At 69.3% G+C, this 223,459-nt stretch carries 227 protein-coding genes, 6 tRNA genes, 1 other RNA gene and 4 pseudogenes (2 of these 238 running past the window's edge); 105 read left to right on the top strand and 133 right to left on the bottom strand.

From position 1 onward, the window contains the following. The 4 genes from uraD to H4Q84_RS15940 all read right to left on the bottom strand — a co-directional run. Positions 1-1,275: the 5' portion of a 2-oxo-4-hydroxy-4-carboxy-5-ureidoimidazoline decarboxylase gene (gene uraD, locus H4Q84_RS15955; RefSeq protein WP_248580067.1), read on the bottom strand. The gene continues 708 nt to the left of window position 1, outside the view; 1,275 of the gene's 1,983 nt are visible here — the first part of the coding sequence; the start codon lies at positions 1,273-1,275; its stop codon lies beyond the left edge, outside the window. Between the two features lie 31 nt (positions 1,276-1,306). After that, positions 1,307-2,233 (bottom strand): factor-independent urate hydroxylase, encoded by a 927-nt coding sequence (pucL, locus tag H4Q84_RS15950; RefSeq protein WP_248580066.1) that lies wholly within the window; start codon positions 2,231-2,233, stop codon positions 1,307-1,309. A gap of 132 nt (positions 2,234-2,365) precedes the next feature. Beyond that, a complete protein-coding gene (locus tag H4Q84_RS15945; protein ID WP_248580065.1) occupies positions 2,366-3,652 on the bottom strand; it encodes an aldolase in 1,287 nt (428 codons plus the stop codon). 56 nt (positions 3,653-3,708) lie between these two features. Next, positions 3,709-3,951, bottom strand: a complete 243-nt coding sequence (locus tag H4Q84_RS15940; protein ID WP_248580064.1) for a LacI family DNA-binding transcriptional regulator — start codon at positions 3,949-3,951, stop codon at positions 3,709-3,711. Between the two features lie 116 nt (positions 3,952-4,067). On the opposite strand from H4Q84_RS15940, the gene H4Q84_RS15935 reads away from it, so the two are divergent. From H4Q84_RS15935 to H4Q84_RS15920, 4 genes are read left to right on the top strand one after another with little or no spacing between them, the layout of a single operon-like run. After that, a complete protein-coding gene (locus H4Q84_RS15935) occupies positions 4,068-5,318 on the top strand; it encodes an acyl-CoA dehydrogenase family protein (RefSeq protein WP_248580063.1) in 1,251 nt (416 codons plus the stop codon). After that, positions 5,315-6,160, top strand: a complete 846-nt coding sequence (locus H4Q84_RS15930; RefSeq protein WP_248580062.1) for an NAD(P)-dependent oxidoreductase — start codon at positions 5,315-5,317, stop codon at positions 6,158-6,160. Before H4Q84_RS15935 ends, H4Q84_RS15930 begins: the two co-directional genes overlap by 4 nt. Before the next feature lie 48 nt (positions 6,161-6,208). Then, on the top strand, positions 6,209-7,093 hold the full coding sequence (locus tag H4Q84_RS15925; protein ID WP_248580061.1) for a TetR family transcriptional regulator: 885 nt from the start codon (positions 6,209-6,211) through the stop codon (positions 7,091-7,093). A 21-nt stretch (positions 7,094-7,114) separates the two neighbouring features. Next, positions 7,115-7,384 (top strand): hypothetical protein, encoded by a 270-nt coding sequence (locus H4Q84_RS15920; protein ID WP_248580060.1) that lies wholly within the window; start codon positions 7,115-7,117, stop codon positions 7,382-7,384. A 55-nt stretch (positions 7,385-7,439) separates the two neighbouring features. Here the strand turns inward: H4Q84_RS15920 and katG are convergent, their stop codons facing one another. Together katG and H4Q84_RS15910 are read right to left on the bottom strand one after the other, a co-directional pair. Continuing rightward, positions 7,440-9,674 carry a catalase/peroxidase HPI gene (gene katG, locus H4Q84_RS15915; protein ID WP_248580059.1) on the bottom strand — a complete coding sequence of 745 codons (2,235 nt, stop codon included), beginning with the start codon at positions 9,672-9,674 and terminating at the stop codon, positions 7,440-7,442. A 30-nt stretch (positions 9,675-9,704) separates the two neighbouring features. Then, on the bottom strand, positions 9,705-10,136 hold the full coding sequence (locus H4Q84_RS15910; RefSeq protein ID WP_248580058.1) for a Fur family transcriptional regulator: 432 nt from the start codon (positions 10,134-10,136) through the stop codon (positions 9,705-9,707). A 130-nt stretch (positions 10,137-10,266) separates the two neighbouring features. Here H4Q84_RS15910 and treS point away from each other — a divergent pair, with 130 nt between their 5' ends. After that, positions 10,267-12,513 (top strand): maltose alpha-D-glucosyltransferase, encoded by a 2,247-nt coding sequence (treS, locus tag H4Q84_RS15905; RefSeq protein WP_248580057.1) that lies wholly within the window; start codon positions 10,267-10,269, stop codon positions 12,511-12,513. Between the two features lie 237 nt (positions 12,514-12,750). Here the strand turns inward: treS and H4Q84_RS15900 are convergent, their stop codons facing one another. The 5 genes from H4Q84_RS15900 to H4Q84_RS15880 form a co-directional block, all read right to left on the bottom strand. Beyond that, the gene (locus H4Q84_RS15900; protein ID WP_248580056.1) at positions 12,751-14,382 is read right to left on the bottom strand and encodes a DUF262 domain-containing protein; all 1,632 of its coding nucleotides are present in this window, start codon (positions 14,380-14,382) and stop codon (positions 12,751-12,753) included. 406 nt (positions 14,383-14,788) lie between these two features. Next, positions 14,789-15,385 (bottom strand): hypothetical protein, encoded by a 597-nt coding sequence (locus H4Q84_RS15895; RefSeq protein ID WP_248580055.1) that lies wholly within the window; start codon positions 15,383-15,385, stop codon positions 14,789-14,791. A 224-nt stretch (positions 15,386-15,609) separates the two neighbouring features. Beyond that, a complete protein-coding gene (locus tag H4Q84_RS15890) occupies positions 15,610-16,494 on the bottom strand; it encodes a hypothetical protein (RefSeq protein ID WP_248580054.1) in 885 nt (294 codons plus the stop codon). A 924-nt stretch (positions 16,495-17,418) separates the two neighbouring features. After that, positions 17,419-17,802, bottom strand: coding sequence for a hypothetical protein (locus H4Q84_RS15885; RefSeq protein WP_248580053.1), 384 nt, complete (start codon positions 17,800-17,802; stop codon positions 17,419-17,421). Between the two features lie 230 nt (positions 17,803-18,032). Further along, a complete protein-coding gene (locus tag H4Q84_RS15880) occupies positions 18,033-18,623 on the bottom strand; it encodes a hypothetical protein (protein ID WP_248580052.1) in 591 nt (196 codons plus the stop codon). Positions 18,624-18,857: 234 nt separating this feature from the next. Between H4Q84_RS15880 and H4Q84_RS15875 the strand changes: the two genes are divergently transcribed. Together H4Q84_RS15875 and H4Q84_RS15870 are read left to right on the top strand one after the other, a co-directional pair. Beyond that, positions 18,858-19,190 carry a hypothetical protein gene (locus H4Q84_RS15875; protein WP_248580051.1) on the top strand — a complete coding sequence of 111 codons (333 nt, stop codon included), beginning with the start codon at positions 18,858-18,860 and terminating at the stop codon, positions 19,188-19,190. Further along, entirely contained in the window at positions 19,190-19,777 is a 588-nt protein-coding gene (locus H4Q84_RS15870) for an HD domain-containing protein (RefSeq protein ID WP_248580050.1), read from the top strand. The genes H4Q84_RS15875 and H4Q84_RS15870 overlap by 1 nt, the downstream gene beginning before the upstream one ends. Here H4Q84_RS15870 and H4Q84_RS15865 read toward each other — a convergent pair. The 3 genes from H4Q84_RS15865 to H4Q84_RS15855 all read right to left on the bottom strand — a co-directional run bounded on the left by H4Q84_RS15865 (position 19,733) and on the right by H4Q84_RS15855 (position 21,570). Next, positions 19,733-20,203 (bottom strand): NUDIX domain-containing protein, encoded by a 471-nt coding sequence (locus H4Q84_RS15865; RefSeq protein ID WP_248580049.1) that lies wholly within the window; start codon positions 20,201-20,203, stop codon positions 19,733-19,735. The two genes, H4Q84_RS15870 and H4Q84_RS15865, sit on opposite strands and share 45 nt — an antisense overlap. A 32-nt stretch (positions 20,204-20,235) precedes the next feature. Beyond that, the gene (locus H4Q84_RS15860; RefSeq protein WP_248580048.1) at positions 20,236-20,601 is read right to left on the bottom strand and encodes a hypothetical protein; all 366 of its coding nucleotides are present in this window, start codon (positions 20,599-20,601) and stop codon (positions 20,236-20,238) included. 87 nt (positions 20,602-20,688) lie between these two features. Beyond that, on the bottom strand, positions 20,689-21,570 hold the full coding sequence (locus tag H4Q84_RS15855) for an XRE family transcriptional regulator (RefSeq protein WP_248580047.1): 882 nt from the start codon (positions 21,568-21,570) through the stop codon (positions 20,689-20,691). Here H4Q84_RS15855 and H4Q84_RS15850 point away from each other — a divergent pair. From H4Q84_RS15850 to H4Q84_RS15810, 9 genes are all read left to right on the top strand, one after another. Next, positions 21,569-21,973, top strand: coding sequence for a plasmid replication, integration and excision activator (locus tag H4Q84_RS15850; RefSeq protein WP_248580046.1), 405 nt, complete (start codon positions 21,569-21,571; stop codon positions 21,971-21,973). The two genes, H4Q84_RS15855 and H4Q84_RS15850, sit on opposite strands and share 2 nt — an antisense overlap. Further along, complete coding sequence (locus H4Q84_RS15845; protein WP_248580045.1) at positions 21,973-23,457, top strand: FtsK/SpoIIIE domain-containing protein; 1,485 nt, start codon at positions 21,973-21,975, stop codon at positions 23,455-23,457. Before H4Q84_RS15850 ends, H4Q84_RS15845 begins: the two co-directional genes overlap by 1 nt. A 127-nt stretch (positions 23,458-23,584) precedes the next feature. After that, entirely contained in the window at positions 23,585-25,243 is a 1,659-nt protein-coding gene (locus H4Q84_RS15840) for a replication initiator (RefSeq protein WP_248580044.1), read from the top strand. Next, positions 25,237-25,644, top strand: coding sequence for a hypothetical protein (locus tag H4Q84_RS15835; RefSeq protein ID WP_248580043.1), 408 nt, complete (start codon positions 25,237-25,239; stop codon positions 25,642-25,644). Before H4Q84_RS15840 ends, H4Q84_RS15835 begins: the two co-directional genes overlap by 7 nt. Next, positions 25,631-25,831: a helix-turn-helix domain-containing protein gene (locus H4Q84_RS15830; RefSeq protein WP_248580042.1), complete on the top strand. Its 201-nt coding sequence runs from the start codon at positions 25,631-25,633 to the stop codon at positions 25,829-25,831. The genes H4Q84_RS15835 and H4Q84_RS15830 overlap by 14 nt, the downstream gene beginning before the upstream one ends. A 50-nt stretch (positions 25,832-25,881) precedes the next feature. Beyond that, positions 25,882-26,940, top strand: coding sequence for a tyrosine-type recombinase/integrase (locus tag H4Q84_RS15825; RefSeq protein WP_248580041.1), 1,059 nt, complete (start codon positions 25,882-25,884; stop codon positions 26,938-26,940). After that, positions 26,937-27,155 (top strand): hypothetical protein, encoded by a 219-nt coding sequence (locus H4Q84_RS15820; protein WP_248580040.1) that lies wholly within the window; start codon positions 26,937-26,939, stop codon positions 27,153-27,155. Before H4Q84_RS15825 ends, H4Q84_RS15820 begins: the two co-directional genes overlap by 4 nt. After that, positions 27,152-27,457, top strand: coding sequence for a hypothetical protein (locus H4Q84_RS15815; RefSeq protein ID WP_248580039.1), 306 nt, complete (start codon positions 27,152-27,154; stop codon positions 27,455-27,457). The genes H4Q84_RS15820 and H4Q84_RS15815 overlap by 4 nt, the downstream gene beginning before the upstream one ends. A 147-nt stretch (positions 27,458-27,604) precedes the next feature. Continuing rightward, positions 27,605-28,066 carry a hypothetical protein gene (locus H4Q84_RS15810; protein WP_248580038.1) on the top strand — a complete coding sequence of 154 codons (462 nt, stop codon included), beginning with the start codon at positions 27,605-27,607 and terminating at the stop codon, positions 28,064-28,066. A 17-nt stretch (positions 28,067-28,083) separates the two neighbouring features. Here the strand turns inward: H4Q84_RS15810 and H4Q84_RS15805 are convergent. From H4Q84_RS15805 to H4Q84_RS15770, 8 genes are all read right to left on the bottom strand, one after another. After that, a tRNA-Thr gene (locus H4Q84_RS15805) sits at positions 28,084-28,156 on the bottom strand. An 85-nt stretch (positions 28,157-28,241) separates the two neighbouring features. Then, positions 28,242-29,807, bottom strand: a complete 1,566-nt coding sequence (locus tag H4Q84_RS15800) for an alpha/beta hydrolase (protein WP_248580037.1) — start codon at positions 29,805-29,807, stop codon at positions 28,242-28,244. Then, on the bottom strand, positions 29,804-30,952 hold the full coding sequence (locus tag H4Q84_RS15795; protein WP_248580036.1) for a DNA polymerase III subunit delta': 1,149 nt from the start codon (positions 30,950-30,952) through the stop codon (positions 29,804-29,806). The genes H4Q84_RS15800 and H4Q84_RS15795 overlap by 4 nt, the downstream gene beginning before the upstream one ends. Next, positions 30,949-31,596: a dTMP kinase gene (gene tmk / locus H4Q84_RS15790; RefSeq protein WP_248580035.1), complete on the bottom strand. Its 648-nt coding sequence runs from the start codon at positions 31,594-31,596 to the stop codon at positions 30,949-30,951. Before tmk ends, H4Q84_RS15795 begins: the two co-directional genes overlap by 4 nt. Before the next feature lie 134 nt (positions 31,597-31,730). After that, positions 31,731-32,510, bottom strand: coding sequence for an inositol monophosphatase family protein (locus tag H4Q84_RS15785; RefSeq protein ID WP_248580034.1), 780 nt, complete (start codon positions 32,508-32,510; stop codon positions 31,731-31,733). A gap of 8 nt (positions 32,511-32,518) precedes the next feature. Further along, positions 32,519-35,236, bottom strand: a complete 2,718-nt coding sequence (gene topA / locus H4Q84_RS15780; protein ID WP_248580033.1) for a type I DNA topoisomerase — start codon at positions 35,234-35,236, stop codon at positions 32,519-32,521. A 144-nt stretch (positions 35,237-35,380) separates the two neighbouring features. After that, complete coding sequence (locus tag H4Q84_RS15775) at positions 35,381-36,436, bottom strand: S-adenosylmethionine:tRNA ribosyltransferase-isomerase (protein ID WP_248580032.1); 1,056 nt, start codon at positions 36,434-36,436, stop codon at positions 35,381-35,383. Position 36,437: 1 nt separating this feature from the next. After that, on the bottom strand, positions 36,438-37,142 hold the full coding sequence (locus tag H4Q84_RS15770) for an SDR family NAD(P)-dependent oxidoreductase (RefSeq protein ID WP_248580031.1): 705 nt from the start codon (positions 37,140-37,142) through the stop codon (positions 36,438-36,440). Positions 37,143-37,193: 51 nt separating this feature from the next. Between H4Q84_RS15770 and soxR the strand changes: the two genes are divergently transcribed. After that, a complete protein-coding gene (gene soxR / locus H4Q84_RS15765) occupies positions 37,194-37,667 on the top strand; it encodes a redox-sensitive transcriptional activator SoxR (RefSeq protein ID WP_248580030.1) in 474 nt (157 codons plus the stop codon). Positions 37,668-37,729: 62 nt separating this feature from the next. Here soxR and H4Q84_RS15760 read toward each other — a convergent pair whose 3' ends face one another. Then, the gene (locus tag H4Q84_RS15760; protein ID WP_248580029.1) at positions 37,730-38,491 is read right to left on the bottom strand and encodes a helix-turn-helix transcriptional regulator; all 762 of its coding nucleotides are present in this window, start codon (positions 38,489-38,491) and stop codon (positions 37,730-37,732) included. A 113-nt stretch (positions 38,492-38,604) separates the two neighbouring features. Between H4Q84_RS15760 and H4Q84_RS15755 the strand changes: the two genes are divergently transcribed. Next, a complete protein-coding gene (locus tag H4Q84_RS15755) occupies positions 38,605-38,958 on the top strand; it encodes a DUF1330 domain-containing protein (protein WP_248580028.1) in 354 nt (117 codons plus the stop codon). Between the two features lie 61 nt (positions 38,959-39,019). Here the strand turns inward: H4Q84_RS15755 and H4Q84_RS15750 are convergent, their stop codons facing one another. The 4 genes from H4Q84_RS15750 to H4Q84_RS15735 all read right to left on the bottom strand — a co-directional run bounded on the left by H4Q84_RS15750 (position 39,020) and on the right by H4Q84_RS15735 (position 43,498). Beyond that, positions 39,020-40,489, bottom strand: a complete 1,470-nt coding sequence (locus H4Q84_RS15750) for a methyltransferase (protein WP_248580027.1) — start codon at positions 40,487-40,489, stop codon at positions 39,020-39,022. Then, entirely contained in the window at positions 40,486-40,623 is a 138-nt protein-coding gene (locus H4Q84_RS15745; protein ID WP_248580026.1) for a hypothetical protein, read from the bottom strand. The genes H4Q84_RS15750 and H4Q84_RS15745 overlap by 4 nt, the downstream gene beginning before the upstream one ends. 67 nt (positions 40,624-40,690) lie before the next feature. Then, positions 40,691-42,994 carry a sodium-translocating pyrophosphatase gene (locus tag H4Q84_RS15740; protein ID WP_248580025.1) on the bottom strand — a complete coding sequence of 768 codons (2,304 nt, stop codon included), beginning with the start codon at positions 42,992-42,994 and terminating at the stop codon, positions 40,691-40,693. A 165-nt stretch (positions 42,995-43,159) separates the two neighbouring features. After that, positions 43,160-43,498: an STAS domain-containing protein gene (locus H4Q84_RS15735; RefSeq protein ID WP_248580024.1), complete on the bottom strand. Its 339-nt coding sequence runs from the start codon at positions 43,496-43,498 to the stop codon at positions 43,160-43,162. Between the two features lie 194 nt (positions 43,499-43,692). Between H4Q84_RS15735 and H4Q84_RS15730 the strand changes: the two genes are divergently transcribed. After that, the gene (locus tag H4Q84_RS15730) at positions 43,693-45,993 is read left to right on the top strand and encodes a DEAD/DEAH box helicase (RefSeq protein WP_248583665.1); all 2,301 of its coding nucleotides are present in this window, start codon (positions 43,693-43,695) and stop codon (positions 45,991-45,993) included. Positions 45,994-46,002: 9 nt separating this feature from the next. Continuing rightward, on the top strand, positions 46,003-46,302 hold the full coding sequence (locus tag H4Q84_RS15725) for a hypothetical protein (protein ID WP_248580023.1): 300 nt from the start codon (positions 46,003-46,005) through the stop codon (positions 46,300-46,302). A 15-nt stretch (positions 46,303-46,317) separates the two neighbouring features. Here the strand turns inward: H4Q84_RS15725 and H4Q84_RS15720 are convergent, their stop codons facing one another. From H4Q84_RS15720 to ssd, 7 genes are all read right to left on the bottom strand, one after another. Beyond that, positions 46,318-46,656: an Rv3654c family TadE-like protein gene (locus tag H4Q84_RS15720; protein WP_248580022.1), complete on the bottom strand. Its 339-nt coding sequence runs from the start codon at positions 46,654-46,656 to the stop codon at positions 46,318-46,320. Continuing rightward, positions 46,653-46,985, bottom strand: a complete 333-nt coding sequence (locus tag H4Q84_RS15715; RefSeq protein ID WP_248580021.1) for a TadE family type IV pilus minor pilin — start codon at positions 46,983-46,985, stop codon at positions 46,653-46,655. Before H4Q84_RS15715 ends, H4Q84_RS15720 begins: the two co-directional genes overlap by 4 nt. Before the next feature lie 32 nt (positions 46,986-47,017). After that, complete coding sequence (locus H4Q84_RS15710; protein WP_248580020.1) at positions 47,018-47,209, bottom strand: DUF4244 domain-containing protein; 192 nt, start codon at positions 47,207-47,209, stop codon at positions 47,018-47,020. A gap of 143 nt (positions 47,210-47,352) precedes the next feature. Continuing rightward, complete coding sequence (locus tag H4Q84_RS15705) at positions 47,353-48,072, bottom strand: type II secretion system F family protein (protein WP_248580019.1); 720 nt, start codon at positions 48,070-48,072, stop codon at positions 47,353-47,355. Continuing rightward, on the bottom strand, positions 48,066-48,845 hold the full coding sequence (locus H4Q84_RS15700) for a type II secretion system protein (RefSeq protein WP_248580018.1): 780 nt from the start codon (positions 48,843-48,845) through the stop codon (positions 48,066-48,068). The genes H4Q84_RS15705 and H4Q84_RS15700 overlap by 7 nt, the downstream gene beginning before the upstream one ends. Beyond that, positions 48,842-49,981 (bottom strand): TadA family conjugal transfer-associated ATPase, encoded by a 1,140-nt coding sequence (locus H4Q84_RS15695; RefSeq protein ID WP_248580017.1) that lies wholly within the window; start codon positions 49,979-49,981, stop codon positions 48,842-48,844. Before H4Q84_RS15695 ends, H4Q84_RS15700 begins: the two co-directional genes overlap by 4 nt. Further along, positions 49,978-51,051, bottom strand: a complete 1,074-nt coding sequence (gene ssd / locus H4Q84_RS15690; protein WP_248580016.1) for a septum site-determining protein Ssd — start codon at positions 51,049-51,051, stop codon at positions 49,978-49,980. Before ssd ends, H4Q84_RS15695 begins: the two co-directional genes overlap by 4 nt. A gap of 153 nt (positions 51,052-51,204) precedes the next feature. Between ssd and H4Q84_RS15685 the strand changes: the two genes are divergently transcribed. After that, positions 51,205-52,023, top strand: coding sequence for an HAD family hydrolase (locus tag H4Q84_RS15685; protein ID WP_248580015.1), 819 nt, complete (start codon positions 51,205-51,207; stop codon positions 52,021-52,023). A 255-nt stretch (positions 52,024-52,278) separates the two neighbouring features. On the opposite strand, the gene H4Q84_RS15680 is transcribed toward H4Q84_RS15685, so the two are convergent. Further along, a complete protein-coding gene (locus H4Q84_RS15680; RefSeq protein WP_248580014.1) occupies positions 52,279-53,190 on the bottom strand; it encodes a serine/threonine dehydratase in 912 nt (303 codons plus the stop codon). Further along, the gene (locus tag H4Q84_RS15675) at positions 53,187-53,954 is read right to left on the bottom strand and encodes a WHG domain-containing protein (protein ID WP_248580013.1); all 768 of its coding nucleotides are present in this window, start codon (positions 53,952-53,954) and stop codon (positions 53,187-53,189) included. Before H4Q84_RS15675 ends, H4Q84_RS15680 begins: the two co-directional genes overlap by 4 nt. Positions 53,955-54,054: 100 nt before the next feature. Between H4Q84_RS15675 and H4Q84_RS15670 the strand changes: the two genes are divergently transcribed. Continuing rightward, positions 54,055-56,229 carry an MMPL family transporter gene (locus tag H4Q84_RS15670; protein ID WP_248580012.1) on the top strand — a complete coding sequence of 725 codons (2,175 nt, stop codon included), beginning with the start codon at positions 54,055-54,057 and terminating at the stop codon, positions 56,227-56,229. Here the strand turns inward: H4Q84_RS15670 and H4Q84_RS15665 are convergent. Then, positions 56,219-57,568: a HAMP domain-containing sensor histidine kinase gene (locus tag H4Q84_RS15665; RefSeq protein ID WP_248580011.1), complete on the bottom strand. Its 1,350-nt coding sequence runs from the start codon at positions 57,566-57,568 to the stop codon at positions 56,219-56,221. The genes H4Q84_RS15670 and H4Q84_RS15665 overlap by 11 nt on opposite strands. A 1-nt stretch (position 57,569) precedes the next feature. Beyond that, positions 57,570-58,247 (bottom strand): response regulator transcription factor, encoded by a 678-nt coding sequence (locus H4Q84_RS15660; protein ID WP_248580010.1) that lies wholly within the window; start codon positions 58,245-58,247, stop codon positions 57,570-57,572. Between the two features lie 115 nt (positions 58,248-58,362). On the opposite strand from H4Q84_RS15660, the gene H4Q84_RS15655 reads away from it, so the two are divergent. Together H4Q84_RS15655 and H4Q84_RS15650 are read left to right on the top strand one after the other, a co-directional pair. Continuing rightward, on the top strand, positions 58,363-58,683 hold the full coding sequence (locus H4Q84_RS15655; RefSeq protein WP_248580009.1) for a PepSY domain-containing protein: 321 nt from the start codon (positions 58,363-58,365) through the stop codon (positions 58,681-58,683). 139 nt (positions 58,684-58,822) lie between these two features. Next, a complete protein-coding gene (locus H4Q84_RS15650) occupies positions 58,823-59,461 on the top strand; it encodes a hypothetical protein (protein ID WP_248580008.1) in 639 nt (212 codons plus the stop codon). Here H4Q84_RS15650 and H4Q84_RS15645 read toward each other — a convergent pair. From H4Q84_RS15645 to H4Q84_RS15635, 3 genes are read right to left on the bottom strand one after another with little or no spacing between them, the layout of a single operon-like run. Then, on the bottom strand, positions 59,448-59,978 hold the full coding sequence (locus H4Q84_RS15645; RefSeq protein WP_248580007.1) for a hypothetical protein: 531 nt from the start codon (positions 59,976-59,978) through the stop codon (positions 59,448-59,450). The genes H4Q84_RS15650 and H4Q84_RS15645 overlap by 14 nt on opposite strands. Beyond that, complete coding sequence (locus tag H4Q84_RS15640; protein WP_248580006.1) at positions 59,923-60,528, bottom strand: hypothetical protein; 606 nt, start codon at positions 60,526-60,528, stop codon at positions 59,923-59,925. Before H4Q84_RS15640 ends, H4Q84_RS15645 begins: the two co-directional genes overlap by 56 nt. A 39-nt stretch (positions 60,529-60,567) precedes the next feature. After that, positions 60,568-61,290 carry an oxidoreductase gene (locus tag H4Q84_RS15635; RefSeq protein WP_248580005.1) on the bottom strand — a complete coding sequence of 241 codons (723 nt, stop codon included), beginning with the start codon at positions 61,288-61,290 and terminating at the stop codon, positions 60,568-60,570. A 27-nt stretch (positions 61,291-61,317) separates the two neighbouring features. Between H4Q84_RS15635 and H4Q84_RS15630 the strand changes: the two genes are divergently transcribed. The 3 genes from H4Q84_RS15630 to H4Q84_RS15620 all read left to right on the top strand — a co-directional run bounded on the left by H4Q84_RS15630 (position 61,318) and on the right by H4Q84_RS15620 (position 65,046). Next, entirely contained in the window at positions 61,318-62,163 is an 846-nt protein-coding gene (locus tag H4Q84_RS15630; RefSeq protein ID WP_248580004.1) for a class I SAM-dependent methyltransferase, read from the top strand. A gap of 24 nt (positions 62,164-62,187) precedes the next feature. Beyond that, entirely contained in the window at positions 62,188-63,519 is a 1,332-nt protein-coding gene (locus tag H4Q84_RS15625; RefSeq protein WP_248580003.1) for a hypothetical protein, read from the top strand. A gap of 195 nt (positions 63,520-63,714) precedes the next feature. Next, entirely contained in the window at positions 63,715-65,046 is a 1,332-nt protein-coding gene (locus tag H4Q84_RS15620) for a hypothetical protein (protein ID WP_248580002.1), read from the top strand. On the opposite strand, the gene H4Q84_RS15615 is transcribed toward H4Q84_RS15620, so the two are convergent. After that, positions 65,043-65,681: a hypothetical protein gene (locus tag H4Q84_RS15615; protein WP_248580001.1), complete on the bottom strand. Its 639-nt coding sequence runs from the start codon at positions 65,679-65,681 to the stop codon at positions 65,043-65,045. The two genes, H4Q84_RS15620 and H4Q84_RS15615, sit on opposite strands and share 4 nt — an antisense overlap. 108 nt (positions 65,682-65,789) lie before the next feature. Between H4Q84_RS15615 and H4Q84_RS15610 the strand changes: the two genes are divergently transcribed. After that, positions 65,790-67,079: a hypothetical protein gene (locus H4Q84_RS15610; RefSeq protein ID WP_248580000.1), complete on the top strand. Its 1,290-nt coding sequence runs from the start codon at positions 65,790-65,792 to the stop codon at positions 67,077-67,079. A gap of 73 nt (positions 67,080-67,152) precedes the next feature. Continuing rightward, a complete protein-coding gene (locus H4Q84_RS15605; protein WP_248579999.1) occupies positions 67,153-68,262 on the top strand; it encodes a histidine kinase in 1,110 nt (369 codons plus the stop codon). 13 nt (positions 68,263-68,275) lie between these two features. Here H4Q84_RS15605 and H4Q84_RS15600 read toward each other — a convergent pair whose 3' ends face one another. Beyond that, positions 68,276-68,929, bottom strand: a complete 654-nt coding sequence (locus tag H4Q84_RS15600; RefSeq protein ID WP_248579998.1) for an MAE_28990/MAE_18760 family HEPN-like nuclease — start codon at positions 68,927-68,929, stop codon at positions 68,276-68,278. Between the two features lies 1 nt (position 68,930). Beyond that, positions 68,931-70,025 (bottom strand): DUF262 domain-containing protein, encoded by a 1,095-nt coding sequence (locus tag H4Q84_RS15595; RefSeq protein ID WP_248579997.1) that lies wholly within the window; start codon positions 70,023-70,025, stop codon positions 68,931-68,933. A 123-nt stretch (positions 70,026-70,148) separates the two neighbouring features. Between H4Q84_RS15595 and H4Q84_RS15590 the strand changes: the two genes are divergently transcribed. The 6 genes and pseudogenes from H4Q84_RS15590 to H4Q84_RS15565 all read left to right on the top strand — a co-directional run. Beyond that, complete coding sequence (locus H4Q84_RS15590) at positions 70,149-70,889, top strand: LytTR family DNA-binding domain-containing protein (RefSeq protein WP_248579996.1); 741 nt, start codon at positions 70,149-70,151, stop codon at positions 70,887-70,889. Next, positions 70,886-71,263, top strand: a complete 378-nt coding sequence (locus tag H4Q84_RS15585; protein ID WP_248579995.1) for a hypothetical protein — start codon at positions 70,886-70,888, stop codon at positions 71,261-71,263. Before H4Q84_RS15590 ends, H4Q84_RS15585 begins: the two co-directional genes overlap by 4 nt. A 52-nt stretch (positions 71,264-71,315) precedes the next feature. Then, positions 71,316-72,839: a cation acetate symporter gene (locus tag H4Q84_RS15580; RefSeq protein ID WP_248579994.1), complete on the top strand. Its 1,524-nt coding sequence runs from the start codon at positions 71,316-71,318 to the stop codon at positions 72,837-72,839. Between the two features lie 426 nt (positions 72,840-73,265). Continuing rightward, positions 73,266-73,985, top strand: a complete 720-nt coding sequence (locus H4Q84_RS15575; protein ID WP_248579993.1) for a DUF4386 domain-containing protein — start codon at positions 73,266-73,268, stop codon at positions 73,983-73,985. A 32-nt stretch (positions 73,986-74,017) separates the two neighbouring features. After that, positions 74,018-74,377 carry an SDR family NAD(P)-dependent oxidoreductase gene (locus H4Q84_RS15570; protein ID WP_282580252.1) on the top strand — a complete coding sequence of 120 codons (360 nt, stop codon included), beginning with the start codon at positions 74,018-74,020 and terminating at the stop codon, positions 74,375-74,377. A 35-nt stretch (positions 74,378-74,412) separates the two neighbouring features. Then, a pseudogene (locus H4Q84_RS15565) lies at positions 74,413-74,553 on the top strand (IS3 family transposase); the annotation flags it as partial. A 67-nt stretch (positions 74,554-74,620) separates the two neighbouring features. On the opposite strand, the gene H4Q84_RS15560 reads toward H4Q84_RS15565, so the two are convergent. Then, positions 74,621-75,073 carry an Lrp/AsnC family transcriptional regulator gene (locus H4Q84_RS15560; protein ID WP_248579992.1) on the bottom strand — a complete coding sequence of 151 codons (453 nt, stop codon included), beginning with the start codon at positions 75,071-75,073 and terminating at the stop codon, positions 74,621-74,623. A gap of 120 nt (positions 75,074-75,193) precedes the next feature. Here H4Q84_RS15560 and H4Q84_RS15555 point away from each other — a divergent pair, with 120 nt between their 5' ends. Beyond that, positions 75,194-75,814 carry a LysE family translocator gene (locus tag H4Q84_RS15555; protein ID WP_248579991.1) on the top strand — a complete coding sequence of 207 codons (621 nt, stop codon included), beginning with the start codon at positions 75,194-75,196 and terminating at the stop codon, positions 75,812-75,814. Between the two features lie 192 nt (positions 75,815-76,006). Here the strand turns inward: H4Q84_RS15555 and H4Q84_RS15550 are convergent. Further along, positions 76,007-77,401: pseudogene (locus H4Q84_RS15550) on the bottom strand (IS1380 family transposase); the annotation flags it as partial. Between the two features lie 132 nt (positions 77,402-77,533). Between H4Q84_RS15550 and H4Q84_RS15545 the strand changes: the two are divergent. Together H4Q84_RS15545 and H4Q84_RS15540 are read left to right on the top strand one after the other, a co-directional pair. Further along, complete coding sequence (locus tag H4Q84_RS15545) at positions 77,534-78,631, top strand: IS630 family transposase (RefSeq protein WP_248579990.1); 1,098 nt, start codon at positions 77,534-77,536, stop codon at positions 78,629-78,631. A 276-nt stretch (positions 78,632-78,907) separates the two neighbouring features. After that, on the top strand, positions 78,908-79,651 hold the full coding sequence (locus tag H4Q84_RS15540) for a hypothetical protein (protein ID WP_248579989.1): 744 nt from the start codon (positions 78,908-78,910) through the stop codon (positions 79,649-79,651). 1,043 nt (positions 79,652-80,694) lie between these two features. Here H4Q84_RS15540 and H4Q84_RS15535 read toward each other — a convergent pair. Beyond that, positions 80,695-82,104, bottom strand: a complete 1,410-nt coding sequence (locus H4Q84_RS15535; protein WP_248579608.1) for an IS1380 family transposase — start codon at positions 82,102-82,104, stop codon at positions 80,695-80,697. A 111-nt stretch (positions 82,105-82,215) separates the two neighbouring features. Here H4Q84_RS15535 and H4Q84_RS15530 point away from each other — a divergent pair, with 111 nt between their 5' ends. Then, complete coding sequence (locus H4Q84_RS15530) at positions 82,216-82,479, top strand: hypothetical protein (RefSeq protein ID WP_248579988.1); 264 nt, start codon at positions 82,216-82,218, stop codon at positions 82,477-82,479. 6 nt (positions 82,480-82,485) lie between these two features. Here H4Q84_RS15530 and H4Q84_RS15525 read toward each other — a convergent pair whose 3' ends face one another. From H4Q84_RS15525 to H4Q84_RS15495, 7 genes are all read right to left on the bottom strand, one after another. Further along, positions 82,486-82,758, bottom strand: a complete 273-nt coding sequence (locus tag H4Q84_RS15525) for a hypothetical protein (protein WP_248579987.1) — start codon at positions 82,756-82,758, stop codon at positions 82,486-82,488. Positions 82,759-83,028: 270 nt separating this feature from the next. Continuing rightward, entirely contained in the window at positions 83,029-84,144 is a 1,116-nt protein-coding gene (locus tag H4Q84_RS15520; protein WP_248579986.1) for a uroporphyrinogen-III synthase, read from the bottom strand. Positions 84,145-84,149: 5 nt separating this feature from the next. After that, positions 84,150-84,482 (bottom strand): nitrite reductase small subunit NirD, encoded by a 333-nt coding sequence (gene nirD, locus H4Q84_RS15515; protein WP_248579985.1) that lies wholly within the window; start codon positions 84,480-84,482, stop codon positions 84,150-84,152. Then, positions 84,479-87,013, bottom strand: coding sequence for a nitrite reductase large subunit NirB (gene nirB, locus H4Q84_RS15510; RefSeq protein WP_248579984.1), 2,535 nt, complete (start codon positions 87,011-87,013; stop codon positions 84,479-84,481). The genes nirD and nirB overlap by 4 nt, the downstream gene beginning before the upstream one ends. 10 nt (positions 87,014-87,023) lie before the next feature. Beyond that, a complete protein-coding gene (locus H4Q84_RS15505) occupies positions 87,024-88,436 on the bottom strand; it encodes an FAD-dependent oxidoreductase (protein ID WP_248579983.1) in 1,413 nt (470 codons plus the stop codon). Beyond that, positions 88,433-90,490, bottom strand: a complete 2,058-nt coding sequence (locus H4Q84_RS15500; RefSeq protein ID WP_248579982.1) for a molybdopterin oxidoreductase family protein — start codon at positions 90,488-90,490, stop codon at positions 88,433-88,435. The genes H4Q84_RS15505 and H4Q84_RS15500 overlap by 4 nt, the downstream gene beginning before the upstream one ends. Before the next feature lies 1 nt (position 90,491). After that, positions 90,492-91,997 (bottom strand): MFS transporter, encoded by a 1,506-nt coding sequence (locus tag H4Q84_RS15495; RefSeq protein ID WP_248579981.1) that lies wholly within the window; start codon positions 91,995-91,997, stop codon positions 90,492-90,494. 351 nt (positions 91,998-92,348) lie between these two features. Between H4Q84_RS15495 and H4Q84_RS15490 the strand changes: the two genes are divergently transcribed. The 3 genes from H4Q84_RS15490 to acs all read left to right on the top strand — a co-directional run bounded on the left by H4Q84_RS15490 (position 92,349) and on the right by acs (position 96,474). Beyond that, positions 92,349-92,732: a DUF485 domain-containing protein gene (locus H4Q84_RS15490; protein WP_248579980.1), complete on the top strand. Its 384-nt coding sequence runs from the start codon at positions 92,349-92,351 to the stop codon at positions 92,730-92,732. Beyond that, positions 92,729-94,384 (top strand): cation acetate symporter, encoded by a 1,656-nt coding sequence (locus tag H4Q84_RS15485; RefSeq protein WP_248579979.1) that lies wholly within the window; start codon positions 92,729-92,731, stop codon positions 94,382-94,384. Before H4Q84_RS15490 ends, H4Q84_RS15485 begins: the two co-directional genes overlap by 4 nt. Positions 94,385-94,503: 119 nt before the next feature. Then, on the top strand, positions 94,504-96,474 hold the full coding sequence (gene acs, locus H4Q84_RS15480; RefSeq protein WP_248579978.1) for an acetate--CoA ligase: 1,971 nt from the start codon (positions 94,504-94,506) through the stop codon (positions 96,472-96,474). Positions 96,475-96,574: 100 nt separating this feature from the next. Here the strand turns inward: acs and nhaA are convergent, their stop codons facing one another. After that, positions 96,575-97,795 (bottom strand): Na+/H+ antiporter NhaA, encoded by a 1,221-nt coding sequence (gene nhaA, locus H4Q84_RS15475; RefSeq protein ID WP_248579977.1) that lies wholly within the window; start codon positions 97,793-97,795, stop codon positions 96,575-96,577. Positions 97,796-97,987: 192 nt separating this feature from the next. On the opposite strand from nhaA, the gene H4Q84_RS15470 reads away from it, so the two are divergent. Further along, the gene (locus tag H4Q84_RS15470; RefSeq protein ID WP_248579976.1) at positions 97,988-98,383 is read left to right on the top strand and encodes a phage holin family protein; all 396 of its coding nucleotides are present in this window, start codon (positions 97,988-97,990) and stop codon (positions 98,381-98,383) included. 3 nt (positions 98,384-98,386) lie between these two features. Here the strand turns inward: H4Q84_RS15470 and H4Q84_RS15465 are convergent, their stop codons facing one another. The 4 genes from H4Q84_RS15465 to nth are packed head-to-tail and all read right to left on the bottom strand — an operon-like array spanning position 98,387 to position 101,452. Beyond that, complete coding sequence (locus H4Q84_RS15465; RefSeq protein WP_248579975.1) at positions 98,387-99,562, bottom strand: MarP family serine protease; 1,176 nt, start codon at positions 99,560-99,562, stop codon at positions 98,387-98,389. After that, complete coding sequence (locus tag H4Q84_RS15460) at positions 99,559-100,284, bottom strand: CoA pyrophosphatase (protein WP_248579974.1); 726 nt, start codon at positions 100,282-100,284, stop codon at positions 99,559-99,561. Before H4Q84_RS15460 ends, H4Q84_RS15465 begins: the two co-directional genes overlap by 4 nt. Continuing rightward, positions 100,281-100,808, bottom strand: coding sequence for a TlpA disulfide reductase family protein (locus tag H4Q84_RS15455; RefSeq protein ID WP_248579973.1), 528 nt, complete (start codon positions 100,806-100,808; stop codon positions 100,281-100,283). The genes H4Q84_RS15460 and H4Q84_RS15455 overlap by 4 nt, the downstream gene beginning before the upstream one ends. Beyond that, positions 100,805-101,452, bottom strand: a complete 648-nt coding sequence (gene nth / locus H4Q84_RS15450; RefSeq protein ID WP_248583663.1) for an endonuclease III — start codon at positions 101,450-101,452, stop codon at positions 100,805-100,807. Before nth ends, H4Q84_RS15455 begins: the two co-directional genes overlap by 4 nt. Positions 101,453-101,666: 214 nt before the next feature. Between nth and H4Q84_RS15445 the strand changes: the two genes are divergently transcribed. Continuing rightward, entirely contained in the window at positions 101,667-102,344 is a 678-nt protein-coding gene (locus tag H4Q84_RS15445) for a Crp/Fnr family transcriptional regulator (RefSeq protein ID WP_248579972.1), read from the top strand. 39 nt (positions 102,345-102,383) lie between these two features. Here H4Q84_RS15445 and H4Q84_RS15440 read toward each other — a convergent pair whose 3' ends face one another. The 6 genes from H4Q84_RS15440 to H4Q84_RS15415 all read right to left on the bottom strand — a co-directional run bounded on the left by H4Q84_RS15440 (position 102,384) and on the right by H4Q84_RS15415 (position 106,297). Next, positions 102,384-103,286 (bottom strand): DUF559 domain-containing protein, encoded by a 903-nt coding sequence (locus tag H4Q84_RS15440; protein ID WP_248579971.1) that lies wholly within the window; start codon positions 103,284-103,286, stop codon positions 102,384-102,386. Positions 103,287-103,441: 155 nt separating this feature from the next. Next, positions 103,442-104,227, bottom strand: a complete 786-nt coding sequence (locus tag H4Q84_RS15435) for an MBL fold metallo-hydrolase (RefSeq protein WP_248579970.1) — start codon at positions 104,225-104,227, stop codon at positions 103,442-103,444. Next, positions 104,224-105,072 carry an NUDIX hydrolase gene (locus H4Q84_RS15430; protein ID WP_248579969.1) on the bottom strand — a complete coding sequence of 283 codons (849 nt, stop codon included), beginning with the start codon at positions 105,070-105,072 and terminating at the stop codon, positions 104,224-104,226. The genes H4Q84_RS15435 and H4Q84_RS15430 overlap by 4 nt, the downstream gene beginning before the upstream one ends. A 4-nt stretch (positions 105,073-105,076) precedes the next feature. Further along, complete coding sequence (locus H4Q84_RS15425; RefSeq protein WP_248579968.1) at positions 105,077-105,535, bottom strand: RidA family protein; 459 nt, start codon at positions 105,533-105,535, stop codon at positions 105,077-105,079. After that, positions 105,535-105,693, bottom strand: coding sequence for a DUF4177 domain-containing protein (locus H4Q84_RS15420; RefSeq protein ID WP_248579967.1), 159 nt, complete (start codon positions 105,691-105,693; stop codon positions 105,535-105,537). Before H4Q84_RS15420 ends, H4Q84_RS15425 begins: the two co-directional genes overlap by 1 nt. 10 nt (positions 105,694-105,703) lie before the next feature. After that, positions 105,704-106,297, bottom strand: coding sequence for a YdeI/OmpD-associated family protein (locus H4Q84_RS15415; RefSeq protein WP_248579966.1), 594 nt, complete (start codon positions 106,295-106,297; stop codon positions 105,704-105,706). Positions 106,298-106,363: 66 nt separating this feature from the next. On the opposite strand from H4Q84_RS15415, the gene H4Q84_RS15410 reads away from it, so the two are divergent. The 6 genes from H4Q84_RS15410 to H4Q84_RS15385 all read left to right on the top strand — a co-directional run bounded on the left by H4Q84_RS15410 (position 106,364) and on the right by H4Q84_RS15385 (position 113,439). Continuing rightward, a complete protein-coding gene (locus H4Q84_RS15410) occupies positions 106,364-107,524 on the top strand; it encodes a sensor histidine kinase (protein ID WP_248579965.1) in 1,161 nt (386 codons plus the stop codon). Further along, complete coding sequence (locus H4Q84_RS15405; protein WP_282580251.1) at positions 107,521-108,198, top strand: response regulator transcription factor; 678 nt, start codon at positions 107,521-107,523, stop codon at positions 108,196-108,198. Before H4Q84_RS15410 ends, H4Q84_RS15405 begins: the two co-directional genes overlap by 4 nt. Positions 108,199-108,323: 125 nt before the next feature. After that, positions 108,324-109,082, top strand: a complete 759-nt coding sequence (locus H4Q84_RS15400) for an ABC transporter ATP-binding protein (protein WP_248579964.1) — start codon at positions 108,324-108,326, stop codon at positions 109,080-109,082. Continuing rightward, on the top strand, positions 109,079-111,511 hold the full coding sequence (locus tag H4Q84_RS15395; protein WP_248579963.1) for an ABC transporter permease: 2,433 nt from the start codon (positions 109,079-109,081) through the stop codon (positions 111,509-111,511). Before H4Q84_RS15400 ends, H4Q84_RS15395 begins: the two co-directional genes overlap by 4 nt. 113 nt (positions 111,512-111,624) lie before the next feature. Beyond that, entirely contained in the window at positions 111,625-112,023 is a 399-nt protein-coding gene (locus H4Q84_RS15390) for a low affinity iron permease family protein (RefSeq protein ID WP_248579962.1), read from the top strand. Positions 112,024-112,062: 39 nt separating this feature from the next. After that, positions 112,063-113,439 carry an MFS transporter gene (locus H4Q84_RS15385; protein WP_248579961.1) on the top strand — a complete coding sequence of 459 codons (1,377 nt, stop codon included), beginning with the start codon at positions 112,063-112,065 and terminating at the stop codon, positions 113,437-113,439. Here H4Q84_RS15385 and H4Q84_RS15380 read toward each other — a convergent pair. From H4Q84_RS15380 to H4Q84_RS15365, 4 genes are all read right to left on the bottom strand, one after another. Next, positions 113,432-114,139: an alpha/beta hydrolase gene (locus H4Q84_RS15380; protein WP_248579960.1), complete on the bottom strand. Its 708-nt coding sequence runs from the start codon at positions 114,137-114,139 to the stop codon at positions 113,432-113,434. The two genes, H4Q84_RS15385 and H4Q84_RS15380, sit on opposite strands and share 8 nt — an antisense overlap. Further along, a complete protein-coding gene (locus H4Q84_RS15375) occupies positions 114,136-114,609 on the bottom strand; it encodes an XdhC family protein (protein ID WP_248579959.1) in 474 nt (157 codons plus the stop codon). Before H4Q84_RS15375 ends, H4Q84_RS15380 begins: the two co-directional genes overlap by 4 nt. Positions 114,610-114,739: 130 nt before the next feature. Beyond that, complete coding sequence (locus H4Q84_RS15370; protein ID WP_248579958.1) at positions 114,740-115,411, bottom strand: 3-oxoacid CoA-transferase subunit B; 672 nt, start codon at positions 115,409-115,411, stop codon at positions 114,740-114,742. Between the two features lies 1 nt (position 115,412). Beyond that, the gene (locus H4Q84_RS15365; RefSeq protein WP_248579957.1) at positions 115,413-116,216 is read right to left on the bottom strand and encodes a CoA transferase subunit A; all 804 of its coding nucleotides are present in this window, start codon (positions 116,214-116,216) and stop codon (positions 115,413-115,415) included. A gap of 229 nt (positions 116,217-116,445) precedes the next feature. Between H4Q84_RS15365 and H4Q84_RS15360 the strand changes: the two genes are divergently transcribed. Then, on the top strand, positions 116,446-117,477 hold the full coding sequence (locus H4Q84_RS15360) for an ArsA-related P-loop ATPase (protein WP_248579956.1): 1,032 nt from the start codon (positions 116,446-116,448) through the stop codon (positions 117,475-117,477). Continuing rightward, positions 117,474-118,622 (top strand): ArsA family ATPase, encoded by a 1,149-nt coding sequence (locus H4Q84_RS15355; RefSeq protein ID WP_248579955.1) that lies wholly within the window; start codon positions 117,474-117,476, stop codon positions 118,620-118,622. The genes H4Q84_RS15360 and H4Q84_RS15355 overlap by 4 nt, the downstream gene beginning before the upstream one ends. A 15-nt stretch (positions 118,623-118,637) precedes the next feature. Here the strand turns inward: H4Q84_RS15355 and H4Q84_RS15350 are convergent, their stop codons facing one another. Further along, a complete protein-coding gene (locus tag H4Q84_RS15350; RefSeq protein ID WP_248579954.1) occupies positions 118,638-118,922 on the bottom strand; it encodes a WhiB family transcriptional regulator in 285 nt (94 codons plus the stop codon). A gap of 223 nt (positions 118,923-119,145) precedes the next feature. Between H4Q84_RS15350 and H4Q84_RS15345 the strand changes: the two genes are divergently transcribed. Further along, the gene (locus H4Q84_RS15345; RefSeq protein ID WP_248579953.1) at positions 119,146-121,476 is read left to right on the top strand and encodes a transglycosylase domain-containing protein; all 2,331 of its coding nucleotides are present in this window, start codon (positions 119,146-119,148) and stop codon (positions 121,474-121,476) included. Between the two features lie 13 nt (positions 121,477-121,489). On the opposite strand, the gene H4Q84_RS15340 is transcribed toward H4Q84_RS15345, so the two are convergent. After that, the gene (locus tag H4Q84_RS15340; RefSeq protein ID WP_248579952.1) at positions 121,490-121,948 is read right to left on the bottom strand and encodes a GatB/YqeY domain-containing protein; all 459 of its coding nucleotides are present in this window, start codon (positions 121,946-121,948) and stop codon (positions 121,490-121,492) included. Positions 121,949-121,973: 25 nt separating this feature from the next. On the opposite strand from H4Q84_RS15340, the gene H4Q84_RS15335 reads away from it, so the two are divergent. From H4Q84_RS15335 to H4Q84_RS15325, 3 genes are all read left to right on the top strand, one after another. After that, positions 121,974-122,894, top strand: a complete 921-nt coding sequence (locus H4Q84_RS15335) for a metallophosphoesterase (RefSeq protein WP_248579951.1) — start codon at positions 121,974-121,976, stop codon at positions 122,892-122,894. A gap of 101 nt (positions 122,895-122,995) precedes the next feature. Then, positions 122,996-123,069: transfer RNA gene (locus H4Q84_RS15330), tRNA-Pro, on the top strand. A gap of 200 nt (positions 123,070-123,269) precedes the next feature. Next, positions 123,270-124,004: a hypothetical protein gene (locus H4Q84_RS15325; protein WP_248579950.1), complete on the top strand. Its 735-nt coding sequence runs from the start codon at positions 123,270-123,272 to the stop codon at positions 124,002-124,004. On the opposite strand, the gene H4Q84_RS15320 is transcribed toward H4Q84_RS15325, so the two are convergent. The 7 genes from H4Q84_RS15320 to ffs all read right to left on the bottom strand — a co-directional run bounded on the left by H4Q84_RS15320 (position 124,001) and on the right by ffs (position 130,159). Then, positions 124,001-125,041, bottom strand: coding sequence for an aspartate-semialdehyde dehydrogenase (locus tag H4Q84_RS15320; protein WP_248579949.1), 1,041 nt, complete (start codon positions 125,039-125,041; stop codon positions 124,001-124,003). The two genes, H4Q84_RS15325 and H4Q84_RS15320, sit on opposite strands and share 4 nt — an antisense overlap. Positions 125,042-125,043: 2 nt before the next feature. Beyond that, positions 125,044-126,327: an aspartate kinase gene (locus H4Q84_RS15315; protein WP_248583661.1), complete on the bottom strand. Its 1,284-nt coding sequence runs from the start codon at positions 126,325-126,327 to the stop codon at positions 125,044-125,046. Positions 126,328-126,391: 64 nt separating this feature from the next. After that, positions 126,392-127,000, bottom strand: coding sequence for a DUF5063 domain-containing protein (locus tag H4Q84_RS15310; RefSeq protein ID WP_248579948.1), 609 nt, complete (start codon positions 126,998-127,000; stop codon positions 126,392-126,394). After that, positions 126,993-127,592 carry a recombination mediator RecR gene (gene recR, locus H4Q84_RS15305; RefSeq protein ID WP_248579947.1) on the bottom strand — a complete coding sequence of 200 codons (600 nt, stop codon included), beginning with the start codon at positions 127,590-127,592 and terminating at the stop codon, positions 126,993-126,995. The genes H4Q84_RS15310 and recR overlap by 8 nt, the downstream gene beginning before the upstream one ends. Before the next feature lie 4 nt (positions 127,593-127,596). Continuing rightward, positions 127,597-127,950: a YbaB/EbfC family nucleoid-associated protein gene (locus tag H4Q84_RS15300; RefSeq protein ID WP_248579946.1), complete on the bottom strand. Its 354-nt coding sequence runs from the start codon at positions 127,948-127,950 to the stop codon at positions 127,597-127,599. Positions 127,951-127,989: 39 nt separating this feature from the next. Next, positions 127,990-130,023: a DNA polymerase III subunit gamma and tau gene (locus tag H4Q84_RS15295; protein ID WP_248579945.1), complete on the bottom strand. Its 2,034-nt coding sequence runs from the start codon at positions 130,021-130,023 to the stop codon at positions 127,990-127,992. A gap of 45 nt (positions 130,024-130,068) precedes the next feature. Continuing rightward, positions 130,069-130,159, bottom strand: an RNA gene (ffs, locus tag H4Q84_RS15290) — signal recognition particle sRNA small type. Between the two features lie 93 nt (positions 130,160-130,252). Here ffs and H4Q84_RS15285 point away from each other — a divergent pair. Beyond that, positions 130,253-130,340: transfer RNA gene (locus tag H4Q84_RS15285), tRNA-Ser, on the top strand. 146 nt (positions 130,341-130,486) lie between these two features. On the opposite strand, the gene H4Q84_RS15280 is transcribed toward H4Q84_RS15285, so the two are convergent. Beyond that, on the bottom strand, positions 130,487-131,620 hold the full coding sequence (locus H4Q84_RS15280; RefSeq protein WP_282580352.1) for an MFS transporter: 1,134 nt from the start codon (positions 131,618-131,620) through the stop codon (positions 130,487-130,489). An 18-nt stretch (positions 131,621-131,638) separates the two neighbouring features. Here H4Q84_RS15280 and H4Q84_RS15275 point away from each other — a divergent pair, with 18 nt between their 5' ends. Continuing rightward, a complete protein-coding gene (locus H4Q84_RS15275) occupies positions 131,639-132,316 on the top strand; it encodes a zinc-binding dehydrogenase (protein ID WP_248579943.1) in 678 nt (225 codons plus the stop codon). 353 nt (positions 132,317-132,669) lie between these two features. Here the strand turns inward: H4Q84_RS15275 and H4Q84_RS15270 are convergent, their stop codons facing one another. The 8 genes from H4Q84_RS15270 to H4Q84_RS15235 form a co-directional block, all read right to left on the bottom strand. After that, positions 132,670-133,095 (bottom strand): MerR family transcriptional regulator, encoded by a 426-nt coding sequence (locus H4Q84_RS15270; RefSeq protein ID WP_248579942.1) that lies wholly within the window; start codon positions 133,093-133,095, stop codon positions 132,670-132,672. Then, positions 133,092-133,415 (bottom strand): hypothetical protein, encoded by a 324-nt coding sequence (locus H4Q84_RS15265; protein ID WP_248579941.1) that lies wholly within the window; start codon positions 133,413-133,415, stop codon positions 133,092-133,094. Before H4Q84_RS15265 ends, H4Q84_RS15270 begins: the two co-directional genes overlap by 4 nt. A 46-nt stretch (positions 133,416-133,461) precedes the next feature. Beyond that, positions 133,462-134,310: a nitrilase-related carbon-nitrogen hydrolase gene (locus H4Q84_RS15260; protein WP_248579940.1), complete on the bottom strand. Its 849-nt coding sequence runs from the start codon at positions 134,308-134,310 to the stop codon at positions 133,462-133,464. 14 nt (positions 134,311-134,324) lie between these two features. After that, complete coding sequence (locus H4Q84_RS15255; protein ID WP_248579939.1) at positions 134,325-135,302, bottom strand: glycine betaine ABC transporter substrate-binding protein; 978 nt, start codon at positions 135,300-135,302, stop codon at positions 134,325-134,327. A 39-nt stretch (positions 135,303-135,341) separates the two neighbouring features. Next, positions 135,342-136,136: an ABC transporter permease gene (locus H4Q84_RS15250; RefSeq protein ID WP_248579938.1), complete on the bottom strand. Its 795-nt coding sequence runs from the start codon at positions 136,134-136,136 to the stop codon at positions 135,342-135,344. A gap of 2 nt (positions 136,137-136,138) precedes the next feature. Beyond that, positions 136,139-137,362, bottom strand: coding sequence for an ABC transporter ATP-binding protein (locus H4Q84_RS15245; protein ID WP_282580250.1), 1,224 nt, complete (start codon positions 137,360-137,362; stop codon positions 136,139-136,141). After that, on the bottom strand, positions 137,359-138,033 hold the full coding sequence (locus H4Q84_RS15240; RefSeq protein WP_248579937.1) for an ABC transporter permease: 675 nt from the start codon (positions 138,031-138,033) through the stop codon (positions 137,359-137,361). The genes H4Q84_RS15245 and H4Q84_RS15240 overlap by 4 nt, the downstream gene beginning before the upstream one ends. A gap of 131 nt (positions 138,034-138,164) precedes the next feature. Next, positions 138,165-138,887 (bottom strand): IclR family transcriptional regulator, encoded by a 723-nt coding sequence (locus H4Q84_RS15235; RefSeq protein WP_248579936.1) that lies wholly within the window; start codon positions 138,885-138,887, stop codon positions 138,165-138,167. Positions 138,888-139,008: 121 nt separating this feature from the next. Between H4Q84_RS15235 and H4Q84_RS15230 the strand changes: the two genes are divergently transcribed. From H4Q84_RS15230 to H4Q84_RS15185, 10 genes are all read left to right on the top strand, one after another. Next, a complete protein-coding gene (locus tag H4Q84_RS15230; RefSeq protein ID WP_248579935.1) occupies positions 139,009-140,364 on the top strand; it encodes an FAD-binding oxidoreductase in 1,356 nt (451 codons plus the stop codon). Between the two features lie 46 nt (positions 140,365-140,410). Further along, entirely contained in the window at positions 140,411-141,613 is a 1,203-nt protein-coding gene (locus tag H4Q84_RS15225) for a glycine cleavage T C-terminal barrel domain-containing protein (RefSeq protein WP_248579934.1), read from the top strand. Further along, the gene (locus H4Q84_RS15220) at positions 141,613-142,671 is read left to right on the top strand and encodes a homocysteine S-methyltransferase family protein (protein WP_248579933.1); all 1,059 of its coding nucleotides are present in this window, start codon (positions 141,613-141,615) and stop codon (positions 142,669-142,671) included. The genes H4Q84_RS15225 and H4Q84_RS15220 overlap by 1 nt, the downstream gene beginning before the upstream one ends. After that, complete coding sequence (locus tag H4Q84_RS15215) at positions 142,658-143,500, top strand: methylenetetrahydrofolate reductase (RefSeq protein WP_248579932.1); 843 nt, start codon at positions 142,658-142,660, stop codon at positions 143,498-143,500. The genes H4Q84_RS15220 and H4Q84_RS15215 overlap by 14 nt, the downstream gene beginning before the upstream one ends. Next, complete coding sequence (locus H4Q84_RS15210; protein ID WP_248579931.1) at positions 143,493-144,752, top strand: FAD-dependent oxidoreductase; 1,260 nt, start codon at positions 143,493-143,495, stop codon at positions 144,750-144,752. Before H4Q84_RS15215 ends, H4Q84_RS15210 begins: the two co-directional genes overlap by 8 nt. Beyond that, complete coding sequence (locus H4Q84_RS15205) at positions 144,752-144,994, top strand: sarcosine oxidase subunit delta (RefSeq protein WP_248579930.1); 243 nt, start codon at positions 144,752-144,754, stop codon at positions 144,992-144,994. Before H4Q84_RS15210 ends, H4Q84_RS15205 begins: the two co-directional genes overlap by 1 nt. A 17-nt stretch (positions 144,995-145,011) precedes the next feature. Then, a complete protein-coding gene (locus tag H4Q84_RS15200; RefSeq protein WP_248579929.1) occupies positions 145,012-147,801 on the top strand; it encodes a 2Fe-2S iron-sulfur cluster-binding protein in 2,790 nt (929 codons plus the stop codon). Further along, positions 147,794-148,426 carry a sarcosine oxidase subunit gamma family protein gene (locus H4Q84_RS15195; RefSeq protein ID WP_248579928.1) on the top strand — a complete coding sequence of 211 codons (633 nt, stop codon included), beginning with the start codon at positions 147,794-147,796 and terminating at the stop codon, positions 148,424-148,426. Before H4Q84_RS15200 ends, H4Q84_RS15195 begins: the two co-directional genes overlap by 8 nt. Positions 148,427-148,517: 91 nt before the next feature. Further along, positions 148,518-149,060 carry a cyclodeaminase/cyclohydrolase family protein gene (locus H4Q84_RS15190; RefSeq protein ID WP_248579927.1) on the top strand — a complete coding sequence of 181 codons (543 nt, stop codon included), beginning with the start codon at positions 148,518-148,520 and terminating at the stop codon, positions 149,058-149,060. A 69-nt stretch (positions 149,061-149,129) separates the two neighbouring features. Next, positions 149,130-150,107 carry a cation diffusion facilitator family transporter gene (locus tag H4Q84_RS15185; RefSeq protein WP_248579926.1) on the top strand — a complete coding sequence of 326 codons (978 nt, stop codon included), beginning with the start codon at positions 149,130-149,132 and terminating at the stop codon, positions 150,105-150,107. Between the two features lie 3 nt (positions 150,108-150,110). On the opposite strand, the gene H4Q84_RS15180 is transcribed toward H4Q84_RS15185, so the two are convergent. From H4Q84_RS15180 to H4Q84_RS15155, 6 genes are all read right to left on the bottom strand, one after another. Further along, the gene (locus tag H4Q84_RS15180) at positions 150,111-151,331 is read right to left on the bottom strand and encodes a S8 family serine peptidase (protein WP_248579925.1); all 1,221 of its coding nucleotides are present in this window, start codon (positions 151,329-151,331) and stop codon (positions 150,111-150,113) included. Further along, positions 151,328-152,734 (bottom strand): type VII secretion protein EccB, encoded by a 1,407-nt coding sequence (locus H4Q84_RS15175; RefSeq protein ID WP_248579924.1) that lies wholly within the window; start codon positions 152,732-152,734, stop codon positions 151,328-151,330. Before H4Q84_RS15175 ends, H4Q84_RS15180 begins: the two co-directional genes overlap by 4 nt. A gap of 7 nt (positions 152,735-152,741) precedes the next feature. Beyond that, entirely contained in the window at positions 152,742-154,124 is a 1,383-nt protein-coding gene (eccD, locus tag H4Q84_RS15170; protein WP_248579923.1) for a type VII secretion integral membrane protein EccD, read from the bottom strand. Positions 154,125-154,307: 183 nt separating this feature from the next. Beyond that, entirely contained in the window at positions 154,308-154,601 is a 294-nt protein-coding gene (locus H4Q84_RS15165) for a WXG100 family type VII secretion target (protein WP_248579922.1), read from the bottom strand. 26 nt (positions 154,602-154,627) lie between these two features. Further along, entirely contained in the window at positions 154,628-154,951 is a 324-nt protein-coding gene (locus H4Q84_RS15160) for a WXG100 family type VII secretion target (RefSeq protein WP_248579921.1), read from the bottom strand. Positions 154,952-155,099: 148 nt separating this feature from the next. Further along, positions 155,100-156,461 (bottom strand): hypothetical protein, encoded by a 1,362-nt coding sequence (locus tag H4Q84_RS15155; RefSeq protein ID WP_248579920.1) that lies wholly within the window; start codon positions 156,459-156,461, stop codon positions 155,100-155,102. A gap of 166 nt (positions 156,462-156,627) precedes the next feature. Between H4Q84_RS15155 and eccCa the strand changes: the two genes are divergently transcribed. After that, entirely contained in the window at positions 156,628-160,584 is a 3,957-nt protein-coding gene (gene eccCa / locus H4Q84_RS15150; RefSeq protein WP_248579919.1) for a type VII secretion protein EccCa, read from the top strand. A gap of 78 nt (positions 160,585-160,662) precedes the next feature. Here eccCa and H4Q84_RS15145 read toward each other — a convergent pair whose 3' ends face one another. Beyond that, positions 160,663-162,339, bottom strand: a complete 1,677-nt coding sequence (locus H4Q84_RS15145) for a helicase HerA-like domain-containing protein (RefSeq protein WP_248579918.1) — start codon at positions 162,337-162,339, stop codon at positions 160,663-160,665. A gap of 72 nt (positions 162,340-162,411) precedes the next feature. Between H4Q84_RS15145 and H4Q84_RS15140 the strand changes: the two genes are divergently transcribed. Together H4Q84_RS15140 and H4Q84_RS15135 are read left to right on the top strand one after the other, a co-directional pair. Beyond that, the gene (locus tag H4Q84_RS15140; protein ID WP_248579917.1) at positions 162,412-162,708 is read left to right on the top strand and encodes a type II toxin-antitoxin system VapB family antitoxin; all 297 of its coding nucleotides are present in this window, start codon (positions 162,412-162,414) and stop codon (positions 162,706-162,708) included. Further along, on the top strand, positions 162,708-163,211 hold the full coding sequence (locus H4Q84_RS15135) for a LytR C-terminal domain-containing protein (RefSeq protein WP_248579916.1): 504 nt from the start codon (positions 162,708-162,710) through the stop codon (positions 163,209-163,211). Before H4Q84_RS15140 ends, H4Q84_RS15135 begins: the two co-directional genes overlap by 1 nt. On the opposite strand, the gene H4Q84_RS15130 is transcribed toward H4Q84_RS15135, so the two are convergent. After that, positions 163,208-164,707 (bottom strand): potassium/proton antiporter, encoded by a 1,500-nt coding sequence (locus tag H4Q84_RS15130; RefSeq protein WP_248579915.1) that lies wholly within the window; start codon positions 164,705-164,707, stop codon positions 163,208-163,210. The genes H4Q84_RS15135 and H4Q84_RS15130 overlap by 4 nt on opposite strands. A 231-nt stretch (positions 164,708-164,938) precedes the next feature. Between H4Q84_RS15130 and H4Q84_RS15125 the strand changes: the two genes are divergently transcribed. The 3 genes from H4Q84_RS15125 to H4Q84_RS15115 are packed head-to-tail and all read left to right on the top strand — an operon-like array spanning position 164,939 to position 167,671. Next, a complete protein-coding gene (locus H4Q84_RS15125; protein ID WP_248579914.1) occupies positions 164,939-165,364 on the top strand; it encodes a hypothetical protein in 426 nt (141 codons plus the stop codon). 25 nt (positions 165,365-165,389) lie between these two features. After that, positions 165,390-166,316: a hypothetical protein gene (locus H4Q84_RS15120; RefSeq protein ID WP_248579913.1), complete on the top strand. Its 927-nt coding sequence runs from the start codon at positions 165,390-165,392 to the stop codon at positions 166,314-166,316. After that, on the top strand, positions 166,313-167,671 hold the full coding sequence (locus tag H4Q84_RS15115; protein WP_248579912.1) for a hypothetical protein: 1,359 nt from the start codon (positions 166,313-166,315) through the stop codon (positions 167,669-167,671). Before H4Q84_RS15120 ends, H4Q84_RS15115 begins: the two co-directional genes overlap by 4 nt. Positions 167,672-167,677: 6 nt before the next feature. Here H4Q84_RS15115 and H4Q84_RS15110 read toward each other — a convergent pair whose 3' ends face one another. From H4Q84_RS15110 to H4Q84_RS15095, 4 genes are all read right to left on the bottom strand, one after another. Further along, positions 167,678-169,048, bottom strand: coding sequence for a VWA domain-containing protein (locus H4Q84_RS15110; RefSeq protein WP_248579911.1), 1,371 nt, complete (start codon positions 169,046-169,048; stop codon positions 167,678-167,680). Next, a complete protein-coding gene (locus tag H4Q84_RS15105) occupies positions 169,045-169,914 on the bottom strand; it encodes a MoxR family ATPase (protein WP_248579910.1) in 870 nt (289 codons plus the stop codon). The genes H4Q84_RS15110 and H4Q84_RS15105 overlap by 4 nt, the downstream gene beginning before the upstream one ends. 69 nt (positions 169,915-169,983) lie before the next feature. Beyond that, positions 169,984-170,074, bottom strand: a tRNA-Ser gene (locus tag H4Q84_RS15100). A 53-nt stretch (positions 170,075-170,127) separates the two neighbouring features. Then, positions 170,128-170,574, bottom strand: a complete 447-nt coding sequence (locus tag H4Q84_RS15095; protein ID WP_248579909.1) for a hypothetical protein — start codon at positions 170,572-170,574, stop codon at positions 170,128-170,130. A 111-nt stretch (positions 170,575-170,685) separates the two neighbouring features. On the opposite strand from H4Q84_RS15095, the gene H4Q84_RS15090 reads away from it, so the two are divergent. From H4Q84_RS15090 to H4Q84_RS15080, 3 genes are all read left to right on the top strand, one after another. Beyond that, complete coding sequence (locus tag H4Q84_RS15090) at positions 170,686-171,078, top strand: hypothetical protein (RefSeq protein WP_248579908.1); 393 nt, start codon at positions 170,686-170,688, stop codon at positions 171,076-171,078. 66 nt (positions 171,079-171,144) lie between these two features. Next, a tRNA-Ser gene (locus H4Q84_RS15085) sits at positions 171,145-171,233 on the top strand. Positions 171,234-171,426: 193 nt separating this feature from the next. Further along, positions 171,427-171,567, top strand: a complete 141-nt coding sequence (locus H4Q84_RS15080; protein ID WP_248579907.1) for a hypothetical protein — start codon at positions 171,427-171,429, stop codon at positions 171,565-171,567. 145 nt (positions 171,568-171,712) lie between these two features. On the opposite strand, the gene H4Q84_RS15075 is transcribed toward H4Q84_RS15080, so the two are convergent. Next, positions 171,713-172,720: a LuxR family transcriptional regulator gene (locus H4Q84_RS15075; RefSeq protein WP_248579906.1), complete on the bottom strand. Its 1,008-nt coding sequence runs from the start codon at positions 172,718-172,720 to the stop codon at positions 171,713-171,715. Between the two features lie 199 nt (positions 172,721-172,919). Continuing rightward, the gene (locus H4Q84_RS15070) at positions 172,920-174,740 is read right to left on the bottom strand and encodes a phosphoenolpyruvate carboxykinase (GTP) (RefSeq protein WP_248579905.1); all 1,821 of its coding nucleotides are present in this window, start codon (positions 174,738-174,740) and stop codon (positions 172,920-172,922) included. 369 nt (positions 174,741-175,109) lie between these two features. Here H4Q84_RS15070 and H4Q84_RS15065 point away from each other — a divergent pair. From H4Q84_RS15065 to H4Q84_RS14995, 15 genes are all read left to right on the top strand, one after another. Next, positions 175,110-175,185: transfer RNA gene (locus H4Q84_RS15065), tRNA-Arg, on the top strand. Positions 175,186-175,816: 631 nt separating this feature from the next. Continuing rightward, a complete protein-coding gene (locus H4Q84_RS15060; protein ID WP_248579904.1) occupies positions 175,817-176,002 on the top strand; it encodes a hypothetical protein in 186 nt (61 codons plus the stop codon). Then, positions 175,999-176,148: a hypothetical protein gene (locus tag H4Q84_RS15055; protein WP_248579903.1), complete on the top strand. Its 150-nt coding sequence runs from the start codon at positions 175,999-176,001 to the stop codon at positions 176,146-176,148. Before H4Q84_RS15060 ends, H4Q84_RS15055 begins: the two co-directional genes overlap by 4 nt. After that, positions 176,145-176,840, top strand: coding sequence for an endonuclease/exonuclease/phosphatase family protein (locus tag H4Q84_RS15050; RefSeq protein ID WP_248579902.1), 696 nt, complete (start codon positions 176,145-176,147; stop codon positions 176,838-176,840). Before H4Q84_RS15055 ends, H4Q84_RS15050 begins: the two co-directional genes overlap by 4 nt. A 47-nt stretch (positions 176,841-176,887) precedes the next feature. After that, positions 176,888-177,058 (top strand): hypothetical protein, encoded by a 171-nt coding sequence (locus H4Q84_RS15045; RefSeq protein ID WP_248579901.1) that lies wholly within the window; start codon positions 176,888-176,890, stop codon positions 177,056-177,058. A gap of 13 nt (positions 177,059-177,071) precedes the next feature. Continuing rightward, on the top strand, positions 177,072-177,239 hold the full coding sequence (locus H4Q84_RS15040; protein WP_248579900.1) for a hypothetical protein: 168 nt from the start codon (positions 177,072-177,074) through the stop codon (positions 177,237-177,239). Next, on the top strand, positions 177,236-177,376 hold the full coding sequence (locus tag H4Q84_RS15035; protein ID WP_248579899.1) for a hypothetical protein: 141 nt from the start codon (positions 177,236-177,238) through the stop codon (positions 177,374-177,376). The genes H4Q84_RS15040 and H4Q84_RS15035 overlap by 4 nt, the downstream gene beginning before the upstream one ends. After that, positions 177,373-178,029, top strand: a complete 657-nt coding sequence (locus tag H4Q84_RS15030) for a helix-turn-helix domain-containing protein (RefSeq protein WP_248579898.1) — start codon at positions 177,373-177,375, stop codon at positions 178,027-178,029. The genes H4Q84_RS15035 and H4Q84_RS15030 overlap by 4 nt, the downstream gene beginning before the upstream one ends. Beyond that, positions 178,026-178,175, top strand: coding sequence for a helix-turn-helix domain-containing protein (locus H4Q84_RS15025; protein ID WP_248579897.1), 150 nt, complete (start codon positions 178,026-178,028; stop codon positions 178,173-178,175). Before H4Q84_RS15030 ends, H4Q84_RS15025 begins: the two co-directional genes overlap by 4 nt. After that, positions 178,172-178,333, top strand: a complete 162-nt coding sequence (locus H4Q84_RS15020; RefSeq protein ID WP_248579896.1) for a hypothetical protein — start codon at positions 178,172-178,174, stop codon at positions 178,331-178,333. The genes H4Q84_RS15025 and H4Q84_RS15020 overlap by 4 nt, the downstream gene beginning before the upstream one ends. Next, a complete protein-coding gene (locus H4Q84_RS15015; protein ID WP_248579895.1) occupies positions 178,330-178,596 on the top strand; it encodes an HNH endonuclease signature motif containing protein in 267 nt (88 codons plus the stop codon). The genes H4Q84_RS15020 and H4Q84_RS15015 overlap by 4 nt, the downstream gene beginning before the upstream one ends. Positions 178,597-178,673: 77 nt before the next feature. Then, complete coding sequence (locus H4Q84_RS15010) at positions 178,674-179,003, top strand: hypothetical protein (RefSeq protein ID WP_248579894.1); 330 nt, start codon at positions 178,674-178,676, stop codon at positions 179,001-179,003. Continuing rightward, complete coding sequence (locus tag H4Q84_RS15005) at positions 179,000-180,586, top strand: terminase large subunit (protein WP_248579893.1); 1,587 nt, start codon at positions 179,000-179,002, stop codon at positions 180,584-180,586. Before H4Q84_RS15010 ends, H4Q84_RS15005 begins: the two co-directional genes overlap by 4 nt. A gap of 98 nt (positions 180,587-180,684) precedes the next feature. Continuing rightward, complete coding sequence (locus H4Q84_RS15000) at positions 180,685-181,905, top strand: phage portal protein (protein WP_248579892.1); 1,221 nt, start codon at positions 180,685-180,687, stop codon at positions 181,903-181,905. Beyond that, positions 181,902-182,354, top strand: a complete 453-nt coding sequence (locus H4Q84_RS14995) for a hypothetical protein (RefSeq protein ID WP_248579891.1) — start codon at positions 181,902-181,904, stop codon at positions 182,352-182,354. Before H4Q84_RS15000 ends, H4Q84_RS14995 begins: the two co-directional genes overlap by 4 nt. A gap of 6 nt (positions 182,355-182,360) precedes the next feature. Here the strand turns inward: H4Q84_RS14995 and H4Q84_RS14990 are convergent. From H4Q84_RS14990 to H4Q84_RS14980, 3 genes and pseudogenes are all read right to left on the bottom strand, one after another. Continuing rightward, positions 182,361-182,828, bottom strand: a pseudogene (locus tag H4Q84_RS14990) (IS3 family transposase); the annotation flags it as partial. A 107-nt stretch (positions 182,829-182,935) separates the two neighbouring features. Then, positions 182,936-184,399 carry a group II intron reverse transcriptase/maturase gene (gene ltrA, locus H4Q84_RS14985; RefSeq protein WP_248579451.1) on the bottom strand — a complete coding sequence of 488 codons (1,464 nt, stop codon included), beginning with the start codon at positions 184,397-184,399 and terminating at the stop codon, positions 182,936-182,938. Positions 184,400-185,027: 628 nt separating this feature from the next. After that, positions 185,028-185,746, bottom strand: a pseudogene (locus tag H4Q84_RS14980) (IS3 family transposase); the annotation flags it as partial. 191 nt (positions 185,747-185,937) lie between these two features. On the opposite strand from H4Q84_RS14980, the gene H4Q84_RS14975 reads away from it, so the two are divergent. The 3 genes from H4Q84_RS14975 to H4Q84_RS14965 are packed head-to-tail and all read left to right on the top strand — an operon-like array spanning position 185,938 to position 187,036. Continuing rightward, complete coding sequence (locus H4Q84_RS14975; protein ID WP_248579890.1) at positions 185,938-186,273, top strand: hypothetical protein; 336 nt, start codon at positions 185,938-185,940, stop codon at positions 186,271-186,273. Continuing rightward, positions 186,270-186,833 (top strand): hypothetical protein, encoded by a 564-nt coding sequence (locus tag H4Q84_RS14970; protein WP_248579889.1) that lies wholly within the window; start codon positions 186,270-186,272, stop codon positions 186,831-186,833. Before H4Q84_RS14975 ends, H4Q84_RS14970 begins: the two co-directional genes overlap by 4 nt. After that, complete coding sequence (locus tag H4Q84_RS14965; protein WP_248579888.1) at positions 186,830-187,036, top strand: hypothetical protein; 207 nt, start codon at positions 186,830-186,832, stop codon at positions 187,034-187,036. The genes H4Q84_RS14970 and H4Q84_RS14965 overlap by 4 nt, the downstream gene beginning before the upstream one ends. A 57-nt stretch (positions 187,037-187,093) precedes the next feature. Here the strand turns inward: H4Q84_RS14965 and H4Q84_RS14960 are convergent, their stop codons facing one another. The 5 genes from H4Q84_RS14960 to H4Q84_RS14940 all read right to left on the bottom strand — a co-directional run bounded on the left by H4Q84_RS14960 (position 187,094) and on the right by H4Q84_RS14940 (position 189,211). After that, entirely contained in the window at positions 187,094-187,321 is a 228-nt protein-coding gene (locus H4Q84_RS14960; RefSeq protein ID WP_248579887.1) for a hypothetical protein, read from the bottom strand. Positions 187,322-187,762: 441 nt separating this feature from the next. Beyond that, positions 187,763-188,587 (bottom strand): tyrosine-type recombinase/integrase, encoded by an 825-nt coding sequence (locus H4Q84_RS14955; RefSeq protein ID WP_248579886.1) that lies wholly within the window; start codon positions 188,585-188,587, stop codon positions 187,763-187,765. Positions 188,588-188,601: 14 nt separating this feature from the next. After that, entirely contained in the window at positions 188,602-188,895 is a 294-nt protein-coding gene (locus H4Q84_RS14950) for a hypothetical protein (protein WP_248579885.1), read from the bottom strand. After that, positions 188,892-189,044 (bottom strand): hypothetical protein, encoded by a 153-nt coding sequence (locus H4Q84_RS14945; protein ID WP_248579884.1) that lies wholly within the window; start codon positions 189,042-189,044, stop codon positions 188,892-188,894. The genes H4Q84_RS14950 and H4Q84_RS14945 overlap by 4 nt, the downstream gene beginning before the upstream one ends. Beyond that, positions 189,041-189,211 carry a hypothetical protein gene (locus H4Q84_RS14940; RefSeq protein ID WP_248579883.1) on the bottom strand — a complete coding sequence of 57 codons (171 nt, stop codon included), beginning with the start codon at positions 189,209-189,211 and terminating at the stop codon, positions 189,041-189,043. The genes H4Q84_RS14945 and H4Q84_RS14940 overlap by 4 nt, the downstream gene beginning before the upstream one ends. Before the next feature lie 486 nt (positions 189,212-189,697). Between H4Q84_RS14940 and H4Q84_RS14935 the strand changes: the two genes are divergently transcribed. From H4Q84_RS14935 to H4Q84_RS14925, 3 genes are all read left to right on the top strand, one after another. Further along, complete coding sequence (locus H4Q84_RS14935) at positions 189,698-190,432, top strand: class I SAM-dependent methyltransferase (protein ID WP_248579882.1); 735 nt, start codon at positions 189,698-189,700, stop codon at positions 190,430-190,432. Continuing rightward, positions 190,395-191,492 carry an IS630 family transposase gene (locus H4Q84_RS14930; protein ID WP_248579881.1) on the top strand — a complete coding sequence of 366 codons (1,098 nt, stop codon included), beginning with the start codon at positions 190,395-190,397 and terminating at the stop codon, positions 191,490-191,492. Before H4Q84_RS14935 ends, H4Q84_RS14930 begins: the two co-directional genes overlap by 38 nt. Before the next feature lie 339 nt (positions 191,493-191,831). Then, on the top strand, positions 191,832-192,251 hold the full coding sequence (locus tag H4Q84_RS14925; protein WP_248579880.1) for a hypothetical protein: 420 nt from the start codon (positions 191,832-191,834) through the stop codon (positions 192,249-192,251). Between the two features lie 428 nt (positions 192,252-192,679). On the opposite strand, the gene istB is transcribed toward H4Q84_RS14925, so the two are convergent. The 8 genes from istB to H4Q84_RS14885 form a co-directional block, all read right to left on the bottom strand. Further along, positions 192,680-193,459 carry an IS21-like element helper ATPase IstB gene (gene istB, locus H4Q84_RS14920; protein ID WP_248579444.1) on the bottom strand — a complete coding sequence of 260 codons (780 nt, stop codon included), beginning with the start codon at positions 193,457-193,459 and terminating at the stop codon, positions 192,680-192,682. Beyond that, positions 193,456-195,000 carry an IS21 family transposase gene (istA, locus tag H4Q84_RS14915; RefSeq protein ID WP_248579443.1) on the bottom strand — a complete coding sequence of 515 codons (1,545 nt, stop codon included), beginning with the start codon at positions 194,998-195,000 and terminating at the stop codon, positions 193,456-193,458. The genes istB and istA overlap by 4 nt, the downstream gene beginning before the upstream one ends. 395 nt (positions 195,001-195,395) lie before the next feature. Beyond that, positions 195,396-195,977, bottom strand: coding sequence for a Clp protease N-terminal domain-containing protein (locus tag H4Q84_RS14910; RefSeq protein WP_248579879.1), 582 nt, complete (start codon positions 195,975-195,977; stop codon positions 195,396-195,398). Positions 195,978-195,982: 5 nt separating this feature from the next. Then, positions 195,983-196,213, bottom strand: coding sequence for a hypothetical protein (locus H4Q84_RS14905; protein ID WP_248579878.1), 231 nt, complete (start codon positions 196,211-196,213; stop codon positions 195,983-195,985). Between the two features lie 1,122 nt (positions 196,214-197,335). After that, positions 197,336-198,202: a transporter substrate-binding domain-containing protein gene (locus H4Q84_RS14900; protein ID WP_248579877.1), complete on the bottom strand. Its 867-nt coding sequence runs from the start codon at positions 198,200-198,202 to the stop codon at positions 197,336-197,338. A 78-nt stretch (positions 198,203-198,280) separates the two neighbouring features. Further along, positions 198,281-198,937: an amino acid ABC transporter permease gene (locus tag H4Q84_RS14895; protein WP_248579876.1), complete on the bottom strand. Its 657-nt coding sequence runs from the start codon at positions 198,935-198,937 to the stop codon at positions 198,281-198,283. Continuing rightward, entirely contained in the window at positions 198,937-199,575 is a 639-nt protein-coding gene (locus H4Q84_RS14890; RefSeq protein ID WP_248579875.1) for an amino acid ABC transporter permease, read from the bottom strand. The genes H4Q84_RS14895 and H4Q84_RS14890 overlap by 1 nt, the downstream gene beginning before the upstream one ends. 1 nt (position 199,576) lies before the next feature. After that, a complete protein-coding gene (locus H4Q84_RS14885; protein ID WP_248579874.1) occupies positions 199,577-200,356 on the bottom strand; it encodes an amino acid ABC transporter ATP-binding protein in 780 nt (259 codons plus the stop codon). Between the two features lie 79 nt (positions 200,357-200,435). Here H4Q84_RS14885 and H4Q84_RS14880 point away from each other — a divergent pair, with 79 nt between their 5' ends. Continuing rightward, entirely contained in the window at positions 200,436-201,152 is a 717-nt protein-coding gene (locus H4Q84_RS14880; protein ID WP_248579873.1) for a GntR family transcriptional regulator, read from the top strand. Positions 201,153-201,173: 21 nt separating this feature from the next. On the opposite strand, the gene H4Q84_RS14875 is transcribed toward H4Q84_RS14880, so the two are convergent. Genes H4Q84_RS14875 through H4Q84_RS14845 form a run of 7 tightly spaced genes read right to left on the bottom strand, consistent with a single transcriptional unit; the run spans position 201,174 to position 208,580 of the window. Next, a complete protein-coding gene (locus tag H4Q84_RS14875) occupies positions 201,174-202,121 on the bottom strand; it encodes an ornithine cyclodeaminase family protein (RefSeq protein ID WP_248579872.1) in 948 nt (315 codons plus the stop codon). Positions 202,122-202,135: 14 nt separating this feature from the next. Then, on the bottom strand, positions 202,136-203,650 hold the full coding sequence (locus tag H4Q84_RS14870; RefSeq protein ID WP_248579871.1) for an aldehyde dehydrogenase (NADP(+)): 1,515 nt from the start codon (positions 203,648-203,650) through the stop codon (positions 202,136-202,138). 7 nt (positions 203,651-203,657) lie between these two features. Beyond that, positions 203,658-204,659, bottom strand: a complete 1,002-nt coding sequence (locus H4Q84_RS14865; protein ID WP_248579870.1) for a proline racemase family protein — start codon at positions 204,657-204,659, stop codon at positions 203,658-203,660. A gap of 55 nt (positions 204,660-204,714) precedes the next feature. After that, a complete protein-coding gene (locus tag H4Q84_RS14860; RefSeq protein ID WP_248579869.1) occupies positions 204,715-205,626 on the bottom strand; it encodes a dihydrodipicolinate synthase family protein in 912 nt (303 codons plus the stop codon). Beyond that, positions 205,626-207,086, bottom strand: a complete 1,461-nt coding sequence (locus H4Q84_RS14855; protein WP_248579868.1) for an NAD(P)/FAD-dependent oxidoreductase — start codon at positions 207,084-207,086, stop codon at positions 205,626-205,628. The genes H4Q84_RS14860 and H4Q84_RS14855 overlap by 1 nt, the downstream gene beginning before the upstream one ends. Then, positions 207,076-207,405, bottom strand: coding sequence for a (2Fe-2S)-binding protein (locus tag H4Q84_RS14850; RefSeq protein ID WP_248579867.1), 330 nt, complete (start codon positions 207,403-207,405; stop codon positions 207,076-207,078). Before H4Q84_RS14850 ends, H4Q84_RS14855 begins: the two co-directional genes overlap by 11 nt. After that, on the bottom strand, positions 207,402-208,580 hold the full coding sequence (locus H4Q84_RS14845) for an FAD-dependent oxidoreductase (protein ID WP_248579866.1): 1,179 nt from the start codon (positions 208,578-208,580) through the stop codon (positions 207,402-207,404). Before H4Q84_RS14845 ends, H4Q84_RS14850 begins: the two co-directional genes overlap by 4 nt. Before the next feature lie 394 nt (positions 208,581-208,974). On the opposite strand from H4Q84_RS14845, the gene H4Q84_RS23215 reads away from it, so the two are divergent. Further along, positions 208,975-209,097 (top strand): hypothetical protein, encoded by a 123-nt coding sequence (locus tag H4Q84_RS23215; protein ID WP_282580249.1) that lies wholly within the window; start codon positions 208,975-208,977, stop codon positions 209,095-209,097. Between the two features lie 398 nt (positions 209,098-209,495). Here H4Q84_RS23215 and H4Q84_RS14840 read toward each other — a convergent pair whose 3' ends face one another. From H4Q84_RS14840 to H4Q84_RS14810, 7 genes are read right to left on the bottom strand one after another with little or no spacing between them, the layout of a single operon-like run. Next, positions 209,496-210,428, bottom strand: coding sequence for an ROK family protein (locus H4Q84_RS14840; RefSeq protein ID WP_248579865.1), 933 nt, complete (start codon positions 210,426-210,428; stop codon positions 209,496-209,498). Beyond that, positions 210,425-211,183 carry a copper homeostasis protein CutC gene (locus tag H4Q84_RS14835; RefSeq protein ID WP_248579864.1) on the bottom strand — a complete coding sequence of 253 codons (759 nt, stop codon included), beginning with the start codon at positions 211,181-211,183 and terminating at the stop codon, positions 210,425-210,427. The genes H4Q84_RS14840 and H4Q84_RS14835 overlap by 4 nt, the downstream gene beginning before the upstream one ends. Continuing rightward, a complete protein-coding gene (locus H4Q84_RS14830; RefSeq protein ID WP_248579863.1) occupies positions 211,180-212,145 on the bottom strand; it encodes an asparaginase in 966 nt (321 codons plus the stop codon). The genes H4Q84_RS14835 and H4Q84_RS14830 overlap by 4 nt, the downstream gene beginning before the upstream one ends. Next, the gene (locus H4Q84_RS14825; RefSeq protein WP_248579862.1) at positions 212,138-213,031 is read right to left on the bottom strand and encodes an amino acid ABC transporter permease; all 894 of its coding nucleotides are present in this window, start codon (positions 213,029-213,031) and stop codon (positions 212,138-212,140) included. Before H4Q84_RS14825 ends, H4Q84_RS14830 begins: the two co-directional genes overlap by 8 nt. Next, positions 213,028-213,672: an amino acid ABC transporter permease gene (locus tag H4Q84_RS14820; RefSeq protein WP_248579861.1), complete on the bottom strand. Its 645-nt coding sequence runs from the start codon at positions 213,670-213,672 to the stop codon at positions 213,028-213,030. The genes H4Q84_RS14825 and H4Q84_RS14820 overlap by 4 nt, the downstream gene beginning before the upstream one ends. Before the next feature lie 39 nt (positions 213,673-213,711). Next, positions 213,712-214,647, bottom strand: coding sequence for a glutamate ABC transporter substrate-binding protein (locus H4Q84_RS14815; protein ID WP_248579860.1), 936 nt, complete (start codon positions 214,645-214,647; stop codon positions 213,712-213,714). 27 nt (positions 214,648-214,674) lie between these two features. After that, positions 214,675-215,421 (bottom strand): amino acid ABC transporter ATP-binding protein, encoded by a 747-nt coding sequence (locus H4Q84_RS14810; RefSeq protein ID WP_282580248.1) that lies wholly within the window; start codon positions 215,419-215,421, stop codon positions 214,675-214,677. A gap of 326 nt (positions 215,422-215,747) precedes the next feature. On the opposite strand from H4Q84_RS14810, the gene H4Q84_RS14805 reads away from it, so the two are divergent. The 3 genes from H4Q84_RS14805 to H4Q84_RS14795 all read left to right on the top strand — a co-directional run bounded on the left by H4Q84_RS14805 (position 215,748) and on the right by H4Q84_RS14795 (position 220,176). Continuing rightward, positions 215,748-216,695, top strand: coding sequence for an ROK family protein (locus tag H4Q84_RS14805; protein ID WP_248579859.1), 948 nt, complete (start codon positions 215,748-215,750; stop codon positions 216,693-216,695). 1,042 nt (positions 216,696-217,737) lie between these two features. Then, a complete protein-coding gene (locus H4Q84_RS14800; RefSeq protein ID WP_248579858.1) occupies positions 217,738-218,448 on the top strand; it encodes a sulfite exporter TauE/SafE family protein in 711 nt (236 codons plus the stop codon). A gap of 84 nt (positions 218,449-218,532) precedes the next feature. Beyond that, on the top strand, positions 218,533-220,176 hold the full coding sequence (locus tag H4Q84_RS14795) for a heme peroxidase family protein (protein ID WP_248579857.1): 1,644 nt from the start codon (positions 218,533-218,535) through the stop codon (positions 220,174-220,176). A gap of 6 nt (positions 220,177-220,182) precedes the next feature. On the opposite strand, the gene H4Q84_RS14790 is transcribed toward H4Q84_RS14795, so the two are convergent. Together H4Q84_RS14790 and H4Q84_RS14785 are read right to left on the bottom strand one after the other, a co-directional pair. Continuing rightward, complete coding sequence (locus H4Q84_RS14790; protein ID WP_248579856.1) at positions 220,183-220,797, bottom strand: class F sortase; 615 nt, start codon at positions 220,795-220,797, stop codon at positions 220,183-220,185. After that, positions 220,790-222,037, bottom strand: a complete 1,248-nt coding sequence (locus H4Q84_RS14785) for a hypothetical protein (protein WP_248579855.1) — start codon at positions 222,035-222,037, stop codon at positions 220,790-220,792. The genes H4Q84_RS14790 and H4Q84_RS14785 overlap by 8 nt, the downstream gene beginning before the upstream one ends. A gap of 219 nt (positions 222,038-222,256) precedes the next feature. On the opposite strand from H4Q84_RS14785, the gene H4Q84_RS14780 reads away from it, so the two are divergent. Both H4Q84_RS14780 and recC read left to right on the top strand, forming a co-directional pair. Next, on the top strand, positions 222,257-222,403 hold the full coding sequence (locus tag H4Q84_RS14780; RefSeq protein WP_248579854.1) for a GPGG-motif small membrane protein: 147 nt from the start codon (positions 222,257-222,259) through the stop codon (positions 222,401-222,403). Between the two features lie 87 nt (positions 222,404-222,490). Then, positions 222,491-223,459 carry the 5' portion of an exodeoxyribonuclease V subunit gamma gene (gene recC / locus H4Q84_RS14775; protein ID WP_248579853.1) on the top strand. 2,391 nt of this gene lie beyond the right edge of the window, so the window shows 969 of its 3,360 coding nt (coding positions 1-969); its start codon is at positions 222,491-222,493; its stop codon lies beyond the right edge, outside the window.

Raw genomic sequence — 223,459 nt, 5'->3', positions numbered from 1 at the left:
GTCGACCTGCGGAAGACCGACGGGGATCATCGCGATCCCGATGCTGACGGCCACCACGATGACGTTGCGGTGGCTGTTGAAGTCGACCCTGCCCAGGGTCTGGATGCCGACCGCGGCGACGGTGCCGAACATGACCAACGCCGCACCACCGAGAACCGAGGACGGAATGCTGGCCACGATCGCGCCTGCCTTGGGCAGCAGCCCGAGCAGGATCATGATGGCGCCCGCGGTGGCCACCACCCATCTGCTCTTGACCCGGGTCAGCCGCACCAGACCCACGTTCTCCGCGAAGCAGGTGTATGGAAAGGAGTTCATCACCCCGCCGAGGAAGGTAGCCAGGCCATCAGCTCGCAGCGCCGCCGCGATGTCACGCTTGGCGATGGGCTTCTCCACGATCTGGCCGGTGGCGTAGACGTCCCCGGTGGTCTCGACCGCCGTGATCAGCATGACGACGATCATCAGCAGGATGGGCACGACGGCGAACTTCGGGGCACCGAAGTGGAAGGGACCGGTGAAGCCGATCCAGTCCGCGCCCCCGACAGCGCCGAACTGCGCGACCCTGCCGCCCGAGCCGTCGCTGACCAGCGCGGCCACGGCCGTGCCGATGACCAGGCCCGCCAGGACCGCGACGGTCTGGAGGAAGCCGCGGGCGAACCGGGTAAGCGCGAGGATCACCAGGATCGTGAAGGTGGCCAGGGCCAGGTTGGTGTAGCTGCCGAACTTCAGGTTCGCGGGCACCAGGTCGGGGTTGAAGAAGGCGAACTGTCCGCCACCGGCGTCGAAGGCTGCCACCGGGATCAGGGTGATTCCGATGATGGTGATGACGGTGCCGGTGACCACCGGCGGGAAGAACCGCACCAGCTGGGAGAAGAACGGCGCGATCAGCAGGGTGAACAGCCCGGCGACGATAACCGCGCCGTAGATGTAGACGAGGCTCTCCACGCCGCCGCCGTTGTCGAGGCCGATGATGATCATCGGCGTGACCGCGGTGAACGTGACGCCCTGGAGAAGGGGCAGTCGGACGCCGATCTTCCAGACGCCGACGGACTGCAGGATCGAAGCGATGCCGCAGGTGAACAGGTCAGCGTTGATCAGGTGAATCAGCTGTTCCTCATTCAGGCCGATCGCTCCGGCCAGCAGGATCGGGACGATCACGGCGCCGGCGTAGAAGGCCATCACGTGCTGGAGACCGTAGACCGCAAGCTGCTGCACAGGCAGCACCTCGTCGACGGGGTGGACGGCGCGCTTCGTCGCCGGGGTTGTAACTCTGCTCATCTCACACCTTCACTTGAGTCGGATCGGCTGCTCAGACAAAGCCCGGGACGCTCAGCCAGGCCAGGCCGGGCTCCGAGGCGTCGTCGCGGGTCAGGGCTGCCTCGATGAGGCCGTAGGGGCGGTCTGCGGCAATGAAGACTTCGCCGTTGTTTTCCAGGTCGAAGGGCGAAAGATCTACCAGGAAGTGGTGCTTGTTGGGGGCGGAGAACTTCACCTCGGCCACCTCGGGGTGGGCCTGGAGGACGTCCCTGCCCATTACGTAGAGCGTCTCTTGCAACGCTCGGCTGTAGGTGGTGGCGAACGCGGCCATCATGATCTTCTTGATGTCCTCGTACGTCGCGTCCCAGTCGGCGTCTCGGCTGGCCGAAGTGCCCTCGTAGCGCCAGCGGGCTGACAGCGAGGTGGCCATGATGCGGTCGTCGGTCTCCTGCAAGGTCGTGTACTTGTCCTTGAGGAAGCCCTTGAACTCCGAGCCGGTGGACTTCAGCACCACTAGGTCGCTGAAGCCGGAGACAACCCAGACCTGCTGGCCCTCGCCACGGCCCTCCACGGTGACCACACAGGTGCGGGTCTCCGTGCCGCGGCGCACGAACGCGTGGTCGTGTCCGGCGCCGTCGACAGCGATCCGGTCCCAGGCGTACTCCTCGACCCCGATCCGCGCACCAGACGCCGGCGGCGCCGCTTCGAGGAAGTGGGTGCCGAGAGCGATCGCGTAGTCCTCGGGCGAGGTGACGCCGTGCTCCTTGGCGTAGGCGAAACTGGTGTTCTTCTGGGTGTCGGTCGGCAGCACCTTGATCTGGTCGCCGGTGATGTGGGCGTCCTCGAAGTCGCCGCGCAGCGAAGTCGAGACGTTGAGGTCCCGGATCTCGTGGCGGCCCCCACCACCGGGGTCGCGGTAGATGCGGACGACGCGATTCTCGGCTTTCCCGTACTGGTTTGCTCCGAGGACGATGCTCATTTCAGGCTCATCTCAGCGTTTGCTCCCGGGTTGCAGTCCCGGAAGACTTTTCCGCTTTGCGGAAATCAATTACCGTTCTCCGGAATAGTAGAACTCCTCATCGCCGTCGTCAACGGTATGAGGTGAATTGGCTCACATCCGCCGCGGCCGGGCCAGCCCGGTCAGGGTGACTGCATCGACGCCGGCGGCGGCCTCGACCTCGGCGGGCGACACCGCCCCACAGTCCATCGCGCGCACCACGAAGTCGGCGAGTGCCCGGGCGGTTGCCGGCTCGTCCAACACGCTGGACCCGGTCTGCTGCAGGTAGTTGCGCAGCCGAAGCGCGGCCGCGTCGAAGCCCTCGCGGTAGAACGCGTAGGTCGCTGCGAACCGAGTCGGCAACTGGGCCGGGTGCAGATCCCAGCCCTGGTAGTAGCCCCGCTCGAGCGAGCGCCGGACCAGCCGCGCGTGCAGCTCCCAGCCACGGCGTACGGCGGCCTCGTCCCCTACGGGCAAGATGTTCGTGGACCCGTCGGAGAGCCGGACTCCGGTGCCGGCGGCGGCGGCCTGCATGACCAGCTTGGCGTGGTCGGCGACCGGGTGCTCCATGGACTGGTGGGCCGCCGGGATGCCACAGAAGGCCGAGTAGTCATAGGTGCCGTAGTGCAGCGCCGTCACCCGACCCGCCCCGGCGTGGATCATCGGCGCGACCAGCGCGCTGCCGTCCGGGCCGATGATCGACTGCGGGGTCTCGATCTGCAGCTCGAAGCGCAGAGCGTGCGCGTCCAGGCCCAGGGAGTCCTCCAACCGCTCGGTCAGCTCGACCATCGCCTCGACCTGGGCGAGGCTGGTGATCTTGGGCAGCGTCACCACGAAGTCCGTCAGCGGTGCGCCCTCGTCGAGCAGCCGAGAGACGAACAACGTCAGCGTCCGCACCCCGCGGCGCCGGGTCGGCGCCTCCAGGCTCTTGAACCGGATCCCGCGGTACGGCGCTACCGTGCCCGCCTCGATTGCCGCGGCGAGCGCCGTCGCGGCGGCGGCGGCGTCGGCGTCCTCGACCTCGTCACCCCGGTCGCCGTAGCCGTCCTCGAAGTCAAGGCGCAGGTCCTCGATCGGCTCGGCCTCGAGCTTGGCCCGTACCAGGGAGACCAGCTCGTCGCTCCCCACGATCTCGGCGAAGAGGGCCGGGTGCTCGTCGATGGCCGCGAGGGCCGCCTGACCCCAGGCCGGCACCAAGTCGGGGTGGTAGCGGTCGGCGGCGACGTAGACGGTGTGCACCGGCTGCCGGTCCGGGGTGTCCCCTGGGTAGCCATCGGCCAGCGCTTCGTCGGCGGTGGTCAGCAGTGTGTCGACGCGCTCGACCAGGCTCTCGGCCAGCTCGGCGGCCCGCTCCGAGCCGCGGGAGGGGCCGGAGTTCGCGAGGGTGGTGTCGTCCGTCATGGCGTGCCCTTCGTAGGTTATTCGCATCACGGATATTATCTTCCGCATGACGGAAGTCAACCCTCGTAGCGTGTCGGCGCTGGCCACATCGCCGCCGGCAGAGCGGTGCTGAGGTTGCCCGGACCTTGAGTGAACGGGCCATCGCGTTGGACCGACAGCCCCAGGGCGGTGGTCGCCTCCGTGACGCGATGCCGGACCTCGTCACTGGCTGCGAGCCCGTTGAGCGCCCGCAACACCGACGCGACCGTGACACCAGCGCGCTCGGCGACGCCGCTGACGGTCGGTCGGTGCGCGTTCACAGAGCCTCGCTGTGATCGATGACGCAACGTCGGCGGTCACGGATTGCGCTCGCCCTGATATGCCGACATATTGAACTACACCCGAGCGACCACTCGGCCCGAGTTTCAGGAGTGCCGTGACCGACCCCTTGCCCGACCATTCACTGCCCACACCCTCCGCGCGCGCAGTCGAGCTGCACGAGCGCATGGTGCGTTTCATGACCGAGCACGTGCTGCCGGCCGAGGAGTCGTACGCCGCGCACCGGCGGGCCGCAGGGCCTGACGGGCACGACGTACCCCCTGTCCTGGAGGAGCTCAAGGTCGCCGCGCGCGAGCAGGAGCTGTGGAACCTGTTCCTGCCCTCGGAGTCCGGGCTGACGCAGCTGGAGTACGCGCCCATCGCGGAGCTGTCGGGGTGGAGCCTCGAGCTCGCCCCCGAGGCGTTGAACTGCGCGGCCCCCGACACCGGCAACATGGAGCTGCTGCACCTGCTCGGCGCCGAGCAGCAGCAGAAGACCTGGCTGGAGCCGCTGCTGAACGGCGAGATCCGGTCGGCGTTCGCGATGACCGAGCCCGAGGTCGCGAGCAGCGACGCCACCAACATCGCGACGCGGATCGAGCGCGACGGCGACGAGTACGTCATCAACGGTCGCAAGTGGTGGACCAGCGGCGCGATGGACCCGCGCTGCGCCGTACTCATCGTGATGGGCCAGACCGATCCCGAGGCCGCCTCCCACCGGCAGCAGTCGATGGTGATCGTGCCGCGCGACACCGCGGGCGTGACCGTCGTACGCGACCTGCCGGTCTTCGGGCACCACGACCAGCACGGTCACGCCGAGGTGCGCTTCGACGACGTGCGGGTGCCGATCAGCAACGTGATCGGCGAGGAGGGTGGCGGCTTCGCGGCGGCCCAGGCCCGCCTCGGACCGGGCCGCATCCACCACTGCCTGCGCGCCCTCGGCGCGGCCGAGCGCGCGCTGGCCCTCATGGTGGCGCGCGCCCGGGACCGGGTCGCGTTCGGCGCTCCTCTCTCCGACCAGGGAGTGGTGCGACAGCAGATCGCAGAGTCGCGGCTCGAGATCGAGCAGGCCCGGCTGCTGTGCCACCGCGCCTGCCACGTCATCGACACCGCCGGCAACAAGGCCGCCAAAGACCTCGTCGCCATGGCCAAGGTGGCTGCGCCGCGGGCTGCGACAGCCGTCATCGACCGGGCCATCCAGGTGCACGGCGGGGCCGGCGTCACCGACGTCACCCCACTGGCCGCGATGTATGCCTGGCACCGCGCGATGCGGCTCTTCGACGGACCCGACGAGGTACACATCCGATCCATCGCCAAGTCCGAGCTGGGTCGCACCCCGGCGCTGCCCGTGGCGGCGGTGCGGGTATGACGACCTTGGCGGGCCGCACGATCCTGATGTCCGGCGGAAGTCGCGGCATCGGGCTGGCGATCGCGCTCCGGGCCGCGGCCGACGGAGCCAACGTCGTACTGCTGGCCAAGACCGCGGAGCCGCACCCCAAGCTCGAAGGCACCGTGCACACAGCGGTCCGCGAGATCGAGGCAGCGGGCGGACAGGCGCTGGCCGTGGTCGGCGACGTACGCAGGGACGAGGACGTCGAGCGAGCCGTGGCTTGTGCCGTGGAGCAGTTCGGTGGGATCGACATCGTGCTCAACAACGCGAGCGCGCTCGACATCAGCTCGACGCGGGACATCGCGATGAAGAAGTACGACCTGATGCAGGCCATCAACGCGCGCGGCACGTTCCTGCTGTCGAAGACCGCGATCCCGCACCTCGAGCGCAGCGACCACGCGCACATCCTCACCTTGTCGCCGCCGCTCGACCTGCACCCGAAGTGGGCCGGCGGCTACCTCGCCTACACAATGGCGAAGTACGGCATGAGCCTCGTGACGCTCGGTCTCGCGGAGGAGCTGCGCGAAGCAGGCATCGCTGCCAACTCCCTGTGGCCACGCACCACCATCGCGACCGCTGCCATCGCCAACCTGATGGGCGGCGAGGAAGCGGTGGCGAACTCGCGCACCCCGGCGATCATGGCCGACGCCGCGCACGCCGTGCTCGTGCGCGACCCACGTGTGTGCAGCGGCAACTTCTTCATCGACGACGAGGTGCTGGCGCAGGAGGGAGTCACCGACTTGGAGCAGTACCGCGTCGCGCCCGGCAGCGGGCCGCTTCAGGACGATCTGTTCCTGGACTCCTCCGAAGCAGACGCGTGAGCGGCAATGGCCTCCACGCGTGACCGGGAGACGACGCAACGACCAGACGTGGGTCAGGCCGTCAGGCGGCTCCGGCGCGGGCGCGGCCTGACCCTGCGCGACCTCGCCGGCCGGCTCGGCGTCAGCGCCGCCACGATGAGCGGCATCGAGAACGGCAAGACCGGTCTCTCCAGCGAGCGTGTCTCCCACATCGCCGCCGCGCTCGACGTCTCGGTCGAGCGGTTGTTCGAGACGTCGTACGACGACCCGGGCGACCGGGCGGAGACCTCACCATCGGCGCCGGTCGTCGGCGAGCAGGTGCTCCCCGACGGGCACTGGCGCGACTTCCCGCCCCTCGAGCTGAACGCCGCACTCACCGGCGCGCTGTCCTCGTTCCTGGAGTTCGGCTACCACGGCGCCAACATGCGCACCATCGCCGAGCGGGCCGGACTCTCGGTGCCGGGGCTCTACCACCACTACGCCAGCAAGCAGGAGATGCTCGTCGCGCTGCTCGACATCGCGATGACCGACCTGCGGACGCACACCGAGGCTGCGCGCGGCGAGGGCTCGGACGCCGTCGAGCGGTTCAGCAACATCGTCGAGTGCTTGGCCCTCTTCCACACGCACCGACGCGAGCTGGCGTTCGTAGGCGCCTCCGAGATGCGCAGCCTGGTGCCCGAGGAACGCAAGCGCGTGGCCGCCCTGCGCATGGAGGAGCAGCGCATCGTCGACGTCGAGGTCGAGGACGGCGCGCGGTCGGGAGCGTTCCGCACCACCCGCCCCCACGAGGCGGCCAGGGCCGTCGTCACCATGTGCACCGCGCTCGCCCAGTGGTTCCGCCACGAGGGCACGGCGTCCGCCGAGCGGGTGGCGGAGCAGTACGTCGGCTTCGCGCTGGACCTGGTGAAGTGCGAGGTGCGAGGCGTCCCGCCGACTGTCGGTGACGGCGCCTAGGGTCGGTCAGGTGATGCGACGATGAGCAAGATGGATGCGCTGCGGGCAATGCGCGAGGCCCGTCACGCCGAGACGATCAAGCGAGCCACCAGGGCAAAGCCGACACTGCGGCTGGTCAGCCCGTCGGCAACCCCGAAGGACGCGTCGGCCGACGCGGGACCCGCCGGCAGCCCCGCTGTCGAACCCGTCCCGGAGCTGCCTGCCCCGGCGCTGTGCGGCCACCGCGCCATCAGCGGCAAGACCTGCACCCGCGAGCTCGGCCACACGGCCAAGAGCCACCGCTACTCCTGAGACAGAGGGCCCGCTCGCATCAGCGCGAGCGGGCCCTCTGTCCAGGATCCAGCGATCAGGCGACGTCGTACCTGTCGAGGTTCATGACCTTGACCCACGCGTCCACGAAGTGGCCCACGAACTTCTCGGCAGCGTCGTCGCTCGCGTAGGCCTCCGCGAGGGCGCGCAGCTCGGAGTTCGAGCCGAAGACGAGGTCGGCGCGGCTGCCGCTCCACGTCACCTCACCCGCGGCGTTGCGCGCCTCGAACGTCTCCTGAGAGTCGTCGGTGGCCTGCCACGTCGTGTCCAGGTCGAGCAGGTTCACGAAGAAGTCGTTCGTGAGCGACCCGACGTTGTGGGTGAGGACGCCCAGTGAGGACTGGCCGGCGTTCGCGCCCAGGACCCGGAGACCACCCACGAGCACGGTCATCTCGGGAGCGCTCAGGGTGAGCAGGTTGGCCCGGTCGAGCAGGAGGTACTCCGCGGGTAGGCGCTGGCCCTTGCCGAGGTAGTTGCGGAACCCGTCGACGGTCGGCTCGAGCGCGGCGAAGGCCTCGACATCGGTCTGCTCCTGCGACGCGTCCGCGCGGCCCGGGGTGAACGGGACGGTGATCTCGTGCCCGGCGTTGCGAGCGGCCTGCTCGACTCCGGCACAGCCGGCCAGCACGATCAGGTCGGCGAGAGAGATCTGCGTGCCGCCGGCGGTGAACGACGCCTGCACGCCCTGGAGGGTGCGCAGCACCGTCGCGAGCTCGTCGGGGTCGTTGACCTGCCAGCCGCTCTGCGGCTCGAGGCGGATGCGGGCTCCGTTGGCGCCGCCGCGCTTGTCACTGCCGCGGAACGTCGATGCCGACGCCCAGGCGACCGAGACCAGCTGCGAGACCGTCAACCCGGTGTCGAGCACCTGCCGCTTGAGGGTGGCGACGTCGCCGGCCGAGACCAGCTCGTGCGTGACCTCGGGGATCGGGTCCTGCCACAGCAGGGTCTCCTGCGGGACCTCGGGGCCGAGGTAGCGCACGATCGGGCCCATGTCGCGGTGCGTCAGCTTGAACCAGGCGCGCGCGAAGGCATCGGCGAACTGGTCAGGGTTCTCGTGGAAGCGCCGCGAGATCGGCTCGTAGATCGGGTCGAACCGCAGCGACAGGTCGGTGGTCAGCATCGTCGGAGGGCGGTTGGCCGAGCCCGCGTCGGGGCCGGGCACTGTGCCGGTACCGGCGCCGTCCTTCGGCTGCCACTGGCTGGCGCCGGCCGGGCTCTTGGTGAGCTCCCACTCGAAGCCGAACAGGTGGTCGAAGAAGTCGTTGCTCCACCGAGTCGGAGTGGTGGTCCAGGTGACCTCGAGGCCACTGGTGATCGCGTCGGCACCCTTGCCCGTGCCAAAGGAGTTCTTCCAGCCCAGGCCCATCTCCGCAAGTCCGGCGCCTTCGGGCTCGGCGTCGACGTACTCGTCGGGATCGGCCGCGCCGTGGGTCTTGCCGAACGTGTGGCCGCCGGCGATCAGGGCCACGGTCTCCTCGTCGTTCATCGCCATCCGCTGGAACGTCTCGCGGATGTCGCGGGCCGCCGCGATCGGGTCCGGGTTGCCGTTGGGGCCCTCGGGGTTGACGTAGATCAGGCCCATCTGGACCGCGGCGAGCGGGTTCTCGAGCTCACGGTCGCCGGTGTAGCGCTCGTCGCCGAGCCACTCGGTCTCGGGACCCCAGTAGACGTCGTCGTCGGGCTCCCAGACGTCCGGGCGTCCGCCGGCGAAGCCGAAGGTCTGGAAGCCCATGTCCTCCAATGCGACGTTGCCGGTGAGGACGATCAGGTCGGCCCAGGACAGGCTCTGGCCGTACTTCTTCTTGACCGGCCACAGCAGGCGACGGGCCTTGTCCAGGTTGCCGTTGTCGGGCCAGCTGTTGAGCGGGGCGAAGCGCTGCTGACCGGCGCCGGCGCCGCCTCGGCCGTCGCTGATCCGGTAGGTGCCCGCGCTGTGCCAGGCCATCCGGATCATGAACGGGCCGTAGTGGCCGAAGTCGGCCGGCCACCAGTCCTGCGAGGTGGTCAGCACCTCCGAGATGTCCTGCTTCACGGCGGCGAGGTCGAGGGACTCGAACGCCGCGGCGTAGTCGAACTCGTCGCCGAGGGGATTCGCCACGGCGGGGTTCTTGGCGAGGATCTTGAGGTTGAGCCGGTCGGGCCACCAGCCCCGGCTGCCGCCACCCTGCGTCGGGTGCGGTGCGCGGCCGTGGATCACCGGGCACTGGCTGGCGCTGGGCTCGCCGGCCTCCTCGTTCATCTCGCCGACTACGGCATCGTGGTGCTCAGGCATGGCTTTCCTCCGGGTGCTGGGACGTGCAAGTCAGGAACTCTGGTTGGTGGAGCAGTCGGGGCACAGGCCCCAGAACGTCACTTCGGCCTCGTCGATGGTGAAGCCGTGGTCGTCGGACGCGTTCAGGCAGGGCGCGTGCCCCACGGCGCAGTCGACGTCGCGGATGATCCCGCACGAGCGGCACACGACGTGGTGATGGTTGTCGTCGAGCCGCGACTCGTAGCGAGCCACGGACCCCGACGGCTGGATGCGCCGGACCAGACCGGCGGTCGTCAGCGCGCGCAGGACGTCGTACACGGCCTGGTGGGAGACCTCGCCGACATCCGCGCGTACGGCGCCGATGATGGTGTCGGTGTCCGCGTGCGGAAGATCGCGCAGCGCGGCCAGCACCGCCAGACGCGGACGCGTCACCCGCAGGCCGGCGCCGCGAAGCGAGAGCTGGAAGTCTGACGTCGTCCGCACGGTCGAAGTCTCGTGCACTTTCTGTAATCAGTCAAGATTGCGGAGCCGGCGGGGTCCCAGCCATCCGCCCGGCAGCGCGCCCTCGCCGCGTTCGTGCAACTGTTTCCCCTCACCGATGATCGAGGAGAACATGACCGAGGAATCTCAGCCGGCAGAGCACGAGGCAAGCGAGATCACCTACTCCGAGCAGTTCTATCCCGCCCGGCCACGAGCGCTCCGGCCGCGCGCGCGACTGCGGCCACAGGGCAGTCCGACCAAGGGCGAGGACCGCACCGGAGAGGCGTCAGGTACCAACCCGTTCTACGTCGCCTGGCTGCAGCGCTCCTCCATGCTGCACGACGCCAACCAGATCGCGAACCAGTTCTCGGGCCGCGGCAGCATGTGGCAGAACCCCTTCGCCAACCCCGATCCCGAGTCTGCCGTCAACACCGCCGGCGTGTGGTTCACGGCGTACCCGCTCTCCCTGATGACCAAGCCCGGGCACTCGTTCCTGGGCACACTCGGGGACCCCGACCTCTGGCAGAGCTTCGAGACGATCGGCATCCAGGCGCTGCACACCGGTCCGGTGAAGCGCGCCGGAGGGCTGAACGGCTGGCAGCCCACGCCCAGCGTGGACGGGCACTTCGACCGCATCAGCACCGAGATCGACAGCGCCTTCGGCACCGAGGACGAGTTCCGGGCCATGTGCGAGATCGCCACGGAGCACGGCGGCACGATCCTCGACGACATCGTGCCGGGACACACGGGCAAGGGCGCCGACTTCCGGCTCGCCGAGATGAACGTCGGCGACTACCCCGGGATCTACCACATGGTGGAGATCGAGCCCGACGACTGGGGTGGCCTGCCCGACGTGCCGCCGGGTCGCGACTCGGTCAATCTCGACGTCGTCACCGAGAAGCGGCTGGCCGACGCCGGCTACATCATCGGCGAGCTGCAGCGGGTGATCTTCCACGACCCCGGCGTGAAGGACACCAACTGGAGCATCACGGCGCCGGTGCTCGGCCCCGACGGCGTCACCCGCCGGTGGGTGTACCTGCACTACTTCAAGGAGGGGCAGCCGTCGATCAACTGGCTGGACCCGTCCTTCGCCGGCATGCGCATGGTGATCGGTGACGCGCTGCACTCCCTGGGCGACCTCGGCACCGGGGCGCTGCGCCTGGACGCCAACGGCTTCCTGGGCGTTGAGAAGAGTGCGGACGGGCTCCCGGCGTGGTCGGAGGGACACCCGCTGTCCGAGGCGGCCAACCACCTGATCGCCAGCATGGTGCGCAAGGTGGGCGGGTTCACGTTCCAAGAGCTCAACCTCACCATCGACGACATCCGGGAGACATCGCAGACGGGGGCCGATCTCAGCTACGACTTCATCAACCGGCCGGCGTACCAGCATGCGCTCGCGGTGCAGGACTCCGAGTTCCTTCGGCTCACGCTCAACGCCTCGATGGACTTCGGGGTGGCGCCGCTCAGCCTCGTGCATGCGCTCCAGAACCACGACGAGCTGACCTACGAGCTGGTGCACTTCGCCACCCGCCACAAGGACGACGAGTACACCTATCGCGGCGAGTCGCTGCCCGGCAGTGAGCTGGCGGTCACGATCCGCTCGGAGATGATCGACTCCCTGACCGGCCCGGCAGCGCCGTACAACGCGATCTTCACGACCAACGGCATCGCCTCGACCACGGCGAGCATCATCGCGGCATCGCTCGGCATCTCCGACCTGGAGGAGATCCGCGGTCCGGTCGTCGAGCAGGTCAAGCACGCGCACCTGCTGCTGGCCAAGTTCAACGCGTGGCAGCCGGGCGTCTTCGCGCTCTCGGGCTGGGACCTGTGCGGCATGCTGCCCCTCCCCCGCGAAGGCATCGAGCACCTGCTGGCGGGCGGCGACACCCGCTGGATCCATCGGGCGTCGTACGACCTGATGGGGTACGACGAGAACCCGGCGTTCACCGGGATGCCGACCGGGCGGAGCCTCTACGGCAACCTGCCCGAACAACTGGCCGACCCGGACTCCTTCGTCTCCGGGCTGCGTGCGGTGCTCGAGATCCGCGATCGTGCCGGAGTGGCGACGGCGAGACAGGTCGACGTACCTCCCGTCTCGCACAGGGGAATGCTGGTCATGGTGCACGCGCTGGGAGATGCCGGCGAGCACCAGGTCACCGTGCTGAACTTCACGCAGGAGGAGATCACCGGCACCGTGCGCTCGGAGCACCTCGTGCCCGGGTCGACGGTGCACGACATGGTCACCGACTCCGAGCTCGGCGAGGTCGACGAGCTGACCAGCTTCACCGTGACCCTCGGTCCGCACGACGGGCTCTCGCTGCTGGTGTCGCCCCCTACGCCTGAGCCCATCGAGGACGACGACGACCTGGACGACGAGTAGCCCCGCAGGCAAAGGGCCCCTGATCTGCGTGGCAGGTCAGGGGCCGATTTGCTGGTGGAGCCGCCTGTCAGAATCGAACTGACGACCTAGTCATTACGAGTCAGCGTGATTGGGGGCCATGAACGGCGCCGCCTCGAGCCTGAGTCTTGCCCGGAGTGGTCAGGCACTGGTTGGTGAGGGCGGATCGTGGGTCCTCGGGGGCACCATGGGGGCACGTCACATCCCCGGGCGGGTACGTTAGTGCGCAGGCCAGGCGGCACACGCAATCGCGCCCAACGCCTCCGTCCGGTCATTGATCTCTTGGGCCCCCCAGGACTCGCGAGTCGCGAGTTCCTGAGTCAAGACAAACTCTGAGGCCGCGTACGCGTCACGCTTCTCCTCGAACGGCTTCGCATCGAGTTCGCGGTTGCCTTTGCGCTGGAGTAGCGCCAGGTTGCCTACGTTGTTGATGGCCAACGCCGTGTCGTCATCCTTGTTAGCCTTCGCGAGCACGTGCTCGATGGTGACGGCTGGACTGCTCCAATTATGTGAGATAGGCGAGGTGCCGTCTGCCGTCTGCTTTGCCCGTTCCAGCATTGCCAGGACGTACTTCGCCCTGGCATTTGAGACGGTTCCGTACTCAGTGAACGCCTTGCGGAACTCCGCGTCTGTGGGTATCAGGTCGGCGAGGGCGGTGCGCAGCTGAGGTTGCGTGGAGATCTCGCCGGCGCTCAACTTCTGAGCTGCCTCTCCAAATGTCGTCTCTGCGAGCTGCGCACCCAAGCGCCCGGCGTACTGGGCTCGCACAGACCAGTTGATTACCTTCACGAGCATCTTCGCTGCGTTCGTCTTCGCGAGGGAATTGAAGGCGGCGAGGAGGACCGGCATGCTGCTCTCAAACCCGAGGCGGCGGTATGCGAGAAGCGCATCTGCCACCGGCACATTCACGTCATTCCAAAACGGATTCTCGGGATCTCGAATAGCTAAGAAAACCTTGTGGGCGTCTCTCAGACCGCGAGCATAGGCCTTGGCGGAGTTGGAGCTGCCCCCAATATCGCTCTGTATTGCCCGATACAGATTTCGCGTCAGCGTCGGCCCGTTCCTTGATATGAACTCGTAACGCAGGAACTTGACCAAATCATCTGGCTTCTCGAATGCATGCTCGAGTTCGACCCACACAGTGCGAACGTAGCTGATGTGCGTCTTGCTGGAACTAAAGAGGAAGTTCTTCAGAAGATCCGCCGTTGTGAGGTCTGCGCCTCGATCATTCAGGGTCTCGAAGATTACATAGGCCTCGCTGAGGCTGGACGCGACGGCCGTCAGCACCTGCACCTTGTGCTCAAGCTGGGTGGAGATTTCCACCAGACTCTTGAACTTCGCCTCGCTTGGAGCAACCCCTTCCAGGTGGTGGAGGCAGGTCTCATATGCGACCCGAATGGGATGGTCAGCCTCGATGTCGGACACACGTGCCTCGATGAGGGCGTCGTATGCATCCTGGTCCTTGGGGCTCAACTTCAACCGCTCAACTTCTTCGTCTGCGGTAATCACGTAGCCGAACAGGAAGCGCTTATGAATATTCTCCGCTTGGCGATCCTTGCCGTAGCCACGGAGTAGGTCTCGAATGGCGATCAGCAGAATTGCGGTTGTCGCCAGGCGCTGCTGTCCATCCACGATCAGTCCGCGCCCGTCCCCCTCTGGGGCGGCAACGAAAACAACAGTGCCGATGAAATACGACCCGTCACCTTGGCGGGCCTTCGCAAGGTCAGCTAAATATTCGTTCACATTGCGCCGATCCCACGAGTACTTGCGCTGGAACTCGGGGACTTCCAGAAGATGATCGATCAGGATGTGCCCGATCTGATCGTGGTTGAATTTCGTTGCGTCAGCCATCGAGCCGAACTCCCGTCATCGTCGTGCGGACAGCATCGTGTCATGGGCCTTGGCTCATGAAGCGGCGACAGACCGAAACGTTGATGACGTGCCGCTGGACGCCGAGGTGCGCGTAGGGATCGGCCGCCAGTCTGCATTCCCAGGGCCGCGCACCTCCCGCGGTCTGACCACCCGGACGGCTGCTTAGTCTTCTCATAGTAAGTAGTGTCACGACCGCCTTCTCGGTCCGCGTGACGGGCGGGGTGCGTGGAGTGAGCGAAGCGAATGGAGCGCGGGGCCCCCGAACTTCACGCGGTGCCGGATGCGCGGCGGAGCCGCGCCTTGACTTCTAAGAGCCAAATTCGGCAACGACTGGCTGACCGTCCATCGGTAGCATCACAGGCGTAACACGTGGCCCACCGTCTGCTCAGGGGCGATCGCCGAGCGTATCCGTGACTCGGGAGACAGATTCAATGTGCTGCCGCAGCGGGGCTGCGACCCGAGATGCGGTGTCTAGGAGCAGCTGGTGATCGCCGTGCAAGTTGCGAGCGTGGAGAGGTTCGTGATGGGCGATCCGGTTGCGCAGCCGCCGCAGCTCGTCGAGTGACTCATGGAGCTTCTGGCGGCGCACGGGGCCATCGAACGCGTTCTTGAGGCAGGGCGCCCATAAGGTGCGGTTGTAGCGGTCGGCCAGAAGTGACCACCAGAAGCCGAAGCTCAGCTCAGCGATGACCTTGCCGTGAACCTCACGCACCTGGCCGTCGTCGGTCGCCCGTTGCTGGGCATCCCTCGCTGCCCGTCGACTCCGAGGATTCAACGGGATCTGTCGCGACGAGTACCAAGGATCGGAGCAGCCGAGCTGACTCGCCCACGCTTCGAGCTCAAGGTCCATGGCGTTGCGGAGACCGACTTCGAGATAGTGCAGGTCCTCGAAGAAGGCCGCGCCAACGTGGACGTTCCAGTCGTACAGGTGCAGGGCGTCTTCCCACGAACCGCTCGGCACGGCGGACAGGTACGGACTCATGCGAGACGGCGATAGAAGCTCGTGGAGCTGCCACGTGACGCCTGACCGACCGCCGCTCATCCCTCAACCTTCCGCCGGAGTGAGGGCTCACGGTTGTCCGTCACGCCTCTCGCCGTGTACCGTAGTAGACATCAGAGAGCCCCGAGATTAATGGTGTACCGGCTTTGGCCAGGGAAACCCCTCGGGGCCTTGATCATTTCGGCCGGAAACGCTCGCCAGCACGGCTACAACGTAGCCATCGCCCCTCGGTGAGCGCCGAGCCACAGGGTCACGTAGTGAGGACCACCTGAAGGCGGCGTCCACGGGATCCACATGCCATATCCCACCACGGTCTCATCGACCGCGACTCCAAGTGCAGATCCGGAGCTTGGGCGCAGCACTGGCTTGATTGGGACACCTTCGCCTGACCTCACCGGACCCCGAGTTGCTGGGTCGGACTCCCTGACGGCCAGATAGAGCGAGCCGTCACGTTGGCGCACGTGTTCCACGCGACCTACGACTGCTCGCGGATGGTCGACCTCCACCCGCGTCGTTGAGAGCATGCGGTGGAGCCGTTTGAGGTCGTGCGCCGCGTCGAAGCAGAAGTTCTCCCACGCGATCACTCGACGGCCGTACCTCGCTCGGAATCGTGCTTTGGCCGCGGGATCGTGCTCGAATTTCCTGAGCAGCTTCGCAATCTCAGATGCTGCGCGAAGTGTCGGGTGCAGCGGTGGGATACCCACGCGGCTGAATGCCAACCGGTTTCGGGGCCCGCTCTTGGCATCCTTCGATGCTGCCTGTTCACCTTCCAGCTCCATGTTCAGGACAAGAACGTAGAGATCACCGTCCTTTTCCACCACACCGACGTTCCGCTGATGCAACTGCCCGACCTGTGCGTCGAAGTCGTACACGCACCCGTTCTCGTGGCTCACGCCCCTGCCCAGCCTGTAAAGCGGGTCGACAGTCGTGCCCTTGCGAGTCATGTAGCCCGTCACCGGCTCGACACGGGCGTGACAACCGCCGCACGAAAGTGGTCGGGCGAATGGTTGCGGCTCCAGCTCGATGACCCAGCGATCGAACGATCGCTTCTCGACGTCGACTGCGCGTGGTATCCCGATGGACATGATCACCTCCCGAGTCGAACTCTTGCCCGCAGTTTCTACCGCATCGCATTGGCGTGCGCGGCGGGAGGGGGCCCAGTCAAAGCCGGGGCGCGTCCACCTTGCGAGGCCCGCGCTTCTTGCAAGATCAGTGGGTTTAGGTCGGGGTCAAGCTCTGCTTGCCGGGGCTCGTGAAAAGGGGGGTCTTCGACCGCCACCGAGCCCCCAGCCACGCGGTCCTCCTGGACGCGGCTCACGGGGCGGCGGTTCCCGCAAGGTCGGCTACGACGACCTCAAGACCGCCCTCGCGGTCCTCCTGGGTGAGAGCGACTAACTCCACGAGCTGAACCATGCCCCCCTGCAGGGAGGCGTCCTGGGATACGACGCTCGACCACCCGCAGGGTGCCAGCTGTAATCGCGTAGCCAATGGCAGCACCTGCGACTGCAAGTATCACATCGTCGATCGACGTTACTCGGCCTACCCCGAAAAGCCATTGGCACGACTCGACGGCGACACTTAAACCAAGCCCGCTCCAGATCGATATCGTCAGGCCCGTCCACCGCCGCGAGTGGGTCGTTGATAGCAAGAGTGCAATCCCGGTTCCAAGGGGGGCAAACAAAATCAAGTTTCCAAGCACCTGCTCGATACCGACGTGCCAAGATACTGAATTCGTTAGAGCTTCGCGAATCTCCACCAAAGGTGTCAGGGACAGCGAACGGGTCCGCAGAATGTTATTCTCGTCCAGATATCCGGGCTGGGGGCGGAGGGTGACTAACAGCAAACCCAGCGCCCATACCGAAAGAAAGGCTAGGGCAGCGTGGCGGCGCCTTGTTGTGCTCAAGCGCCGCCACGCCAGAATAATGGCGCATACTATGGCAAAGCCAACGGCTGCTAGCGGAAGAAGCTGTTGGAATGAGCGCCAAAATCCGAACATGATCATAGCGTAGCCCAGGCTAGTTCGAGGGATAGACGACGGTCCCCGAGCCAGAGACCTGGATTCCGTCGGTCGCCTTCGAAATCGTGAAGTGGTAATTGCCGCTTGTGAGGTTCGTCCAAGTGTACTGCTGGGTCGTAGACCCACACTTGAAGTTCACGGCGCCCTTGCTGTCGTCGCCAAACGTGCGGTTCTTGAAAAGTTCGATACGGTACGTTGAAATTGAGGGATTCCAGCAGGCGAGCTTGGAGTTGATGACGGTACTTCCGGAGGTTTGGGTCCAGTTTCGCGAGTCGACCTGGTGCGTCATTGTCACGTTCCAGGGGAAGGACCCGGTGGCGGCAAAAGCCGGCACAGCCAAGGCCGGGATGGCTACTGCGGCCAGAACGGAAGCAGCAGTCATTCGCTTAATCATAAAGTTATTCTCCATATGTGCGTCGGTGTGCATGTCACGCCGAAGTTAATCGGACTTTTTGTGGAAGCGCATCAGTCCAGCTCGAATTACACTGGTGTAATTCTCAAGGGCGTACTAGCGCTGATCGTTCGTTAAAGGCAATATTAGCGAGAATAATTGATCACAACGGACTATGGAGCCCCACCCATGTGGACTAGGGAGCGCGCCTTGGGGCGTTCTTAGATCCCGCGATAGCTCGCCTGATCGGTGACGGCCTTGGTGAGGTCTCCGCGTTCCAGGTCGACACGGTGGATCAGCTCCGCCAGGTCTGCGAGTTCTCGGGCGCGCGACCTGCCGCCGACTTTGATCGCTGCGATGGTGTTGGTCTCGGCCACCAGACGACGCAGCGGTGCTCGGATGGCCTTGGCTGCCCCGGCGTCGATGACGACCAGAGGTGCCTTGAAACCTCCCAGTTCGGCGACGCCCTCCTCAAGCTCACTGAGGGACATACCGGCGTCCCGAGGTCCGCGGCCGCCGGCGTACCAGCGCCCGCCAGGCCAGGGCCTCTTCGCGGTCCAGGTCTGGCGGGTGTAGCCGGCTACAGCGAGGATCGCGACGTCGACAGCGCCGATCCGCCGTTGGCGGGAGCGTCGCCCCGCTCCCCGAACGTGGACGTATCCCTTCCGTTGACGGATACTATTTGCATGGATGTGACGGTGTCTGAAGCCGCAGAGGAACTCGGCGTTGACGAACGAACCGTCCGCGCTCACGTCCTGTCGGGACGGCTTCAGGTAACGCGCGTAGTCGGTCGGACTCAGTTGCTTGAGCATGCTGGCGTCAAAGCACTCAAGCGGGGCTCTGGTCGCGGTCGTCACTGGAGTGCTCGTACGGCGTGGGCATCTCTAGAGCTGCTTGACACTGACGCGACGTCACGGCTGGCCGGCAGCGAGAGAACCCGACTCCGGGCACGGCTCCGTGATGTAGACGTCAACCAGCTTGCGCACTTGACCTCTGCTCGTGGCCGACTCAGACGGTTTGCCCACATCCGGGGTGAGGCCGGGCAGTTGCGTGAACGTCTGCACCTTTCCGGGATGACAGCCTTGGAAGATGACGACACGGCTGCTGTCTTCAATCTTGTCGCTTCGCCGTCGCGCGTAACCGTGGGTTATGTAGTCGACATGGACCGGTTCGCCGTACGCAATGGCTTGGTTGAAAGCGCCGAAGGCGATGTCTTTCTGCGAGGCATGGGCACCGACGATGATCTTTACCTCGGTTTGGCTACGTACGCACTTGACCTGTTCGAGTTGGGTAATGCCCGGGAGTCAACTGCAGGTGCGCGCTACTTGGAAGGGCGGGTCCGAGCACAGTCACCCCTGGATCCACGAGGAGACCGCTGATGCCACAGGACATGGAATGGGGTCTGCTCTTTGGACGCGATCTCGCCGAGTCCCTGGTCGGCGGGCTGGGCAGGCGCTGGGACCATGTGCAGGCGGTAGGCCAGGCAGCGGAGTCCCTCGTGGTCATGGAACTTGCCCACGAGGTCGTGGCGGTAGCCGCATGGCTACATGACATCGGGTACGCGGCAAGGCTGCATCAAACTGGCATGCATGCCCTCGATGGCGCGCGGCACCTCAAGGAGTGCGGAGCACCACGAGAACTGGTCGCCCTCGTAGGGCACCACACCGGCGCCAGTTTTGAAGCGAAACAACTGGGGCTTCTCGACGCCTGGCAGGAGTTGCCGCGACCCGACCCCCACAACCTGGACGTGCTGACATTGTGCGACATGGTCGTGGGTTCGGACGGCAGTCACGTCGACCCCGGTGAGCGAATTCAGGAGATTCTGTCGCGGTATCCGAGGGACCACCCGGTTCACCAGGCCGTTTCAACCTCAGGGCATGACCTGCTCGCGACTGCAAAGCGAGCCCGCCGGAGGCTCGGACTAGCCGATACTTGGCCGGCCTCGGTTGCTCAAGGCGTGCTCTAGGCGCGCGCGCATCGATGGATGGAGGTCCAGTTCGTCGATCTCATTGCGGTTCAGCCAACGGACCTCGCGAGTCTCTGAGCTGGTTCGTGCCGAACCTCCGATCAACCGGGCTCGGAAGGCCAGTGAGAACTGCTGACGAACCTCACCGTCGTCGTACTTCATCCGATGGTTCGGATTGGTGTACGTACCAGTGAGCGTCTCGACCTCGACGTCGTAGCCCGTCTCCTCCTTGACCTCCCGAACAACGGTGTCCGCGATGAACTCCCCAGGTTCGTGACCACCACCGGGGAGAGCCCAAAGGTTGTTGTCCGTCTTGTGGATCATGAGAACGCGGCCCTCGCGATCAGTAACCACCGCCACCACAGAGGGAACCACGCTGTTGATGGCGGGCGCGTTGGGATCATCGATGTAGTCGACTCTGCTCACAACAAGAGCCTAATGGCGTCGGTGGCGACTTCTCATGGCTGGATCCAATGAGAGCTGGCGGGAGACACCCCGTCCACGAACGCCTGCATGACCTCCTGCTCACGGGAGTGGTCCCGGTAGGACGTGCTCGGGTCGACGTACAGCGTGCTCACGTCGCGGTCTAGGTCGTTGTCCCAGTCCATGACGTGTACGGCCTTGCGCACGTCCCATCCGCCCACCCAGTGGCCCATTCGCCCTGCCCTGCCGAAGATGAACGCCGGTTCGAGAGCCGGGAAGAACATCCATCGTGAAGGCGCATCGCCCATCAGCTGGACAGCGAACCCTTCGACCGCCCGCCCGTTCTCGGAGGGCTTGGGCGGAGTGTTCGTGGTCTCAATCAGTCGCTCGACGCCGTTCAAGGGGTCAGGTCGATGAAACGGAGACTCGCCAGGGCGTCGCATATGACTCAGGGTGGCACATGCCGGCACAGCTTCGCTCTCTACGCATTACTGAACCGTCACGCCTGAATTCCAGACGGCATCGAAGGACGTCAGGTAGTGGTCGACAACGCGCCCGCCGGGGATGCGGTTGAGGTGCAGGACGGGTGATTGTCCAGCTGGGGCCGCGTAGGCATGCGGGTTGACCAACAACGCATCATCGAACCGGAAGAGCGAGGCGTACAACGTGCATCCGTGCTGCCGCGCCTGAACTCCTGGCGACGTCAACGCGCCGGCGAAGTACCGCCACGTGATCCCGCATCGCGCTGCGAGTAGCTCACCGATGCCCTCTTCGTCCCCACGTCGCTGGACTGCGTCCGCCTGAGGATCACCGAACAACAGTCTTACTCGGACGCCTGCCCGGGCCTTGGTGACCAGCTCATCGGCGAAACCGGGTACGGCGTCGTGGAGAAACGTCGCGGCATATGCGAGGAGGTCGACGCTCTCCGTGGCCGAGGACAGCAGGGCAAGCCAAGTGTCCACTGGGACGCTTCCGCGGTTGGGGTACATATGGATCAGCTCGGCCTCGCTCGCCGACTTGGCCCGAGGGTCGCTGGACGTCCCCTCCCACAAGTAGTGATCCGGCTTTCCGAGGAGCGCACCCGCGTTCAGACGGTGGCGACGATGCGGCAGCCGGCCCTGTGTAATCCACCGCTCGACGGTCTTGGGATCCACCTCCAACTGCTCGCTGAAGCTTTGGACCGTGAGTCCAGCGCTGGCCAGCGCTCCTCGTAGGCGTTCGTTCGACGACATTGCATCTCCTGACGTTAGGGACGTTTCTATCATGTCAGGACGTCCCTCAACGTCCCCGAGTGCGGTGTGTTCGTCCCCGCCCGTCGCGGTCTTCTGAGTCGTGGGCAGAGCGCCCGCCGCAACCAGAGGAGTCGTCATGGCAATGCCACGCAAGATCAAGGTCGAGTTCGGCGAGGTTTTCCCGTTCGGCGTCTACGCCGTCTCGGAAGTCGCCCCGGTCCGGGACTTCGACAGGTCGACCAAAGACAAGCCCGTGCATGCGGTCGACGAAGAGACCGGCCTCTTGGTCTGGGCCGTCGACGTGATGGACGCCGACCCCGAGACCCGCAAGACGCAGCGCCAGGTCACGGTCAAGCTGCTCGCCAAGGTGCAGCCCGTGCTGCCGGACAACAAGACCGGGCTGCCCTTCACGCCGGTCGAGTTCGAAGGGCTGACAGCAACGCCCTACATCGCGGAGAACGGCAACCGGAGCAACCTGGCATGGTCGTTCCGCGCTTCTGGTGTCCACGCGCCCAAGGGCCGCGCTGAGCGGGCTGCCTGATGAGTCGGCTCGTCCCACTTCTGCGCGGCATCGGGTTCGCATTCGGGTGGCTCGGTCGACACCGTCGCTATTGCTGGGTGTGGATGGGGTCCTCCCTCGTTGCCCTCGTGCTCGGGCGCGGCCAGTGGCCCATCGTCATGCTCGGCGCGATCCTGCCCACCATCGCCGCTACTTGGGCGACGTACTCCCCCACGTCCTACGAGAAGTGGGTTGCTGCACCGGGACGGCGCCGGGCTTGGCGACGATGGATCACCCGGAACTGGGACCAGCTCGCGCGGCAATGCGGGCTGTCCCGGCAGGTGCCCGTGATTGCGAAGATCCGCGGGCCGCGTGGCTGGGAACGGGTTGAGCGGATGGTCTGGCAGGCGCCCGAGCTCGTGTCGGCTGAGGCGAGCGAGAACACGCTCACCGTCCGCATCGCGGCCGCTCCAGGCCAGATGCTCTCCGAATTGGAGGCTGGGTCCGAAAGGTTGGCGACCACGGCCGGCGCTCAGACCTTCCACACGCGCGGGGTTGGACCCCGCGAGGTCGAACTCTCGCTCACGATGCTCGACCAGCTCGTCTGGCCTGTTGAGGCGGTCGCCCCGGTACGTCTCGCGGATCCCGCCCGCGTGGCACTGGGCCGCACCTCGACTGGCGCCGAGTGGCGGCTTCAGCTAGCAGGACGACACACACTCGTGGTCGGGTGCTCCGGCTCCGGCAAGGGATCGGCCCTGTGGGGTGTGTGCGGCGGACTCGCCCCGGCCGTGGCGGACGATCTCGTGCGGCTGTGGGGCGTCGACCTCAAGCGAGGCATCGAGCTGGGGATGGGTCAGGACCTGTTCTCGGCTGTCGCCTTCACACCGGACGACGGACTCAAGGTGCTCCGCGCACTCCTGGCAGTGATCGACGTCCGCGGGGCTGCGATGGTCGGCAAGTCCCGTCTTCACGCCCCTTCGCCCGGTGATCCGACTCACGTCCTGGTCATCGATGAGCTGGCGGCACTGACCGCGTACGGCGATGCTGCCGCGACTCGTGAGGCCAACCGACTGCTCGGCGAGATCCTCACGCAAGGTCGCGCCCTAGGAGTGGTCGTGCTCGCGTGTGTCCAGGACCCGCGCAAGGAGGTCGTCGGGCTCCGTGGACTCTTCACGCAGACGGTTGCGATGCGGCTCCGGTCTGCCATCGAGGTATCCATGGTGCTCGGCGACGGAATGTCCGACCTGGCTCCGGCGCATCGGATCAGCCCTTCCCACCCGGGCACGGCATGGGTGGTCGAAGAAGACGGGACGTGCACCAAGGTCCGCGCCGACTACTGGCCGGACGGTCTTGTGCAGCGAGTCGCGAGCAACTTCCCCTCGCCGGTGAAGATCGCCGTCGCGACACGGGAAACGAACGAGGAGAGCGGGCAGCAGAGCCACGAGGAGACTCGCCAGCGCACTCCACGCAAGCCTCGCACCCGGCGGCCGCGCAGCACTAAAACGGAGCCGGGTGAAGCGGCATGACCTGGATGCATCGCGCGGCTTGCGCCGATCGTCCGTCACTGGCGTGGCTGGACGACTCGACGCAAGTCCCCGCCGTCGTCGTCGATGAGATGCGGCTCGTTTGCGCCTCCTGCCCAGTGCATGTCCAGTGCTCACGGTTCGTCGACGAGCAAGACATCACCGGCGGCTTCTGGGCTGGGCTGGATCGGTCCAAGGACAGCGCAATCGAGCTAGGAGGCGCGGCATGAACCTCGGCATGCGAGCAGATCTCACGCCCGAGATGCTGCACGAGCTCGCCGTCGAGGCGGGGGCATGTGTCCGTCCCCTGCTCACTCGTGTCACCGACACTGAGACCGGCAAGCAAGCACAGGTTGCCCTGCCGTGCGGCTCAACTCGCGAGAGCAAGTGCCCCTCGTGCGCCACCAAGGCGCGCAAGCTCCGGATGCAGCAGTGTCGGGAAGGTTGGCACCTGGACGAGGAACCTGACTCGGCTGCCGATCCCGACGACAAGATTGAGGACAACGCCACCGACGAAGGGACCGACTCGGACACCCGCCGGGTGCGCTCCACCCGTCGTCGCCAGGACTCGCCGAACCTGCCGCGTGTCCCCATGGAAGCCAGCACCGTAGGCCGCACGTTCACCACACCGGCGGGCAAGACCTATCGGCCGTCGTTGTTTGTCACGGTCACCCTGCCGTCGTACGGCCCTGTGACCGCCGAGGGTGTGCCCCGGAGCCCGAAGACGTACGACTACCGGCGGGCAGCGCTGGACGCGATCCACTTCCCCAAGGTGGTCGACCGCTGGTGGCAGAACCTTCGTCGGTGCGCGGGCTACCGGGTGCAGTACTTCGCGACGGTCGAAGCGCAGAAGCGCCTCGCGCCTCACCTCCACGCGGGCATTCGCGGCGCCATCCCTCGGGAGTTGCTGCGCCAGGTCACCGCGGCGACGTACCACCAGGTCTGGTGGCCGGAACATGACGAGATCGTCTACGACAGTCAGCACCTGCCCTTCTGGGACGAGGTCGCAGAGTCGTACGTCGACCTAGCCGGGATGGTCCTGCCGACCTGGGAGGAAGCGCTTGACGAACTCGACGCCGACCCGGAGGCTCGGCCGGCTCACGTCGTACGGCTCGGCAAGCAGCTCGACATCCAGGGCATCATCGCCGAATCCGGCGACGCCGATCGAACTGTTGCCTACCTCTGCAAGTACCTGACGAAGTCGGTCGCAGAGACGTACGGCGACCAAGAGACGCGCGCCCAACGGCGCCACCTGGAGCGGCTGCACGAGGAAGTGCGGTGGCTCCCCTGCTCGCCCGATTGCACCAACTGGCTGCGCTACGGCGTGCAGCCCCGCAACGCCCATGCCGGGATGACTCCCGGCGGGTGCCCAAAGAAGGGACACGCCCGCGAGAACCTCGGCCTCGGCGGCCGACGGGTGCTCGTCTCCCGGAACTGGACCGGCAAGACGCTGGCTCACCATCGGGCCGACCGCACCGCCGTCGTTCGTGAGGTGCTCACCGCAGCCGGTGTGGAAGTTCCTGAGGTCGAACGTTGCTCGGCAAGGGCGACCCGAGCGGATGGCTTACCTCGGTTCCAGTGGGAACGCATCGACGCGAGCTCCCAGGACTTCGTGACCCGCCGACAAGCCCTTCTGGCCTCCATCGAGGAACGGCTTCGGTGGCGTGGCCAATACGAGCGCGCCAAACAAATCCGAGAACCCGTGTCACAAATCGGGTTCTCTCCGCACCTTCCACCAGTAGAGGGCAGAAGCCCAGATCCGACAACGGAAAGAGAACAACCATGTTGAAGAAGGCAATCACATACGCCAGTGGCCACCCCGTGAAGGCGCTCGCCACAACGGTCTCGGTCGGCGGGGTCCTGCTCATGCTGCTCGTGAGCACGATCGCGCTCTGGAGCACCTACACCACCCACCAAGCCATCTGGGCTGAGGACACCGTCCAGCACATCGCAGCAGACGTGTCTCAAAGCACCAAGGTGGCTGACCTCTCGCACGGGCAGCTCAGGAGCTGCGGCGGGCGCAAGGCATTGGCACCCCTGGGGACGGGCACGTACATCTGCGTTCCCGTCCGCGATGCGATCCGCATGCAGGGATTCAGGCGAGGGTTCCGCGTTGCGTTCAAGGGCCTCGAAAACGGGGAGCTGATTCTTCCTCCGGGAGCGAAGGGCTGTAGCGATGATGGCAACTGAATCGCGATCCGATGCGCTGATGACAATTGACGAAGTGGCTGACTACCTCCGGGTGCCGGTTCTGACGCTGCGCTGGCTGCGCCAAGAGGGCAGGTTCTGTCCAGCGATCAAGGTAGGCCGGCGCCTCGTCTGGCAGCGTTCGGCAATTGTCGAGTGGGCGCTGTCACAGCGAGAGATCGCATCGTGAGTGTGCAGCGATACACGACAGGTCCAGGGATCGTTCGATATCGGGCTCGGGTGAAGCACCACGGCCGTGAGGTCGCGACACGGGTCTTCGACCGCAAACGCGACGCCGAGAGTTGGGAGGAGGATCAGAAGCGCAAGCTCCGGCTTGGCGAGTGGTTCGACCCCAGACGCGGCCGCGTGGCCCTCTGGGTTGTTGCAGAGGAGTGGTTCGCGTCCCGGGCGTCGATGAAGCGCAATACCCGCATCGCTGACCGGGTCGCGTGGAAGCAGCACATCGAGCCGAAGTTCGGGAAGCTGCCCGTCGCCTCGATCACGACGGCTGATGTTTCGAGCTGGGTCGGTCGCCTGATCACCAATGGCTGTAGCCCGTCGACGGCCAGTCGCTATCTCGCTGCCTTCCGGAGCCTGCTCGCCTTCGCCGTCCAGGACGGCCGAGTGACGGTCAACACAGCGGCGACAGTGAAGGCTCCAACGGCAGGTCGAGTACGACGCGAAGGAGAATTCCTGACCGTCGATCAGATCGAGAAGTTGGTGAATGCTTGCCTAGGCACCTACGCCCCGCTCGTCCGGGTACTCGCGCTCGGCGGGCTGCGCTGGAGCGAACTGGCAGGACTACAGGTCGGCGATCGAGTCCACGTCCCGGGTCCGGGCTTGCGGCTTCAACGCGCTGTGATGGCGAGCAGCAACAAGGGCGACCTGTTCATCGACACCTTGAAGAGCAAGCGAAGTCGGACTGTGCCGCTCGTCGACGTGCTGGTTCCGATGGTGGACGAGTGGTCGATGGGCAAGGAGCCGTCTGCCTGGCTCTTCCAAGCGCCTCGTGGAGGGCCGCTCAGCGAGTCGAACTGGAAGCGGTCTGTGGGCTGGGCCGACGCGATCAAGGCGATCGGGAAGCCTCGCCTGCGCGTCCACGACCTACGGCACACGTGCGCGTCTGTGTGGCTCGGCGCTGGGGCTGATCCCAAGGTGGTGCAGCGCATCCTCGGTCACGCCTCGGCCGCGATGACGATGGATCTTTACGGCCATCTCATCGATCAGAACCTGTGGGACGCCGCGAAACGCGTGAACCGGCTGGCCATCGCAAGCGACTCCGAGGAGGAAGCTCGATGAACACGCCGACCAGATCCGAGATGCATGCAGCTCTTGCAGCACATTCGGCCGCTGAGCAAGCTTGGCGCGAGTTCATCCAGTCGATGCGCGACGGAGATACGTTCGAGCCCGGCGCCAGCGTCATCCTCGACACGGACTGTCGCGCGGCGTGGCAGGAACTCACGGAGATCGCTGACCGGCTCCCCGACGACAGAGAGCGGGAGCAGCCACGATGATCGCTGTGCAGTTGTACGAGGCCCCGGAAGGACGCGGCGACTACTACCCCGTCGCATCCCTGATCGTCCTCAATGACGGGACGTATCGAGTGGACGATCCCGAGGGCAAGCTCCTGACAGAGCTGCACGTCCTGATCCCCCTGGGCGGCGGTCAGTCGGGATTCCGAAGGGTGTCCCTGGCCGAGGACCCGGCGACGTGGGCTCGCCATCTCGGCTCGATCTATCGCACGGGCTACTGGGTTCCCGTGACGATCCGCGATGACGGCGGTATAGCACCAGAGAGCCGGTATAGCACCGTATAGCAACGGAGTTGAATGCCCGGTTGCCGATGACGAAGGAGAACGACACCATGAAGCCACGCGGCTCCATCGAGGTGGGGTTGGAAGTGAGCCCGAGGAGATCCCGCCGGACGACGGGGCCTCGGGCTCGCGTGTGAGGGAGGTCGGGCCATGAAGGTGACTGCTTACGTCACCCAAACCGATGGATGGTGGGCCATCGAGGTCCCCGCGGTCGGCGTCTTCACCCAGGCAAAAGCACTGGACCAAGTCCCCGGCATGGTGGCGGACGCCATACACATCATGTTGGAAGAGGTGGCGGCGTCCGATGTCGAGGTCGCAGTCGTTCAGGTGCCTCCGGAAAGAACCACCGTGCGATACACGGCGACCGCCATCCGTTGGCAAGAGGGCTGGGAGGTGCACGTCGACGGCATCGGCGTGACTCAAGTAGCCACGCTGGACGCCGCTGCCCAGCAGGCCGCCAACCTGGTCAGCACCTATGTCGATGCGCACGTGACGGCCGACGCAATCGAGCTAATCGAAGAGCGACACGACATCGTCGGGGGCACCTCGGGGGCACCGGACACCCAGACCCCGAAAATACAAGGACCGCAGGCCGGGGAATCAAGCCCCTGACCTGCGGTTCCTTGTCGAGCCGCCTGTCAGAATCGAACTGACGACCTAGTCATTACGAGTGACTCGCTCTACCGACTGAGCTAAGGCGGCGGGTTGCCCGGACGTCGGCGAGGAAGTCCGGGCAACGCGGAGGAGTATACGGACCTTCGGGGCGCGCAGTGAAACCGGCGAGCGGTCAGCAGGACAGTCCGGCCCCGGGGACCACGTCGTCGACCAGATAGCCCTCGACCGCGTCGTCCACGCAGGTGTTGCCGACGTTGTAGCCGGTGTGGCCGTCGCCGTCGCGGCTGACCAGGATGCCGGACTCGAGCTGGGCGGCGAGCGCCTCGGCCCACTTGTACGGCGTGGCGGGGTCGCGGGTGGTGCCGACCACGACGATCGGCGCGGCACCGGCGGCGCGGATGTCGCGCGTCGGCTCGGTGCTGGTGACCTCGATGTCGGCACAGGTGACGAGGCCCCAGGCGAAGACCCGTCCGAACGTCGGGGAGGCGGCCTCGAACGCGGCGTACTGCCCGGGCACCTCGGAGGCGGGGATGGCGTAGGGGTCGTCGAGGCAGTTGATGGCGTAGATCGCCTCGGAGCTGTTGTCGGCGTAGTCGTCGGAGCCGCGTGAGGAGTAGAGGTCTGCGAGCTCCATCAGCGCGGCTCCGTCGCCGCCCTGGGCGGCCCGGAGCGCGGCCGACAGGAGGAACCAGTAGTCGCGGTTGTAGAGCGGCGCGACGATGCCGTAGAACGCGTTGCCCACCGTGAGCTCGCGGTCGCCGGCGGGCAGCGGCTCGGCGTCGATCTGGGCGACCAGGTCGCTGATCGCGGTCACTCCCTCGTCGACGGTGTCGCCGAGGAAGCAGGAGTCGGTCGAGTCGATGCAGTTCTGCACGTAGGAGCGCAGGGCCTGCTCGAACCCGGCCGCCTGGTCGAGGCTGAGCTGCCGGCTGTCGATCGACAGGTCGACCGCGCCGTCGAGGACGAAGTGGCCGACGCGATCGGGGAAGAGATCGGCGTACGTCGCGCCCAGCTTGGTGCCGTAGGACGCCCCGAGGTAGTCGACCTGCCCGTCACCGAGGACGGCGCGCAACACGTCCATGTCGCGGGCGGCCTCGATCGTGGTGACGTGGCCGACCACACTGCCGGAGCGTTCCACGCACCCGGCGAAGAACCGGTCGAGCCAGCTCAGCAGCGCGGTCTTCTCGGTCGGGTTGTCGGGGTCGGGGTCGGCGGCCAGGAGGCCGTCGAGGTCGCCGTCGCTGAGGCAGTCGACCGGGTTGCTCTGGCCGGTGCCGCGAGGGTCGAACCCGACAATGTCGAAGTTGTCGGTGAGCCGCTGCCCGAAGACGCGGTCGGCTGCGGCGGCGTACGACGTGCCGGGGGCGCCCGGGCCGCCCGGGTTGACCACCAGCGACCCCACGCGCTGCTCGGGCTTCTCGGCCGGCACCTTCAGCACGGAGATGTCGACGCTGTCGCCGGCCGGGTCGGAGTAGTCGAGCGGCACGCGCAGGTCGGCGCACTCGAAGTCGTCCTGGCACGACGACCACACCAGCTCCTGGCCATAGAAGGGAGCAAGCGCCTCGTCGGGCGGGGTCTTCGCGTCGGCGGCCGGCTCGGCCCTGGCGGGCCGCGCTGAACGCTTCGGCGGCTCGGGCGCCGCATCGCCGTCGTCGCTGCCGGCGAAGATCACCAGGCTGGCAACCACCGCACCGAGCACGAGGGCAAGCACGAGCAGTAGCGCGACGAGACGCTTCATCGGGACGGGCCTCCAGCCAGTCTCAGGGCCACCATCATCGACTCCAGGGCGATGGCCGGGGGCACGTTGAACTCCAGCATCTGCTCGCGTGCGGTGAAGATCGCCTCGATGCGCACCAGGTGCTGCTCGGCCGACGAACGCCGGACCAGCTGCGTGATGTCGCCGCGGATCTCCTCGTTGATGAGGTCCCCCCGCGCGCCCGCGGAGAGGGCGATCGCGTCGCGGTAGACCGACGCGAGGTCCATCAGGCTGCGGTCGACGACGTCGAGCACCCGCCGCTTGGCCCGGGTCTTCTGGTCCTTCTCCATGGCCGCCAGCGCCGGGGCGTACTCGCGCGGGCGACGGCCACGCTCGGCGACGCCGTACGCCGTGTTGAGGTCCTGCTTCTCTCGGGCGTCGAGGTCGGACGTGATCGACCCGGCCTCCTGCTTGGTCACCTCGACCAGGTTGGACGCGGCGGTCATGCAGGCACCCAGCGTGGTGAGCCCGGCCGGGATGCGCACGACCTCGGCGCGGCGGTTGCGGGTGTCCTCGTCGCGGGCCAGCGCCTTCGCCCGGCCGATGTGCCCCTGGCTGGCGCGCGCGGCGTGGGCGGCGAGAGCGGGCGGCACGCCGGCCGTGCGTTCGAGGAACGCCGCCACGTCGGCGGCGACCGGAGTGCTGAGCGTGACGAGCCGGCACCGCGAGCGGATGGTGGGCAGGACATCCTCGACGGTCGGCGCGCACAGCAGCCAGACCGTGCGCTGGTTGGGCTCCTCGATCGCCTTGAGCAACGCGTTGGCGGCGTGGTCGGTGAGCCGGTCGGAGTCCTCGACGACGATCACCTGCCAGCGCCGGCCGTTGGGCGACAGGGCCGAGCGCTTGACGATAGCGCGCACTTCCTTGACGCCGATCGAGAGCTGCTCGGTGCGGACGATGGTGATGTCGGCGTGCGACCCCGTCATCGCGGTGTGGCACGAGTGGCACTCGCCGCACCCGGCGCGCTCGCACTGCAGGGCGGCCGCGAACGCCACCGCGGCGTTGGAGCGGCCAGACCCGGGAGGCCCGGTGAACAGCCAGGCGTGGGTCATGCCGTCGCCGCCGGCGGCCCGCGACAGGACGTCGATCACCGCCCGCTGACCGACCAGGTCGTCCCACACTGTCATCGGGTCGCCCCCGTCATCAATGCGAACCTGTCCCGGATCACGTCCGCGAGGACAACCTCTGGATAGCTGGCGTCGAGCACCAGGTAGTGGTCGGGATCGGCGCCCGCGAGGTCGAGGAAGCCCTGCCGCGCCCGCTGGTGGAACTCCAGCGACTCACCCTCGATGCGGTCGCGTTCCTCGAACCGGCCGAGCCCGAGCTCCGGCTCCAGATCGAGTACGACGGTCAGGTCGGGCCGCAGGTCGCCGGTCGCCCAGCGCAGCACGTGCTCGAGCTCGGCGGCGTCGATGCCGCGCCCGGTGCCCTGGTAGGCCAGCGACGTGTCGACGTAGCGGTCGGTGATCACGACGACGCCCGTCGCCAGCGCGGGCCGCACCACCTTCTCGACGTGCTCGGCCTTGTCGGCGGCGTACAAGAGAGCCTCGGTGCGGTCGGCGAGGTGACCGGTGGCGGGGTCGAGGACGATCCGGCGGATGTCCTTGCCGACCGGGGTGTCGCCCGGCTCGAAGGTGAGCAGTACGTCGTGGCCCTGCTCGCGCAGCCACTCGGCGAGCAGCCGGGCCTGGGTGGACTTGCCCGCGCCCTCGCCTCCCTCGAAGCAGACGAACGCCCCGGAATCGGTGTGCAGGCCGGGGTAACTGGTCACGCGCACACCCTACGGTCGGGTGCCGACGGTCTCGAGGCGTGGCACCCGCGAGAGTGTCACGCGGAACAGGCACGGATGCCGGTTCGGCCCGATTTCGGCGCTGAAACGCCATCCGTGCCTGTTCTCGTGAACGTTCAGACGGCCAGGGCACGCACGATCGCCAGCAGCCTCGCGTGCGAGTCGGGGTCGGCAGCCGCGATCAGGCCACCCGCCCCGGTGTGCAGCGGCTGGCCCTCGATGCCGGTGACGACGCACCCCGCCGCCTCGCACAGCGCGATCCCTGCCGCGAAGTGGACGGAGTCGCGCAGGTCGCCCTCGGTGACGTAGCCCGTACGCCGCCCGGCAGCGACCCAGGCGACGGCCAGCGTCGTGGACAGGACCCGCGGGCCGAAGTGCGTCCGGAAGTCCGGGTCGCCCAGCAGCGCGACCATTGCGGAGCTGGCGCCGTCGAGGTTGACGTCCACAAGACGGGTCACGCCGGAGGGCAGGAGAGGCTCGTCGGCCCCGTCGCGGCGCACCCAGGCGCCGCGTCCGTCGGTCCAGAAGACCTCGCCCGCGAACGGATCGGCCGATGCAGCGACCGGGGTGTCGGGGCCTTCACGAAGAGCGACGTTGACCGCGACCAGCGGTGTGCGGGCGGCGTAGTTGAGGGTGCCGCAGAGCGGGTCGACCAGCCAGGTCCGGTCGGACGAGGGTCCGCTGGTGCCGGACTCCTCACCGACGAACCCGTCGTCGGGTCGGGCGTCGCGCAGCAGCTCGCGGATCGCCTGCTCCGCCTCGAGGTCGGCGTCGGTGGCAAAGTCGGACGCCGACTTCTCCAGGCGGGTGTGCGCCTCGCCGTACTTCCGTCGTACGACGGCAGCACCCGCCTCGGCCGCAGCAACGGCGACCTCGGGATCGCCGAGAGATGTCACGGGAGCGGTCAACCCTTCTTGGCGGCAGCCTTCTTCGTCGTCTTCGCAGCCGTCGTCTTCGCAGCCGTCTTCTTCACGGTGGACTTCTTGGCCGCCTTCTTGGCCGTCGTCTTCTTGGCGCCGCGCTTGGCGGTCTTCTTGGCCGGGCCCTTCTCACGACGCTCTGCCAGCAGCTCGGCGGCCCGCTCGATGGTGATCGACTCGACCGTGTCCTCCTTGCGGAGGGTGGCGTTGTACTCGCCGTCGGTGACGTACTCGCCGAAGCGGCCGGCCTTCACGACCACGGGCTGGCCGGAGACCGGGTCGTTACCGAGCTCCTTGAGCGGCGGGACGGCGGCACCGCGGCCACGCGCCTTGGGCTGGGCATAGATCTCCAACGCCTCCTCGAGGGTGATGGAGAACAGCTGCTCCTCCGACCCGATGGTGCGGGAGTCGGTGCCCTTCTTGAGGTACGGCCCGTAGCGACCGTTCTGGGCGGTGATCTCCTCGCCACCGGGGTCGACGCCGACCACACGCGGCAACGACAGCAGCTTGATGGCCTCGTCGAGCGTGACCGTGTCGAGGGTCATCGACTTGAACAGCGAGCCGGTGCGGGGCCTGGCCGACTTGGGTGCGTCCTCGGGCAGGAGCTCGGTGACGTAGGGACCGAAGCGGCCGTTCTTGGCGACGACCTGGAGCCCGGTCTCGGGGTGCTCCCCGAGCGGTGTCTCCTCGCCGGCGGGGTTCTCCAGCAGCTCGCGCGCCTTGGTGATCGTCAGCTCGTCGGGCGGCAGGTCGTCGGGCACGTTGGCCCGCTTGCCGGCGGGCGCACCGTCGTCGTCGGGGCCTTCGAGGTACGGCCCGTAGCGACCCACGCGCAGCGAGATGCCGTCGTCCGGCTCACCGATCGGGAACGTCGCGAGCTCGCGGGCGTCGATGTCGCCGAGGCCGGTGACCAGCGGGTGCAGGCCCGTCACGGTGTCGGAGCCGTAGTAGAACTCCCCGAGCTCGGTCGCCCGGTCGCGACGACCCTGGGCGATGTCGTCGAGGACGTCTTCCATGTCGGCGGTGAACTCGTAGGAGATGTGCCGCGGGAAGTGCTCCTCGAGCAACCGGATCACCGAGAACGCGATCCAGGCCGGCACCAGGGCGGTGCCCTTCTTGTAGACGTAGCCGCGGTCGATGATCGTCTTGATGATCGAGGCGTACGTCGAGGGCCGGCCGATCTCGCGGTCCTCGAGCTCCTTGATCAGCGTGGCCTCGGTGTATCTCGCCTGCGGCTTGGTCTCGTGGCCGCTGGCGGAGACGGAGGCCGCAGACACGGCAGCACCCTCGACCAGGTTGGGCAGCCGGGTCTCGGTGTCGTCGCTCTCCTTCGCGTCGTCGCGGCCCTCGACGTACGCCTTGAGGAAGCCGTGGAAGGTGATGACGCGGCCGCTCGCGGAGAACACCACGTCCTCGCCGGTCGAGGCGGTGCCGCCGATGCGCACGGACACGCTCTGGCCGACGGCGTCCTTCATCTGCGAGGCGACGGTGCGCATCCAGATCAGCTCGTAGAGACGGAACTGCTCACCCGTCAGCCCGGTCTGGGCGGGCGTGCGGAACGTGTCACCGGCAGGCCGGATCGCCTCGTGGGCCTCCTGCGCGTTCTTGACCTTGGAGGTGTGCACGCGGGGGCTGTCGGGCACGTACTCCGCGCCGTACAACTCTCGCACCTGGTCACGCGCCGCACCGATCGCCGCCGAGGAGAGCGTCGTGGAGTCGGTACGCATGTAGGTGATGAAGCCGTTCTCGTACAGGCGCTGCGCGACCGACATCGCCACCGACGCGGTCATGCCGAGCTTGCGGCCGGCCTCCTGCTGGAGGGTGGTGGTGCGAAACGGTGCGTACGGCGAGCGTTTGTAGGGCTTCGACTCGACCGAGCGCACGTCGTACGACGTGTCGGTGAGCGCCGCGACCAGGGCCTCGGCCCGTGGGCGGTCGAGGTGCACGACCTCCTTCTTCGTCGAGAGCGTGCCGTCCTGGGCGAAGTCGGCGCCGCGGGCGACCCGGAGGCCCTCGATCGAGTGCAGCTTGGCCGGGAACATCCGCTGGTCGTGGCCGGAGCCGGCGTCGAACGTGCCGTCGAGGTCCCAGTAGGAGGCGAGCTTGAACTTCATCCGGACCCGCTCGCGGTCGACCACGAGCCGGGTGGCCACCGACTGCACGCGGCCCGCGGAGAGGCCGGACATGACCTTCTTCCACAGCACCGGCGAGACCTCGTAGCCGTAGAGGCGGTCGAGGATGCGGCGCGCCTCCTGCGCCTCGACGAGGTCGTCGTTGATCTGGCGCGGGTTGGCGACCGCGGCGAGGATCGCGGGCTTGGTGATCTCGTGGAAGACCATCCGGTGCACGGGGATGTTCTTCGGCTTCAGCTCGTCGAGGAGGTGCCAGGCGATCGCCTCGCCCTCCCGGTCCTCATCGGTGGCGAGGTAGAGCTCGTCGGCGTCCTTGAGGAGCGACTTCAGCTTGGAGATGTGCGCCTTCTTGTCGCGCGGCACGACGTAGTAGGGCTCGAAGCCGTTCTCGACGTCGACGGCCAGCCGACCCCAGGGCTTGTCCTTGATGGACGCCGGGGTGTCGGCTGCGCTCTGCGGGAGGTCACGTATGTGACCGATCGACGACTCGACGACGTAGTCGGGGCCGAGGTAGCCGCCGATGGTCCTGGCCTTCGCCGGGGACTCGACGATCACCAACTTGTGTGCCACGTGTGTTCCTTGCTGCTCGCGTTCTTGCCCGGCGGTGGGGGATGTTGCACCGCCTCGGCCGAACACGGTAGCGCCTTCCTCCATTCCGCCACCGGGACGGGCTGCTGTCGGCCGCCACGAGCGCCGGGAACCCCTTCCGCGGCATCAGGGCAGCAGCAGGGCGGAGTCGCCGAACTCGTGCCACCTGTAGTGGCCGGCAACCGCGGCGTCGTACGCCGTCTGGGTGAGTGATGGCCCGGCGATCGACTCCACGAGCAGCAGGTGGGACGCCTGCGGGTCGTGCCAGCCGGTGACGAGCCCGTCGACGACGCGGGGCGGGTCGGCGGGGGTGACGACACGCTCGGTCCAGCCGCGCGCCGGACCGACCCGGTCGTGCGCGTCGACCGCTGACTCGAGCGCGCGGGTGACGGTCGTGCCGATCGCGACCACGCGGCCCCCGGACGCGCGGGTGGACTCGACGAGCCGCGCGGTGGCGCCGGGTACGTCGAACCACTCGGGCTGCGGGCCCTCGCCGGCCTCCTGCGACGAGACGCCCGTGTGCAGGGTGATCGGCGCGACGCCGATGCCGCGAGCGATCAGCCGGGTGAGCAGGGCGTGCGTGAACGGCCGACCTGCCGACGCCATCTCCGCGCTGCCCGGCACGGACGCGAACACCGACTGGTAGGCCGAGAGCGGGTAGCGGCGGTCGAGGTAGCCGTAGGCGATCGGCCGGCCGGCGCGGTCGAGGTGCCTCCTGAGGTCGCCGTGGGCGAACGCCCGCCACAGCCGGCTGCCGGTGCCGGTGGGTGACGAGCCCTCGTGCGGGTACGCCGCGAGCAGCTCCACCTTCACCGGTCCCACGGCGACCCGGTCACCGGGCCGGGCATCGAGGATCGCGCGGTCCGCGTCGGGCGCCGTACGCAGCTCGACGACCCAGGTGCCGTCGTCGAGCCGGGATGCGGCGTGGAGCACGACCGCGCGGCCGTCCAGCGAGGCGTCGACCTCGGCGGCGACGGTGGCAGAGTTGTTGACGACGACCAGGTCGCCGGGCTCGAGGTAGCGCGGCAGGTCACGGAAGCGGGCGTGTACGACGCCGTACGGGCGGGCGACGAGCAGCCGCACCTCGTCGCGGGCCAGCCCGCGCGCCTCGGGCGGCGCCGGTGCGGTGGCCCCGTCTGGCGCGGGGAACCGCGTCACCGGTTGTTCGGTGAGGACGGTCATCTCAGCCCACCTCCGCCGGCACGGCCACGTCGGCAGCGCGGTAGCGGCCGGACCCGGGTCGGGAGTCGACGAGGGCCAGCAGGTGGGGCACGACGGTCTCGGGCCACGGCCGGTCGGAGATGTCCTCGCCCGGGAACGCGTCCTGGTGCATCGGCGTACGCATGTCGCCGGGGTCGAGGGCGTACGTCGCCACGCCGGTCTCGGCTCCGAGAGTGAGCACCAGGTGGTCGAGCGCGGCCTTCGAGGCGCCGTACCCACCCCACGTCGGGTAGTGCTCGACCGCGGCGTCGGAGGAGAGCGTCACCACCGTGCCGCCGCGGGCCTCTAAAGCCGGCAGCAGCGAGATCGCAAGCTCCAGAGGGGCGAGGGCGTTGGTCTCGAAGACTGCCGCGAGCGAGGGCGGCGAGAGGTCGGTGAGCGCGTGCATCGGCAGTGGGCCGAGCGTGCTGGCGTTGAGCACCAGCAGGTCGAGGCCTCCCTGGCCGTCGACCCAGGCGGCCAGGTCGGCGCGGTGCGCGGGATCGACGATGTCGCCGGGCAGCGTGTGCGCGCCCGTCTCGGCGACGGCATCGACGAGCGTGCTGGCGTGACGGGCATCGGTGAGGACGGTCCAGCCGCGGTCGGTCAGCGCGTGCACGAGAGCGCGGCCAAGACCAGACGATCCACCCGTGACGAGTGCGGTCCTGGATTCATTGGTTGTGGTCATGCTCTTCATTGTTATAGTTCAAGTGAACTTGAGTTCAAGGGAAGGATCGAAATGGATTCTCACGACCTGATGTCGATGGGCGACGTGGCCAGACGAAGTGGCTTCGCGGCGTCGGCGCTGCGCTACTACGAGGCCGAGGGACTCATCCCTGCCACGCGTACGCCGGGCGGCCGCCGTCAGTTCGAACGCAGCGTGCTGCGGCGGCTGGCGTTCATCCGCGCCGCCGCCAATGTCGGGCTCACGCTCGACGAGATCCGTACCGAGCTCGACCAGCTGCCCGGGGGCCGGGTGCCGACGAAGGCCGACTGGCAACGGATCTCGCGGCACTGGCGCGCCCGGCTCGACGACCAGATCGGCGCCCTCGAACGGCTGCGCGACGGCCTGGACTCCTGCATCGGCTGCGGCTGCTTCTCCCTCCAGCGCTGCCGCATCTCCAATCCCGGCGACTACCTCGCCGCGACCGACGAGGCACCCGGCGCCGCCCTGCTGCCCGCCCAGTTGCGCCGCCCGCACCCCACCGCCTGACCCGGGGTAGTCCGGGGCAAAATGCACCTCCAGTCGACCAAGAGGGTACGAATTGCCCCGGACTACCCCGCCGATAGGGCGGCCCGAGTAGCGGCATCGGCGGGCAGGAACGTCTCGATCGCCAGCTCCGAGACCGTGACCTCGCGGGGTGTGCCGAACACCGTGGTCGTCGAGATCAGCGACAGCTCGCCGTCGCTCGTGCGCAGCCGTAGGGGTACGACGAGTCCCGGCGCAGACTCCGACTGCTCCGCTCGCAGCGGCCCGTACTCGTCGAGCAGTGTCCGCAGCCGCGCGTCGGCGCTGACGGCGTACTCACGGGCGAGTCGCTCGACGAGGTGGTCACGCCACTGCTCCAGGTTGGCGATGCGGGGCGCCAGCCCGGCCGGGTCCAGGGCGAGCCGGATGACGTTCACCGGCGGCTCGAGCAGCTCGGCCCCGACCCCGTCGAGCAACGCGTAGACCGCATCGTTGGCCGAGACCAGGTCCCAGCCCCGATCGACGACGAGGGCCGGGTAGGGCAGGTGCGCGGCCAGGATCAGCTCGATCGCGTGGGAGATCGTTGCCATCGGCGGGGCGCTCAGATCGTGCTCGGGATGGGCCGGCGCGAAGCCGGCAGCTAGGAGCAACCGGTTCTGCTCGCGCAACGGCACCTCGAGGTGGCGGCACAGCCGGAGGATCATCTGGCTCGTCGGGCGCGAACGGCCGGTCTCGATGAAGCTCAGGTGGCGCGGCGAGACCCCGGCACCGTGGGCGAGGGCGAGCTGGGAGACCCGCCGGTTCTCGCGCCAGGTGCGCAGCAGGTGCCCGGCTGTCGGCGTACTCATGGATGGACGGTAGCGACGACGAGGTACGGCCGGCGATGACCTCGGAGGTAATCGACCTCGGCGGCCGGCGGGCCGAGGCTGGTCACCTCAGCCATCCACGGAGAGGAACCGTCATGACCACCACCACCAAGGCCTACGCCGTCGCCTACCTGCGCGAGGTCGACTTCGGCGAGGCGATCATCGAGTACCTGCGCAGGATCGACCTCACCCTCGCGCCGTACGGCGGGCGGTTCCTGGTCCACGGCGGCGACATCGACGCCGTCGAGGGAGAGTGGGACGGCGACGTCGTCGTGCTCGAGTTCCCCGACCGCATCTCAGCGCGCGAGTGGTACGACTCCCCCGGGTACCAGGAGATCCTGCCTCTGCGGACCGAACACTCGCAGTCGATCGTGGCGATCGTCGATGGCGTGGAGCCCGGTCACAGCGCGGTCGGGAAGCTCTCGTCGCTGCTCGCCGCCGAGTCCTGACCGGGGTAGTCCGGGGCAAAATGCACCTCCGGCCGACCGAGAGGGTACGAATTGCCCCGGACTACCCCGCCGTCAGGAAGCCTTCACGCACGAGTTCGGCAACCACCGGGAGGTACGTCGCCCGCAGCTCGGCCTCGTCGCGCTCGAGGATCTGCGCCACGGCCGCCAGGATCTGGCCGATCGTCAGGTCGCCATCGCATGCGCCCAGCAACGCTGCCTCGACCGTGTCGACCTGGCGGGCGCGGCGCAGTCCGCGCTGCTGTCTCACGACGATCGTCTCCGGGTCGTCGCCGCCGGGCGCTCCGGCTGACTCCTGGCGCACGTCGGACCGGGTCAGGAGCCGGGCTGCCGAGATGTCCGGCGCGGCCGCCAGCAGGTCTCGCGCCGTCGCCCACTCGCCGATCGCGGGGGCGATGGGCTGCTCCACGTCGTAGGGCCACTCGAGGAAGTCACTCGGCCCGGTGGCCGACTTGCGCAGGTTGATCCACCCGAAGCCGACGCCCTCGATGCCCTGCTCGTCGAACCAGCTCAGCCAGGTGTCGTAGCGCTCGCCGTAGCCGGCCGCCCCGTGCAGCCCGGCGTCCTTGAGCCACAGCTCGACGTACGCCGCGGGGTCGAGCACCTCACGTTGCACGACGAACGCCTCGCACGACTCGTCGACCCACGCGCCGAGCCTCTCCTCCCACGGCAGGTCACGGGCAATCACCCAATTGGCGAGCACCTGGCACCATCCGCCGGGCGCGAGCAGGTCGGGCGACGCGCGCACGATGTGCTCGACGACGCGGTCGCCGGGCATCCCGCTGTCGCGGTAGACCAGCCGCTCCCCGGTGGCCGGCGAGATGACGAACGGCGGGTTGGTCGCGATCAGGTCGAACGTCTCCCCCGCGACCGGCTCGAAGAACGACCCCTCGCGCACGTCGACGTTGTCGATCTCGTTGAGCGCGACGTTGAAGCGTGTCATCCAGAGCGCCCGCTTGTTGACGTCGGTCGCCACGACCGACCCGCTGTGCCTGGCCAGGTGCAGCGCCTGCACGCCGCAGCCGGTGCCGAGGTCGAGCGACCGACCCACCGGCGCAGGCAGGGTCTGCTGGGCCAGGCTGGTCGAGGCCGGACTGATGCCGAGCACGTGGTCGGTGCCCACGCGATTGGCCGAGCCGTCGAGGCCCGGAGTCAGGTCGCTGACGATCCACAGGTCGCCCGGGTCGTCGTCGTGCGGCGCGGCATAGGGGCGTACGTCGAGGCGCGCGCCCACCTCCCCCACCGTCTGCTCGACGATGCCCTGGGCCGAGAGCTCGTCGAGAAGGCCTGGCAGCGCCCGCTCGGCCTCGGCGCGGGACACCGGCGCCTGCAGCAGGAACAGCCGGGTCAGCGTCTCGACCGGCGAACCGCCGGTGGCCGCGCGCAGTCCTGGCGTCGTCTCGTTGCGGCTCAGCGCGGAGTGCGCGAGCGGTCCGAGCAGGTCGGCCACCGCGTCGTAGGTGAAGTCGGCCGCGACCAGGGCTGCGCGCAGTCGCGCAGGCAGGGCGTTCACGACGTGCGCTCGTGGTAGCCGGTCTCGCGATCGCCGGCCCGCCACTGCTCGAGGTTGGCCCGGTAGAGGCCGTGGCGCACCTCGAGGGCGGTGAGATTGCCGTGCACGTCCGAGATCAGTGCCATCCGCTCCATGTCGGCATCCTGCCAAATGCGCGAACGGCGCCCGGGGTTGCCCCGGACGCCGTTCGACTGCGGTGGATCAGGCTGCGGACGAGTCCACAGGCTGGTCGTCACTGATCGTGACGGTGCGCTGCTTGGAGATGTAGACCGCGACCGCGATGATCGCGACGGCCACCAGCGCGATGATGATGCGCAGTGCGTCGTTCTGGTCGTCACCGACGCTCATCGAGACGATGGCACTCGCGATGAGCAGCGAGACCAGGTTCATCACCTTGATTAGCGGGTTGATGGACGGGCCGGCGGTGTCCTTGAACGGGTCGCCGACGGTGTCACCGATGATGGTGGCCTCGTGCGCGGACGAGCCCTTGCCACCGTGGTTGCCGTCCTCGACGAGCTTCTTGGCGTTGTCCCAGGCACCACCCGCGTTGGCCAGGAACACGGCCATCAGGGTGCCGGTGCCGATCGCGCCCGCGAGGAAGCCGGCGAGGGCCGTGACGCCGAGACCGAAGCCGACCGCGATCGGAGCGAGTACGGCGAGGATGCCGGGCGTGATCAGCTCGCGCAGGGAGTCCTTGGTGACGATGTCGACGACCTTGCCGTACTCGGGACGGCCGGTGCCCTCCATGATCCCGGGGATCTCGCGGAACTGGCGACGCACCTCGTAGACCACGGCGCCTGCTGCCCGGGCGACTGCGTTGATCGCGAGACCCGAGAACAGGAACACCACGGCCGCACCGAGTAGCACGCCGACGATGACGGCGGGGTTGAACACGCTGAAGTCGAGCAGGTAGTCCTCGTCGATGCCCACGTTGGCGTCTGCGAGCGACTCGAAGACCGTGGTCGCGTAGGAGCCGAACAACGCCGTGGCGGCCAGCACGGCAGTCGCGATCGCGATGCCCTTGGTGATCGCCTTCGTGGTGTTGCCGACGGCGTCGAGCTCGGTGAGGATCTGCGCGCCCTCGGGGCTGACGTCGCCAGACATCTCCGCGATGCCCTGCGCGTTGTCGGAGACCGGACCGAACGTGTCCATGGCGACGATGACGCCGACCGTAGTCAGCAGACCACAGCCCGCGAGGGCGACCGCGAACAGCGAGACCGTGAGCGCCGCTCCACCGAGGAGGTAGGCGCCGAAGACGGCCGCACCGATGACCAGGGTCGTGTAGACGGCCGACTCGAAGCCGACCGCGAGGCCGGCGAGGATCACGGTCGCCGCACCTGTGAGCGAGGTCTTGCCGACGTCCTTGACGGGGCGGTACTCGGTGCCGGTGTAGTAGCCGGTGAGGGACAAGATGCCGGCCGACATCACGATGCCGATGACGACAGCCGACGACGCGATGAACCGCGGGTCACCGTCGGCGCCGGCCAGGTCGGCGGCGATGTTGGTGAAGTCGGAGAAGCTGCTCGGCAGGTAGACGTAGGCCAGGACCACGCTGGCCACGGCGGCGATGCCCGAGGACAGGTAGAACGACCGGTTGATGGTCTTCAGGCCGTTCTCGCCGGCCTTGGGCTTGGTCAGGTAGACACCGGCCACCGCGGTGAGCGCGCCGATCGCGGGGATCAGCAGCGGGAAGACGAGGCCCTTGTCGCCGAACGCCTGCGAGCCGAGGATCAGCGCGGCGACCAGCGTGACGGCGTACGACTCGAAGAGGTCGGCAGCCATTCCGGCGCAGTCACCGACGTTGTCACCCACGTTGTCGGCGATGGTGGCCGCGTTACGCGGGTCGTCCTCGGGGATGCCCTGCTCGACCTTGCCGACCAGGTCGGCCCCCACGTCGGCAGCCTTGGTGAAGATGCCGCCGCCGACTCGCATGAACATCGCGAGAAGCGCAGCACCGAAGCCGAAGCCCTCGAGTACGTCGGGGGCCTTGTCCTGGAAGAGCAGCACGACGAGGCTGGCCCCCAGCAGGCCCAGACCCACGGTCAGCATGCCGACCATGGCGCCGGTGCGGAGACCGATCGTCATGGCGGGCTCACGCCCGGTGGTCTCGGCGGCGGCGGCGACGCGGAGGTTGGCGCGCACCGCGAGGTTCATGCCGAGATAGCCGACGGCGGACGAGAATCCGGCACCGACGACGAAGAAGACCGAGCGGAAGATCCGCACGGTCATGTCGTCGGCCGGCAGTGCAAGCAGCGCGAGGAAGGCGATGACCGCGAAGATGCCGAGAGTGCGGAACTGCCGGGTCAGGTAGGCGTTGGCGCCCTCCTGGACGGCTTGGGCGATGTTCTTCATGTTGTCGGTGCCTTCACCGGCAGCAAGCACCTGGTTTCGGAACATCATTGCCATGCCGAGCGCGCCGAGCGCGATCAGGGCAACGATGACGACCAGGGTGAGATTGCCTCCGGTGAGGTCCGGCTCCACGACGGCGGGAAGGATCCCGGTCATGTGCGTCCTCCATGGGGTGAGTCAGGGTGAGCGAATCGAGCCGGAGTCTACGCAGGGGTGACCTGGATCACGTACATGGGTGTGACCGGTCCCACACGCTCATTTGGCTGGTGAGCGGTGGTTCGTGCGGCTCGGCCAAGCGGCGAGGAGGCCGTGGCGGACGGCTCAGGCGCTGGCGAGGGCGCTGGCGGCGTCGTCGTGGATGACGAAGACCTTGGCCAGGCCGGTGATCCGGAAGATCTTGAGGAGCCGGTCCTGGTTGCAGACCAGCGTCAGGGTGCCGTCATGGGCGCGGACCTTCTTCAGGCCGCCCACCAGGACACCGAGGCCGGTGGAGTCGAGGAACTCGACGGCCGACAGGTCGATGACGAGTTCGTAGAGGCCTTCGCCGACGAGCTCGGTGATCTTGTCGCGCAATTTGGGCGCGGTATAGACGTCGATCTCGCCCCCGACGGCGACGACGGTCTTACCGTCGGCCTCGCGCGTCTCAAGAGTCAGGTCCACGTCGTGCTCCTCAGGCGGTGTTGCCAGGCCATTCATAGCTCGGGGGCCCCGTCTCCCCCGAGTGCATGCGGAAAATATCAAACCACGAGCGGGTGGCTGGTGCAGGCGTACCACCGATACGGGTCGATGAAACGTCCGCGGCATTTGCCACACTGCCATACGTGCTGAGCCCGGATCCACGACCGCCCCGCGCCTTGCGCGACGTCGTACGTCGTCTGAGCGAGGTTCCGGGGCGCGAGGAGAGACTTACCCACCTCGAAATACTCCCCCCGCGCGTGTCGTCGAGCGCTGAGTGGCCCGAATGGACCCATCCGGTCGTCCGGGCGGCCCTCGAGGCCCGCGGGATCGCGGGCCCGTGGCTGCACCAGGCGGCGGCTGCGGACGCGGCGCACGACGGCCAGCACGTGGTGCTGGCCACCGGCACGGCGTCGGGCAAGTCGCTCGCCTACCAGCTGCCCGCCCTCTCGACGCTGCTCGACCGGCGTGGAGCGCGCGACGAGCGTGGCGCGACGGTGCTGTACCTGTCGCCGACCAAGGCACTGGCCCAGGACCAGCTCGCCGGGCTGCTCGACCTGCGCACCGGAGCGCGGGTCACCACCCACGACGGCGACAGCACCCGCGAGCAGCGTGAGTGGGCCCGCGACCACGGGGAGTACATCCTCACGAACCCCGACATGCTGCACCGCTCGCTGCTGCCGGGGCACGCCCGCTGGTCGCGCTTCTTCGCGAAGCTGGAGTACGTCGTCGTCGACGAGTGCCACCGCTACCGCGGGGTCTTCGGGGCGCACGTCTCGCACGTGCTGCGCCGGCTGCGGCGGATCTGCGCGATGTACGGCGCGTCCCCGACGTTCGTGCTGCTCTCGGCCACGGTCGCGGAGCCCGAGGTGTTCGCGAGCCGGCTGACCGGGCTCGAGGTGCTGGCGCTGACCGCCGACCACTCCCCTCGTGGGCAGGTGGCGGTCGGGCTGTGGGAGCCGCCGTTCATCTCGCACGCCGGTGAGAACGGTGCGCCCGTACGACGGGCCGCTTCGTCGGAGACTGCCGACCTGCTGGCTGACCTGGTGGCGGAAGACATCCGCACGCTCGCGTTCGTCAGGTCGCGCCGCGGTGCGGAGCAGGTGGCGCTGAGCGCCGCCGAGTTGCTGGCCGACGTCGACCCGTCGCTGCCCGGCAAGGTCGCGGCGTACCGCGGTGGCTATCTGCCCGAGGAACGGCGCGCGATCGAGGCTGCCCTGCGGCGCGGCGACCTCACCGGTCTTGCCGCGACCAACGCCCTCGAGCTGGGCATCGACATCAGCGGGCTCGACGCCGTGCTGCTGGCCGGCTTCCCCGGGACTCGCGCGGCGATGTGGCAGCAGATCGGCCGGGCCGGGCGCGGCGCCCAGGACGCGCTGGCCATCATGGTCGCCCGCGACGACCCGCTGGACACGTACCTGGTCACCCACCCCGAGGCGCTGTTCGGGGCGCCCGTCGAGGCGTCGGTCTTCGACCCGGACAACCCTTACGTGCTCGCTCCGCACCTCTGCGCCGCCGCGGCCGAGGAGCCGCTGACCGAGGTTGACCTGCCGCTGTTTGGACCGAAGGCGCGCGAGACCCTCGACGCCGTCACCGAGGCGGGACTGCTGCGGAAGCGTCATCAGGGGTGGTACTGGACCGACCGGCGCCGCGCCAGCGACCTCACCGACATCCGGTCGGCGGGTGGCTCACCGGTGCAGCTGGTGGAGCGCGAGACCGGCCGCGTCGTGGGCACCGTCGACGCCGGGAGCGCCCACGGCACCGCTCACCCCGGCGCGGTCTACGTGCACCGGGGCGAGACGTACGTCGTCGAGGGGCTCGACCTCGACGAGCACGTGGCCACCATCGCGCGGGCGGAGCCGTCGTACTCCACGTCGGCGCGTGAGGTCACCGAGATCTCCATCGCAGGGACCCGCGAGCACCGCGCATGGGGCGAGTGCCGGCTCAGCCTCGGCGACGTCGACGTGACCCACCAGGTGGTGTCGTTCCTGAAGAGACGACAGCCCGGTGGCGAGGTGATGGGCGAGGAGCTGCTCGACCTGCCTGCCCGGACCCTGCGTACGACGGCCGTCTGGTGGACCGTGCCCGACCGGGCGCTCGAGGACTCGGGGCTCGCCACTGCCGACCTGCCCGGATCGGCGCACGCTGCCGAGCACTGCAGCATCGGACTGCTCCCGCTCTTCGCGACGTGCGACCGCTGGGACATCGGCGGTGTATCCACTGCCCGGCACCCCGACACGGGCGAGCTGACGGTGTTCGTGCACGACGGCCACCCGGGTGGAGCGGGCTTCGCCGAACGTGGCTTCCACGCCGCGTCGGCCTGGCTGCGGGCGACCCGCGAGGCCATCGCGTCGTGCACCTGCGAGACCGGCTGTCCGTCGTGCGTGCAGTCACCGAAGTGCGGCAACCAGAACAACCCTCTCGACAAGCCCGGCGCGGTCGCCCTGCTGGATGTGCTCCTGACCGGTGCGCCGCAGTAAACTGCGCACATGGTCATCCTCGGTCTGCTCCTCATCATTCTTGGCGCGGTCGCCATCCTTTCGGCGGTCTTCGTCAGCGAAGGCACCGCGGAACTCCTGGGCATCGACATGAGCTCACTGTCGATCTTCCTGGTCGGCGTCGCGGCCGGAGCCGCGATCCTGTGGGGCTACTCGATCCTCAAGTGGGGCACCAGGCGCGGCCTCGAGCACCGCCGCGAGCGCAAGAAGCTCAACGAGCTCTCCACCAAGCTCGACAAGGTGGAGGCAGAGCGCAAGGCCGACAACGACTCCGACGGCCGCACGGTCTGAGCCACCCGGCTCGGCTCACGGGCCGGCCCTGGCCGCGGCGGTGAAGTCGCGGCCCGATCCGCGCCAGTCGGGACCGCGGACCCGCACCTCCACCCAGACGTCGTCTCCCTCGACCCGGCACGAGGTGAGCGTGGCGCCGTTGGCACTGGCCAGCGCACCCGCCTGCGTGCAGCCGTCGTCGCCGCGAGCCACGGCTCCCGCCCCGGCCAGGGCGGCCAGGTCGGCCGCCGACTGGGCCACCCGATGCGCGCCGACCATGCCGGCCACCGCAGTCAGGGCCAGCGCCACCAGGACCAGGACGCCGGAGAACGTCACCACGAGCAAGCTGGCCGCGCCCCGCTCGTCGCGCCTCACGAATCCTCCTCGACCAGGGCGACGGCTTCGGCGCTGACCTCGGCGTCGGGGAAGGCATCGAACAGCCCACCCGGACCCGACACCGTTGCTCGCACCCGGACGACGACCCGACCGGCTTCGCGGGCGACCGAGATCCGCGCGCTGGCCGGCGCGACGGCACGACCGACGGCGACCGCATCGGCCTCGGTGTCGCCTCGGGCGATGGCCCGGGCGGACTCGCGCGCGGCGTCGACCGCCCTGACCTGGGCGGTGCCGACGCCCAGCAGCCAGGCGAGCCCGACCGTGATAGCGAGAAGGAGCGGCAGCCCCATGGCCAGCTCGGCGGTCACCGCACCCCGCTCGCCCCGCGCACGAGCCTTCGTCACCCCAAGCCCAGCAGGTGGAAGACGTGGTCGAACAGGGAGCGGAGCATCTGGTCGCCGAAGCCGCCGGTGACCAGCTTGTAGAGCACCCCGGCCAATCCGGCTCCGGCGGCCGTGCCGACGGCGTACTCCGCTGTGGTGATGCCCCGCTCGTCGCTGGTGCGGGTGCTCGTCTGTCGCGTCAACTGCATCGGTGACTCCTCTCGCGCGGCCGCCCGGTGCGGCCGTCGCAATGACCCTTCCTCGGTGAACCGACACGCGTCGGGCCTCGAGGCGCCGCGTGTGGAAACACCCGGATTCGGCCCACCTGTGGACGTCGAGCGGCCGGTCCGGGTCACCCACCGGGTGCCCCGATGGATGCCAGCAGCCCGGCCACGAGCGGCACGATGCCTAGCAGCAGGAAGGCCGGGAGCAGGCACAGGCCGAGCGGCACAGCGGCTCTCACGCCCACCTGCCGGGCGCGGTCCTCGGCGTCGGCACGGCCGGACCGGGCCAGCTCGTCGGCCAGCGACTCGATGGCCTCGCTGACAGACGCCCCGGACCCGTGGGCTCTCGCCAGGGTGCGCCCCAGGAGGCCGAGCTCGGGATCTGTGGCCAGCTCGTCCCACACGGCGACGGGGTCGGTGCCCCAGCGGAGACGACGGCGTACGTCGTCGAACCGGTCGGCCGCCGGCCCGGGCATCGCGGCGCAGACGATCGCGATGGCATCTTCGGTGGCGGCACCTGCACGCAGCGGCCCGACGAGCAGGCCGACGAGGTGGGGCAGCTGACGCTGGGCAAGCTCTCGCCGACGGCGTACGACGGCCGGCTCGGCGCGAGAGAGCACGACCCATGCGGCGACCGCACACCCGACACCACCCACGATCCCGGCCGGTCCGCCGAGGAACGTCCAGGCCCCCAGACCGGCGCACGCCGACCAGAGAGACCGCAGACCGAGGCCCCGCGACGCGGACGCGGCCAAGGGTGTGGCCACCGCCTCCGGGAAGGCTCTGGCCGGTCTCGGCCACAGCGCACAAGCGCCGCCGGCCAGCAGGGCCACGAGCACGGTCAGCATCGACGCTCCACGTCGTCGGCGATGGACTCGATCCACCAGAGCCCGGCGAAGCCCAGCCCCAGGCCGACGCCGAGGCAGGCGAGGCCGATCGGGGTGCCGAGCAGGAAGCCCCAAGGCGATGAACCGGGCACCGCGCCTCCACCTACGAGCAGCGCGAGCACCGGCAGGGCAGCCAACAGCCGGGCCGTGGCCCGCGCGGAGGCGAGCTCGGACTCGACGACCCGGCGGGTCGCCCCGCTGGCCCGTAGCCCGGCCGCCACCCGGCCCAGTGCGTCGCCCAGCCCCACGCCGGAGCGGTGCGACACCTGCCAGGCGGCGGCCACGAGGAGTGCGTCGTGGGCGCCAGCCTTTCGGGACACGAACCGCCACGCGTCGGGCACGTCGGCACCCAGGTCATGGCTGCGGAGCACGGGCGCGAGCCCGGGCCAGACGCGCTGGGCGCGGTGGAGCGCGGCGCCGGGTGGCTGACCGGCGGTCAGCTCGGACGCCAGCACGCCACAGGCTTCGAGCAGCTGGCCAGCGCGTCGTCGTGCCGCGAGCCGTTGGCGGCGGCGGCGGACGAGAAGGACCCCGCCACTCAGAGCAGCCGACGTCACGACCAGCACCAGCAGGTGCCGCGGGTCGGGACTGAGCGAGCCGACCGCCCACACCAACATCACCAGAGCCACCGCGACCGCCGGGCGTCGGCTCGTCGAGGAGGCCGGACGCAGGCATAGCGCGGCAGCCAGACCGGCCAGCACCGCCGCCGGCAGCACGCCTGCCCAGCCGGTCATGCGGCCAGCCGGTCGGCGAGCAGGTCGGCCCCGGCGCCCCAGCGCGGGCCTCCGGTCGCCGGGAAGTCGGCCACCGGGACCATCGTCACGAAGCCGTCGTCACGCACCCGCGGCATCGCCAGCTGGGCGAGCCGACGCCGGCCGTCCGGCCCGCGGGCCACGTGCAGCACGATGTCGACGGCCGAGGCGAACTGGCTGTGCGCAGCCGCCCGGCCGAGACCCGCAGCGAGCGCCAGGGCCTCGACCCGGGCGGGCACCAGCGTCGCGGCATTGGCGTGAAGGGTGCCGCAACCGCCTTCGTGGCCGGTGTTGAGGGCGGCCAAGAGCTCCACGACCTCACCACCGCGCACCTCACCCACCACCAGCCGGTCGGGCCGCATCCGCAGGGCCTGACGCACGAGCAACCGCAGGTCGATGCCACCGGCGCCCTCGACGTTGGGCGGCCGGGACTCGAGGGCCACGACGTGCGGATGGTCGGGTCGCAGCTCGCTGGCGTCCTCGACGAGGACCAGCCGCTCGGCCGCGGGCACCAACGCGAGCAGCGTGGCCAGCATCGTGGTCTTGCCCGAGCCCGTCCCGCCGCTGACCAGGAACGCAAGTCGCCTTGCGATGACGTCGCGCAGCAGGCGGGCCCCGATGTCGGTGACCGACCCGGAGGCGACCAGCTCGTCGAGCGTGAACGGCCGCACCCGCGGCACCCGTAGGGAGATCAGGGTGCCCGGTCGGGCCAGCGGAGAGAGCACGGCGTGGAACCGCGTGCCGTCGGCCAGCCGCACGTCGCAGCACGGACTCGCGTCGTCGAGGCGACGACCACCCGAGGCCGCGAGCCGTTGGGCCAGGCGTCGTACGTCGGACTCTGCCGGAAAGCGCACGGTGGAGAGCTCGAGGCCCTCGCCACGGTCGACGTAGACCGCATCAGCTCCGTTGACGAGTACGTCGGTGACGTCGTCGTCGCGGAGCAACGGCTCGAGTGGCCCGGCACCGAGCAGCTCGCGCCGCAGCGTCTCGTGCACGGACCGCACGGTGATGTCGCCCACCGGCCGCCCGGCCGCACGCAGGGCCGCGGCGACGCGGTGGGGTGTCAGCTCGCCGGGCTCCCGGGCCAGGTGGTCGCGCACCAGCTCGACGTCGTTCATGCCGCCAGCCCCGGATCGAGTGCCTCGGCCAGCAGCTCGGCCGCGGCGCGGAACAACGGCCCGCGCGACGACCGCAGCGGGCCGAGGCCGAGCTCGACCGACTCGTCGACACCACGCTGGTCGGCCATCTCGGCCAGCACCGGCAGCCCCATCGCGGCACTCACTTCGGTCGCCGGGATGGCACGAGCCACCCGGCGCAGCACCAGGCCGGCGCGCACCCCGCCCGGCTGTGCGGAGACCAGCCGGGCGGCGCTGGCCACCCCGGCCAGGGACGGCCGGACCACCACCAGCACCAGGTCGCACCGGCTGACCACCTCGTCGGTCCAGGCCGTGGGCAGACGCGGCAGGTCCACCACGACGACCCGATGGCCGCGCTGGCCGGCGGCGATGGCCTCCCGCACGGCCGGCGCCTGCAACGAACCCGCGTCCCCGGCCGACCAGGTCAGCGCGCCCACACCACCCCTTCGTGGGACCGCGTCACGCAACGAGGAAGAGCTCAGCCGCCCGGCGCTCGCCTGTAGATCGCTCCACCGGATGCCTTCGAGGTCGTCGAGGCCCAGCACCCGGTCGACACCAGGGCCACACGCGTCGGCGTCGACGACGAGCGCCGGCCCGGCACGCCCGGCCGCCTGCCCCAGCGCGCACGCCAGCGTGGTCGCGCCAGCACCTCCGGAGCCGCCGAAAACCCCGATCACCACGCCACGGCCGGCGAGTGGGTCGGACACGTCGGCCAGCTCGTCGGCCAGCCACCCTGCCGCGAGCGGCAGCTCGACCACGCTGGTCGCGCCGACCGTCACCGCGTCCCTGAACAGCCCGTCCGACGCCCAGGCGTCACCGAGAGTCACCACGTGCACCCCGTCTCGACGCGCGGGCCCGACTGCAGCCAGCTCGCCCAGCAGGTCGGGGCCGACCAGCACGAGCGCGGCCGCCGACCAACCGTGCAACGCGCTCGCGACGTCGCGTGCCACCCCGGCGGCGACCCCGGCCCCCGCGGCCAGCGGTTGCAGGCCGTCGAGCAGTGCGGGATCGGCGGTGACGAACAGCGGCGAGACGGTGCGCGGAAGGTCCATGCCGACACCCTGCCCAGCCCCACCGACGCGAAGAGGGCGACAGCAGGAGGCCTGTGCATAACGCCTGAAACGCCCCTCCTGTGGACGGTTTGCGGCTCGCGCGGTCCTCCGAAACCCCGCAAACGAGCGCCCTCGGCAACCTACGATGAGGGCATGCCGGGCCTACCCCTTGTGACCACACACAGGGAAGCTGCGTTCTTCGACCTCGACAAGACGATCATCGCGAAGTCGAGCACCCTCGCATTCAGCAAGCCCTTCCAGGCCGGCGGCCTGATCTCCCGACGCGCGGTCCTTCGTTCGGCGTACGCGCAGTTCGTCTATCTCGTGGGCGGCGCCGACCACGAGCAGATGGAGAAGATGCGGCAGTTCATGTCGCAGCTCTGCGCCGGCTGGGACGTCGCCACCGTGCGCGAGATCGTCGCCGACACCCTGCACAACATCGTCGACCCGCTGGTGTACGACGAGGCAGTCAGCCTGATCGAGGAGCACCACCTGGCCGGCCGCGACGTCGTCATCGTCTCCACCAGCGGCGCGGAGGTCGTCGGCCCGATCGGCGAGATGCTCGGCGCCGACCACGTCGTCGCGACCCGGATGGAGATCGAGGACGGCAAGTACACCGGCGGCATCGCCTACTACGCGTACGCCGAGGAGAAGGCCCGCGCGATCACCGAGCTCGCCGGCATGCGTGGCTACGACCTGAGCCGCTGCTACGGCTACAGCGACTCGGTCACCGACGTGCACATGCTCGAGGCCGTCGGCCATCCGCACGCCGTCAACCCCGACAAGGAGCTGCGCAGGATCGCCGGCTCGAAGGGCTGGCCGGTGCTCGTGTTCACCAAGCCGGTGGCGCTGCGGTCCCGGGTGCCCCTGCCGCCCGCCAAGCCCGCACTGGCCGCGCTCGCCGTGGGCGGAGCGGTGGCGATGGGCGGCTACCTCTGGGCCTCGGCGCGTCGCCGCAAGGACTCCGCGTAACTCCGCACCGGGCCCGAATGTCAACCCTTGTTCGGGCTACCGAAGCGGCGTACAACTGAGGCAGAACTAAAGAAACACCCGCACGTGAGTCGGGTACCCACGCGGCGATCTACCCTTCCTACAGGGCGCGTGTCACCGGGACATCCCCGGGACAGCAGTTAGTCGTTGCACGCTTGGTAGCCATCGATTCACGTGCAGCGGCGGCACCCGGACCCCCCGTGGACCGGGTGCCGTTCGCATGTCGAGACGGCATGCTCACAGGTCGGCCGGCGACGCGTTCCCGCCGCACACCACGACACCCACGCGCCGCCGGCTCACGTCGATCGCACCCGACCTGACTGCTGCGTACGCCGCGGCGCCGGCGGGCTCCGTCGCGAGCCGCACCGACGCCCAGAGCTCGTGCCGGGCGGCCACGATCGCCTCGTCGGGCACCAGCACCGAGGTCACCCCGGCGGCCACCGCGGTCGCGAAGCCCCACTCCCCCACCTGCGACGCGCCCAGCGAGTCGGCAGCGACCCCGCCGACCGCTGCCGGCACCGGTTGGCCCGCGGCGAGGGCGTCGTGGAACGCCGGGCAGGCGGACGGTTCGACGGCCACCACCGGCACCCGGGCGGCGTACCACCCGGCGATGCCGCCCAGCAGCCCACCGCCTCCGACAGCGACGACGACCAGGTCGAGGTCGGGCTCCTGATCCTCGAGCTCCCACGCGAGGGTGCCCTGTCCGGCGACGGTCGGGTGGCCGTCGTACGCATGGATCGCGAGCACGCCCGGCGCCGCGGCCAGCTCGGCCGATGCCTCGAACGCCGCCGCGAAGTTCGCGCCGCCCTGGTGCACGGTGGCACCCCGCCCCCGGATCGCCGCCACCTTCACGGGCGAGGCGATGTCGGGCACGAAGATGTCGGTCGGGATGCCCAGCGCGTGGCCGACGTGCGCCACCGCGAGGCCGTGGTTGCCGCCCGACGCCGCCACCAGCCGCTCCGGTCGAGAGGGTTGTGAGAGCACGGTGTTGAACGCCCCGCGCGGCTTGAACGAGCCGGCGTGCTGCAACAGCTCCAGCTTGAGTACGACGCCCGCAGACGCCTCGATCACCGGAGTGCGGCGGACGTGCCCAGCGATGCGGGCCGCCGCTGCCTCGATGTCGGCTGGCCCGATGGTGGATGCGCTCACGCACTCATCCGCTCCGCGATGAGGTCACGCAGCCGCGGCAGGTCGTCGCCGAGCCCCAGCAGCGCCGCCTGGTCCTCGAACATCTGCCGGAAAAGCACCCCGGACTCGATGATCCTGGGGTCGAGGTGGCCGAAGACCTCGAGCGTGACCGTGCCGTAGAGCGCCGCCCACGAGCGCGTGAACACCCAGACCAGGCCGCGCAGCTCGTCGGGGATGTCGTCGATCTTGGCCGGCATCGCCGGGTTGCGCAGCACCTCGACCAGCGCGGGCTCGAGGGAGTCCAGGTCGGGCAGCGGGAACTGGTACTTCTCCCAGATGCGGCCGAGCAGCTCGGTGAACAGGATGCCGGACGGGGCCGCGGTCTGCAGGGTCGAGTTGAGGGCGGGGTCCGAGCAGATGGAGACCACGTCGAGGTTGGCGAAGACGAGACCGAACTCCTGTTTGCGGCTCAGCGCCCACTCACGGAACGCGATCGTGGCGCAGGTGATCTGCGCGGCCGGGTCGTCGTCGGGCTGGCTGTCGCGCGCCGGCACCAGCACCTCCTCGGTCATCAGCGTGTCGAGCCCGATCGCCACCAGCCGCAACAGCTCGTCGTACGACGAGACGTAGCGGTACAGCGCCGGCGCGGTGAGTCCCATCCGCTGCGCGACCGACCGGAGGGAGACGTCCTGCGACTCGGCCAGCAGGTCGCGGGCCACGAGCACGATCTCGTCGAGGGTCGCCTGGCGCTGGCGGTCGCGTCGGGTGCTGGGTGCGGCAGTCACAGGAGTCCTTCGCTTTCGGGGTTGACGACAGGCTACTTTACAGCGTTTACTCTAAACACTGTTAACAATCGTGAAACCCAATCACTTCCTAGGAGCTCCGATGCTGCACCGCTGGGCCGCCTTCGTCGCCGAACGCGCCGTACTCGTCCTGCTTGCCGGCGTCGCCGTCGTCCTCGCCGCGGGTGCGTTCGGCGCCGGCGTCTTCGACTCGCTGTCCGACGGCGGCTTCGACGACCCCGGCAGCGAAGCCGCTCGGGAGCTGGCGCTGGAGCGTGAGACGTTCGGCAACCGCACCGTCGACGTCGTCGCCATCTACTCCAGCGACGACCTCACCGCGGACGACCCGGCCTTCCGTGGGGAGGTGGAGAGCGTGCTGGCCGGCCTGCCGGCCGACCTGACCGTCTCGGTGACGGACTACTGGACCGCCGGCGACCCGTCGATGCTCAGTCGCGACGGGCACGCCGTACAGGTCCTGATCTCGATGGCGGGCGACAACCAGGACGAGATGTCCGACAACTACGCCGAGCTGCGCCCCGACCTCATCGCCGGCGGCGGCGTGGAGACCGACATCACCGGCTCGTGGGCGGTGTTCGGAGACGTCAACACGATCGTCTCCGAAGACCTGGCCCGGGCCGAGACGCTGTCGCTGCCCATCGTGCTGATCTTGTCCCTCCTGATCTTCGGCAGTGTCGTCGCTGCCCTGATGCCGGTCCTGGTCGGTGCCATCGCCGTGGTCGGAGCGCTCGCTGTGGTGCGGGTGATCACTGGCGCCACCGAGGTCTCGGTCTTCTCGATCAACGTGATCACCCTGCTCGGGATGGGTCTGGCGATCGACTACGCACTGTTCGTGATCAGCCGCTTCCGCGAGGAGCTGGCCAAGCTCCCCCTCGACGACCCGCTCGCGTCGAGCAAGGCCATCAGGACGACCATGCAGACTGCCGGTCGCACCGTGCTGTTCTCCGGGCTGACCGTCGCTGCCGCCATGTCCAGCCTGCTGGTCTTCCCCCAGAACTTCCTGCGCTCCCTCGGGTACGGCGGCATCGCCGCCGTCGTGGTCGCGATGCTGGCAGCGCTGACGGTGCTGCCCGCCGTACTGCGCCTGCTCGGCCGCCGCATCGACGCCGGCCGGCTGCCATGGCGTCGGCATCGTGCCGTCGTGGTCGAGAGTGATCACGGCGCCTGGGCGGCCCTGGCGCACAGCGTGATGCGTCACCCGGTGGTCTACCTCTCGGTGATCGTGATCGCGCTCCTCGCCATCGCCTCGCCGTTCCTGGGCGTGAAGTGGGGCAGCGTCGACTACCGCGTCCTGCCCGACGACGCTCCCGCGCATGTGGCAGCACAGAAGCTGAACGACGACTTCGGTGCCGAGCGATCGAGCGCGAACCTGCTCCTCACCGGCGCCGACGACGCCGCTGTCGCGGACGTGGTGGCCGCCGCGGAGGCGGTGCCCGGCGTGGTCGACGTACGCCCTGTCGAGAGCGCCGGCGACACCACCCTGCTGCGAGCCACGTGGGAGGGCAACAGCCAGACGGAGGCGTCGCAGCAGATCGTGAAGGAGCTGCGCGCGATCGACGCGGAAGGTACGTCGATGCTCGTCGGCGGTCTCACCGCCGACACGGTGGACCTGCTCGACTCGGTCGGCAGCCACCTGCCCTGGATGGGGCTGATCGTGGTCGGCGTGATGCTGGTGCTGCTGTTCCTGGCGTTCGGTTCGGTGGTGCTGCCCTTCAAGGCCGTCTTGATGAACGGCCTCTCGATCACGGCGTCGTTCGGCATCGTCACCTGGATCTTCGCCGACGGTCACCTCGAGAACCTCCTCGGCTTCACCTCCAGCGGCTACCTCGACGCGACCCAGCCGATCCTGATGCTGGCCATCCTCTTCGGGCTCTCCATGGACTACGAGGTGTTCCTGCTGTCCCGCGTGCGCGAGCAGTGGGACCGGACCCACGACAACACCCTGTCCGTGGCCATCGGCGTACAGAAGACCGGCCGGATCATCACCAGCGCGGCGGTCCTGCTGGCGGTCGTCATCGGTGCGTTCGGGACCTCCGGCATCGTCTTCATGAAGATGATCGGCGTCGGCATGCTGGTGGCCCTGCTCCTCGACGCCACCGTGGTCCGCGCCCTGCTGGTGCCGGCCACCATGAAGCTGCTCGGCGACTGGAACTGGTGGGCACCCGGGCCGATGCGTCGCTGGTGGGACCGGCACGGCTTCCGGGAGGAGGAGGCAGCCGCGGTCGAGGTGGTCCGTCAGCAGCACGACGTCATGTCGTGACGGGGCCCGGCAGCGTCAATCGGAGGTGCGCGCCGGGCGCGTCGTCCTCCAGCGTGAGCCGGCCGCCGTGGCGCTGCGCGATCTCGGCGGCGATGGCCAGGCCAAGGCCGCTGCCGGCGTGTCCCGCCCTCGCCGGGTCCGCGCGGTAGAACCTGTCGAAGACCCGGTCACGGTCGACCGTGGCTACCCCTGGCCCGTCGTCGACCACGTCGAGCACCACTTCGTCGACACCACCGGCCAAGGTGAGCGTCACGCGGGCGACGGCATGTCGAACGGCGTTGTCGAGCAGGTTGCGCACCAGGCGCCGCAGAGCCGCCGGATCTCCACGAACGGGTGCGGCGGAGACACCCCCGGTGTCGATGTGGACCGGGCTGCCCGGACGCACCCGCACGGCCTCCTCCAGCACCACGTCATCGAGGTCGAGGAGGACGACGGCCGGGCGACGTACTCCGTCCTCGACTGCCAGGTAGAGCAGGTCACCCACCAGCTGCTCCATCTCGGACGTGCTGACCAGGAGATCGGCCGCGAAGCCCGCCATCTCCGGCCGCTCGGGGTGGGCCCGGGCGATCTCCAGCTGGGCCCGCAGGGCAGCCAGCGGACTCTGGAGGTCGTGCGAGGCGTCGGCCACGAAGTCGCGCTGCCGCGCGCTGGCGGCCTCGAGCCGGGCGAGCATCGTGTTCATGGTCTCGGCCAGCCGGCGGACCTCGTCGTCGGCGGCTGGCACCGGCACCCGGCGGCCCAGCTCGGACTCACCTATTCCGGCGACCGCGGTCGTGATCTTGTCGATCCGCCCCAGCGCCCGGCCGACGAAGGCCCAGATCGCGGCGGCCAGCAGCAGGACCAGGATCGGTACGCCGACCAGCAGGGCGCCGCGCAGAGTGCGCGTCGTCTCGGCCACCGACTCGGCACTGGTGCCGACGACCACAGTCACCGCGCCGTCGGGCGAGGGTCCGGCACCGACCCAGACCCGGTAGTGCTCGATCTCGTCATCGTCTGGTCCATCGATCGAGCGCACCTTCAGCGACCCCCCGGTCGCGACAGGCACGAGGGGCGGCCGGCCTTCGACATTCGGCGAAGCCGTCAGCACGGTGCCGTCCGCGGCAATGACCTGGCCCACGCCTTCGCCGCCGAGGGCGTCCAGCGACGTGGGCAGGTCGCCCGCGCGTGCGGCCGTCATCAGGTCACGTACCCGGCTCTGGGCGAGCGTGTCGTCGCGACCGGTCAGCTGCGACTGGAGGGTGAGCACGAGAGCTACCGACCCGGCGACGAGCGCCAGCGCCGTCGCAGCGGTGGCGAGCAGCGTCGTACGCGCCCGGACCGTGCCCCAACGGCTGCGCATCTCAGCCACCGTCGGGGTCCAGCCGGTAGCCGACGAGCCGGACCGTCTGCAGGCTGTGGCGGTCGAACGGGTCGTCGAGCCGCTGTCGCAGCTGGCGGACATAGACCTCGACGATGTTGGGGTCGCCTTCGTAGGCGAAGTCCCACACGTGCTCGAGGATCGTCGCCTTCGACACGACCTCGCCGGCGCGCCGCAGCAGGAACTCCAGCAGCGAGAACTGCCGAGGGGTCAGCGCCACCTCGGTCTCGCCGCGCCACACCTGGTGCCCGGCCGGATCGAGCCGGAGGTCGCCGGCCACGAGGACGGTCGGCCGGTCGACGACCCCGCGTCGTACGAGCGCGCGGAGCCGGGCGACCAGGACGAGGTAGGAGAAGGGCTTGGCCAGGAAGTCGTCGGCGCCGGCGTCGAGAGCGCTCGCCTCCTCGGCCGCCCCCGACCGCGCGGTGAGCATCAGGATCGGCACCCAGTTTCCGGCCTTGCGGAGCCGCGCGCAGAGCTCGTCGCCCGCCAGCCGCGGCAGCATCACGTCGAGGACCAGCGCGTCGTACGCGTTCTCCTGGGCCAGCCACTCACCCTCGATCCCGTCGGCTGCGACGTCGACCGCGTAGCCCTCCGCCTCCAGCCCGCGCCGGACGGCAGCGGCCATTGCCGCGTCGTCCTCCACGACCAGGATGCGCATGCGCCACGGTCCCACGGGAAGTCTGAACGCGCGCTGAACCCGCCTCGTTCAGCGGGGATTCAGCGTCGTCGTCGCACGCTGGGGTGGTCCACCCGGTCCATCTGAAGGAGTCGTCATGAAGAAGAGCATCGCCATCGCCACCGGAATCGTGCTGGCCGCCAGCGTCACCGGCGGGGTGGCCATGGCCAGCAGCGGGGGCGAGGACCCCGAGCCCGGCTCGCAGGACTTCTCGTCACAGCAGGCCGAGGACGCCACCGCGGCAGCACTCGACGCCACCGGCGGTGGCAAGGCCAACAGCGTCGAGCGCGACTCCGAGAACGGCGCCACCTGGGAGGTCGAGGTCACCCGCACCGACGGCAGCACCGTCGATGTACGTCTCGACGCGGCGTACGACGTCGTCGTCATCGAGGGCGACAGCGAAGACCAGGGCGAGTGAGATGAGCCGTGCCGGTCTTTGGTCGGCTCTGGCCGCGATCACAGTGGCGGCGGCGGTCGCCACGTCCGCAGGCCCCGGAAGCGATGCTCTCGAGGGCACCTCTGATCGATGCGGTCAGCTTCCCCGGGGAGGCGAGCCGGTGCGGCTGGACCCGGCCGACTTCACGACCCGGATCGACCATCCCTACTGGCCGATGCGGCCGGGCACGGTATGGCACTTCGTCGAGCACGGCGACGGCGAGACCCAGCGCGTCACCGTCACGGTGACCCGTCGCACGACGCTGATCGAAGGCGTCGAGGCGCGCGTCGTACACGACGTCGTCCGCTCCAGCGGCCGCATCATCGAGGACACCCTCGACTGGTACGCCCAGGACTCCGGCGGCTCGCTGTGGTACCTCGGCGAGCACACCCACGCCTACGACGAGGACGGCACCGTCTCGACCGAGGGATCGTGGCGGCACGGTGTCGACGGCGCGTACGCCGGGGTGCTTCTGCCCGGGCGGCCGCGGCCGGGCTGCGCGTATCGGGAGGAGTTCCGCGCGGGTGTGGCCGAGGACCGGGCCGTGATCCTCGCCCGCAGCGAAGCCGTCAAGGTGCCGGCCGGCTTCTTCCGCCACCTCCTGCACACCGCCAACACGACGCCGCTCGAGCCCACGGTCCTCGAGAACAAGTTCTACGCCCGTGGCGTGGGTCCCGTGCTCGAAGGTCGACCTCTCCCCGTCGTTCTCCCGCGCGGTCCTGGTGCGGGTCGGGCGCCGACGCTAGTCAGCGCGTCCTGACCTTCAGCCGCCCCACCGCACCGTCTGCGCCCGACGCCCAGCACGACGCAGCGCCCTCGGCGTTCTCCGCGCACTGGACGGAGTCGAAGTCGGCCCTGGAGAACTTCTTCCACGTCCGGCCACCGTTGACGGTCAGGTCACTGCCCGACGGACCAACGGCCACGGCGACCGCCGCGGTGCCCGGCAGCCAGGCGACGCCGGAGCGGTAGCCGCTCAGGTCGCCACCGTTCTTCCACTTCCCCTTGCCGGAGAGGTACGCCGACCGGTCGGTGCCCTCGGTCTCCTGCTCGAAGTCGCCGCCGACCAGCACGCCCTGCGCCTCGTCGCGCACCGCGATCGAGAACGCGCCGGCGGCATCGCCCGGAGCGAGCGTGGAGTCGGCGACCTTCCAGCTGCGGCCCTTGTCGGTGGAGTGGAGGACGCGAGCCGCGGCACCGCCGCTGACGACGTACGCGTCGCGGTCACCCGAGGTGACCAGGCAGGTGCCGCTCGCGGCGAAGTAGAACTCGTCGGCCACCGGCGCGGGCAGCCCGGCCGCGTCGACGCGGGTCCACGACTTGCCGCCGTCCCTGGTGCGGATCAGCCGCATCTCGCCTTCGACCGGGTCGCTGAGGGCGAGACCGTCCTTGCCGTTGGGGCGGCATACCCATGCAGTCGTAGAACGCGGTCGGCTCGTCGTTGACGAACGCCGTCGCCCAGGACTCGCCACCGTCGTCGGTGCGCAGGATCTGCGACTCCTCGCCGGGACCGATCGCCAGGACCAGCGCGGTCTTCTTGGACGTGGCCTCGACGTCGCGGAACGCCAGGATCTGGGCGGCGGGCGTGACGTCCTTCCAGGTCTTGCCGGCGTCGACGGTGCGCCAGACGCCGCCGTCGCTGCCGGCGACCCAGGCGACCTTGGCGGAGACGGCGTCGAGGCCGCGGAGGCCCTGGTCGGTGTCGATGTCGACGCGCTTCCAGGACACGTCGTCCTTCGACGGCCCGGTCGGCGTGGGTCCGGAAGCGGAGGCGGCGAGGGGCACCATGGTCAGCATGAGGGCGGTGAGGGCCCCGAGAAGTCTGCGCATCCGCTCACCCAACCGTGGTGCGAGCCGGTGGCGCAAGGGTCAATCGGTGCGCAGCGGGCTCGCGTCGGCCCCGGCGGCATAGGCCTCCGCTGCGTACATCACCCACGCGTGCACGCCGCGCTGCCCGCCGTCGCGGTAGCCGACCAGGTTCGACTCGTACTCCGCCCGCAACGCCAGGTGCCCCGCCTCGGGCACGATCAGCGACTTCTCGTCGACCCCGCGGGAGACGAGCACCAGCCGTTCGGCGGCCCGCGCCACCAGGCCGTTGTGCGACGCGAACGGCGCCGCCGAGGCGATGTCGGCGTGCACGACCGCGGCCACCAGCAGCGCCGGCGCCTCGGTCGGCGTCAGCAAGAGGTCAGACAGGGCACGCAGCCGGTCGGCCGACGCGGCGTCGCGCGGGCGCCCGAGTACGTCGTCGGCCACGGATCCTTGGGCCGCCAGCGCGTGGATCCGCGCCAGCGCCTGCAACGGCGAACGGGACAGTGACGGCGCCAGGCCGAGCAGCTCCGACGACAGCCGCACCGCGTCGGTCGCGATCGCGTCGCCGGCCCCGGCGCGGACGTCCTCGAGCGACGACGCCGACCCTTCCAGCACGGCCGACGCGTGCGCGCCGCGCAGCAACGACTCGGCGGTCATCTCCGGCGGCGTACGACGGAGACCGCGGTCGCGGAGCAGGGCATCGATGCCGTCGCGCACCGCGGCGTACGACGAGGGCACGCCTTCGAGTGAGGTCAGCCAGGCCAGTGGGTCGGTGGTCACGCGGGGAACGCTAGTAGCCTGCAGGAGATGACCGACCGACAGCCTGCACTCTCCTTCGGTTCCGATGCGCGCGCCTACGACCGCGGCCGGCCGGGCTACCCGGCAGAGGCCGGTCAGTGGCTCACCGGCGGGCCGGGCCGCTCGGTGCTCGAGGTGGGCGCCGGCACGGGCAAGCTCACCGCGCTACTGGCCGGGCAGGGGCACGACGTGCACGCGACCGACCCCGACGAGGCGATGCTGGCGGTGCTGGCCGAGCGGCTGCCCGACGTACGCACCTCCGTCGCCGGCGCCGAGGACCTGCCCGTGCCCGACCGGTCGGTCGACGTGGTCGTGTGCGCGCAGTCGTTCCACTGGTTCGACCACGAGAGGGCGTTGCCGGAGATCGCGCGGGTGCTCAAGTCCGGCGGCCATCTCGCGCTGGTCTGGAACTACCGCGACGAGCGCATCCCGTGGGTGCGCCGCCTCGGCGCCCTCCTGGGCGGCACGGACTCCGGCGACGACCCGGCCGGCGCCCTGAAGTGCTCCGACCTGTTCGGCTTCGTCGACGGGGCCGAGTTCCGGCACTGGCAGGACATCAACCGCGAGTCGATCGTCGACCTCGCCGCCTCCCGGCCCAGCATCTCCACCCTCGACGACGACGCGCGCGCGGCGAAGTTCGCCGAGATCCTGGCGTTCTACGAGGACTTCGGCCGCGGCATGGACGGCATGCAGCTCCCGTACGTCGCCCGGTGCTTCCGCGCCCAGGTGATCGACCGCGGCATCCCTGGCGATGAGCCTTCGGAGACAACTTCTGCCGACGACGACGCGTCCCACTTCGGACCGTTCACCTCGGACGGCACCGACACAGACATGCTGCTCATCGACTTCCGGTAGACGGACCGACACTCTGGGGGACCCATGGCACTAGTACGCCGCCTGCTCAGCTTCACTCTCGCACTCGGCGCCACCCTGGCCGTCGTACCCGCGACTCCAGCGTCCGCTGCCGAGACCTGCCGGGGTGAGGCCGCCACGATCGTGGGCACCGAGGAGGCCTCGCTCACCGGCACCCAGGGCCGCGACGTCGTCGTCACCGACAACGCGACGGCCGTGGACACCCTGGGCGGCGACGACCTGGTCTGCGTCACGGGGCGCACGTTCTCCGGCGGCAACTTCGACGTGGTGGAGATCGCCACCGGTCCCGGTGCGGACGTGGTCGACGGCACGGGGGCCAGCGGCTGGTCCGCGCAGGCGGTGCTGGGCGAGGGTTCCGACCAGTTCTACGGCGGGCCGAAGAGCGACCACGTCTCCGCAGGCGCCGTCAGCGCCGACTACAACAAGACCGTCGACACCGAGCCCGACACGGTCGTCACGGGCGCCGGTCCCGACTCGGTGGCCAGCGGCGGCGACGCGCTGGCCAACCTCGACTCGATCGACCTCGGCGCGGACGACGACTACCTCAGCTGGAGTGGGGCCGGTGCCGCCTCCGTCGGGTCCATCGTCGCCGGCGAGGGACGCGACACGCTCAGCGTCACCGTGGGCACCGATGCGGTCCGGATCGACAACGCCGCGGGTCGATCCACCCGCGACGGCCAGCCGTTCGCCGGGTGGTCGGGCCTGGAGGTCTTCCACCTCCTGTCGATCGTCTCGACCCCGACCGCGGTGGACGTCGTCGGCGGCGGAGCGGACGAAGAGGTGACCTTCTTGGCAGCGCGTGGCATGAGGTCGGCCGGGCGCGTCGGCGTCGACCTCGGCGCGGGCGACGACACCTTCCGCTCAGAGGTGCCCGGCGCCCCCGGCAGCGCGTACGACGGCGGCACCGGGCGCGACCTTCTGGTGATCGGGTCCGCCGCATCCCCGCTCGCCCTGGACCTCAGGAGCGGCGGCCTCGACGTGGGAGGTCAGGCCCGGGGCCGCGTCAGCGGCGTCGAGGACGCACACCTCCTCGCGCGCACCGTGTCCATCCGCGGCACCGACGGGGCCAACTCGCTCACCACCACCGGCTGCCGGCAGGTCATCGTGGGCGGGGGCGGGAAGGACCTGCTGCGGTCGGCGTACGACGGCATCTTCGAGCGGTTCTTCTTCAAGTGCACCCAACACGCGCGCTTCTCCGGTGGCCGCGGGCCCGACACCCTGCGCGGCAGCCGCGGCCCCGACCGGCTGATCGGCAACACGGGACGAGACGCAGCCGAGGGCCGGGGCAGCAACGACATGTGCCGGACGGAGAAGAGGACGAAGTGCGAGCGTCGGTGACGGCGTCGTACGTCCGTACGTCGCGAAGTGCTGCCGCGCACCGTTGATCGACCACGGCATCATCGGCGATGAGTCGTCGGAGACAACTTCTTCCGGAGACGACGCATCACACTTCGGACCGTTCACCTCGGACGGCACCGACGAACATGCTGCTCATCGACTTCCGATGAGCGGCCCGACTCTCAGGGGGTCCTCATGGCGTCAGTACGTCGCCTGCTCACGTTCACCATCGCCGTCGGCGCCACACTGACCGCCGTACCCGCGACTCCGGCGTCCGCGGCCGAGACCTGCCGGGGCGAGGCCGCCACGATCGTGGGCTCCGAGGAGGCCTCGCTCACCGGCACCCAGGGCCGCGACGTCGTCGTCACCAACAACGCGCGGCTCGTCAACACCCTGGGCGGCGACGACCTGGTCTGCGTCACAGGGCGCACGTTCTCCGGCGGCAACTTCCAGTCGGTGCAGATCGCCACCGGCCCGGGCGCCGACGTGGTCGACGGCACGGGGGCCGGCGGGTGGGCCGCCCAGGCGGTGCTCGGCGAGGGTTCGGACCAGTTCTACGGCGGCCCGAAGAGCGACAGCGTCGTTGCCGGGACCATCAGCGCCGACTTCATCACCGCCACCGACTCGGAGCCCGACACCATCACCACGGGCCCGGGCAGCGACGGCGTGAACAGCGGTGACGACACGGCCCACAACCTCGACGTCATCGACCTCGGCGCGGGCGACGACGGCATCACCTGGCGTGGCGCCGGGGGCACCGCCGTGGGCCGCATCGACGCCGGAGTCGGGGAAGACAACCTCGGCACCGCAGTCGGCGGCGGGAGTCTCAAGCTCGACAACGCCACCGGTCGGGGCACGCGCAACGGACTGCCCCAGGTGGAGTGGTCGGGCCTCGAGGACTTCTACGTCAACCGCGTGGGGCCGGAGGCCTCCTACGTGGAGGTCATCGGTGGCGACCTGGACGAGAACGTGACCCTTCTTAGGGCGGGGAAGAACGTGCCTGCCGGCGTCAACTCCGTGCGTCTCGGTGGCGGTGACGACGATCTCCGGACCGACAGTCCCGGCGCCGCCCGGAGCGGCTACGACGGAGGCAGCGGTCGCGACTTCCTGGCCGTGGCCACCGACCGGAGCTCCCTGGACCTCGATCTGGCGATGGGTCGCCTCCAGATGGACGGCGTGTGGCACGCCACGGCCACCGGTTTCGAGAACGCCCATGCGATCGCCCGCGTCGTCTCGCTCCGCGGCACGTCCGGCCGCAACTCCCTGTCCACGACGGGCTGCCGCATGCGGATCACGGGACGGGCCGGGCCCGACTCGGTGGGGTCCCTGTTCGACGGGGTCTTCGAGACGTTCAAGTTCGACTGCACCCAGCGCGCACGCCTCTCGGGAGGCAAGGGCCACGACCAGCTGCGCGGATCCCTCGGGCCTGACCGGCTGAACGGCAACGCCGGGCGCGACAAGGCCGACGGTCGGGGCCGCACCGACGTGTGCCGGGCCGAGAAGAGGACCCGGTGCGAGCGTCGCTAGCGGCGCCGTACGCCGGCCAGCACGGCCGTGTCGACGCCGGGCCAGTGCGCCACCAACGTCTCGTCCCCGGCGATGTCGGTGCCGACGACGCGCACGACGACCAGCTCGAACGGGCCGGCCTCGATCACGGTGGTCGAGCCAACGTCACGTACGACGACCTCGGCGAGGTCGGCGATCTCGGCACCGGCACCGGTGCCGGTGCCGGTGCCGCGGACGGTCACGGTGGGCTTGCGCTGCTGCATCTCGCCATCGACCTCGATGAACAGGTCGGCCTCGTGGTCACCGTTCAGCACGGTGGCCGCGAGCGCCCTGGCGAAGACGGGGTCACCGCACGCGTCGTACACCCAGCGCTTCCCGAGCACCGAGTGCTCCATCGTGCCGACGAGGAACGCCTCGGCACCAGCGAGCGGCGCGTCGCGGTAGGTCAGCGGCAGGTGCAACGCTGGGCGCTCAGGGCTGTCGGGGCTGCCGAGCAGGAAGCCCTCGATGCCCACCTCGCCGGCCGGGTCGTCGATTCGGTAGGCCCCGATGGGCTCGAGGTCTGCGGTGCCGGGGAACCACGAGCGGCTCGGCAGCCAGCCGTCCATCAGCTCGCGCTTGGAGGGAGTCAGGGTCGCCTGGTGGAGGAGTGCCATGGGGCTGACTCTAGGAGAACCCACGGCGCCAGGGTCGCCCAGAAGCCTCGTTACGTGGCAAGGTGATGAAGTTGCACCACGACACGTCCGCTCGGGCAGGGGGAACCCATGAAGAACTCGACCATCAGCCGGCTCGCCACAGGATGCGGCGCCGGAGCGCTCCTGGTCGCCGGTCTCAGCGTGGCCACCGTCGCCGAGGCGAAGGTCGAGACGTGCCGGGGCATCAACGCCACGCTGGTCGGCACACCCGGCCTGCCGCTCGCCGGCACCGCCGACCGCGACGTCATGGTGACCAACGGCGCGAGCGTCGTGAGTGCGCTGGCGGGCGATGACCTGATCTGCGTCACCGGCGGGACGCCGTACGTCGACGCGGCAGCCGGTGGCGACACCGTCGACGCCGTCGGGTCGGGCGGGGCCGCTGTGACGGCGTACCTCGGCCAGGGCGAGGACCGCTTCTTCGGAGGACCCGGTGCCGACACGGTCACCACCTTCGGGGTGGCGGCGACCAACGACGACGACCCCGACACGGTGCTCACCTACGGCGGCAACGACGTGGTCGTGAGCGGCGCCCCCAGCCAGCCCAACGGCGACACCATCGACCTGGGCGACGGCGACGACGCAGTCGACTTCAAGGGCAGCGAGGCGCTCCGGGCGGGCGCGGTGGCCGGCGGTCTCGGCTACGACCTCGTCTACTTCGACCTGTCCGGCAAGGGCGACTGGATCCTCAACAACACCAACGGCGTCGGTCGCCGCGGCGACCGCAACATCCTGAACTGGACGTCGATGGAGAAGTTCGACCTGATCCCCACCGAGGGCACCTTCCAGTTCCTCGGCAGCGATGCCGCCGAGACGCTCGACATCTCCGACCCGGCGACGCTCACCCCGCACGGCCGGGCCTCGGTCTCGATGGGCGCCGGCAACGACTTCGTGACGATCGACCCCGAGACCGCCATCGGCAGTGTGTACGACGGCGGGCTGGGCACCAACACGTTCGTGGCGACGTCGCCGGCGAGCACCCTCTCGGTGGACCTGACGGCGGGCCGCTTCGACGTCGGCGACCCGAGCACGTTCGGTGAGGCGGCGGTCGTGAACTTCAAGAACGCCACGCTCACCGCCACCAGTGCCACCGCGAAGGGCAGCAGCGACGCCAATCGCCTGCTGCTGCGCGGCTGCAACCTGGTCGGGAAGGGCCTCAAGGGCAAGGACTACATCGAGGGCTCGTCGGGTGCGCTGGCCTGCAAGCCGAAGGCCCGCTTCGTCGGGGGCAAGGGTCACGACAAGGTGATCGGCACCAGCGGCAAGGACGTGCTGATCGGCGGCAAGGGCACCGACAAGGCCGACGGTCGCAAGAACAAGGACAAGTGCCGCGCGGAGAAGCGCAAGAGCTGCGAGTCCTGAGGCACCCGACCGCGGGGTTTCGAGACGGGACTTCGCCCGTCCTCAACCAGCACGACATGGGTACCTTGCTCCCATGAGCCCCCGCAGCTGGCGTCGCACCCATCTGGGCACCGACGCCGACCGGGCGACGTTCCGCACGCTCCACACCGCCGGGCTGGCCGCGCCCGCGCTCCGTGAAGGCCTGACGACGGCCAGCGCGGAGCGCGCCGTGCCGCACCTGCGCGCCCTGCTCGACACCCCGGCGCTCGCCCTCACGGACACCGCCGGGCTGCTCGCCTGGGACGGCGTCGGCAGCCACCACGAGGTGCAGGTCCCCGATCTCGTGGCCTCGGCGCTCGACCAGGACACCGCCCGGGTCGCCGACCTCGGTTGCGACCTGCCGGGCTGCCGCGTACGACACGCAGTGGCGACCCAGCTCACCGTCGAGGACCGGGTGGTAGGCACCCTCATCGCGCTGGCGCCGTACCCCACGGGCAGCTTGGTGCGCGCCACCCACGAGGTCGCCGTCTGGGTCTCCGGCCAGCTCGAGCTCGCCGAGCTCGACGCGTCGCGCACCCGGCTGATGGAGGCCGAGGTGCGCGCGTTGCGGGCCCAGATCAGCCCGCACTTCATCTACAACTCGCTCGGCGCGATCGCGAGCTTCGTGCGCACCGACCCGGACCGGGCGCGCGAGCTGCTGCTGGAGTTCGCCGACTTCACCCGCTACTCCTTCCGCTCGCACGGCGAGTTCACGACCCTGGCCGAGGAACTGCGGTCCGTCGAGCGCTACCTGATGCTCGAGCAGGCGCGCTTCGGTGACCGGCTCGAGGTGACGCTGCGCATCGCGCCGGAGGTGCTGCCGGTGGCGGTGCCGTTCCTGTGCATCCAGCCACTCGTCGAGAACGCCGTACGACACGGGCTCGAGGGCTCCGACGGTGTCGGCCGGCTGCAGATCGTGGCCCGCGACATCGGGCAGGAGTGTGTCATCGAGGTCGAGGACAACGGCGTCGGCGAGGACCCCGACAAGGTACGGCGCGCGCTCGCCGGCGACTCCGAGCTCGATTCCGTCGGCCTCGGCAATGTCGACGGGCGGCTGCGCAACGCGTTCGGCGACGACTACGGTCTAGTGGTCGAGACCGCGCCCGGCGCCGGCACCAAGGTGATCGTGCGAGTGCCGAAGTTCGCCCCGGGAGTCCACACGTGACGGGTGGCCCGGCTCAGGACGCCAAGTAGCTCTTAGTCGTCACCTGGGAGATCGCCAAGTCACGGATCTCCTCCATCATGCCCAAGACTTGCGATACCAGCTCTAGAACTTCGACTGGCGGCGGGAAGTTCGCGCGACCGTGTGCAATCTCGTTGCGCCGGTCGCAGAGGACCACGTCTATGAGGCGTTGTTTGGTCTCGAAACTTTCGTTGGAGACCCCAAGACTCTGCAAGATCTCTTTCAGAACTTGACTACGCAAATTCGACTTTGTATCGACAAGCTTCGCACGCCCAAGGTTCAAGCGCGGCTGGCCCGTTTGTCTCACAATTTCGGAAATCTCCGCACGAGCCTTCTGATCACCCGAATCGAGGCGCCTCATCAGCTGAATCATGTGGGACTCCAAGAGAGTATCTGCTAGTTCTACAACCTTCGGTTTGCGTTGGTGAAGGAGTTTGCTATACGCATCGAAAGCGTTCTTAACATACCCCTCCCAATGGGCGTAGAGCATGGCGCTGAGCGCCCTGGATAAGGCCCGCGTCGCTGGCGAAACTGTCCCTGCCTTGCGGGCCGAATCTAATTGCGATGCAAGCGAAGCCAACTCGATTCGTCGCCAAGCAATATCATCATCTAGTCGTTGTTGGAAGTCTTGGTCTGTATGTGGAGACATTCTAGACACCAAAGAACGTGCGGCTTTCGTTGATTAGTTTCGGAACCCGCCTCCTAGGACTAATCCCCGTCCCGGAGTTAGTGCGAAACGCTGGCTCGTCCCACATCTCGTTGATCCGTCCCTCCAAGTCTTCGGACGAACGGCCCTCCCAAGTGTCTACGTTGGCCGCGACGCCCGTGGTGACGAACTCGAAACTTGAGATCGAGAATGGTCCAAGATGCCTGTTCCCATCCCAACGACGAAAGCTATCTTCGCTTAGCGATTCCGCCAACAGTTTGAAAGTCCGGTCGAACAGTTCAACATCCATTCCCCAACCAGGAACATCAGCGGCCTTGCGCATCCAATCGGTCAGGAACTCGCCATACTCTTTAGGCAGTTCTGTACTAGTTCCGTGAAAATCCTCCTGACAGAAAAATCTGAGTACGAGCTCTTGTCGATATGCCTGCTCTTCTTGGCGCTCTGAGAGAGGCACGCACGCTCTAAAGTCTTCTCTATCGGCCAAGCTGACCACTGTTTGATACATCTTCCGGTCAATCATGACCATGAGGCAATTGCGTGCCTCCTGCGGAGAGAGTACCGATCCGGAATTTAGTCGTTGAAACAAGTCGTATTTGGCACTGTCGTCCGACTCCTTGGTGATGATTCTAAAGTCGAGTTTGGCTCGCTTAAAGTCGCGTCGCAACGAATCGTCGAATACCGAGTCCGCCGCAGAACCGGCTTGGTCGTACCGGTAGCCCTCGAGCTCCGTGAGGTACTCGCCAGCATTTAGTCGAAGAGGAGGCTGCTTGTTCCCATCCTCGTCCATGTACTCACCCACAAATTCGAGGATGGTAGATAGGCGCTGGACGCCATCGATGACATCCCAAACTCCGTCTGACCGCTGGGAAACGAAAATGGGAGGAATCGGGATGCCAAGGAGGATCGACTCGATCAGCTTGGACTTTTGCGCGTCCTTCCAGCGGAAAATTCTCTGGAACTCCGGATGAATGTCGATGTCTTGGTCGCGATAGAGGCTAAGCACTTCGCCGATAGACATCCCGTAACCATCGGTGCGAATTTCGCGCGCCCGAGCTGTGATCTGTTCCTGCAGAGACATCTGAATCGTCCTCCGAGCCGTGGACGAGTCTCGATCCGAACCCGTCAGCCGCCTCGCGGCGACACCTGATGAATTGCCACAGGCTACCTGCTAGCACCGACTTCCCCATGCGAGAGTGGCGGGATGAGGAACGAGCCGACTCAGCTCAACGTGCTGGTCATCGACGACGAGCGCCCGGCCCTCGACGAGCTCTCGTTCCTGCTCCACCGCGACGCCCGCATCGGCGGAGTGCTCACCTGCGACTCCGCCACCGAGGCGTTGCGCGTGCTGCGCGAGACCGCGGTCGACGCGGTCTTCCTCGACATCTCGATGCCCGGTCTCTCGGGTCTCGACCTGGCGCAGGTGCTGTCACGCTTCAAGGAGCCGCCTCCGATCGTCTTCGTCACGGCCCACGACGGGCACGCGGTCGACGCGTTCGAGCTCGACGCCGTCGACTACGTGCTCAAGCCGGTGCGCGAGGATCGTCTCGCCGAAGCAGTACGACGCGTGGTCGAGGGCGGCCGCCACCCGCAGCCCTCCGACGACACCTCCATCGCCGTCGAACGTGGCGGCGTCACCCGCTTCATCGACCGGGCCGACATCACCTACGTGGAGGCGCAGGGCGACTACGCCCGGCTGCACACCGCCAGCGGTTCCCACCTCCTGCGCACCCCCATGACGACACTCGAGCGGGAGTGGGGGCCGGCCGGATTCGTGCGGATCCACCGCTCGCTGCTGGTCGCGCTGGCGCACGTGCGCGAGCTCCGGATGGAGCAGGGCCGGGCCAGCGTCGTGGTCGGCGACGCGGATTCGCCGCAGGAGCTCGCCGTCAGCCGCCGCCACACCCGCGAGCTGCGCGAGCTGCTGACCCGGCGTACGCCGTGAGCGAGCAGCCGCCGGAGCGGGTCCGGGTCACCGGGCCGACGCGGCGGCGTACTCCCCCACGGCGGGCGGGCACCGGCGAGATCGATGCTGGCACCCGGGTCGGCGCGATCTACATGGGCTCGCTGCTGCGTGAGCAAGGCGTGCTGGCGCTGCGGATCCTGGCGCTGCTCGCCGTCACGGTCGGCAGCCTGCCGCTGGTCTTCCACCTCCTTCCCGGGCTCGCGGCCGTGCGGCTGTGGGGGATCCCGCTGTCCTGGCTGCTGATCGGGTTCCTCGTCTATCCGTGGCTGCTGTTCCTGGGCTGGCGCTACGTGCGCGCGGCGGAAGCCAACGAGCGTGACTTCGCCGCGTTGGTCGAGGAGGTCGAGAGATGAAGACCACCCCATTCGAATGCTCCCTTCGTTCCGCTTCGAACAGGGACCCCGGATGAACGCCCTGCCCGGCATCGTCGCGGTCACCCTCGTCACGATCGCGACGCTGGCCATCGGCACGTGGGGGCTGCGCTTCTCCCGCACCACGAGCGACTTCCTGGTCGCCTCGCGGACGGTGCGACCGAGGCTCAACGCGTCGGCAATCGGCGGTGAGTACCTCTCGGCCGCGTCCTTCCTCGGGGTCGCCGGGCTCGTGCTCGTCTTCGGCGCCGACATGCTCTGGTATCCCGTCGGCTGGACCGCCGGCTACCTCGTCCTGCTCGTCCTGGTGGCCGCCCCGCTGCGGCGGTCGGGTGCCTACACACTGCCCGACTTCGCCGAGGCACGGCTGGGCTCTCGGGCCGTGCGTACCGCCTGCTCGGTGCTTGTGGTGGCCATCGGCTGGCTGTACCTGATGCCGCAGTTCCAGGGCGCCGGGCTGACGCTGAGTGCGGCAACGGGAGCGCCGACCTGGCTCGGGCCCGTCATCGTCGGGCTCGTCGTGGTCGTCAACGTGACGTCGGGCGGCATGCGAAGCATCACGTTCGTGCAGGCCTTCCAGTACTGGCTCAAGCTGACCGCGCTGCTCATCCCGGCGTTCGTGCTGCTGTCGATCTGGCTCGGCGACGGAGCCCCACGGCCCAGTGGCGACGGCGCGCCCGGAGGCACGGACGTCTGGTCGCTGCCGCTCGGCAACGGCGGCTCTGAGGGCCTCTACGTCACCTACTCGCTGATCCTCGCGACGTTCTTCGGGACGATGGGACTGCCCCACGTGGTCGTGCGGTTCTACACGAACCCCGACGGCCGCGCCGCGCGCCGTACGACCCTGGCGGTGCTCGCCCTGCTCGGCGTCTTCTACCTGCTGCCACCCGTGTACGGCGCCCTCGGGCGCATCTACGCGCCCGAGATCGCGGCGTCGGGCCGGTCGGACGCGTTGGTGCTCGAGCTGCCGCGACTGATGGTGCCGGGGATCGGCGGCGAACTGCTGACCGGACTCGTCACCGCCGGCGCGTTCGCCGCGTTCCTCTCCACGTCGTCCGGCCTGGCCATCGCCGTCGCCGGGGTGCTGGGACAGGACGTCACGGGCCGGCGGTTCGGTGAGCGCCGGCTGAGCGGGGTGACCGCCTTCCGGGTCGGCGCGGTGATCGCCGTGACGGTGCCGTGCGTGCTCGCGCTGGTCGCGCCCGGAGTCGGTGTGGCCCGCGCCGTCGGCCTGGCCTTCGCCGTCTCCGCCTCGACGTTCTGCCCGCTGCTCGTGCTCGGGATCTGGTGGCGCGGCCTCACCGCGCGGGGCGCCCTCGCCGGTCTCGCGGTCGGTGGCCTGGGGTCCGGCCTCGGGGTCGCCTGGACCCTCGGCACCAGCGAGACCACCGGCTGGACCGCCGTACTCCTCGGCCAGCCGGCGGCCTGGAGCGTCCCCGCCGCCGTCGCCACGATGGTGGTCGTCAGTCTGGCCACCCGGGACTCCGCGCCCGCCCATGCCGGGAGGTTCATGGTGCGCCTGCACACGCCGGAGGCCGTGTCGCTGGATCGGGGGTGAGGTGGTCGTCGCGGACTCGCGTGCCAACCTCGGCGTCAGCTGGCGTCGACCCGGTTTGGTCAGGGCATACAGGCGGATCGCTGGTGTTCCTGCGGCGCTCGATGAGCCCACGCTCCCCCAGCTCGTCGGCGAACGGAACGAAGCGACTGGTCGGCATCCCGAGGTCGTCCGCGAGTTCACGCTGACTCGGCCGGGAGTGCGGACCAACTGGCGCACAGCCATGCGCGGGCGTCAGATCGAGTTCGGCGATCCGCTGTGCGAAGAGCTGGGCCCCGTGCACCCAGCCGGGCCAGCAGGAAGGCGGCGCCCGACACGGGGCGCAGGCGTCCCGTTCGCACGGCTCAGGTGATGCCGCTATGGTAGCGTCTAAGAATCGTTCCAATATGGAATCATTGTCTCGTGTGCATGAATTACCCAGGAGGAACCATGACCGTCGCCCCGGCCCCCCAGCCTTCGAAGGCTCGCCCCCGCCGCCCGCAGTCCGGGCCGCCGCTACTTGCCCCCGTCCTTGCCTTCGCCGTGCTGACCGTGGCCTACGTCATCGTGAACAGTTCCACCCCGCACCCTGACGCGTCAGGCGCCGTGGTCCTGCACTACGCCCAGGCCCACGGCACCGCGATCAAGGTCGGCGCCCTGCTGCTGTTCAGCTCCGCCTTGCCGCTGGCACTGTCCGCCGCGGTGCTCTACCGGCGACTGCGCGCGCTCGGCATCACCGCGCCCGGGTCGGCGATCACCCTCGTCGGAGGTGTACTGGCAGCCAGTGCCTTGACCCTCTCCGCGATGTTCGCTTGGACCGGCGGCCGCCTGCCGGCGGACGCCTCACCGGCCCTCGCCCGCGCGCTCGCGGACCTGTCGTTCCTGTCGGGCGGCCCCGGCCACGTGGTCATGTACGCCCTGTTCATCGCCGGAATCTCCGTCACGGGTCTGATGGCCGGACTGCTGCCGCGTGCCATCACCGTGACGGGACTGATCCTGGCCGCCGTCGGGTTGGTCGCCATCCTGACCCTTCTGGCCCCCGGCTTCGCCTACCTGCTGCCGCTCGTCCGCTTCGGCGGCACCCTGTGGCTGATCTTCGTTGCCGCCCTGATGCCCCGCGCCCGTCCCCGGACCACCTCCAAGGACCAGACCCAGCCCGCCGCCTCCTGACGGCACCACGCCACGCAAGGAGTAGCTCTCAGGTGCCTGGCCTGTACACCGACCTCAACGGCAAGGTCGTCTTCATCACCGGCGGATCTCGCGGCATCGGCGCACAGACCGCCCGAGCCTTCGCTGCCCAAGGAGCCAAGGTCTGCGTGGTCGGCCGCGACAAGGACACCCTGGACCTGGTCGTCACCGAGATCACCACCGCCGGCGGTTCCTGCATCGGCGCCGTCGCAGACGCACCGATGCCGCGGCACTCGACGACGCGCGCCAGCACACCGAATCCCAGCTCGGCCCCGTCGACGTCCTGGTCGCCTTCGCCGGAGGACAGGGCTACCCCGTCCGTCCGTGGACCTGACCGAAGAGCGCCGGCGTCAGCTCATCGACTGCGACCTTGATGCCGCTCCTGTTTGAGTCCGGGAGGATGAGCACCATGCCGAAGCAGATCGATCCGGCACTGAAGGCCAGAGCGGTTCGTCTGGTGAACGACCATCGTGATGAGTACCCGACGTTGGCGGCCGCCTCACAGGCCGGGGCCAAGCAACTCCGTGTCGGCAAGGAGTCGGAGCGCCGGACGACCGCACCAGGCTCTCGGAGTCGGGATCCTCGCCGTCACGTCTGTCCTGAGAGCGCTCGTCGCATCACAGCGGCAGCGGCCGGTTGGCCACCAAACTCTTCATCACGAGCGTCGAGCTGAGGCGGCCGACACCGGGCAGGGTGGTGAGTCGGTCGTCGTAGAGCCCCTGGAACGCCGCCAGGTCGGCGGCGACGACCCGCAGGAGGTAGTCGGGGTCACCGAAGAGGCGCTGCGCCTGCACGACCTGCGGCACGGCGACGACGGCCTGCTCGAAGGCATCGACCGTCTCCCGGTCGGCCCCGCGCATGGTCACGAACACGAGCGCCTCGAACTGCAGGCCCAAGGCCTCGGCGTCGAGGTGGGCGCGGTAGCCGCTGATCGCGCCGGACTTCTCGAGCGCACGCAGACGCCGGTGGCAGGGCGAGACGCTGAGACCGACGCGTTCGGCAAGCTCGGTGATGGTGAGCCGGCCGTCCAGCTGGACCTCGGCAAGAATCTGACGGTCAAGTGCGTCCATGGTCAACATTCTTGCTCATCCGACCGCCCCGACAACAAAGTTTGGCAGCACATTCTGGCGAGTCACCTCTAATCTCCCTCCCGAGGCATCAAGAAGTTTGATCACCCAGGAGGAGACGCCATGGCGATGGGCACGATTGCGGCGTTCTGGGCGGTCTCGCTGCTGCTCGTCATCACCCCGGGGGCCGACTGGGCGTACGCGATCTCCGCCGGGCTGCGGCACCGCACCGTGCTGCCCGCAGTGGGCGGGCTCCTGGCCGGTCACGTCGCCGCCACCCTCGCGGTCGCCGCCGGGGTGGCCGGCCTCCTGACCCGCTCACCCGCACTGATGGCCGCCCTGACCGCCGCCGGGGCGACGTACCTCGTCTGGCTGGGGATCGCTACCGTCCGGAACCCGGCGAGCCCCAGCGCCGATGCCGCGCCGACGCCGGGCTCCTGGGCGCGCCAGGCAGCGAAGGGGTTCGGCATCAGCGGGCTCAACCCCAAGGTGTTCCTGCTCTTCTTGGCGCTGCTGCCGCAGTTCACCGACGCGGACGCCGGCTGGCCGCTGACGGCGCAGATCCTGGTGCTCGGGCTGGTCCACGTGGCCGGGTGCGCCGTCGTCTATACCGGCGTCGGCGCCTCCGCGCGAGTCGTGCTCGGCGCCAGGCCATCCGCCGCCCGAGCGGTGTCGCGCTTCTCCGGCGCGGCGATGATCGTCATCGGCCTCGCCCTGCTGGCAGAGGCCGTGCTCGCCTACTAGCCCCGGTCTTTCATGAAGCCGGTACGGCGAGGCCGTCGGTGGCGTGATCGTCCTGGTGGCCCTGGGTGGTGATGAGGGGTAGGGCGCAGCGCCGGCTGGCGCTGCCGGGCTGCGGTTCTCCCGGGGGTGATGTCGTGGGCGGGCGGGGCTGGTCAGGCTGGTTGTGGGATCGCGGCGATGCTCGCCCTGACCGGCGACGATCGCGGCCACCCAGGGCCAGGACTCAGGGATCTTCAGGTGTCGGCGGCGGGCACTGTGGGTCAGGCGGGCAGGAACGTGGAGGAACCGGTAGCGCAGCGCTTTCGGTTCGAAGTGGCGAGCACAGCTGCGTCGCCGGTCAGGGCGAGCAGCCGGGTCCAGGCGATGAGGTCGGCGGCGATCGTGACCGCGGTCAGCCAGGCCTGGTTGATCATGAACTCCCGCGATGGGAACCGGCCCAGGCCCGAATCTTTGGCGTGGCGGATGCGGTCCTCGACCCGCGCGTGGGCACGATGACGGGCCTCAAGGAATGCGAGCTGGCCAACCTTGGTGTTGGTGGCGATCGCTTGGTAGCGCCACCCGTCGCGCTCTTCGAACAGAGATAGTTGGGCGCCGGGGTGCGGCCGTTCCCTGCGGACGATGATCCGCATCTCCTCGGGCCACGAGGAGAGGTCGAGCAGGCCGGTCAGTTCGGCGACATCGCCGCCGGCGCGGACACCGCCGTCAGCATCAGTGGCCGGGGCCCAGACCTTCTTCGGGACGAACTTTGATGGCCTCGCGGATCTTCTCGGTGATCGCGAACCCCACGCTGTACTCCAGCCTGCGGCCACGGACCTTGCCCTGGTCGGTGAGCCAGTCCAATAGAGCGTGGGAAGACCCAGCGCCATCGGCGCGGATCAGCAGGTCCTTGCGGTGCGCGGCCGGGACCTGCGCGATCGCCTCAGTCAGGACAGTGATGTGGTCGGCGGCGGTGTTCGACCCGGCCTTCCCGGTCCGCAACTGCGCGGCCAGGAACTCACCGCTGTTGTCGCACCACACCCCGAGCGGATGGAATCCGAACGTCTTCTTGAAGGTCGGCGAAGCGTTCTCCTTCTCGCTGTGCGCGACCACGATCGTGGCATCGACATCCAGCACGACAGTGGCGCCCGAGGTCGGTGCCGGCGACCTTGCTGGCCGGCAACCGTCCGGGAACTGGGACCAGACGTGGCGGCGGACCCGGGCACGCGCAGTCGCGATCTTCCGCGACCGGCCCGGGGTGATCTCGGCCAGCGTCCGCCACACAGTCGGCGGCGACGCGACAGTGCCGAGAACCCCGCCCTGATGACGCAGCACGTCGATGTCGGCGATCGCTTCACCGCCATCGGCGATCACTACCGCGACATCGACCAGGACCCGGCCGCGGTCATGGACCGGCACGAACGAGCGCCGGGCGAGGGCCTTCGAGAGCTGGTCAGTCAGCCCCGTCCGGTCGCCGACCAGACGGAGCCCGACACTCCCGGCGTGGGCCACCACGCCGGTCCCGCCACCAGTTACTGACAACCCACTCGACCACGAACTACCCTTCACCTGCGGAGTGCCTTCCGGTTGGAGATCTTGAGACGTCGCAATCCCAAGCTTCCCCTGCTGGGCAGGCACTTCCGTGCTTTTACACGCCGATCAGGCCACCGACCCGTGAATGATCCGGGCTAGTGGTGCGCGTCGTTAATTGCTAGATGGTTTGGGATCTGAAATCATCTGGGTGTGGCGAATCGACCTGCACCGGCGTTGACCCTTCGTGCTGGTGACCGTGACGAACTTGAGCGATGGACGCGATCCGACAGGTTCGGTGCCTCGGCGGCGAAGCGAGCACGGATCGTGTTGCTGGCCGCGGACGGTGTGGCGAACACGCGGATCGCTGAGCTGACTGACGCGACGGTGACGACGGTGCTGAACTGGCGTGGCCGGTATCAGGACCGCGGCATCGCGGGACTGCGTGATGCTCCTCGTCCGGGTCGTCCGCGGTCGTTGGATCACCGCCAGATCGTGGCCGAGACGTTGAAGTCGCCGCCGAAGAAGTTGGGGGTGACACACTGGTCGTCTCGGCTGTTGGCGGCCCGACTCAGGGTGAGCCCATCGGCGATCCAGCGGGCTTGGCGGGCCTACGGGATCAAGCCCTGGAAGGCCGAGTCGTTCCGGTTCTCCACCGACCCCGAGCTGGTCGGCAAGGTCACCGACATCTGCGGCCTGTATCTCGCGCCGCCGGAGAACGCGATCGTGCTGTGTGTGGATGAGAAGTCCCAGATCCAGGCGCTGGACCGGACGGTGCCGATCTTGCCGATGCAGGAAGGAAGGATCGAACGCCGCTCGCACGACTACTACCGACACGGCACCACGACCCTGTTCGCTGCTCTCGATATCGCGACCGGGCAGGTCACCGCGGCACTCAAGCCGCGGCACCGACACCAAGAGTTCTTGGCATTCCTCAAGCAGATCGAACGGGCCTACCGCGAAGTCGTCGACGAGGCCGGCGACCTGGTCGAGCTGCACCTGGTGATGGACAACTACGCCGCCCACAAGCACAAGAACGTCCGCGAGTGGCTGGCAGCCAACCCGAGGTTCGTCGTGCACTTCACCCCGACCCACGCCTCCTGGATGAACCTCGTGGAGGTCTGGTTCGGCATCGTCGAGCGCCAGGCCATCCGCCGAGGCGTGTTCAAGTCCGTCAAGGACCTCAACACCAAGATCCGCACCTTCATCGATGGCTGGAACGAACGCTCCCACCCCTTCGTCTGGACCAAGACCGCCGAGGAGATCCTCAAGAAGGCCAACCGTCCAACAACTTCAAATCCGCGCCACTAGACAACTTCCGTGATCCGATTGACTGGCAGTGCGGTTTACCTAATAATCCGAACACTCGCGCCATTCCCGGGGGGCGGTGGGGATCCTTTTGTGTCTCGGGACTTCTCTCGAAGGATCTCCATGACTTTGCATCGACGACTCTCCTTGGCGGCTCTAGTTCTGCCATGCGTGCTTGCCTTTGCGCCTACCTCGCCGGCGCACGCTCAGGCCCAGATCGCAGCCGGTCAAGACTGCCCCGACGAAGCTCGCACGGAGACTGGGGTTTGCGTCCCCTCTGTGGGTGCTCCTCCACTTACGGGCTTCCAAATCGCGCAAGCCGCGTCAAAGGCCAAGGACCGGCTGGACGGTGAGATGGCGCTGAGCCACGGCAAGGCGCCGGTGAACGAGAGTCACACGCCCTTCGCGAGGCGGCGGGGTCCCATCGACGATGGTGTCTACGTCTACCGACTGCCGGAGGTCACCAACATGACCATCTGGAAGGAGGGCCAAGGCAACGGGAAGAAGTCCTATACCTGTGGGCCCGCAGCTACTCGGAACATGGTCAATGCGATGAACATACGGGCCACCGGCTCGTACCAAGATCTGGGTGAAAACCAGTGGGCGATCTGGGAGGGGACCACAACGGCCGGCACCTCACGGGCGAACGTCGCTAACGCGCTGAACGGGCACGCCTCACAATACGGCTCCTGGACGACTTACCGACCTGCGACGAAGGACTCTTTGTACTCGACGATCGCCACTGACACTTACTACTACAAGCAGTCGATAATCCTCAACGTCGACACCGAGTTCTTCACGTTCTGGAACTCAAAGGCGCTGGACCACTTCAACTTCGCCTATGGGTACGACAGCCAGAGCAATCCCAACGCCAAGTTGGTCGCGGTCGGCGAAGAGTGGGACCCGATCTTCATCTATGGCTCCTCAAGCTATGGCAACCCGTACGGCCAGCACGCCAACGTACCCTTGGGCAACGTGTATGACGCCGTGATTCACACCAGCATCCACGGGATCGTCGCGTGAGGAAGTGGGCGCCCGTGCTCGGGACCGTCGTCCTCCTCGCGGCGGCGGGCTGTTCCACGGAGCCGGGCGCCCACGACACTCCCACCAAGAGTGCACTGCAGAGCCCGAACGGCTCGCCGTCCAGGGAAGAATCGGCCACCCCAAGCGTGGGTGAGAGCGCCGACGGAAGCCCGGAGCTCGCCGTGGGTAGGGTGATTGCCAGCATCCAAGCGGCATCGATCGGTCCCATCGCACTGTCGGGCAACACCTTGGCATATCCGTTCGCGGACGGGTCCGAGAACTGGAACACCGTCCGGGTCAGTGACGACGGTCCGCCCCGGACTGCGGCTCGTAGCGAGTGGAGCGACGGGTTTATCAACTGGGCGGCCGTGACGGGTCACTGGCTGGCCTATGTCGACCAGTCCCGGCAGCAGGGAGACGGGGCCATGGACGTCTTGTGGCGGGTATGGGCGGTCGACTTGGAGGACGAGTCCCGGCTGCTGCTCGCGTCCAACGGGGAGACCCCCGACCCCTACGTGCCTGTGGTGCAGGCCGGTGGCGGCGTCGTCTTCTGGTCGCAGGCCGAGAAGGACAGGTCCGCGCGCGAGCTCGCGTGGAAGCCGGGGTGGCAGGAGCCCCGATCACTTCTCCGGCACGCCGAGCTCACGCCCAACAGCGAGACGTACAGCCGCGACGGCGTCACCTACCTCGGCCCCAACGCCCAGGGACTCAAGGGCCACACCGTCGGCGGTGACTGCTGGCACGTCGGCCTGGCCGGCGGGCCGCCGACCGCCCTGACCCACACCGCGCTCGCCATGGGGTGTGCGGCCTCCGACGACACCCTGATCTGGACCCAGCACCTGCCAGCCGACGACCCCCGCAACGCCGAAGTCACCGAGCAGCCCTTCACCACGTGGACCTTAGCCTCGATCCACCGATGGGCAGGGGCTGAGCGTCCGCGGTCGCTGAGGCGGGGTCTTCGAGTGTGTGGGCGTGGCCGACCGTCTGGCCTCGCTGCCAGGTTGTTCCGGGTTGGTCGTTGTGCCGGTGTCGGCTGGGGGTGGTCAGGTCGTCGGTGCCGGTGGTGGTCCGCAGGCCCGGGTGAACAGGTCGCTCCAGGCGGTCTCCCAGGGCCATCCGGTCGGGAGGTGCAGAGTCACTCTTCGTGCCGAGGAGGCGACCCGGGCGGGCACGGCGATCAGCTTGCGGCGGATGGTCGCGGTGGTGGCTTTGGCGAGTCCCGGGCCGGTGATGGTCGCGGCTGCTCTGGTCAGGTTGAACGCTATGACGGCCAGCACGAGCCAGGCGGCGTTCGCTGCGAACTTTCCCGATGGCAGATGCGCGAGGGCGGAGCCCTTGAGGTCGGAGTGGACCTGTTCGATGATCGCGTGGCCGCGGTGGGTCTTGTCCGCGGCCACCGTGCCGGCCACGGCCGGGTCTGTGGTGGTGAAGAAGGCGTGGAAGCGCCAGGTGTCGAACAACGTCTCCTGACCATTCTTGGCGGACGTGTTGAGGTCGGGGATCCGGCGGACCACGAGCCGTCCGGTGACTTGGTCGGCTTTCTTCTTGGAAGTGAACGCGGTGAACGGAATCTCGGCGACCTCGGCGCGGGAGACCCACGTGTTGGTGGGTTCATCGAAGACGGCGTCGGTGTACTCGATGGTGGTCCAGGCATCGTCACCGATGGTGGCGATCGCCGCCTTGACCTTGGGATCCATTCGCACGGTGACCGAGATGTCGGCGCCACCGCGCAACGCCGCGTTGACCACCTCGGCGCCGTAGAACGCGGAGTCGGCTCGCAGCATCGGGCGCAGATCGGACTTGGCGGGCAGTTTGCTGGTGGTCTTCAACGCGTCGGCGACCAGGCGTTTCGCGCCCCGCGGTGAACCACATGATCCCTTCCGGAGCCGGTGGGCCACGATCACCGGCGCGGACTGGCTCGTGGACACGACAGCGAGCAGCGCGTTGAGCCCACGCACGCCGGAGTAGCCGTAGCCAGAGCCCTGCTTGGCGTGCCCGTGGACCTCGACGATGGTGTCGTCGATGTCGATCATCACCCGCTCGCTGGTGTCAGGTGAGGTCACGATCAGCGGTGCCTGCTCGGCCAGCCCGGCCAAGAACCTCGAGGCGACAGCGTCGAGCTGGCGGACGTGGCCGAAGCTGAACGTGCGCAGGAACGAACCCAGCGTCGAGGGCGCGTAGGCGTTCGTGAACACCCGGCCCATCCCGCCGTGACGGAGCAGCGCCATGTCATCGATGCTGTCCGCGCCGGCGACCATCCCGGCGACCAGCGAGGACACCTTCAACCCCGCGTTCGCGCCCTTGTCGGTCGGCACAGTGAGGTGGGCTTGGGCCAGTTCCTGGAGTCCCGCGGATCGGGCCAGCGCGAGGACCGGGACCAGCCCGGCCGACGACACGAGATTGGGATCATCGAACACTGCCGACGTGGCACGGGGCGTGTGGCAAAGTTGCATCTACGAGATGCCCTTCGTCTTGGTGAGAATTGGGACCCTGAAGAAGTCCGATTTTCCCAGCACGTAAGGGCATTCTCACTTCACGACGCGCTCACAACCTCAAGCTCATCGGTGGATCGAGGCTTAGACCTGGACGACCAGGCTGCTGTCCCGACCCAGGTCTACGAAGGCATCCAGAGCGGGCTGTTCCCGGTCGCAGGTGACGGGTTCGCGGCCTGGGCCAACATCGGTAGAGCGTTCATCATGCGATCGTCGAGCTCCGGCGAGACGACCCGCGTACGCGGCGGGATGAGCATCGCGGCGTCCGGCTCCCACCTCGCTGTCGCCCAGCCCGCCGGCCCCAAGTGGAAGGTCATGCTGTACGACGCCCCCTAGCCTCGGTCATTCACGGAGTAGTCGAGGACGGGAACCCGACTCGCTGTCAGCCAGCAGCGCCCAGACGTGGCGGCGGGTCCTCGCCCGGGCAACAGCGATCTTCTTGACCTGCCCGGCGGTGATCTCGTCCAAGGCCCGCCAGACCGTGGCTTGGGACGCGACCGACCCGAGCACGGGTTCTTGATGGCGCAGGACCTCGATGTCGGCGATCGCCTCACCGCCGTCAGCGATCATCACCGCGATATCGACCAGGACCCGGCCACGGTCATGGACCGGCACGAACGACCGCCAGGCCAGCGCCCCTCGAGAGCTGGCCGGTCAGGCCGGTCCGGTCGCCGACCAGACGGAGCCCGACGCTGCCGGCGTGGGCCACCACGCCGGTCCCACCACCAGCTACTGACTACCCACTCGACCACGAACTACGCTTCACTTGCGGAGTGCCTTCCTGTTGGAGAAATTGAACTGTCGCAAGTCCAAGTTTCCCCTGCTCAGAGGGCACTTCCGTGCTCTTACACGCCGATCACGCCGCCGACCCGTGAATGATCCGGGCTAGACCCCCACGGCCAGCCGGTACCCCCGCTTCACCACCGTCTGCACCGCCCGCGTCCCCAGCCCGGCCCGCAGCCGCGCCACCGCCATCTCGACGGCGTGTTCCGATCCCGCCGTCCCCGACGGCAACGCCGCCAGCAGCTCACGACGGGACACGACGTGGCCGGGGTTGACCAGCAACGCCTGCAACACGGCGTACGGCGCGGGCGAGAGCCGCACCACCACCCCGTCGAGCCGCACCTGGTCGCCGTGCAGCAGCAGCGCGTGGCCGGCGACGTCGAGGGTGAGCCCGGCTGCCCGCGACGGCAGCTCGCACTCCAGCTGCTTGACCATGGCCGCCAGCCTCGACCGCTCCGGGAAGATCGTCGGCACGCCCCACATCTCGAACGCCGCCGCCGTCACCGGTCCCACGCACGAGGCCACCACGTCGGCCTGGAACGCGCCGAGCACCTCGTCGCGGCGGCCGGTCGAGCCTGCTGCTTCCATCAGTGCGGCGACGGCGGGTGCGGACGTGAACGTGACTGCGTGCACCTCGCGGTCGGCGATCTGGTCGATCAGCGCGAACATCGGGCCCGGGTCGTCGGCGCTGGCCACCCGGTAGACCGCCACCGTGGTCACATCAGCACCCTGTCGCCGCAGCGCGTGCGCCACCATCGACAGCGACTGTCCGTGCTCCTGTACGACGATCCGCTGACCGGTCAGGTCGCGACCGCGCAGGTGGTCGAGCACGTCGTCGAACTCTTCCGACTCCGGCGCCCACAGCTCGCGAAGCCCGCGCCGACGCAGCGCGCCGACGCTCTTCGGACCGCGCGCCAAGATCTCCGCACCTCGCAAGGCGTCCAGCAGCTTGTCGACCAGATCCCACGACTCCGCCGCCGCGAACCACGCCTTCATCCCCACCCCCGTGGTGGCCAAGAAGATGTCGACGGGTCGCGCGAGGACCTCCTCCGTCGCCGCCCGCAGCGAGGCGTCGTCCACGTGGTTGGGCTCCAGCGAGAGCGCTGGACCCCACGAGACCCTTGCACCCCGGCGCTCCAGCAGCTGCCGCTGCTCGTCGATCTTGCGGGCGGCCGTCACCCCTATCCGGTAGCCGGCGAGCGGTCCCTCAGGCGTCATGTTCCTCAACCAGCGGCTAGTGGACCGACGAGGACGGATCCGTCGTCGACCCGGACGTCGTACGTCGGGACCCGGACCGCCGCATCGTCGAGGCACTGCCCGGTGCGCAGGTCGAAGGCCTGCTTGTGCAGGGGCGACGCGACGAACGGGATCTCACCACGCGTCCCCACGATGCCCCGCGAGAGCACCGAGGCACGTCCACAAGGGTCGTAGTTGGAGATTGCGTACACGTTTCCCGCGTGGGTCCGGATGATTGCGATTGCCTCGCCCTGCACGAGCGCCACGACCCCACCTTCACGCGGTACGTCGTCGAGGTGGCACACGCGCTCCCAGCTCACCGCGCGCCCACCGGGATGGTCAGGCCGAGCGACACCGGCCCGGCGACGTCGTCCGGCGCGATCTGGCCCCGCTCGTCGCTGAACGAGATGTGCGGGTCGGGAGTGTCCGGCGCATTCACGAACGACACGAACCGGGCCAGCTTCTCCGGGTCTTCCAGTGTCGCCTTCCACTCGTCGAAGTAGCCGTCCACGTGCCGCGCCATCGCGGCCTCCAGCTCACTGCCCAGGCCGAGTACGTCGTCCACGACGACCTCGCGCAGCCGCTCAAGCCCGCCGTCCAGCGACGCCACCCACGGGGCGGTGCGCTGGAGCCGGTCAGCGGTGCGCACGTAGTACATGAGGAAACGGTCCAGGTAGCGGACCAGGTCGTCGGTGGACAGGTCGCCGGCCAGCAGCTGCGCGTGCGCCGGGGTGGCACCACCGTTGCCCGCGACGTACAGGTTCCAGCCCTTCTCGGTCGCGATCACGCCGAAGTCCTTCGATCGCGCCTCCGCACACTCGCGGGCGCAGCCGCTCACGCCGCCCTTCAGCTTGTGCGGTGAGCGCAGTCCGCGGTAGCGCAGCTCGAGGGCGATCGCCAGGCTGGTCGAGTCCTGCACGCCGTAGCGGCACCACGTCGAGCCGACGCACGACTTCACCGTGCGCAGCGACTTGCCGTACGCATGTCCGGACTCGAAGCCGGCGTCGACGAGCCGGGTCCAGATCGCCGGCAGCTCCTCCATCCGGGCGCCGAAGAGATCGATCCGCTGGCCGCCGGTGATCTTCGTGTAGAGCCCGAAGTCGCGGGCCACCTCGCCGATCACGATCAGCTTCTCGGGTGTGATCTCGCCGCCGGGGATGCGCGGTACGACGGAGTAGCTGCCGTTGCGCTGGATGTTGGCGAGGTAGGCGTCGTTGGTGTCCTGCAGCGCACGGTTGGACTCGTCGAGCACATGGCCGCCGAGTTGGCTGGCCAGGATCGACGCGATCGCCGGCTTGCAGATGTCGCACCCGCGGCCGCTGCCGTGGGCCTCGACGATCTGGTCGAAGCGGGTGTAGCCATGCACGAGCACGACGTCGAACAGCTCGGCCCGCGTGAGCGGGAAGTGCTCGCAGATGCTCCTGTCGACGACCTTGCCCTGGGCTGCGAAGTGGTCCTCGACGATCTTCTTCACCGTCGGCTTGCACGATCCGCAGACCCCGCCGGCTCCGGTGCACTTCGTGACGCAGGCGGCGTCGGTGCAGGCGTCGTCGACCGCGCCGACGATCTCGGCCTTGGTGACGGTGTTGCACGAGCAGACGACCGCCTCGTCGGGCAGCCCGATCTCGACCGCGCCTCGCAACGCCGGGAGGATCAGCTCCTCCGGGTTGGCCGGCAGCGCGATCCCGGAGGACACCATCGGTCGCAGCACGCCGTACGCCGACGCGTCGCCGACCAGGATGCCGCCGAGCAGCCGCGTGCCGTCGTCGCTGACCACCAGCTTCTTGTAGTGGCCGGCCACCGCGTCGGCGAACACCAGCTCCAGCGCGCCTTCGGTCGTGGCGTGGGCATCGCCGAACGACGCGACGTCGACGCCGAGCAGCTTGAGCTTGGTGGACATGTCGGCGCCGATGAAGGCGCCCGGGCCGCCGAGCATCGCGTCGACCACGACCTCCGCCATCGTGTAGCCGGGCGCGACCAGTCCGTACATCCGCCCACCCGGAGCCGCGCACTCGCCGATCGCCCACACGTGCGGGTCGGAGGTGCGGCACTGCTCGTCGACGAGCACTCCGCCGCGCTCGGCCAGGTCGAGGCAGGCCTCGCGGGCCAGCGCGTCACGCGGCCGGATGCCGGCGGAGAAGACAACGATCTCGGCGGCAATCGGGTCGGCGTCCCGCAGCGCCAGCCCGGTTACCCGCTCCTCGCCGAGCACCGACTCGGTGGCCACGCCTGCGTGCACCGTGAGGCCGAGCCTGGTCACGTGCCGGGCCAGGGTCGCGCCACCGGCGTCGTCGACCTGCACCGGCATCAGCCGCGGCGCCATCTCGACGACGTGGGTGTCGAGCCCCAGCTGCATCAGGGCATTCGCCGCCTCCAGCCCGAGGAGGCCGCCGCCGATGACGGCGCCCGTGGTCGCGGTGGCCGCTGCCTCGCGGATAGCCTCGAGGTCCTCGATGGTGCGGTAGACGAAGCAGCCGGGCAGGTCGCGGCCGGGCACCGGGGGCACGAACGGCGCGGCACCCGTCGCAAGCACCAGCTCGTCATACCCCAGCACCCCGCCGTCGGCCAGAGCCACCGTCCGCGATTCGGCGTCGATGCCCAGCACCTCGGAGCCGAGCACCAGCCGCACCCGCGGGTCGTCGTACACGCCGTCGGGAAGGAGCGAGAGGGCCTCGGCGCCGACTTCGAAGTACGACGTGAGCGCGACGCGGTCGTACGCCGGCCGTGGCTCCTCGCCGATGACCGTCACGTCGTAGGTCTCGGTCAGGCCCCGCTCGACGGCGGCCTGCACGAACCGGTGACCGACCATGCCGTGGCCGACCACGACGAGCTGCTTGCGGATGTGGGTCATGTGGATCTCCTCAGGGTGTGCCGGTGCGGGCGGGACGGGCGGCCAGCAGCTCGCGGACCGAAGCGGCGCAGCCGCCGCAGCCGGTCGTGGCCCGGGTGGTGTCGCGCACCTGGTCGAGCGAGTCGCAGGCGCGAATGGCGCCGGCGCTGACGCCGGCGCACGCGCAGATCTCCGCGTGGTCGGGCAGTCGCGTGGGCGGCGCCTGCTTCTCGCCGATGAGCAGCGCGCCGGGCTCGTGGGCGGCCAATGGGGTGCCGCGGTCGTAGTACTGGGTGATGAGACCGATCCGGCTCAGGTCGCCGACCAGCGTGCCCGCGACGATCCGGGAGTCGCGCACGACCAGTTTGCGATGCGTGCCGAGCACCGGGTTGGTGACCTCGACGACCTCGCCGTCGGTGCGCTCGGGGTCGCCGAGCACGGCCACGTCGAGCCCGGTGGCCCGCAGCCGGGCGACGCTGCGGCTGCCGCGGTAGGTGACGTCGCCGCCGGAGAGGTGCGCGGCGAGTACGCCGGCCTGCTCCCACGCCGGTGGCACGAACCCGGTGGTGCGACCGTCGTGCTCGGCACAGTCGCCGATCGCGTGCACGCGCTGGTCGTCGACGCTCTCGAGCCGGCCGCCGATGACGACGCCGCGACGCACAGGGAGTCCGGCAGCCCGGGCGAGCGCCGTACTCGGGCGGCCGCCGGCGGTGAGGACGACCAGGTCGGCGTCGAGCGTGTAGCCGTTGTCGAGGCGGAGCGCGGGCTGCTCGTCGCCTTCGAGGCGTACGGCGCGCGCGCCGGTGTAGACGGTTGTCCCGAGCCGGGCCAGCGCCCGTTGCAGCACACGTCCGGCCGGAGCCCCGAGCTGGCTGCGCAGCACGTGCTCGCCACCCTCGACGATCTCCGTGCCGAGTCCTCGCACCGCCAGAGCCCGGGCCACCTGGAGGCCCAGCAGGCCGCCTCCGACGATCACCGCGCGCTGCGGCGCCGGGTCTGCGGTGAGGGCGGCCAACAGGCGGCGGCAGTCGTCCAGGCTGCGGAAGGCGTGCACCGCCTCGTGCAGCCGCCCGTCACGACGCACCAGCCCGCGGATCGGCGGCAGCGTCGGGACCGAGCCGGTCGCCAGCACCAGCCGGTCGTAGGCCAGGCAGCTGCCGTCGACCAGCGTCACCTCGCGCCGCTCGCGGTCGATGCCGAGCACCCGGGTGCCGAGCCGCAGGTCGATGCCGTTGTCGGCGTGCCAACCGGGCTCCCGCAACGTCAGCGCGTCCGCGCGGTGGGTGCCCTCGAGCACGGCCGACAGCAGGATCCGGTTGTACGGCGCGTGGTCCTCGTCGCCGAGCACGGTGATGTGGTGGCCGGCACCGCGCGCGACCAGCTCCTCGACGAGCCGGGTGGCGGCCATGCCATTGCCGACGACGACGATCCGTTCGGCGATCACGTCCGCACCACCGCGGCGCAGACCTTGAACTCCGGCATCCGGCTCGACGGGTCGAGCGCGTCGTTGGTGAGCCGGTTGACGCCGACCCAGTGCAACGGCACGAAGACCGTGTCCGGCCGGATCGTGTCAACCACGCGGGCCGCGGCCTTCATCTCGCCCCGCCGGGTGGCGACGACGACCGGCTCGCCGTCGTACGCGCCGATGCGGTCGGCCAGCGACGGGTGCATCTCGACGAACGGGCCGTCGTCGGCGAGGGCGGCGATCCGCCGGGTCTGCGCGCCGGACTGGTACTGCGCGAGCACCCGCCCGGTCGTCAGGTGCACCGGGTAGTCAGCGCACGGCACCTCCGCGGCACCCACGTGGTCGACCGAGACGAAGCGGGCCAGTCCGTCGGCGTGCGCGAAGGTCTCGGCGAACAGCCGCGGCGTACCCGGGTGGTCGCTGGTCGGGCACGGCCAGAAGACCCCGTGCTCGGCCCGGATCCGTGCGTAGTCGATGCCCGCGTAGTCGGCGCGGCCACCGGCAGAGGCCCGACCGAGCTCGGCGAACACGGCCTCCGGATCTGTCGAGAAGGCCACCGGCGAACAGAGCCGCGACGCCAGCCCGGCCATCACGTCGAGGTCGGAGCGCACACCGTCGGGCGGCGGCACCGCCTGCTCGCGCAGGATGACGCGGCCCTCGAGGTTGGTCATGGTGCCGGTCTCCTCGGCCCACTGCGTCACCGGGAACACGACGTCGGCCATCGCCGCGGTCTCCGACATGACCAGGTCGCAGACCACGAGCAGGTCGAGCGCGGCGAGGCGTTCGGTGACGTGAGTGGCGCGCGGCGCGGAGACCACGATGTTGGAGCCGAAGACCAGCAGCGCCTTCGCGCCGTCGTCGGTGCCGAGTGCCGCCAGCATCTCGTACGCCGACCGGCCGGGGCCCGGCAGCGCGTCGGCGGCGACTCCCCAGACCCGGGCCACGTGGGCGCGCGCCGCGGGGTCGTCGATCATCCGGTAGCCCGGCAGCTGGTCGGACTTCTGCCCGTGCTCGCGTCCGCCCTGGCCGTTGCCCTGTCCGGTGAGGCAGCCGTAGCCGGAGGCGTCCTGGCCCGGCATCCCCAGCGCCAGGGCGACGTTGACCCACGCGAGCACGGTGGCGGTGCCCTGGCTGTGCTGTTCGGCACCACGGGCGGTGAGCACCATGACGCGCCCGGCTGTTGCGAGCCGGTCGGCGAGGGCGCGCAGCTCCGCGACCGGTACGCCGCTGACCCGCTCCACCCGCTCGGGCCACCACGCGGCCACGTCACGGCGTACGTCGTCGAAGCCGGTCGTGCGGCCCACGACGTACTCCTCGTCGACGGCTCCCGACGCCACCAGCAGGTGGAGCAGGCCGAGGGCCACAGCGAGGTCGGTGCCCGGGACGGGCTGGAGGAATGTGTCAGCCCGGTCGGCAGTCGGCGTACGACGCGGGTCGATGACGACGACGTGTCCACCGCGCTCGCGCAGCCGGTCGAGGTGGCGCGCGGCAGGCGGCATGGTCTCGGCCAGGTTGGAGCCGACCAGCACCAGGGCGTCGGTGCGCTCGATGTCGGCGAGCGGGAAGGGCAGGCCGCGGTCGATGCCGAACGCCTGGTTGGCGGCCGAGGCAGCCGACGACATGCACCAGCGGCCGTTGTAGTCGATCTGCGAGGTGCCGAGCGCGACCCGGGCGAACTTGCCGAGCTGGTAGGCCTTCTCGTTGGTCAGCCCGCCGCCACCGAAGACCGCTACCGCGTCCCGGCCGTGCGTCGCCTGCAGGGTCGCGATGCGCGAGGCCACGAGGTCGAGCGCCTCGTCCCACCCGGCGGCACGCAGCTGACCCGTGCCGCGGTCCCTCACCATCGGAGTGGTCAGTCGCTCGCGGCTGCCGCGCAGCGCTCCGGCGTTCCAGCCCTTGCGGCACAGCGCTCCTTCGGTGACCGGGAACTCAGGCCACGGCTCCACCTTCAGCGGCCGCGGCCCGCGCCCACCCGTCAGGGTCATCCCGCACTGCAAGGAGCAGTAGGGACAGTGGGTGCGAGTGCCGGCCATGTCAGATCCCGGCGCCGGCCAGCGAGGAGACCCGCTCGCGGAGGAAGGACCGGCGCAGGTAGACGAACCAGGTGACCGCGGCGCACACGACGTAGAAGCAGGTGAACGCCGCGAACGCGCCCTGTACCGCGTCGACCGGTCGGTCGACCCAGGGCGCCCCGAACGTCATCGGGATGAGGAAGCCGCCGATCGCGCCGACCGCACCGATGACACCGATCGCCGCGGACGCCTGCTTCGTGGAGTGGGCCAGCGCGACCTCCCGCTCGGGGGTGCCGGGCGTCGTGGCCCGCTCCGCCTCGGTGCGCCAGATCGCCGGGATCATCTTGTACGTCGAGCCGTTGCCGATGCCGGTCGCAGCGAAGACGAAGAGGAAGAAGCCGAGGAACCAGGGGAACCACGAGGTGTTGTCGAGCGCGATCGCCGGGTCGGCGTTGGGGTTGGGCGTCAGCTGCCTGAGCGTCCAGAGCACCGCGAGAGTGCCGGCGACCATGGCACCGAAAGTCACCAGCGTGACCCGCGCCCCGCCGTACTTGTCGGCCAGCCAGCCACCGAACGGGCGAGTCATCGAGCCGACGAGGGCACCGAGGAAGGCGTAGAACGCGAAGTTGATGCCGGTGCCGCCGGGCAGCGGGGCGGGCACGAAGAAGTTGAGCTTGATGAGCAGCGGCAGCGCGGCGGAGTACCCGATGAACGAGCCGAACGTGCCGATGTACAGCAACGCCATCACCCACGTCTGCGACTTCCGCACTACTGCGAACTGCTCGCGCGGCTTCGAGATCGCCGTACCCAGGTTGTCCATGAAGAGGAACGCCGCACCCGCGGCAACCAGCGCCAGCACGATGTAGACGTACGCCGCCCGCTCCAGGTGGATGCCCTCGCCGGCCTGCACCAGGCCGAAGATCCCGACACCGCCCACGATCACCGGCAGGAAGAGCTGGATCAGCGCGACACCGAGGTTGCCTCCCGCGGCGTTCAGGCCGAGCGCGGCACCCTTCTTCGAGGCCGGGTAGAAGAAGTTGATGTTCGCCATCGACGACGCGAAGTTGCCACCACCCAGGCCGGCCGTCGCCGCGATCAGGCAGAACACCCAGTACGGCGTCGCCGGGTTCTGCACCACGACCGCGAACCCGATCGTCGGCACCAGCAGCAGCAGCGCGCTGACGACCGTCCAGTTGCGGCCGCCGAACGCAGGCACCGCCAGCGTGTACGGCACCCGCAGCACCGCCCCGACGAGGTTGGGCAGCGCCACCAGCAAGAACAGCTGCGACGGTGTGAAGTCGAAGCCCATCGCCACCAGGAAGACCGAGCTCACGCTCCAGATCAGCCAGACCGAGAAGCCCAGGTGCTCGGCGAACACCGACCAGCCCAGGTTGCGCCGGGCGATCCTGCGGCCCGTCTCGTCCCAGAACGCCTCGTCCTCGGGTCGCCAGTCGTCGATCCATCTCCCCGTACGGCGCGCGGCCGGGGCCGCGGCTGTCGGAAGGTCGGTGTGGGTGGTCGTCGTCATGTGGAGCATGCAACGCGTTCGACGTAACGCCCGCCGCCGTCCTCCGCGACCGCAACGTCAACTTGTCCTCACGACCTCACGGCCCCTCGCTGGTCGGCGGCCCTGCAGTGATACCCGGCTGACCGGGTATCCCGTCGCCTTGGCGTCGTTGCAACGACGCCAAGGCGTCAGGAAACCCCACGAAGCTCCCGTGTACGACGACCACTCGTCGCGCCACACCGACCGCTGGTCGACACCTGCCACCCGCTGGACGAGCGGTCCGGCCGCGCCACTGCCACTCGTACCCCCGACTGCGCGACAGTGATGGGGGTCACACCCGTGACCACCCCTGCGCACGGAAGGGACACCCCGGTGACATCAGACACTCACGGCTCGCCCAGCGACGCGCCCAAGGGCGAGGCGCACGACCAGGCCTCCCGCCACGACCCGGTCTACGACCGGCTCCACGAGACCGCCGAGTTCACCGAGCTGCGGCGCCGCTACCGGGGGTTCGTCATTCCGGCGACCGTCGCGTTCCTGGTGTGGTACCTGCTGTTCGTCGTCATGTCGAACTGGGCGACCGAGTTCATGAGCACCAAGGTCATCGGCAACATCAATGTCGCTCTCGTCTTCGGTCTGCTCCAGTTCCTGACGACGTTCATCCTCGCTTGGCTCTACAGCAGGTTCTCCAACGCCAAGCTCGACCCGCTCGCGCGGGACCTCAATGACGACTACGAGAAGGGACGCCGCGCATGAGCACGCAGATCGTCGTCATGGCGGCGAGCCACCAGGCCCTCACCACGGTCCTCTTCCTCGCCGTCGTCGCGCTGACCATCGGCATCACGTTCTGGGCGAGCCGGCAGACCAGCGGCGTGGCCGACTACTACGCCGGAGGCCGCAACTTCTCGCCGGTGCAGAACGGCCTGGCCATCGGCGGCGACTACATGTCCGCCGCGTCCTTCCTCGGCATCTCGGGTGCCATCGCGTTGTCCGGGTACGACGGCTTCCTCTACTCCATCGGCTTCCTCGTGGCCTGGCTGGTCGCGCTGCTCCTCGTCGCCGAGATGCTGCGCAACTCCGGCCGCTACACGATGGCCGACCAGCTCGCCTACCGGATGAAGCAGCGCCCGGTGCGCCAGGCAGCCGCGATGTCCACCGTCGTCGTGTCGATCTTCTACCTGCTCGCCCAGATGGTCGGCGCCGGCACGCTCGTCTCGCTGTTGCTCGGCATCGACAGCCAGTTCATGATCAACCTGACCATCTTCGCGGTCGGCGTCCTGATGGTCTTCTACGTCACCGTCGGCGGCATGAAGGGCACCACCTGGGTCCAGATCGTCAAGGCGGTCCTGCTGATGGCCGGCTCGGCGCTGATCGTCGTACTCGTGCTCGCGAAGTTCGACTTCAACCTCTCCGACCTGCTCGGCGCTGCCGCGAGCAACAGCGGCAAGGGCCAGGCGTTCCTCGAGCCCGGACTGAAGTACGGCGCGACGTTCACCAGCAAGCTCGACTTCCTCAGCCTCGGCATCGCCCTGGTGCTGGGTACGGCGGGCCTGCCGCACATCCTGATCCGGTTCTACACGGTGCCCACGTCACGTGACGCGCGGAAGTCGGTGCTCTGGGCGATCGGCCTGATCGGCGTCTTCTACCTGTTCACGCTGGTCCTCGGCTTCGGTGCCGCCGCCCTGCTGAACGGTGGCAACATGGAGCAGGTCACCGCCTCGGGCGGCAACCTCGCCTCGCCGCTGCTCGCCGAGACCGTCGGAGGTGGAGCCGGCTCGACTGGCGGCGCCATCCTGCTCGCGGTCATCGCAGCGGTCGCCTTTGCGACGATCCTCGCCGTGGTCGCCGGCCTCACGCTCACCTCCAGCGCCAGCGTGGCGCACGACCTCTACAACAGCGTGTGGCGCAAGGGGAAGGCCACCGAGCATGAGGAGCTCAAGGTTGCCCGCATCGCTGCGGGTGTCATCGGCCTGATCGCCATCTTGCTGGCCATCCCGGCGCAGAAGCTCAACATCGCCTTCCTGGTGGCGCTGGCGTTCGCGATCGCGGCGTCGGCCAACCTGCCCGCGATCGTCTACAACATGTTCTGGAAGGGGTTCAACACGCGCGGTGCCGTCTGGAGCATCTACGGCGGTCTGATCTCCTCGGTCGGACTGGTCATCTTCAGCCCGATCATGTCCGGCAAGGGTCTCGACCCGACCGGCAAGAACCTGTCGCTTCTGCCGACCAGCATCGACATCTCGTGGTTCCCGCTGGAGAACCCCGGCATCGTGTCGATCCCGATCGGCTTCCTGCTCGGCTACCTCGGTTCCAAGCTCTCGAATGAGCCGGACGCCGAGGAGCGCTACACCGAGCTCGAGGTCCGCGCCCTGACCGGCGCCGGCTCCGAGGCAGCGGTCATCCACTGACGGAGGGACGTGGCCTTCCCGCCGGCGTCGCAGGACGCCGACGGGGAGGTCCGCTCCGTCCGCTCCACGCCAACCCAGAGGCAACCCAGAGGCAACCCACCAGGAGTAAGTTCACCGCCATGGCTGACGAGACGCTCTCAAACCTGCTCAAGGAAGACCGCACGTTTCCGCCGCCCGAGGCCTTGGCCGCCGACGCGAACGTGAAGGAAGAGGCCTACGCCCGGGCCGCCGAGGACCGCGAGGCGTTCTGGGCCGAGGCCGCGGAGCGGCTCGACTGGGGCCAGAAGTGGGACCGCGTCCTCGACTGGGACAACCCGCCGTTCGCGAAGTGGTTCGTCGGCGGCACCATCAACGCGGCGTACAACTGCGTCGACCGGCACGTCGAGGCCGGCAACGGCGACAAGGTCGCGATCCACTGGGTGGGTGAGCCCGCCGACGACAGCCGCGACCTGACCTACGCGGACCTCAAGGACGAGGTCAGCAAGGCCGCCAACGCGCTCACGGACCTCGGTGTCGCGAAGGGCGACCGGGTCGCGATCTACATGCCGATGCTGCCCGAGACCGTCATCGCGATGCTGGCCTGCGCCCGCCTCGGCGCTCCGCACACCGTGGTGTTCGGCGGCTTCTCGGCCGACGCACTCGCCTCGCGCGTCGATGACTGCGGAGCCAAGGTCGTCATCACGTCCGACGGCGGCTACCGCCGAGGCTCTCCCTCGGCGCTCAAGCCGGCGGTCGACGAGGCCTGCACCAAGACCGACAAGATCGAGAAGGTCCTCGTCGTACGCCGCACGGGCCAGGACGTCGAGTGGAACGACGACAGGGATGTCTGGTGGCACGACGTCGTCGACTCCGCCTCACCCGAGCACGAGCCCGAGATGCACGACTCCGAGCACCCGCTCTACGTCATGTACACCTCCGGCACGACCGGCAAGCCGAAGGGCATCCTGCACACGACCGGCGGCTACCTCACCGGGACGTCATACACGCACTGGGCGGCCTTCGACCTCAAGCCCGAGACCGACGTCTTCTGGTGCACCGCCGACGTCGGCTGGGTGACCGGCCACTCCTACATGGTCTACGGACCGCTCGCCAACGGTGCGACGCAGGTGATGTACGAAGGCACCCCCGATTCCCCGCACAAGGGCCGCTGGTGGGAGATCATCCAGCAGTACGGCGTGACGATCTTCTACACGGCGCCGACCGCGATCCGGACCTTCATGAAGCTGGGCCGCGAGATCCCCGACGAGTTCGACCTGTCGTCGGTGCGGCTGCTCGGCTCGGTCGGTGAGTCCATCAACCCCGAGGCCTACATGTGGTACCGCGAGGTCATCGGTGGCGACCGCTGCCCGATCGTCGACACCTGGTGGCAGACCGAGACCGGTCAGCTGATGATCTCGCCCCTGCCCGGCGTCACCGCCGGCAAGCCGGGCTCCGCGATGACCGCGATGCCCGGGATCGAGGCCGACGTCGTCGACGACGACGGCAACTCCGTGCCCAACGGCTCCGGTGGCTACCTCGTCATCAAGCAACCGTGGCCGGCGATGCTGCGCACCCTGTGGGGCGACGACGACCGCTTCGAGGAGACCTACTGGTCGCGCTTCCGCAAGCAGGGCTTCTACTTCGCCGGCGACGGAGCCAAGAAGGACGACGACGGCGACATCTGGCTGCTCGGCCGCGTCGACGACGTCATGAACGTCTCCGGGCACCGGCTCTCCACGACCGAGATCGAGTCGGCGCTGGTGTCGCACCCCAAGGTCGCCGAGGCGGCCGTGGTCGGTGCGGCCGACGAGACGACCGGCCAGGCAGTGTGCGCCTTCGTGATCCTGCGCGACTCCGCCGGTGACGGCGGCGCCGACATCGTCGAGGAGCTTCGCAAGCACGTGCAGAAGGAGATCGGCGCTATCGCCAAGCCCCGCCAGATCATGGTCGTGCCCGAGCTGCCCAAGACCCGTTCCGGCAAGATCATGCGCCGGCTGCTCAAGGACGTCGCCGAGCACCGCGAGGTCGGCGACGTCACAACCCTCGCCGACTCCACCGTGATGGACCTGATCAAGAAGAAGGAAGGGTCCGGGGCGGGCGACGAGGGCTGAGGCCGGCCGCTGGTCGGGATACCCGGTCAGCCGGGTGTCACGTCGGCTTGAGTGCGTTGCAACGACGCCACACCGCCAGCAACGACGCCGAAGCTCGCTTCTACGGCGTGAAGTGGAACCGGTCCCGATGCCCGAGCAGCAGCGCCCCGGCCACAGCGGCGATGAACGATCCGGCGAGTACGGCGGTCTTCGCCTGCTCGCGCACCTCACCGGCAAACGACAGGTCGGCCACCAGTAACGAGACGGTGAACCCCACGCCGGCCAGCACAGCCACCCCGACGAGGTCGCGCCAGGCCAGGTCGTCGTTGAGCTCGGCCCGCGTGAAGCGAGTCAGCAGCCAGGCCCCGCCGAACACCCCGATCGGCTTGCCCACCACGAGTCCCAGGACCACGCCGACCACGACAGGTGACGAGGCCAGCTCGCCGAGCGAGCCGGAGACCACCACGCCCGCCGACATGAACGCGAAGAACGGCACAGCGACCGCTGCGGAGACCGGCGAGAGCAGGTGCTCCAGCCGCTCGGCGGGGCTGCGCTGCTCGTGCTTGTCGGGACGCACCCGCGTCAGCAACCCGAGTACGACGCCGGCGATCGTCGCGTGGATCCCGCTCTCGTGGGTGAACCACCACGCAATCCCCGCCAGCGGCAGGTAGACCAACGGCGTACTCACCCGGAAGTGCTGGGCCAGCGCCCACACCACGAATGCGAGGCCGGCCAGGCCGAGCGCACCGAGGTGCAGCGTCGAGGTGTAGAAGACCGCGATGATCACGATGACGATCAGGTCGTCGACGACCGCGAGGGTCAGCAGGAACGCGCGCAGCGACGTCGGCAGGTTGGAGCCCACGACGGCCAGCACGGCCAGCGCGAAGGCGATGTCGGTCGCCGCCGGGATCGCCCAACCGCGCGTCGCCCCGTCGCCCTGCGACATGTTGGCAACGACGAAGATCAGCGCCGGTACGGCGACCCCGCAGGCCGCGGCCACGACCGGCACTGCAGCGTCGGCGGGCCGCCTGAGCGAGCCGACCACGAACTCGCGCTTGAGCTCGAGCCCGGCCACGAAGAAGAACATCGTCAACGCACCGTCGGCCGCCCAGTGCTCGAGGTCAAGCGGACCGATCGTCAGCGAGCGCAGGTCGAGGTAGGCCGAGCTCCATGACGAGTTTGCCCAGATGATCGCCAGCGCCGCGGCGACCAGTGCCACCGCACCTCCGACAGTCTCGCGCCGGAAGATGTCGCCGAGGAAGGTGTCCTCTTCCGCGTCCCTGCTCGGCAGGAAGAACCGTTGCCGGGGTCCGCGGTCGTGCGGGAACGTGTCGGGGCTCATGAGGACTCTCAGGGGTCGGTGACGTTGTTGCCGACCAGACTTCCCGGCGCACCTGGCGGCCAGACTACCCAACGCCGCGTCGTACACCTGGGACGCTCCCGCAGAGCGCTCGTATAGGGTCAGAACCCTGCGACAACGCCTGTCACACGCCTGCGACATGAGCGCGAACTTACGAACATGACGAGGGGTCCCATGGAACCGGTCAAGGACACCGATCCGACCATCGGCCGACTGGTCCACGACGCGAGCCGCGACATCTCGACGCTGATCTCGAAGGAGATCCAGCTGGCGAAGTCCGAGCTCAAGATCAGCATCAAGGCCGGGGGCACGGGCATCGGGCTGTTCGCCGGTGCCGCTTTCCTCGGGTTGCTGGCCATCATCATGTTCTCGGTGGCGCTGGCCTACCTCATCCACTGGAACGGCTCGGGCCTGGACCTCCACTGGGCGTTCCTGATCGTCACCGCGTTCTACCTGCTGGTGGCCGGCCTGCTGGGATACGTCGGCCTGCGCAAGGTCAAGCAGGTCAAGGCTCCCGAGAAGGCGATCCACCAGGCACAGGAGACGAAGAACGCCCTCACCCACAAGTGAGGCTCAGCCCGCACAGCCGCCCGTGTCGACGGCGCCGCTGGCGGTCAGGCCTAGGGCCGCGCTCTCGGCAACCGCGTCGCTGGTGAGGGCATAGCCGGTCTGCATGTCGGTGACCGACGCCGCGAACACGACGCCCGCCACCCGGCCCTCCGACGTGATGATCGGTCCGCCGGAGTTGCCCGGCCGCACCAACCCGCGCAGCGAGAACACCTCACGCAGCACGGTGCCCTGGCCGTAGATGTCGGGTGAGCGGAGCCGCTGCTCCGATCGCACGCGCGCGACCTGCACGTCGTACGGACCGTCCTGCGGATAGCCCAGTATCGCCACTCCGTCGCCGGCCTTCGCCTCCCGGTCGAACACCAGGGACGGCAGGCCGCTCGAGTCGAACTCGAGCACGGCCACGTCGAGGTCCTCGTTGTAGTAGACGACCTCGGCGGGCAGCGGTCCGGCATCGAGCAGCACCTCCACCCCGTCGACCCCGGCGACGACGTGGGCGTTGGTCATCAGCCGGCCGGGCGCGTAGACGAAGCCACTGCCCTCGATGCCGTTGCCGCACGAGTTGGTGCCGTGCACCTTGAGCACGCTGGCCTGCGCCGCGTCGACGTCGGGATCGGTGAGCAACCGCTTGGGCCCGGGACCGACGTTGACGATGCGCTCGCTCGCGAACGGCTCGAGGTAGCGCGGGAAGAACGACGTGCCCACCACGTTGTTGAACGCCCGAAGCACCCCGTCGGCGCTGGTCGGCAGGGTCTCGTCGACCTGCGCGAGCACGGCCGAGTTGCGCACGAGCGCGGTCACCCCGTCGATGCGCGACCCCGAGATGGCCACTCCGAGGGCCCACGCGACGAGGAGTACGGCGAACGCGCTGAGCGCCGCACCCCCGATCGCGTCGAGCGCCCGCACGGGTTGCCACTTGATGGCATCACGGATCCGGGCGCCGGCGTACTGCAGGACCGCCTGACCCAACGACGCCGAGACGATGACGATGAACAGCGCGCCCAGCGAGACCCACATCGACGGCTCGGCGTCGCCGAGGGCGACCGGCGCCAGCCAGATGCCGAACAGGCCGCCGAGCAGCAGCCCCGCCGTCGCGAATGCTCCGGTGACGAACCCCTGCCAGTAGCCCGAGAGTGCATAGATGCCTGCGAGCGCCACGAGGAGCCAGTCGAGGAGGTTCACTCGCGCTCCCGGAAGTCGGTGTTCTGTGCGAACCGTCGGGGGTCGGCACTGGTGGGATCACTGTGGTGCATGTAGTCGGGAAGGTCACGCATCCGGGAGCCATCCCAGTCGGCACTCCAGCCGAGGTGGTCGAACAGCCGGGAGATGATGCCGGCAGTGAAGCCCCAGAGGATGACCTCGCGGTCGGGGCCGATGAGGAACCCCGGGCCGACCCAGCCGCTCGGGTGCCGCACGGAGATGCGGTGCGTGGGGTCGAGCAGCTCGGCGATGGAGACGTGGTGGATGGCGTGCACCTCGTCCGGGCTGGCGATGCCGACGGGGCCGCGCCTGCGCCAGTAGCCGAGCACCGGCGTGACCGCGAAGTTGCTCGGCGGCAGCCACAGCTCGGGCAGCTCGGCGAAGACCTCGACGCCGGAGGGATCGAGGCCGATCTCCTCGTCGGCCTCGCGCAGCGCCGCCTCGATCGGCGTCTCCCCTGGGTCGATCATCCCGCCGGGGAACGACACCTGGCCGGGGTGCGAGCGCATGTGGTGGGCGCGCTCGGTCAGGAGCAGCTCGCCATCGCCGTCACCGTCGGTGTCGGCAAACAGCATGAGTACGGCGCTGCGCCGGGCGTCGCTGTCGTCGGGCGGCTTGAAGCGGGTCAGGTCGTCCACCGTGATGCTGGCGGCGCCGGCGACGATGGGTTGCAGCCAGGCCGGCAGCCCGGACACCGCTGTCACCCGCCGACCCCGAGGTGCTTCTGCACCAGAGCCTCGAGCTGGGCCACGGTCTTGATCTCCACGAACTCCTGGTGCACGATCTCGCCCTTCGCGTTGACGAGCGCCGTGAAGGGAAGCCCGCGAATGGCGGGCAACGGACCCAACCCGTTGAGATCGCCGTCGAAGTCCTCGTAGAGCGGGTAGGTGACGCCGCTCTGCTCGATCAGCTGGGCGGCCTTGTCGGTGCGCGAGTCCTGGAAGTCGATCCCGATCAGGTCGACCTGGCCGGCGTACTGCTGATGGAACTGCTCCAGCACCGGCAGCTCGGCGCGGCACGGCCCACACCACGAGGCCCAGAAGTTGATGACGGCGGGCCCCCGCACGTCGGCGAGCTGGAGCGGCTCGCTGTCTGCCTCGAACGCATCGAGGCTCTGCTCGGGAAGCGGCTGCGGGAGGGCCTTCGGCTCAACCTTGTCGTCGCGCAATGCCAAGAAGACCACCACCGCCGCGAGCACGAGCACCATCGCGACAAGGACCCGCTTCACGCCGGCCCCTGGGTCTTGATCAGCGCGGCCGCGGCGACCGGGTCGGTCGGCCCCTCGCCGTACGACGGGCAGAGCCGGGCCACGGGGCAGGCACCGCACGCCGGCTTCTTGGCGTGGCAACGACGGCGGCCGTGCCAGATGAGGTGGTGGGACAGCATCGTCCAGTCGCGCTTGGGGAAGAGGTCGGCGATCGCGAACTCGACCTTCACCGGGTCGGTCTCGTCGGTCCAGCCGAGGCGGCGTACGAGGCGGCCGAAGTGGGTGTCGACGGTCAGGCCGGGCACGTCGAAGGCGTTGCCGAGCACGACGTTGGCGGTCTTGCGGCCGACGCCGGGCAGCTTCACGAGCTCGTCGAGGGTGGCCGGCACCTGGCCGTCGTGGTCGGCGACCAGCGCAGCGCTCAGCTTGAGAAGCGACTCGGTCTTGGCCCGGAAGAAGCCGAGCGGGCCGACGAGCTGCTCGAGGTGCTCGCGGGAGGCGGCCGCCATCGCGCGGGCGTCGGGGTACGCGGCGAAGATCGCCGGCCGCGCGGTGTTGACACGCCGGTCGGTGGTCTGCGCCGAGAGCACGGTGACGACCAGCAGCTCGAACGGGTTGTCGAAGTCGAGCTCGCAGCCGGCGTCGGGGTAGGTCTCGGCCAGCATCCGGTCGACCTTGCGGGCGCGGCGTACAACGGTCGTCTCGGGACGCGTGGTCGGGGTGGCGGCAGGCACCCGCCCAGCGTACGGCGCGGCGCCGACACCCTCGTGCGCAGGCAAGTGGCACGCCCCGAGGGCGCAGGTGGCACTGTGACCCAGCCCACTGGATAGGATGCGATCGGACGCCCGGGCCTCGGGCGCGTCAACTACTGGAGGATTCGTGGACAACGACGTACTGCGTCAGGCGCCGCTGTTCAGTGCGCTCGACGACGAGGCGGCCAACGCGCTGCGCAGCTCGATGGTCGAGACGTCGCTGCGCCGTGGCGAGGTGCTGTTCCACGAGGGCGACTCCGGCGACAAGCTCTACATCGTCACCGACGGCAAGGTGAAGCTCGGCCGCTCCTCCTCCGACGGTCGGGAGAACCTGCTGGCGATCATGGGCCCCGGCCAGATGTTCGGCGAGCTCTCCCTCTTCGACCCCGGCCCGCGCTCGGCCACCGTCACCGCGGTCACCGACACGACGTTCGTCTCGCTGTCCCACGCCGACCTGCTGCGCTGGCTCGACGGCCGCCCGATGGTCGCCCGTGGGCTGCTCGCCCAGCTCGCCGGCCGGCTGCGCAAGTCGAACGACGTCGTCGCCGACCTGGTCTTCTCCGACGTCCCCGGACGCGTCGCCAAGCAGCTCCTCGACCTCGCCGACCGCTTCGGCCGCACCGCAGACGACGGTGTGCACGTGCACCACGACCTCACCCAGGAGGAGCTCGCCCAGCTGGTCGGCGCCTCCCGCGAGACGGTCAACAAGGCGCTCGCCGACTTCGCCTCCCGTGGCTGGCTGCGCCTGGAGCCCCGCTCGGTCGTGATCATGGACGTCGAGCGCCTGGGTCGCCGCGCCCGCTGACCTCGTTGAGTCGCGCCTGCGTGTCCGTTCAGTTGCGCCTCAGGCGATCTTGCGCTGCCGCAGAAGCGTCGCAAGGTCCCTGAGCCACGGGTCCGCATCGTCGGAGAACGACCGTTTCGTGAGTACGACGACCGTCCAGCCGCGCTCCTCGAGCCACGCCCGTCGGCGCAGGTCGCGGTCGCGGTCTCGATCGCTCGAGTGCCACGCCTCGCCGTCGTACTCGATGGCGACTCTGGCACGCGGGTAGGCGAGGTCGAGTCTGAAGACCGGGCAGCCGTTCTCGGTGACCCAGTGCTGAGCGACCGGTTGAGGTAGCCCGTGGTCAATGATCGCCAGCCGCATCCAGGACTCCCTCTGCGACTCCGCGACGCCGGTGACCAGTGGGACCAGCTGCCGCAGCTGGACCACGCCACGCCGGCGGAAGTACCGCGGGAGGACCTGACGCATGCCGACAGGGGTGAACCCGTGACCCCTCATCAGCGCCTCCATCGCTGCGAAGGCCTCTGGGCGTCTCAGCGCGCAGCCAAGGTCCATCGCCGTTCGCAGCGGTGTGGTCACTCGCACTCCGTCCACGAGCACCCAGTCGTCGCCGCGCAGGTCACGCGTTCCCCCGCGAACTTGCGGCCGCTCGGTCGCGCGATGCCCCCGCAGGACGTAGGTCTCCAGTGGCGGCGTGCCCTCCAGCTCGGCGTACGCCAGGCAGTCGACACCCCAGATCCATGCGGCGGTGCGGTCACACACGACCGCGTGCCCGCTGATGACCAACCCGGCGGCCCGCGCCCGGAGCAACGGGGTGAGAGGCGCGTCGGCCCTGACGTAGAGCCCGGACATGATCCGGACCAGGCGACGCTCGTCGACGGCAACGCCGAGCGACTTCCGGGAGATGCCCCAGGAGGCCGCCATCGAGGTCGTGAACGGTCCAGTGGGAAGCCGAGGCGTCATGCGGGGGATCCTGCGGCGATTGAAGCTCCGCGCGCTCCGAGAACCCTGCGCCCTGTGGAGAGGCACGCCAGGGCTCGGGCTGTGGACGACTTGCGGCTCGTTCAGCGCATCTCAACGAGCACAGAGCCGCAACTCAACAGGTACGGCGGCGCAACTCAACGGGCGGAGAGATAAGCCAGCTGCGCGCGCACCGAGAGCTCGGCGGCTCCCCAGAGCACCTCGTCGACGTCGGCGTACACGATCTCCACGATCTGCCGGGCGGGATCAGCCTCGGAAGGCGAGAGGGAGGCCAGCGCCGACTCCACCTGCGCCAGCCGGTCGCGCCGGTGGGCGATGTAGAAGTCGAGCGCGCCCAGGGCGTCGTCGATCACCGGGCCGTGGCCGGGCCAGATGGTGCCGACGTCGTGCGCCGCGGCCAGCGCGTGCAACCGGTCGAGGGAGTCGAGGTAGGCGCCGAGCTGCCCGTCGGGGTGCGCGACCACGGTGGTGCCGCGGCCGAGCACCGTGTCGCCGGTGAGTACGGCGCCCTCGGCAGGCAGCAGGAACGACAACGAGTCGGCGGTGTGCCCGGGAGTGGCCACCACATGCACCTCGAGGCCGTCGACGGACACCACATCACCGTCGAAGAGCCCCTCGGAGCCCAGTCGTTGAGCGGGATCGAGCGCCCGCACGCCACAGCCGACCCGCTCGGCGAACGAGCGGGCGGCCTCGGAGTGGTCAAGGTGGTGATGGGTCAGCAGCACGACCGCCACCTCGCCGGCGACGGACGCGACCGAGTCGAGATGGGACAGGATCGACGGCCCGGGGTCGACCACGATCGAGCGGCGCGCGTCTGGCTCGCGCAGCACCCAGGTGTTGGTGCCGTCGAGGGTCATCATGTTGGCGTTGGGAGCCAGCACGCACTCAGCGCGCTCCCCGAAGGAGCCGCCAGACCAGCTCATCGGTCGGCGATCAGCGCCGTGTAGCGCTCGGGGGTCGAGAGGATGTGCCCTTCTCCGTCGCTGATGACCTCCGGCATGAAGATCTCGACCTCGCGTCCCTCGGACGCCGCGAGCACGGCGTCGGGCGAGTCGTACCCACCGATCTCCAGGCAGGTCAGCCACGTCGGCGGCATCATGAAGATCTCGCCGTCGTCGACCGCCGCGACCGCCGAACGGGCCGGCATCCACGCCACGGCCGACGACTCCGTCGACACGTCGCGGGTGCGCTGGCCCTCGGGCAGCACGGCCACGAAGAACCAGGTGCGGTAGCGGCGCGGCTCGAACACCGGCGTCAGCCAGCCCGACCACGCGCCCAGCAGGTCGGTGCGCAGCACCAGCCTGCGGCGTACGAGGAAGTCGGCGAAGGCCAGCTCGCGCGACTCGAGCGCCGCGCGGTCAGCCTCCCAGTCCTCGGTGGTCGTGTCGGAGACCACCGAGGTGGCATCGGGTCCGGCGAGCAGCACGCCGGACTCCTCGAACGTCTCGCGCACCGCCGCACACACCAGCGCCCGGGCGAGGTCCCCGTCGACCCCGAGCCGGGACGCCCATTCGTCAGGCGAGGGACCGGCCCACGCCACCGCCGGGTCGTCGTCGCGCTCGTCGACGCCACCCCCAGGGAAGACGCACATGCCGCCGGCGAACGCCATCGTCGTCTGCCGGCGCAACAGGTAGACGTTCGGCCCGTCAGAGGAAGGACCGAGGAGTACGACGGTCGCGGCGTTGCGCGGCTCTGCCGGCTCCGACGACCCGTCGGCGTACGCCTGCGCCTGCTCGACGAGGTGGGCCGGCAGCGGGAGTCGCTTCACCGGCTCAGACCTCGACGAGGATCTCGACCTCGACCGGCGCGTCCAGGGGCAGCACCGAGACGCCGACGGCGGAGCGGGCGTGGATCCCGGCGTCGCCGAAGACCTTGCCGAGCAGCTCGGAGACGCCGTTGGCGACGCCCGGCTGGCCGGTGAAGTCGGGGGTCGAGGCGACGAAGCAGACGACCTTGACCACTCGCTTGACCTGCGCCAGGTCACCGATCACGGCCTTGACCGCGGCGATCGCGTTGAGGGCGCACTGCTGCGCACACTCGACGGCCTCCTCCGGCGAGACCTCGCCACCGACCTTGCCGGTGTACATCAGCTCGCCCGACCGCATCGGCAGCTGGCCGGAGGTGAAGACGTGGTTGCCCGACTGCACGGCCGGCACGTAGACCGCGACCGGCCTGGCGACCTCGGGCACGGACAGGCCGAGCTCGGCCAGGTTCTCCTCGGGGTGCGACATCAGCCCTCCACCGGTCGCTTGAAGTAACCCACGTTGTTCTCGGGGTTCATGCCCGGCGCGATCTGCACGAGCTCCCACCCCTCGGACCCGAAGTTGTCCAGGATCTGCTTCGCGGCGTGCGTGAGGATCGGCGCCGTCAGGTACTCCCACTTGGTCATGCGACCGACCCTAGTCGGGCTTCGCCTTCTGCGGGTAGACGGTCTCCTGCCGCGCCAGCATGGCCACGAACTCGCGGATCTTCCGCTCGCGCGTCTCGGCCTTCTTCACCTGTACGAGCCGGTGGATGAGCGCGTAGCGGTTGGTCTTCGTGAGCACCTCGAACATCGCCTGCGCAGCAGGATCAGCCGCGATCGCAGCAGCTAGGTCATCTGGTACGACGGCCTCCGAGGGCGGCGCGTAGGCCCGGTCCCAGCGCCCGTCGGCCTTGGCTGCGTCGACCGCTGCGCGCCCCGCGGGCGTCATCCTGCCCTCGCCCTCGAGCCGTTCGATGTGCCCCACGTTGCGTGCCGACCACGTGCTGCGTGGGCCGCGCGGCGTCATCCGCTGGTACGACGTCTCGTCGTCGCGCCGCCGGGCCTGCCCGTCGATCCACCCGAAGCACAACGCCTCGTCGAGCGCGCTCTGCCACGTCATCGTGGTCTTCGTGCCGCCCTTCTTGGTCAGGATCAGCCAGACCCCGGGCGAGTTCGCGTGGTGCTCCTCGAGCCAGGCCCGCCATTGCGCAGGGTCGGCGACGAGCAGTTCCTCGAGTTCGGCAGCCATGGCCAGACCCTAGGGTCATCCCGTGGACTGACGCACCCGCCTTCTCGTCCGTCTACGGTGGCCACCGTGGACGAGACAGGGGTGGGGCGCCGCCCGTGGCAGCTGGAAGCGGCTGGCCGCCAGTGGTTCGACCGCGTCCTGGCCACCGTGCTGCTCCTGCCTTCCCTGGCCATGCCCGTCGCCGGCGTCGACCCGCGGTGGATCGTGCTGTCGGTCGTCCAGGTCCTCCCGCTCTACTGGCGCCGCACCCACCCGGTCGCGGTATTCGTGGCCGTCGCCGTGGCGCACGCAGTGCAGGTGCCGCTGCTGGGCACGCCGATCTGGGGCCAGGTCGCCTTCCCGGTCGCGGTCTACTCCGTCGCCCGGTTCTCGACGGCCGGCCCGGCGCTGGCGGCGATGGCGACCGGCGTCGTGGCCGGCGCCGTGGCCTCCGTCGACTGGCTTGTGGGCTTCTTCGCGCCCGAGGTCACCGTCCAGCGGCTCCTTCCCTACTTCCTCACCTGCTCGGCGTTCGTCGTGACGGCATGGGCGCTCGGCACCCTCGGCCGCACCCGCGCGGCGTACGTCGACACCCTCGTCGAGCGTGCCGAACGCATCCGCTTCGAGGCCGAGCAGCAGGTCGCCCTGGCCGCCTCCGACGAACGCGCCCGCATCGCCCGCGAGATGCACGACGTCGTCGCGCACGGACTGTCCGTGATCGTGGTGCAGGCCGACGGCGCGAGGTACGCCGCGGCTCAGGACCCCTCGCTTGCCACGGAGGTTCTCGGCACCATCGCGAGCATCGGCCGCGAGTCGCTCACCGAGATGCGCCGGATGCTCGGCCTGCTGCGCGCCGACGACACCGGCACAGCGCCGGCACCGAGGCTGACCGACCTCCCGATCCTCATCGAGCAGGCAGGTGAGTGCGTCCGGGCCGAGCTGCACGGGCTCGAGACCGAGGTGCCGGTCGGCGTCGCGCTGACGACGTACCGCGTCGTGCAGGAGGCGCTGAGCAACGTGCGCAAGCACGCGGGGCCCGACGTGCAGGCGCTGGTCCGCGTGCAGGTCACCGACACGGAAGTGAGCGTGCAGGTGGACGACGACGGTCGTGGAGCAGCGGCGGACAACGACGGCTCCGGGCTCGGCCTGCTCGGCATGCGCGAGCGGGTGGCGGTGCACGGCGGCACGATCACGACAGGGCCCCGACCCGGAGGCGGCTTCCGGGTGGACGCGAGGATTCCACTGTGAGCGGAGCGAACGATCCAGCACCAGTGATTCGCGTCTTCCTCGTCGACGACCAGCAGATGGTGCGCGCGGGCTTCCACATGCTCATCGAGTCGCAGGCCGACCTGACGGTGGTGGGCCAGGCCGGCGATGGCCAGGAGGCGGTCGACCTGCTCGCGACCACGCCGGCCGACGTCGTACTCATGGATGTCCGGATGCCCCGCCTCGACGGCGTCGAGGCCACGCGGCTGGTCGCAGCGCGGCCGCAGGGGCCGCGGGTGATCGTGCTGACGACGTTCGACCTCGACGAGTACGCCTTCGCCGCGATCCGCGCCGGCGCCGCGGCGTTCCTGCTCAAGGACGCGGCTCCCGAAGACCTGCTCGGCGCGATCCGCACGGTCCACGCAGGCGACTCCGTGGTCGCGCCAAGCACCACCCGACGGCTGCTCGAACACTTCTCGGCGATGCCCGATGCGCGTACGACGCGGCCCGACGACGCTCGCCTCGACCGCCTCACCGACCGGGAGCGCGAGGTGCTCGTGCTCGTCGGTCGTGGCCTCTCCAACGGCGAGATCGTCGCCAGCCTGGTGGTCGCCGAGGCGACGGTGAAGACGCACGTCAGCCGGCTGCTGGCCAAGACCGGTTGTCGCGACCGCGTGCAGCTCGTCGTGCTCGCGCACGAGGCCGGCCTGGTTTGACCGGGTCGTCCGCCTGAGACCGGGTCCTGGCCCGGTGTGGGGCGGACGACTCATCCCGTGGGTGGACGCCGAGATCCACCCGCGGCCTGACGACCGGGGACGCGCCGGGAAATAGCGTCGTCGGCATGACCCAGACGACTCTCGCGACCACCACCAAGACCGCCGCCAGCGCCCGCGCCCTGAGCCGCACCTACGGCCGCGGCGACGCGACCGTGCACGCCCTCCGCGGCGTCGATCTCGACCTGCCCAGCGGCCGTTTCACCGCCATCATGGGCGCCTCCGGCTCCGGCAAGTCGACCCTGATGCACTGCCTGGCCGGCCTCGACACCCCCACCGAGGGGCAGGTCTCGGTCGGCGGCGTCGAGCTCCAGACGCTCGACGACACCGCACTCACGATCTTCCGTCGCGACCACATCGGGTTCGTGTTCCAGTCGTTCAACCTGCTGCCGATGCTCGACGCGCGCCAGAACATCGTGCTCCCGCTCGACCTCGCCGGCCGTCCCGTCGACACCGCCCGCTTCGACCTCGTCGTCGACACCATGGGCATCCGGGACCGGCTCGGCCACCGCCCGCACGAGCTCTCCGGGGGCCAGCAGCAGAGGGTCGCGATGGCCCGCGCGGTCGTCTCCCAGCCGGACATCGTCTTCGCCGACGAACCGACCGGCAACCTCGACAGCGAGTCGTCGGGCGAGGTGCTCGGCTTCCTGCGGCGCTCGGTGCGCGAGCTCGGTCAGACCGTCGTCATGGTGACCCACGAGCTCGACGCCGCGGCGTACGCCGATGACGTAGTCGTGCTCGCCGACGGCGTCGTGCGCGCCCACCTCATCGAGCCCGGCACCGACCGGCTCGTCGCGGCCCTCCGTGGCGAAGGCGCGGCCCGATGAAGGTCGTGCTGCTCGCCTCTCTGCGCACCCACACCCGCAGGTACGTCGCCGCCGCTCTCGCCGTGGCCATCGGCGTCGCCTTCATCATCACCACTGCCGCGCTGACCTCGTCGGCGCGCTCGGGCATGCTCGCCGGCATCAAGGCGCCGTACGCCGGCGCCGATGTCGTCGTCACCAATCTCTCCTCCGAAGCGGCCGTCGAGATCCGCGACGGTGCTGCCGACACGGGTGCCGACGCGGCCGTCATCGGCTGGACCCGTCAGTCCGTCGCGCGCGACGGCGTACGCATCGTCGACGAGACCGACGTCGGCGAGCTGAGTACGACGCCCGCCCTGCGCTGGCAGGAACTCGACTCCGGTCGCTTCGCCACCGGGCCGGGCGAGGCCGTCGTCGACGTGAACGACGCCAAGAAGGGCGACGTGAAGGTCGGCGACCGGCTGACCATCGGCAGTGACAACGACAAGATCGAGGTCGACGTCGTCGGCCTGGTCGACTCCCCGTCGATCACCAGCGCCGCGTCGATCTATCTCACCTGGACCGACCTCCAGCCGTGGGCCGAGACGATCTACGTCGACAGCATCGCGTGGGCGTCGTCCGGCTCCGTCGCCGAACAGACCCGCCAGATCGAGGGCATCACCAGGGACGTGTCGGTGCTGTCGGTCGACGACTTCGTCGAGGAACGCCAGATCGAGGCCAACCAGGGCGTCAACGTGCTGGCCACCCTGCTGCTGCTCTTCGCCGCGATCGCGCTGTTCGTCTCGGTGCTGGTCATCGCCAACACCTTCTCCATCCTCTTCGCCCAGCGGCAGCGGGACTTCGCCCTCCTCCGCTGCGTCGGCGCCACCCGCCGCCAGGTGCTCCGCTCGATCCGCGCCGAGGCGCTGGTGCTCGGCGTCGTCTCCTCCGCGGTCGGCATCGCCGCAGGCGCCGGCCTGGGCTACGGCCTCGTCGCCGTCGCGCGCAGCAAGTTCTCCTCCGCCGCGATGGGCAGCGTCGACATCGGCCTGCACTGGTACGTCGGCGCCGCCGCCGTCGGCCTGCTCGTGACCACGGTCGCGGCCTGGCTGCCCACGCGTCGCGCCGTACGCGTCGATCCGCTCGTCGCGCTGCGGCCCGACTCCGGCATCGACGTACGCACGAACGCCGGCAGGTGGCGGATCGCCGCCGGGGTGCTGGTCGGCGCCGTCGGTGTGGCACTCCTGGCGATGGCGGTGGCGATGCAGTCACCGGTGGTCATGGTCGCCGGTGGCTCGGCGACGTTCGTCGGGCTGCTGATGCTCGGACCGGTCATCGTGCCCGGGCTGATCCGCGCGGTCGGCCCGCTCACCGGCCGGGTTGCCGGCATGCCCGGCCGGTTGGCCACCAGCAACGCGGTGCGCAACCCGCGGCGTACGGCGGCCACCACCGCGTCGCTGCTGATCGGCGTCACCCTGACGACCGCCGTACTCATCGGCATGGCCAGCTCGCGCAGCGCGCTCGGCGCGGAGATGGACACCCAGCACCCTCTCGACGCAGCCCTGACCTCGACCGGCAAGGCCATCCCCGGGTCGGTGCTCACCCAGGTCGAAGGTCTGGAGTCGGTGAAGACGGCGATCCCGGTGCAGGGCACGGCGGCTCGTGTCGTCGGCGCCGGTGCCGTGGCCCTGCTGGGAGCGCCCGACAGCAACGCGGTGACGCGCGGCGATGCGCCGCTCGCGCCGGCGGGACCCGGCGAGATCTACCTGCCGTGGGACGTGCGCGGGCCGGAGCAGTACGAAGGCGACACCGTGACCGTGCGGGTCGGCGAGCAGACCGCCGAGCTGACCATCGTCGGCGGAGAGGGCTGGGGCCAGGCGGCGATCGTGGCTCCGGACACCCTGGCCCGGCTGGCTCCGGACGCAGCGCTCACCGCGATCTGGGTCCGTGCGACCGACGGGGCGGACGCCGACGACTTCGGCGGCGATCTCGACGCACTCGGTGCCCCGGTGGGTGCCGAGCTCGTCAACGGGCTGGCCGACCGCAGCTGGGTCGACCTCCAGCTCGACGTGCTGACCGGCACGGTCGTCGGGCTCCTCGCCGTCGCCGTGGTGATCGCGCTGATCGGCATCGCCAACACTCTCGGCCTGTCGGTGATCGAACGTGGCCGCGAGAACTCCCTGCTGTGCGCCCTCGGCCTCACCCGGCGCCAGCTGCGCGCCACCCTGGCCGTCGAGTCGGTGCTCCTCTCGGTGGTGGCGACGGTGCTGGGCGGGGTCATCGGTACGGTGTTCGCCTGGGTCGCCGTACGCGCGATGGTGGAGCCGGTGATCGCCGACGCCCCGTTCGTGCTGCCCTGGCTGCAGCTGGCGGTGGTGGTCCTGGTCGCGGGGGCGGCGGGCCTGCTGGCCGGCGTACTCCCGGCTCGGCGGGCGGCGCGCACCGCTCCCGCGGCCGGCCTCGCCACCGACTGAGCTGCGCGGCCCCATGTAGCGCGCCGTTACTCACACTGATGGGCCCACCGATGGGCGCGGAAGTGTGAGTAACGGCGCGTTACATGGCCCGAGTGGCGCCGTACCCTGCGCTCATGGACGGACGAAGCAACGCCGCGGATGACCGCGGGCAAGAAACCGGGCGCAACCCCTTCGAGAAGTTCGTGGAGGCGGTCAACCAGCGGGTGAGCCGGGCGCCGTTCTTCGGCATCATCGTGCTCGCCATCGTGCTGTGGGCGGTGAGCTACCCGCTTTGGACGACCATCACCAAGTGGGAGCTGGCGCTGCACACCGGGTCGGCGATCCTGTCGCTGCTGTTGCTGGTGCTCCTCGAGAACGCCGCTCGCCGCAGCGAGGAGACAGCGCAGGAGAAGCTCAACGTGCTGGCCGAGGCGCTCTCCGACCTGATGGAGCACCACGCCGACGGCTCCCCCGAGCTGCAGGCGTCGGTGCGCAGGCTGCGAGACGCCGTCGGGCTCGAGGAACGGCACTGAGTTGCCCTCGAGCCCACTTGAGGTCCTAGGGTCCGGACGGTGACCTTGGCTGCACCGACCACCGATCCCGATGACACCGTCATCAGCCGCAGCTACGCCCTGACCACGGTCGGCATGGTCGCGCTCGTCTTCTTCGCGGCCTTCGAGGCACTCGCCGTCACCACGGTGATGCCGCAGGTGGCGCGCGAGCTCGACGGCGTACACCTCTACGCGATCAGCTTCGCTGCGCCGCTCGCCACCGGCATCGTCGGCATGGTCGTGTGCGGCATCTGGAGCGACCGCCGCGGGCCGGTGCCGCCGCTCTATGCCTCGGTCGTGCTCTTCGCGTTCGGACTGCTGGTCTGCGGGCTCGCGCCCACGATGGAGATCCTGGTCGTCGGTCGCCTCGTCCAGGGGCTCGGCGCAGGCGCCCTTACCGTCGGCCTGTACGTCGTCGTCGGACAGGTCTACCCGGCCCGGCTGCAGCCCTCGATCTTCGCCGGCTTCGCCGCCGCCTGGGTGCTGCCGTCGCTCTTCGGGCCCTCGATCGCCGCGTTCATCGCCGCTCAGTGGGGCTGGGAGTGGGTGTTCCTCAGCGTCGTCGGGCTGGTCGCCGTCGCCACCACCTTCGTCGTTCCGTCGTTGCTCGGCCTGCGCGGCCGTCCCGAGCCCACCGGCGCACGGGTGCCCGTCGGCCAGCTCGGGTGGGCGGCGGTCGCGGCGGTCGCCGTACTCTCCCTCGACCTGCTCGGCTCCCGCCCCGGGCTCGGCCTGCTCTTCGCGGCCGCCGCCGGCGCAGTCGTGCTCGTGTCCGTACGACACCTCGTGCCGCCGCGCACCCTGAGTGCGGCGCGTGGCCTGCCGAGCGTGGTGCTGACCCGCGGCGCGCTGGGTGCGTCGTTCTTCTGCGCCGAGGCTTACCTGCCGTTCGTGCTGCAGGACCACTGGGGCCTCTCGACCGGCCGCGCCGGCCTCGCGCTCGCGGCAGCCGGCATCTGCTGGGCGAGCGCCAGCCAGGTGCAGGCGCGGCTGGGCGCCCGACTCACCGACGAGCGCGCGATGCTCGTCGGCACCGCCCTGCTCATGGCTGGCGCGGCGCTCTCACTGCTCGCCACCGGCGCCCTCCTTCACCCGGTCGTGCTGATGCTCGGCTACGCCCTCGCGGCCGTCGGCATGGGTACGGCGTTCCCGCGAACGAGCGTCGCGATGCTGCGCCACTCCACCGAACGCGACCGCGGCTTCAACAGCTCCGCGCTCTCGATCGCCGACTCGCTGGGCGCCGCACTGGCCCTGGCGCTGTGTGGCGTGACGTACGCCGCGGTGAGCCGCACCGACCTGTCCGGAGTGCTCGGCGACCCGTTCGCCGCGGTGTTCACCATCTCGGTTGCCTGGGCCCTCGTGGCGCACCTGGCGTCGCGTCGTACTCCGGTCAGCTGACCTGCGACCGGGCGATCCCGGAGAGGACGGCAGCGAGGTCGTCGGGGCGGGACCACATTGGCCAGTGGCTCGTCGGCAGGTCCACGCAGGTGACGTCGCGGATCTCCGCCAGCCCGCCCACCCAGAGCTCGCGGTTGGCGATGCCCTCCTGGAGGTGATCCGCCGGGATGGTCGTACAGATGACGGTGGTGGGCACGTCGAGCCGCCGGTCGTCGACCAGCTCTGCGCTCCCCCGCACCACTCCGCCCGGCTCCGGCACGGCTCGCTCGACGAACGTCGCCAGCTGCTCGTCGGTGAGGCCCGCGAGGCTCTCGTCTGGGCCGAGCACCTCCAGCGGCGGCATGAGCAGCTCGTCGACGGTCAAGCGGACGTCGAGGGGATCTGTCGCAGGTCCGGTGTCGACGTAGACCATTGCGGCTATCTGCTCGGGCCCGCGGTCGGTGGCGGCGTAGCCCACGGCCCCTGCCCCGCTGTGGACGGCGAGTACGACGGGAGTCCCGGCTGCTTCCACGACAGCGCAGATGGCATCGACATGGTCGGCGAACGTGATCGCGGAACGGTCTGTGTCCACCGCGTCGAGCCCGGGCAGCGTGAGCGCCGTGACGTCGTGGCCGTCGGCACGAAGCGTCGCCACGACGTCGTCCCATGCCCAGGCGCCGAGCCAGTAGCCGGGCACCAGGACGATCGGCGAGGCGGTCATCGACGCATCGACCCGCCGTCGCGGCCGTTCGACTCGGCGACGATCTCGGCCACCACCGACAGGGCGATCTCGCCGGGTGACTTGCCTCCGGTGTTGAGGCCGGCCGGCACGTGCAACTTGTCGAGACCGGCCACGCCTTCGTCCGTGAGCTGCTGCATGAGCCCCTCGGACCGCCGTCGGCTGGCCAACATCGCGACGTACGACGCGGGCGAGGTCAGCGCGTCGCGCATCGCCTGGGGCGCGTCGGGCGCGTCGTGGTCGCAGAGCACCACCGCGTCGCCTTCGCGCAGACTCAGCTGGGTGAGCTGCCCGACACCGCGTCCCTCGTCGTCCTCGGCCACCACGACGACCTCGCGGCCCACCGCCGCGGCGATGACCTCGATCGCGTCGGCGATCGGGTTGCGGCTGAGCACCACGACCCGTCCGGGCTCTGCACCTTCGTCGGACCAGGGCTGCTCGCGAGTAGTCACGCGCTCAGCCTGCCAGTCCGCGTCCCGCTTGTAACGCGGTGTTCTGGTCGCCGCGTGCGCCGTACGCGCCAGCTTCAGCATCCATAACGACGCTTGGGGTCGGAGCCGACGATCGACCCGTCACGCAGCTTCACGAGATCAGCTCGGGCTGGGTCTTCTCCCTCACTTCGTCCTCGGTGACGCCGGGTGCGAGCTCGACGAGCTTGAGGACCCGGTCGCCGTGCGTGCCGGAGACCGCGACCTCGCCGGTGGCCGGGTCGACGACGTCGATGACGCAGAGGTCGGTGATGATCCGCTGCACCACGCGCTTGCCGGTGTAGGGCAGGTCGCACTCGTCGAGGATCTTCAGCGAGCCGTCCTTGGCGGTGTGCTCCATCAGCACGATGACGCGCTTGGCACCGTGCACGAGGTCCATCGCGCCGCCCATGCCCTTGACCATCTTGCCGGGGATCATCCAGTTGGCGATGTCGCCGTTGCGGGAGACCTGCATCGCACCGAGGATCGCGGCGTCGATCTTGCCGCCGCGGATCATCCCGAACGACGTGGCGGAGTCGAAGAACGACGCACCCTTGCGCACCGTCACGGTCTCCTTGCCGGCGTTGATGAGGTCGGGGTCCTCCTCGCCGGCCACCGGGTAGGCGCCGACACCGAGGATGCCGTTCTCCGACTGGAGCACCAGCTCGACGTCGTCGGCGACGTAGTTGGGCACCATCGTCGGCAGCCCGATGCCGAGGTTGACGTAGGAGCCGTCCTTCAGCTCCGACGCTGCCCGTGCGGCCATCTCTTCACGTGTCCAACCCATGTCAGCCTCCCGGGTTCTGTTCCTGCACGGCCTCGGCGGCCGGCTGGACGGTGCGCTTCTCGATCTGCTTGGCGGCCACCTGCTCGGGGGTCAGCGCGACCACCCGCTGCACGAAGACACCGGGGGTGTGCACATCGTTCGGGTTGAGCTCACCGGGCTCGACGAGGTGCTCGACCTCGGCGATCGTCACCCGCCCGCACATCGCGGCCAGCGGGTTGAAGTTGCGGGCGGAGTCGCGGTAGACCAAGTTGCCGTGCCGGTCGCCCTTCCAGGCGCGCACCAGCCCGTAGTCGGCCACGATCGCCTCCTCCAGTACGAACTCCTTCTCCCCCTCCGGGGTCGTGAAGGTGCGCACCTCCTTGGGCGGCGAGGCGACGGTGACATTGCCGGAGTCGTCGTACCTCCAGGGCAGGCCGCCCTCGGCGACCTGGGTGCCGACACCGGTGGCGGTGAAGAACGCCGGGATGCCGGAGCCACCCGCGCGCATCCGCTCGGCCAGCGTGCCCTGCGGGGTGAGCTCGACCTCGAGCTCGCCGGAGAGGTACTGGCGCGCGAACTCCTTGTTCTCACCGACGTACGACGAGATCATCCGCCGCAGTCGCTTCTGGAACAGCAGCCGGCCGAGCCCCCACTCGTCGACGCCACAGTTGTTGGAGACGGCCTGGAGGTCGGTGGTGCCGGCCTCGAGGACCGCATCGATCAACACGGTCGGAATGCCACAGAGTCCGAACCCGCCGACGGAGATGGTGGCCCCGTCGGGAATGTCAGCCACTGCCTCCGCCGCGCTCGCGACGACCTTGTCCATCGTCTGCTCCCTACCTTCTGCCTCGATGCCGGGGACGCCAGCGATCCTAGCCAGCACGATGTGGCGCTCGTCATGGCCGGTCGCGCCACATCTCGATGGTGGAAGTGGCGCGAAACCACAACCGGGCGAGCTGTGGCGTCGTTTCCCTTGCAGTGAGTGCGTTGCAACGACACCAAGGCGACGTGATACCCGGCCAGCCGGGTATCAATACACCACCTAGGCTCCCCCCATGCCCCCCGCGACCGGCCCAGCCGTGGTGTCAGCCGACTGGTCCCGCGTCCGGCTGCACATCGTCACCGGCAAGGGCGGCACTGGGAAGTCCACGGTGGCGGCCGCGCTCGCGCTGGCTCTCGCCGGGGCCGGAAAGAACGTGCTGCTCTGCGAGGTCGAGGGTCGCCAGGGCATCGCCAGGATGTTCGACGTCGACCCGCTGCCCTACGAGGAGCGCCGCATCGCGCGCGGGCTCGCCGACGACGACGGGTCGGCGGGCGCCGTACACGCTCTGCACATCGACCCGGAGTCGGCGCTGCTGGAGTACCTCTCGATGTACTACAAGCTCGGCCGCGCCGGGAAGGCGCTCGACCGGTTCGGCGTCGTCGAGTTCGCCACCACCATCGCGCCGGGCGTCCGCGACGTGCTGCTCACCGGCAAGGTCTACGAGGCCGCCCAGCGCAACGCCCGCAACAAGGCGGCCATCACGTACGACGCCGTCGTGCTCGACGCCCCGCCGACCGGCCGGATCACCCAGTTCCTCGGCGTCAACGCCGAGCTCGCGGGCCTGGCCAAGATGGGGCCGATCAAGTCGCAGGCTGACAACGTCATGACCCTCTTCCGCTCACCGCGCACTGCTGTCCACGTGGTCACCGTGCTCGAGGAGATGCCCGTGCAGGAGACCGCCGACGCCATCACCGAGCTGCACGGGGCCGGACTGCCCGTCGGCGCGATCGTGATCAACCAGGTCCGGCCCCGCGACCTGGCGCCCGAGCAGCTTGCCTCGGCCCGTGCCGGCGACTTCGACCCCGTGGCCATCACGGCCGACCTCCAGCGCGCCAAGGTCGACGTCACCCACGAGCTGGTCGAGACGCTCATCGGCGAGGGCCGCGACCACGCCGAGCGCCGTACCCTCGAGGACGAGCAGCGCATCGTGGTCGACGGGCTCGGCCTACCGACCTACGAGCTGCCGCGCCTCTCCGGAGGCGTCGACCCCGGCGGCCTCCACGAGCTCGCCGCCGCGCTGTGCGAGCAGGGCATGGCCCGATGAGCGCCCGGCTCCAGCTCGACGTCGACGCCCACATCGACGACCCCCGCACCGGGATCATCGTCTGCTGCGGCTCCGGCGGGGTCGGCAAGACCACCACGTCTGCCGCCCTGGCCGTGCGGGCCGCGATGCGCGGCCGCAAGGTCGTCGTACTCACCATCGACCCGGCCCGCCGCCTCGCCCAGTCGATGGGCATCGAGCAGCTCGACAACACCCCTCGGCCGGTGCCGCTGAAGAAGGCCAAGGGCTCGCTCGACGCCATGATGCTCGACATGAAGCGCACCTTCGACGACGTGGTGACGACCCAGGCCAGTCCGGAGAAGGCGAAGCAGATCCTCGAGAACCCGTTCTACATCGCCCTGTCGAGCTCGTTCGCGGGCACGCAGGAGTACATGGCGATGGAGAAGCTCGGCCAGATCCACCGGCAGGCACAGAAGCGGGCCGGCAAGCCCGACGGCTACGACCTGATCGTCGTCGACACCCCGCCGTCGCGGTCGGCGCTCGACTTCCTCGACGCGCCAGAGCGGTTGTCCAGCTTCCTCGACGGCCGGTTCATCCGGCTGATGCTGGCACCGGCACGCGGCCCGGCCCGGCTGATGACGGCCGGCCTGGGGATCGTCACAGGCACGCTCACCAAGGTGCTCGGCGCGCAGGTGCTCAAGGACATGCAGACGTTCGTGGCGGCGTTCGACACGCTCTTCGGCGGCTTCCGCCAGCGCGCCCAGAAGACGTTCGAGCTGCTGCAGGCCGACGGTACGGCGTTCCTGGTGGTTGCCTCACCGGAGCCCGACGCGCTGCGCGAGGCGGCGTACTTCGTCGAACGGCTCCGCGACGACGACATGCCGCTCGCCGGGCTCGTCGTCAACCGAGCGAGTACGACGTCCGGTGCCGACCTGTCCGCCGAGGAGGCGACCGCAGCGGCCGACCGGCTGATGCGCAGCGACCCGGCCTCGGTGACGGGCGGGCTGCTGCGCGTACACGCCGACCGGGCCACGATGGTGGGCAGGGAGAGGTTGCTGCGCGACCGGTTTGCCTCGGCGCACCCGAGGGTGCCGACCGTGGTGGTCCCGGCACTGGCCGGCGACGTACACGATCTCGACGGCCTGCGCGAGGTGGGCCGGCTGCTCGCCTGCCACCCCGAGGACTGACCCGGGGACGATCTGTCAGACGGTGACGATGACCGTCTGCTGCTCGCGGGCGGCTTCGAGTACGGCACGCCACGAGGCGGCCGGGCGACGACGCAGGAGGGCCCGGCGCTCACGCTCGGTCATGCCACCCCACACGCCCCATTCGATCTGGTTGTCGAGGGCCTCCGCCAGGCACTCGGTGCGGACCGGGCAACCGGCGCACAGCTGCTTGGCCTTGTTCTGCTCGGCGCCCCGCACGAAGAGCTCGTCCGGTGCCGCTTCCCTACACGCTGCCTTTGACGTCCAGTCCTCAACCCACATGTGAGAAACCCGCTTCTTCCGACCGGCCGGGCATCCCCATGATGTCCACCTCGGTGCTACGAGGTAAAAGGTATGGACCACAGCCCCCCCGCGAACAGCCACCGTTGGCCCAATTCGCATAGTCCATCTGGACTACTCCGGCGTGGTCCTGCCGCGGGTGCGAGGGATGACCTGATAGTGCCGGAAACGGGTCTGGCCGCCCCCCTCCCGTACTCTGGGGACCATGTCTGATCGATCCTCGCAGCGGCCGCACGGCCCCACCGCGCTCGCTCACCTGGGTGTCATGGCGGCTGTCGCTGCGGTGATGGGTGTGCTGGTCGCCGGTCTGGTCATCCCGTTCGCCGGGGTCGTGGGCGTCGCGTCCAGGGACGTCGCCAAGAGCATGGACAACCTGCCCGCGGAGCTCGAGGCCACCCCGCTGGCCCAGAAGACGAGCATCCTCGACTCCAGCGGCAACCTCATCGCCTCGCTGTACGACGAGAACCGTGTCAACGTCAGCCTCGACCAGGTCTCCCGCAAGATGGTCCAGTCGATCGTCTCCATCGAGGACTATCGCTTCTACAGCCACGGCGCCCTCGACATCCGCGGCACCATCCGCGCCCTGGTGACCAACCAGGCGTCCGACGGCGTGGTCCAGGGTGGCTCGTCGATCACCCAGCAGATGGTCAAGATGACCCTGATCGACCAGGCTGGCCGCAACAAGGAAGCCGCCGCGGCCGCGCAGGAGGACACCTACGCCCGCAAGGTCCGCGAGCTGCGCTACGCCATCGCGTTCGAGAAGAACTACTCCAAGGACTGGATCCTCGAGCGCTACCTCAACATCGCCTACTTCGGTGACGGCGCCTACGGCATCCAGGCGGCCGCCCGTCACTACTTCGGCAAGAACGCCAAGAACCTCAAGCTCGACGAGTCCGCTCTGCTGGCCGGCGTCGTGAAGAACCCGACGCTCTACGACCCCACGAACTACCCCGAGAAGGCGATCACGCGCCGCAACGTCGTACTCGACCGGATGGCACAGCTCAACGTCATCACCGCCGACAAGGCGGAGAAGACGAAGGCGAAGGGCCCGGGCCTCGACATCACCCGCTCACCCAACGGCTGCGTGCAGTCGCAGGCGCCGTTCTTCTGTGACTACGTCGTCAACTACCTGGAGCAGGACGAGTCGCTTGGGAAGACCGTGGCGGCCCGCATGCGGCTGCTCAAGTCGGGCGGCCTCACCATCCGCACGACCATCGACCTGAACTACCAGAAGGCCGCTGACGACGCCGTCCGGGAGCACGTCTACCAGACCGACCAGGCCATTGGCGGCCTCGCGATGGTCGAGCCCCGCACCGGCAACGTCAAGGCGCTGGCCCAGTCGAGGCCGATGGGCGGCAACAAGGAGGCGGGCGAGACCTACCTCAACTACGTCGTCCCCCAGGAGTACGGCGACGCCAACGGCTTCCAGGCCGGGTCGACGTTCAAGGTCTTCGTGCTGGCCTCGGCCATCAACCAGGGGATCCCGATGAGCACGTCCATTCCCTCGCCCGACTCCCTCGAGATCCCGGACTCCAACTTCGAGACCTGTGACGGCCCGTACGCCGGCAGCGGCTCGTGGTCGGTCTCGAACTCCACGGGCTTCGGCACCTACGACCTCTACTCCGGCACCCAGCACTCCGTGAACACCTTCTACGCCCAGCTTGAGCAGCGCACCGGCATGTGCGAGCCGCTCCAGCTGGCCGATGACCTCGGCGTGGACGTGCCCAAGAGCCAGAAGGTCCCGTCCTGGATCCTCGGGGTCTCCGACTCCAACCCACTCACGATGGCCGAGGTCTACGCCACCTTCGCCGGTCGTGGTCTGCACTGCTCGTCGCGGCCGGTCACCGCCATCGAGGACGCAAACGGTGCCCTGCTCAAGGCCTACCCCGAAGCATGCAAGCAGGTGCTGCCCGGGGCGACGGCTGACGCGGTCAACGACGTACTCCGGGGCGTCATGGAGCCGGGTGGCTTCGGCCAGAACATCGCGATCGACAAGCCCTCGGCCGGCAAGACGGGCACCAACAACGGCAACAACTCCGTGTGGTTCATCGGCTACACGCCGCAGATCGCCGCGGCCGCCATGGTCGCGGGCGCCAACGCGTCCGGCCAGTGGATCAGCCTCAACGGCCAGTCGGTCGGCGGTTCCTACATCAGCAGCGCCTTCGGCTCGACCGTCGCCGGCCCCATCTGGGGCGACGCGATGGACGCCGTGTCACCGACGTTGACCTACGCGGACTTCACCGCCCCCGCGGGCGACGAGATCGCCGGGGTCCTCACCTCGGTGCCCGAGGTAGGTGGGATGAGCGTCGATGAGGCCACCGCTGCCATCGAGGCGGCCGGCTTCGTCGCTGAGAGCGGCGGCTACGTCAGCTCCGAGGTCGCGAAGGACAACGTCGCCTACAGCTCGCCGGGCGTCGGCACCGAGCTCAGCAGTGGCGACACCGTCGTGATCTACCAGTCGACGGGCTTCGTACCGCCCCCTGCCAAGGACCCGAAGAAGAAGGGCAACAAGGGCAGGGGCCGCGGACGCGGCTGACGCCGGTTCACGCTCAGCCGAGCTGGCGACGTACCTCCGCGGCGACGGCGCCACCGTCGGCGCGACCCTTGACCTGCGGGGTCACGATGCCCATGACCTTGCCCATCGCCTTCATGCCTTCACCGGCGGCGCCGGTCTTTTCGACGGCGGCCGTCACGAGCGCGCTGATCTCGGCCTCGTTGAGCTGCTCGGGCAGGTAGTCTGCGATCACGACGCCCTCGGCCTGCTCCTTGGCGGCCATCTCCACGCGACCGCCCTCCTCGAACGCCACAGCCGCCTCGCGACGCTTCTTGGCCTCGGTCGAGAGCACGCCGATGATGTCGTCGTCGCTGAGCTCGCGGTGCTCCTTGCCGGCGACCTCGGCGTTGGTGATCGCGGTGAGAACCATCCGCAGGGTCGAGGATCGGACCTCGTCGCGAGACTTGATCGCCGTGGTCAGGTCGGCGCGGAGGCGGTCCTTGAGAATGCTCATGCATCCAGTGTGGCAGCCTTGGCGAGTGAGTCTCTCCCGGATTGCCGCGCGCACGCTCGGGCTCGGCGTCGCATCCGGGGCCGCGTTGGCGGCGTACGCCGCGTGCGAGGCGCGCGCCTACACCCTGCGCGAGGTGAGCGTGCCGATCCTGCCACGCGGGCACCACCCGCTGCGGGTGCTGCACCTGAGCGACATCCACATGACGCCCGGCCAGACCGCCAAACAGGCCTGGCTGCGTGACCTCGCCGACCTCAACCCCGATCTGGTCATCAACACCGGCGACAACCTGTCGCACCAGCGCTCGGTCATCCCCGTCGTCGACGCCCTGTCAGGGTTGCTGGAGGTGCCGGGCGTGTTCGTCTTCGGCTCCAACGACTACTTCGCGCCGAGCCTGCGCAACCCGCTGCTCTACCTGCTCCCCGACGACGGGACCCGCAACACCATCGCCCCGCCACTGCCGTGGCGCGACCTGCGCCGCGACTTCGCCGACGCCGGCTGGGTCGACCTGACCAACGGGTACGGCGCCCTCGAGGTCGGCGGCACCCGCATCTCGTTCGCCGGGGTCGATGACCCGCACCTGGAGTACGACGACCTGGGGTCGGTGGCCGGTCCCGCCGAGGCGTCGGCCGACGTACGACTTGCGGTGGTCCACGCGCCGTACCTGCGAGTGCTCGACCAGTTCGCCTCCGACGGGTACGACGCGATCATCGCCGGCCACACGCACGGCGGTCAGGTGTGCCTGCCGTGGGTCGGCGCGCTGACCACGAACTGCGACATCGAACCCGCTCGTGCCAAGGGCCTGCACCGTCACCCCGCCGACTCGTCCCCGGATGACGACGGGTCCTCGTGGCTGCACGTCTCGGCCGGGCTCGGCACCAACCCGTACGTGCGTTTCCGGGTCGCGTGCCGTCCCGAGGCCACCATGATCACCCTCACCCCGCGCTGACCGCGCGACCCCGTCTCGCGGGTCCGGGTCGATTTCGAGAGCCCGAGACTGACCGGGTATGCTCGCCGTGCTCGTGGGCCGGTCGGCCCTGACGAGCAAATCGGGCTGTGGCGCAGCTTGGTAGCGCGCCTCGTTCGGGACGAGGAGGCCGCAGGTTCAAATCCTGTCAGCCCGACAGTGTGATCTCGCAAGAGATCGGAAAGATCCGGACCTGCAACTAGGTCCGGATCTTTCGTCATTTGAGGGCTGGTGTCGTTCGCAATCCCCGGTCGACCGGGGAAATCTGAACTTGTCGGGCCGTGCAAACCCCGTCAAGTTCAGTGATCCCCGGTCGACCGGGGATTCCTCGGCACCCTTCGTGGCACACTCGGCCGCATGCCTGACAAGGATCCGGACGGCCCTTCGCTGGAGCTGCCGTCGTTCGGCTTCGGCCGCAAGGGCAAGAAGAAGGACACCGAGCCCGAGGCAGTCCGGCCCGAGGTCACCGCAGACCCCGAGCCGGCGGTCGAGACCGCGGCCGAGCCTGAGCCTGAGGCCGCCACGATCCCGGTCCCCGCGCTCGGCCAGCCGGCGCCGCCGGCTGCCCCGGAGCGCGTCACGCAGGCCCTCGACCCGATCGCTACCCCACCCGCTGCAAGCACCCCCGCGCCGCCACCCCGGGCACCCCGGGCACCCCGGGCACCCGATGCAGCAGAGAGCACGCCTCCCGAGCCCGAGCGCACCACGCCCCTGCTCGGCCTGGGCGCGCTCCCCGCCTCCCTGCTCACCGGCGTCGTCGTCGGGCTGCTCACGGCGCTGCTGGCCTACGCGTCGCAGCGCCTGTGCGAGGTCGTCCGGAGTACGTCGTCGTGCGGCGGCGCCGGAGTCCTGCTCCTGCTCGCCATCCTGGTCGGCATGACGCTGCTCGGCGCCGCACTGCTGCGGGCGTTCGTGGTGCCGGAGGCCGGCAGCACCAGCGTGCTCGCCATGGGCCTGCTCGCCGTACTCGTGCTGCTGTTCCTGATCGATGCAGCGTTCTCACCAGCCATGTTCGTGGTGATCCCCGTGCTCGCGGCGGGTTGCTACGCCGCGGCCCACCTGGTCACCATGGCGAGCACCTCGAGCGACTAGCGCGAGCCGAGACGAGCGACGAGCTCGGCCAGCTGAACGGTGTTGAGGGCGGCACCCTTGCGCAGGTTGTCGTTGCTGATGAACAGCGCCAGCCCGCGGTTGCCGTCGACGCCCTCGTCCTGACGCAGGCGCCCGACGTACGACGGGTCCTTGCCGGCCGCGTGCAGCGGAGTCGGCACCTCGCGCAGCTCGACGCCGGGCGCACCTGCGAGCAGATCGGCGGCCCGCGCCGGCGTCATCGCCTCCGCGAACTCCGCGTTGATCGCCAGCGAGTGCCCGGTGAAGACCGGCACCCGTACGCAGATGCCGGACACCCGGAGGTCGGGCAGCCCGAGGATCTTACGCGACTCGTTGCGCAGCTTCTGCTCCTCGTCGGTCTCGTTCAGCCCGTCGTCGACGATCGAGCCGGCCAGCGGGAGCACGTTGTAGGCGATCGTGTCGGAGTACTTGTCCGGCTCCGGGAACGCCACCGCCTCGCCGTCGTACGCCAGCTCGCGGGCCTTGTCACCAGCCGCGCTCACGCCGTTGGCCAGCTCCTCGACGCCGGCGACACCCGAGCCCGAGACCGCCTGGTACGACGAGACGATGAGCCGCTGGAGCCCGGCTGCATCGTGCAGCGGCTTGAGCACCGGCATCGCCGCCATCGTCGTGCAGTTGGGGTTGGCGATGATGCCCTTGCGAGCGTCCAGGATCGCGCCGGGGTTGACCTCGGAGACGACCAGCGGCACGTCGGGGTCCATCCGGAACGCCGAGGAGTTGTCGATCACGACGACTCCGGCGGCAGCGAAGACCGGGGCCAGCGCGCGCGACGTGGTCGCGCCCGCAGAGAAGATCGCGATGTCGAGACCCGAGGGGTCAGCGGTCGAGGCGTCCTCGACGACGACCTCGCGGTCGCCGAACGGCAGCACCGTCCCGGCCGACCGGGCCGAGGCGAAGAAGCGGATCTCGTCGACGGGGAACTCCCGCTCCAGCAGGATCTGGCGTACGGCGACGCCGACCTGTCCGGTGGCGCCGACAATGCCGATACGGGAACCCATGACTACCGCCCGCTCCCGCCGTAGACGACTGCCTCGACCTCGGTCGCGTCGAGGTCGAAGGCGGTGTGCACCGACAGGACCGCGGCGTCGACGTCGGCCTCGGAGACGACCACCGAGATCCGGATCTCGGAGGTGGAGATCATGTCGATGTTGACGCCCGCAGCAGCGATCGCGGAGAAGAACTTCGCGCTCACGCCCGGGTGCGACCGCATACCGGCCCCCACCAGGGAGATCTTGCCGACCTTGTCGTCGAAAACGAGCGACTCGAAGCCGATCTCGGCCTTCAGCGCCTCCAGCGCCAGCACGGCGGTCTGGGCGTCGGCGCCGGGCAGCGTGAACGAGATGTCGGTGAGGTTCGTGGCGGCGGCCGAGACGTTCTGCACGATCATGTCGAGATTGATCTGCGCGGCGGCGAGCGCCTCGAAGATGCGCGCGGCCTCGCCGACCTTGTCGGGCACACCCACGACGGTAATCTTGGACTCGCTCCGGTCGTGGGCGACGCCCGCGATGATTGCCTGTTCCATGGCTTCTCCTTGGGCATCGACCATCGCGCTCGCCGGCAGCACCCAGGTGCCCTCGAGCTGGCTGAACGACGAGCGGACGTGGATCGGGATGTCGTAGCGGCGGGCGTACTCGACGCACCGCACGTGCAGGATCTTGGCGCCACAGGCGGCCAGCTCCAGCATCTCCTCCGACGAGACCCGGTCGAGCTTGCGCGCCGTCGGCACGATGCGGGGATCGGCGGTGAATACCCCGTCGACGTCGGTGTAGATCTCGCAGTACTCAGCGCCCAGCGCGGCCGCCAGCGCGACGGCGGTGGTGTCGGTGCCACCACGACCCAGGGTGGTGATCTCCTTGGTGTCCTGGCTGACGCCCTGGAACCCGGCCACGATGACGATGTGTCCGTCGTCGAGAGCCGAGGAGATCCGGCCGGGCGTGACATCGATGATCTTGGCCTTGCCGTGCACCGAGTCGGTGATGACGCCGGCCTGCGAACCGGTGAAGCTGCGGGCGGTGAACCCGAGGTCGGAGATCGCCATCGCGACCAGCGCCATCGAGATCCGCTCGCCCGCGGTGAGCAGCATGTCGAGCTCGCGGGCCGGCGGCTTCGGGCTCACGCCCTCGGCGAGGACCAGCAGGTCGTCCGTGCTGTCGCCCATCGCCGAGACGGCCACGACCACGTCATGACCGGCCTTCTTGTTCTCCACGATGCGCGCGGCCACCCGCTTGATGGCAGCCGCATCAGCGAGAGACGACCCGCCGTACTTCTGCACGACAATGCCCACGGACATTCACCCTCGAGGCTCGATTGAAAGGAACCCCGCCGCTCCTGCTGGCGAGAGCTGGAGTCTACCGAGGAGCGGGCTCCGCCCTCAGAGACATCTCATCCGCGAGCATCTCGTTGGCCACAGCGACGTCCTCGTCCTCACCGGTGAACTCGGCGTCGAGGCGGTCGTGCGACACCACCGACCACAGTGCGTTGAGCGCGGCGCCGGCCAGGTTGCCCCACGACGAGACGTAGGAGAACTGCCACCACCACAGCGCCTCGGCGATGTTGCCGCCGTTGTAGTGGCGCATGCCGTTCTCGAGGTCGGTCGAGATGCTGACGATGTCGTCGGAGAGCTGGCTCTCGACGACCTCGGGGACATAGGGGTCGAAGACGAAGCTGTAGGTGTCGACCTCACCGAGGACCTCGGCCAGCCGCAACCGCAGGCCGTCCAGGTCGGGCTCGGGCCCCACATCGGGCTGGTACTCGCCCTCCGGGTTGAAGTCCACCTGCGCGCCCAGGCGCGCACCGGCGAGCGAGATCTGGCTCATCTCGAGCAGCAGCAGCGAGATCGCGCGACCACCGTCGGCCTCCCGGGCAATCGCCTGTACGGCGACCAGGAAGGACTGCATCTGGTCCTTGATCTGCCCCGCGAACTCCTCGAGAGCGGGGTCGAGCTTGTGGTCAGTCATCTGCGGATCGCCTCCCAGCGAAAGCTCGGCCGAGGGTGACCTCGTCTGCATACTCCAGGTCACCGCCTACAGGTAGTCCACTCGCCAACCGGGTCACGCGCAACCCCAGCGGCTTCAGCATGCGGGTGAGATAGGTCGCGGTCGCCTCGCCCTCGAGGTTTGGGTCGGTGGCCAAGATGACCTCGGTGACGACGGTGTCGGACAGTCGCATCATCAGCTCGCGGATGCGCAGCTGGTCGGGGCCGATGCCGTCGATGGGCGAGATGGCACCGCCCAGCACGTGGTAGCGACCCCGGAACTCACGTGTGCGCTCGATCGCCACGACGTCCTTGTACTCCTCGACCACGCACAGCACCCCCGGCTCGCGCCGCGGGTCCGAGCAGATCCGGCACTGGTCGGCTTGCGAGACGTTGAAGCAGATCGAGCAGAACTTCACCTTCGCCTTGACCTCGATGAGTACGTCGGCCAGGCGGCGAACGTCGGTCGCCTCGGCCTGCAACAGGTGGAACGCGATGCGCTGGGCGCTCTTCGGCCCGACGCCCGGCAGTCTGCCGAGCTCGTCGATCAGGTCCTGGACAATGCCTTCGTACAACGCCTCAGGCCTGTCCGGGGAGGCCGCCGGCGAGCGGCCCCAGGGTCTCGGAGGCGAGCGCGTCGGCCTTGGCCTTGGCGTCGCGGTAGGCGGCCACGATCATGTCGCCGAGGTCGGCGAGGTCGTCGTCGGACGTGCCGTCGAACTGACCGTTCTTGATGTCGACCGAGACCAGCTCGCCCACGCCGTTGGTTGTCACGGTCACCGCGCCACCGGCGACGGTGCCCTCGACGTTCATGACGTGCAGCTGCTCCTGGGCCTGGCTCAGCTGCTCCTGCATCTGCTGGGCCTGGGCCAGCAGCGCGTTCATGTCGAAGCCGCCTTCGCCGCCGAGGCTCTCGAACGGGTTCTGGGTCATCTCGTGTCCTTGGTCGTGCGTAGAAGGGCGTTCAGGGTCTCAGGTGTGCGGGATCTCTTCGATGACCTGCGCGCCGAGCGTGCGCTGGAGCAGCTCGGCCCCGGCCAGCCCGTCGGTGTCGGCGGCTGGGTCGTCGGGGTGCGCAGCAGCGTCGGCCAGCAAGCGCTGGTCGTCGCCCGAGGAGTCGGCGCCGGGCGTGCGGGTGGCCAGGATCGCCTCACGGGCCGCCGCGATCGACTCGGGGTCCCGGGTGCGCGCCGGGGCGGGCTCGGGCTCGGCGGCTGCCTCGGGCGCCACCGGCGGCGCGTCGTCACGGGCCCAGTCGGGGGCCTCGGTGGGCGCCTGCTCGACCGGGGCGGCGCTCGGGTCGGGCGCCACGGTCGGCTCGGCCGGCCGGGTCACCGCGGCCTTGGTCACGGTCGCGGCCGGGGTCGGCTGGGCGCTCGGGTCGACGATGGCGTCGATCTTCCAGTCGGCGCCGACGACATCGATCGCCGCCTGCCGCAGGATCTCGTCACACCCGCCACCGATGAAGGAGTCACGCGCACCGGCGTTGGTGAAGCCCAGCGTCAGGATCCGGCCCTCGAGCCCCAGCACCTGGGAGTTCTGAGTGAGGTGCATCCACGCCACCCGGCGCCGTCTCTTGGTCGCCTCGACGATGTCGGGCCACAGGCGGCGTACGTCGATCAGCGTGAGGCCGCCCGCCGGCCCGCTCGCGGGCTCGTCGACCGCCGGAGCGGCGACTTCCGCGACCGGCTCGGGCGCCGCGGCTTGTGCGACTGGCTCGGGCGTCGGCTCGGGCTCGACGGCCTCCTGCGCCGCCACGGACACCACGGGCTCGGGCTCCACCTGTGCCACGGGCGCGGTCACCGGCGCAGCGGCAGGCGTGGGATCCGGAGTGCCGACGATGGACGCCCGCTTCTCCAGCCGGTCGATCCGGGCCAGCACCCCGTCTGTCGTGTGGTCGGCGCCTGGGAGCAGCACGCGCGCGCAGATCAGCTCCAGCAACAGCCGGGGCGCGGTGGCCCCGCGCATCTCGGTCAGGCCGGCCGCGACCAGGTCGGCCGCGCGCGACAAGTCGTGCGCGCCGAAGCGGGCCGCTTGCGCGACCAGCCGCTCGCCCTGGTCGCGCGGCACGTCGATGAGCCCGGTCACCGGCGCGTCGGGGACGGCCGAGACGATCACCAGGTCACGCAGCCGGCGCAGCAGGTCTTCGGTGAAGTGCCGCGGGTCGTGCCCGGACTCGATCACCTTGTCGACCACCCCGAACACCGCAGCCCCGTCGGCGGCGGCGAACGCGTCGATGGCATCGTCGAGCAGGGTGTCGGGGGTGAAGCCGAGCAGTGCCGTCGCCAGCGTGTGGGTCACGCCGTCGGTGCCGGCACCACCCATCAGCTGGTCGAGCACCGACAACGTGTCACGGGCCGACCCGGCGCCAGCGCGTACGACGAGCGGCACGGCCGCCGGTTCGATGGTGACCTGCTCGCGGGCGCACAGCTCCACGAGGTAGTCGGCCAGCATCCGCGGCGGGATCAGCCGGAACGGGTAGTGGTGGGTGCGCGACCGGATCGTCGGCAGCACCTTCTCGGGCTCGGTCGTGGCGAAGATGAAGCGCAGGTGCGGCGGCGGCTCCTCGACCAGCTTGAGCAGGGCGTTGAACCCTGCCGTGGTCACCATGTGGGCCTCGTCGATGATGTAGATCTTGTAGCGGTCGCGCACCGGCGCGAAGAACGCCTTCTCGCGCAGGTCGCGGGCGTCGTCGACACCACCGTGCGAGGCGGCGTCGATCTCGATCACGTCGATCGATCCGCTGCCCCCGGTGGCGAGCTCCACACAGCTGTCGCACTCACCGCACGGGTCAGCCACCGGCGCCTGCACGCAGTTGAGGCTGCGGGCCAGGATGCGGGCCGACGTGGTCTTGCCGCAGCCGCGCGGGCCGGAGAAGAGATAGGCGTGGTTGACCCGGTCGTGCTTGAGCGCGTTGCGCAGCGGCCCGGTGACGTGGTCCTGCCCGATGACCTGGGCGAACGTCTCGGGCCGGTAGCGGCGGTAGAGCGCGAGGGGTGAGTCCACTCCTGAACCCTAACCACCCGCACCGACACGGACCAACGGGCATGAAAAGGCCCCCCGCGCACCCGATAGAGCTCGCCTACCCTTGCTGCCTTCCGGCCCTGGGGGAGTTCGGCAAGATACCGCCACGCGGGGGGTTGGCGCAGAGTCTAGGTGAGGCCAGCCGACCACCCCAAAGCCGGGCCGTCGGGCCGATTTCGGCGCACGCGGCCCGACCGGTAATCTCCTCGGCGGAGGATTCGCCTAGTGGCCTATGGCGCTCGCTTGGAAAGCGGGTTGGGTGAAAGCCCTCAGGGGTTCGAATCCCCTATCCTCCGCCAGCTGACCAGCAGAAACGCCGGTTCCGACCCTCTGGGTCGGGACCGGCGTTCGGTCTCTCAGTCTCATTCGTCGTCTCAGCTCAGCGGGCACGTCGGCTGACGTGGGTCCCCACTTCAACGCGATCCACGCAACTCGGTGATTGCAGTCAGGCCGCTCGGGTGAGTCGGGCCGCGTCGGCGCGGCCGGCCCGGAGCGCGAAGAGCATGCCGGCGGCGGCGACGAGGAAGGCCAGTGGGACCAGTACGAGCATCGCGGTGTGCAGCCCGTCGGCCAGCGCCCCGGTGTCGGAGACGCCGACGGCGTCCGACCGCAGGACGTCGGAGAGCACGCCGACCGAGATCGGCCCACCGGCGCCGCCGATGAACAGCCCAGCAGCCACGATCACGCCCAGGGCGGTCGAGCGCCGCTCGGCGGGGACGACGTCGGCGGCGGCGGGCACATAGACGGCCAGGAAGACGATGCCGAACAGGTAGCTCAGCCCCATGAAGGCGACGAACACCACGACTCCGTCGCGCCCGGCTGACAGACCGACCAGGGCGAACACCGCGGCGGCTGCGAGACAGATGACGGCCACCAGGTCGCGGCGTACGCCGGAGCGCGCGCGGGCCCGATCGAGCACCGGTCCCGCCACCAGCAGGCCCACCAGGCCGCTGGCGCCGAGGACCAGACCGCCCGCGGCACCCGCCTCGGTGAGGCTGAGGCCGAAGTAGCGCTGCAGGACCGGTGTCACGAAGGTGCCGACGGCGTAGGCGGCGAAGTTGTAGCCGGCGAACGCGACGATCAGGCCCCACACCGACCGGATCCGAAGCACCGAGCGGACCGCCGATGGGCGTGCCGCGCTCGCGGCCTCGGTGTGCGTCGCTACCGCGATCCCAGCGGTGCCGTCCTGGGCGCCTCGGCGTGGCTCGCGGATCCGTAGCACGACGAACGCGAGCAGGATCCCGGGGAACATCGCGATCAGGAACGGCGCTCGCCAGTTGTCGAGACCGTCGGCGATCGGGCCGGCCGTCAGGAAGGCGAGCAGCGTGCCGATCGGGAAGCCCAGGGTGAAGAGGGCGGTCGCTCGCGAGCGGCGCTCCGCCGGGTAGAGGTCGCTGATCAGCGAGCCGGTGGCCGGCGAGTAGCTGGCCTCGCCGATGCCGACCCCGACCCGCAAGGCGAAGAAGACCCAGAACGAGACCGCGAGCCCACCGACTCCGGTGCACAGGCTCCAGGCCAGGAGGCCCCAGCCGGCGACACTGCGGCGGGGCACGCGGTCGGCGAGCCGGCCAAGCGGGATCGCGGCACCCGCGGTGACGTGGCGGTGGTGCTCGGCTGCGGTCCGGTGGGCCTGGGCGTGATCACGGTGCTCAAGGCCCGCGGCGTGGAGACGGTCGTCGCCAGCGACCTCTCCCCCGGACGACGTGCGCTGGCGGTCGCGTGCGGTGCGGACGTCGTCGTCGACCCGCGGGAGGTCTCGCCCTTCGCAGGCAGCGCCGACCTCGGACACTTCACCACCATGCAAGGGCCGATCGGGGCCGCGTTGGACGCGATCGACGGGTTCACGAAGCTCCCGGTGCCGTGGTGGCACGCGTGGCGGCTCCTCGACAAGATCGGAGCGACCACACCGAAGGCGCCGGTCGTCTTCGAATGCGTCGGCGTGCCCGGCATGCTCGAGGAGGTCGTCTCCGGTGCGCCGCTCTACTCCCGGATCGTGGTCGTCGGAGTCTGCATGGGCGCCGACGCACTCCGCCCGTCGATGGCCCTGAACAAGGAGATCGACCTGCGCTTCGTCGTGGGCTACACGCCGCTCGAGTTCCGCGACACCCTGCACGCCCTGGCCGACGGCAAGCTCGACCCCTCCCCGCTGCTCACCGGTCGCATCGGTCTCGACGGCGTGGCGGCCGCCTTTGAAACGCTCGGCGATCCCGAAGCCCACGCGAAGATCCTGATCGACCCCGGCCAACCCGGAGCCGAGCTCACAGACGTCCGCTAATCATGGGTGGCTCCCCAGGCTGCGGAGCGACAGTGTGTCGGAATGCAGGGCGGCCTTGGTGGCGGTTTCACACGGAGGAAAGAATCGTCATACCCGGTAGGTTCTCTTTCGACTCTCCCTGCAGGAACACGAGTACCGGCGTCTGACGAACTCCGCGAAGCTCGTGGGCAGCCGGCCCAGCAGCCAGGCCAGCACGTTCGGGTTTCACGGGCGAGAGCACCTGCCAGCTCGTCACGAGGGACCGCGAGCGAGCGCAAAGGGTCAGCGAACAACCTCGACCCCTTGGGGCGCAGTTCCGGTCTCGAGCCGCGTCGTACCACCGATCAGGTGGCGCCTGGAGCCGGTCTGCTCTCTCATCGGGGCACCACCGTGACGTCGGCGAGGTCGACGAAGGGGATGGGGCAGCAGTCGCTGCCCGCGCACTCGTGCAGGTCGTCGCAGCCGGCGTCGAGCGCGGCCACGAGGTTGGACCGGATGGTGGTCAGGTCGGCGATCCGTTGGTCGACCTCGACGAGCTTCTCGCTCGCCCTGACCTGCAGTCCGGAGTCGCGGCCGCGGCGGCGCCCGACCTCGATCAGGTCAGCGACCTCGTCGAGGGTGAAGCCGAGCCGCTGTGCGGCCTTGATGACACGCAGGGTGACGACGGTCTGGTCGTCGTAGAGGCGGTGCCCGCCGGGGCTTCGGTCGGGTGCCTCGAGCAGACCCCGGCGCTCGTAGTAGCGCAGCGTCTCCCGGTTCACCCCGACTGCCTCGGCGACCTCGCCGGCGCGCAGGCTCACGCCGCCAGCACCTTGGCGCGGGCGGCCAGGCCGGTCAGGATGTCGCGATGCTCGGGCGGCACCGAGATCTCCAGGGTGAGGCCGTCCTCGAGCCCCTCGACGACGAACGAGAAGAAGGAGCAGCACGAGCTCTCCCGCTCGGCCAGGTCGCGCACGCGCTCCAACAGGCCGGCTGACCCGGTCAGGTGCATCCGCACCGTGTCACCGTCGCGGGCCACGCTGCGCAGATTCTCGGCGAAGAGTGCGTCATACTCGGCCAGGCACAGCGGCCGGTCCGCCGTCGGGAGCGTGCACGCGTCGGTCGTCATCAGGTCGTCCATGGCATAACCTCAAACCCGTATCTGGGTACCAGATGCAAGTGCCGCGCTAGAGGTCGCCGCCCTCGTCGAGCAGCCGCGCGGCCTCGCGCTGCAGCAGTCCCAGCCGGGCTTCCTTGACCAGCGGCACCTCCCGCCGCCGGCGGCGTACGTCGGCGAGGTCGATCGTGACGGTCAGCTCCTGTTCCTGGTCCTGCGCCGCCTCCGCGACCGTGTTGCCCCAGGGGTCCACGACGTGCGACCCGCCCCAGAACCGGAACTGTCCCTCGGTGCCGACCCGGTTCACGAACACCACGAAGACCTGGAACATCCGGCCGTAGAACCGGGTGATGTCGTGCCAGTACTCGTGCGAGTCATACCTCTCCGGGAACATGCTCTGCGCACTGGCGGCCGGCACGATCAACACCTGCGCGCCGTCGTGGACGGCCAGGAACGCCAAGTGCGGCTGCCAGGCGTCGTTGCACAACAACACCGCCAGCCGGGTGTCGGCCGGCCCGGGGAACGCCCGCAGGGTGGGACCCGGGGTGAAGTGGTTGCGCTCCTCGAAGGGCCGGTACGCCGGCAGGTACAGCTTGCGGTGCACGTGCGCCAGCTGGCCCCCGGCGTAGAAGGCGGTGCTGTTGTAGGTGTGCGGGCTGCGCTTCGCGTCCTCGCTGAACCCGATCACGACCCCGGTGTCGCCGGCTCCCCGGACGACATCCAGCAGGCGCGGGTCCTCGGCGCTCATGGACAGGTCGACGTCGATCTCGCCGATCGAGTAGCCGGTGACGAAGAGCTCGGGGAAGACGACCAGGTCAGCGCCCTCGGCGCGGGCGCGCTCGATCACCTCTCTTGCCCGCTCGAGATTGCCTGCTATGTCACCCAGCGTCGGTTCGAGCTGGGCCAGCGTGATCCGCACCTTGGCCTCCCCTCCTAGCCGATCAGGTCGTTGTCCTCCAGCCACTTCTTGGCGACCGCCTCGACGGGGAGCCCCTCCACGTCGACCTGCGAGTTGAGCGCCGTCAGCTCCTCGGTGGTGAGCGCCTCGGCGACCGGGTTCAGGACCTCCTCGAGCTCCGACGAGTCATCGAGCACGGCCTGGTTCACCGTCATCGCCACCTCGTAGCTGACGAAGTAGTTCTTGTCGTCCTCGAGCACCACCAGGTCGTTGGCGGGAATGCGACCGTCGGTCTCGAACACCTCACCGAAGGCGCAGGGGTCGGCATCCGGAACGCCCTCGAAGACCAGGCCTAGGTCGACCTCGGTGATCAGGTTGTCGGGCAGGCTGAAGCCGTACGCCTTCTCCATGCCCGGCCAACCGTCCTGGCGGTCCAGGAACTCCGCCGCCGCGCACATCGTGGCCGACTCGGGATCACCGTTCACCAGCTCGGCGTAGTCCGACAGCGTGGTCACCCCGGTCGACTCCGACGTCTCCTGCGAGGTGGCGAAGGCGTAGGTGTCGTTGGCCGTCGACTTCGCGATCCAGGCGATGTCGTTCGCCTCCGAGTCCTGCTCGGAGACATCGGTGAACAGCTGCTCCGCGTCCGTCGACGCGTCCGCGGACTCATTGCCCAGGATGTCGGTCCAACCGGTGCCGGTGTACTCCCAGTACATGTCGATCTCGTCGGATTCGAGCGCCGTACGCACGTTCGCCGTCCCGGTGATCCCCGTCTCGTCTTTGACCGTGGCGCCCGCGTCCTCGAGCACCTGGATGGCGATCTGTCCGAGGATCAGCTGCTCGGTGAACTCCTTGGAGCCGACCGTGAAGGTCTTGCCGTCGAGCGGGTCGCCGCCCGCCCCGCCGCCGCCGCCGCCGCCGTCGCCGCCGCCGTCGCCGCCGCAACCCGCGGCGACCAGGGTGAGCCCGGCGACCAGTGCGGTCAGGCGGACTGCCCTTTTCGAGTTACCCATGTTGTCCCACCTTCGATTGTCGTTCGTTGAGTTGGTCGTTCACAGTCCTCGTGGGCGAAGCTTGTCTTCGGCGATCGCGGCGATGTAGTCGACCAGCAGGGCGAGCACGGCGACCAGGATGCCGCCGATGATGGTGATGTAGGGCCGGTTGCCCGAGAAGCCCGAGACGATCAGCCGGCCCAGGCAGTCGGCGCCGATGAAGGCACCTAGCGTGGCCGTTCCGACGTTGATGGTGAGCGCGGTGCGCAGGCCGGCCATGATCACCGGCACGGCCAGGGGCAGCTCGATGCGGGTGAGGACGGCGAGCTTGGTCAGCCCCATCCCGCGTGCGGACTCGATGACCGAGGCGTCGACCTGACGCAGCCCGACCATCGTGTTGCGCACGACGATGAGCGCCGTGTACGCCGCGAGCGCCACCACCGTCGGGGCGAACCCGAACCTCCAGACGATCGCGAAGATCGCGAGCAAGCCGATGGTGGGCACGGCCTGGCCGATGTTGAACACCGCGATCGCCGGCGGCGTGATGGCCCGGGCGAAGGGCCGCGTCAGCAGGATGCCGACCGGGATGGCGATGAGCAACACCAGCGCGGTCGAGGCGCCGGTGAGCTCGAGGTGAGCCCAGGTCATGCGCAGGATGTAGTCGAGCGAGAGCCTGTCCTGCTCCACGGAATCGAGGTCGCGGGTGCTCACCGACCACCAGACCGCCAGCAGCACGAGAGCCAGCAGCGCCGGCATGAACACATAGCCGCCGAGCGTGCGGGTGTGTCTCGGTGGTGCCTGCGTGGATGAGCCCTTAACGATCAGGTTCACATCGGTCTTGTCGGGGCCGGCCATGGCTAGAGCCCACCCTCCTCGTCGCTCGGCTGTCCCGTGCGAAGTCTGCCGCGCTCGGCCGCGCGCAGGTTGCGGACCGTCTCGTTGATGGTGTCGATGTCGACGATGCCCTGGTAGGCGTTGTCGGAGTCGACCACGATCGCCGTGCTGTAGCGCGCGGTGATCATCTCGTTGAGGGTGTCGCTCAGCGTCGCGTTCGGTTGCACCACAGCCTCGGCGGGAAGTCCGGCGGTCCCGAGCGACGAGCTGCCGGCCCGGCTCAGGTGGTCCCCGGTGACCCATCGGAGCGGCCGGCGCTGGCCGTCGAGGACGAGTACGGCGCTCTTGTCACTGGCGTCGAGCAGCTGCCGGATCTCGTCGGTGGTTGACCCCTCCTGTGCCGTCGGCCACTGGTGCAGCTCGACGTCGCGCACCCGGCTCAGGCTGAGTCGCTTGAGCGAGGCGCCACGGCCGATGAAGTCGGAGACGAAGTCGTTGGCTGGGTTGACCAGGATCCGCTCGGGGGTGTCGAACTGGGCGATCTTGGACCGCTCTTGCAGGATCGCGATCCGGTCGCCCATCTTGATCGCCTCGTCGATGTCATGGGTGACGAAGATGATCGTCTTCTTGATCTGCTCCTGGAGGCGCAGGAACTCGTTCTGGAGCCGGTCGCGGGTGATCGGGTCGATCGCCCCGAACGGCTCGTCCATCAACATCACGTCGGGGTCCGCGCTCATCGCGCGCGCCACCCCGACCCGCTGGCGCTGTCCGCCTGAGAGCTCCTTGGGGTAGCGGTCGCGGTACTGACCCGGTTCCATCCCGACCATGTGGAGCAGCTCGTCGATCCGCTCGTCGATGCGCTTCTTCTCCCAGCCGAGCAGCTTGGGCACCGTGGCGATGTTCTCGGCGATGGTCTGGTGCGGGAAGAGCCCGATCTGCTGGATGACGTAGCCGATCCGGCGGCGGAGATGGTCGGGGTTGACCTTGGTGACGTCCTCGCCGTCGAGGAAGATCCGCCCGGAGGAAGGCTCGATGATCCGGTTGATCATCTTCATGGTCGTGGTCTTGCCGCAGCCGGAGGGGCCGACCAGGATCACGATCTCGCCCTTGGGGATCTCCATCGTCAGGTCGTCGACAGCGGGCTCCTTCTGACCCGGAAACCGCTTCGACAGGTTCTCCAGACGGATCTCGATCGTGCCGGCGTCGGCGGCGCTCCCGGACTCAGAGGCTTGCTGGGTGTCGGTCATCGGATGCCTTTCGAGGTCGTGAGCCTGGTGATCACGACATAGACGAGATCGAACAGGATGGCGAGCACGATGACGCCGAGCGTCCCGGCCAGCACCTGGTTGAGGGCGCTGGCACTGCCGATCCGGGCCAGGCCGGAGAAGATCTCGTCGCCCAGCCCGGGGCCGTTGATGTAGGCGCCGATGGCGGCGATCCCGATCAACAGGAGGGTCGAGACACGTACCCCGGTCAGCACAACCGGCCAGGCCAACGGCAGCTCGATTGCCCACAGCCGCCGGGTCCGGCTCATGCCCATGCCCTGGGCCGACTCGACCACGGCCGGGTCCACCCCGCGGAGCCCGACGATCGTGTTGCGCACGATGGGGAGCAGGCCGTAGAGCGTGAGCGCCACGACGACGGAGGGGGCGCCGAGACCGAGCAAGGGCAGCTGGATCAGCAGCGTGAACAAGGCGAGCGAGGGGATGGTCAGCAGCGTGCCGGTGATCGCGAGTACGAGCTCGCGGGGCCGTTGGGTGCGGTAGGTCGCCACGCCGAGGCCGACGCCGATGAGAGTCGACAGCACGACAGAGATGATCACCACGACCGCGTGGTCGAGGGCGAGCCCGACCAGGTCCTGCCAGGTGAATTCCAGGTAGGTCCAGAAGCTTTCGTACCAGCGAATCTCATCCGGCACGGCACACCAGCCTTCCCCGCCAGTTGGGTTGGGTTCCCATCAGCACCGCCCGTAACGGTGCTCCGACTCTCGCACGGTGACCGAGGTCACACAAGACGTCTGCCCGAGTGTTGTCAGATGGCAACCGCGAGTCAGCGGTACGTCGCCGACAGCTGGGCGCAGTGTTCGAGCAGCACGTCGACCGCGCCCCGCATCACCTTGGCGCCGAACCGGCCCGCGGGACCCTGCAGCCCGACCACTCCGACGAGCACGTCGCCCGCAGCCAGCACGGGAGCCGCCACGGCGTTGAGGTCTTCCTCGCGCTCGCCGACCACCTGCCCCCAGCCGCGCCGGCGGATCAGGTCCAGCTGGGTCGCCAGCTCGGCGGGATCGGTCACCGTGCGGGAGGTGTACGGCGCCATCCGGGCGGCGGGCGCGGTCCCGGCGTACGCGAGGAAGACCTTGCCGGTGGCGGTCGCGTGGGCGACGCTCGGCCGCCCCACCTGGGCCACGCTGCGCACCGAGGACGGGCTCTGCACGAAGTCGACCGTGATCGTGCCCTGCTGATAGGGGATGGAGAGGGTCGCGGTCTCACCGGTCGTCTCGGTGAGTGCCTCCAGGTGCGGGCGGCAGAGCTCGCGCAGGTCGATCCGTGCCAGCGCCGCGTTGCCCAGCTCGACCAGTCGCGGTCCGAGCCGAAACCGTCCCGTGTCGGCCACCCGGGTGACCAGCTCGTCGTTCGCCAGTGTGGCCAGCAGTCGCGACACCGTGCTCGGGTTGATGCTGGTGCGCCGGGATATCTCGTTGTTGCCGAGGTCGCCGGACGCCTCGGCCAGCGCGTGCAGCACCGCGATGGCGCGCTCGACCGTCCCCATCGGGCGCGACCCTTCACTCACGAGGTACCTCCGTGTTAACGTCGATTGATTCTGCAACGCTGTTGCCGATATGGCAACGGTATCGAGCCAGAGTTTCCGTCGAGCCGACGAGGCGATTCGCATGTCGCAGCCCGGGCCGGGGCCGGAAGTCCCGACGAGCAGCCGCTACGTCGTCGTGGGCGCGGGCGTACACGGACTGTCCACCGCCTGGCATCTCGCCCGCCTGCTGCGGGCCCGCGGCTCGGGCACGGGTGCGGATGTCGTCGTACTCGACAAGACGGCGGTGGGGGCCGGCGCATCGGGCATTGCCTGTGGGGTGATCCGCAACAACTACTTCCAGCCGGCGATGCGCCGGCTGATGGCGCACTCGGTCGACGTCTGGGAGTCGGACCCGGAGTCGTTCTCCTACCACCCCGTCGGCTACCTCCAGGCCGCTCCCGCGGCGATGGACGCCGACGTCGCCCAGATCCATGCGGAGCAGCAGGACATCGGCTACCCCTCGACGCTCGTCGAGGGCGCGGCCGCATGTCGCGGCTACCTGCGGGACCTGCTGGGCGACTGGCAGGCGCCGGGTATCACCAACGTCCTGCACGAGCACCGTGGCGGCTACGCCAACAACAAGGCGTCCCTGCGGGGACTGGCAGCCAAGACCGAGGCGGCCGGCGTACGGGTGCTGACCGGCGTGCAGGTCGTCGGCTTCGGGATGGACGGCGGTGCCGTCACCTCGGTCGAGACCGACCACGGCCCGATCCGCTGCCATCACGTCGTGGTGGCGACCGGCCCGTGGGTCCGCGACCTCTGGGCGATGCTGGACCTGCCGGCAACCATCGACGTACGCGACGCTGCAGGCACGACACACGCCGACGTCGCGATGTGGACCTACCTGCTCCTGCGCGAGGGCACGCTCGGCGTCGATCCCGGCGCCTTCACCGATGCCCGAGGGGGGCTGCCTCCCGTCATCCACGTCGACTCCGACGCCCCGTTGACCGACGAGTCGGGCGAGCTGGTCACCGACCGGATGTGGGGCATCTACTACAAGCCCGACTTCTCCTTCGGCGGGGTGCAAGGCGGCACCACCCCCGTGGCCGTCGACCAGAAGACGGGTGAGGTCGTGGTCGATCCGTACGGCCCGGCCAGCACCGAGTACGTCGCACAGCCCGACTTCGCCCGGATGTGGACCGCGGCGCTCGCGCACTGCCAGCAGCGCTTCGAGGGCACGGCCCACCTCTACAAGGACGAGAACTCCGGGGGGCTCGGCTGCTTCACGCCGGACAGCTTCCCGGTCTTCGACACCTTCCGGCAGAACGCCTACGTCATCGCCGACTCCAACCATGGCTACAAGATGCTCGGCGTCGGCGACCTGGTGGCTCGCGAGCTTCTCGGGGAGCCCCAGGACCTGTTGCAGCCCTTCCGTTTCGGTCGCTACGCCAGCGGCGACCTGCACCCGACCAGCAGCTCACCGTTCCCGTGGAGCTGACCCCAGACCCACCACCCGGAAGCCCAGCCAGAGAGAGGTAGAGGCAATGCGCTTCTCCTACGACGTACCGAAGATCCACATGTACACCCGCATCCGCAAGTCGCCGTACTTCTACGCGTCCGAACGTCACGGCGTGCAGTCCTACACCGTGTGCAACCGGATGTACCACCCGCGTCACTACGACGACCCGGTCGCCGAGTACTGGAAGCTGGTCCGCGACGTGACCCTCTGGGACGTCGGCGTCGAACGCCAGGTCGAGATCACCGGCCCGGACGCCCTGCGGCTGGCCGACATGCTGACTCCTCGCGACCTGAGCGCCTGCGCGGTCGGACAGAACAAGTTCCTGCTGAACACCGACACCGACGGTGGCGTGATCAACAACCCGGTGCTGCTCCGGCTGGCCGAGGACTGCTTCTGGTTCTCGGTGGCCGACGGCGACGTGCTCCTCTGGGCCAAGGGGGTCGCCAGCCAGACCGGTCTCGACGTCCAGATCAGCGAGCCCGACGTGGCGCCGGTGCAGATCCAGGGGCCGAAGTCCCAGGCGCTGATGCGCGACCTGTTCGGCGATCAGGTGCTGGACCTCAAGTACTACTGGAGCGCGGAGTACGAGCTCAACGGCATGGACGTGGTCGTGGGCCGCACGGGCTACACCGGCGAGATCGGCTACGAGATCTACCTGCGCCATGCCAGCCGCGATGGGCTCAAGCTGTGGGACACCCTGCTCGAGGCCGGCCGGGCGCACGACCTCGCGGTGATCGGGCCGTGCCAGATCCGCCGGGTGGAGGCTGGCATCCTCAGCTACGGCTCCGACATCGCGCTCGACAACAACACCTACAGCGACTACGCGTTCTTGAACCCCTACGAGATCGGCCTGGGCTGGACGGTCAACCTCGACAAGGAGTCGGACTTCATCGGCAAGGCGGCACTGACCCGGATCGCGGAGGAGGGCGTACGCCGCAAGGTCGTCGGCGTCGAGCTGGGCGGCGACCCGATGATCGGTTACCACGACGACTACCTGCCGGTCCTCGACGGTGACGATCAGATCGGCCAGGTGTCCTCGGCCTTCTGGTCGCCCCGGCTGGAGAAGAACATCGGCTTCGCGCTGGTGCCGGTCGAGCAGAGCGAGCTGGACACCAGGCTGACCGTACGGACCGCCCGCGGCGAGATCGGCGCGGTCGTGGTCCCGAGGCCCTTCGTGGACCCCAAGAAGGAGACGCCGAAAGGCACCTACCAGGAGGCGAGCGCCTGATGACGGGCAGCGGAACGACGCGCGGGCCGGGCCTGCTCGAGCGACTGGCCGACGGCCCGGTGGTGTGCGCCGAGGGCTACCTGTTCGAGCTCGAACGACGCGGCTACCTCCAGGCGGGCGCGTTCGTCCCCGAGGTGATCCTCGACCACCCGGAGCAGGTCACCTCGCTGCACCGGGACTTCGTGCACGCCGGCTCCGACGTGGTCGAGGCGCTCACCTACTATGCCCACCGCGAGAAGCTCAAGGCGGTCGGCAAGGACGGCATGCTCGAGGAGATGAACCGCGAGGCGTTGCGGCTCGCCCGCGAGGTCGCCGAAGAGTCGGGCACGCTCCTGGCCGGCAATGTGTGCAACACCAACCTCTACGACCCCGACGACGCCGGGTCGCACGGGCCCACCCGGGCCATGTTCGAGGAGCAGGTCGGCTGGGCCGCGGAGGCGGGCGTCGACTTCGTGATCGGGGAGACGTTCCGCTACGCCGGGGAGGCGCTGATCTCGCTCGACGTCATCCGGGACGCCGGGCTGACGTCGGTGATCACCCTGGCCGTCGGCCAGGAGCCGACGACCCGCGAAGGCTGGTCGCTGGCCGACGCCTGCCGACGACTGGCCGACGCGGGCGCCGACGTGGTCGGACTCAACTGCATCCGGGGGCCGGAGACGATGCTGCCGCTGCTGCCCGACATCGTGGCGGCGGTGGAGGTGCCGGTGGCCGCGCTGCCGGTGCCGTACCGGACGTCCGCCGGGCAGCCGACCTTCCAGTCGCTGCGTGAGAACGGCACGACCTTGCTGGGCGACACGATGCCGTTCCCGACGGCGCTCGACCCGTTCGTGTGCAACCGCTACGAGATCGCCGACTTCGCGTCCAAGGCCCACGCCGACGGCGTGCGCTACCTCGGGCTCTGCTGCGGCGCGGGCCCGCACCATGTGCGGAGCATGGCGGAGGCGCTGGGGCGGCAACCCGTGGCGAGCCGCTACTCCGAGGACATGTCGAAGCACGCGTTCTTCGGCACCGCGCCCGGCCTGCGCGAGCACAACCAGGGCTACCGTGACCGTCTCTAGGGAAGCCGAGTCCCGGGACCCGCGTACGGCGCGCGCCCTGGGCGAGCTGCTGCGCCGGCCCCGCTACGAGGTGCTCGCCCTGCCCGGCACCGCCGACCAGGTCCTGGAGCACGTGCCGCGCGAGGTCACCGTGACCGTGACCGTCAGCGCGCATCGGGGTCTGGAGCCGACCGTGGCTCTGAGCGAGCAGCTGACGCAGGCAGGCTTCACGGCCGTCCCGCACCTCGCGGCACGGATGGTGCGCGACGGCCAGCACCTCGCCGAGCTGGTCGCGCGGCTGGACGAGGCGGGAATCTACGAGGTCTTCGTGGTCGGCGGTGACGCGGACCCTCCGGTCGGGGAGTTCTCCGAGGCCACCCAAGTGCTGGGGGCTGCAGGCGGGCATCGGCTCACCGGGGTGGCGGCGTACCCCGAGGGCCACCCGAAGATCGGCGACCGCGAGCTCGACCGGGCCCTGCTCGCGAAGCGCCCGATGTGTGGCTATGCCGTCACCCAGATGTGCTTCGACGCGGTCGCGGTCCGGCGCTGGCTGCGGCACGCGCGCGACATCGGCTTCGACCGTCCGGTGCACGTGGGGATCCCGGGCCCGGTCGACACCCTGCGACTGGCGAAGGTCGCCACCCGGATCGGCGTCGGACCCTCGCTGCGCTACGCGCTCAAGCAGCGCGGCAGCGCCAAGCTGCTCCGGCCTGGCGGTTACCGACCGGACCGGCTGCTCGCCGAGGTGGCGGGTGCAGGGGTCGCCGGACTGCACGTCTACACCCTCGGCGACGTGTCGGCGACGGAGCGATGGCGACAACGCACCCTGGGGCACCTGGCCCATGCGTGAGCGCCGATCTCGCTACTCCGGCCTGGCGCTCTTGCGACACGGCATCACCGGCCGGCCGTGGCAGCCCGCCTGGCGTAGCCACGACCTGAGGCCGAGCTACGAGGTGGTCATCATCGGCGGCGGCGTGCACGGCCTCGCGACGGCGTACTACCTGGCCCGCAACCACGGCATCACCAACGTGGCCGTGCTGGACAAGGGCTACCTCGGCGGTGGCGGCTCCGGCCGCAACACCGCGATCCTGCGATCGAACTACCTGACCCCCGAGGGCGTTGCCTTCTACGACCGTTCGCTGGAGCTGTACGCCGGCCTGGCCGCCGACCTCAACTTCAACGTGATGTTCTCCCGACGGGGGCACCTGACGCTCGCGCACAGCGACGCGTCGCTGCGCACCATGCGCTGGCGCGCGGAGGTCAACAAGGCCAGCGGCGTCGACTCGGACGTCATCGACGCCCACGAGGTGAAGCGGCTGGTGCCGCGGATCGATGTCACGGACGAGGCCCGCTACCCGATCCTCGGCGCACTCCACCACCCGCCCGGCGGGATCGTGCGGCACGACGCGGTCGTGTGGGGCTACGCGCGCGCGGCCGACCGCCTCGGGGTGCACTTGCACCAGGACACCGAGGTCACCGGCATCGACGTCGCGCATGGCAGGGTCACCGGCGTCCGCACCACCCGCGGCGACATCGCTGCCCCCGTCGTGCTCAACGCCACCGCCGGCTGGTCCACGCTGGTCGCCGACCTTGCGGGAGTGCGACTGCCGGTGCAGACGTTCCCGCTGCAGGCGGCGGTCACCGAGCCCGTCCAGCCGTTCCTGAGCACCGTGGTCGTCTCCGGATCGCTGCACGTCTACGTCAGCCAGACCGCCCGCGGTGAGCTGGTGTTCGGCGCCAGCGTCGACCCGTTCGCGTCGTACTCCACGCGGGGTTCCCTGGAGTTCACCGAGGGGCTTGCCGACCACGTCCTCCAGCTGATGCCTTCGCTGGCCAGGCTGCGGCTGCTGCGCCAGTGGGCGGGGCTGTGCGACATGACGCCCGACTTCGCGCCGATCATGGGGCACACCGAAGTCGAGGGGTTCCTGGTCGACGTCGGCTGGGGCACCTACGGGTTCAAGGCCGGCCCGGTGGCCGGCGAGGCGATGGCCGACTGCATCGCCCACGGGCGGCCTCCGGAGCTGATCGCGCCCTTCGGGCTCGAGCGCTTCGCCCGGGGCAGGTTGCTCGGCGAGAAGGGCGCAGCGGCGGTGGGGCACTGATGATGCTCATACCCTGCCCGAACTGCGGGCCGCGCCATGCCGGCGAGTTCGCGTACGTCGGCGAGACCGGGGCGCGCCCCGACCCCGCAACCACGACCGCGACGGAGTGGCGCAACTACCTCTACCTGCGCCACAACCGTGCGGACTGGACCGTCGAGCGCTGGTACCACCGGATGGGCTGCCGGCGCTATTTCCTCGTCGAGCGGAACACCGTCACCCACGAGATCCGGCCCCCGTCGTGAGGTCGTCCGCGAAGGCGATGACGCATCGTCTGGCGCCACAGTCCGGCGAGCTGATCGACCGGTCCACGTCGTTCGGGTTCGCCTGGAACGGCCGCACGTTCTCCGCTCATCCGGGCGACACGATCGCCTCTGCCCTCGCCGCGAACGGGGTGGACGTGTTCTCGCGCAGCTTCAAGTACCACCGGCCGCGGGGCCTGCTGACCGCGAGCTATCACGACCCGGGTTGCCTGGTGCAGGTCGGGGACGAGCCCAACGTGCGCGGCGCCCATCGACTCGTCGAGCCGGGGATGAGCGTGTCCTCCCAGGACACCTGGCCGTCGCTGGCGCTCGATGTGAAGGCGGTCAACGAGGTCGCGCGCCGGGCGCTGCCGGCCGGCTTCTACTACAAGACGTTCATGAGCCCTGGTCGGCTGTGGCCGGCGTACGAACGGGTGCTGGAGCGGTTCGCGCACGGCGGCACCCCACCCGCCGAGGATGCGCCTCCCGGCCGCTTCGACAAGCGGCATGCGCACCCCGACGTGCTCGTGGCCGGTGGGGGGCCGGCCGGCATGGCGGCGGCGGTCGCGGCGGCCCGGGCCAGTGCCACGGTGCTGCTGGTCGAGGAGGAGCACGAGCTCGGCGGTCACCTGCGCTGGGGTGGCGAGGCCGACCTGGCTGCGCTGCACGAGCTGCGCGCCTCGGTCGACGCCGCCGGCGTCGAGGTGATGACCGACGCGGTGGTGCTCGGCCGCTACGACGACAACTGGGTCTCGGTCGTGCAACGAGGTCTGCCGCAGGTGGACGAGCGCCTGGTGAAGGCGCGGGTCGGGGTGCTGGTGGTGGCGCCAGGTCTGATCGAGCGTCCCTACGTCTTCGCGGGCAACGACGTCCCCGGGGTGATGCTCTCCACGGCCGTGCGGCGGCTGGTCAACCTGTACGCCGTCCGGCCGGGCGACCGGGCCGTGGTGCTGACCGCGAACTCCTCGGGCGACGCCGCGGCGGCCGACCTCGGGCGGGTGGGCGTCGACGTGGTGCACGTCGAGGACGCCCGGCGAGGGGGCGACGTGGTCCGGGTGCGTGGGCGGCGGCGCGTGCGCGGGGTGGAGCTGGGCAGCGGCCGGAAGCTCGACTGCGACCTGGTGGTGACCGCGACCGGCTGGACCGCGCCGGTCTCACTGCTGACCATGGCGGGCGACCGACCGGCGTACGACGCGGCGTCGGCGCGGTTCCGGCCCGACACTGCGCGGCTGCCTGCCGGCGTGCTGGCCACCGGAGGCGTCGTGGGTGACGGCACCCTCGAGGAGCTGGTCGCGCACGGCGACGCGATCGGGCGGGAGGCCGCCCAGCGCGTGTCGGGCCAGACTCCTGCGTCGGTTCCGGACCTCCCGGCAGACGCTCATCCGGCGCTCCTCCGGGGTCGCACGCACGGCATCGTCGACTTCTCCGAGGACGTGTCCTCCAAGGACCTGTTCACCGCGGTCGCCGAGGGCTACCGCTCGGCCGAGCTGGCCAAGCGCTACACGACGGCGACGATGGGGCCGGCTCAGGGCAAGCTCGAGACGATCAACACGATCGCCATCATCGCCGAGGCCGCTGGCCGGACGATCGCCGAGACCGGCACCACGACCTGGCGGCCGCCGTACGCCCCGGTGACCCTCGGCGCCCTGGCCGGTGTGCAGCGCGAGCCGGTCAGGCGATCACCCATGCAGGCGTGGCACGAGCGGCACGGCGCCGTACCGCTGTTGGGCGGTGCGTGGGTCCGTCCCGACCACTACGGCGACCCGAGCGGCGAGGTCACGGCGGTCCGCGACGGTGTCGGGATCATCGACGTCACCCCGATCGGCAAGCTCGACCTGCGCGGTCGCGACGTGCCCCGGCTGCTGAACCTCGTCTACGTGAACAAGTGGTCGAAGCTCGAGGTCGGACGGGTGCGCTACGGCGTGATGTGCGCCGAGGACGGCGTCGTGATCGACGACGGCGTGACGGGCCGGCTCGGCGAGGACCACTACCTGATGAGCACGACGTCATCGGGAGCCGGCGCCGTCTGGGAGTGGCTCGAGCTCTGGCTGCAGACCGAGCACCCCGACTGGCAGGTGCACGTCACGCCGGTCACCACGGCGTACGCGAGCATCAACGTCGCCGGGCCGCGCTCGCGTGAGCTGCTCCAGCGGGTCGTCGAGGACGTCGACCTGGGCGCCGACGGCTTCCCCTACATGCACGTGCGGACCGGCACGGTCGCCGGCGTACCCGACTGTGTCCTGTGGCGGATCGGCTTCACAGGCGAGCTGAGCTTCGAGGTGCACGCCCCGGCCGGCTACGGCTTGCACGTGTGGGAGTCGCTGCTGGAGGCGGGCAGCGACCTGGGCGTGCGCCCGTTCGGGGTGGAGGCCCAACGGATCCTGCGGCTCGAGAAAGGTCACCTGATCGTGGGCCAGGACACCGATGGGCTGACCCGGGCAGGGAGCGCCGCGCTCGACGGCCTGGTCAAGCTCGACAAGCCGGACTTCGTCGGCCTCCCCGAGCTGGTGTGGCATCAGGATGCGGGCGACGGGACCCGCCTGGTCGCGCTACGGGCGGCCGGCAGCACCGTCGTACCCGCCGAAGGTTGCCAGCTGGTGACCTCGGCGGGACGGCTCTGCGGCCGGGTGACCTCGAGCCGGTGGTCGCCGACCCTGGGCCGGCCGGTCATGCTGGCCCAGGTCGAGTCGACGTACGCCGCCCCGGACACCGAGGTCACGATCCGGCTGGTCGACGGCGGCACCCTTCACGCGGTGGTGACGGAACGCCTGGCCCAGGTGGACCCCGACGGGGTGCGGCTGCGTGGCTGAGACTGCACCGCTCGCCCGGAGCTCGATCGCCCCCGCGGCCCCGGAAGGGGTCGTCGCGGGGTGGGTGGTCAGCGCGCGGGTGAGCTCGGCCGAGCTCACGCTGACCGACCTGTCACCGCTGGCCAAGGTGGCGGTCCGGGCCGATCCGCTCGGATCGATGGCCGCGGCCTTGGCCGCGCCCGATGCGACGACGCTGGTGACCAGCGTCGTCCCTGGCGAGTGGCTGGTGGTGGCCGGGGCTGGCGCGCAGGTTGAGGTGATGGAGTGGGTGGAGTCGGTGGCGGCGCCCGCCGACGGGCTCGTGTCCGTGGTCGACCTCACCCACGGTCGGGCGCTGCTGCGGCTCACCGGCCGGCGGGCGGCCGACGTATTGGCCAAGGAGTGCGCCGTCGACCTGAGCGGCCGCAGGTGTCCCGACGGACGGGCGCTGCGCACCGCCGTGTCGGGGCTGGCGGTCGACGTGGTCCGCGACGACCGGGACGCCCTGCCGTCGTACCTCATGCACTGCGAACGCTCGTCGGGTCAGTACCTCTTCGACGCGTTGCTCGACGCCGGTTCTGAGTTCGGGATCGACGTCGACGGCTTCAGGTCACCCGGAATTCAGCCTAGTGAAGGAACGCCATGACAGCAGGCAACAAGGGCTCGCGCCCGGCGGCTGCCCACGTCGACACCGATACAGACGGCCAGACCGTCGGACCGCTCTGAGGAGATTTGCCATGGCCTACCTCGACTCTGCTCTCGGAGACTTCATCGCTCTCGTCGGAGAGCAGACGCCCGCCCCCGGCGGTGGCGCGGTCGCAGCCATCACTGCGTCCCTGGCCGCCGGCCTCGTCGCGATGACAGGACCCGAGAACGGCGACGAGGTCACGGCCCTCGGGCGACGGGCAGCGGCCCTGGCCGACGAGGATGCCGCCGCCTACACCACCGTGATCGAGGCCCGCCACTCCGGGCTGTCGCTCCCCGAGGCGCTGACCCGGGCGACCGAGGTGCCCCTCGAGATCGCCGGCACCGCCGCAGCGATCGCGCAGCGCGCGGCGGAGGTCTTCCGCTCCGGGCGGCCGGCCGTGCGTGGCGATGTGGCGACGGCGCTGTTGCTGGCCGAGGGGGCGACCCGCTCTGCTGCGTACCTGGTCGAGGTCAACGTAGAGGCCGGCGGAGGCAGCCGAGAGCTGGTCGACATCGCCCGCGGCCACATCGCCACGGCGGTCGCGGCCCGCGAGCTTGCCGGGGGACGGGCACCGGTCCCCGTCGACCACTGACCGACGCGCCGCCACCTGGCCTCAGCCAGTCGACTGGCTGTCCGGGTCGGCGGGGTGTACACAAGCCTGATGGCGAGCACCGGCACCGAGTCCTCCGAGTCTGAGCAGGAGCAGGAGCAGGAGGGCAGTGGCTCCCTACTGACCGTGGTCGTGGCGCTGGTCGCCAACGCACTGATCGCCGTAGCGAAGTCGGTGGCCGCACTCATGACGGGGTCGGCCTCGATGGTGGCGGAGGCTGCCCACTCCTGGTCCGACGCAGCCAACGAGGTGTTCCTGCTCATTGCCGAGCGCAAAGGGCAGCGTCCACGCGACGCCGAGCACCCCCGTGGCTACGGCCGGGCGACGTACGTCTGGTCTCTGGTCGCGGCCTTCGGTCTGTTCTCTGCCGGCTCGGTGTTCTCGATCTACCACGGGATCACCCAGCTGTCCGGGGAGTCGGGCGCGGAGCACTTCACCGTCAACTACGTCATCCTCGCTGTGGCGTTCGTGCTCGAGGCCACCTCGTTCGTGCAGGCCACGAGGCAGGTGCGCGACAACGCCCAGACGTTCGGCCTGCACCCGTTGCGATACGTCACCCGCACCTCGGACCCGACCCTGCGAGCGGTGTTCTTCGAGGACCTCTCGGCGCTCATCGGCCTGGTGATCGCCGGCGCCGCGATCGGGGCGCACCAGGTGACGGGCGACCCCGTCTACGACGCGCTGGGCTCCATCGGCGTCGGGCTCCTGCTGGGGGTGGTGGCGGTCTTCCTGATCCGCCGCAACATGGAGTACCTCCTCGGCGAGGGCCTCTCCCCCGAGCAGCAGTCCCGGGTACTGACCAGGCTGCTGTCGCATCCCGAGATCGAGCGCATCACCTATCTCCACATCGAGTACGTCGGGCCCCAGAAGCTGTTCGTGGTGGCGGCTGTGGACCTGACGGGTGACGACGCGGAGGGGCACCTGGCCCTGCGGTTCAAGCGGCTGGAGGCCGACATCGAGCAGGACCCGCTGATCACCGACGTGGTCCTGACCCTGGCGCCCCCGGACGAGCCTGCGCTGCTGCCCTGAACCTCAGCCGGACGACGTACGACGGAACAGGGGTCGCGTCATCAGCGCGAGCGCCAGCAGCGCACTGGCACCGAGCGCGAACCACATCAGCATCGTGCGCGAAGGGCCGTAGGCGTCGATGCGCACGGGTGCCGGCGGGGCCTGCGCGTCGGCCCGGACCTCGGCAGTGGTGCGCGGAGTCTCGCCCTTCTTGCTCGGCACGAGCTGCCGGGTGAGCGAGTCGGCAGCCTGTACGACGCCGGCGCCGGTCCAGGGGTTCGTGCTGTCCTCGGAGCCCTCGGCGGTGCGCTTGAGTCGGGCCACGATCTGCTTCGGCGACTCCTTCGGGAATCGCGAGCGCAGCAGGGCCACCACCCCGCTGACCTCGGCCGCGGCGTACGACGTGGCGATCTCCTCGCCGATCTGGCAGCGCTGACCGTTGAGGTTGACGGAGATCGCGCCGACGGTGGGTGCCGCCACGTCGGTGTCGGCGTTGGGCATCACGTAGTCGCGCACGTCGAACGACGTGGAGGGCCCGATCGCGTTGACGGCGAGCACGTTCTTGTAGTCGGCCGGGAAGATCTTGGCATCGCTGGTGACCTCGGTCGACGCGTTGCCGTCCTCGTCGGTGGGCTTGTTGCCGCTCGCCGCGACGATGACCACGTCGAGCTTGGCCAGCCGCTTGACGGCTGCCTCGAGGACCGGGTCGTTGGCGCGGACGGCGAGGGAGATGTTGACGACCTGGAACTTCACGGTGCGGTGCAGCGCGACCAGCTGGTCGATGCCCTGGGCCATCAGCGCGGAGGAGACGCCGCGCTCGCCGCGCTGCGGGTCGGGTTCGTCCTTGTCGAGCACGCGCATCGAGAGGATGCGCGCCTTCGGGGCCACCCCGTCAGGGCCGGCGATCAGCCCGCCGACGATGGTGCCGTGGCCCGAGAGGAGCACGGACTGGAGGCCGGGCACCGACTGCGACAGCACATCGACGCCGAGTCCCGCGCCCACGCCGCTGTCGAGGACGGCCACGGTGACCCCCGCGCCCCGCGAGATCTTCTGGGCCTCCGGCACGTGCATGCGCACCAGCGGGGTGCTGACCCTCGCCTCGGTGTCGGCGGTGAGCTCGGACTCGCCGATGATCGTCTTGTTGCACGGGTCCTCGCCCTCGGCGTACGACGGGGCAGCGCCCACCGACACGAGGGCGAGCGACCCCAGCAGGACGCCGAGGGACCCGGCGGTCAGCTTCTTCATGACGAAGCCGCGTCGGCTGCGTTCTCGGGCAGCCGCCGGGCGCTGTTGACCGAGAGCTCCACGCCCGTGTCGAAGAACTCCAGCCAGGCGTCGGGCACGACGGGAGGATCGAAGCCGCCGTAGCCGATGAAGTCGGCGACGCTCGGACCGATCAGGGAGTACTTCGCGCCCTTCGCGTCCACGACGTACGGCGACCCGTCGCCCTTGCCACCGGTGGTCACCCCGTCGCCGCCCGACAGCACGTAGGCGCCGCCCGAGGGGTCGACGTCGACGTCGTGACTCTCGGCGCTGAGCTCGGCGGCCGAGGCATCCTCGGTGGGCTCCACACCGAGGGCAACCGACGTGCCGCCCTCACCGTCGTCCACCAGGACGCCGCACATCTCGCCACCCTGGACTCCGGCCGGCACCTCGGCGGGCCACTGGGCCGGGGTCACGGGTGCCTCCTGCCGGGCGCTCAGGTTGGTCGGCAGCTGCTGCGGTGCGGCACCCAGGGACTGGTAGAGGAGGGCGGCGAAGTCGTCGAGCCGTTGCGGGGCGTCGTCGGCGAGCAGGTAGTAGCCGCGGTCGGTCTGCAGCAGGTCACCGATGGCGTACGCCGAGAGGTCGGTGTCGACCTCGGAGTAGTCGACCGGCTGGTCGTCGCGGGTCACTCCGAAGGCCTCGACGCTCAGCTCGGGTCCCGGCCGGAAGAGGTTGAGCCAGTCGTCCTCGACGACCGGAGCGAGCGTGCTCGCACCGAAGCCGAGCGCGTCGAGCACGTTGGACTGCGCAATCTGGTCAGCGGGCATCGCGAACCGGTAGGCCTTGCCCTCCGGGGAGGCCGCGATCAGCCACATGCCGCCCTCGGCGGTGGTCACCGCGAACGCGCCGGTGGTCGCGGGCTCGACCTCCGGCGTCTCCGCGACGTTGAGCTTGATGCCGTTGCCGTCCTCGGTGCAGGCGGTCCACCCGGACTCGATCAGCTCGGCCGTCGCCGGCAGCCCGGCCGGCGCACCCTCGATGCCGAGGTCGCCACCGAGCTGCACCTTGCGGATGTACTTGTCCTTGACGGAGAACACGCTCGGCTCGGCGCTGCCAAGGAGCAGCTGCGCCGAGACGAAGTTGGGCACCCGCTGGATCGACGGGTCGTCACCGCCGCGCAGCACGACGTACTGCTCACCGGTGTCCTTGGAGATGACGAAGCTGCCCTCGTCGAGCCAGTTGGAGTTGGGGCGACCACCGAGGAAACCTGCGATGGCAGCACCCGCACACAGAAGTACGGCGAGCGCGATGCCGCCGACGATGCCCCGGCTCGGCTTGGTCGGCTCGACCTCGCGACCACCGGGCGCGCCCGACAAGAACGCGGTGACCAGGCGGCGCCGGCTGAACGAGTAGGCCTCGACGAGGTCCTTCTTGGTCGACATCGGTTGATCAGCCCCGGATCTTGTCGAACAGGCCGATGGCGATGACCAGCAGCGGAAGCAGGGACAGCAGGGCGATGCTCTCGACGACGTCGCCGAGCCGGCCGCGGCGTACGGACGGGGAGACCGGAGCCAGCGTCAGCACGAGGAGTACGGCGCCCACGACGGCCAGCGCGATCGCCGCGCCGGGTCGCCACGACTCGTGCAGGAACAGCATGGAGACGGCGACCGACACGAGGCCGGCGATGCCCGAGCCCAGCCCGGCCAGCACCTCGGAGCCGGTGCGGTACTGGCGGGTGCGCAGCATGACGGCCAGGGCGCACATGATCGCCAGGATGGTGCCGAAGACGCCCAGGCCCACGGCGAACGGTGCGACCAGCACCAGCAGCACACCAACCGTGGTGGCGACGGCGAGCAGGATCTCGTGCGCGACCTTGGCGTCGGCGCCGACGCGGTCGGCGTCGATCTCGTCGGGGTCGGAGGTGATGTCGGCCAGGCTGAAGATCTGGTCGACACGGGTGCTCGTGGCCCCCAGCGCCAGCCAAGGGAAGATGTTGCCGAGCATCACGACGATGGTCATCACTACGGTGAGCACGACGGCCGGGTCGAACTCCACGACCGGCATGGCGAGGCCGGCGGCGGTGAGGATGCCACCGACCACGATGGCCGGGATCAGCAGCGCACGGCCCTCGTTGAGACCGACCAGCGCGACGATGCCGACGACGAGTACGGCGATGCCGGCGGACGCCAACGGGGTGCCGAACAGCTCGTCGGGCAGTGGCCACGACCAGCCGGGCAGGTCGCCGGGAGCCAGCACCAGGCCGGCCACGGTGGCGTAGACGGTCGCGAGCAGCGCCACGACCACGCCGGCCTCGGGCTCCTTCTGCGAGCGGGCCAGCACGATGGCGCCGACCACGAGAAGGGCCGCCACGACTCCGGCGGCCATGCCGCCAAGGACGCTCTCGCCCTGCATCAGCAGAGCGAGGGCGCCGAGGCCGAGCAACAGGGCGGCGGCAGACAGGGCAGTACGGCGACCAGCGGCCGGCTCCCACGGGCTCAGCTCGTGCTCGACCACGTCGGCCATGGCCTCGACCACGTCGTCGTACACGCGCGGCGGTTCGTCGTTGACGCCGGCGGCCACGGTGAGCACACCGCCGTCCTCGACGCCCTGGATCGACAGGCCGGCGTCGTTGGTCAGCTGGCGGCCGTCCTGGGTGACGAGCCGGTAGCCGCCGTAGACGGTGGACGCGTCGAGGAGGCCGACGCTCCGGGCAAGCTCCGGGACCAGCTCGGCGACGGGCACGGCGGCCGGCAGCACGAGGTCGACGCGCCGTGTGCCGGAAGTGACCGTGACCTTGACCAGACCCGAAGTGCTCGCGACTGTCTGACTCATCGTGTGTACCCCACCGTTCTCATGCTGCCCGTCGCATACGGACGGCCCCCAACGGCCCGCAGCCTACCTGCCGTGCGGACGATCGCCGGCGCCCTCCGGACGAGTCGCTGGTTGATGTCCGGGTCAGAACAGAGCAAGGCCGGTCACCCCTGCGGGTGACCGGCCTTGGTCGTAATGTCTTGTTCAGGAGAAGCGGTTGGCGCCGCGCTGGTCAGCGGACTTGTACTCGCCGTTCGACATCGAGACGGCGTTGCCGACGTCCTGCAGGAGCAGGATCATCTCGGCGATGGCCTGGTCCCACGTCTGCTTGGCAACGGCGTAGGACTCCTTCGCCGAACCGGTCCAGTCGGCGCGGAGCGGCTTGAGCTCGTCCTCGAGGGTGTTGAGGCGGCCGTCGATGTTCTTGGCGGCGGTGAGCAGGTTCTGGCTGGCCTCGTCGAGGGCGCCGTGGTCGACCTTGATTCCGTCGAATCCCATGATCTCTATTCCTTGTCTGTGAAGGCTCAGTTGAGCCGGTCGAGGAGGCGGGTGGACGCGTCAGCCTGCGACAGGTCGGTGTTGGTGTTGTCCTTCTCCGTGTCGAGCAGGGACTGCTGGAACTGGTCCAGGGCGGTGACGATCTTGGTCGCCTTGTCCTGCCACGCGCTGTGGAGGTTGTGGAACGCGGTCGCGCCCTGGCCACCCCACTTCATGCCCATCCCCTGGATCTGACCGCTCAGGTTCTGGTTCAGCTTCGTGACGTCCTGGCGGGCAGTGGCCACCTTGTCCGCCGCTTGGGACAGCGCCTTCTCAGTCTGGCTGAGACCGGCGGCTCCGTTTTCAGACATTTCGTTTCCTTCCCCCTAAGCGACCACCGTGGCCACCAGAGACTTCGTTGGACTTGACTGGTTCTACTTCGATGTTGCGGTTGTCCCGGGGAGACGTCCCGACCCCCCGGACAAGCAACGGTCTACCCGGGTCCCGGAGGCCTAAACATCAGGAGTTGATTTCCCACAGGGCGCGAAACAGTCCTGAGGCCACGACGGTGGCTCCGATCCCGAAGGATCCAGCCATCACCTCGGCCACCTCGGCCCGTCTCGACCACCACACCGACCGCCAGCCGCGACCGGTCGCGACACCAGCCGCCACACAGATCAGACCGATGGTCACGGCGCCCGCGATGATCGCGGCCTGTTGCCCCGGCCCGGCGATCCGCAGGACGACCGAGAAGAACGCCCCCCAGCAGGCGAGTCCGGCCACGCGCAGCAGCGAACGGGCCGCCTGGTGCCGATAGCTGCGTGCCGCCATCAGGATGGCCGCGCCGGCGAAGAACACCAGGCACCGCGCGCCGATGCGGTCGAGGTCGATGACCGCGGTCTGCAACAGCAACGGCACAGAGATGCAGACGACCACGAGGATCGCGGCCGCGGAGGCCGTGATCATCCGGGTGCCGCTGGCGACCAGCTGCTTCATCGCCGGCTCGGCCACGATCATCCGGCCGCGCCGGCTGGTGACGTTGTCGCGGGCCGACCACGCGGTGACGGCGAGCTTCTCCATCTCGATCAGCGCATGGTCGGGTACGTCGATCGCGAAGACCGGCGCGTAGCGCGCACCGAGCATCGCCAGCATGAGCAGGACCGCCCAGCCGACGCGCGGTTCGAACTCCGTGAAGAGGGTCAGCCCGGTGGCGAGCGCGACGAGCGACGACACGACGATCCAGACCGACAGGGCCTCGTCACTGCCGGGCGACCAGGCCCGACCCACCGCGGCGACGACAGCGGCGGCCAGTGCGCACGCCGCGACAACTCCGGAGACCTGGTAGCCCGACGGGCCGACGTACGCGAAGGCGGCGGCGGCGCCGAACGCCGGCGCTGCGACGACCCGGTGCCGGGCGTGCGTGCCGATCGGCATCGTGGCTAGGAACCCGGTGAGCAGGAGCAGCCCGGCCACGATCGACCGGACGTCGTCGGAGGCGATGGTGGTGGCGAAGAGGCCGGCCAGGGCGGCGGCGATCGCGGCGGCGGTGCAGCCCACGACCGACAGCGGACCGGGTTCGCCGGCCCGCACCCGGGCAGCGCCCTTCGTGGACTTGCGGGCGCGATGGAAGCCCGCGGTCGCGACGACCATGTCACCGGACTCGACGCCGGCGTCGGTGAGCACCCGGTCGGCCGGGAGCAGCTGCCCCAGTGCCGTCTGGAGGAGCGGGATCGTGGCGAGGCCGGACTGCCGGGCGTACTCGCGGGCGACGTCGTGGGCGGTCACGCCACCGGGGACCATCAGGTCGAGGACGCCCTGCGGTCCGTGCACGCTGAGCACCATGGTCGAAGCGTTCGCCAGCACAGGCTGGGATTCAGCCACGCGTCCCCCTTCACGCTCTCCGCCGGATCCCGCCCGGGAACCTGCGACTCGGACTGCAGAGTAGTCCTTGTCATTTCGATCCACCTATCATCGCCGCGACGGGCAACGCTGAGGGGGACGAGTGGTAACGGCACTGCGTAGTGGACAGCGACTGGACCAACCGGAGATGCCGAGCGGCCAGATCGTCCTGCAGCCGCCGCCCCAGCTCCAGGAGGGCGAGGGCGCGTCCGGCGTCCTGATGAACGCCATCCCGATGCTCGGTAGCCTCGGCTCGATCGTGATGGTGGCAACCCTCGGTGGCACCGGTGCAAGCCGCGGGCGCAGCTTCATCGCCGCCGGCATGTTCCTCTTCGCGACCCTGGGCTTCATCGTCGTGCAGATCGACCGGCAGCGGAAGCAGCGCGCCCAGCAGGTCACCGGCTCGCGCACGGAGTACCTCCGCTACCTCACCAACATCCGCAAGATCGCCCGCGACGCGGCCACCCAGCAGCGCCGTGCGCTGACCTGGCACCACCCCGACCCGAGTGCGCTGCCCGCGCTCGCCGAGGACCGCCAACGGCTGTGGGAGCACGGGCCGAGCGATCCGAACTTCCTCCATGTCCGCTACGGCCTGTGCGCCCAGCCGCTCTCCCTCGAGCTGGTGCCACCCGAGTCGGCGCCCATTGACCAGGTCGACCCGGCCGCCGCGTCGGCGCTGCACCGGCTGCTCGTCGTACACCGGTTACAGCCGAACCTGCCCGCCTCGATCGACCTGCGGGCCTTCGACCGGGTCGAGGTCTGCGGACCCGAGGACGAGGCCCGGTCGCTGGCGCGGTCGATGATCTGCTCGGCCACCGCGTTCCACAACCCCGAGCAGCTGATCGTCGCCGTGCTGTCGTCGGAGGCGAACCTCACGCACTGGGACTGGATCAAGTGGCTGCCGCACGCCCAGAGCGCTCAGGAGTCCGACGCAGTCGGACCGATGCGGATGGTCACCACGTCGCTCGACGACCTCGGCGCGCTGCTACCGCCCGACCTCAGCGAGCGGCCGCGATTCGGCGCCGACGAACGACCGGCCACGCCGCACATCCTGCTGGTGATCGACGGCGGTCACCTGCCGCCCGGCAACCACGTCGTACCCCCTGACGGCCTGCACGGCGTCACGCTGCTCGACCTGCCTGCGCGCTGGGACGAGCTCGAGGACCCCAGCCGGCTGCGGCTGGAGTTCACCGGTGCGCCGGTGCAGGGCGACAAGTTCCCCGTGCACGCCGTGCGCTTGCGCGCCGAGCCCGTGAAGGCGCTCGTCGACCAGTGCGACCTCGCGACGGCCGAGGCGTTCGCCCGGCGGCTGTCGCCGCTGCACGTCGTGACGTCGGGAAATGACGACACCAACAGCGGCGAGATCATGGGCCCGACGGACTTCATGGACCTGCTCGGCCTGGGCGACGTGCACACGTTCGACCCGACGACCTCGTGGCGGCCGCGCCCTGCGCGCGACCGGCTGCGGGTGCCGATCGGGCTCGGCGAGGGCGGCTCGATGATCCACATGGACATCAAGGAGTCGGCCCAGCAGGGCATGGGCCCCCACGGTCTGGTCATCGGCGCGACGGGTTCCGGAAAGTCGGAGTTCCTACGCACGCTGGTGCTCGGCCTGGCCATGACGCACCCGCCCGAGCAGCTCAACATGGTGCTCGTCGACTTCAAGGGTGGCGCGACGTTCGCCGGCATGTCCGAGATGCCCCACGTCTCGGCCGTCATCACGAACCTCTCCGAGGAGCTCACCCTCGTCGACCGCATGCAGGACGCCCTGTCCGGCGAGATGGTGCGTCGCCAGGAGCTGCTGCGCGCGGCCGGCAACTACGCGTCGGTGCGCGACTACGAGAAGGCGCGCGCCGCCGGCGAGGACCTCGCTCCCCTGCCGTCGCTGTTCGTCTGCGTCGACGAGTTCTCCGAGATGCTGACCGCCAAGCCGGAGTTCATCGACCTGTTCGTCGCCATCGGGCGGCTCGGCCGGTCGATGGGCATCCACCTACTGCTCGCGTCCCAGCGACTCGAGGAGGGCCGACTGCGCGGCCTGGAGTCGCACCTTTCCTACCGCGTCGGCCTGCGCACCTTCTCGGCCGGCGAGTCCCGCACCGTGCTCGGCGTGCCCGACGCCTACGAGCTGCCGGCCGTCCCGGGTCTGGGCTTCCTCAAGCCCGACCAGTCGACGCTGCTGCGGTTCAAGGCGGCGTACGTCTCGGGTCCGCCCAGCGGTAGGACCCGCGTGGTCCGCGACGAGGGTGGTCACGTGCGCGGCATCCTGCCGTTCACGATCTCCGAGGTGCAGGCGCTCGAGGCACCCGAGCCCGACGTGGCCGAGGAGGCCCCGGTCGTCCGCCAGAAGGAGGGCGAGCAGCCGTCACTGCTCGACCTCGCGGTCGCGCGCATGCACGGCCACGGCATGCCCGCACACCAGGTGTGGCTGCCGCCGCTCGACGTGCCGGACACCCTCGACGTACTCATGCCCGACCTCGTTGAGGACCCCGACCTGGGCCTCGTGTCGCCGCACTGGCGCTCCATGGGCGGGCTCGTGGTGCCGCTCGGCACCGTCGACCGGCCGCGCGAGCAGCGCCGGGACACCATGACGCTCAACCTCACCGGCGCGGCCGGCCACGTCGCCGTTGTCGGTGGTCCGCGCAGCGGCAAGAGCACCATGCTGCGCTCCATCGTGACGAGCATGTCGCTGACCACGACGCCGCTCGAGTCGCAGTTCTTCGTGCTCGACTTCGGGGGCGGCACGTTCACCCCGCTGGCCCGGTTGCCGCATGTCTCGGGTGTCGGCTCGCGTGCCGAGCCCGACGTCGTACGCCGGATCTTCGCGGAGGTCACCGGCATCGTCGACCGCCGCGAGGCGTACTTCCGCGAGCAGAGCATCGACTCGATCGAGACCTACCGCAGCCGACGCGCCGCGGGCCGTGCCGATGACGGGTACGGCGACGTCTTCCTGGTCATCGACGGGTGGGGCACGCTGCGGGCAGAGTTCGACGACCTCGAGCTCGAGATCCAGCAGCTCGCCGGCCGGGGTCTCACGTTCGGCCTGCACCTGCTCGTCGGCGCCACCCGCTGGGCCGACTTCAGGGCCGCCATGCGCGACATGCTCGGCTCGCGACTCGAGCTGCGACTGGGTGACCCGCTCGACTCCGAGATCGACCGCAAGGTCGCCGCACTGGTGCCGGCGGGCCGGCCGGGTCGTGGCCTGGTGCCCGGCAAGTTGCACTTCCTCGGCGCGCTGCCGCGCATCGACGGCTCGCCCAACCCCGAAAACCTCGGCGACGGCGTCGACGACCTCATCGAGCGCAGCGCGAAGGCATGGCACGGGCCCGTCGGTCCGAAGCTGCGGCTGCTGCCCGAGCTCATCACGCTGGAGACGATCCGCGAGGACGCCGCCCGCCGCGACCTGCTCGGCAAGAAGCTCATCCTCGGCATCAACGAGAAGGAGCTGGCGCCGGCGACGCTCGACACCGAAGGTGAGCCGCACCTGTTGATCTTCGGCGACGGCCAGTCGGGCAAGAGTGCGCTGCTGCGCAACTACGTGCAGGAGATCATGCGCACGCGGACGCCCAAGGAAGCCCAGATCGTGGTGGTCGACTACCGCCGCTCGCTGCTCGGCGAGGTGCCCGAGGACTACCTGCTCAACTACCTCACCAGCTCCACGCAGGCGACGCCGGTGATGCAGGAGATCGCGGCGTACCTCCAGAACCGGATCCCCGGTCCCGACGTGACGCCCGAGCAGCTGCGCACGCGCACCTGGTGGACCGGCGCCGAGGTCTACGTCGTCATCGACGACTACGACCTGGTGGCGACGTCACAGGGTTCGCCGGTGCAGGTGCTCCAGCCGCTGATGGCGCAGGCCCGCGACACCGGCCTCCACGTCGTCGTGGCGCGTCGCGCCGGTGGCGCGTCCCGCGCGCTGTACGAGCCGGTCATCCAGTCGATGCGCGACCTAGCGATGCCCGGCATCATGCTCTCGGGTCCGCGTGACGAGGGCGTGCTGATCGGCAACGTCCGCCCGCAGCAGGCCGAGCCCGGCCGGGCCCGGATGGTCACCCGCGATCGGGGTACCGAGGTCGTGCAGCTCGCCTGGACCGAACCCACCATGTGACGCTCCGGCTGTGTAGTCCGGGGCAAATTCGACGTCGCGCGACGCTTGGAAGTGCATTTTGCCCCGGACTACCGCGGGTCAGCGGCGACCGGACTTGAACATCCCCCGCGCGATCTCCCGGGCCGCCGTCCGCATGAAGTCCTTGAAGGCCGTCGACTTCACGACGTCCATGACGACGCCGTCGTCCTTCTTGGCAGCGGTCTTCTTGGCCGCCGTGCGGGTGCGCTCGATCTTGACCTCGCGGGCCTGCTCCTTGACCCTGGCGTCCTCGGCAGCCTTGCGCGCGCCCTCCTCGATCTTGACCGCGAGCATCTCCCGGGCCGACTCGCGGTCGACCGTCTTGCTGTACGTCGCGTAGCGGGGGCTTGCCTTGACCATCTTGTCCATCTCGGCTGCATCGGCGGGACCCATCAGCGACTCGGGCGCGCGCAGCCGGGTCCACGCCACCGGGGTCGGTGCGCCGCGCTCGTTCATCACCGTCACGATCGCCTCGCCGATGCCCAGGCTGGTGATCACCTCGCCAAGGTCGTCGTACGCGGACCTGGGGTAGGTGTTGACGGTCTGCTTGAGCGCCTTCGCGTCGTTGGGCGTGTGGGCGCGCAGCTGGTGCTGGACCCTCGACCCGAGCTGGGCGAGCACGTCGTCGGGCACGTCGGTCGGGCTCTGGGTGACGAAGAAGACGCCGACACCCTTCGAGCGGATCAGCCGCACGGTCTGGGCGATCTGGTCGAGGAACGCGTCGGAGGCGTCGTTGAAGAGCAGGTGCGCCTCGTCGAAGAAGAAGACCAGCTTGGGCCGGTCGGAGTCGCCGATCTCGGGCAGGTCGTGGAAGAGGTCGGCCAGCAGCCACATCAGGAACGTCGAGAAGATCGCCGGCCGGTCCTGCAGGTTGGGCAGCTCGACCAGGCTGATCAGCCCCTTGCCATCGGGCGAGACCTGCAGGAACTCCTTTGACTCGAACTCCGGCTCACCGAAGAACGCGTCGGCACCCTGGTCCTGGAACGAGATCAGCTCGCGGAGGATCACCCCGGCGGTCGCGGACGACAGCCCGCCGAGCCCCTTGAGGTCGGCCTTGCCCTCGTCGCTGGTCAGGAACCCGACGACGGCGCGCAGGTCGGCCAGGTCGAGCAGCGGCAGGCCCGCCTGGTCCGCGTAGTGGAAGATCAGGCCGAGACTGGACTCCTGGGTGTCGTTGAGGCCGAGCACCTTGCTGAGCAGCATCGGGCCGAACGACGTCATGGTCACGCGCAGCGGGATGCCGGTGCCCTCGCCGCCGATCGCGTAGTACTCCACGGGGAAGCCGGTCGCGGTCCACTGCTGGCCGACCGACGCCGCCCGGGCCGAGATCTTGTCGCCGGCCTCGCCGGGCGTCGACAGACCGGAGAGGTCACCCTTGATGTCGGCAGCGAACACGGGTACGCCGCCTGCACTGAGCTGCTCGGCGAGCAGCTGGAGCGTCTTGGTCTTGCCGGTGCCGGTCGCGCCGGCGACGAGGCCGTGCCGGTTGAGCATGCCGAGCGGGATGCGCACGTGTACGTCGGACAGGTCGGTGGCGTTGAGCATCAGTGCGCCCAGCTCGAGGGCCGGCCCCTCGAACTCGTAGCCCGGCGCGATGGCCTCGGCGATCGGGTCGCGTGGCGCGGCCGGCCCGGCGGCATCGGGCCTGGCGGCCGGCGCGGGGGTGGCCTCGGGAGGAGCCTCGGTCGTGGCGCCGGCGGTGGAGGCCGACTCGGGGCTCTCGGGCGTCTGCGTCATGCGGCGCAGCCTAGTCACGGCTGACGTCGACGGACACGGGTCGCTTCGCGATGCGTCGATATAGTCGCCCGCGTGATCTTCAAGCGCGTCGGAGACGGCCGGCCCTACCCCGACCACGGGCTCACGTCTCGTGGCTGGGCTGCGGTGCCGCCGAGCCAGGTGCGCCTCGACACGCTGGTCACCACCAAGGACACGCTGCAGCTCGCCGCCCTGCTCGACGAGGACTCCACCTTCTTCGGCGACCTTTTCGCCCACGTGGTGTCGTGGCGCGGCGACCTCTACCTGGAGGACGGCCTGCACCGGGCGCTGCGTGCGGCCCTCCAGCAGCGCAACGTCCTGCACGCCCGCGTCCACACGCTGGAGAGCTGATGCGCTCCCGGTCGAAGTCGCTGCTGACCCTCGTCGTACTCGGCTTCATCCTGGTGCTGGCCGCCGCGTGGGGCTGGAGCGCGGCGACCGAGCCGCTGCCCGAGCGCGCCGACCCGCCGTTGTGCGTCGAGACCGCTGTCCCGGCCGGCGAGACCGTGGTCCGCGAACAGGTCGCGGTCAGCGTGTTCAACGCGAGCACGCGCAACGGCTTGGCGAGTTCGATGATGGACCTGCTCACCGAGCGCGGGTTCATCGGTGCCGACACGGGCAACGCCCCGGAGGGTACGACGGTGCCCGGCGTTCAGATCTGGTCGAACGACCCCGAGAACCCCGCCGCTCAGCTGGTCTCCCAGCAGTTCAAGCGGGCCAAGATCGTCCCGGGCGACCCGCTCGGCCGCGGTGTGACCGTGGTGGTCGGCGACAACTTCAAGAAGCTCGGCAAGGACGTCGACTCGGTGACCAGCGCCGCGGCCGCAACGATCTGCAGCCCTCCCGGCCTCTAGTCGTCGTCGCCCAGCCACTGGGCCAGCCGGCCGCCGGCCGACACCTGCCGCAGCCGTTCCTCGGTGGCTTCGCGGCACTTGCGCGGGGTGACGACGAGCAGGTCGTCGGCGTGCCGGAGCACGGTGCGCTTCTCGGGCACCAGCGTCTCGCCGTCGCGGATCACCATCGCCACGGACGCCCCCTTCGGCAGCCGCAGCTCGCCGACCTCGACGCCGTGCATCCGGGAGTTGGGGCTGATGGTGACCTGGAGCAGGTCGGCCGCGATGCGCTCCAGCGGCGCAGCCTCGACGTCGAGGCCACGCGGCTCCGAGCGCTGGGACACCCCGAGCCAGCGAGCCGCCAGCGGCAGCGTCGGACCGGTCAGCAACGTGTAGATGACCACCATCACGAAGACGATGTCGAAGAGCCGCTCGGCGCCTTCGACGCCCTCGGCGAGCGGGATCGTCGCAAGCACGATGGGTACGGCGCCACGGAGTCCTGCCCACGAGATGAAGGCGAGGTCCCGCCTGCCCATCGGTCTCACGATCGCGCTCACGAGCACCGACAGCGGCCGGGCAACGAACGTGAGGATGAGGCCGGCGACCAGCGCGAGGCCGACGATCTCGGCGGTGATGCGCGCCGGCGAGAGCAGCAGGCCGAGCATGACGAACAGCCCGATCTGGGCCAGCGAGGCAACACCCTCGGCGAACGACCTGGTGGCCACCCGGTGCGGCAGCTCGGAGTTGCCGAGCACCAGCGCCGCGACGTACACCGCGGCGAATCCGGAGGCATGGACGGCTGCTGCTGCGCCGTACGCGAGAAGCGTCAGGCAGAGGACGGCGATCGGGTAGAGGCCGGACGACGGCAGTGCGATCCGGCGCATCACCCAGGCGCCGCCGACGCCGAAGACCAGGCCGGACAGTGCACCGACGGCGAGCTCGAAGACGATGATGCCGCCGATGGTGGCGAGGCCCTCCTCGGCCAGTGCGCCGGTCGAGATGAGCCCGACGAGCACCACCGTCGGGGCGTCGTTCAGGCCCGACTCGGCCTCCAGGGCACCGGTCAGGCGACGCGGCAGCGGCACGACCCGGAGCACCGAGAACACGGCCGCGGCGTCGGTGGGCGAGGTGACGGCGCCGAGCAGGATCGCCAGCTCCCACGGCAGGCCGAGCAGGAAGTGCGCGCCGACGGCGATCGTGGCCACCGAGACCGCGACACCGATGGTCGCCAGCGAGACGCCAAGCCGCATCGAGGGGCGTACGACGCGCCAGCTCGTGGTCAGGCCGCCCTCGGCCAGGATCAGCGCCAGCGCTCCGAAGCCGAGCGCATGGGCCAGCTCGACGTCGTCGAACACGATGCCGACCCCGGACTCACCCAGGGCGACACCCATCAGCAGGTAGAGCAGCAGGCTGGGAAGCCCGGCGATGGCCGTGGCGCGCACCGCCAGGATGGCCAGGAGCGTGACGGCCGCGCCCACGAGCAGAAAGCTGTCGAGCTGATTGACATCGAAGGTCACGGTCACCTCGCTCGACGCTGGCTGGGGTGGCTGGGACGGCAATCTTATCGTCGGGAGGTCGCCTCGCCGCCCCAGTCCGGGGCTACGGCATCCCGGCGGCAGGCAGCGCTACGGTGAGCCAGTCCAGACCGGGAGAAGTTGTCGACGCTGCGGGGTTTGGGCGCGGTGATTCCGGGGAAGAGCCATCGGCTAGACGGTGCCGGCGACGGATGCCAGTGAGGGAGTGGTGGCATGTACGGCGACACGGCCGCGATGCGCAAGCGTGTGATGCAGTTGCGCGAGCAAGGTCTTGAGATCCGCGCAATGGCCGACCGGTTGGTCGCCCAGGCCGAGAGCGTGCCCTGGCACGGCCGGGCCGCCGAGGCCATGCGCACCCGCATCAAGGAGCGCGCCGCACACCTGCGCGAGGCCGCGTCCTTCCACGACACTGCCGCCGAGTCTCTCGACAAGCACGTCCACGAGATCGACCGGCTCCAGGAGTCGATCTCCACCATCGAGCGCAAGGCCGACACCCTCACCGCCGACGCCCGCACCCGCACCGCCGCACTCGAAGCCGAAGACTGCTCTCCGACCGATGAGGACACCGTCCTCGCCCAGTTCGTGGCGCCCCCTCCGGGCCACAAGGACTGGCTGACCGTCTCACTCCCGGGACTGTGACCGTGCCCGCAACGAGGACTTCAACATGGTGACCATCGACCTCACGACGCCTCCCCCGGCGCCCACCCACCTGCTGGACGGCCTGCCCCGCCGCGTCGCGCTGAGCCTGCCCGAGCTGCGGCTGATCGCCGAGGAGGCCGGTGGCGCACCGCTGCCCTTCGACCTCGCCGACGTCGCCACGCCGAGCTCGCTCGACAGCCGACTCGGCATGAGCGCCGGCTCCACCGAGGACACCGCGTACGCCGCCGCTCTGCTCGCGCTGCACGACCCGGCGGACTCCCTCGCGCGTCGCGGCATGATCACCGACGACGGCATCGACCCCGGCCTGGTGGGTGCGGTCGGCCTGCTGGCCACCCCCGACCTGGCCCTGGAGATCGACATCGCCACGGCGGGGGGCGGACAGGTCAAGGCCTGGCACCGGATGGCCGCCGGCGCCGTCGCCACGCTCGCCACCGTCGATGGCATCGTCTTCGAGCTGGCCTGGTTCGGCGCCGACCAGTGGGCCGGCGAGCTGGCCCGGGTGGCCGTCGTACCCGAGGACGCGAAGCTGTCGAAGTCGGCCGTCCCGTCCGCCGTCCTCATGCCGTTCCCGCTGGCCGACTCGGCCGGTGAGGCGCTGCGCTCCGGCCGCGCCGACCTCGTCCAGGTGCTGGTCGCGCAGCGCAGCGGCCACGTCACCACCGGCGGCAAGGGCCACTCCGACGCCACGGCAACCGACATCGTCGGCGCGCTGCACAACGAGGCGCAGGGTCGCCTACGGGTGCTCGCCGCCCGCATCGGTGCCGAGGGCACGACCACCGTCGGTGTCGTGTCGTGGGTGCTGCTGGCCGACGGCTGGCATGCCCTGCTGCCCCACCACGAAGGCGAAGAGCCGTTCGTCGAGATCCGGCTCGTCGCGGCCGACGACCTGGCCACCCAGCTCGCGCCCGTGCTCGCGGAGGTGACCGCATGAACAAGAACCTGCCCCCCAACGGCCCGACCGCCGAGCAGAATGCCGCCGCCGCGACCACCTCTGCCGGCACCGTCGATGCAGCGGTCAACGCCGACAAGTACCACCAGATGCTCGCGCTGGCCGAGCTCTTCGACTCCTCCGGCGAACAGATGCGCACCCGTGCGCGCCTCGGCGCCGAGGTGCTCGGCGACGACGACGTCTCGTCGTCCGCGCCGCTCTCGCCTGCCACGTTCGCCGAGGCCGAGGACGACATCCGCGCCGCCACCACCGGCAAGCACGGCCTGCTGACCCGCTCGGTCGAGCTGGACGCCGACGCCCTCGTGGTGCGCGCGACGGTGCTGACCTACCGCTGGATCGACGAGCTCCAGGAGGCGGCCTACAAGACGCTCGGCTCCATCGCGGGCCGCGCCATCGGCTACCTCGCCCCCGAGGTCGCCCTCGGCGGCGCCATCGTGTCCGCCGGTCTGATCGAGACCGACGCGCTCGACCGCGACGGTGTCGCGGCGTACCTCTCCGACCTGGCCGAGAACAACCCCGAGCTGATGGACCACATCTCCGGTGGTGGCGGGCTGCTCGACGGCCTGCAGATGCGCTCGCTGCTCACCGCGGGCGTGCTCACCGGCGACCAGGGGGCGATGGCCGCCCGTGGTGGCATGCGCGCGATGGGCATCGCGCCCTTCTCGTACGACGGGGGCTCGGCGCTGCGTGACGCCGCCGGTGGCCTGCTCGCCGACGATATCGCGGCCGAGCCGGTCACGTCCGCCCTCGAAAGCGACAAGCCGCGCACCATCGCCGACCTGATGACCACCCTCTCGACCTCCGACGCAGGCATCGTCGTGCAGGGCGTCGGCGCGGGCCGCTACATCGCCTACCTGCCCGGCCCCGGTGGCGCCGGCGGCACCAAGCTGCGGCTCGTCAGCGGCGACCAGTCGACGTACGCCCGCCAGGTCGTCCGCACGATCGAGAAGGCCGTCGGCGACGACGAGGACGCCCGGGTCATGCTGGTCGGCTCGGCCCAGGGCGGCGCCACGGCTGCCGAGTTGGCCGCCTCGGCGACCTCCGACAAGTTCCTCATCGACCACGTGGTCACCGCGGGCGCACCGCAGGCGCAGGTGCCGATGATCCCGGAGACCTGCCGGGTGCTGTCGCTCGAGGACCGCGCCGACCCCGTCGCACTGCTCGGCTCCCTGATCAACGCGAAGATCAGCAACCGGCTCACCGTCGTCTTCGACGGCACCGTCACCGGCAACGAGAGCGTGTACGTCGCGGGCGGCCGGGCCGCCGACGCGTCGTCGCACCCCGAGCTCCAGGCCGAGATCCAGCGGATCCGCGAGGGCGGCTACCTCGCGGGGTAGGGCGCATCAGCGGGCGGTGAGGTCGTGCACGAATGCGCCGAGCTGGGTGAGGTTGCGGCACTCCACCATCGGCACGATCTCGCCGTACGTCGGCGCAGCCGAGTCGCCGGTGCCCCAGTGGCGTGGGTGCTCCGGGTTGAGCCACCATGCGTGCCGCACCCTGGCGGCCAGCTCGCGCAGCACCGGCTCGGCCAGGTCGCTGTAGTTCGACCGGGCGTCGCCGAGGATGAGTAGCGACGTCTTCGGGCCCAGCGCGTCGGCGTACTCGTCGGCGAAGGTGTTGAACGCGCGCCCGTAGTTGGTGCGGCCCCACAGCGCCGCGTGCGCGCTGCTCGCGGCCAGATCGGCCATCACCCGGCCGGGGTCGGCGTCCGGCCGGAGGTGCTCGGTGACCTCGTGCACGGTGTCGACGAAGGTGAACGCGCGCACCGCACTGAACTGCTCGCGCAGGGCCATCACGAGCAGCAGCGTGAACTGCGCGAAGTTGGCCACCGAGCCGCTCACGTCGCAGAGCACCACCAGCTCCGCGCGATGCGGTCGCTTGGGCTTGTGGTGCGTCGTCATCGGGACGCCACCGGTCGAGATGGAGGCCCGGACCGTACGCCGGAAGTCGAGCGGGCCGCGTCGGCGAGCGTGCCGTTCCTTGGTCAGTCGTGACGCCAGCCGCCGGGCCAGCGGATAGATCTCGCGGCGCATCTCCTCGAGCTCCGACCGACGGGCCGCGGTGAAGTCGATGGTTTCGACGGTCGGCCGAACTGCCACGTCGGCGATGTGGCGGGCGCCCTTCTCGGCGGCGATGCGACGACGGGCATCGCCCTCGACGAGCCCGGTGAAGCGACCCAGCCGACGGCCGGCACCGCGCTGCGCCTCCTTCTCGGTCAGGCCGCTGCGCACCAGCGCGTCGATGATCTGCTGCACCAGGTCGCTGGGCGAGACCCGCTGCATGGTCGTGTACGCCGACCAGCTGGAGAGGCCGGGACCCCGGCCGGGCATCGCCCCGAACCGCCCGACCGCCTCGGTCGCGAGGTCCTGCAGGGCCGACTCGTCGCCCGACCCGAGCGCCTCGGCCAGCCGGTCGCGCAGCCCCTCCAGCGCCTCCGGGCCGTCGCGCACGGCGCCGTCGTCGTCGTCGGGCTGCCGCGCGGACGAGTCGCCGACCAGCCGCGGGAAGTAGAGGTCGAAGATCGCGTCGAACGTGGGGCGCTGCCCCGCGCGCTTGACCATCGTCGCGGCGTAGCCGGTGCGCACCGTCTCGCGGTCGTCCCACGACAACACGGCCACGGCCTCGATCGCGTCGAGCCCCTCGGCCAGCGACACCGGCACCCCGGCCGACCGCAACGCCTCCAGGAACCCGATGTGGGTGTCGAGGAGGGTCACCTGCGGGCCAGCTTGAGCTCCTGCACCGCGCGCTCGTGGTCGGAGGCATGCTTGAGCACCACGCCGAGGGTGTGCGCGACCGCGTCCTCCGTGAGGTCGTCGATCTCGAGCGCGATCAGGGTGCGCGCCCAGTCGACGGACTCGGCGATCGACGGCGCCTTCTTGAGCTCGAGGTGCCGCAGCCGCGCGACGGTGGCGATCAACTGCGAGGCGACCTTGTCTGGCAGCCCGGGCACCTGCGAGACGACGATCTCGCGCTCGCGTTCGGCGTCGGGATAGCCCAGGTGCAGGAACAGGCAGCGCCGCTTGACCGCCTCGGACAGCTCCCGGGTCGCGTTGGAGGTCAGGACCACGAACGGACGTCGTACGGCGGAGACGGTGCCGAGCTCGGGGATGGTGACCTGGAAGTCGCTGAGCACCTCCAGCAGCAGGCCCTCCACCTCGACGTCGGTCTTGTCCACTTCGTCGATCAGGAGCACCGTCGGCTCCTCGCGACGGATCGCGGTCAGCAGCGGCCGGGTCAGCAGGAACTCGTCGGTGAAGATGTCGTCGTGCGTCTGCTCCCAGGACGACTCGTTGGTGGCCTGGATTCGCAGCAGCTGCTTCTTGTAGTTCCACTCGTAGAGCGCGCGGGCCTCGTCGAGCCCCTCATAGCACTGGAGCCGCACCAAGTCGGCGCCCGTTGCCCGGGCCACCGCCTTGGCCAGCTCGGTCTTGCCCACGCCGGCGGGACCCTCGACGAGCAGCGGCTTCTCCAGCGCTCCGGCGAGGTAGGCCGTGGTCGACGTGTCGGCGTCGGCGAGGTAGCCCGCTTCGTGCAGCCGGGCGGAGGCGTCGGCGGGCGAGGAGAACCAAGGGGACGGCATGGCTGCACGCTACTGCCCGGCAGATGGCGTCCGGCCCCCGAGCCGGAGCTCTGGGGGCCGAACGTGGACTGGCGGAGGTGGCGGGATTTGAACCCGCGAGAGGGGGTAACCCTCAACCCGCTTAGCAGGCGGGCGCCATAGGCCACTAGGCGACACCTCCCCGGCAGCGAGCACAGGTTACAAGGCGGCTGCGGCATTGACCGAATCAGGTGCTCAGAGCGGCGTGAGCCCCTCGCCTCCACGCAGTCGCGCCTGTACGTCGCGCACGAACTGCTCGCGATCGACGTCCAGTGTCTCGACAGGAATCGTGGTCGTCGTGCCGTTGCGCAGCCGGAGTACGACGCAGGGCGAGCCGTGCGTCGTGGTCGTGACGGCGTCCTCGACGTCCTTCCACCGGGCGGCCTCGACACCGGCCCCGCGGATGTGGCGCACCTGGTAGCCGTCGTCGGTGAAACGCACCGCGAACTCGCGGCCTCGAAGCCGACGGGCCGTCAGCGAGATGGCGACGAGCACCAGCAGGACCAGCACGAGCAGGACGACCGACGGCAGGTCGAGGAGCACCGCCGCGATCGTGCCCAGCAGCACGAGCAGGGCCAGGGCCACCAGAGTCAGACCCATCAACCGGGCGGTGAGGGCGGGGGCAAAGCGATAGTCGGACACCACGGGCACGATTCAACACACCTGCACGAACCTGAGCCAACTCAGCCCTTGTCCAGCATCACCCGCGGCGTCAGACTCGAACTCTCATCCCGATCCTGAGGGGAGGCACTCATGCTGATGACCTGTCGTGACACGATCCCTGCTGACCCCGACTCAGGCAAGACCTTGCGCGACCTGCTCGCCGCGCGGCCACCTTCCGACCAGGGCCTTGGCGCCTGGCGCTGGCAGGTACGACGACAGCTCGCGCCGCTGCGCGATGTCCTCGTGAGCCCGGCTGGCCCCGCCGAGGACTGGCTGGCCGCGCGGCGCGGCGGGTGCCAACGCAAACGCACCGTGCTGGTGCGCCGGCTGGCGGAGCTCAGCCCACGGGTTCTCCACGACACCGACCTCGAACGGCTCTCCAGCGACCTGCGACACCTGCTGGACGACGTACGCCGTCACGAGCAGAGGTGCAACGACCTGGCCTACGACGAGGTCGAGCTCGAGTTGGGGGGTTCCGAGTAGGACCCTGACGTTGTTGGAGGGGCTCCTCCTACACTGCTCCCTGGGTGCCGGCTAGCCGGCTAGCCCGGAGGGGTGCCGGAGTGGCCGATCGGAACCGCCTTGAAAGCGGTCGCTGGCAGAGATGTCAGCCGCGGGTTCGAATCCCGCCCCCTCTGCCGACATGCAACGAGACGCAGGGCCTCCGCTATGCGGGCAGGCCTCGGAAGGTTACGCCGAAACTTCTGCACATGTGTGCAATGCAAACACATGCAGTGACTTCTCGGGTGCCAGTTTGTGCGATCGCCACCAGAATGACTGGTCTGGGTCTGCCCAGGGCCCATGACCCCCTCTTCAAAGGTGGAACACAAAATGATCGCTCGTCGCATCGCGGTGGCCGTCGTCACCGCCGCTCTCTCGCTCGGGATCGTCGCCATCACCGCCCCGGCACAGGCGTACGACACCACGTGGGGTCACGGTGCCCGCGGTGGCATCGAGCGCGGCATCGAATGACCCCAACGTCGGGCCGCTGCTGAGCGGTCCACCCCGCTTGAGACGGGGGCCAGGCACTCCCCCCAGCGCCTTGTCCCTCACAGGTTCCCCACCTGTCTCAAGTGCACGAGGGCAGCGGGCTCAGGCCGCTGCCCTCGTTGTCATTTCACGTCCTTGTGTCGGCCGGCGGCTTCTCGTTGCCCGAGACGCCGTTGACGCCCATCGCATAGCCGAGCTGGAAGCGCGTCTGCGCCTCGAACTCCTCCTTGAGGTCGGCGACGTAGCCGGCGTACGTCCGCGGGCTGACGCCCAGCCGCTTGGCGCTCGCCGGATCCGCGTGGCCCTCGATGAGCATCCGGATCGTCATCGCCCGCTGCTCGGCGGCGACATCACGCATCATCGACGTCTCACGGTTGGTGAACGGGCGCGCCCGCTCCCACGACCGCTCGAACATGTCGACGAGGTAGGCGACAAGTGAGGGCTCCCGGATGGCCAGCGCGACAGCCAGGCTGTCGCGTCCCGGGATGATTGCCACCCGCCGGTCGATGACAATGAGCCGGTTGAAGAACTCGTCCAGGGTGCGCACCTCAGCGCCCCGCTCGGTCACGGCGGCCACGTATTTGTGCGTGACCGAGCTGCGGCGGGCGGAGTGCTGGTAGAGCGTGCGCATGGTCACGCCGCGCTCGAGCGCATCTCCGTCGCGCTGGATGGCCGCGGAGAGCTCCTGGAGACCGCGCCCGGTCTGCGGCTGGGCGGTGAGCAGCTCCGACTCTGCGTCGGCGACCAGCGAGGCGATGAACAGGTTGATGGCGTCGCCACGCACCTCGGTGATCGGGCCCCGGTCGGAGGCCGGCGACTTGCGCCAGGTCAACGCCAGGCCGTTGAACGCCGTGGCCCAGCCGGAGGACTCCGACAACAGCTCTGCACCCTGCTGGCCCATCGGGGCCACCACCAGCGACTGCACGGTCGAGGGGTCGACGGGCACGCAGCGGTCGCCCTTGTCGTCGTTGACGACCAGGCCAATGCGGGTCAGCAGGTCGAACGCCGGGCGCAGGGCGCCCCGGGCGGCGATGCGCGGGTCGGTATGGTCGATGCCGCCGTTCGCGACGATGTCGTCGTACAGGTCAGTGGCGGCCGACTCGAACAGTGCACGGTCCTCGGGTGAGTACGGCACCCACGGACCTCCCTCCACTCACGCAGACGCCCACACGTCGGGCCCCCGCCCTACCCCCTCATGACCTGACCGATCCTTCCACAAACGCGTAAGCGCGTGTCTCATTGCTCTCGGGCGGCGCGCACAGGCCACGGAGCGGTGAGACGCGCGCAGAGGGCCCACCGGAATCGGTGGGCCCTCGGCGCGTGTTGAGTGGGACTCAGGCTTCGAGGCGCGCCTTGAGTCCGTCGAGCTCGGTCCAGAAGACGGCCGGCAGGTCGTCGCCGAACTTCTCGAACCACTCCTGGATCTGCGGGATCTCGGCCTGCCACTCGTCGACGTCGACGGCAAGCGCCTTGGCGAGCTGCTCGTCGGTCACGTCGGCGCCGTCGATGTCGAGCGAGCCCGGAGCGGGCACCCGGCCGATCGGGGTCTCGACCGCGGCTGCCTGGCCCTCGAGGCGGTCGATGACCCACTTCAGGACGCGGCTGTTCTCGCCGAAGCCCGGCCACAGGAAGCCACCGTCGTCGTCGCGGCGGAACCAGTTGACATAGAAGATCTTTGGCAGCTTCGCTGCGTCGTTGTCCTTGCCGATGGTGATCCAGTGGTTGAAGTAGTCACCTGCGTTGTAGCCGATGAACGGCAGCATCGCCATCGGGTCGCGACGTACGACGCCGACCTGGCCGACCGCGGCAGCAGTCGTCTCGGAGCTGAGCGTGGCACCCATGAACGTGCCGTGGTCCCAGTCGCGGGCCTCGGTCACCAGCGGGATCGTGGTCTTGCGTCGGCCACCGAACAGGATCGCGTCGATCGGCACACCCCGCGGGTCGTCGTACTCGGGAGCGAGGATGGGGCACTGCTTGATCGGCGTGCAGTAGCGGCTGTTGGGGTGGCTCGAGACCTCGTCGCTCTCGGGCGTCCAGGGCTCGCCCTTCCACGACGTCGCCCTGGCCGGGGTGTTCTCCAGGCCCTCCCACCAGACGTCGCCGTCCTCGGTGAGCGCGACGTTGGTGAACACGGAGTTGCCCTTGTTGATGGTGGCCATGGCGTGCGGGTTGGTGTCCTGGTTGGTGCCGGGAGCCACGCCGAAGAAGCCGTACTCGGGGTTGACCGCCCAGAGGCGACCGTCCTTGCCGATGCGCATCCAGGCGATGTCGTCGCCGATGGACTCGACCTTCCAGCCCGGGATGGTCGGCTTGAGCATCGCCAGGTTGGTCTTGCCGCAGGCACTCGGGAACGCGGCGGCGATGTACTTGGTGACACCGGCCGGGTTGGTGAGCTTGAGGATCAGCATGTGCTCGGCCATCCAGCCCTCGTCACGGGCGACGACGGACGCGATGCGCAGGGCGTAGCACTTCTTGCCCAGCAGCGCGTTACCGCCGTAGCCGGAGCCGTAGGACCAGATCATCCGCTCGTCGGGGAACTGGACGATGTACTTGGTGTCGTTGCACGGCCACGCGACGTCGGCCTGGCCGTCGGCGAGCGGCATGCCGACCGAGTGCAGGGCGGGGACGAACTTCGCGTCCAGCTCCTCCATGCGGCGCAGCACCGGGGTGCCCATCCGCGCCATCACGCGCATGCTCGCGGTGACATAGGCGGAGTCGGTGATCTCGACGCCGAACATCGGGTTCTCGGCATCGAGGTGACCCATCACGAACGGGATGACGTACATCGTGCGGCCTTGCATGCACCCCGCGTAGAGGTCACGCATGATCCCCTTCATCTTGGCGGGGTCCATCCAGTTGTTCGTGGGCCCGCAGTCCTTCTCGTCGGCCGAGCAGATGAAGGTGCGGTCCTCGACGCGCGCCACATCGCTGGGGTCGGACGCGGCGTGGAAGGAGTTCGGCTTGAGCTGGGGGTTCAGCCGGGTGAACGTGCCGGTGGCCTCGAGGGCAGCGGTGATCTGGTCCCACTCCTCGTCGGAGCCGGTGCACCAGTGGATGTCAGCCGGCCGGGTCAGCTCGGCGATCTCGTTGACCCAGTCGAGGATGCCCTGATGGGTGGTGGGTTGGGGGCTGGTGATGGTGCCTTCGGCGGTCATGCGTGGCATATCCCTCTCGCGCATTCGCGGCAGTCGCCAACGCTTTCGCGTTTGGCGCAACCGGCCGTCGAGCGTGTCGACGGTGATCGTGGAGTGTGGTCTGCGGCATCGCGTCATTGCGGTGCCTATGTCGTTGTCAAGGACGACGGCTTCGTTGCCGGCGACCGGTCGTGCCCCCGAACCACGACCTGCGGTGATGCTCGCTCGCGCGCGGGTTGGAAGGGAGGCTAACTGCTCGCCTGTTCGGCACATATTGGACCGTTCCAAGGGTGTGCCGGGCGTCACATCCACCCGCCCGCGTCGTACTGATTTCGTGGGGTCCGAACAGGTCGGCTATCCTCGTCCAGTCCTCAGGCAACTGAGCGACATGCGCCTGTAGCTCAACGGATAGAGCATCTGACTACGGATCAGAAGGTTTGGGGTTCGAATCCCTACAGGCGCACCAAGTACTCAAGTCGGGCAGTTCCCCTGAGAGCTGCTCGACCGACACCGTGAAGTGGCCGGCGAGAGCCTGGACCTCTACGAACAGCCACGGGCTACCCCGGCCTGTCACCTTGCGCCACAGCGTCTGCTTCGACATGCCCAGCGCCGTCGCCACCTCTGGGACGGCTGTGCGCGTCCGGTGGAGCATCGTGTTCACATTCTCCGAGATGGTGGCGTCAACCGTTGCCATCTCGTGCCTCAGTGTCGTCATACGACGGAATCTACAGGCTGCTTCAGCCATTTCGCATCAATATTGTTAGGAAAGTTCTGGCGTGTTGCTAGACACGGGTAACAGCCCTGTTGCAATCTGTGCGACATGGGAAAAACCACAACGATGTAACTACACGTTCGTCAGACCTCGCTCGCGAGCATCTGACCCACGCCGACGAACTCGACTGCGACCTCGATGACCTCGTCGGCGACGGTGACCGCAGCAAGAACGCGGCCATCTCCGACCTTCACCGCGAGATCGGCACGTCGCTCAAGTTGGCAGACATCTACGCCACGCTCGCAGTCGCCGAGGCCATCGAGCGCCTGCGCCGCGATCTCACGACGCGGCCCGGTGACGTGCCCTTGCGCGACGCGAGGTTCCTATGAGCGCCGGGGAAGTCGCCGCGTGGGCAGGAGCCGCCGCCGTTGTTGTCTTCGTGACAGTAATGGTGGTGCTGCTCGTCTGGCTGCTCATCGACGTCATCCTCGACGGTCTCGCCGCCCGGCGTGAGACCCGCAGGGGTTTGAAGGACGCCAAGGTCACGGCGCTGCGCGAGGTCGAGCGATGAAGCGCCACGGCGTCATGCACGGGCTCATGGGCCTCTACTGGTGGGACGACGCCCTGGCGCTCGCCGACCGTCGGGCGCGAGCCACGGGCGTGCGTCACATGGTCAGGCGCAACTCGCGGGGCATGTGGCAGGTGAGTCCGCGATGACCCTGACCATCGTGTTCCTCGCCTGCCGCTTCGACCGACCCACCGCCATGTTCAGGGCGGCGCTCGACATGCTCGCCAAGGGCAAGCCCGACGTGATCGTGCTGACCGAGGTCGCTGCGACCCGGCACCGGGTCGCCCTGCGAGCGTGGGCAACAGTGAACGGCTACGCCGTGCACCAGGGTCCGCCCGGGCCCACAGGTGAGTGCGCCGTACTCGTCCGATGGACCCATGCGATGGGATTCAAGCCCACGGAGGTCAGGGCCCTCACGAGGCTGAACGTCGGCGACCGTGGCCGCGTCTGGACCCTTGAGGTGCGCATCGGTGGCCTGCTGCTGGTCGTCGGGCACCTCCCGCGACGCCGCTACCTCCGCGCAGCGCGACAGGCAGGAAAGGCGCTCAAGCGCCGCCCGTCATCGCCCGGCGAGATCGTCGCGGTGCTTATGGACTTCAACCGCAACCAGAAGAGCGCGCTGGGCTACCGGTGGCTCCACCGACACATGCCCGGCCTCACCTCCGCGTGGCGCAAGCCCTACCCGAAGCGCGGCACTCACAGCGGCCGACTGATCGACGGACTCTGGACCAACGCCGAGATCGTCAAGCCGTCGCGGCTGCTCGGGCTACACGCCGCCTCCGACCACGAGGCGTTCACCACGACCATCCGCGTACGTGCGTGCACGTCAAGCGACGGCTGAGAAGGGACGGGACACCGTGCGCGGTCAACCTGTGGCATCAGTACCTCATGGAGGCGTACTGGTCGGAAGCGTGGACGTGGCAGCAAGGCTGCGACGCGACATGCATCGGCTACGTCTCCGACGAGGCCCTGTACGCCGAGAGCACCCCTCGACCACGGCTCAAGGACTTCATGGTCCGGCTCTCGGTCGAGTGGCAGGACCGGGGCGCCGTCGCCTGACTGGCGGTGTGTCATGAGCGCCGTCAAGCGCCGCGACCGTGTCACGCGGCTCGGTCGAGGCGGCACGGTCATCGACGTCCACCTCGGCAAGGTCCACCTGTCCGTGCTGCCCGACGACGTCTCGCCCTCGCAGCTCGAACGCTGGCGGCGCGACGAGATTGACCCCGAGGTAGCGCCATGAGCGTTCATCGCTGCTGCTCGGGGTCCACCGTCGTCCAAGCCAACGGCTTCAACTCGTGGGCCGTCCTCTGCTTCGACTGCGACACCTGCCTCGCCGTTGTCGAGGGCCGTCGAGACGAGGTGTACGCCGACCTATGAGCATCGAGGCACAGAACATGGTTCTGTACCACAGCCGCGCTCGTGGCACCGACAAGCTGCTCTTGATGGGCATCGCCAACCACGCTGGCGACGGTGGCGCATGGCCCACGATCAAGCGGCTGGTGCGGTACACGAACGTCACCGAGAGGGCCGTTCAGGACGCCCTCAATCGGCTCGTGAAGGCGGGCGAGTTGGTCGTCTACTTGCAGCAGGGAGGAACGGCCAACTGGAAGAACTCGCTGCGGCCGAACCGCTACGAGATCACCATCTCGTGCCCGGTCAACTGCGACCGGAGCCCCAATCACAACCTCAAGCCGATCGCCGAGGCTCCTGCCGACCTGTGGATATCCCCCCCGCAGCCCACTGCACCCCCCGCAGCCCACTGCACCCACCCCCCGCAGCCCACTGCACCCCACCCCCCGCAGCCCACTGCACCCAAACCATCCATAGAACCATCCACAGAACAGACAACCCCGGTTCCTACGTCCGTAACTGGTCCGCGCGCGAGCGCGCTCGGTCCGTGCGATCAGTGCGGGCTCGATGAGACCGAGTGCATGCGCAAGGCCCACGTCAGCGGCCACACCTACGCGCCTCGCGTCTCCGGTGCTCACGGCAAAGGCGCTGGCTACGGGGAAGCGACGGCGACCGGATGAGTGGCATCCCGGCTTACGACCGTGAGACCTACGTCGAGGACATCACCAGCCTTCGACGCCGTGGCCTGACCTGGGCGGAGGTTGCTGCCGATCTCGGCATCAGCCTGCGCACCCTGCACCGCATCCGCTCGGAGGTCAGGGCATGAAGTGCGCCAGTGGCAAGACGGGCTCCTACCCGGACTTCGAGACAGCCATCGCGGCAGCCCTGCGCTGCTCGGTGAACCTCGGCCCGCTGCGCTGCTATGAGTGCCCGGAATGCGGACAGTGGCACCTCACCCGGCGCAAGCAGTGGGTCGAGCGATGAGCGCTCACGATGCGTTCAAGAACACCGCCGAGTGGCAGGCCCTGCGTGTCGAGTGCGGCTCTACCGAAGAGCTGCAAGCCGACCACATCAAGCCCGCGTCGCTCTACCCCGAACTCGCCCTCGACATCGACAACATGCAGACGCTCTGCGGCCCGTGCAACCGACGCAAGAGCGACAGCAACGACCAGTCGGTCGAGCGATTGCCGTGGCTCAACCCGCGCTACCCCGAACTCGCCGACCTCGTTTTTTTGGCACCGAGTTAGCGCAAGACACATGGCTCGCAGCCTCCACACACAGAGACCTCCGAATAATCCCGCCAGCCAGACAAGAAAGGGCAGACATGTCCGAGGATTCGACCGAGACCGAGGGTGATCCGACCGGATCGCCGGACGGCGACACCTACACGGCAGCCATCGAAAAGTACCTGGCGGCTGCGACCTGGTTGACCGACGCAGACGCTCCGCTCAAGGTCCACGCCCGCAGCATCGCCACATCACTCGACCGGCAGATGCGCGAGCGCTTCGAGATTCAGTCGGCCCTTGCCTCGTCCTTCGACAAGGTGCTGTATCGGCTCGACGCGCGTCGCCCGGCACCGGCCCCCGCAGCTCCGAGCCTGACCGATTCCGGCCCGTTCAACGAGGAATCCATCTTCGGCTTGGGGATGGAGTGAGCGCCGACCTGCTTGTGCCCGGCTTCGAGCCGGACGCCGACCTTGTGCCGGTGGGCGACTGGCACCCGGCGCGCTACACCCCGTCGCTGACCGGTGACGAGGACTTCACCACCGAGGGAGACCGGCTGCTCGCGATCTCGGGCGAGCACTGGCGCTCTCCCGAGACGCTACGGTTCCTGCTCGACATCTGGCAGGCGTGGCTCATCCGGCACGTGTTGGAGACGTACCCGCCTGACTGGCCTGTCGAGAAGTTGCGCGGTCGGCTGCGCTACCGGCAGGTCGTGATCTCGATTGCCCGGCAGAACGGCAAGAGCATCATCGCCGCGCTGCTCGCGCTGTTCCTGATCGCGATGCACGTCCGTGGCCCGCGCGTGGTCGGGATGGCCTCGGTCGAGGAACAGGCCAAGATCGTCTACGACCGGCTCCGCTACGCCATCGAGGCGAACCCGGCCTTGCTGCGCGAGCTGCGCCCGACCGAGACGCGCGGCATCCACAAGCGGGCGTACCCACACCCGCGCGGGCTCAGCCTCGCCGAGATGAAGCGCCGCGACCGTGGCGCGGCCGGGCTCGGTAACGGGCTCTACCAGATCCTCCCGCCGAACGAGGAGACCGCCCAGGGCCACCCGGTGTCCGGTGGCCTCTACGACGAACTCCACCTCGGCATCCTCGCCCTGTGGGATGCCATCGTGAAGGGGCAGACCGCGCAGCCAAACGCGATCCTGCTCGGCATCACCACGGCGGGCGACGACGACTCCGAGTTGCTGATCCGGCTGTACCAAGAGGGCGAGGTCGCTCTCGATGGCGGGGACGAACGCTTCGGATTCTTCGTGTGGGAAGGCGCAGACGACGAACTCACCGAGGCCAACGTGATCGCCGCCAACCCCGCCATAGCATGCGGCCGGATCGACCTCGACGTGGTGATGGCCGACGCCCGCAAACTTTGGCCGGCAGGCCGAGACAAGCGCGGCGTCACCGGACGCGACCGCGTCATCCGCTACACCCTTAACCGCTTCGTGGTCGGCTCCGCCGACTCGTGGGCATCCATCGCAGCATGGAACGACACCGCCTCCGAGGACGAGATCGAGCACGCCTCAGAGAGAGTCTACAGCCTCGACAGGTCGGGGGGCTGGGAGTGGGCCACCATCAAGGCCACCAGCAACAGCGACGGCATCATCAACACGGAGATCGTCGCCGTCCTCCCGGACCCGGACCATGACCGGCTCGTAGCGGCCTGCCGTCTGCTCGCGGCACGTGGGCCGTGCGCGTTCGCCCTGGACCGGGTCACCTTGGCCGCTGTCGGTGCCACCCTCAAGGAAGACGGTCGCGACGTGTGGGCGCTCACTGCCTCCGAGATGCAAGCCGCTGCCGTGACCACCGCCGCGACCATCGCGCGTCGCGCCCTGCGTCACCCTGGTGACGCGCTCACCCGTGCGCAGATGCCCAAGGCCAAACGCCGCAACACCCCCGAGGGATGGCGGATCTCGCGCACCCTTTCGCCCAGCGACATCGACGCCGTGATCGCCACCGTCATGGGCGTCTACGTGGCCTCGGTCAGACCCTCGAACAGCCAGCAACTCTTCTGACGCGTAGCGCGTCGACGTACTACGCGTCGCTCTCAGCTTGAGCGCGACGGCCTGCCGATCTGTGTCATGTTGACACACCCGCGTTGAGGATTTTCTACGTGGGATACCTGACGAAGCGCCTCGGCCAACTCCTCTCCGAGGTGCCGTCCGAGGACGAGCCGGTCGGCGACTACTCCGCCAACGTGATGCCGCCCTCACGGGCGAACACATCGACGGTCACCTTCGACCGGGCACTCGGCCTTCCGGCTGTGTTCCGCTCGATCCAGATCCTCAGCGGCGTTTCCTCGCAACTCACCCTGGGCTCGTGGCGCGGCAAGACACTCGTCGCTCCGGCCCCATCCCTGGTCGTCAAGCCGGACCCGTGGCGCAGCCTTCCCGAGTGGATTCACCGCTCGGTGGTCTCGATGGCCTCGGACGGCAATATCTTCTACCGCAAGCACCTCGGCCCGGACCGCAGCATCGCCGCCGCCGAGGTGCTGAACGCCTTCCTGACTCACGTCCGCTGGGTCAAGGGCGTCAAGTCCTACACGACCTTCGACCACCGCCTCGGCCGGTTTATCGACCTCGCCGACTCCGACGTCCTCCACGTGTGGGGCATGCAGGTGCCGGGCCACAACCGTGGCATCAGCCCCATCACCGCGTGCCGGGTCTCGCTCGGCGGTGCGCTCGATGTGCGCGACTACGCCTCCAACTGGTTCAACTCGAACGACGTGCCGTCCGGAGTGCTGTCGAGCGACCAGCAGCTCGACCCCGGCAGTGTGGCCATGTACCGCCAGATCTGGCACAACCCCGAGGTCTTCGATGACCAGCCCGACGCGGCCACCATCAACCGCCGTCTCGGCCCGCAGATCCGCGTCCTCGGCAAGGGCCTGTCCTACCAGCCGATCATGCTCAAGCCCGAGGACGCGCAATGGATTCAGGCGCAGAACTTCGGCGTCCTCGACGTCGCCCGCATGTTCGGCATGCCCGCCGACTACCTCCACGCCGCCGTCGAGGGCACGAGCCTGACCTACTCCAACCTCGAAATGATCGACACCCAGTTCATGCGGCTCACGCTCGCACCGAACTATCTCGCCCCGGTCGAAACCTCGATTAGCACCCTGCTCCCCTACGGGCAGACCGCCAAGTTCGACCTGGCCGAGTGGCTTCGTCCCGACGCCAAGACGCGCGCCGAGGTGGACCGCATCTACCTCCAGACCGGGGTTATCTCGCCGCAGGACGTGCACGACCGCGAGCGCTTCGGCGGCACTGCACCCGGCAAGCCCCAGCCCGTGACCGCCCCAGCCTCGGCCGACGCACCCATCGGAGACTCCGCATGACGACAACGACCGTCACCCCCGTCTACCTCGAAGCCACGCTCTCGCCCACCGGAGCCGCCGAGCGACGCGAGATCGCCGGACTCGCGCTGCCCTACGGGGAGGAGACCGACCGCCCGAACTGGCTGACCGGTGCCTCTCGTCAGCGCTGGGATGAGGCAACTGTGCTCGACGGTTCGCAGCTCTTCTACGGCCACGACCACCTCGGCAACGGCCTGCCCATCGGCCTCATCACGAGCAGCGAACAGACCGCCGAGGGCCTGCGCATCACGGCTCGCATCTCCAAGACGTCCAAGGGCGACGAGGTCTACACGCTGCTCCAAGACGGCGTTCTGACCAAGTTCTCAGTCGGCCTCTTCGAGGACGTGTGGCACCTCGAAGACGACGGTGCCTTGCAGGTGCACGACCACGTGAAGGGTCTGCCCCCGGTTTGGTTGACACTCGGGGTTTGATGGTTCTCAGGCCGCTTCTGCGGTTACGTAGATCATCTCAAACTCGACTGGGGTGAGCTTGCCCAGGGCGCGTTGACGACGGCGTCGGTTGTACTTGGTCTCGATCCACGTGACGATCGCGAGACGCAGTTCCTCACGGGTCTCCCACCGCTTGGTGTCGAGGACGTTCTTCTGCAGGAGCGAGAAGAAGCTCTCCATGGCGGCGTTGTCGCCGGCCGAGGCCACGCGGCCCATCGAGCCGTGCAGGCCGTTGTTCTTCAGGAGCCTGATGACCTTCTTGGAGCGAAATTGACTGCCCCTATCGGAATGACAGATCGTCCCGGCCGGCGACCGCAACGCGATCGCGTTCCGGAACGCCGAGGCCGCCAGGGACGACTTCATCCGCGAATCGATGGAGTAGCCGACGATCTTGTTGGAGTAGCAGTCCTTGATCGCGCACAGGTAGAGCTTCCCCTCGCTGGTGCGGTGCTCGGTGTAGGGGTCGGACCGGGGCGCCCTGCCAGCCTTTCGGCTGGTGGGTCTCCCTGGCCCGCCCTCCGAACCGGACGTGCGACTTTCACCGCATCCGGCTCTCCACGTGGTCATGCCGTTGGTGCGGGTGATCCCTTTGTCGGTGCGCTCGACCATGGTGTGGGGATCTTGGTGCCCCGGTAGCGGTAGCGCTCGATAACGATCGCTTCCGGTCGGAACATCTCGATTCCTCCGGCGCGGATCTGCCAACCGGGCAGGTAGCGCCGGACCAGGGTGTGCATATTCAGCCCGACGTGTCGTTTGCGGAGCCAGCCGACGATCCGCCAGAAGGCGAAGTGATCGACGTAGCCGAACGTCCGCGAGGACACGCCGTGACGGAAGTAGTTGCACCAACCCCGCAGCACCGGGTTCAACCGGCGCAGCAGGTCGGCGAGCGTTCGATGTTTCGCACGACGCGTCAGCGTCCGCACCTTGGCCATCACCGAAGCCAATGACTTCTTCGACGGGTAGGTGTAGATCGCCGTCTTGCCGGTCCGGCTCCGCCAGGTCCGGCGCTGGATGCGCCAGCCGAGGAAGTCGAACCCCTCATCGATGTGGCAGACCCTCGTCTTCTCTACCGACAGGCGCAGGCCCATCGGCGCGAGCACCGCCCCAACCTCGTCCCACAGCGCTTCAGCATCGGCGCGTTGTCCGTGGATGAGGACCACGAAGTCATCCGCGTAGCGGACGAGCTTCATGACCGCACCACCGGCACGTCGGTGCTTGGCGCGCGTCCATTCCGGTCCGAGCCCCTCCCATTTGGCGGCGAAGTGCTCATCCAGCACGGACAGGGCGATGTTGGCCAGCAGCGGTGAAAGGATCCCGCCTTGAGGTGTGCCGGTGATCGTCTCGCGGTTGATGCCGTCCTCGGTGAGGACCCCGGCCCGCAAGAACGCCTTCACCCAGCCCAGGACCCGTTTGTCCCCGACACGATGTCTCACCCTGCCCATGAGGGCGGTGTGGTCGATCTCGTCGAAGCACGCCTTGATGTCTGCCTCGAACACCCACTCATAGTTCCGAGGAGGTGAGGCGAGGAAGTGGATCTCGGCGATCGCGTCCTGGGCCCGGCGCCGCGGGCGGAAACCATAGGAGCATGGTTTGAAGTCCGCCTCGAAGATCGGCTCGAGCACCAGTTTCAACGCAGCCTGCACGACCCGGTCACGGGTAGTCGGGATCCCCAGGCTTCGGACTTTGCCCGACGCCTTCGGAATCGTCTTCTCCCGCACCGGCAGCGGCACGAACGCACCGGCCTTCAAGTCCTCACGGACCCCGGCCAGCAGGTCGACCGCGTCCCGGTCGACGCCGCGGGGAGTGACCCCGTCGACACCGGCGGTCCGTGCGCCCTTGTTGCCCCGCACCCTGTGCCACGCCACGACCAGGAACGCCGGGTCGTAGACAAGGTTGGCGAAGTCATCGAAGCGACGGCCAGGATCGGCCACCGCCCATCGGTGCAGCTTCTTCTGCATCCTCAGTACCCGCCACTCGGCCTCTTCCCGCTCGGGGAAGACATCGAGTGCCGGTTCGCCGGTATTCACCAGCGACCTCCTGAAGGTGCGTGGTTGCTGCGAACACGCTGGACCCCTTCGCCATGTGACCGGCTTTCCCGGCCTCGGACTACTACGGGTCCTCCGCCCCACCTCGGCAGCATCGGCCGGCGACGGGCCTTCCCGACGACCAGCAGGATGCTGGCCGGGGAGGGGACCGCCGAGATGGTTCCCACGTTCACTGTCGAACCGTTCGACGGGGTCGGCGCCCAACTATGCCCCTGCAGCATCGCCACGGCTACGCCGCAGACCTTCACCGTGGCCTCCCGACCGGCGACATCACCCAGTCCAGAAGTTCCCTCGACCATCACACCGACACCGCGCTCGGCGGTGTCGTGATCGGGGTGCGCGCTGCTATCCAGCCCAGATCCGCCAGGTTCGAGCTGGTGGCTCTCTTGAGGGGCGTTCAGCCGTTGGTTCCTCACGTACGCCTTCCCGTCTTGCTAGCCGGACCCAGGCCATCTGGCAGTACTGGCCCGTCCCGTCGTTGTCAGGGCTGCTTCCACCCTCACCCCCGTCCCGGGGGTCAGGCTGCCCTCAGCTTCACCCGGCCCGCTACGACGGACCGGAGGCGGTGTCCTTTCACCACCGCACGGTTCAACAGCGCCTCGTGGCGCTCGATGTCGGTCAACCACTTTTCGTTGGGCGTCGTGGCGGTGAAATCGTGGGTGACCCTGCCCTTCTCATCAACGGCCGCGAGCAGGTCGTCGTGGACCGGCGGACCAGGCTTGCCTGCCTTGCCCCGACGGCGGTGGTGGGAGGCAAAGACTCCAGCGGTCGAGCACAGTCGCCACACGCGGTTCTCTGATGCGGTGATACCGACATCGGCGAGCTCGTCGGTCAGGAACCGGTAGCCGAGCGTGGGGTCGTCCTCATGGATGGCCAGGAGCGCGTCGATGACGTGCGCGTCGTCCCAGTCACGTTGGGACACCGGCTCATTGAGCCACTTGTAGTACCCCTGCGTCGATAACCCCAGCACCCTGCACGCCACCGCGACCGACACCCTGATGCGGGCACCGGTCGCGGCCATCTCACGGACGAGCGGGAAGACTATTTTCCCGGCAGGTTCGCCTGAGAAAGGTAAGCAGCGGCACGTCGCAGGACCTCGTTCTCCTGCTCCAGGAGCCGGTTGCGCTTCTTCAGCTCACGCACCTCGAGCGACTGCTTCTCGGTGACGCCGGGACGGTGGCCGTCCTCGACGTCGGCCCGCTTCAACCAGTTGCTCAACGTGCCTTCAAAGATCCCGAAGTCCTTCGCGATCTGGGACAACGGAGCCTGGCCCTTCCGGGCCACGGCCACGACGTCATCGCGGAACTCCTTGGGATATGCCTTTGCCATGATCGGCATCCTTCCAGCGAGGACGGATCCTCACAGGTCAGGTGTCAACCAAAGTCTGGGCAGACCCATGCTGTCTGGGCCTGTGCGTATCGATACCAATGGTGAAGTCACGCATCTCATCAACTCTCGCGCAGCGGGTGAAGGAACCCTCGGCGCCATCACCTACCAGACGGCGGTCTGAGATGGACCTATTGACTAGCCCGTCTGAGGTCGTCGCGGCCCTCACTGCGCTCGGCCTCATCGCGGCCGGGGGCCGGACGGTCCTGCGCTCACTCGGGCAGGTGCTCCGCAGGCTCGACCGAATCGAGACCCTGACCCGCGACAACGGCGAGAACGCCCAGGCGGTCGCCGATGTCGCCATCCACGAGCTGCAACACAACGGCGGCTCCACGGTGAAGGACGACGTCTACGGCATCGCCGTCGCCCTCGGCCACCAGCAGCGATCCCTCAACACCATCGCCGACGACCTCGAAGGGCTCCGCCGGCGCCTCGATGACCACCTCGATGAAAGGAACAGATCCAGATGACCACACCACTCAGCGTTGGCCGTGCTCTCGGCAACGCCGCCCGCCAGTCCCGCAACGGCCCCACCTTTGGTGTAAACGAGTGCAAGCAACGCGTCCGGGAGCTGTACGGCGTCCCCTCGGACGGCAGCCCGGACGCCACCAGGGCGTGGCAGCGCACCAAGCACCGCCACCCCATCGGCGACCTCAAGGCCATCCCACCCGGCGCCCTCGTGTGGTGGACCGGTGGCACACCCAGCGGCAGCGCACCGGACGGTCACGGCCACGTCGCGCCGGTCGCGGGCAACGGCATGTGCTGGTCCACCGACATCAAGCGTGACGGCCGGTTCGACCTCGTGTCCATCGCCAGCATCGCCGCCGCGTGGCCCCGCCTGCGCCTCGCCGGGTGGTCCGAGGACATCGACGGCGTCCGTGTCCTTACCGTCGAGAAGCCCAAGCCCGGCCGCTACGCCGCCGCCCGCGACCTCCTCCTCACGCTCGCCGCCGACCAACGACTCGGCAAGGCCAAGCGACGACGCGCCCGCGCCGCCGCCCGCATCCTGAGGAAGGAACCCACCCAATGAGCGACCCAGCCAGCCCACCACCCGCCGACGCCGCACTCGTCGGTCGCGTCATCAACCTCGTCGGCGCACTCGCCCTCGCCGCTCTGCTCGGCATCATCGCCCTGGCACTGCTCGACAGGCCGGTGCCCGACGTCTTGCAGAACATCGCGGTTGGCTCCCTGACCGGCCTGACAGCGCTGCTCGTCACGCGACAGCAGCGGTAGCGGCCCGCACTACGCGTCGCTCTCGGCCGAGTACGACGCGTCGCCACCTGGTGCGCGCTACGCGTCGCTCAGGACCTCGGTGTACGCCTCCCACGCACGGGCCACCCCACCCGAGCCGGGGAACACATCGACGAACGTGTCTCCCGCCCGTGCGCCCAACAGCTCGAACACCCACCGGCAGAACATCGCGGGTTTGGCGCCCACGACCCGCCCCGGATCGGTCAGCCTCGGCCGGGAGTGGAACACCAGCGAGTCCACCCGGCGCGCGCCGACACGTCCCACCACGGTGGAACACGACGCCTTGCGATGGCCCCGGCGTAGATCACCGGCTCCCATCCGTTGAGCGGGATCTCGGCGGCAGCGTTCGGGCGCTCACCACGGAACCACGCGGCCACGCGCACGCCGGGCGGGCACAGGGCCAGCACCTCGGGCAACGCGCTCGCCGACGTCGAGAGCGCCCAGGCGCGTCGTACTCGGCCGAGAGCGACGCGATTAGCGCGGCGTGATCCACTTCGCCGCGATAGTCGGGATGGTCCCCGTAGTAGCGCGCCGACAGGCCGGGGTACGGCGGGTCGGCGTAGGCCAGCCGTCGCGGGTGGCCACTCGCGACGGCTCGACCCACGGAAGACCGGAACCGGTGCCGGGCCTGACGGCAGCGCACCGAACAGCACACCGCGTCCACCCGCATCGCGGGAGGGATCGGCCCGCGGCACCAGTCGCACGCCTTCATGCCGCGCTCTCCACCATCGCCCGGAGCCGGGCGTCCGGCACCGCGACGTACATGCGTGTCGTGGCCGGTGAGGCGTGCCCGAGCAGCGTCTGGAGAGCGAATACATCGCCCGGGTTAGCCTCATTCGCCCGCGAGGCGAACCTGTGCCGCAGGGAGTGCATCGTCCACTCACCCGGAAGGAGATCGGTGACGACCTTGCCGACCCAGCGCGGTGAGAGGTGACCGTGGTCATCGCCCGGAAACAGCCATCCTCCGCCCGTCCGCGCGAGCCCGGCCCGGACCGCGAGGGCCAGCGGGTCCGGCAGCGGCACCAGCCGGTCACGTCCGCCCTTGCCGTGGAGCGTCCACCCGGTGAGGTCGGTCAGCACGTCACGTTCGTGAATGCCGGCGACCTCGGCGCGGCGTAGCCCGGCCTCGGCCGCGAGCCGCATCATCAGCCGCGAGCGCGCGTCCCCAGTTGCGAGGGCGACCCGGTAGACGTCGTCCGGGGTCGGCCTCGGGCGCGGCGGGCTGGGCTTGATCGACGGCAGCGCCAGCGCCGCCGACACCTCACAGCGGCCCGTCTCGACACCCCAGCGCCAGAACCCCCGGTAGGTGGTCCGGTGCGCGCGACGCGTCTCGGTCGCCCAGGCCTGCCGGGCGCACCACGACAGCAGCACCGGCCCGGTTACTCGCCACGGGTCCGGCTGATGGATCGAGCGACCCAGCCGGGAGAGGTGCTCGCAGCGCGTGCGCACCGTCGTTGCGGGCGACCCTCCGGCGCGTGCGTAGTCGGTCCATTCGTCTATGGCAGCGCGCCAGGGCGCCGGTAGTTGCGTCATGGTCGCTGAGACAACTATGCAGACCGACGAGTTGTTGCGCGACGCTCCGGCTCGCGCCCGTACCGCATCTGCGCGGCCTGCCGAGTGGTCCCGAGAGGCCGAGCCACCTGCGCCCACGAGTAGCCGTAGCGACGTCGCAGCGCGGCCACGGCGGCGTGCTCGGCCTCGTCCAGGGCCTTGCGCACGGTAGCGAACTCGGCGAGGTCCGGGACGTCTCCGTCTCCGCCGTCGAAGCGCCGACCGAGGGAGGCACACATGCGACGCAGCATCGCCGCGAACTCGGCGGTCTCCCGCTCCCGCTTGCTCATCGCAGCACGCCCAGGTCCGCGAGGTGCATGACGACCATCGTGTGGGCGTAGTCCTTGACGTCCGCACGGACCTCGCTCGGCTCCACTCCGTACGCCTCGACCCATCCAGCAGGTTCTACCTCGATGGTGAACTCGACCCTGACCTTCATGACGCCACCCGCAGTTGGTCGCCGACCGCCATGTGCACGTCGAGGTGTCCCTCGAACCGCAGTCGGGCGTACGACACCAGGGCGCTCTTCTCGGAGACGATCACCGGGCAGAACGGGCAGGCGTACCCGTTCGGGTCGGCCGCGTCCGTGAGGCTCTTGCCTGCCATCAGGACACCACCCGAAGAGAGGCACGCTCGCGCTCGCCGGGGCGCTGTTCGTGGCGCGGCTCCACGACCCCACCGGGCAGCCGATTCACTGTCAAAGCGCGCTTGACGCTGTCCACGGCGTACAGGTGTCGGCGGGTGCCAGACTCCATAACAGAAGGTTTGGGGTTCGAATCCCTACAGGCGCACAGATGGGCCCCGGCTGACCTGCACGTTGCCGGGGTCTTCGCTACGCGACTTGGACTGGTTCGGATATTGCCGCAAGGGCCGCGCGCCTGGCGGCGGTGAACTCACGACAAGCCTTCGCAAGATGCCCACAGGCCGCACTGCTCGGCCTCTGTTCCACTCGTTGCCTGTGGAAGCCGGCCGCTCGCCCGAGGGGGGCCGGAGTCGTAGGCCGGGCGGCGCGAGCCGCAAGCAGCTCGAGGGAGTCGTCGGCATGGTTACGGGTGACGTGGCTCAGGATCCGGCTCGTTGCTCGGAGCTGTAATGATCTTCAATATGGTCGACTGGGGCGCAGGGAAGTATGAGACAACAGCAGTTGAGCTTGAGCCCGTCGCGCGAGCGGTCGTGGAGCAGGCCGCACTGATCGCCGGTGAGGACGTGCTCGACCTGGCGTGTGGGACGGGCAACGCGGCGCTATTGGCTGCTGCCCTTGGCGCCGGGGTCATCGGCGTTGACGCGGCGCCGCGGTTGCTCGAGGTCGCCCGGACGCGCGCGCAAACCTTCGGTGTCGATCTCGAAGTTCGTGAGGGCGACCTGCTGGCTCTGCCCGTCAACGACGCCTCGGTTGACGTCGTCCTCTCTGTTTTTGGCGTCATCTTCGCTGCAGACCCGGCGCAGGCGCTGAGGGAGATCGCGCGCGTCCTGCGGCCCGGCGGTCGCGTGCTGGTAAGCGCGTGGGTTCCCGCGGGCCCGATCGACGCCATGCTCGGCGCGATGGGTCGCATCATGAGCCGAGTCACGAACGCCCCGCCAATGGAGCGTTTCGCGTGGTCCGACGGCACCACGGTAGGAAAACTCGCCGCCGAGGCTGGCCTCTCATTGGAAGCCACCACCCTCGGCGAACTGGCGATAAGGGCCACCTCTCCCGAGGCCTACGTCATGGCAGGGCAAGAGCATCCGATGGCTCTAGTGGTCCGCGTGGGAAATAGTCATCGGGTTGATGAAGTGAAATCATGGGCGCATGGCGAATCGACCTGCTCCGGCCCTGGTGCTGCGTGATGGTGACCGGGACAAGCTCGAGCGACTGACTCGCTCCTCGACGGTCTCGGTTGGTGCGGCTCAACGGGCTCGGATCGTGTTGCTGGCAGCCGACGGGGTGCCGAACGACCAGATCTGCGAGCTCGTCGGGTGCGGCCGTCAGAAGGTGCTGCAGTGGCGGGGCCGCTACCAGGGCAAGGGCATGGCCGGGCTCCTCGACCGGCAGCGTCCGGGCCGTCCGCGCACGATCGACCATCGCAAAATCGTGGCCGAGACACTGAAGCCCCCGCCGAAGAAGCTCGGCGTGACGCACTGGTCCACGCGGCTGTTGGCGGCTCGGTTGAAGGTCAGCGCCTACACCGTCGCGGAGGCTTGGCGTTCCTACGGGGTCAAGCCGTGGCGCTCGGAGTCGTTCCGGTTCTCCACCGATCCCGAACTCGAGGCCAAGGTCATCGACATCGTCGGGCTGTACCTGAACCCGCCAGAGAACGCGATCGTGCTGTGCGTGGACGAGAAGTCCCAGATCCAGGCACTGGACCGCACCATGCCGGTCCTTCCGATGCAACCCGGGCTCGTCGAACGCCGCTCTCACGACTACGTCCGCCACGGCACCACCACCTTGTTCGCCGCGCTGGAGATCGCCACCGGGAAGGTCACCGCCGCTCTCAAGCCGCGGCACCGCAACCAAGAGTTCCTCGCGTTCCTCAAGCAGGTCGAACGCGCCTACCGCGACGTCGTCGACGAGACCGGCCAGCCCGTCGATCTGCACCTGGTGATGGACAACTACGCCGCCCACAAACACGCCAACGTGAAGAACTGGCTCATCGAGAACCCGCGCTTCAAGATCCACTTCACCCCGACCCACGCCTCCTGGATGAACCTCGTCGAGGTCTGGTTCTCCCTCATCGAACGCCAAGCCATCCGCCGCGGCGTGTTCACCTCGGTCAAGGACCTCAACACCAAGATCCGCACCTACATCGACTGCTGGAACGAACGCTCCCACCCCTTCGTCTGGACCAGGACCGCCGACGAGATCCTCACCAAAGCCAACCGGATGAAGACTTCAAATCCGGACCACTAGCAGCGCGGCAGGCCATGCAGCAGCCCGAAGTGGACACCGAGGTACAACAAGCAATGACAGCGGTCCTGCGTGCGGCCAACGAAGATGCCGCCGCCTTCCTCGTCCACAGCCCCTACGTCGTGCATGAGCTGAGCCATCATTCCGGAGCCATAACCGCCCGGTAGTAGCGATCCGACCGCCTATTCGAGAGCAATCCGACCACCAAGCAGGCGATATCTCGAGCAACTCGGTCGGCCGCTGCTCAGCCCACGAGAGGGACCGCAAACCAATTGCCCAACGGCACCTATGGCGCGTCGGGTTCGAGCTGCAAGGATGGAGCGCGGCTGCGTGGCGCGGCTGATGACGTTCGTCGATGCCGACGTGGCCGGCTACGCGGAGCTCCAGTACGGCGCCGCGAAGGGCCGCGACCGGTTGGTCATCCTGACCACACTCGGCAGTGGCATCGGCTCGGCGCTGCTCTGGCACGGCGTGCTGCCCAACACGGAGCTCGGTCACCTGGAGATCGACGGCCACGGCGCCGAATCCCGCGCCGACATCAGCGCCCGGGAGGAGTACCTGTGCTGGGAGGAGTGGGCCGTGCGGCCCACGGCCTCCTACCGGACCCTGGAGCTGGAGCTCATCGACTGCGCACTGCAGTGCGACCACGAAGACCTCGCAACCTGTCCGAGGTTTCAGGAGATGCTCGCCGGCGGCGTCACGCGTCCGCAGGGATCAGCTCAACCCCTCGGGTTTGCCGAACCTCACGGCGGACACGAATGACGCGAACGCCTTGCGATTAAGTCGCCCTTCTCGGCATGCATTTACCGGCAGGTCTGGTGAACTTTCTGCGGGTTTCTCGGGCAGGCTCCGCTCGTGCAACGGGGGATCAGCCGGCCGGCGGCGACCAAAGTCGTGGTGGTCCTGCTTGCCTGCGCCGTCGCGGGTGGCGCATTCGTCGCGGTCCAGGCCGCCGGTCATCTAGGGGCCGCAGCGAAGCCCACGAAACGCCCTACGGCTCCGGCTCGGGCAGCCTTCGCGGCCGCACCCTCGCCACGTCGCTGAAGCGGGTCGGCTACCACACCGCGATGGGGGCAAGTACCTCAACAAGTACGGCGTGATGCCCTTGCGGGTCACCGGCCAGTCGTCGCCGTGCGTTTCGTCAAGATCTCTGGCCCCGGCTGGCGGCGTGAATGTTGGCCCCCCTTGTGTCAGTTGGCGCGGCGGCGGGTGTTCTTGCTGGTGCGTAGTCGGTAGGACTGGGTGCCTGTCTCGAGGATGTGGGCGTTGAAGGTGACCCGGTCGACGATGGCGGCGACGAGCCGTGGGTCGGGGAACACTGCTCCCCACTCGCTGAAGGGCAGGTTGGTCGCGATCGCGATGCTTGCGCGTTCCTCGCGTTCGGTGATGATCTGGAACAGCAGCTCGGCGCCACGGGGGTCGATCTGGACGTAGCCGAGTTCGTCCAGGCAGAGCAGGTCGAGCCTTCCGTAGCGGGCGACGACGCGGGACAGGACACGTTCGTCGGCGGCTTCGACGAGTTCGTTGACCAGGTGCGCGGTGGTCACGTAGCGGACCCGACGCCCTTGCTCGCAGGCGGCCAGTCCGAGTCCGATGAGCAGGTGTGTCTTCCCGGTCCCGGAGTCACCGAGCATCACGACAGGTTCGCCGGCGTCGAGGTAGTTCCCGGCGGCCAGGTGTCCCAGGGTGGCTGGTGTGATCGACGGGACGGCGTCGATGTTGAACTCGGCCAGGCGCTTGATCCGCGGGAACTTAGCCTCGTTGATCCGTCGGGTACGGCGGCGTTCGGTCCGGTCGTCGACCTCGGCGGCGAGCACCTCGGCGAGGTAGCCGCGGTGGGTCTGGCGCTCCCGGGCAGCGATCTCGGCCAGCCGTTCGGCTTCGGCGCGCACCGTGGGCAGGTGCAGTTCGCGGGCCGCGGCGTTGATCGAAGCCTGGGCTGCGGTGTCGGTGCTGGTCTTGGTTGTCATGGCGCGGTCCTTGCTGTCGCGGTGGTGAGGAGATCGTCGTAGCTGCTCAGGGTCGGGGCTGGCCGGTCGTAGCGGGCCAAGGCGCTGATCGGCACCACCAGTGCGACCTGCGCCGTGGCGGCCCGGCGGGCCTCGATGATCACCACCTGCGGGTCCAGTGCCCCGCTCGTGACGGCGGCGTCCATCGCGACCACTAACGCCGCTGCGGGCAGGGTCCGGTGGGCCAGCAAGACCTCGATCAACATCCGAGTCCCGTCGCCATCGCCACGCGCAGCGCGGGCTGCATCCCAGTAGCCCTGGTGGGCGGTGGTGAAACTGCCGGCCGCTTTGGCCTGGGCCAGCACCGTGGCGCCGGGGAAAGCGCCGGGCTTGCGCGCGAGGACTTCCAAATAGTGATCCAGGGTGAGGACCTGGACATACCGGCCGATGGCGCGGGTGTGGGTCGCGACGACCTTGCCTGCGTCGAGGACCTCGACCATGGCCGCGCCTAACCGGACGCTCAAGCGTCGGCCCGCGTAGCGGGCGGGCACCGAGTAGTGGCACTGGCGGATCGACACCCGGGCCCGCTGATCCACGCGACGCGACTCGATCACCCGCGGATCGAACGCCTCGTCCGGTGGCGGCATCAAGGTCGGCTGCTCGGTGGCGAACGCGGCACCGACTGTGCTCGTGCGGCCGGTGATGACCCGGTCGTCATCAGTGACATCGCCGGCTGCGACCAGAGCGGCGAGTTCGACCAGCGTCGCGATCTTCGGTGGCGGGACCAGATGGCGGCGGCGGAACCGGCCGATCTCGCCTTCCACACCACCCTTCTCGTGTGCGCCCTGTTTGCCGGGAATGCAGAAGAACGAGTCGAACCCGTAGTGGGACCGCAACGCGATGAACCGCTCGGACTCCTCGCGGTCCCTGCCCTTCAGCACTCGGGTCACCGCGGGCTTGAGGTTGTCGTAGCGGATCCGGCCCGGCACGCCACCGAAGTGCTCGAACGCCGCCGTGTGTCCTTCGAGGAATGCTTCTTGGGCCTGGTTGCCGTAGGCAACGTGGAACGCCTTCCCGCTACAGGACAGGCGCATCACGAACATCCACACCTTCACCACGACCCCGTCCAGCACGATCTGGAACTCACCGAAGTCGACCTCGGCCTCAGCGCCGGGCGGATGCTCCTGGGCGACGAACACCTCCTGATCCACGATCCCCAGCTCGACCCTGCGTAGGCCCACGTAGCGCGAGACGGTCACCTCCGACACGCTCGCGCCGTGCTCGGCCACGAGCCGCTGCCAGACACGTCGAGCGGTGTGCCGCTGCTTCCTATGGACCGCCTGGTCGCCGATCAGCCACCCGTCGATGACCTCCCGCCACGGATCGATCGCCGGCCGTGCCCGCGCCGGGTACGTCTGTCGCGGTGGCGGCACCGATGACGCGAGCGCTTGGCGCACCGTGCGGCGGTGCACCCCGTGTCGATCCGCGAGTTCGCGGATCGACATCTCCTCTAGCCGCCGATCACGACGGATCTGCTCGAACAACTCCACTCGTGATCCCACCTGAAGACCTCCACGACGACGACATCGACATGAAGATCCGAACCGGGGTGGGGCCAACATTCGCGACGACACGCCATCCCACCCAGCCAGCGGCACCACTACCCAGGGCCGGGGCCAACATTCGTGACGATCAGGCACTCAACCGGGGCCAGAGAAGGTGACCACACCTATCGCCGCGCTACGTGGCCGCCAGCTGGACCGACTGGATGAGCGGGGCTGGACACGAACTGGCTCCCCGGGTCGCCGCACCGACTGGTTCGCTCCTGGCTCCACAGAGTCGCCGGATCGCGCGGCGCGTGACCTCCGATCCCGCTACGAACCTCCCGAAGCGATCGGCATACGGGCAACCGGAACCCCTCCGGTTGACCGGGCCGCTTGTGTGTTCCCGAACCGACTCAGGACGGCGATTGGGCCGTGAGTTGCGCGTCGAGTTCGGCCCGGAGGACGTCGAAGTCGATGCCCGCGTCGGCCATGACCTTGGCGGCCAGGCCCCCGCCTTCGCGTAACAGGCCGAGCAAGAGATGACCGTCGGCAATACGATCCGCCTTCAGGCGGAGCGCCTCCCGCAGCGACAGCTCGAGAACCTTCTTGGCCCGGGCGGTGAAGGAGGCGTTGCGGCCGCTGGTCAGGCGTCCCGTCCGGGTCCGGGCCGGTTCGCGATCCAGCGCTCCGGGACCGAATGCTGCCTCGACCTTTTCCCTGATGGTCGACAGGTCAATGCCGATCGTCTCCAGTGCGTCGGCATCCAACTCGCCCGGTCCACAGTCGGCTGTTCCGAGTAGGCGCAGGATCGCCGCTTCGGCGCCAGGTCGCTCGAGGCCGTGTTCGGCGAGCAGGCGGCCCGACAGAGCGTCCGCCTGATCCATCAGGCCCAGCAGGAGGTGCTCGGTGCCGATGTAGTCGTGGTGCAGCCGTCGGGCCTCCGCCTGGGCGGAGGTAACCGCCTCGCGAGCATCCGGGTTGAATCGCTCGAACATGCCTACTACTCCCCTCTCAAGAGACCCCGACCGCCCGCGTACTTCTTGTGAACCGCCTGTCGGGTCACGCACAGGCAGACGGCGATCTCCTGCCAGGACCAGTTCTGGTCGCGGGCGTTGTCGACCTGCAGCGCTTCCAGGCGCTCGATGAGGACCCTCAACGCTCGCACTGCTCGCAGCCCGACGGCGGGGTCCTGGCTGCTCGCCTCGGAGGCCAGTTGCCTCGTGTCACTCACAACTGTCAGCTTAGGTTGACAGAGCAGACCTGTCAACCATGGTTGACCGACCAGCGTCGTCCGGTACCGGTCGCCGATCGTTCGGAGTGACTCTGTCCGCATGTCTCTTACGAAGTGACAAAGACGCGAGGTGGCGCAACTTTCGGCACTTAATAAAGGACAAAGTGACATGACTTCGCTCTACCGGACCGCAAGGCCCGTTCAAGGGCTGCACCGTCGCCAAGGGTGACGACGCTGGCCGCAACAGGACCACTCCTACGACGTCCGCACCGGCCGGCCTCTTCGTCGAGGGCGACAAAAGCTCGCGACCTCTCTACCCACAGCTGGGTGTGAGTGGACACAACTAAATACACCGAGAAGAAAGTGGGCGCCTCCCACCGGGACGCGCCCACTTCCTTATGAGGAATTATCTAGTATCATTACGTTCTTACTTAACATACGGTATGTTATAGGCATTCATCAAAGCTGCAAATGCGCGCGCCAGAGCGCTTCGGGGCCCCCGGCCCGCTGCCTCGTCACGGCAACCGGGTCACGTCATGCCGACTAGTCTGTGCGCCGCGAGAAACATCGAGACGCTGCCCAAACGTGGTCTCGTCTCTCAGCAGCTATCGGCACGGCGCCATCGCCGAGCAACATGGCGTCATTCCATGTCCGCCAATAGCCAGCCAGTTCAGGTGTGCGGCTGCGGTCGGGGCGTTCGGCGGACCCGTGCGCCCTTGCGCGGTTCCCACCCTCGTCGAGCACCTCAGAGCTCACGATGATCGGATCGCAGGCCTGCTCAGTATTCGCGCCGCGCTCGAAGGACTGATCGACTCCTCAACTCCTTCACGGTAGCCCTAGGCGCCTACGCGGCGGCCCATCGGAACGCTGGGGAGCGATGCCCCGCCCCGCACAGTCCGACAGAACCATCTCCAAAACGTCTTCGCCGTGTTCCGTCCCGTCGCGGGACGACGGACGCCGCTCGCGACGGCCAGCAAAATTAGACAGACCGTCATCAGCCCCTCAGGACGATCGCGGCGAGAACCGGACTGTCTCGGGCGGGGCACTCGACACCAGCGCCTCGGCCCCCGTGGAATGCCACGGGGCCGAGGGTTGACGAGCAGAGCTCCGCCGGGGTGTGGATCAGGGGACGACGTACTGGGTGGCGCCCACCTCGCCGAGCGACTCACTCAGGCCCGCCTTCTTGAGCAGGTCCTTGATGGTGCCGGCGTCGCGCTGCTCCTCGATGCCGTCGCTGAGCGCCCTCTGCAGAGCGGTGTTTCCCTTGGTCATCGGGAACGCCGCCTCTGGCGCCTTCACGATCGCCTGGACGCGGTCATCCGGCGTCTCGTTGGCCAGGAACACCTTGATGTCGGAGTCGTCCTTGAACTGCGGGACTTGCACGCCGTAGGCGTCTACCGCCGCATCCACCCGACCGGCGTCAAAGTCGGCCTTGAGCTCCACGCTGCTGGGGTAGGTCTTCAGGTCGTCGCCGAGGATCTTCTTCAGGTCGTCGACCCACAGGTAGCCGTCGATGGTGCCGACCGTGCCGACGCTCTCCAGCTCCGTCACGCTCGACGCGCCCGACTTCGAGGCGATGCCCATCCCGTCGAGGTACGTGGAGGCGGAGAAGTCCACAGCCTCCATCCGCTTCGCGGTGGCGTCGATCGTGCCGATCGCAAGGTCGATGTTGCCACCGGAGATGGACTGCACGGCGTCGGCGTACGTCGCCTGCTGGTAGACCGGCTCGAGGCACTCGTCCGTAGCGATCTTCTTGACGATGGAGATGTCGATCCCTTCCGGCTTGCCGCTGTTGTAGCTGCTGAACGGCGGGATGTCGATGACGCCGACGGTGAGCTTGCCGTCGTCGACCGTCTTGACGCTCTCGTGCTTCGGGGCGCAGTCGGCGGCGACCGTCGACGTCGACTCGCCACCGCATGCCCCGAGAAGCGTGGTGGCGACAGCGGCGACGGCGGCTGCTCCGAGGAACTTGCGGGCGTTGGATTTCATGGGTGCCTTCCTGGTTGGATGTTCTGACGTTCGGGCTCGGTTCGGTTATGGGCGGCTCAGGTCGAGGGCGAGACCCGGCTAGGCGTAGCGGCGAGACATGCGGCGCTCGAAGTAGACGGTGATCCAGGTCGCCGGCACGGAGACGCCGGCGTAGACGAGCCCGGCGAGAACGAAGACCTTGAGGTAGTTGAAGTCCTGGCTGCCGATGTTGTAGGCGGTCTTCATCAGCTCCGGCACGGCGATCCCGTAGGCCAGCGACGTCCCCTGGAAGACCTGGATCGCCACGCCCATCAGGCCCGGGACGGCTGAGCGCAGCCCCTGCGGCAGCACGATCCGGCGGAACGTCGAGGAGCGCTCCAGACCTAGGGCGTCGGCCGCCTCGAGCTGACCACGCGGCACCGACTGAATCCCGGCACGAAACATCTCACTGGAGTACGCCGCGGCGCTGAAGGCCAGTCCGATGCACGCCGCCGTGATGGACTCAAAGGTGATCCCGATGCTCGGCAGGCCGTAGTAGACGATGTAGAGGATCACCAGTGCCGGGGCGCCACGTCCCGCCTCGACGAGCACCAAGCCGACAGTTCGCACGACGACGTGTGCGGAGCTCACCATCAGCCCCAGCACCAGGCCCACGGGATAGCCGGCGAGGATCGCAACCCCTGCAACCAGCAGCGAGATCTTGAGGCCGTCGAGCATTTCGGGCAGGAAGCCAACCCAGTCGTTGAGCCAGGACATCAGTGCGCCGCCTCTCGGAGTCGCCGATCCAGTCTTCGCGCGAAGTACGCGACGGGCAGGCTCAAGACGATGTAGAGCAAGCCCGCGTAGCCGTAGGTGATCAGCCCCTGGTCAGGGTTCTGCCGAGCGAACGACTGGGCCTGGAAGACCATCTCCGGCGCGATGATCGTCGAGGCGATCGCGGTGTCCTTGAACAGGCCGATGAGGTACGTCGCCACCGAGGGCGAGACGATCCGGAAGCCCTGGGGCGCCTCGATGCGCCCGAAGGCGGTACTCCGGGACAGGCCGAGCGCCTGGGCGGCCTCGAGCTGCCCGGCGGGCACCGTTTGCAAGCCGCCCCGGTAGATCTCGGCGAGGTACGCCGCCGAAACGACACCCAGGCCGAGGATGGCCGCCTGGACCGGGGTGAACCGGAAGGTGCCGAAGGTCAGGCCGAACTTCAGCACGAACAGCCACACGATGATCGGCACGCCGCGGACGAAGTCGACAAGAAGCCGGCACAGCATCCGCACCGGAGTGCACCTCGACCGCAGCCCGAGCGCCAACGGAATCGCGCCGACAGCACCGATGGCGAACGACGCGAAGGTCAGCCACAACGTCAGCGGAAGACCCTCGAGAACCGTGGTGAAGGCTTCCACCTCAGCGCTCCAGCACCGCGCGCAAGAACTGACGGGTGCGAGGGACCTGGGGGTCGCTCATGATCGCCTTCGGGTCGCCCTGCTCGATGATCTTGCAGTCGGCCATCACCACCAACGTGTCGGAGACGTCGCGCGCGAAGTGCATCTCGTGGGTGACCACCAGCATCGTCATGCCCTCCTCAGCGAGCTCCCGCATGACAGCAAGCACCTCGAGGCCGACCTCCGGGTCGATGGCCGAGGTGGGCTCGTCGAACAGCATGATGCTGGGATCGAGGGCCAGCGCCCGGGCGATCGCGATCCGCTGCTGCTGACCACCGGAGCAACGCTGCGGGTACTCCCTGGCCTTCTCCGGCAGGCCGACCCGCTCGAGCAGCAGCATCGAGCGCTCGTCGGCCCGCTCCTTGGTGCGCTTGAGCACCTTGCGCTGCGGGAAGCTGACGTTGTCCAGGACCGACATGTGCGGAAACAGGTTGAACGACTGGAACACCATCCCGACCGTGCGCCGCAGCGCCGCCAAGTCGCGGGCCCGCACCTCCCTGCCGGGCTCGATGGTGTGGTGGGCAACCTTGATCCGGCCTGAGTCGGGCCGCTCCAACAGGTTGATGCAACGCAGGAAGGTGCTCTTCCCCGCGCCGGAGGGCCCGATTAGGGCGGTGACGCTGCCCGGCGCGACCCGGAGCGAAACGTCGTCGAGGACGACGTGATCGCCGAAGCGCTTGGACAGGTGCTCCAGCTCGATGCCGACGCGAGCGCCGCCCTCGGCCGTTCCACTCAGAGTCATCTGCGACCCTTCCTATCGGTGTCATTGCACTATACGATGTGACATATCACATGTCCATAGCCAGAGGTACAGTTCCGGCTTGGACGAAATCGAGGGAGTAGAAGTGGTGCGAGTCGATCCCCCCGTCGGGGTCATCCGGCGCTCGAGCGTGCGCGAGGACATCGTCGAGGCGCTCCGAGCAGCGCTGATCTCGGGATCGATGCGACCGGGCGAGGTCTACTCGGCACCGGCGCTGGCCAGTGACTTCGGGGTGTCCGCGACCCCGGTCCGCGAGGCGATGCTCGAGCTGGTCCGCGAGGACATGGTCGAGGTGCTGCCCAACAAGGGGTTCAGGGTCCGCCGGCCCACCGACGCCGAGCTCGATGAGCTGGTGGAGATGCGGTTGCTGCTCGAGGTGCCCATCATGGGACGAGTGGCAGCGGCCTACGTCGAGCAGCAGCGGCCCCGGCTGGAGGAACTGCGCCGACTCGCCGTTCAGATCGAAGGGGCCGCCGCCGAGGGCAATCTCGTGGAATACATCCAGTTGGACACCGAGTTCCACACCGGGTTCCTCGCCCTGCACGGCAACGCGTCATTGGTACAGACCGTGCGCGGCCTGCGGGGGCGCAGCCGGCTCTACGGTCTGGAGACCCTGTCTCGTAGCGGCCGACTGGTTGAGACAGTCCGGGAGCACGCCGAGCTGATCGATCGCGCCATCGACAGCGACGTCGCGGGCATCGAGGAGCTCACCACCCGGCACATCGGGCGGGTCCGGACCATCTGGGCCTCCGGTGAGCGACGCCCTCCCTCGAGCTGACGGCCTCGAGCTGAGCGCCGCTCACTCGCCCACTCGCTCGATTGCGGCCATCACGGCCGCAGCCACGACGGCGTCCTGCCAGCCCATGCCGGTCGACTTGAAGACCAGGGGCCGGTCCCTGGTGAGCCCCTCAGGATCGGCGAGTGCCGCGGTGAGCGGGATCAACGAGTCGCGGCGCAGCGTGCCGGCCGCCATCGCCTGGACGCAGTCCCCGGCCTCGCGCAGGGCGGTCTCCACGTCCTCGACCACGACATGGGAGCGCCCCATCAGCTGCTCGTCGAGCTCGCGGGCCAGCGGGTCGTGGGAACCCACCGCGACCAGCACCGCGTCGTCGCTGACCACGGCGCCGTCGAACAAGGGGGTCCGGGTCGAGGTGGCGCACACCACGAGGCCGGCCCCTGCGATCGCCTCGTCGGATGCCGCGCCGCCGAGCGGCAGCACCAGAGCGGCTGCCCTGGCAGGAGGTGGCACGAAGCACTCCGGGTGGCGGCTGAGGTAGGTGACCGAGGCGATGGGGCGCACCGCTTCGAGGACGTCGTACGTCGTCTCGACGTGCCGGACAGCCTGCGGACCGGTTCCGACCACCACCAGGTGCAGCGGTTCAGCCGCAGCTGTGAGTCGGTCGCGGACCGCCAGCAAGGAGACAGCCGGCGTACGCAGCAAGGTCAGCTCGATGCCGTCCAGCAAGGCTCGGGGAGTGAGGGTACGAGCATCGACCAGCACGTAGAGGCCCTGGATCCGTGGCAGACCTAGCGCGGCGTTGCCGGGGGCAGCGGTCGCGATCTTCACTCCGACCGCGCCGGCGCACTCCCCGGGCATGAGCAGCAGCTCCCCGTGTTCGACCGGCACGATGCTGCGAGGCGCTGCGGCGGCAGGGTCGAGCCCGTGGTGCAGGGCGTCGGCCAGCGCCTGCACCGCCGCGCGCGGTCGCAGCGCGTCGCGGATGGTGCTGGCGTCGTAGAACGGCACCGCGGCTCGTCCCATCAGTAGCGGCCGGTCAGCGTTCCCCAGTCGTGCGAGAGACCCGCGGGGCTGCGGCGTTGCGGAACGCCCCACGGATTGTCCTCGCGCAGCGCGGCTGGGAGAAACGCTGCCGGAGCGTTCTGGAAGCAGACGGCGCGCAGGAAGCGGCCGATCGCGGCCGTCCCGACCGAGGTGGCGTCGCTCGTCGTGGCCGGATGGGGTCCCCCGTGCTGCATGGCCGCAGTGACTGAGACGCCTGTCGGCCAGCCCCGGAACAAGACGCGACCGGAGGTCCGGCCCAGCGCAGCGACCAGGGCTTCCCACGGTCCAGGATCCTCGTCCGCGGCCAGGTGCAGGGTCGCCGTCAGATTGCCCGGGAAGATCCGCTCGGCGACAGCGGGCAGCGCTGCCCGCTCATCGTAGGTGACGAGCACGGACAGAGGCCCGAACGTCTCGTCGAGCACGGCGTCGCCGGCCTTCTCCAGGTCGGCGAGGCCGACCGTCAGCACGGTAGGGACCACCCAGGCGAAGCCGTCCTCGTCGGTGCGCAGACCACCTTCGGCGACTATCTCGACCCCGGAAGCAGACATCAGCGCGGCGCGGCGCTGGGCGTAGCCCGTCGAGATGCTGGGGGTCAGCAGGCGGGTCTCGCCCAGCCCCTTGAGCGCCGCGGTGATCCCGGCCCGCATCGGCGCGATGTCGGGCACGAAGCAGAAGCCGGGCTTGGTGCATAGCTGACCGGCGGACCCGGTGACGGAGGCGACGTACTCCTTCGCGATCCGCTCGCCGTCGGCGGCGAGTGCCGCAGGTGTCACGAAGACCGGGTTGACGCTACCCAGCTCGCCGAAGAACGGGATCGGATCAGGCCTGGTGGCGGCCAGGTCGGCGAGCATCCGGCCCACGGCCGTCGAGCCCGTGAAGCTGGCGGCGCGGATTCGCGGGTCCTGCAGCGCCGCGGTGGCATCGTCGCGCTCACTGATCAGTGCGAACACCCCGGACGGCAGAGCGGACTCGGCGAGCGCCTCAGTCACGATCCGCGCGGTGAGGTCGCTGAGTCGAGGGTGGCCGTCGTGCGCCTTGACCACCACGGGGCAGCCAGCAGCGAGCGCGGCGGCGGTGTCACCCCCGGCGACGGAGAAGGCGAGCGGGAAGTTCGAGGCGGCGAAGACCAGCACCGGGCCGAGTGGCACGTTGACACGGCGCACGTCGGGGCGGGGACCGACCACGTAGTCGGCGTCGGCCTCGTCGATCCGGGCGTCGAAGTACGCCCCCTCCATCACCACCTCGGCGAAGAGCCGGAGTTGGGCGGTGGTGCGGTTGAGCTCGCCACGGAGCCGGCCCTCGGGCAGCGCGGTCTCCTCACCGCCGATCCGGACGATCTCCGCCACCGCGGCGTCGAGCCGGTCGGCGATCCGAACCAGGGCGGCAGCGCGTTCGCGAGGCGCGGTGGCCGCGAACGCCGCGGCGCTCTGAGCGGCGGCGGAAAGGACGGCGTCGAGTGCGGCGCCGCCGTTGTCTGTTTGGGTGTGCGTCATAGCTCTCCTAGAAGTCGAAGCCGGCAGGAAACGGATCCGTCGGGTCAAGCTGGTACTGGGCGGTGCCGGTGATCCAGGCGCGGCCGGTGATCTCGGGGATCACCGCAGCCAGGCCGCCGACGGTGGTGGTGGCGATCAGCCGGCCGGTGAACTGCGAGCCGATGAAGGACTCGTTGACGAAGTCGGTGTCCAATGCGAGTTCGCCGCGTGCGTGCAGCTCAGCCATCCGCGCGCAGGTGCCGGTGCCGCACGGGGACCGGTCGAACCAACCGGGGTGGATGGCCATCGCGTGTCGGGAGAGCCGGGCGTCGGAGCCGGGAGCGATGAACTCGACGTGGTGGACGTGGTTCACGCCCTCAATCGACGGGTGCCGCGGCGGGGCTGTCGCATTGATGGCCTCCATGATGGAGAGCCCGGCGCTCAGGATTTCGTGGCTTCGGGAGCGGTCGAAAGGCAGACCCACGTCCTCGAGATCGACCAGGGCGTAGAAGTTGCCGCCGAAGGCGACGGAGTAGGGCACCTGGCCGATCCGGGCGACCTCGATCGTCTGGTCCAGCCGCTCGACGAAGCTGGGCACGTTGGCCAGCGTCACCGAGGCCGCCCGACCGTGCTCGACAGACACCCGTGCCACCACGACCCCGGCGGGGGTGTCCAGGCGGATCTCGGTGACCGGCTCGACGGCCGGCACCATCCCGGTCTCCACCAGGACCGTGGCCACCCCCATCGTGCCGTGACCGCACATCGGCAGGCAGCCGCTCGCCTCGATGTAGACCACTCCCCAGTCGCAGTCCTCGCGGGTGGGCGGTTGCAGAATCGCGCCGGACATCGAGGCGTGACCACGCGGCTCGCTCATCAGCAGCCGACGGACGTCGTCGAGGTACTCGATGAAGTGCAGCCGCTTATCGTTCATCGTCGCCCCGGGAATGACGCCCATCCCACCGACGATCACCCGGGTGGGCATCCCCTCGGTGTGTGAGTCAACGGCGTGGAAGGTGCGGATCGTACGCATGGCATGAGCTCCAGTGGTGAGTGGCCAGTGCTGGGCAAGGATGGTGCCGGTCTGCTCACCTGGCGTCGATAGCCGCCAGAGCTCGTTCGGTGTCGGCCTTGACCCGGGCCGCGTGCTCCTCGCTCAGTGGTCCGCGGGGGGGACGCGTAGGCCCACCGTAGGATCGACCGCAGATGTCCATGGAGAGCTTGATGGCTTGGACGAACTCGGTGCGCGAGTCCCAGCGGAACACCGCGACGAGCTGCGCGTAGAGGCTCCGCGCCGCGGCGTAGTCCCCGGCCCGACACAGGTCGTAAAGCTCGACAGCCTCCTTGGGGAACGCGTTGGGGTAGCCCGCGAACCAGCCCACGGCCCCGTCGACCAGCAACTCGAAGAGGACGTCGTCCGCGCCGGCGACGACGTCGATGTCGCACAGCTCCTTGATCTCGAAGACCCGACGTACGTCTCCGGAGAACTCCTTGATCGCCACCACCTCGGGGATCTCCGCGATCCGGGCGACCAAGGAGGGCACCAGGTCGACCTTGGTGTCGAAGGGGTTGTTGTAGGCCATGATCGGCAGGCCCACGTCAGCGACGCGGGCGTAGTGCTCGATCACCTCGTCGTCGTTGGCGCGATACATCGTCGGAGGCAGCAGGAGTACGGCGTCCGCACCGTCGCTCTGGGCGCGTTCGGCCCAGACCCGGGCCTGGGGCCACCCGACGCCGTGGCATCCGGCAATCACGAGGCCGCGCCCGGCGACTGCGTCGACGGCCACCTGGATCACCTTGCGGCGCTCCTCGTCGCTCAGCGAGGAGTACTCCCCAAGGGAGCCGTTGGGGCCGACGCCGTGACAGCCGTTGCTCATCAGCATGTCGACGTGCTCGCCGAACTTGTCGAAGTCGACCGCGAGCCCCGCGGGCGCGGAGTCGTCGGGTTTGAACGCCAAGGTGGTGGCGACGACGACGCCGCCCAGGTCAGTGGTCTTCATCAGGGTTGTTCCTTCTGTGGGGCCGAGCAGGATGGAGTCGCGGAGGGCTCGCCGTAGCGGGCTAGCTCACCGAGTCGGAGGGGGGCTGCGACCGGACGGCGGTCGGTGCCGACCACCTCCGACCGGGTGCCACCGGGAGTGGTCAGGTGAGCGGCGAGAAGCTGCTCGACAGTGCGCCCGCAGACCCGGCCCTGACAGGCACCGAGCCCTGCGCGGGTGGTCAGCTTCAACGAGCGCAGCCCGCTGGCGTCGGTGCCCGCGGCCACGCGGCGCAGCGTGGCCCGGTCGACCTCCTCGCAGCGACACACCACGGTGTCGTCGCGAAGCCAGCGCGGCCAGTCGGCACCGATGCCGTGGGCGTCCTCGATTCGGGCCGCGAACCCCCGCATGCGGCTACGGGCACGGCGTGCCGGTGCCAGCGGGTCCGCGTCCAGGGCGCCGCCAGCAGCCGCCCAGCCCGCGATCCGTCCTTCGGCCTGGGCCAGGTCGGCGCCGCCGATGCCGGTCAGCTCGCCCGCGGCGTACACACCCGGCACCGTCGTTAGCTGGGCGTCGTCGACCTCGACGAAGCGCCGCTCGTCGAGTCGGCAACCGGCCGCGATCGCCAGCTCGAGACGCGGGGTGAACCCGTGGCCCAGGCACACCGCATCGCAGTCGAAGCGCCGCTCGGTACCCGCGATCGGGCGCCACCGGGCGTCCAGGCGAGCAATGGTGACGGCCTCGACCTCGTGCCTGCCATGGATCTCGACGACTCCGTGACCGGCGCGGTAGGGCACCCGCCGGCGGAGCATGTCCCAGACGTAGCCGCCGAGCTCAGCAGCCTTGCCACGCGCGGCGAGGAGCTCGCTGGGGCGGCGCAGCCAAGCCCGCGCCAGATGACCGGGGCGACCGGCCTCGACGACGGCCACGACTCGGGCCCCGGTCTGGCCCAGCGCCTGGCTGACCGGCAGGAGGAACGGTCCCGCGCCGGCCACGATCACCCGCTTCCCCACCGCAACCCGCTCGCCCTTGGCCAAAGCCTGGGCCGCACCGGCGGTGAACACCCCGGGCAGGGTCCAGCCGGGGATCGGCAACGCCCGGTCGTAGGCCCCGGTGGCGAGCACGAGGCTTCGGGTCCGGATCCGCTCGGTGGCGCGCTCAGTGCCGTCGGCTTGCCCGTGGACGACGTCGACGCGGATGCCTCGGTCGTCGCGGCCGAGCGCCCAGACGTGGGCACCGAGGTCGACCCGGACCCCTGGATCACTCTCGAGGGAGTCGCGGAGCCTGACGTAGTGCGCCCAGTCGTGGTGCAGCGAGGACTCGCTGCCGTCGGACCGGCTGACGGGCAGGTCTCGCCAGTACTGGCCGCCTGTGGCGTCCGCAGCGTCGAGCAGTCGTACCTCGGCGCCCGCCTCGCGTGCAGCCGCGGCGGCGCAGAGGCCCGCCGGCCCGGCACCGATCACAAGCACCTCAGCAGTCATTGTCGGCGTCCTCACCCTGGCGGCCCGGAAGCAGGTCGTGCTGCCGCGTGACCAGCTCACCGCCCTCGGGACGACGCAGGCACGCTCGGACGTCACGTTGCCCGTCGACGGTGACGAGGCAGTCGAAGCACACCCCGATGCCGCAGAACGCCCCACGCGGCCGCTCTCCCGCGGAGGTGGTGCGCCAGGCACGGACGCCGTTGCCCAGCAGGATCCCGGCCACTGTCTGGCCGCGCACCCCGGCGTAGCGGTGGCCCTCGAACTGGATCTGCACCTCGGCTCCGGGCTCGCGGGCGGAAGGCGTGCTGCTGGTGGTCATGCCACAGACTGCAGGTGGGCGGCCAGCGAGGGTCGGTCGAGTAAGAACGGTGAGGCGTCGAACGGCAGCGGGAGGCCTAGCACCTGAGCGGCGAGCAGATCAGCCGACGGCACCGAGAGGCCGATCCCGGCACCCTCGTGCCCCGTGACGTGGAAGAGCCCCGGCAGCCGCGCGTCGGGTCCGACCAACGGTAGATGGTCGGGGAGATAGGGACGGAAGCCGACGTAGGCGCGTAGCAGCTGAGCCTGCGCCAGGAACGGGAACACCCCGATCGCCTTGACCGCGATCGCCGCCGCGACGCTGGGGTCCACGGTCTCGTCGAAACCGACTCGCTCTCGCGAGGAGCCGATCAGCACGGTGCCCGAAGCCGTGGACTCCACGACCGTCGAGGTCTGCAGGCCGGCATCATCGGACTGAGTGGCGCCGACGTAGTCCGCGTCGTAGACCTTGTGGAAGACGCGGTGCGGCATCCGGGTGGTGACCAGCACCATGCCGCGGCGGGGCAGCACCGGGAGATGGACGCCGAGCTTCTCCGCCACGGCACCCGACCAGGGACCGGCGGCATTGACCACGACATCGGCCTCGTGGGCAGCCAGGCGGGTGCGCACGCCGCGGATGGCTCCGTCGGGGGCCAGCAGCGGCCCGACCACCAGCTCGTGGGTGCGCACGCGAGCGCCGGCTCGCCGGGCGGAGGCGAGCAGCGCCTCGACGGCGGTGGTGGGCTGCACCTGGGCGTCCTGCGGGTAGTAGGCACCTGCAACCACGTCCGGGGAGAGATCCGGCTCGAGCTCGTACATTGCTATCGGGTCCAGATCCTCGACGACGACACCCGCCGTCCGCTGCCGTGCGCAGAACCTTCGCAGCGCGCGGGCTCCCTCACCGGTGCTGGAGACGACCACGCCGCCCTTGCGTTCGAATTCGATCGACGGAACCGTGTCCGCCAGCTCGTCAGCGAGCTCCTCGGCAACCTCGGCCCACCGGCGTGAGCCGAGCAGGGCCAGGTCGAGCTCGGCGCCGGGGGTCTTGTCGGAGACCAGGATGTTGCCCTCGCAGGCCGCCGAGGTGCCACCGGCCGCAGAACCCCTGTCCACGACGAGCACGTTGGCTCCGGCGCGGGCCAGCGTCCGGGCGCACGCGGCCCCGATGATGCCTGCCCCAATGACGACCACGCGCATGCCAGTAACATATCACATGGCACTTATGTCCGCGGATTAGACCTTGTCACCGAGTGAGGCGCCAGCAAGACATTGCTGAAGCCGCGTAGTCGGACCACCTCGACGACCACCTTGGTGTCCTCACCAACCCTTGAGACCCGTTCAATAGTTGAGCCGTCACCAAGGCCCACGACACCACCCGGCACGACGTACGAGCACCGGAACAGCCGGGGCTGGGGCCACCCTCGGACTAGCGGCCACGGGTGTCGGCGCCGTTGGCGCATGCTGATTGCGCTCGGGCCACGAACGCCGCCCCCTTGATGGCTCGCACGGAAACAGGACATCTCGATGAGACGCCAGGTCAGCTACGTGTCTCGCTTCTTTCGCGGTTGCGGCCAGCATCGCGACTCGGACCGTGACCGGGGGACCCGCTGCTGCGATCGTCGACCGTGACTGCGACGACTTCTCCACCCAGGCCGAGGTCCAGGCGTTCTACCTGGCCGCCGGGCCTGGGGATCCGCACGGCCCTCGACGCTGACGGCAACGGAGTGGCGTGCGAGTCCAACCCGTGCCCGTGCAGCACCGGCCCGACGCCTCCTCTCCCGCCTCCGCCGACGCCGACGCCTGTGCCTTTTGGTGCGTCAGAAGGGCAACGTGGTCAAGGTCGTCGACGGCGAAACCCTCAAGGTGCGCCAACGTGGTAGCGGGACGGTCACGGTGCGGATGCTCGGCCTCGACACCCCCGAAGCGAGCCGATGACCCGCCCCGACCAGCGGTGGTTGACCTGCCGGCCCTTTGTTCTCGTTGCGCTCGGCAAGGAGAACGTGTCCGGTGCGGTTCCAGGCAAGCACGTCTCCCCTCCAGCCGAGACAATCGCCGGCGTGGTCTCACCGAGGGATCCAGGAGCGCTAGGACGCGCGGGGCTGTCGGCCTCGCTCAGTGGTCGACAGGGCTGCTCGCGGTGGCGACTCGGGCAACACGTGCGGCCATCAGCGCGGCGCCCAGGGTGGCGGCGTCCGTGCCGAGCGTCGAGACGCGCAAGGCAGGTGGCGAGCGCCAGGTCAACGCTCGGGCTAGACCGTCGCGGACCGGGCCGAGCAGCGCCTCCCCGGCCTGGGCAAGGCCCCCGCCGAGAACGACGAGCTCGGGCTCGAGCACCAAGGCGCAGGTCGCCAAACTGGTCACCCATGCCGCCACCGCGTCGTCCCAAACTTGCCGCGCCGCCGGATCCCTGTCGAGCAGCTGCACGACCTCGCGAGCCGTCGCGGTGCGCCCTGAAAGCGTGAAGTAGCGCCGAGCCACCCCGCCTCCTGAAGCGTAGACCTCCAGGCACCCGCGCTGCCCGCAGGGACACTTCTCACCACCGGGATGCACGGGCGTATGCCCCAGTTCCCCGGCCCCGCCGGCACTGCCGCTGATGCGGGTGCCGGCGACCACAATGCTCGCCGCGATACCGGTCCCGACGGAGAAGTGGATGAAATCACGACTCCCGCGCGCCGCGCCAAGTGACCACTCGGCCTCGCCGGCGGCCTGCGCGTCGTGGCCCACTGCTACCGGCACGTCCACCACGGATCCGACCACTGCTCGCAGCGAGACGTCGGCCCAGTCGAGGTTCGAGGCGTAGTGAACCACGCCCTGTTCCCGGTCAATGATCCCGGGGGAGACGACGCCGGCACCGACAAGGGACAGACCAAGGTGACGCGCCCGAGCGGCCAGGTGCGTCGCGGCGTCACGCACCGCAGCCTGGGCCGCTTCGCCGCGCCCCGTGGGGACCGAGTGCCGCGCAAGCACGCGCCCGCTCTCGTCGACGATCGCTGACTTCACCGTGGTGCCGCCGACGTCGATCGCCAGCAACGCCGAGCGGATCACAGCCTGGCCTCGAAGTGCCTGACAGCCGCCATCACGTTCGCGACAACCTGCTCGCTGGTCACGGCCCGCGACCCGTCGTCGTACTGGGTCGAGCCAGCCGCGCTCCGCGAGCTGACGACCACAGGGGCTCGCAAGTGCACTTCACGACACCCGGTGGCGGCCAGCACCGCGGCGACGTTCCCCGGGCGGACCCCGCCTGCCACGACGACCCGGATCCGGTCGCCAGCGGCGCGAACCAGGTCGGCCAGGGAGTCCAGGTGGTCGATCGCCGGCCCGTCGCCACCCGACGAGAGCACCGCGGCCATCCCCAGGTCGACGAGCCGGGTCAGTAGACGTCCGGCGTCGAGGCCCTCCGCCAACGCGGTGTCGAAGGCCTTGTGGAAGGTGACCGGACAGGGGCTGCACGCCGCGACCAACTCAGCCAGCGCCGCATCGTCGAGATCGCCGGACGGGGTGAGCGCACCCAGCGTGAAACCCACCCGCTCATCGTCAGTGAGGGTCGAACGGGTCGCCGCTATGTCCTCCAGCATCACGTCGAGCTCGGCGCGGGAGTAGACGAAGTCGCCACCGCGAGGCCGGACCAGCACCTGGAGGCCCAGCGGCCCCGCCTCTCGGGCAGCTTGGCGCAGGAAGCCGACGGTTGGCGTGGTGCCGCCCTCGGAGAGACAGCCGCACACCTCCACCCTCTGCGCACCGCCACGGCGGGCTGCAGCCGTGCCCCCTACATCGTCGACACAGATCTCCACCGCGGTCATGCGGCACGTCCCGGTAGGCCCAGCACGTCGGCGCCGAGGTCGATCTCACCGACACGAACGCCACCGCCGAACACCGGCTGGTCCATGAGCGGGGTGGCCCCGGAGATGTCCACACCGACCGCGCGCAGTGCCGCCAGAGCAACCAAGGTGGTTGCGCGCGGGTTACCGTCGGCCACCTTGATCGCCACGGCCTCGCCGGTCGGGGCGGCCATCGCGATCACCCCCTCGGCTCCGCCCTTGGCGAGCAGGCCGGGGACCATGCGCATGGCATCCGAGTTTGGGTGAGGGGTGCCGCCTACGAAGAAGGGGTGGGCGCGCATGGCCGAGCTAACTGCGGAAGCCTCGGTGTCTTTGTCGGCGAGGACCAGTGTCCGGAACGACGCCGCGAGCCCGCGCACCGTGACCCCGAACAGCGGCGCACCGCAGCCGTCGACGGTGACGTGGCGAACCGGTTCGCCCGTCATTTCCTCCACGACCTCGCGGACCAGAAGTTGCAGTGGGTGGCCCGGGTCGAGGTAGCCGGCGGTGTCCCAGCCTTGTGTGGCGCAGGCCAACAGCATGGCGGCGTGCTTGCCCGAGCAGTTCATCCGCAGCCGATCCGGGCCGCCGCCGCGAGCCAGCACGGCCTGCCGAGTGGGCTCGTGCTCGGGCAGGTCCACCGGAGAGCCGAGGTCGCTCTCGCCGAGTCCCGCACGGGACAGGACACGGCGTACGACGTCAACGTGGCGGTCCTCGCCGGTGTGGCTGCCGGCCGCGATGGCAATCTCCTCGCCTACCAGCGGGGCGCCGGCGCGCAGGCACGCCAGCGCCTGCAGCGGCTTCAGCGTGGATCGGGGCAGGATCACCTCGTCGACCGACCCGAGGACGACAGCGTTGGCGCCGTCTCGGTTCAGCGCGACGACGTGACCGGTGTGCCGGCTCTCCACGAACCCACCGCGACGTACGACGGCCAGCTCAGCCATGTCGCGCACCTTCCGGGGCCAGAGCACCCGGGGTGACCGCACTCGTCGTGGTGGCCAAGGCGGGGAGGGGCACGGGCGCGTCGGTGCGCGCACGAAGCCGGGCGGCAAGCAGCGAAAGACTGCCGTTGACGATGAGGTACACGAGGGTCACCACTACATAGGTCTGGATGAGGAGTCGGTTGTAGGAAGTCAGTACCTGGGCTCGATAGAGCAGCTCGGTGAACGCCACCACGTAGCCCAGCGAAGTGTCCTTGAGCAGGCTGACGAGCTGGCTGACGAGGGACGGGGTGACGTTGCGCAGGGACTGCGGGAGGACGACCGAGCGCACCACCTGCGAGCGGCGCATGCCAAGGCTGAGACCCGCTTCGGTTTGGCCACGCGGGAGGCTCAGGATGCCGGCCCGGACGATCTCGGCGATGGCCGCGGAGTTGGCCAGGACGAGGGGGATCGCGAGCTTCCACAGCACTCCGGGGTTGATCCCGTAGGTCGGGAGCGCGAACAGCATCACGTAAATCAGCAGCAGAACCGGAACGGTCCGGAAGAGCTCGATGAAGATGATGGCCGGCACCCTGACCAGCGCGCTGTGACTGGTCCGGGCGACGGCTAGCAGCACGCCGAGAGGCAGGCTGAACGCCGCCACGACGGCAGCGGCCACAAGGGTGCCGCGCAGGCCGACGAAGAGGTACTCGGCGATGTCGGGGGAGAGCAACGGAGTCCAGCGATCGGAGTCCAGCTGTTCGGACTCGTCGAGCTGCCACAACCCGGCGACGGCCACGCACGCGATCACCACAACGCTCACGATCGACCAGACCATTGCGCGGCGCCGGGCGAGCGGGCCGGGGTTGTCGTAGAGGTAGGCTAACTGGTGGCTGGGGAGGGTCTTCATCGCACGATCGCCACCCTCTTCTCCAGGCGTCCGGCCAACAGACCAAGGCACATCGCCATCGCCATGTATGCGGCGCCGACCGCGGCGTAGATGACGATCGGCTGCGCGGCCACGTTGTTGATGCGGTTCGCCGCACTGGTCAGTTCCACCACCCTGACCGTGGCGGCCAGCGCCGTGTTCATCAGCAGGGCAATCATCACGTTGCCCAGGGGCTGCACCACGGCCCGTAGCGCCTGTGGCACCACGATCTTGCGCATCACCTGGCCAAAGCGCATCCCCAGCGCCCGCGCCGCCTCCACCTCGCCGGACGCCACCGTGTTGACGCCGGAGCGGACCGCCTCAGCGACGTACGCCCCTTCGTAGAGGGCGAGCGTCACGATGACGGTGGTCGACAACGGCATGATCAGCCCGGCGTCGGGTAGCGCGAAGACGGCGAGCAGGAGTAGCGCCAGCAGAGGAACGTTGAGGAAGAACTGCACGTAGCAGAAGGCGATCGCGCGGAGCACCGGCACCGAACTGATCCGTGCCACGGTCACAAGCACCCCGATGACGAGGGCGCCCAGCGCGGAGATCGCGGCGATCAGCAACGTGGTGCCGAGTGCTTCGGCGACCAGGTCACCGCTGTGTGTAAGTGCGTCCATGTCCTACTCCCTCAGTTCGTCCCTCTGCCGGCGCTTCTCTCAGGAGCCCGGGACCGAGCCGATGGCTGGTGGGGTCGGAGCTGCGCTACCCACGGCGGTGCCGATCGAGTCCTCGAAGGCCTGAGCCCACTGGCCGCCCTCCTGGATCTCGAGCAGCCAGTCGTTGACAAACGCTTTGAAGTCGGCGTCGTCCGGCGGCAGGCCGATGCCGTAGGGCTCCTCGGTGAACGGCTCCCCCGCGACCTTCAGGTCGGAGTTGGACGCGGCGTTGGTGGCCAGGAGCAGGTAGTCCTGCACGTAGGCGTCTCCGCGGCCCTGGAGCAGGGCTTGCACCGCCTGCGGGTCGGTGGCGAAGGTGACCAGCTCGGCGCCGGTCGCGTGCTCGGGCACAGCCTCGACCGCGGGAGTGTTGGCACCGACGATGACCTTCCGCCCGTCGAGGTCGTCAATCCCGGTGATGTCCTCCTCGCCGGCCGGCACTGCGACTGCGACTGCGAGACCGGACATGAAGTAGGGCCCGGCGAAGGAGATCTGCTCGGCGCGCTCCTCGGTGATCGTGTAGGTGTTGAACACGACGTCGACGGTGCCGTTCTGCAGGAGCGCCTCTCGGGTCTCCGAGGCGGGCGGCACGATCTTTACGTTGGGCTCGCCCAGGATGTAGGTGGCCAGCAACTTGGCAAGGGTGATGTCGAAGCCCTCGACGTCGTCTGGATTGGTCGGGTCCTGCTGGGAGAGCAGCGGGGCGTCGAGCGCCGCGGCTACGACAAGTTCCCCCCTCTCCTTGATGGCGGCCATCGTGGTGCCCTCACCGATGGCGGCGTCGTCGGCGACGGGTGCGTCGGCGAAGATGCCGCTGAGCTCCCCGGCCGAGGAGTCGGCCTCGTTGTCCGAGCCGCAGCCCGCCAGCGCGAGGCTCACGGCGGTGGCGGCACCGAGGGCAGCGCCGAGGCGCCTCCAACGTTGTGTTCTAGACATGATCGTTCCTTTCACGTTGGTGCATGGTCAGTGGGACATCACCGAGTCGAGGAACGCGCGCGCGCGTTCGGTGCGGGCATTGGTGAAGAAGTGGTCGGGCGTGGACTCCTCGACGATGCGGCCCCGGTCCATGAACACGACGCGGTCGGCGGCCCGGCGGGCGAACCCCATCTCGTGGGTCACCACGACCATCGTCATCCCGTCGCGGGCCAGGTCGGTCATGACGTCCAGAACCTCGTTGATCATCTCGGGGTCCAAGGCCGAGGTGGGCTCGTCGAAGAGCATGAGTTTCGGGTGCATGGCCAGGGCCCTGGCGATGGCCACGCGCTGCTGCTGACCGCCGGAGAGCTGCGCCGGGCGACATCCGGCTTTGTCGGCGAGGCCGACCCTTTCCAGCAGCGTCATCGCTACCGCCCTCGCCGCCGGCTTCTTGGTACCGCGCACCATCGTCGGGGCAAGCAGGACGTTGTCCAGCACCGAGAGGTGGGTGAAGAGGTTGAACGACTGGAAGACCATGCCGACGTCGGCGCGGACGCGAGCAAGCGGGCGACCCTCGACCGGTAGCGGCACACCGGCGATGGAGATGGTGCCCGAGTCAATCGTCTCCAGGCCGTTGATTGTGCGGCACAGGGTCGACTTCCCCGAGCCGGACGGGCCGACCACGACCACGACCTCCTGCTGCCCCACCCGCAGGCTGACGTCGCGGAGCACGTGGAGGTCGCCAAAATGCTTGTCGACATGAGCCAGATCGAGCATCGGGCTCTGATCGGACATGGTGACCTCCTGCGCGAAAGACGTTAGCGTGGCAGCGAACTTACTGCAGCTTTTTATTTGCGAGAATAGAGTTTCAATTTACGATTTTGGAGTAATGTGCAATGGATAGCCCCCACGCCCAGGTGCTCGACCTCGTACGCAGCGGGGCTGCAGCCTCGCGCGCCGACGTCGCCCGGCTGCTCTCCATGTCCGCCTCGACCGCGTCTTCTCGCGTCGACGCCCTGGTGCGCCGCGGCCTCGTCGTCGAGCACTCCGACAGCAGCGCCCGAGCCGGTCGGCGGCCTCGGCTCCTGACTCTGCAACCGCGCCTTGGCACGGTCGCCGCCGTGGACCTGCGGCACGACGCTGCTCGCATCGTCGTCGCGGACCTATCGGGCGACGTGCTCACCACCAGCGAGATTGCGATTTCCATCGACCGAGGTCCGCTCGCGGTGCTGACAGCGGTCGCGGCGGTTGTCAGTGAACTCCTTGCTGCCGGCGAGAATGGCGGGCCGGAGCTCACCGAGCGACGCGAGTATCCCCGGTTGCACGCGGTGTGCGTCGGCGTACCTGGCCCCGTCGGCCCGGCGCTCGACCAAGTGATCGCCCCTGCTCGGATGCCCGGCTGGAACGCCGTCGACGTCGCCTCCCTGGGTCAAGAACTCTTCGGCGTGCCGACCTTGGTGGAGAACGACGCCAATCTGGTTGCCGTGGGTGATCACTTGTGCCGCTCGGGCTCGGGTCACACCGTGGTGGTCACAGTGGACACCGGTATTGGCTGCGGTGTCCTGGTGGAGGGGCGGCTCTATCGTGGCGCTTCCGGGATGGCGGGCGACGTCAGCCACACCATCGTTGCCGGAGCTCCCGAGGTACCGTGCTCGTGCGGTCGTACAGCGTGCCTCGACGTGATAGCCAGCGGCTCCGCGCTACTGCGGGCCCTCGGCGCCGCCGGGGGGGACGCCACCACCATGGACGACCTCATCCGCATGGTCCACGATGGTCACCCGCTCGCCACCGGGCTCGTCCGTGAGGCCGGGGAACGCATCGGCGGGGTGCTGAGCACCGTCATCAGCTTCTTCAATCCCACCGAGTTGGTGCTGGCCGGGCCGGTAAGCACGCTGCCGACCTTCATGGCAGCCCTGCGCTCCACCGTCTACGCCTCCTGCCTGCCGGCAACCACCGCATCGCTCACCATCACCCGCATCGACGGGGCCGAAGCGACGCTGGCGGGTGCCGTACGACTGGCTGCAGACAAAGCGTTCATCTCCGGCCCATTGGCGGCGAGGGTCCGATGACCGCTCAGGGTCCACCGCGCACCGCCAGGTGTGGCGACGTACATCTGCCGGGCTCAGCGGGGTGCCCTGATTGGTGTGGAACATGGTGTGGCTGGGGTCGAGCTCGGCGTTCGTGGCCAGCCGCTCTCGCAGGGTGGCGTCCGTGAAGCTGGGGCTGGTGAGGGTGCGCCAGTACGTCGAGTGTTTCGAGTGGGGCTGCCGGAGGGAGTCCTCACCGCGGGCGTAGATGATCGTCGCGGTGATCGTGACCGTCGGCTGTTGCTCGGCGTCCAGATCGACGTCGCAGCGCCGGATCGCGAGCGCTTCGCCCAGACGCGCCGAGGTACCCAGCATGACCTCGAAGACCTGAGCGAGCTGCCCATCTGGTGGTGGTCCAGGGAGCGGCGGAGCGGTGCGGCAGAGCGGACGGGGTTCCGCGGCATCGCGCCGTGGCGTACGGCGAGGTCGAGGATCTGGGCGAGGACGACCCGGGGCGTGCCGACCGCAGGAGAAGCCGCGTTCGGCTTCCGCCTTGAGGGACCGGTCGAGCGTGCCGACGGTCAGTTCGCCCAGCCGCAGCTCCCGGATGCCCGGCTAGATGATGCGCCACACGATGTCGCGATGGATCTCGATGGCCTGGGACGCATGCTCCTGGCGCTGCGCGATCTCGTTCACCCAGACCTCGGCCACGGTCCTTACCTCCGTCTGGGCGTTGAGGTCGCCTCCGCCTGCGACGGCAGGTCAGCCGCGATCTTCTTCTTGACCTGGTTTCTGCGGACGTGGCGGTCTCGTCGTTGGCGGTGACGCGACGGTACGAGCCGCTGAGCTCGCGGCACCGAGTAGTGGCGACCGGTGATGTTGCCGTAGGAGCAGCGGCTGCGTCGGCCAACCATGGAGGCTTCTCCTCGATCCAGGCGCCGACCGGGCGCGCAGCCCGACAAGGTGCAAGATCAACGGGCGCGACGAGTGGGTGAAGCCGAAGCAGCGGTAACGGACTAGTCTGAAATAGTGGGCCGGCCCCCTTCGGGTTCGGCCCGCTGCGCATTTCGGGAGGGGGTAGGACGTGACCGCTGAACTCTTCGCAGTGATCGCCCTGACGACGCTTGTAGGCGCCTTTGCCCAGGGCACCACGGGGCTGGGCTTCGCCCTCATCCTCGCGCCGGTGGTCGGATTCATCGAGCCGCTGTGGCTGCCTGTCATCGTGCTCGTGCTGATGATCCCGTTAAACGTGTACGTCCTCCATCGGGAACGGCATGCGCTCGACTGGAGCGGCGTCGGCTGGATCACGGTAGGCCGTGTCTTCGGCGCCGTCGTCGGGCTCTGGGTCCTGATCGCGGTGCCGGGAGACGGTCTCAACCTGCTCATCGGCGGGTCGACCGTGCTGGCCGTGCTCGCAACCCTGCTCATCTCGCCGTTCCGCCCCGGAAGTCCGGCCCTGATCAGTGCAGGCGTGCTGACCGGGGTCACTGAGACCGCGACCGGGATCGGCGGCCCACCGCTGGCGCTGGTCTACCAGCACCACCCGGCGGCCACCCTGCGCTCGACCATGGCGGCGTGCTTCCTGGTCGGCGAGATCCTCTCGCTGGCGCTCCTCGCCGGCGCCGGACGGGTCAGCCTGCACCAGCTCCTCATCGCCGCTGCCCTGATGCCAGCCCTGCTGATCGGCGCCTGGTTGAGCCAGACCACGCACCACCGGGTCGAGGGGCCGATGCTGCGCGGAATCGTGCTGGCCTTCGCCCTGGTCTCCGGGGTCGTCCTGATCGTGCAGGGCTGAGCCCGGTACGCCGCGGTTGGGCCTGGTCGCCGAGCCCCGACCTCAGTACCGTTGACTCGTTTCGTTGTTCGTTGGGAGGCGAAGATGGCAGACGGGCACGCCGGCAACCGGCACATGTTGCACGGATCAGAGACCTTCTTCATCGAAGGTGAGGGGCTGCTCAGCACGCAGGTGGGCGGCCGGACGGGTGCGGAGGAGGACCCGGTCAGTGAGTCGGACACACCGACCGCCCCGGCACCCAGGGCATTGGCGGCCGACGCAGCGCCGCCGTTCAGGTTTTCCAGGGTTGGGCCGAAGGGCACTCCGCTCAACGCCACGATCACCAAGAAGCTGGCCAACGCGATGGTCGTGGGCGGGGGCGGGGCCGGCAACATTCCCGCCGGCTACACCTACCTCGGCCAGTTCGTCGACCACGACCTGACGATGGACCGCACCGACGTGATGCTCGGCGAGGACGTGTCGCCGACCGACCTGCTGCAGGGCCGGTCACCGCGCCTCGACCTCGACTCCCTGTACGGCGCCGGGCCGGGCAACGCGCAGTCCGCGATCTTCTACGACGCCGACGGGCTGCACCTCAAGACCGGCACCACGATCCCGGCGGAGAACGTCGGCGCGAAGGCCGGCCACGACCTTCCCCGCGCGGGCACCGGCGCAAACGCCAAGGCGAAGCGCAAGGCGCTGATCCCCGACCCCCGCAACGACGAGAACCTGATCGTCGCCCAGACGCACCTCGCGATGATCACGTTCCACAACAAGGTGGCCGACAAGACGTCCACCACGCTGCCGACGCCGCAGCGGTTCAACAGGGCGCGCAAGCAGGTGACGCTGCACTACCAGTGGATGCTGCGCAACGACTACCTGCCGCGCATCGTGCAGCCGTCGATCCTCAACGACGTGTTCGACAACGGACGCAAGCTGGTGGAGCCCGACGCCGCACCGACCGACGTGCCGACGATGCCGATCGAGTTCTCGGTGGCGGCGTTCCGGCTCGGGCACAGCATGATCCGCAGCGACTACAACTGGAACTCCAAGTTCGCCGGCACGTTCGGCACCCTGGACTGGATGTTCCTGTTCTCCGCGGTCGGCGGCAACCTCGGCGGCGAGAAGCGGCTGCTGAGCAGCTGGATCGCCGACTGGCGCCGGATGTACGACTTCCCGGCGGGCGGCAAGCCCGGCCTGTCGGCGCCCTCGAGCGGCGTCAACCGTGCGATGCGCATCGACACCCGGCTCACCGACCCGCTCGCGTCACTGCCGCCCAGCACCTTCGGCGGCGACGAGAGCGTGCCGCCGATGCCGCGCAACCTCGCGTTCCGCAACCTGGTGCGCGGCAACATGGTGAAGCTCGCGACTGGCCAGCAGATGGTCACAAGGCTAAAGAGCAAGGGCGTCAACGTCACCGTGCTCACCCGCGCGCAGATCCTCAACGGGAGCGGCGGAGCCAAGCTCGACCACCTCACCCCGGCCGAGAAGGACACCCTCGCCGGCCGGACGCCGCTATGGTTCTACATCCTGCGCGAGGCCGAGCTCAACGGCGGAAAGCTCAAGGATGTCGGCGGCCGGATCGTCGCCGAGACCTTCCACCGCGCGATGGAGGGCAGCCGGTTCTCGATCGTCCGCGACCCGACGTTCGTGCCGACGTTCGGCCCACGGCCGGGCACCTTCGAGATGACCGACCTGCTCTTCTTCGCGTTCGCCGGCAAGAAGTCCGAGCTGGCTCCGGCAGGCTGACCGGCGTCAGCGGCCGGCAGCCTGCTGGGCGCCCTTGCTCTCGCCCTTGTTGCGCGGCTGGCCGAGCGGCTGCGCGAGCACGACGACGTTGTTGTCGTACGACGAGCCATTCCAGTCGGTGCACGACACGATGACCAGCCGGCCGTCCCCGGCACCCTGGCCGAAGAGCTCGTCGGCATGGTCGGCGAGCTCGGGCTGGTCGTAGACCTGCACGCTCCGCACGCGGTAGCGCATGGTGCCGCGATGGGTCGCGAGGTCGACCGTCTGGCCCTTCCGGAGCGAGCGCACGTGGTCGAGCGAGCCGCCACCGGTGTGCACCGTGTGACCGGCGATGACCGTCTGGCCGCCGCGCGCGCCGGGCTGGGCGCTGCGCTTCCACCAGCCGACCTGCACCGGGTCCCCCGGCGGGTCGAGCACCGCGTCCGAGTCAACCTCGATCGGCACGACCGGAGCGTCCACTCCGATGGACGGGATCTCGAGCCGCACCGGAGCAGAAGCCGGCAGCGAGCGGTACGCCGACCGCTCGGTGTCGTCGCGGTCGACCAGCACCAGCCCGAGCAGTCCGGCCACGACCGCCGCGGCGACGAGTCCGCGGAACAGGCCGCCGAGCCGGTCAGCCATGGCGACGGGTGCCCGCGGCCAGTGCCCCGACCAGCAGCATCCCGGCCAGCGCGACGACGGGCCAGTCGGTGCCGTCCTGGGCGGGAGCGTGCGGGAGACCACCGGGTACGGCGGTCGGCACGGCCGGTAGGCCGTTCTTGTTCTTCTTCTCGGGCGGCTGGTTCACCGGCGCCGAGGCGACGACCTGCGCCGTACCGGCGGAGCAGGAGCTGCGACCCAGCTGCACGCGCAGGGCCTCGACCCCGAACTGAGCGGCACCGGGCAGGACCTGGAGATCGAGTGCCTCGACTGCGATGTTGCCCGGGCCGGACGAGCTCTGCCGGTTGAGGGTGGCGCTGAGCAGGTTCTGGTCGAGCGGACCGAGCTGGGCGCTGACGTTGGCGAGCACGTTGTCGATCACCGCGGCCTGGTCGACAGCGGCAGCCAGCGGACCGAGCGCGCCCTGGAGCGACTGGGTGAGCTGGGTGCGCAGGGTCGTGCGGACCATGGCCGAGACCTTGTCGAGCCCGGTGGCGACGTTGGTGTTGGGCTCCGGGTCGGCGGGGAGCGCGAGCAGGTCGACGCGCTGGCCCATCATCTCGACGTACACGCCGGCGCCGGCCAGCGAGGCGTCGGCGCTGGCGGAACCGGGGTTGGCGACGCAGTGGCTCTGCACGGCTCCGAGGTCGACGTACAGGCCGGGGCTGCCGATGGCCTGGAGGCCCTGCTGCAGCCCCTGGCTCAGCGCGGGAAGCACCTGTCCCAACACCGGCTGGAGGGCCGTCGCGAGCTGCTGGTCGAGGCCCTGGAGGACCGTGCCCTCGACGAGCGTGAGCTTGCTGAGGTCGAGCGTCGCGGCGGAGAGCCGCAGGGTCTGGCCACCGGTGAGGCAGGAGCCATGACCCGCCGCGACCACGCTCGCGCCTTGGCCGGCGATGCCCGCGCAGGAGGCGACCTGGCCCTTGCCGTCGGTGACCGACGTGGTGGAGTCCTGCGCCAGCACGCCCGCGGACAGGAGCGACTGGCCGCCCAGCGCCGTGATCATCGGCTGATTGGTGCCGGAGGCACTCTGCGCCGAGCCGTCGTTGGTCACCGTGTAGGTGCCGGAGTCGGTGGGCGAGCCGCCAACCGTGACGATCACGGCACTCGCCGTACCGTCTGCGACCGACGTCGCCGCACTGCCCGGCGCGGCGGCCAGGACCATCAGGCCCGCCGCCGTGGCGACTGCCGCTGCTCCGCGGACCCTCATCCGTCGTGTCACGTTGTGCTCCCTCCCTGCGAGCGGGCGCGCGGGTCAGCGCTCGTCGTGGAAAAGGCTCAACGAGCCTGCAAACGCAGGGTTACGCGTCGGTAGCAAGACTTGACGGAACCTTCGTCCCTAACGGTGATTTACACCGCGCGCGTAAACGTGTGAGGGTGGATGGCTCCGCCGGTCGCGCCCACAGGGCAGCGCCGGACTAGAAGGAAGAGAGATCAAACAGTGCTTACCCTTTTGTGGATCATCGCCGTCATCCTCGTCATCGCTGGCATCGTCACCCTCGTGCGCGGGCAGATGCTGCTCGGCATTGTCCTCATCGTCGTCGGCCTGCTCGTCGGCCCCGGAGGCGTGAGCATCTTCAACAAGTAGCCAGCACTCGACCTCACCCCCGTTCCTCTCGGACGGGGGTGCTGTCGTTCCCGGGCTGTGTCGGTGCCCACGCCTAGGGTGTGGCCGATGGCCCTGCACCTCCACCGCGCCGAGCGGACCGACCTGCTGGCCGACGGGCTCGCGGAGCTGCTCGCCGGCCCGCTCGCCGACCCCTTCGCCCATGAGGTGGTCGTGGTGCCGGCCAAGGGCGTCGAGCGCTGGCTGACTCAGCGGCTCTCCCACCGGCTCGGCACCGGGACGCGCGGCGGTGACGGGGTGTGCGCAGGGGTCTCGTTCGTGACTCCGCACTCGCTGGTGGCGATGCTGCTCGACAAGGACTCCGAGGACCCGTGGGAGCCCGACCGGCTCGCGTGGCCGCTGCTCGAGGTCATCGACGCGGCTCTCGGCGAGCCCGGCTTCGAAGCACTCTCGGCGCACCTGGGTCACGGCGACGCCGACGACCAGCGCCGGTCCCGCCGTTACTCCGTGGCCCGACGGCTGGCCGGACTCTTCGCGTCGTACGCCGTGCAGCGGCCGCGGCTGGTCACCGACTGGCGCGAGGGTCGGGCGACCGACGGCTCCGGTGGTGCGCTCGACGACGACCTGAGCTGGCAGGCCGAGCTGTGGCGCCGGCTGGTCGACCGGGTCGAGGCCGCGCCGCCCGACGTGCGGCACGCCACCACCCTCGAGCGGCTCCGTGCCGGTGGCGCCGATCTCGACCTGCCGCCCCGGCTTTCGCTGTTCGGCCACACCCGGCTGCCGGCCACCGAGGTGCAGCTGCTGGCGGCGCTGGGCACGCTGCGCGACGTACACCTCTGGCTGCCCCAGCCGTCCGCCCCGTTGTGGGACGCGTTGTCCTCCGCGGCTGCGGAGGGTCCGGTGGCGCGGTCCGACGACGAGTCGGCGGCGCAGGTGCACCATCCACTGCTGGCGTCGCTGGGTCGCGACTCCCGCGAGCTCCGGCGCACGCTGGGTGAGGTCAAGGTCGAGGACGCCGGGGCTGCGCCTTCTCCGGCCACGCCCGCGTCGCTGCTGGGCTGGCTGCAGACCGACCTC

Origin of the sequence: Nocardioides sp. InS609-2 (assembly GCF_023208195.1) — a bacterium.
In the GTDB taxonomy this organism is placed as follows: Bacteria; Actinomycetota; Actinomycetes; order Propionibacteriales; family Nocardioidaceae; genus Nocardioides.
Note: the sequence above shows the minus strand (reverse complement) of the source record. Positions and strands in the feature narration are given on the sequence as shown.

Excerpts from the sequence above, each read along its gene's own strand:
- H4Q84_RS14835 (WP_248579864.1), bottom strand. The coding sequence starts at position 211,183 with ATGACCGCGGTGGAGATCTGTGTCGACGATGTAGGGGGCACGGCTGCA.
- H4Q84_RS15685 (WP_248580015.1), top strand. The coding sequence starts at position 51,205 with ATGCCGGGCCTACCCCTTGTGACCACACACAGGGAAGCTGCGTTCTTC.
- H4Q84_RS15660 (WP_248580010.1), bottom strand. The coding sequence starts at position 58,247 with ATGCGCATCCTGGTCGTGGAGGACGACGCGGCAATGGCCGCTGCCGTC.
- H4Q84_RS15120 (WP_248579913.1), top strand. The coding sequence starts at position 165,390 with ATGGTGACCATCGACCTCACGACGCCTCCCCCGGCGCCCACCCACCTG.
- H4Q84_RS15535 (WP_248579608.1), bottom strand. The coding sequence starts at position 82,104 with ATGCAACTTTGCCACACGCCCCGTGCCACGTCGGCAGTGTTCGATGAT.
- H4Q84_RS15325 (WP_248579950.1), top strand. The coding sequence starts at position 123,270 with ATGCCTGACAAGGATCCGGACGGCCCTTCGCTGGAGCTGCCGTCGTTC.
- H4Q84_RS14790 (WP_248579856.1), bottom strand. The coding sequence starts at position 220,797 with ATGGCTGACCGGCTCGGCGGCCTGTTCCGCGGACTCGTCGCCGCGGCG.
- H4Q84_RS15225 (WP_248579934.1), top strand. The coding sequence starts at position 140,411 with ATGCGCTTCTCCTACGACGTACCGAAGATCCACATGTACACCCGCATC.
- H4Q84_RS14955 (WP_248579886.1), bottom strand. The coding sequence starts at position 188,587 with ATGACGCAACTACCGGCGCCCTGGCGCGCTGCCATAGACGAATGGACC.
- H4Q84_RS15440 (WP_248579971.1), bottom strand. The coding sequence starts at position 103,286 with ATGACGCCTCGGCTTCCCACTGGACCGTTCACGACCTCGATGGCGGCC.
- H4Q84_RS15615 (WP_248580001.1), bottom strand. The coding sequence starts at position 65,681 with ATGGCACTCCTCCACCAGGCGACCCTGACTCCCTCCAAGCGCGAGCTG.
- H4Q84_RS15610 (WP_248580000.1), top strand. The coding sequence starts at position 65,790 with ATGAAGAACTCGACCATCAGCCGGCTCGCCACAGGATGCGGCGCCGGA.
- H4Q84_RS14825 (WP_248579862.1), bottom strand. The coding sequence starts at position 213,031 with ATGAAGACCCTCCCCAGCCACCAGTTAGCCTACCTCTACGACAACCCC.
- H4Q84_RS15200 (WP_248579929.1), top strand. The coding sequence starts at position 145,012 with ATGACGCATCGTCTGGCGCCACAGTCCGGCGAGCTGATCGACCGGTCC.
- nth (WP_248583663.1), bottom strand. The coding sequence starts at position 101,452 with ATGCTGGCCGAGACCTACCCCGACGCCGGCTGCGAGCTCGACTTCGAC.
- H4Q84_RS15145 (WP_248579918.1), bottom strand. The coding sequence starts at position 162,339 with ATGACGCAGACGCCCGAGAGCCCCGAGTCGGCCTCCACCGCCGGCGCC.
- H4Q84_RS15090 (WP_248579908.1), top strand. The coding sequence starts at position 170,686 with ATGCTGATGACCTGTCGTGACACGATCCCTGCTGACCCCGACTCAGGC.
- H4Q84_RS15835 (WP_248580043.1), top strand. The coding sequence starts at position 25,237 with ATGTTGAAGAAGGCAATCACATACGCCAGTGGCCACCCCGTGAAGGCG.
- H4Q84_RS15695 (WP_248580017.1), bottom strand. The coding sequence starts at position 49,981 with ATGAACGACGTCGAGCTGGTGCGCGACCACCTGGCCCGGGAGCCCGGC.
- H4Q84_RS15185 (WP_248579926.1), top strand. The coding sequence starts at position 149,130 with ATGGCGAGCACCGGCACCGAGTCCTCCGAGTCTGAGCAGGAGCAGGAG.
- H4Q84_RS15590 (WP_248579996.1), top strand. The coding sequence starts at position 70,149 with ATGAGGAACGAGCCGACTCAGCTCAACGTGCTGGTCATCGACGACGAG.
- H4Q84_RS15310 (WP_248579948.1), bottom strand. The coding sequence starts at position 127,000 with ATGACTGACCACAAGCTCGACCCCGCTCTCGAGGAGTTCGCGGGGCAG.
- H4Q84_RS15035 (WP_248579899.1), top strand. The coding sequence starts at position 177,236 with ATGAGCGTTCATCGCTGCTGCTCGGGGTCCACCGTCGTCCAAGCCAAC.
- H4Q84_RS14810 (WP_282580248.1), bottom strand. The coding sequence starts at position 215,421 with ATGTCCGATCAGAGCCCGATGCTCGATCTGGCTCATGTCGACAAGCAT.
- H4Q84_RS15160 (WP_248579921.1), bottom strand. The coding sequence starts at position 154,951 with ATGTCTGAAAACGGAGCCGCCGGTCTCAGCCAGACTGAGAAGGCGCTG.
- H4Q84_RS15620 (WP_248580002.1), top strand. The coding sequence starts at position 63,715 with ATGGCGTCAGTACGTCGCCTGCTCACGTTCACCATCGCCGTCGGCGCC.
- H4Q84_RS15470 (WP_248579976.1), top strand. The coding sequence starts at position 97,988 with ATGGAACCGGTCAAGGACACCGATCCGACCATCGGCCGACTGGTCCAC.
- eccCa (WP_248579919.1), top strand. The coding sequence starts at position 156,628 with ATGCCGAGCGGCCAGATCGTCCTGCAGCCGCCGCCCCAGCTCCAGGAG.
- H4Q84_RS15125 (WP_248579914.1), top strand. The coding sequence starts at position 164,939 with ATGTACGGCGACACGGCCGCGATGCGCAAGCGTGTGATGCAGTTGCGC.
- H4Q84_RS15395 (WP_248579963.1), top strand. The coding sequence starts at position 109,079 with ATGAAGGTCGTGCTGCTCGCCTCTCTGCGCACCCACACCCGCAGGTAC.
- H4Q84_RS15415 (WP_248579966.1), bottom strand. The coding sequence starts at position 106,297 with ATGGCTGCCGAACTCGAGGAACTGCTCGTCGCCGACCCTGCGCAATGG.
- H4Q84_RS15340 (WP_248579952.1), bottom strand. The coding sequence starts at position 121,948 with ATGAGCATTCTCAAGGACCGCCTCCGCGCCGACCTGACCACGGCGATC.
- H4Q84_RS15420 (WP_248579967.1), bottom strand. The coding sequence starts at position 105,693 with ATGACCAAGTGGGAGTACCTGACGGCGCCGATCCTCACGCACGCCGCG.
- H4Q84_RS15080 (WP_248579907.1), top strand. The coding sequence starts at position 171,427 with ATGATCGCTCGTCGCATCGCGGTGGCCGTCGTCACCGCCGCTCTCTCG.
- H4Q84_RS15345 (WP_248579953.1), top strand. The coding sequence starts at position 119,146 with ATGTCTGATCGATCCTCGCAGCGGCCGCACGGCCCCACCGCGCTCGCT.
- H4Q84_RS15920 (WP_248580060.1), top strand. The coding sequence starts at position 7,115 with ATGAGCAAGATGGATGCGCTGCGGGCAATGCGCGAGGCCCGTCACGCC.
- H4Q84_RS14965 (WP_248579888.1), top strand. The coding sequence starts at position 186,830 with ATGAGCGACCCAGCCAGCCCACCACCCGCCGACGCCGCACTCGTCGGT.
- H4Q84_RS15245 (WP_282580250.1), bottom strand. The coding sequence starts at position 137,362 with ATGACCGACACCCAGCAAGCCTCTGAGTCCGGGAGCGCCGCCGACGCC.
- H4Q84_RS15625 (WP_248580003.1), top strand. The coding sequence starts at position 62,188 with ATGGCACTAGTACGCCGCCTGCTCAGCTTCACTCTCGCACTCGGCGCC.
- H4Q84_RS15895 (WP_248580055.1), bottom strand. The coding sequence starts at position 15,385 with ATGAGTCCGTACCTGTCCGCCGTGCCGAGCGGTTCGTGGGAAGACGCC.
- H4Q84_RS15870 (WP_248580050.1), top strand. The coding sequence starts at position 19,190 with ATGCCACAGGACATGGAATGGGGTCTGCTCTTTGGACGCGATCTCGCC.
- H4Q84_RS14830 (WP_248579863.1), bottom strand. The coding sequence starts at position 212,145 with ATGGCTGAGCTGGCCGTCGTACGTCGCGGTGGGTTCGTGGAGAGCCGG.
- H4Q84_RS15175 (WP_248579924.1), bottom strand. The coding sequence starts at position 152,734 with ATGTCGACCAAGAAGGACCTCGTCGAGGCCTACTCGTTCAGCCGGCGC.
- H4Q84_RS15725 (WP_248580023.1), top strand. The coding sequence starts at position 46,003 with ATGGTCATCCTCGGTCTGCTCCTCATCATTCTTGGCGCGGTCGCCATC.
- H4Q84_RS15485 (WP_248579979.1), top strand. The coding sequence starts at position 92,729 with ATGAGCACGCAGATCGTCGTCATGGCGGCGAGCCACCAGGCCCTCACC.
- H4Q84_RS15010 (WP_248579894.1), top strand. The coding sequence starts at position 178,674 with ATGTCCGAGGATTCGACCGAGACCGAGGGTGATCCGACCGGATCGCCG.
- H4Q84_RS14795 (WP_248579857.1), top strand. The coding sequence starts at position 218,533 with ATGGCAGACGGGCACGCCGGCAACCGGCACATGTTGCACGGATCAGAG.
- H4Q84_RS14855 (WP_248579868.1), bottom strand. The coding sequence starts at position 207,086 with ATGACTGCTGAGGTGCTTGTGATCGGTGCCGGGCCGGCGGGCCTCTGC.
- H4Q84_RS15235 (WP_248579936.1), bottom strand. The coding sequence starts at position 138,887 with ATGGGGACGGTCGAGCGCGCCATCGCGGTGCTGCACGCGCTGGCCGAG.
- H4Q84_RS15500 (WP_248579982.1), bottom strand. The coding sequence starts at position 90,490 with ATGGCCGGCACTCGCACCCACTGTCCCTACTGCTCCTTGCAGTGCGGG.
- H4Q84_RS15105 (WP_248579910.1), bottom strand. The coding sequence starts at position 169,914 with ATGCCGTCCCCTTGGTTCTCCTCGCCCGCCGACGCCTCCGCCCGGCTG.
- H4Q84_RS15710 (WP_248580020.1), bottom strand. The coding sequence starts at position 47,209 with ATGCAGTTGACGCGACAGACGAGCACCCGCACCAGCGACGAGCGGGGC.
- H4Q84_RS15055 (WP_248579903.1), top strand. The coding sequence starts at position 175,999 with ATGAAGCGCCACGGCGTCATGCACGGGCTCATGGGCCTCTACTGGTGG.
- H4Q84_RS15830 (WP_248580042.1), top strand. The coding sequence starts at position 25,631 with ATGATGGCAACTGAATCGCGATCCGATGCGCTGATGACAATTGACGAA.
- H4Q84_RS15380 (WP_248579960.1), bottom strand. The coding sequence starts at position 114,139 with ATGACCGCCTCGCCGATCGTCCTGGTGCCCGGCTACTGGCTCGGCGCC.
- treS (WP_248580057.1), top strand. The coding sequence starts at position 10,267 with ATGACCGAGGAATCTCAGCCGGCAGAGCACGAGGCAAGCGAGATCACC.
- H4Q84_RS14970 (WP_248579889.1), top strand. The coding sequence starts at position 186,270 with ATGACCACACCACTCAGCGTTGGCCGTGCTCTCGGCAACGCCGCCCGC.
- H4Q84_RS15775 (WP_248580032.1), bottom strand. The coding sequence starts at position 36,436 with ATGACCGTCCTCACCGAACAACCGGTGACGCGGTTCCCCGCGCCAGAC.
- H4Q84_RS15815 (WP_248580039.1), top strand. The coding sequence starts at position 27,152 with ATGATCGCTGTGCAGTTGTACGAGGCCCCGGAAGGACGCGGCGACTAC.
- H4Q84_RS15370 (WP_248579958.1), bottom strand. The coding sequence starts at position 115,411 with ATGGGTTGGACACGTGAAGAGATGGCCGCACGGGCAGCGTCGGAGCTG.
- soxR (WP_248580030.1), top strand. The coding sequence starts at position 37,194 with ATGGATTCTCACGACCTGATGTCGATGGGCGACGTGGCCAGACGAAGT.
- H4Q84_RS15605 (WP_248579999.1), top strand. The coding sequence starts at position 67,153 with ATGAGCCCCCGCAGCTGGCGTCGCACCCATCTGGGCACCGACGCCGAC.
- H4Q84_RS15795 (WP_248580036.1), bottom strand. The coding sequence starts at position 30,952 with ATGACAGTGTGGGACGACCTGGTCGGTCAGCGGGCGGTGATCGACGTC.
- H4Q84_RS15810 (WP_248580038.1), top strand. The coding sequence starts at position 27,605 with ATGAAGGTGACTGCTTACGTCACCCAAACCGATGGATGGTGGGCCATC.
- H4Q84_RS14820 (WP_248579861.1), bottom strand. The coding sequence starts at position 213,672 with ATGGACGCACTTACACACAGCGGTGACCTGGTCGCCGAAGCACTCGGC.
- H4Q84_RS15495 (WP_248579981.1), bottom strand. The coding sequence starts at position 91,997 with ATGACGACGACCACCCACACCGACCTTCCGACAGCCGCGGCCCCGGCC.
- H4Q84_RS15630 (WP_248580004.1), top strand. The coding sequence starts at position 61,318 with ATGACCGACCGACAGCCTGCACTCTCCTTCGGTTCCGATGCGCGCGCC.
- H4Q84_RS15435 (WP_248579970.1), bottom strand. The coding sequence starts at position 104,227 with ATGAGCTGGTCTGGCGGCTCCTTCGGGGAGCGCGCTGAGTGCGTGCTG.
- H4Q84_RS15665 (WP_248580011.1), bottom strand. The coding sequence starts at position 57,568 with ATGCGCAGCCGTTGGGGCACGGTCCGGGCGCGTACGACGCTGCTCGCC.
- H4Q84_RS14845 (WP_248579866.1), bottom strand. The coding sequence starts at position 208,580 with ATGCGCGTGGTCGTCATTGGGGCAGGCATCATCGGGGCCGCGTGCGCC.
- acs (WP_248579978.1), top strand. The coding sequence starts at position 94,504 with ATGGCTGACGAGACGCTCTCAAACCTGCTCAAGGAAGACCGCACGTTT.
- H4Q84_RS15900 (WP_248580056.1), bottom strand. The coding sequence starts at position 14,382 with ATGGCTGACGCAACGAAATTCAACCACGATCAGATCGGGCACATCCTG.
- H4Q84_RS15060 (WP_248579904.1), top strand. The coding sequence starts at position 175,817 with ATGAGCGCCGGGGAAGTCGCCGCGTGGGCAGGAGCCGCCGCCGTTGTT.
- H4Q84_RS14935 (WP_248579882.1), top strand. The coding sequence starts at position 189,698 with ATGATCTTCAATATGGTCGACTGGGGCGCAGGGAAGTATGAGACAACA.
- H4Q84_RS15020 (WP_248579896.1), top strand. The coding sequence starts at position 178,172 with ATGAAGTGCGCCAGTGGCAAGACGGGCTCCTACCCGGACTTCGAGACA.
- eccD (WP_248579923.1), bottom strand. The coding sequence starts at position 154,124 with ATGAGTCAGACAGTCGCGAGCACTTCGGGTCTGGTCAAGGTCACGGTC.
- H4Q84_RS15575 (WP_248579993.1), top strand. The coding sequence starts at position 73,266 with ATGACCGTCGCCCCGGCCCCCCAGCCTTCGAAGGCTCGCCCCCGCCGC.
- H4Q84_RS14950 (WP_248579885.1), bottom strand. The coding sequence starts at position 188,895 with ATGAGCAAGCGGGAGCGGGAGACCGCCGAGTTCGCGGCGATGCTGCGT.
- H4Q84_RS15850 (WP_248580046.1), top strand. The coding sequence starts at position 21,569 with ATGGCAATGCCACGCAAGATCAAGGTCGAGTTCGGCGAGGTTTTCCCG.
- H4Q84_RS15180 (WP_248579925.1), bottom strand. The coding sequence starts at position 151,331 with ATGAAGAAGCTGACCGCCGGGTCCCTCGGCGTCCTGCTGGGGTCGCTC.
- H4Q84_RS14895 (WP_248579876.1), bottom strand. The coding sequence starts at position 198,937 with ATGTCCTGGCTCAACGACTGGGTTGGCTTCCTGCCCGAAATGCTCGAC.
- H4Q84_RS15800 (WP_248580037.1), bottom strand. The coding sequence starts at position 29,807 with ATGAAGCGTCTCGTCGCGCTACTGCTCGTGCTTGCCCTCGTGCTCGGT.
- H4Q84_RS15205 (WP_248579930.1), top strand. The coding sequence starts at position 144,752 with ATGATGCTCATACCCTGCCCGAACTGCGGGCCGCGCCATGCCGGCGAG.
- H4Q84_RS15855 (WP_248580047.1), bottom strand. The coding sequence starts at position 21,570 with ATGACGACTCCTCTGGTTGCGGCGGGCGCTCTGCCCACGACTCAGAAG.
- H4Q84_RS15740 (WP_248580025.1), bottom strand. The coding sequence starts at position 42,994 with ATGACCGGGATCCTTCCCGCCGTCGTGGAGCCGGACCTCACCGGAGGC.
- H4Q84_RS15210 (WP_248579931.1), top strand. The coding sequence starts at position 143,493 with ATGCGTGAGCGCCGATCTCGCTACTCCGGCCTGGCGCTCTTGCGACAC.
- H4Q84_RS15705 (WP_248580019.1), bottom strand. The coding sequence starts at position 48,072 with ATGCTGACCGTGCTCGTGGCCCTGCTGGCCGGCGGCGCTTGTGCGCTG.
- H4Q84_RS15425 (WP_248579968.1), bottom strand. The coding sequence starts at position 105,535 with ATGTCGCACCCCGAGGAGAACCTGGCCGAGCTCGGCCTGTCCGTGCCC.
- H4Q84_RS15350 (WP_248579954.1), bottom strand. The coding sequence starts at position 118,922 with ATGTGGGTTGAGGACTGGACGTCAAAGGCAGCGTGTAGGGAAGCGGCA.
- nhaA (WP_248579977.1), bottom strand. The coding sequence starts at position 97,795 with ATGAGCCCCGACACGTTCCCGCACGACCGCGGACCCCGGCAACGGTTC.
- H4Q84_RS15365 (WP_248579957.1), bottom strand. The coding sequence starts at position 116,216 with ATGGACAAGGTCGTCGCGAGCGCGGCGGAGGCAGTGGCTGACATTCCC.
- H4Q84_RS15845 (WP_248580045.1), top strand. The coding sequence starts at position 21,973 with ATGAGTCGGCTCGTCCCACTTCTGCGCGGCATCGGGTTCGCATTCGGG.
- H4Q84_RS15045 (WP_248579901.1), top strand. The coding sequence starts at position 176,888 with ATGGAGGCGTACTGGTCGGAAGCGTGGACGTGGCAGCAAGGCTGCGAC.
- H4Q84_RS14930 (WP_248579881.1), top strand. The coding sequence starts at position 190,395 with ATGGCGAATCGACCTGCTCCGGCCCTGGTGCTGCGTGATGGTGACCGG.
- istB (WP_248579444.1), bottom strand. The coding sequence starts at position 193,459 with ATGACAACCAAGACCAGCACCGACACCGCAGCCCAGGCTTCGATCAAC.
- H4Q84_RS14815 (WP_248579860.1), bottom strand. The coding sequence starts at position 214,647 with ATGTCTAGAACACAACGTTGGAGGCGCCTCGGCGCTGCCCTCGGTGCC.
- H4Q84_RS15820 (WP_248580040.1), top strand. The coding sequence starts at position 26,937 with ATGAACACGCCGACCAGATCCGAGATGCATGCAGCTCTTGCAGCACAT.
- H4Q84_RS15135 (WP_248579916.1), top strand. The coding sequence starts at position 162,708 with ATGCGCTCCCGGTCGAAGTCGCTGCTGACCCTCGTCGTACTCGGCTTC.
- H4Q84_RS15930 (WP_248580062.1), top strand. The coding sequence starts at position 5,315 with ATGACGACCTTGGCGGGCCGCACGATCCTGATGTCCGGCGGAAGTCGC.
- H4Q84_RS15600 (WP_248579998.1), bottom strand. The coding sequence starts at position 68,929 with ATGTCTCCACATACAGACCAAGACTTCCAACAACGACTAGATGATGAT.
- H4Q84_RS15070 (WP_248579905.1), bottom strand. The coding sequence starts at position 174,740 with ATGACCGCCGAAGGCACCATCACCAGCCCCCAACCCACCACCCATCAG.
- H4Q84_RS15400 (WP_248579964.1), top strand. The coding sequence starts at position 108,324 with ATGACCCAGACGACTCTCGCGACCACCACCAAGACCGCCGCCAGCGCC.
- H4Q84_RS15390 (WP_248579962.1), top strand. The coding sequence starts at position 111,625 with ATGGACGGACGAAGCAACGCCGCGGATGACCGCGGGCAAGAAACCGGG.
- H4Q84_RS15760 (WP_248580029.1), bottom strand. The coding sequence starts at position 38,491 with ATGAGTACGCCGACAGCCGGGCACCTGCTGCGCACCTGGCGCGAGAAC.
- H4Q84_RS15320 (WP_248579949.1), bottom strand. The coding sequence starts at position 125,041 with ATGGGTTCCCGTATCGGCATTGTCGGCGCCACCGGACAGGTCGGCGTC.
- H4Q84_RS14885 (WP_248579874.1), bottom strand. The coding sequence starts at position 200,356 with ATGACTCTGAGTGGAACGGCCGAGGGCGGCGCTCGCGTCGGCATCGAG.
- H4Q84_RS15040 (WP_248579900.1), top strand. The coding sequence starts at position 177,072 with ATGAGCGCCGTCAAGCGCCGCGACCGTGTCACGCGGCTCGGTCGAGGC.
- H4Q84_RS15580 (WP_248579994.1), top strand. The coding sequence starts at position 71,316 with ATGAACGCCCTGCCCGGCATCGTCGCGGTCACCCTCGTCACGATCGCG.
- H4Q84_RS14995 (WP_248579891.1), top strand. The coding sequence starts at position 181,902 with ATGACGACAACGACCGTCACCCCCGTCTACCTCGAAGCCACGCTCTCG.
- nirB (WP_248579984.1), bottom strand. The coding sequence starts at position 87,013 with ATGACCCACATCCGCAAGCAGCTCGTCGTGGTCGGCCACGGCATGGTC.
- H4Q84_RS14940 (WP_248579883.1), bottom strand. The coding sequence starts at position 189,211 with ATGGCAGGCAAGAGCCTCACGGACGCGGCCGACCCGAACGGGTACGCC.
- H4Q84_RS15220 (WP_248579933.1), top strand. The coding sequence starts at position 141,613 with ATGACGGGCAGCGGAACGACGCGCGGGCCGGGCCTGCTCGAGCGACTG.
- H4Q84_RS15030 (WP_248579898.1), top strand. The coding sequence starts at position 177,373 with ATGAGCATCGAGGCACAGAACATGGTTCTGTACCACAGCCGCGCTCGT.
- H4Q84_RS15555 (WP_248579991.1), top strand. The coding sequence starts at position 75,194 with ATGGCGATGGGCACGATTGCGGCGTTCTGGGCGGTCTCGCTGCTGCTC.
- H4Q84_RS14945 (WP_248579884.1), bottom strand. The coding sequence starts at position 189,044 with ATGAAGGTCAGGGTCGAGTTCACCATCGAGGTAGAACCTGCTGGATGG.
- H4Q84_RS15700 (WP_248580018.1), bottom strand. The coding sequence starts at position 48,845 with ATGACCGGCTGGGCAGGCGTGCTGCCGGCGGCGGTGCTGGCCGGTCTG.
- H4Q84_RS14910 (WP_248579879.1), bottom strand. The coding sequence starts at position 195,977 with ATGTTCGAGCGATTCAACCCGGATGCTCGCGAGGCGGTTACCTCCGCC.
- H4Q84_RS15360 (WP_248579956.1), top strand. The coding sequence starts at position 116,446 with ATGCCCCCCGCGACCGGCCCAGCCGTGGTGTCAGCCGACTGGTCCCGC.
- H4Q84_RS15880 (WP_248580052.1), bottom strand. The coding sequence starts at position 18,623 with ATGCTCAAGCAACTGAGTCCGACCGACTACGCGCGTTACCTGAAGCCG.
- H4Q84_RS15050 (WP_248579902.1), top strand. The coding sequence starts at position 176,145 with ATGACCCTGACCATCGTGTTCCTCGCCTGCCGCTTCGACCGACCCACC.
- H4Q84_RS15755 (WP_248580028.1), top strand. The coding sequence starts at position 38,605 with ATGACCACCACCACCAAGGCCTACGCCGTCGCCTACCTGCGCGAGGTC.
- H4Q84_RS15250 (WP_248579938.1), bottom strand. The coding sequence starts at position 136,136 with ATGGCCGGCCCCGACAAGACCGATGTGAACCTGATCGTTAAGGGCTCA.
- H4Q84_RS15190 (WP_248579927.1), top strand. The coding sequence starts at position 148,518 with ATGGCCTACCTCGACTCTGCTCTCGGAGACTTCATCGCTCTCGTCGGA.
- H4Q84_RS15560 (WP_248579992.1), bottom strand. The coding sequence starts at position 75,073 with ATGGACGCACTTGACCGTCAGATTCTTGCCGAGGTCCAGCTGGACGGC.
- H4Q84_RS14925 (WP_248579880.1), top strand. The coding sequence starts at position 191,832 with ATGACGTTCGTCGATGCCGACGTGGCCGGCTACGCGGAGCTCCAGTAC.
- H4Q84_RS15640 (WP_248580006.1), bottom strand. The coding sequence starts at position 60,528 with ATGCGCAGACTTCTCGGGGCCCTCACCGCCCTCATGCTGACCATGGTG.
- H4Q84_RS15670 (WP_248580012.1), top strand. The coding sequence starts at position 54,055 with ATGCTGCACCGCTGGGCCGCCTTCGTCGCCGAACGCGCCGTACTCGTC.
- H4Q84_RS14870 (WP_248579871.1), bottom strand. The coding sequence starts at position 203,650 with ATGACGCACACCCAAACAGACAACGGCGGCGCCGCACTCGACGCCGTC.
- H4Q84_RS15300 (WP_248579946.1), bottom strand. The coding sequence starts at position 127,950 with ATGACCCAGAACCCGTTCGAGAGCCTCGGCGGCGAAGGCGGCTTCGAC.
- H4Q84_RS15655 (WP_248580009.1), top strand. The coding sequence starts at position 58,363 with ATGAAGAAGAGCATCGCCATCGCCACCGGAATCGTGCTGGCCGCCAGC.
- H4Q84_RS15520 (WP_248579986.1), bottom strand. The coding sequence starts at position 84,144 with ATGACGCCTGAGGGACCGCTCGCCGGCTACCGGATAGGGGTGACGGCC.
- H4Q84_RS15945 (WP_248580065.1), bottom strand. The coding sequence starts at position 3,652 with ATGACGGACGACACCACCCTCGCGAACTCCGGCCCCTCCCGCGGCTCG.
- ssd (WP_248580016.1), bottom strand. The coding sequence starts at position 51,051 with ATGGACCTTCCGCGCACCGTCTCGCCGCTGTTCGTCACCGCCGATCCC.
- H4Q84_RS14900 (WP_248579877.1), bottom strand. The coding sequence starts at position 198,202 with ATGAAATCCAACGCCCGCAAGTTCCTCGGAGCAGCCGCCGTCGCCGCT.
- H4Q84_RS15770 (WP_248580031.1), bottom strand. The coding sequence starts at position 37,142 with ATGACCACAACCAATGAATCCAGGACCGCACTCGTCACGGGTGGATCG.
- H4Q84_RS14850 (WP_248579867.1), bottom strand. The coding sequence starts at position 207,405 with ATGACCACCAGCAGCACGCCTTCCGCCCGCGAGCCCGGAGCCGAGGTG.
- H4Q84_RS15015 (WP_248579895.1), top strand. The coding sequence starts at position 178,330 with ATGAGCGCTCACGATGCGTTCAAGAACACCGCCGAGTGGCAGGCCCTG.
- H4Q84_RS15255 (WP_248579939.1), bottom strand. The coding sequence starts at position 135,302 with ATGGGTAACTCGAAAAGGGCAGTCCGCCTGACCGCACTGGTCGCCGGG.
- H4Q84_RS15355 (WP_248579955.1), top strand. The coding sequence starts at position 117,474 with ATGAGCGCCCGGCTCCAGCTCGACGTCGACGCCCACATCGACGACCCC.
- H4Q84_RS14860 (WP_248579869.1), bottom strand. The coding sequence starts at position 205,626 with ATGAAGACCACTGACCTGGGCGGCGTCGTCGTCGCCACCACCTTGGCG.
- H4Q84_RS15885 (WP_248580053.1), bottom strand. The coding sequence starts at position 17,802 with ATGACTGCTGCTTCCGTTCTGGCCGCAGTAGCCATCCCGGCCTTGGCT.
- H4Q84_RS15025 (WP_248579897.1), top strand. The coding sequence starts at position 178,026 with ATGAGTGGCATCCCGGCTTACGACCGTGAGACCTACGTCGAGGACATC.
- H4Q84_RS14865 (WP_248579870.1), bottom strand. The coding sequence starts at position 204,659 with ATGCGTACGATCCGCACCTTCCACGCCGTTGACTCACACACCGAGGGG.
- H4Q84_RS15265 (WP_248579941.1), bottom strand. The coding sequence starts at position 133,415 with ATGGACGACCTGATGACGACCGACGCGTGCACGCTCCCGACGGCGGAC.
- pucL (WP_248580066.1), bottom strand. The coding sequence starts at position 2,233 with ATGAGCATCGTCCTCGGAGCAAACCAGTACGGGAAAGCCGAGAATCGC.
- H4Q84_RS15595 (WP_248579997.1), bottom strand. The coding sequence starts at position 70,025 with ATGTCTCTGCAGGAACAGATCACAGCTCGGGCGCGCGAAATTCGCACC.
- H4Q84_RS15745 (WP_248580026.1), bottom strand. The coding sequence starts at position 40,623 with ATGGAGCGGATGGCACTGATCTCGGACGTGCACGGCAATCTCACCGCC.
- katG (WP_248580059.1), bottom strand. The coding sequence starts at position 9,674 with ATGCCTGAGCACCACGATGCCGTAGTCGGCGAGATGAACGAGGAGGCC.
- H4Q84_RS15115 (WP_248579912.1), top strand. The coding sequence starts at position 166,313 with ATGAACAAGAACCTGCCCCCCAACGGCCCGACCGCCGAGCAGAATGCC.
- H4Q84_RS15230 (WP_248579935.1), top strand. The coding sequence starts at position 139,009 with ATGTCGCAGCCCGGGCCGGGGCCGGAAGTCCCGACGAGCAGCCGCTAC.
- H4Q84_RS15165 (WP_248579922.1), bottom strand. The coding sequence starts at position 154,601 with ATGGGATTCGACGGAATCAAGGTCGACCACGGCGCCCTCGACGAGGCC.